The 228182-nt window shown below is 62.4% G+C and carries 211 protein-coding genes, 1 tRNA gene, 1 other RNA gene, 8 pseudogenes and 1 riboswitch; of the genes and pseudogenes, 77 read left to right on the plus strand and 144 right to left on the minus strand.

All coding sequences use genetic code 11. The features are described 5' to 3' along the window. Positions 1-67: 67 nt before the first annotated feature. The gene (locus tag EN861_RS07245) at positions 68-1198 is read right to left on the minus strand and encodes a patatin-like phospholipase family protein (protein ID WP_127277270.1); all 1131 of its coding nucleotides are present in this window, start codon (positions 1196-1198) and stop codon (positions 68-70) included. 223 nt (positions 1199-1421) lie between these two features. After that, positions 1422-2510, minus strand: coding sequence for a citrate synthase/methylcitrate synthase (locus EN861_RS07250; protein ID WP_127277272.1), 1089 nt, complete (start codon positions 2508-2510; stop codon positions 1422-1424). Positions 2511-2603: 93 nt separating this feature from the next. On the opposite strand from EN861_RS07250, the gene EN861_RS07255 reads away from it, so the two are divergent. Next, positions 2604-3746: a citrate synthase gene (locus tag EN861_RS07255; RefSeq protein WP_127872112.1), complete on the plus strand. Its 1143-nt coding sequence runs from the start codon at positions 2604-2606 to the stop codon at positions 3744-3746. Positions 3747-3761: 15 nt separating this feature from the next. On the opposite strand, the gene ftrA is transcribed toward EN861_RS07255, so the two are convergent. Continuing rightward, a complete protein-coding gene (gene ftrA / locus EN861_RS07260) occupies positions 3762-4760 on the minus strand; it encodes a transcriptional regulator FtrA (protein WP_135863507.1) in 999 nt (332 codons plus the stop codon). 108 nt (positions 4761-4868) lie between these two features. On the opposite strand from ftrA, the gene EN861_RS07265 reads away from it, so the two are divergent. Then, positions 4869-5288: a rhodanese-like domain-containing protein gene (locus EN861_RS07265; RefSeq protein WP_127872113.1), complete on the plus strand. Its 420-nt coding sequence runs from the start codon at positions 4869-4871 to the stop codon at positions 5286-5288. A gap of 96 nt (positions 5289-5384) precedes the next feature. On the opposite strand, the gene phaR is transcribed toward EN861_RS07265, so the two are convergent. After that, complete coding sequence (gene phaR, locus EN861_RS07270) at positions 5385-5993, minus strand: polyhydroxyalkanoate synthesis repressor PhaR (protein WP_127277280.1); 609 nt, start codon at positions 5991-5993, stop codon at positions 5385-5387. A 120-nt stretch (positions 5994-6113) separates the two neighbouring features. On the opposite strand from phaR, the gene EN861_RS35310 reads away from it, so the two are divergent. From EN861_RS35310 to EN861_RS07300, 7 genes are all read left to right on the plus strand, one after another. Beyond that, positions 6114-6272, plus strand: a complete 159-nt coding sequence (locus EN861_RS35310; RefSeq protein ID WP_167531411.1) for a hypothetical protein — start codon at positions 6114-6116, stop codon at positions 6270-6272. Between the two features lie 23 nt (positions 6273-6295). Further along, on the plus strand, positions 6296-7480 hold the full coding sequence (locus tag EN861_RS07275) for an acetyl-CoA C-acetyltransferase (RefSeq protein WP_127277282.1): 1185 nt from the start codon (positions 6296-6298) through the stop codon (positions 7478-7480). A gap of 122 nt (positions 7481-7602) precedes the next feature. After that, positions 7603-8328: an acetoacetyl-CoA reductase gene (phbB, locus tag EN861_RS07280; protein WP_127277284.1), complete on the plus strand. Its 726-nt coding sequence runs from the start codon at positions 7603-7605 to the stop codon at positions 8326-8328. Positions 8329-9053: 725 nt separating this feature from the next. Next, positions 9054-12440: a helicase-related protein gene (locus tag EN861_RS07285; RefSeq protein ID WP_135863170.1), complete on the plus strand. Its 3387-nt coding sequence runs from the start codon at positions 9054-9056 to the stop codon at positions 12438-12440. A gap of 13 nt (positions 12441-12453) precedes the next feature. Then, a complete protein-coding gene (locus EN861_RS07290) occupies positions 12454-12840 on the plus strand; it encodes an RNA-binding S4 domain-containing protein (RefSeq protein WP_127279399.1) in 387 nt (128 codons plus the stop codon). A gap of 235 nt (positions 12841-13075) precedes the next feature. After that, positions 13076-13414, plus strand: coding sequence for a ferredoxin FdxA (fdxA, locus tag EN861_RS07295; RefSeq protein ID WP_095089463.1), 339 nt, complete (start codon positions 13076-13078; stop codon positions 13412-13414). 369 nt (positions 13415-13783) lie between these two features. Beyond that, complete coding sequence (locus tag EN861_RS07300; RefSeq protein WP_006327799.1) at positions 13784-14365, plus strand: CarD family transcriptional regulator; 582 nt, start codon at positions 13784-13786, stop codon at positions 14363-14365. A 79-nt stretch (positions 14366-14444) separates the two neighbouring features. Here the strand turns inward: EN861_RS07300 and EN861_RS07305 are convergent, their stop codons facing one another. From EN861_RS07305 to EN861_RS07315, 3 genes are all read right to left on the minus strand, one after another. Next, positions 14445-15215 (minus strand): amino acid ABC transporter ATP-binding protein, encoded by a 771-nt coding sequence (locus EN861_RS07305; protein WP_127279398.1) that lies wholly within the window; start codon positions 15213-15215, stop codon positions 14445-14447. Beyond that, the gene (locus tag EN861_RS07310; RefSeq protein WP_127279397.1) at positions 15212-15892 is read right to left on the minus strand and encodes an amino acid ABC transporter permease; all 681 of its coding nucleotides are present in this window, start codon (positions 15890-15892) and stop codon (positions 15212-15214) included. The genes EN861_RS07305 and EN861_RS07310 overlap by 4 nt, the downstream gene beginning before the upstream one ends. A gap of 137 nt (positions 15893-16029) precedes the next feature. Then, the gene (locus EN861_RS07315) at positions 16030-16803 is read right to left on the minus strand and encodes an amino acid ABC transporter substrate-binding protein (RefSeq protein ID WP_135863173.1); all 774 of its coding nucleotides are present in this window, start codon (positions 16801-16803) and stop codon (positions 16030-16032) included. 312 nt (positions 16804-17115) lie between these two features. Between EN861_RS07315 and EN861_RS07320 the strand changes: the two genes are divergently transcribed. Beyond that, positions 17116-17979 carry an RNA polymerase factor sigma-32 gene (locus EN861_RS07320; RefSeq protein WP_135863176.1) on the plus strand — a complete coding sequence of 288 codons (864 nt, stop codon included), beginning with the start codon at positions 17116-17118 and terminating at the stop codon, positions 17977-17979. A gap of 15 nt (positions 17980-17994) precedes the next feature. Here the strand turns inward: EN861_RS07320 and EN861_RS07325 are convergent, their stop codons facing one another. From EN861_RS07325 to thiB, 4 genes are all read right to left on the minus strand, one after another. Then, positions 17995-19464, minus strand: coding sequence for a M48 family metalloprotease (locus tag EN861_RS07325; protein ID WP_023784820.1), 1470 nt, complete (start codon positions 19462-19464; stop codon positions 17995-17997). Positions 19465-19696: 232 nt separating this feature from the next. Next, positions 19697-20473: a thiamine ABC transporter ATP-binding protein gene (gene thiQ / locus EN861_RS07330; RefSeq protein ID WP_135863178.1), complete on the minus strand. Its 777-nt coding sequence runs from the start codon at positions 20471-20473 to the stop codon at positions 19697-19699. After that, positions 20466-22085 carry a thiamine/thiamine pyrophosphate ABC transporter permease gene (thiP, locus tag EN861_RS07335; protein ID WP_135863180.1) on the minus strand — a complete coding sequence of 540 codons (1620 nt, stop codon included), beginning with the start codon at positions 22083-22085 and terminating at the stop codon, positions 20466-20468. The genes thiQ and thiP overlap by 8 nt, the downstream gene beginning before the upstream one ends. Before the next feature lie 224 nt (positions 22086-22309). After that, positions 22310-23308: a thiamine ABC transporter substrate binding subunit gene (thiB, locus tag EN861_RS07345; RefSeq protein ID WP_127279532.1), complete on the minus strand. Its 999-nt coding sequence runs from the start codon at positions 23306-23308 to the stop codon at positions 22310-22312. A gap of 43 nt (positions 23309-23351) precedes the next feature. Continuing rightward, a riboswitch (TPP riboswitch) is annotated at positions 23352-23466 on the minus strand. 86 nt (positions 23467-23552) lie between these two features. Between thiB and EN861_RS07350 the strand changes: the two genes are divergently transcribed. The 4 genes from EN861_RS07350 (at position 23553) to EN861_RS07365 (ending at position 26644) form a co-directional block, all read left to right on the plus strand. Beyond that, positions 23553-24197, plus strand: coding sequence for a thiamine diphosphokinase (locus EN861_RS07350; RefSeq protein WP_127279533.1), 645 nt, complete (start codon positions 23553-23555; stop codon positions 24195-24197). Between the two features lies 1 nt (position 24198). Next, positions 24199-26016 (plus strand): ABC-F family ATP-binding cassette domain-containing protein, encoded by a 1818-nt coding sequence (locus tag EN861_RS07355; RefSeq protein WP_127872117.1) that lies wholly within the window; start codon positions 24199-24201, stop codon positions 26014-26016. Between the two features lie 86 nt (positions 26017-26102). After that, positions 26103-26345, plus strand: coding sequence for a type II toxin-antitoxin system CcdA family antitoxin (locus EN861_RS07360; protein WP_127279502.1), 243 nt, complete (start codon positions 26103-26105; stop codon positions 26343-26345). Then, positions 26345-26644, plus strand: coding sequence for a CcdB family protein (locus EN861_RS07365; RefSeq protein WP_127279501.1), 300 nt, complete (start codon positions 26345-26347; stop codon positions 26642-26644). Before EN861_RS07360 ends, EN861_RS07365 begins: the two co-directional genes overlap by 1 nt. A 26-nt stretch (positions 26645-26670) precedes the next feature. Here the strand turns inward: EN861_RS07365 and EN861_RS07370 are convergent, their stop codons facing one another. Further along, positions 26671-28410, minus strand: coding sequence for a hypothetical protein (locus EN861_RS07370; protein WP_127872118.1), 1740 nt, complete (start codon positions 28408-28410; stop codon positions 26671-26673). Positions 28411-28485: 75 nt separating this feature from the next. Beyond that, positions 28486-29784 (minus strand): adenylosuccinate synthase, encoded by a 1299-nt coding sequence (locus tag EN861_RS07375; protein ID WP_127279499.1) that lies wholly within the window; start codon positions 29782-29784, stop codon positions 28486-28488. A 211-nt stretch (positions 29785-29995) separates the two neighbouring features. Here EN861_RS07375 and EN861_RS07380 point away from each other — a divergent pair, with 211 nt between their 5' ends. Further along, positions 29996-30895, plus strand: a complete 900-nt coding sequence (locus EN861_RS07380) for a DMT family transporter (RefSeq protein ID WP_127872119.1) — start codon at positions 29996-29998, stop codon at positions 30893-30895. A gap of 62 nt (positions 30896-30957) precedes the next feature. Here the strand turns inward: EN861_RS07380 and EN861_RS07385 are convergent, their stop codons facing one another. From EN861_RS07385 to glmM, 8 genes are all read right to left on the minus strand, one after another. Next, positions 30958-32169, minus strand: a complete 1212-nt coding sequence (locus EN861_RS07385) for a cytochrome c (RefSeq protein ID WP_135863182.1) — start codon at positions 32167-32169, stop codon at positions 30958-30960. Continuing rightward, the gene (locus EN861_RS07390) at positions 32166-33932 is read right to left on the minus strand and encodes a GMC family oxidoreductase (protein WP_135863184.1); all 1767 of its coding nucleotides are present in this window, start codon (positions 33930-33932) and stop codon (positions 32166-32168) included. The genes EN861_RS07385 and EN861_RS07390 overlap by 4 nt, the downstream gene beginning before the upstream one ends. Positions 33933-33934: 2 nt before the next feature. After that, a complete protein-coding gene (locus EN861_RS07395; protein ID WP_245464451.1) occupies positions 33935-34543 on the minus strand; it encodes a gluconate 2-dehydrogenase subunit 3 family protein in 609 nt (202 codons plus the stop codon). Positions 34544-35070: 527 nt separating this feature from the next. Beyond that, on the minus strand, positions 35071-36672 hold the full coding sequence (serA, locus tag EN861_RS07400) for a phosphoglycerate dehydrogenase (protein ID WP_135863186.1): 1602 nt from the start codon (positions 36670-36672) through the stop codon (positions 35071-35073). Positions 36673-36736: 64 nt separating this feature from the next. Then, entirely contained in the window at positions 36737-37912 is a 1176-nt protein-coding gene (locus tag EN861_RS07405) for a phosphoserine transaminase (RefSeq protein WP_127279678.1), read from the minus strand. 258 nt (positions 37913-38170) lie between these two features. Further along, positions 38171-38953: an outer membrane protein gene (locus tag EN861_RS07410; RefSeq protein WP_127281137.1), complete on the minus strand. Its 783-nt coding sequence runs from the start codon at positions 38951-38953 to the stop codon at positions 38171-38173. Positions 38954-39160: 207 nt separating this feature from the next. Beyond that, positions 39161-40009, minus strand: a complete 849-nt coding sequence (locus EN861_RS07415; protein WP_135863188.1) for an outer membrane protein — start codon at positions 40007-40009, stop codon at positions 39161-39163. A 245-nt stretch (positions 40010-40254) separates the two neighbouring features. Beyond that, positions 40255-41607, minus strand: coding sequence for a phosphoglucosamine mutase (gene glmM, locus EN861_RS07420; RefSeq protein WP_127279665.1), 1353 nt, complete (start codon positions 41605-41607; stop codon positions 40255-40257). Positions 41608-41965: 358 nt separating this feature from the next. On the opposite strand from glmM, the gene EN861_RS07425 reads away from it, so the two are divergent. Together EN861_RS07425 and EN861_RS07430 are read left to right on the plus strand one after the other, a co-directional pair. Further along, on the plus strand, positions 41966-42805 hold the full coding sequence (locus EN861_RS07425) for a hypothetical protein (RefSeq protein ID WP_127279664.1): 840 nt from the start codon (positions 41966-41968) through the stop codon (positions 42803-42805). 238 nt (positions 42806-43043) lie between these two features. Further along, on the plus strand, positions 43044-43502 hold the full coding sequence (locus EN861_RS07430) for a hypothetical protein (RefSeq protein WP_127279663.1): 459 nt from the start codon (positions 43044-43046) through the stop codon (positions 43500-43502). Positions 43503-43804: 302 nt separating this feature from the next. On the opposite strand, the gene ftsH is transcribed toward EN861_RS07430, so the two are convergent. The 10 genes from ftsH to ybgC all read right to left on the minus strand — a co-directional run bounded on the left by ftsH (position 43805) and on the right by ybgC (position 54131). Then, on the minus strand, positions 43805-45733 hold the full coding sequence (ftsH, locus tag EN861_RS07435; protein WP_127279662.1) for an ATP-dependent zinc metalloprotease FtsH: 1929 nt from the start codon (positions 45731-45733) through the stop codon (positions 43805-43807). 122 nt (positions 45734-45855) lie between these two features. Then, complete coding sequence (gene tilS / locus EN861_RS07440; protein ID WP_135863190.1) at positions 45856-47223, minus strand: tRNA lysidine(34) synthetase TilS; 1368 nt, start codon at positions 47221-47223, stop codon at positions 45856-45858. A 54-nt stretch (positions 47224-47277) separates the two neighbouring features. Continuing rightward, a complete protein-coding gene (gene ybgF / locus EN861_RS07445) occupies positions 47278-48372 on the minus strand; it encodes a tol-pal system protein YbgF (protein WP_127872127.1) in 1095 nt (364 codons plus the stop codon). A gap of 179 nt (positions 48373-48551) precedes the next feature. Beyond that, positions 48552-49058: a peptidoglycan-associated lipoprotein Pal gene (gene pal, locus EN861_RS07450; RefSeq protein WP_127279987.1), complete on the minus strand. Its 507-nt coding sequence runs from the start codon at positions 49056-49058 to the stop codon at positions 48552-48554. Positions 49059-49300: 242 nt separating this feature from the next. Further along, on the minus strand, positions 49301-49678 hold the full coding sequence (locus tag EN861_RS07455) for a four helix bundle protein (protein ID WP_127872128.1): 378 nt from the start codon (positions 49676-49678) through the stop codon (positions 49301-49303). 32 nt (positions 49679-49710) lie between these two features. Further along, a complete protein-coding gene (gene tolB / locus EN861_RS07460; protein WP_127872129.1) occupies positions 49711-51021 on the minus strand; it encodes a Tol-Pal system beta propeller repeat protein TolB in 1311 nt (436 codons plus the stop codon). Positions 51022-51061: 40 nt separating this feature from the next. Beyond that, positions 51062-52219 (minus strand): TonB family protein, encoded by a 1158-nt coding sequence (locus EN861_RS07465; protein WP_127872130.1) that lies wholly within the window; start codon positions 52217-52219, stop codon positions 51062-51064. Positions 52220-52226: 7 nt separating this feature from the next. Next, the gene (gene tolR / locus EN861_RS07470; RefSeq protein ID WP_027141797.1) at positions 52227-52679 is read right to left on the minus strand and encodes a protein TolR; all 453 of its coding nucleotides are present in this window, start codon (positions 52677-52679) and stop codon (positions 52227-52229) included. Between the two features lie 11 nt (positions 52680-52690). After that, positions 52691-53401, minus strand: coding sequence for a protein TolQ (tolQ, locus tag EN861_RS07475; RefSeq protein ID WP_015315267.1), 711 nt, complete (start codon positions 53399-53401; stop codon positions 52691-52693). 259 nt (positions 53402-53660) lie between these two features. Further along, the gene (gene ybgC, locus EN861_RS07480; RefSeq protein ID WP_127280352.1) at positions 53661-54131 is read right to left on the minus strand and encodes a tol-pal system-associated acyl-CoA thioesterase; all 471 of its coding nucleotides are present in this window, start codon (positions 54129-54131) and stop codon (positions 53661-53663) included. 53 nt (positions 54132-54184) lie between these two features. Here ybgC and EN861_RS07485 point away from each other — a divergent pair, with 53 nt between their 5' ends. Next, positions 54185-55435, plus strand: a complete 1251-nt coding sequence (locus EN861_RS07485; protein WP_135863511.1) for a cellulase family glycosylhydrolase — start codon at positions 54185-54187, stop codon at positions 55433-55435. An 8-nt stretch (positions 55436-55443) separates the two neighbouring features. Here the strand turns inward: EN861_RS07485 and EN861_RS07490 are convergent, their stop codons facing one another. From EN861_RS07490 to EN861_RS07520, 7 genes are all read right to left on the minus strand, one after another. Further along, the gene (locus EN861_RS07490) at positions 55444-56340 is read right to left on the minus strand and encodes a metallophosphoesterase (protein ID WP_127872131.1); all 897 of its coding nucleotides are present in this window, start codon (positions 56338-56340) and stop codon (positions 55444-55446) included. Positions 56341-56540: 200 nt separating this feature from the next. After that, positions 56541-57572 (minus strand): Holliday junction branch migration DNA helicase RuvB, encoded by a 1032-nt coding sequence (gene ruvB, locus EN861_RS07495; protein WP_135863192.1) that lies wholly within the window; start codon positions 57570-57572, stop codon positions 56541-56543. 45 nt (positions 57573-57617) lie between these two features. Next, a complete protein-coding gene (locus EN861_RS07500) occupies positions 57618-58742 on the minus strand; it encodes an RNA ligase (protein WP_189343582.1) in 1125 nt (374 codons plus the stop codon). Positions 58743-58981: 239 nt separating this feature from the next. Further along, positions 58982-59602: a Holliday junction branch migration protein RuvA gene (gene ruvA, locus EN861_RS07505; RefSeq protein WP_135863196.1), complete on the minus strand. Its 621-nt coding sequence runs from the start codon at positions 59600-59602 to the stop codon at positions 58982-58984. 13 nt (positions 59603-59615) lie between these two features. Beyond that, positions 59616-60125, minus strand: coding sequence for a crossover junction endodeoxyribonuclease RuvC (ruvC, locus tag EN861_RS07510; protein ID WP_135863198.1), 510 nt, complete (start codon positions 60123-60125; stop codon positions 59616-59618). A 94-nt stretch (positions 60126-60219) separates the two neighbouring features. Continuing rightward, on the minus strand, positions 60220-60753 hold the full coding sequence (locus tag EN861_RS07515) for a DUF1465 family protein (RefSeq protein WP_135863200.1): 534 nt from the start codon (positions 60751-60753) through the stop codon (positions 60220-60222). A gap of 384 nt (positions 60754-61137) precedes the next feature. Continuing rightward, positions 61138-61518, minus strand: coding sequence for a hypothetical protein (locus EN861_RS07520; protein ID WP_023771684.1), 381 nt, complete (start codon positions 61516-61518; stop codon positions 61138-61140). Positions 61519-61844: 326 nt separating this feature from the next. Here EN861_RS07520 and EN861_RS07525 point away from each other — a divergent pair, with 326 nt between their 5' ends. Continuing rightward, the gene (locus EN861_RS07525) at positions 61845-62396 is read left to right on the plus strand and encodes a DUF2269 family protein (protein WP_135863202.1); all 552 of its coding nucleotides are present in this window, start codon (positions 61845-61847) and stop codon (positions 62394-62396) included. A gap of 14 nt (positions 62397-62410) precedes the next feature. On the opposite strand, the gene EN861_RS07530 is transcribed toward EN861_RS07525, so the two are convergent. From EN861_RS07530 to EN861_RS07540, 3 genes are all read right to left on the minus strand, one after another. After that, on the minus strand, positions 62411-63181 hold the full coding sequence (locus EN861_RS07530; RefSeq protein WP_127281288.1) for a sulfite exporter TauE/SafE family protein: 771 nt from the start codon (positions 63179-63181) through the stop codon (positions 62411-62413). A 116-nt stretch (positions 63182-63297) separates the two neighbouring features. Further along, on the minus strand, positions 63298-64026 hold the full coding sequence (locus EN861_RS07535) for a class I SAM-dependent methyltransferase (protein WP_135863204.1): 729 nt from the start codon (positions 64024-64026) through the stop codon (positions 63298-63300). 91 nt (positions 64027-64117) lie between these two features. Further along, positions 64118-64570: an Lrp/AsnC family transcriptional regulator gene (locus EN861_RS07540; RefSeq protein WP_135863206.1), complete on the minus strand. Its 453-nt coding sequence runs from the start codon at positions 64568-64570 to the stop codon at positions 64118-64120. A gap of 130 nt (positions 64571-64700) precedes the next feature. Between EN861_RS07540 and EN861_RS07545 the strand changes: the two genes are divergently transcribed. From EN861_RS07545 to EN861_RS07555, 3 genes are read left to right on the plus strand one after another with little or no spacing between them, the layout of a single operon-like run. Next, complete coding sequence (locus tag EN861_RS07545; protein WP_245512008.1) at positions 64701-65714, plus strand: DMT family transporter; 1014 nt, start codon at positions 64701-64703, stop codon at positions 65712-65714. 23 nt (positions 65715-65737) lie between these two features. Further along, positions 65738-66385 carry a thiamine phosphate synthase gene (locus EN861_RS07550; protein WP_127872139.1) on the plus strand — a complete coding sequence of 216 codons (648 nt, stop codon included), beginning with the start codon at positions 65738-65740 and terminating at the stop codon, positions 66383-66385. A gap of 1 nt (position 66386) precedes the next feature. Further along, entirely contained in the window at positions 66387-67427 is a 1041-nt protein-coding gene (locus EN861_RS07555) for a tetratricopeptide repeat protein (protein ID WP_135863208.1), read from the plus strand. Between the two features lie 13 nt (positions 67428-67440). Here EN861_RS07555 and EN861_RS07560 read toward each other — a convergent pair whose 3' ends face one another. After that, positions 67441-68457, minus strand: a complete 1017-nt coding sequence (locus EN861_RS07560) for an NAD(P)-dependent alcohol dehydrogenase (RefSeq protein ID WP_135863210.1) — start codon at positions 68455-68457, stop codon at positions 67441-67443. 108 nt (positions 68458-68565) lie between these two features. Between EN861_RS07560 and EN861_RS07565 the strand changes: the two genes are divergently transcribed. From EN861_RS07565 to EN861_RS07595, 7 genes are all read left to right on the plus strand, one after another. Continuing rightward, complete coding sequence (locus EN861_RS07565; protein WP_189343583.1) at positions 68566-69435, plus strand: LysR family transcriptional regulator; 870 nt, start codon at positions 68566-68568, stop codon at positions 69433-69435. Between the two features lie 140 nt (positions 69436-69575). Further along, positions 69576-70142, plus strand: coding sequence for an elongation factor P (gene efp, locus EN861_RS07570; RefSeq protein ID WP_027141779.1), 567 nt, complete (start codon positions 69576-69578; stop codon positions 70140-70142). 86 nt (positions 70143-70228) lie between these two features. Continuing rightward, the gene (locus EN861_RS07575; RefSeq protein WP_127277950.1) at positions 70229-71029 is read left to right on the plus strand and encodes an inositol monophosphatase family protein; all 801 of its coding nucleotides are present in this window, start codon (positions 70229-70231) and stop codon (positions 71027-71029) included. Between the two features lie 83 nt (positions 71030-71112). After that, complete coding sequence (locus tag EN861_RS07580; protein WP_127277951.1) at positions 71113-71799, plus strand: hemolysin III family protein; 687 nt, start codon at positions 71113-71115, stop codon at positions 71797-71799. Between the two features lie 120 nt (positions 71800-71919). Further along, the gene (locus EN861_RS07585) at positions 71920-72945 is read left to right on the plus strand and encodes a MotA/TolQ/ExbB proton channel family protein (protein WP_127277952.1); all 1026 of its coding nucleotides are present in this window, start codon (positions 71920-71922) and stop codon (positions 72943-72945) included. 1 nt (position 72946) lies between these two features. Beyond that, positions 72947-73978, plus strand: a complete 1032-nt coding sequence (locus tag EN861_RS07590) for a peptidoglycan -binding protein (protein WP_127277953.1) — start codon at positions 72947-72949, stop codon at positions 73976-73978. Positions 73979-74227: 249 nt separating this feature from the next. Continuing rightward, complete coding sequence (locus tag EN861_RS07595) at positions 74228-74653, plus strand: hypothetical protein (RefSeq protein WP_127277954.1); 426 nt, start codon at positions 74228-74230, stop codon at positions 74651-74653. 92 nt (positions 74654-74745) lie between these two features. Here EN861_RS07595 and EN861_RS07600 read toward each other — a convergent pair whose 3' ends face one another. Next, on the minus strand, positions 74746-75099 hold the full coding sequence (locus EN861_RS07600; RefSeq protein ID WP_127277955.1) for a DUF1304 domain-containing protein: 354 nt from the start codon (positions 75097-75099) through the stop codon (positions 74746-74748). Positions 75100-75240: 141 nt separating this feature from the next. Here EN861_RS07600 and EN861_RS07605 point away from each other — a divergent pair, with 141 nt between their 5' ends. Continuing rightward, on the plus strand, positions 75241-76728 hold the full coding sequence (locus tag EN861_RS07605) for a carboxypeptidase M32 (RefSeq protein ID WP_127277956.1): 1488 nt from the start codon (positions 75241-75243) through the stop codon (positions 76726-76728). Positions 76729-76762: 34 nt separating this feature from the next. Here the strand turns inward: EN861_RS07605 and EN861_RS07610 are convergent, their stop codons facing one another. Further along, on the minus strand, positions 76763-78562 hold the full coding sequence (locus EN861_RS07610; RefSeq protein WP_127872146.1) for an ABC transporter transmembrane domain-containing protein: 1800 nt from the start codon (positions 78560-78562) through the stop codon (positions 76763-76765). A 207-nt stretch (positions 78563-78769) separates the two neighbouring features. Here EN861_RS07610 and rpmE point away from each other — a divergent pair, with 207 nt between their 5' ends. Next, positions 78770-78991: a 50S ribosomal protein L31 gene (gene rpmE / locus EN861_RS07615; protein ID WP_096451251.1), complete on the plus strand. Its 222-nt coding sequence runs from the start codon at positions 78770-78772 to the stop codon at positions 78989-78991. Positions 78992-79217: 226 nt separating this feature from the next. Here the strand turns inward: rpmE and EN861_RS07620 are convergent, their stop codons facing one another. Further along, entirely contained in the window at positions 79218-79847 is a 630-nt protein-coding gene (locus EN861_RS07620) for a TetR/AcrR family transcriptional regulator (protein WP_127278117.1), read from the minus strand. A 120-nt stretch (positions 79848-79967) separates the two neighbouring features. On the opposite strand from EN861_RS07620, the gene EN861_RS07625 reads away from it, so the two are divergent. The 3 genes from EN861_RS07625 (at position 79968) to EN861_RS36725 (ending at position 81492) form a co-directional block, all read left to right on the plus strand. Continuing rightward, positions 79968-80795, plus strand: coding sequence for an NAD(P)H-binding protein (locus tag EN861_RS07625; RefSeq protein WP_135863214.1), 828 nt, complete (start codon positions 79968-79970; stop codon positions 80793-80795). Between the two features lies 1 nt (position 80796). Next, positions 80797-81276 (plus strand): DUF1772 domain-containing protein, encoded by a 480-nt coding sequence (locus EN861_RS07630; RefSeq protein WP_189343584.1) that lies wholly within the window; start codon positions 80797-80799, stop codon positions 81274-81276. A gap of 129 nt (positions 81277-81405) precedes the next feature. Next, positions 81406-81492: a hypothetical protein gene (locus tag EN861_RS36725; RefSeq protein WP_348630898.1), complete on the plus strand. Its 87-nt coding sequence runs from the start codon at positions 81406-81408 to the stop codon at positions 81490-81492. A gap of 24 nt (positions 81493-81516) precedes the next feature. On the opposite strand, the gene EN861_RS07635 is transcribed toward EN861_RS36725, so the two are convergent. The 3 genes from EN861_RS07635 to EN861_RS07645 all read right to left on the minus strand — a co-directional run bounded on the left by EN861_RS07635 (position 81517) and on the right by EN861_RS07645 (position 83105). Then, complete coding sequence (locus EN861_RS07635; protein WP_135863216.1) at positions 81517-81813, minus strand: SelT/SelW/SelH family protein; 297 nt, start codon at positions 81811-81813, stop codon at positions 81517-81519. Between the two features lie 17 nt (positions 81814-81830). Then, complete coding sequence (locus EN861_RS07640; RefSeq protein ID WP_135863218.1) at positions 81831-82580, minus strand: YebC/PmpR family DNA-binding transcriptional regulator; 750 nt, start codon at positions 82578-82580, stop codon at positions 81831-81833. Between the two features lie 201 nt (positions 82581-82781). Then, positions 82782-83105, minus strand: a complete 324-nt coding sequence (locus EN861_RS07645) for a helix-turn-helix domain-containing protein (RefSeq protein ID WP_135863220.1) — start codon at positions 83103-83105, stop codon at positions 82782-82784. Between the two features lie 51 nt (positions 83106-83156). Between EN861_RS07645 and EN861_RS07650 the strand changes: the two genes are divergently transcribed. From EN861_RS07650 to EN861_RS07665, 4 genes are read left to right on the plus strand one after another with little or no spacing between them, the layout of a single operon-like run. Next, complete coding sequence (locus tag EN861_RS07650; RefSeq protein ID WP_127278121.1) at positions 83157-83639, plus strand: SRPBCC domain-containing protein; 483 nt, start codon at positions 83157-83159, stop codon at positions 83637-83639. A 29-nt stretch (positions 83640-83668) separates the two neighbouring features. Continuing rightward, positions 83669-84061, plus strand: a complete 393-nt coding sequence (locus EN861_RS07655; RefSeq protein WP_135863223.1) for a VOC family protein — start codon at positions 83669-83671, stop codon at positions 84059-84061. 50 nt (positions 84062-84111) lie between these two features. Next, a complete protein-coding gene (locus EN861_RS07660; RefSeq protein WP_127278123.1) occupies positions 84112-84474 on the plus strand; it encodes a hypothetical protein in 363 nt (120 codons plus the stop codon). A 22-nt stretch (positions 84475-84496) separates the two neighbouring features. Then, a complete protein-coding gene (locus EN861_RS07665; RefSeq protein ID WP_135863225.1) occupies positions 84497-84964 on the plus strand; it encodes an SRPBCC family protein in 468 nt (155 codons plus the stop codon). Positions 84965-84969: 5 nt separating this feature from the next. On the opposite strand, the gene EN861_RS07670 is transcribed toward EN861_RS07665, so the two are convergent. The 6 genes from EN861_RS07670 to ssrS all read right to left on the minus strand — a co-directional run bounded on the left by EN861_RS07670 (position 84970) and on the right by ssrS (position 88186). Beyond that, on the minus strand, positions 84970-85257 hold the full coding sequence (locus tag EN861_RS07670; RefSeq protein WP_127278125.1) for a BrnA antitoxin family protein: 288 nt from the start codon (positions 85255-85257) through the stop codon (positions 84970-84972). Further along, positions 85238-85525 (minus strand): BrnT family toxin, encoded by a 288-nt coding sequence (locus EN861_RS07675; RefSeq protein ID WP_245512009.1) that lies wholly within the window; start codon positions 85523-85525, stop codon positions 85238-85240. Before EN861_RS07675 ends, EN861_RS07670 begins: the two co-directional genes overlap by 20 nt. Positions 85526-85605: 80 nt before the next feature. Further along, positions 85606-86373: a TerC family protein gene (locus EN861_RS07680; RefSeq protein WP_135863230.1), complete on the minus strand. Its 768-nt coding sequence runs from the start codon at positions 86371-86373 to the stop codon at positions 85606-85608. Between the two features lie 78 nt (positions 86374-86451). Further along, positions 86452-87276: a YmdB family metallophosphoesterase gene (locus EN861_RS07685; RefSeq protein ID WP_127278128.1), complete on the minus strand. Its 825-nt coding sequence runs from the start codon at positions 87274-87276 to the stop codon at positions 86452-86454. A 70-nt stretch (positions 87277-87346) separates the two neighbouring features. Continuing rightward, positions 87347-87934 carry a 5-formyltetrahydrofolate cyclo-ligase gene (locus tag EN861_RS07690; protein WP_135863513.1) on the minus strand — a complete coding sequence of 196 codons (588 nt, stop codon included), beginning with the start codon at positions 87932-87934 and terminating at the stop codon, positions 87347-87349. 96 nt (positions 87935-88030) lie between these two features. Next, positions 88031-88186, minus strand: a non-coding RNA gene (gene ssrS / locus EN861_RS07695) — 6S RNA. A gap of 144 nt (positions 88187-88330) precedes the next feature. Between ssrS and EN861_RS07700 the strand changes: the two genes are divergently transcribed. The 4 genes from EN861_RS07700 to msrB all read left to right on the plus strand — a co-directional run bounded on the left by EN861_RS07700 (position 88331) and on the right by msrB (position 91641). Further along, complete coding sequence (locus EN861_RS07700) at positions 88331-89170, plus strand: MoxR family ATPase (protein WP_135863231.1); 840 nt, start codon at positions 88331-88333, stop codon at positions 89168-89170. Positions 89171-89262: 92 nt separating this feature from the next. After that, positions 89263-89709, plus strand: a complete 447-nt coding sequence (locus tag EN861_RS07705) for a GNAT family N-acetyltransferase (protein WP_127278131.1) — start codon at positions 89263-89265, stop codon at positions 89707-89709. A gap of 2 nt (positions 89710-89711) precedes the next feature. Beyond that, complete coding sequence (locus EN861_RS07710; RefSeq protein ID WP_135863232.1) at positions 89712-90902, plus strand: VWA domain-containing protein; 1191 nt, start codon at positions 89712-89714, stop codon at positions 90900-90902. A 334-nt stretch (positions 90903-91236) separates the two neighbouring features. Then, positions 91237-91641, plus strand: coding sequence for a peptide-methionine (R)-S-oxide reductase MsrB (gene msrB, locus EN861_RS07720; protein WP_027141754.1), 405 nt, complete (start codon positions 91237-91239; stop codon positions 91639-91641). Positions 91642-91723: 82 nt separating this feature from the next. On the opposite strand, the gene EN861_RS07725 is transcribed toward msrB, so the two are convergent. The 13 genes from EN861_RS07725 to EN861_RS07790 all read right to left on the minus strand — a co-directional run bounded on the left by EN861_RS07725 (position 91724) and on the right by EN861_RS07790 (position 106716). After that, positions 91724-92020 (minus strand): hypothetical protein, encoded by a 297-nt coding sequence (locus EN861_RS07725; protein WP_135863233.1) that lies wholly within the window; start codon positions 92018-92020, stop codon positions 91724-91726. Positions 92021-92030: 10 nt separating this feature from the next. Then, the gene (locus EN861_RS07730) at positions 92031-92471 is read right to left on the minus strand and encodes a hypothetical protein (protein WP_135863235.1); all 441 of its coding nucleotides are present in this window, start codon (positions 92469-92471) and stop codon (positions 92031-92033) included. A gap of 48 nt (positions 92472-92519) precedes the next feature. Then, the gene (locus EN861_RS07735; protein ID WP_027053014.1) at positions 92520-92780 is read right to left on the minus strand and encodes a DUF2312 domain-containing protein; all 261 of its coding nucleotides are present in this window, start codon (positions 92778-92780) and stop codon (positions 92520-92522) included. Positions 92781-92941: 161 nt separating this feature from the next. Then, positions 92942-96400, minus strand: coding sequence for a pyruvate carboxylase (pyc, locus tag EN861_RS07740; protein ID WP_135863237.1), 3459 nt, complete (start codon positions 96398-96400; stop codon positions 92942-92944). Between the two features lie 290 nt (positions 96401-96690). Next, positions 96691-97809 carry a branched-chain amino acid ABC transporter substrate-binding protein gene (locus EN861_RS07745; RefSeq protein WP_127276516.1) on the minus strand — a complete coding sequence of 373 codons (1119 nt, stop codon included), beginning with the start codon at positions 97807-97809 and terminating at the stop codon, positions 96691-96693. Between the two features lie 137 nt (positions 97810-97946). After that, a complete protein-coding gene (locus tag EN861_RS07750; protein WP_127276518.1) occupies positions 97947-98294 on the minus strand; it encodes a DUF6867 family protein in 348 nt (115 codons plus the stop codon). 16 nt (positions 98295-98310) lie between these two features. Beyond that, positions 98311-99039: an ABC transporter ATP-binding protein gene (locus EN861_RS07755; protein ID WP_127276520.1), complete on the minus strand. Its 729-nt coding sequence runs from the start codon at positions 99037-99039 to the stop codon at positions 98311-98313. Then, positions 99039-100517: an ATP-binding cassette domain-containing protein gene (locus EN861_RS07760; protein ID WP_127276522.1), complete on the minus strand. Its 1479-nt coding sequence runs from the start codon at positions 100515-100517 to the stop codon at positions 99039-99041. Before EN861_RS07760 ends, EN861_RS07755 begins: the two co-directional genes overlap by 1 nt. Beyond that, on the minus strand, positions 100517-102112 hold the full coding sequence (gene livM, locus EN861_RS07765) for a high-affinity branched-chain amino acid ABC transporter permease LivM (RefSeq protein WP_127276524.1): 1596 nt from the start codon (positions 102110-102112) through the stop codon (positions 100517-100519). The genes EN861_RS07760 and livM overlap by 1 nt, the downstream gene beginning before the upstream one ends. Before the next feature lie 4 nt (positions 102113-102116). Continuing rightward, positions 102117-103019 carry a branched-chain amino acid ABC transporter permease LivH gene (locus tag EN861_RS07770; protein WP_127276526.1) on the minus strand — a complete coding sequence of 301 codons (903 nt, stop codon included), beginning with the start codon at positions 103017-103019 and terminating at the stop codon, positions 102117-102119. A gap of 337 nt (positions 103020-103356) precedes the next feature. Beyond that, positions 103357-104358 carry a 4-hydroxyproline epimerase gene (locus EN861_RS07775; protein ID WP_135863238.1) on the minus strand — a complete coding sequence of 334 codons (1002 nt, stop codon included), beginning with the start codon at positions 104356-104358 and terminating at the stop codon, positions 103357-103359. Positions 104359-104389: 31 nt separating this feature from the next. Beyond that, positions 104390-105640 carry an FAD-dependent oxidoreductase gene (locus EN861_RS07780; protein WP_189343585.1) on the minus strand — a complete coding sequence of 417 codons (1251 nt, stop codon included), beginning with the start codon at positions 105638-105640 and terminating at the stop codon, positions 104390-104392. 182 nt (positions 105641-105822) lie between these two features. Beyond that, entirely contained in the window at positions 105823-106716 is an 894-nt protein-coding gene (locus tag EN861_RS07790) for a dihydrodipicolinate synthase family protein (RefSeq protein ID WP_127276532.1), read from the minus strand. A gap of 69 nt (positions 106717-106785) precedes the next feature. On the opposite strand from EN861_RS07790, the gene EN861_RS07795 reads away from it, so the two are divergent. Further along, positions 106786-107478, plus strand: a complete 693-nt coding sequence (locus tag EN861_RS07795; protein WP_189343586.1) for a GntR family transcriptional regulator — start codon at positions 106786-106788, stop codon at positions 107476-107478. Positions 107479-107484: 6 nt separating this feature from the next. Here the strand turns inward: EN861_RS07795 and EN861_RS07800 are convergent, their stop codons facing one another. Beyond that, positions 107485-107862, minus strand: coding sequence for a winged helix-turn-helix transcriptional regulator (locus EN861_RS07800; RefSeq protein ID WP_127276536.1), 378 nt, complete (start codon positions 107860-107862; stop codon positions 107485-107487). Positions 107863-107941: 79 nt separating this feature from the next. Here EN861_RS07800 and EN861_RS07805 point away from each other — a divergent pair, with 79 nt between their 5' ends. Then, positions 107942-108271, plus strand: a complete 330-nt coding sequence (locus EN861_RS07805) for a nuclear transport factor 2 family protein (protein WP_127276538.1) — start codon at positions 107942-107944, stop codon at positions 108269-108271. After that, entirely contained in the window at positions 108268-109068 is an 801-nt protein-coding gene (locus EN861_RS07810) for an SDR family oxidoreductase (protein WP_127872152.1), read from the plus strand. The genes EN861_RS07805 and EN861_RS07810 overlap by 4 nt, the downstream gene beginning before the upstream one ends. A gap of 38 nt (positions 109069-109106) precedes the next feature. On the opposite strand, the gene EN861_RS07815 is transcribed toward EN861_RS07810, so the two are convergent. Next, the gene (locus EN861_RS07815) at positions 109107-109409 is read right to left on the minus strand and encodes a hypothetical protein (RefSeq protein ID WP_127280981.1); all 303 of its coding nucleotides are present in this window, start codon (positions 109407-109409) and stop codon (positions 109107-109109) included. A 413-nt stretch (positions 109410-109822) separates the two neighbouring features. Continuing rightward, positions 109823-111319: a CoA-acylating methylmalonate-semialdehyde dehydrogenase gene (locus EN861_RS07820; protein ID WP_127872153.1), complete on the minus strand. Its 1497-nt coding sequence runs from the start codon at positions 111317-111319 to the stop codon at positions 109823-109825. Between the two features lie 206 nt (positions 111320-111525). Here EN861_RS07820 and EN861_RS07825 point away from each other — a divergent pair, with 206 nt between their 5' ends. The 3 genes from EN861_RS07825 (at position 111526) to EN861_RS07835 (ending at position 115152) form a co-directional block, all read left to right on the plus strand. Next, positions 111526-112407, plus strand: coding sequence for a LysR family transcriptional regulator (locus EN861_RS07825; RefSeq protein ID WP_127872154.1), 882 nt, complete (start codon positions 111526-111528; stop codon positions 112405-112407). A 151-nt stretch (positions 112408-112558) separates the two neighbouring features. Next, the gene (locus EN861_RS07830) at positions 112559-113002 is read left to right on the plus strand and encodes a hypothetical protein (protein WP_135863243.1); all 444 of its coding nucleotides are present in this window, start codon (positions 112559-112561) and stop codon (positions 113000-113002) included. Further along, positions 112999-115152 carry a phosphatidylserine/phosphatidylglycerophosphate/cardiolipin synthase family protein gene (locus EN861_RS07835; protein ID WP_135863245.1) on the plus strand — a complete coding sequence of 718 codons (2154 nt, stop codon included), beginning with the start codon at positions 112999-113001 and terminating at the stop codon, positions 115150-115152. Before EN861_RS07830 ends, EN861_RS07835 begins: the two co-directional genes overlap by 4 nt. Before the next feature lie 142 nt (positions 115153-115294). On the opposite strand, the gene EN861_RS07840 is transcribed toward EN861_RS07835, so the two are convergent. From EN861_RS07840 to rnk, 3 genes are all read right to left on the minus strand, one after another. After that, complete coding sequence (locus tag EN861_RS07840; protein ID WP_127280556.1) at positions 115295-116551, minus strand: D-amino acid dehydrogenase; 1257 nt, start codon at positions 116549-116551, stop codon at positions 115295-115297. A 114-nt stretch (positions 116552-116665) separates the two neighbouring features. Next, entirely contained in the window at positions 116666-117211 is a 546-nt protein-coding gene (locus tag EN861_RS07845) for a GreA/GreB family elongation factor (protein WP_135863247.1), read from the minus strand. Positions 117212-117225: 14 nt separating this feature from the next. Continuing rightward, positions 117226-117645, minus strand: coding sequence for a nucleoside diphosphate kinase regulator (rnk, locus tag EN861_RS07850; RefSeq protein ID WP_135863249.1), 420 nt, complete (start codon positions 117643-117645; stop codon positions 117226-117228). A 10-nt stretch (positions 117646-117655) separates the two neighbouring features. Between rnk and EN861_RS07855 the strand changes: the two genes are divergently transcribed. Continuing rightward, a complete protein-coding gene (locus EN861_RS07855) occupies positions 117656-117856 on the plus strand; it encodes a hypothetical protein (protein WP_127281267.1) in 201 nt (66 codons plus the stop codon). A 64-nt stretch (positions 117857-117920) separates the two neighbouring features. Here EN861_RS07855 and alr read toward each other — a convergent pair whose 3' ends face one another. Then, positions 117921-119060: an alanine racemase gene (alr, locus tag EN861_RS07860; RefSeq protein WP_135863252.1), complete on the minus strand. Its 1140-nt coding sequence runs from the start codon at positions 119058-119060 to the stop codon at positions 117921-117923. 91 nt (positions 119061-119151) lie between these two features. Continuing rightward, the gene (locus tag EN861_RS07865; RefSeq protein WP_135863254.1) at positions 119152-119670 is read right to left on the minus strand and encodes an RNA pyrophosphohydrolase; all 519 of its coding nucleotides are present in this window, start codon (positions 119668-119670) and stop codon (positions 119152-119154) included. A 176-nt stretch (positions 119671-119846) separates the two neighbouring features. Here EN861_RS07865 and EN861_RS07870 point away from each other — a divergent pair, with 176 nt between their 5' ends. Continuing rightward, the gene (locus EN861_RS07870; RefSeq protein ID WP_135863256.1) at positions 119847-120173 is read left to right on the plus strand and encodes a hypothetical protein; all 327 of its coding nucleotides are present in this window, start codon (positions 119847-119849) and stop codon (positions 120171-120173) included. Between the two features lie 29 nt (positions 120174-120202). Here EN861_RS07870 and EN861_RS07875 read toward each other — a convergent pair whose 3' ends face one another. From EN861_RS07875 to rsfS, 5 genes are all read right to left on the minus strand, one after another. Next, positions 120203-121399 (minus strand): divergent polysaccharide deacetylase family protein, encoded by a 1197-nt coding sequence (locus EN861_RS07875; protein WP_127275331.1) that lies wholly within the window; start codon positions 121397-121399, stop codon positions 120203-120205. A 187-nt stretch (positions 121400-121586) separates the two neighbouring features. Then, the gene (locus EN861_RS07880) at positions 121587-122918 is read right to left on the minus strand and encodes a S41 family peptidase (protein ID WP_167531416.1); all 1332 of its coding nucleotides are present in this window, start codon (positions 122916-122918) and stop codon (positions 121587-121589) included. Between the two features lies 1 nt (position 122919). Then, positions 122920-124269, minus strand: coding sequence for a murein hydrolase activator EnvC (locus EN861_RS07885; RefSeq protein WP_127275332.1), 1350 nt, complete (start codon positions 124267-124269; stop codon positions 122920-122922). 154 nt (positions 124270-124423) lie between these two features. Further along, positions 124424-124906 (minus strand): 23S rRNA (pseudouridine(1915)-N(3))-methyltransferase RlmH, encoded by a 483-nt coding sequence (gene rlmH, locus EN861_RS07890; RefSeq protein WP_127872159.1) that lies wholly within the window; start codon positions 124904-124906, stop codon positions 124424-124426. Between the two features lie 80 nt (positions 124907-124986). Next, positions 124987-125364: a ribosome silencing factor gene (gene rsfS, locus EN861_RS07895; RefSeq protein ID WP_023777607.1), complete on the minus strand. Its 378-nt coding sequence runs from the start codon at positions 125362-125364 to the stop codon at positions 124987-124989. A 241-nt stretch (positions 125365-125605) separates the two neighbouring features. On the opposite strand from rsfS, the gene EN861_RS07900 reads away from it, so the two are divergent. Then, the gene (locus EN861_RS07900; RefSeq protein ID WP_127275334.1) at positions 125606-126457 is read left to right on the plus strand and encodes a mechanosensitive ion channel domain-containing protein; all 852 of its coding nucleotides are present in this window, start codon (positions 125606-125608) and stop codon (positions 126455-126457) included. On the opposite strand, the gene EN861_RS07905 is transcribed toward EN861_RS07900, so the two are convergent. The 5 genes from EN861_RS07905 to obgE form a co-directional block, all read right to left on the minus strand. Next, the gene (locus EN861_RS07905; protein WP_127275335.1) at positions 126458-127750 is read right to left on the minus strand and encodes an MFS transporter; all 1293 of its coding nucleotides are present in this window, start codon (positions 127748-127750) and stop codon (positions 126458-126460) included. A gap of 88 nt (positions 127751-127838) precedes the next feature. Then, on the minus strand, positions 127839-128471 hold the full coding sequence (locus EN861_RS07910) for a nicotinate-nucleotide adenylyltransferase (protein WP_245464225.1): 633 nt from the start codon (positions 128469-128471) through the stop codon (positions 127839-127841). A 27-nt stretch (positions 128472-128498) separates the two neighbouring features. Then, positions 128499-129785 (minus strand): glutamate-5-semialdehyde dehydrogenase, encoded by a 1287-nt coding sequence (locus EN861_RS07915; protein ID WP_127275336.1) that lies wholly within the window; start codon positions 129783-129785, stop codon positions 128499-128501. Between the two features lie 3 nt (positions 129786-129788). Then, complete coding sequence (proB, locus tag EN861_RS07920) at positions 129789-130925, minus strand: glutamate 5-kinase (protein ID WP_135863258.1); 1137 nt, start codon at positions 130923-130925, stop codon at positions 129789-129791. 4 nt (positions 130926-130929) lie between these two features. Beyond that, positions 130930-131961 (minus strand): GTPase ObgE, encoded by a 1032-nt coding sequence (gene obgE / locus EN861_RS07925; protein ID WP_135863260.1) that lies wholly within the window; start codon positions 131959-131961, stop codon positions 130930-130932. Between the two features lie 130 nt (positions 131962-132091). Between obgE and EN861_RS07930 the strand changes: the two genes are divergently transcribed. Further along, positions 132092-132961: an endonuclease/exonuclease/phosphatase family protein gene (locus tag EN861_RS07930; protein WP_127872162.1), complete on the plus strand. Its 870-nt coding sequence runs from the start codon at positions 132092-132094 to the stop codon at positions 132959-132961. Between the two features lie 200 nt (positions 132962-133161). Here the strand turns inward: EN861_RS07930 and EN861_RS07935 are convergent, their stop codons facing one another. From EN861_RS07935 to EN861_RS07945, 3 genes are all read right to left on the minus strand, one after another. After that, positions 133162-133749, minus strand: a complete 588-nt coding sequence (locus tag EN861_RS07935; RefSeq protein ID WP_167531417.1) for a GNAT family protein — start codon at positions 133747-133749, stop codon at positions 133162-133164. 120 nt (positions 133750-133869) lie between these two features. After that, entirely contained in the window at positions 133870-134139 is a 270-nt protein-coding gene (gene rpmA, locus EN861_RS07940; RefSeq protein WP_013529063.1) for a 50S ribosomal protein L27, read from the minus strand. Positions 134140-134237: 98 nt separating this feature from the next. Continuing rightward, on the minus strand, positions 134238-134906 hold the full coding sequence (locus EN861_RS07945; protein WP_135863263.1) for a 50S ribosomal protein L21: 669 nt from the start codon (positions 134904-134906) through the stop codon (positions 134238-134240). Positions 134907-135239: 333 nt separating this feature from the next. On the opposite strand from EN861_RS07945, the gene EN861_RS07950 reads away from it, so the two are divergent. Together EN861_RS07950 and EN861_RS07955 are read left to right on the plus strand one after the other, a co-directional pair. Continuing rightward, positions 135240-135329: transfer RNA gene (locus tag EN861_RS07950), tRNA-Ser, on the plus strand. A gap of 114 nt (positions 135330-135443) precedes the next feature. Beyond that, positions 135444-136766: an integrase gene (locus tag EN861_RS07955; protein ID WP_126057794.1), complete on the plus strand. Its 1323-nt coding sequence runs from the start codon at positions 135444-135446 to the stop codon at positions 136764-136766. A gap of 1454 nt (positions 136767-138220) precedes the next feature. On the opposite strand, the gene EN861_RS36085 is transcribed toward EN861_RS07955, so the two are convergent. From EN861_RS36085 to EN861_RS08015, 13 genes are all read right to left on the minus strand, one after another. After that, a complete protein-coding gene (locus EN861_RS36085; protein WP_245454739.1) occupies positions 138221-138886 on the minus strand; it encodes an EAL domain-containing protein in 666 nt (221 codons plus the stop codon). Continuing rightward, a complete protein-coding gene (locus EN861_RS36090; protein WP_245455339.1) occupies positions 138880-140043 on the minus strand; it encodes a GGDEF domain-containing protein in 1164 nt (387 codons plus the stop codon). The genes EN861_RS36085 and EN861_RS36090 overlap by 7 nt, the downstream gene beginning before the upstream one ends. Before the next feature lie 254 nt (positions 140044-140297). Further along, positions 140298-141479, minus strand: a complete 1182-nt coding sequence (ubiM, locus tag EN861_RS07965) for a 5-demethoxyubiquinol-8 5-hydroxylase UbiM (RefSeq protein ID WP_185928959.1) — start codon at positions 141477-141479, stop codon at positions 140298-140300. A 280-nt stretch (positions 141480-141759) separates the two neighbouring features. Beyond that, positions 141760-142035 carry a hypothetical protein gene (locus tag EN861_RS07970; RefSeq protein WP_126063931.1) on the minus strand — a complete coding sequence of 92 codons (276 nt, stop codon included), beginning with the start codon at positions 142033-142035 and terminating at the stop codon, positions 141760-141762. 681 nt (positions 142036-142716) lie between these two features. Beyond that, entirely contained in the window at positions 142717-142872 is a 156-nt protein-coding gene (gene ccoS / locus EN861_RS07975) for a cbb3-type cytochrome oxidase assembly protein CcoS (protein ID WP_081714250.1), read from the minus strand. A 5-nt stretch (positions 142873-142877) separates the two neighbouring features. After that, entirely contained in the window at positions 142878-145151 is a 2274-nt protein-coding gene (locus EN861_RS07980; RefSeq protein WP_126059322.1) for a cation-translocating P-type ATPase, read from the minus strand. Next, the gene (locus EN861_RS07985; protein ID WP_126057792.1) at positions 145148-145645 is read right to left on the minus strand and encodes a FixH family protein; all 498 of its coding nucleotides are present in this window, start codon (positions 145643-145645) and stop codon (positions 145148-145150) included. The genes EN861_RS07980 and EN861_RS07985 overlap by 4 nt, the downstream gene beginning before the upstream one ends. After that, positions 145642-147201: a cytochrome c oxidase accessory protein CcoG gene (gene ccoG / locus EN861_RS07990; RefSeq protein WP_126057791.1), complete on the minus strand. Its 1560-nt coding sequence runs from the start codon at positions 147199-147201 to the stop codon at positions 145642-145644. Before ccoG ends, EN861_RS07985 begins: the two co-directional genes overlap by 4 nt. Positions 147202-147367: 166 nt before the next feature. Continuing rightward, positions 147368-148231, minus strand: a complete 864-nt coding sequence (ccoP, locus tag EN861_RS07995; RefSeq protein WP_126057790.1) for a cytochrome-c oxidase, cbb3-type subunit III — start codon at positions 148229-148231, stop codon at positions 147368-147370. 2 nt (positions 148232-148233) lie between these two features. Then, positions 148234-148383: a cbb3-type cytochrome c oxidase subunit 3 gene (locus EN861_RS08000; protein ID WP_024502864.1), complete on the minus strand. Its 150-nt coding sequence runs from the start codon at positions 148381-148383 to the stop codon at positions 148234-148236. 11 nt (positions 148384-148394) lie between these two features. Continuing rightward, complete coding sequence (ccoO, locus tag EN861_RS08005; RefSeq protein WP_126057789.1) at positions 148395-149126, minus strand: cytochrome-c oxidase, cbb3-type subunit II; 732 nt, start codon at positions 149124-149126, stop codon at positions 148395-148397. Next, positions 149126-150745, minus strand: a complete 1620-nt coding sequence (ccoN, locus tag EN861_RS08010) for a cytochrome-c oxidase, cbb3-type subunit I (RefSeq protein ID WP_126057788.1) — start codon at positions 150743-150745, stop codon at positions 149126-149128. The genes ccoO and ccoN overlap by 1 nt, the downstream gene beginning before the upstream one ends. A 496-nt stretch (positions 150746-151241) precedes the next feature. Beyond that, entirely contained in the window at positions 151242-151985 is a 744-nt protein-coding gene (locus EN861_RS08015; protein ID WP_135863265.1) for a Crp/Fnr family transcriptional regulator, read from the minus strand. A 152-nt stretch (positions 151986-152137) separates the two neighbouring features. On the opposite strand from EN861_RS08015, the gene hemN (EN861_RS08020) reads away from it, so the two are divergent. Continuing rightward, positions 152138-153487 carry an oxygen-independent coproporphyrinogen III oxidase gene (gene hemN, locus EN861_RS08020; RefSeq protein ID WP_126059321.1) on the plus strand — a complete coding sequence of 450 codons (1350 nt, stop codon included), beginning with the start codon at positions 152138-152140 and terminating at the stop codon, positions 153485-153487. A gap of 235 nt (positions 153488-153722) precedes the next feature. On the opposite strand, the gene EN861_RS08025 is transcribed toward hemN (EN861_RS08020), so the two are convergent. From EN861_RS08025 to EN861_RS35820, 16 genes and pseudogenes are all read right to left on the minus strand, one after another. Beyond that, positions 153723-153965 (minus strand): DUF2274 domain-containing protein, encoded by a 243-nt coding sequence (locus EN861_RS08025; RefSeq protein WP_126057786.1) that lies wholly within the window; start codon positions 153963-153965, stop codon positions 153723-153725. Between the two features lie 12 nt (positions 153966-153977). Further along, a complete protein-coding gene (locus tag EN861_RS08030) occupies positions 153978-155192 on the minus strand; it encodes a TrbI/VirB10 family protein (protein ID WP_126057785.1) in 1215 nt (404 codons plus the stop codon). Continuing rightward, positions 155189-156214 (minus strand): P-type conjugative transfer protein TrbG, encoded by a 1026-nt coding sequence (gene trbG, locus EN861_RS08035; RefSeq protein ID WP_127232321.1) that lies wholly within the window; start codon positions 156212-156214, stop codon positions 155189-155191. Before trbG ends, EN861_RS08030 begins: the two co-directional genes overlap by 4 nt. Position 156215: 1 nt before the next feature. Beyond that, positions 156216-156947, minus strand: coding sequence for a conjugal transfer protein TrbF (gene trbF / locus EN861_RS08040; protein ID WP_126063930.1), 732 nt, complete (start codon positions 156945-156947; stop codon positions 156216-156218). Continuing rightward, positions 156948-158270, minus strand: a complete 1323-nt coding sequence (trbL, locus tag EN861_RS08045; RefSeq protein ID WP_126057783.1) for a P-type conjugative transfer protein TrbL — start codon at positions 158268-158270, stop codon at positions 156948-156950. It lies immediately after the preceding gene. Between the two features lie 33 nt (positions 158271-158303). Beyond that, complete coding sequence (trbJ, locus tag EN861_RS08050; protein WP_024502854.1) at positions 158304-159029, minus strand: P-type conjugative transfer protein TrbJ; 726 nt, start codon at positions 159027-159029, stop codon at positions 158304-158306. Next, positions 159026-161476 (minus strand): conjugal transfer protein TrbE, encoded by a 2451-nt coding sequence (trbE, locus tag EN861_RS08055; RefSeq protein WP_126057782.1) that lies wholly within the window; start codon positions 161474-161476, stop codon positions 159026-159028. The genes trbJ and trbE overlap by 4 nt, the downstream gene beginning before the upstream one ends. Next, positions 161470-161742, minus strand: coding sequence for a VirB3 family type IV secretion system protein (locus EN861_RS08060; RefSeq protein ID WP_024502852.1), 273 nt, complete (start codon positions 161740-161742; stop codon positions 161470-161472). Before EN861_RS08060 ends, trbE begins: the two co-directional genes overlap by 7 nt. After that, positions 161742-162050: a TrbC/VirB2 family protein gene (locus tag EN861_RS08065; protein WP_126057781.1), complete on the minus strand. Its 309-nt coding sequence runs from the start codon at positions 162048-162050 to the stop codon at positions 161742-161744. The genes EN861_RS08060 and EN861_RS08065 overlap by 1 nt, the downstream gene beginning before the upstream one ends. A 12-nt stretch (positions 162051-162062) precedes the next feature. After that, positions 162063-163031 (minus strand): P-type conjugative transfer ATPase TrbB, encoded by a 969-nt coding sequence (gene trbB, locus EN861_RS08070; RefSeq protein WP_024502850.1) that lies wholly within the window; start codon positions 163029-163031, stop codon positions 162063-162065. Then, positions 163028-163441 carry a CopG family transcriptional regulator gene (locus EN861_RS08075; RefSeq protein WP_095488561.1) on the minus strand — a complete coding sequence of 138 codons (414 nt, stop codon included), beginning with the start codon at positions 163439-163441 and terminating at the stop codon, positions 163028-163030. The genes trbB and EN861_RS08075 overlap by 4 nt, the downstream gene beginning before the upstream one ends. Positions 163442-163557: 116 nt before the next feature. Then, on the minus strand, positions 163558-165582 hold the full coding sequence (locus EN861_RS08080) for a conjugal transfer protein TraG (protein ID WP_024502848.1): 2025 nt from the start codon (positions 165580-165582) through the stop codon (positions 163558-163560). Between the two features lie 206 nt (positions 165583-165788). Further along, on the minus strand, positions 165789-169310 hold the full coding sequence (locus EN861_RS08085) for a Ulp1 family isopeptidase (protein WP_245454737.1): 3522 nt from the start codon (positions 169308-169310) through the stop codon (positions 165789-165791). Between the two features lie 833 nt (positions 169311-170143). Continuing rightward, complete coding sequence (locus EN861_RS08090; protein ID WP_126080685.1) at positions 170144-172450, minus strand: S9 family peptidase; 2307 nt, start codon at positions 172448-172450, stop codon at positions 170144-170146. Between the two features lie 515 nt (positions 172451-172965). Next, a pseudogene (gene fni / locus EN861_RS08095) lies at positions 172966-173889 on the minus strand (type 2 isopentenyl-diphosphate Delta-isomerase); the annotation flags it as partial. Continuing rightward, positions 173878-174117, minus strand: a pseudogene (locus EN861_RS35820) (hypothetical protein); the annotation flags it as partial. The pseudogenes fni and EN861_RS35820, both read right to left, overlap by 12 nt. A 311-nt stretch (positions 174118-174428) precedes the next feature. Here EN861_RS35820 and EN861_RS08100 point away from each other — a divergent pair. From EN861_RS08100 to EN861_RS08115, 4 genes are read left to right on the plus strand one after another with little or no spacing between them, the layout of a single operon-like run. After that, positions 174429-174725, plus strand: coding sequence for a DUF2604 domain-containing protein (locus EN861_RS08100; protein ID WP_126057779.1), 297 nt, complete (start codon positions 174429-174431; stop codon positions 174723-174725). Then, positions 174718-175335, plus strand: coding sequence for a putative metal-binding protein (locus EN861_RS08105; protein WP_126057778.1), 618 nt, complete (start codon positions 174718-174720; stop codon positions 175333-175335). The genes EN861_RS08100 and EN861_RS08105 overlap by 8 nt, the downstream gene beginning before the upstream one ends. Next, a complete protein-coding gene (locus tag EN861_RS08110; RefSeq protein WP_126057777.1) occupies positions 175332-175820 on the plus strand; it encodes a Mov34/MPN/PAD-1 family protein in 489 nt (162 codons plus the stop codon). The genes EN861_RS08105 and EN861_RS08110 overlap by 4 nt, the downstream gene beginning before the upstream one ends. Before the next feature lie 3 nt (positions 175821-175823). Further along, on the plus strand, positions 175824-177353 hold the full coding sequence (locus tag EN861_RS08115; protein WP_126057776.1) for an E2 ligase fold family C protein: 1530 nt from the start codon (positions 175824-175826) through the stop codon (positions 177351-177353). A gap of 232 nt (positions 177354-177585) precedes the next feature. Here the strand turns inward: EN861_RS08115 and EN861_RS08120 are convergent. From EN861_RS08120 to EN861_RS08150, 7 genes and pseudogenes are all read right to left on the minus strand, one after another. Beyond that, positions 177586-180054, minus strand: a pseudogene (locus EN861_RS08120) (S8 family peptidase). A gap of 17 nt (positions 180055-180071) precedes the next feature. Beyond that, complete coding sequence (locus EN861_RS08125) at positions 180072-181058, minus strand: ATP-binding protein (RefSeq protein WP_126057775.1); 987 nt, start codon at positions 181056-181058, stop codon at positions 180072-180074. Between the two features lie 355 nt (positions 181059-181413). Continuing rightward, positions 181414-183384 carry a relaxase/mobilization nuclease RlxS gene (gene rlxS / locus EN861_RS08130; protein WP_024505648.1) on the minus strand — a complete coding sequence of 657 codons (1971 nt, stop codon included), beginning with the start codon at positions 183382-183384 and terminating at the stop codon, positions 181414-181416. A gap of 178 nt (positions 183385-183562) precedes the next feature. Then, positions 183563-184246, minus strand: coding sequence for a lytic transglycosylase domain-containing protein (locus EN861_RS08135; RefSeq protein WP_024505647.1), 684 nt, complete (start codon positions 184244-184246; stop codon positions 183563-183565). Then, positions 184234-184782 carry a S26 family signal peptidase gene (locus EN861_RS08140; protein WP_024505646.1) on the minus strand — a complete coding sequence of 183 codons (549 nt, stop codon included), beginning with the start codon at positions 184780-184782 and terminating at the stop codon, positions 184234-184236. The genes EN861_RS08135 and EN861_RS08140 overlap by 13 nt, the downstream gene beginning before the upstream one ends. Continuing rightward, a complete protein-coding gene (locus tag EN861_RS08145) occupies positions 184779-185048 on the minus strand; it encodes a helix-turn-helix domain-containing protein (RefSeq protein WP_024505645.1) in 270 nt (89 codons plus the stop codon). Before EN861_RS08145 ends, EN861_RS08140 begins: the two co-directional genes overlap by 4 nt. A 181-nt stretch (positions 185049-185229) precedes the next feature. Beyond that, on the minus strand, positions 185230-185553 hold the full coding sequence (locus EN861_RS08150) for a DUF736 domain-containing protein (RefSeq protein ID WP_024505644.1): 324 nt from the start codon (positions 185551-185553) through the stop codon (positions 185230-185232). Positions 185554-186563: 1010 nt separating this feature from the next. On the opposite strand from EN861_RS08150, the gene EN861_RS08155 reads away from it, so the two are divergent. The 3 genes and pseudogenes from EN861_RS08155 (at position 186564) to groL (ending at position 188988) form a co-directional block, all read left to right on the plus strand. After that, positions 186564-186911 (plus strand): hypothetical protein, encoded by a 348-nt coding sequence (locus EN861_RS08155; RefSeq protein WP_063169239.1) that lies wholly within the window; start codon positions 186564-186566, stop codon positions 186909-186911. Between the two features lie 62 nt (positions 186912-186973). Then, positions 186974-187267 (plus strand): annotated as a pseudogene (gene groES, locus EN861_RS08160) (co-chaperone GroES); the annotation flags it as partial. Between the two features lie 65 nt (positions 187268-187332). Beyond that, positions 187333-188988, plus strand: coding sequence for a chaperonin GroEL (gene groL / locus EN861_RS08165; protein ID WP_126057772.1), 1656 nt, complete (start codon positions 187333-187335; stop codon positions 188986-188988). Between the two features lie 157 nt (positions 188989-189145). Here groL and EN861_RS08170 read toward each other — a convergent pair whose 3' ends face one another. Continuing rightward, positions 189146-190147: a zincin-like metallopeptidase domain-containing protein gene (locus EN861_RS08170; protein ID WP_126059319.1), complete on the minus strand. Its 1002-nt coding sequence runs from the start codon at positions 190145-190147 to the stop codon at positions 189146-189148. Positions 190148-190758: 611 nt separating this feature from the next. Here EN861_RS08170 and EN861_RS36095 point away from each other — a divergent pair. Further along, complete coding sequence (locus EN861_RS36095) at positions 190759-191328, plus strand: hypothetical protein (RefSeq protein ID WP_245454735.1); 570 nt, start codon at positions 190759-190761, stop codon at positions 191326-191328. 70 nt (positions 191329-191398) lie between these two features. On the opposite strand, the pseudogene EN861_RS08180 reads toward EN861_RS36095, so the two are convergent. After that, positions 191399-192538, minus strand: a pseudogene (locus tag EN861_RS08180) (cation:dicarboxylase symporter family transporter). A gap of 707 nt (positions 192539-193245) precedes the next feature. Between EN861_RS08180 and EN861_RS08185 the strand changes: the two are divergent. Then, a complete protein-coding gene (locus EN861_RS08185) occupies positions 193246-193635 on the plus strand; it encodes a hypothetical protein (protein ID WP_024505560.1) in 390 nt (129 codons plus the stop codon). Positions 193636-193824: 189 nt separating this feature from the next. On the opposite strand, the gene EN861_RS08190 is transcribed toward EN861_RS08185, so the two are convergent. The 3 genes from EN861_RS08190 to EN861_RS08195 form a co-directional block, all read right to left on the minus strand. After that, positions 193825-194070: a hypothetical protein gene (locus EN861_RS08190; RefSeq protein WP_063169243.1), complete on the minus strand. Its 246-nt coding sequence runs from the start codon at positions 194068-194070 to the stop codon at positions 193825-193827. 174 nt (positions 194071-194244) lie between these two features. Beyond that, the gene (locus EN861_RS36615; RefSeq protein WP_256754986.1) at positions 194245-194379 is read right to left on the minus strand and encodes a hypothetical protein; all 135 of its coding nucleotides are present in this window, start codon (positions 194377-194379) and stop codon (positions 194245-194247) included. Beyond that, positions 194372-194842, minus strand: coding sequence for a hypothetical protein (locus EN861_RS08195; protein WP_245454734.1), 471 nt, complete (start codon positions 194840-194842; stop codon positions 194372-194374). Before EN861_RS08195 ends, EN861_RS36615 begins: the two co-directional genes overlap by 8 nt. Before the next feature lie 599 nt (positions 194843-195441). Between EN861_RS08195 and EN861_RS36100 the strand changes: the two genes are divergently transcribed. After that, a complete protein-coding gene (locus EN861_RS36100) occupies positions 195442-195690 on the plus strand; it encodes a DUF6074 family protein (RefSeq protein WP_063169245.1) in 249 nt (82 codons plus the stop codon). A 366-nt stretch (positions 195691-196056) separates the two neighbouring features. On the opposite strand, the gene EN861_RS08205 is transcribed toward EN861_RS36100, so the two are convergent. From EN861_RS08205 to panB, 4 genes are all read right to left on the minus strand, one after another. Then, positions 196057-196689: an acyl-homoserine-lactone synthase gene (locus EN861_RS08205; RefSeq protein ID WP_126057769.1), complete on the minus strand. Its 633-nt coding sequence runs from the start codon at positions 196687-196689 to the stop codon at positions 196057-196059. Between the two features lie 92 nt (positions 196690-196781). Then, on the minus strand, positions 196782-197501 hold the full coding sequence (locus EN861_RS08210; protein ID WP_126057768.1) for a LuxR family transcriptional regulator: 720 nt from the start codon (positions 197499-197501) through the stop codon (positions 196782-196784). A 98-nt stretch (positions 197502-197599) separates the two neighbouring features. Continuing rightward, positions 197600-198508, minus strand: a complete 909-nt coding sequence (gene panC, locus EN861_RS08215) for a pantoate--beta-alanine ligase (RefSeq protein WP_024505565.1) — start codon at positions 198506-198508, stop codon at positions 197600-197602. Beyond that, the gene (gene panB / locus EN861_RS08220) at positions 198505-199341 is read right to left on the minus strand and encodes a 3-methyl-2-oxobutanoate hydroxymethyltransferase (protein WP_126063927.1); all 837 of its coding nucleotides are present in this window, start codon (positions 199339-199341) and stop codon (positions 198505-198507) included. The genes panC and panB overlap by 4 nt, the downstream gene beginning before the upstream one ends. 171 nt (positions 199342-199512) lie before the next feature. Here panB and EN861_RS08225 point away from each other — a divergent pair, with 171 nt between their 5' ends. The 10 genes from EN861_RS08225 (at position 199513) to EN861_RS08270 (ending at position 210906) form a co-directional block, all read left to right on the plus strand. Further along, entirely contained in the window at positions 199513-200475 is a 963-nt protein-coding gene (locus tag EN861_RS08225; protein WP_126063926.1) for a hypothetical protein, read from the plus strand. 62 nt (positions 200476-200537) lie between these two features. Then, complete coding sequence (gene nadA / locus EN861_RS08230; RefSeq protein ID WP_126063925.1) at positions 200538-201512, plus strand: quinolinate synthase NadA; 975 nt, start codon at positions 200538-200540, stop codon at positions 201510-201512. After that, complete coding sequence (locus tag EN861_RS08235; protein ID WP_024505569.1) at positions 201509-203050, plus strand: L-aspartate oxidase; 1542 nt, start codon at positions 201509-201511, stop codon at positions 203048-203050. The genes nadA and EN861_RS08235 overlap by 4 nt, the downstream gene beginning before the upstream one ends. Before the next feature lies 1 nt (position 203051). Next, positions 203052-203933, plus strand: coding sequence for a carboxylating nicotinate-nucleotide diphosphorylase (nadC, locus tag EN861_RS08240; RefSeq protein WP_024505570.1), 882 nt, complete (start codon positions 203052-203054; stop codon positions 203931-203933). Positions 203934-204107: 174 nt separating this feature from the next. Continuing rightward, positions 204108-205076: a biotin synthase BioB gene (gene bioB, locus EN861_RS08245; protein WP_245454882.1), complete on the plus strand. Its 969-nt coding sequence runs from the start codon at positions 204108-204110 to the stop codon at positions 205074-205076. Beyond that, positions 205073-206212 carry an 8-amino-7-oxononanoate synthase gene (locus tag EN861_RS08250; protein ID WP_024505572.1) on the plus strand — a complete coding sequence of 380 codons (1140 nt, stop codon included), beginning with the start codon at positions 205073-205075 and terminating at the stop codon, positions 206210-206212. Before bioB ends, EN861_RS08250 begins: the two co-directional genes overlap by 4 nt. Beyond that, positions 206209-206844, plus strand: coding sequence for a dethiobiotin synthase (gene bioD, locus EN861_RS08255; RefSeq protein WP_063169254.1), 636 nt, complete (start codon positions 206209-206211; stop codon positions 206842-206844). Before EN861_RS08250 ends, bioD begins: the two co-directional genes overlap by 4 nt. After that, entirely contained in the window at positions 206844-208109 is a 1266-nt protein-coding gene (locus EN861_RS08260; protein WP_126080683.1) for an adenosylmethionine--8-amino-7-oxononanoate transaminase, read from the plus strand. The genes bioD and EN861_RS08260 overlap by 1 nt, the downstream gene beginning before the upstream one ends. Next, entirely contained in the window at positions 208106-209089 is a 984-nt protein-coding gene (locus EN861_RS08265; RefSeq protein ID WP_126063924.1) for a beta-ketoacyl-ACP synthase III, read from the plus strand. Before EN861_RS08260 ends, EN861_RS08265 begins: the two co-directional genes overlap by 4 nt. A gap of 173 nt (positions 209090-209262) precedes the next feature. After that, the gene (locus EN861_RS08270) at positions 209263-210906 is read left to right on the plus strand and encodes an MFS transporter (RefSeq protein ID WP_126063923.1); all 1644 of its coding nucleotides are present in this window, start codon (positions 209263-209265) and stop codon (positions 210904-210906) included. A gap of 234 nt (positions 210907-211140) precedes the next feature. On the opposite strand, the pseudogene hemN (EN861_RS08275) reads toward EN861_RS08270, so the two are convergent. Then, a pseudogene (gene hemN, locus EN861_RS08275) lies at positions 211141-212467 on the minus strand (oxygen-independent coproporphyrinogen III oxidase). A gap of 470 nt (positions 212468-212937) precedes the next feature. Then, positions 212938-213294 carry a hypothetical protein gene (locus tag EN861_RS08280; protein ID WP_024505577.1) on the minus strand — a complete coding sequence of 119 codons (357 nt, stop codon included), beginning with the start codon at positions 213292-213294 and terminating at the stop codon, positions 212938-212940. A gap of 682 nt (positions 213295-213976) precedes the next feature. Between EN861_RS08280 and EN861_RS08285 the strand changes: the two genes are divergently transcribed. After that, positions 213977-215116 (plus strand): porin, encoded by a 1140-nt coding sequence (locus EN861_RS08285; RefSeq protein ID WP_126063922.1) that lies wholly within the window; start codon positions 213977-213979, stop codon positions 215114-215116. Positions 215117-215598: 482 nt separating this feature from the next. Here EN861_RS08285 and EN861_RS08290 read toward each other — a convergent pair whose 3' ends face one another. The 9 genes and pseudogenes from EN861_RS08290 to glyA all read right to left on the minus strand — a co-directional run bounded on the left by EN861_RS08290 (position 215599) and on the right by glyA (position 226769). Further along, entirely contained in the window at positions 215599-217470 is a 1872-nt protein-coding gene (locus EN861_RS08290; protein WP_126080682.1) for an acyltransferase family protein, read from the minus strand. Positions 217471-217553: 83 nt separating this feature from the next. Continuing rightward, positions 217554-218114: a CpaD family pilus assembly lipoprotein gene (locus EN861_RS08295; RefSeq protein WP_063169261.1), complete on the minus strand. Its 561-nt coding sequence runs from the start codon at positions 218112-218114 to the stop codon at positions 217554-217556. Between the two features lie 12 nt (positions 218115-218126). Then, entirely contained in the window at positions 218127-219548 is a 1422-nt protein-coding gene (locus EN861_RS08300; protein ID WP_050580548.1) for a type II and III secretion system protein family protein, read from the minus strand. Between the two features lie 71 nt (positions 219549-219619). Further along, the gene (locus tag EN861_RS08305; RefSeq protein ID WP_024505585.1) at positions 219620-220306 is read right to left on the minus strand and encodes a response regulator transcription factor; all 687 of its coding nucleotides are present in this window, start codon (positions 220304-220306) and stop codon (positions 219620-219622) included. 812 nt (positions 220307-221118) lie between these two features. Continuing rightward, positions 221119-221287, minus strand: a pseudogene (locus EN861_RS36105) (transposase); the annotation flags it as partial. Positions 221288-222001: 714 nt separating this feature from the next. Next, on the minus strand, positions 222002-223036 hold the full coding sequence (gene tdh, locus EN861_RS08315) for an L-threonine 3-dehydrogenase (protein ID WP_126063920.1): 1035 nt from the start codon (positions 223034-223036) through the stop codon (positions 222002-222004). Positions 223037-223101: 65 nt separating this feature from the next. Then, the gene (locus EN861_RS08320; protein ID WP_126063919.1) at positions 223102-224115 is read right to left on the minus strand and encodes an adenosine kinase; all 1014 of its coding nucleotides are present in this window, start codon (positions 224113-224115) and stop codon (positions 223102-223104) included. A 100-nt stretch (positions 224116-224215) separates the two neighbouring features. Then, a complete protein-coding gene (metK, locus tag EN861_RS08325; protein WP_128314533.1) occupies positions 224216-225391 on the minus strand; it encodes a methionine adenosyltransferase in 1176 nt (391 codons plus the stop codon). A 57-nt stretch (positions 225392-225448) separates the two neighbouring features. After that, positions 225449-226769: pseudogene (gene glyA, locus EN861_RS08330) on the minus strand (serine hydroxymethyltransferase). A 100-nt stretch (positions 226770-226869) separates the two neighbouring features. On the opposite strand from glyA, the gene EN861_RS35325 reads away from it, so the two are divergent. Continuing rightward, positions 226870-227070, plus strand: coding sequence for a hypothetical protein (locus EN861_RS35325; protein WP_024505365.1), 201 nt, complete (start codon positions 226870-226872; stop codon positions 227068-227070). Positions 227071-228182 lie beyond the last annotated feature (1112 nt).

Consider the following 228182-nt stretch of genomic DNA (forward strand, 5'->3'; position numbering starts at 1 on the left):
CTGCTCCGGAAGCTTGGCCACGAGTGCCGGCAAACGCTGCCCCCTCTTGAAGCCAGTTCCGTCAGGTTCAGGCCCGACGGCGCTCCGCCTCCGGGTTCTTGCGAACGGCGAGAAATTCCTTCACCCGACGGCCCGGTGCGGGACCGCGCATCGGCTTGAACCCGTCATCGAGTTCGCCCGAAAGATCGAGCGTTGCATGCTTGCCGACCGCATCGTAATTCTCCTCCAGCCAATCGCTGGCGGCGGTGCGGCCGAGGTCGCGCAGATAGGTCAGGAAGGCCCACTCGGCATTGACCTTGGAGGATGCCGACAGATCCTTGAACGCCTCGTCGGCGTCGATGCGATGCATGCGGATGTCGCGGTATTCGCCATGCGGCAGACGCCCGGCGGCGATCAGTTCCTTGACGAAGGCGATCGAGCGGAATTCGCGCAGCAGCCCGGCATTGAAGGTGATCTCGTCGATGCGGTTCTGGATCTCGTTGGCGCTTCTAGGTGTCCCCTCGCGCACCACCGGATTGATCTGCACCAGAAGCACGTCCTCGGTCGCCGCCGTCTTGAAGAACGGGTAGAGCGCCGGATTGCCGCCATAACCGCCATCCCAGTAGGGCACGCCCTTGATCTCGACGGCACGGAACAATTGCGGCAGGCAGGCCGAGGCCATCACCGTATCGAGGTCGATCTCGCCATCGGAAAACACCCGCAATTGCCCTGTCTCGACATTGGTGGCGGAGATGAACAGTTCCATCGACTTGCAGGCGCGGACATTCTTGAAGTCGATCTCCCGCGCGACGACGTCGCGCAGCGGATTGAGGCCGAGCGGATTGGCGACATAGGGCGAGAACACCCGCGACATGGTGTCGAAGAAGACATAGCCCGGCGTGTTCTCGATCGACCAGTTGCCCCAGGCAACATCCCACGGCATGCGCTGCACCGGGCTGAACCGGCCCTTCGCCGCCACCGCATGCCAGAAATCGTCCAGCTTCTTGCGCGCGCCCTCGACTCCGCCGCGGACAAAGCCGTCAGCCAGCGCCACCGCGTTCATGGCGCCGGCGCTGGTGCCGGAAACGGCCGATATCTCCAGCCTGCCGTCCTCCAGCAGTCGGTCGAGCACGCCCCAGGAGAAGGCGCCGTGCGAGCCGCCGCCCTGAAGCGCGATGTTGATCTTCTTCTTTTCCTCCGCCTTGCCGTTCTTCGTCATGGCGTTCCTGTCATCCTGATGCGCCGGCCTGCCCCTACGTCATTGGAAGGAAGCAGCTGTCGCCGGCTTATGTTGCAGTGCAGCATATAAGGACGGACCAAGGCAAGAACACGAACACGGTCGCGTGATCACATGAAATTTCGGTCATGTCGAAAAAGCCCCTCCGCTGCAAAGCGGAGAGGCCGTAGCTTTCGAAACAGGCATGAACCCTGGCAGACTGGAGCTAGGCGACGAGATCCGGCACCGGCCCGACATAGCGTGACTGCGGACGGATCAGCCGTCCGGTGGTCTGCTGCTCACGCGCATGCGCGACCCAACCGGAAACGCGCCCGGCGGCGAAGACATTGCTGAAAGCTTGCGGCGGAAAGCCCGCCGCTTCCAGGACAAGCGCTGTGTAGAATTCGACGTTGGTCTGCAGCGAGCGCTGCGGCTTTGCGATCCGAAGCACCTCGAGCGCCGTCTGCTCGACCGTCTCGGCGAAAGCCAGCCGGCGGCCGGTGCCGCCCTCGCCGCCCAGCTTGCGCACCACCGCTTTCAGCACATCAGCGCGCGGATCGCGCACACGGTAGATGCGATGGCCGAAGCCCATGATGCGCCTGCCCTGCGCGATCTCATTGCGCAGCCAGCCGGCCGCATCGCCATGCGCGGCGATCGCGTCGAGCATATCGATGACCGGGCCGGGCGCGCCGCCATGCAGCGGTCCCTTGAGCGCGCCGAGGCCCGCCAGTACCGACGATGTCAGGCCGGCCAAGGTCGAGGCGACGACGCGGGTGGCGAAGGTCGACGCATTGAGCCCGTGATCACACACGGTCACCAGATAGGTGTCGAGCGCCTTGGCCAAGGCCGGCGACGGAACCGATCCCCTGAGCATCCTCAACATGTCGGCGGCATGATCCGCCTTGCCGTCGGGTGCGATCGGCTGCTCGCCGCGCTGCAGGCGCAGCAGGGCCGGCGTCAGCACCGCCGGCGCCGCGATCAGCCGCAAGGCGTCCGTCAGCGTCTCGCCATCCGGCAGCAGTGCCATGCCCGCACGCATGGCGCTGTAGATGTCGAGCGGTGTCAGCAAGGGCAGCGCGGGCGCGAGCCGGTCAAACACCTCGACGCGAGCCTCACCCAGTTTTGCCGCCAGTTCGGCATCGCCAGGCAGATCGTCGAAGAACCCGTCCAGCAGCAGGTGGACGACCTGGGCGTAGCTCCATCGCCCTGCCAATTCCCCAAGCGAATGGCCCCGGATCGTCAGGCGACCGCCTAGACCATCCACATCGGACAGCACGGTTTCGGCCGCCACCACATCATCGAGCCCATTCGCCATAGCCTTGTCTCCTTGAAGCTTTTCCCGATGGGAGATAAGGGTGAGCACCATATCCATCAATCTTGATCAATAGAATCAATATCAGAGACCCAAATGTCCGAATGGCTGTCGCGGGAAGAGGCGCTGGAAAGGCTGCGCGTGAGGCCGCAGACGCTCTATGCCTATGTCAGCCGCGGACGCATCGGCATGCGCCCGGATCGGGACGATCCGCGCCGCAGCCAGTACCGCGCCGACGACATCGCGGCGCTGGCAACGCGAAGGGCGCGAGGGCGCAGCCCGTCGGCCATCGCCGAGAGCGCGATCGCCTGGGGCGAGCCGTCGATTGTCACTTCGGTTTCGACCGTCTGGCACGGCCACCTCATCTATCGAGGCCGGGACGCCGCAGCGCTGTCCGACCATGCCACGCTGGAAGAAACCGCTGGGCTGCTCTGGGCTCTGCCTCGCCCCGTCCGTTTCGAAACGCCGTCGCCGGATGCGGCGCGCCAGATCGGCCGCGCCCCGGCCTTTGCGCAACTCGCCTTGCTTGCCGGCCAGGCGCGGCCTTCGCTGGGACGAAGTGCCGCCTCGCTATGCGCCGACGCGGCGCACGCGATCGGCGTGCTGGCCGGCGCCCTCGGTGCCGTGGCGGGACCGGAACCAGTGCATCGGCGATTGGCACGGGGCTGGTCGGTGGACGATGATGGCGCGGAAGCAATCCGCCGTGCCCTTGTCCTGCTCGCCGATCACGAACTCAACGCATCGACCTTCGCGGCCCGCGTCGCGGCCTCGACCGGCGCCTCGCCCGCCGCGTGCCTGCTCGCGGGCCTGGCGACGCTGTCCGGCCCGCGCCACGGCGGTGCCGGCGAGGCGGTTATGCAACTGGCGGAGGACGCCGCAAGTCATGGATCCGATGCCGCGATCCGGCGCTGGCTCGGCCACGACCGGCCGCTGCCGGGTTTCGGCCACCAACTCTATCCCGAGGGCGATCCCCGCGCCACGGCGCTTCTGGCGGCCATCGACAACAATGACGAGACATTGCGGTCGTTGGAAACCGCCGCCATCGCCGCGACCGGCGCTCCAGCGAATATCGACTTTGCCCTTGCCGTGCTGACGCGCGGCCTTGGCCTGCCGCGCGATGCGCCGTTCCAGCTCTTCGCGCTTGGACGCAGCGTCGGCTGGGCCGCGCACATGGTCGAACAGATCGTGAGCGGCAGCATCATCAGGCCGCGCGGCCGCTATGAGGGATTGTTGACGTGATGGCCTGAGACGTTGTCAGCCGGAGTTGGCGTTGGCCCCGAACCGCGCCCGGTATGTGGCGGGGGTCGTGGCGAACCGCCGGCGGAAATGATGCCGCAACGTCGCCGCCGCGCCAAATCCGGCCGTCTCGGCAACGCGGTCGATCGGCAAGCTTGTATCTTCGAGCAGCGTACGCGCCCGAGAAAGCCGTTCGGACAGGAGCCAGCTTGCCGGCGTGACGCCGGTTGCGGCAGCGAACCGGCGTAGAAATGTCCGCTCGCTCATCCCGGCCATCCCGGCCAGGGTGGCGACCGGATAGTCGGCGGAAATGTCGGCGCGCATCCTGTCTATCAACGGTCCAAGCCGACTGCGCTCGTGAGGTTCGGGCACCGAGCTCTCGACATATTGCGCCTGGCCGCCGTCGCGGTGCGGCGGCACGACCAGGCGGCGCGCCACCATGTTGGCCGCCTTGGTGCCGAAATCGCGCCGAACCAGATGCAGGCACAGGTCGATGCCGGCCGCGCTGCCGGCCGATGTCAGCACATTGCCCTCGTCGATGTACAAGACATCGGGTACCACCGTGATGTCGGGGTACCGCTCCTTCAGCCTTTCGCCGTAGCGCCAATGCGTGGTTGCCTTCTTGCCCTTGAGCAGGCCGGCCGCGGCAAGCACGAAGACGCCCGAGCAGATGGAAAGAACCCGCGCACCCCGCTCGCTCGCCTTGCGAAGTGCGTCGATCAGCAAAGGCGGCACAGGACAATCCACACCGCGCCATCCCGGCACGATGACCGTGCCGGCCTCGCTGATCAAGTCAGGTCCGCCATCGGCGAGGATGCGCACGCCGCCCATCGCACGCATTTCACCGGCGTCTATGCCGGCAACGGCAAAACGGTACCAATCCGGGCCCATCTCAGGCCTGGGCAAGGCGAACACCTCGGCCGCCACGCCAAATTCGAACGTGCACAGCCCGTCATAGGCGATTGCGACGACAAGCGGGTTGGCAGGGAGCGGACTGGCAAGCGACATGTTTGGCATGATCTTGACGATATATGGCAAAGCTGCCAGCTGCAATCGCCCGGCTCGCTGCGCTACCTCTGACCTATCAGCGATGGAGAACAGCTCCATCAGAGATGGAGAAATTTGATGAGCTATGTGACAGACATACCGGCGGCATCGCCGGAGATTGCCCGGGACCATTTCCTGCGCCGGCTTTCCGTGGAAACCGACTGTTCCGATGTCGCCGCGACGCTGCGCGGCGGAGAGCCGGACTTCGTGCTTCTGCACGTCGTCGGATCGCCGCAAGCCTATGAACGCCGCCATGTACCGGGCGCGCTGCATCTGCCGCACCGCGAGATATCGGCCGAGCGGATGGGAAAATGGCCGTCAGGCACGCTGTTCGTGGTTTATTGCGCCGGCCCGCACTGCAATGGCGCGGATCGGGCGGCCTTCAAACTGGCCAGCCTTAGTCTTCCGGTCAAGATCATGATCGGTGGCATTTCAGGCTGGCAGGATGAGGACCTGCCCTTCGCTTCGGGCAAGGAGCCTGGTGTCCTGCGCCCATGATGCCCATTGGACGGGCTACCCGACGAAATCCGCGACCTGTGGCAGTCGACCATCGACCGATAAGACACCGGCGGATTTTGGCCTGGACCCCGCCCCTTACGACATTGTGTCGAGCTTGCGCTGCATGGCAGCGATCTGGTCCTTCAGCTGCTGCAGATCGTCGGGTTTCTCCGGCGCTTCCTTCCTGGCCGATTCGGCAGGGGCCGCGGCGGGTGCGGAACCCGCCGGCGGAAATGGCGTGAACAGCCGCATCGCATTCTGGAACATTTCCATGTTGCGCCGTGTCTGTTCTTCCAGCGCCTTCATCGGCGTCGCCATCTTCATCACGTCCAGCGGCGACTTGCCGATGGCCCCCTTCATCTGCTCGCGGAACCGCTCCTGTTCCTTGGAGAAGGCGATCATCGATTGTTCGAGGAAACTCGGCACGATCATCTGCATCTGGTCGCCATAGAAGGCGATCAGCTGGCGCAGGAACGGGATCGGCAGCATGTTCTGCCCGTCCTTGTTCTCCAGCTCGAAGATGATCTGCGTCAGCACCGGATGGGTGATGTCGTCCCCGGTCTTGGCGTCCTGGACGGTGAATTCCTCGCCCTTCTTGACCATCTCGGCCAGATCCTCGAGCGTCACATAGGTGCTCGTCCCCGTATTATAGAGGCGGCGGTTGGCGTATTTCTTGATAATGATCGGGTCGTCTTTTGCGGCCATCTGCATCCTCCCCGGACACCGGCACGCCTGAGTAAGCAGCCGGTAACGATTGCGCCCTTTTTGAGGATATGCGCAAAAGCCCCACAATTCCAAGCAGTTTGTGCACTGCGGGATCATATTATGCTGCATAGCGGGCAAAATATGCTGCGCAGCAGCGCCCGGTCCGCCGGCACGGCGATGCGCGACCTGCTTGCGGCGCATGGGCGCCATGCCGATTTCCGGTTTGACTTGGGTCATGGAAAGGGCAAGAAAAGTTGCCAACAATGCCTGAAAACATGACAGCTCGAAGTCTGGAGAAGAATATGTCCTCTGCCAATTCCATCGTTGTCGCCAGTGCCGCACGCACGGCCGTCGGCTCCTTCAACGGTGCTTTCGCGGCCACGCCGGCGCATGAACTCGGTGCTGTCGTCATCAAGGAGCTTTTGTCACGTACCGGCGTCGAGGCGGCCGAGGTGGACGAGGTCATCCTCGGCCAGGTGCTGACCGCGGCGCAAGGCCAAAACCCAGCCCGCCAGGCCTCGATCCTTGCCGGCCTGCCCAAGGAAACCACCGCCTGGGGCCTCAACCAGGTTTGCGGCTCGGGTCTGCGCGCCATCGCGCTCGGCATGCAGCAGATCGCCACCGGCGACGCCAAGGTGATCATCGCCGGCGGCCAGGAATCGATGTCGCTGTCGCCGCACGCCGAGCATCTGCGCGCCGGCGTCAAGATGGGCGACTACAAGATGATCGACACCATGATCAAGGACGGGCTGTGGGACGCCTTCAACGGCTACCACATGGGCAACACCGCCGAGAACGTCGCCCGCCAGTTCCAGATCACCCGCGACGACCAGGACCAGTTCGCGCTGGGCTCGCAGAACAAGGCCGAGGCCGCGCAGAAAGCCGGCAAGTTCAAGGACGAGATCGTCGCCTTCACCATCAAGGGCAAGAAGGGCGACACGGTTGTCGATCAGGACGAGTACATCCGCCACGGCGCCACGATCGATGCCATGACCAAGCTGAGGCCGGCCTTCGACAAGGACGGTACGGTGACCGCCGCCAACGCCTCCGGCATCAATGACGGCGCCGCCGGCGCGCTGCTGATGAGCGAAGCGGAGGCCGCTCGGCGCGGCGTCACCCCGCTCGCGCGCATCGTGTCCTGGGCAACCGCCGGCGTCGATCCGGCGATCATGGGCACCGGACCTATTCCCGCTTCGAAGCGCGCTCTGGAAAAGGCAGGCTGGTCGGTCGGCGATCTGGACCTGGTCGAGGCTAACGAGGCTTTCGCCGCGCAGGCCTGCGCCGTCAACAAGGGCATGGGCTGGGACCCCTCGATCGTCAACGTCAATGGCGGCGCCATCGCCATCGGCCATCCGATCGGCGCCTCGGGCGCCCGCGTCTTCAACACGCTGGTCTTCGAGATGCGTCGCCGCGGCGCCAGGAAGGGGTTGGCCACCCTATGCATCGGCGGCGGCATGGGCGTCGCCATGTGCGTCGAAGCCATCTGAACAAGCCAATAGCGAACAGGAGTAGCGAATAAGGAAGAACGGCCTCAGCGCGGCGGGACATCAAACCCTATTCGCTATTGGCTACTCCCTATTCGCTCCTCCGACCAACGGGAGGAGAACACATGACCAAGGTTGCAATCGTCACGGGTGGATCGCGCGGTATCGGCGCTGCCATCTCGATCGCTTTGAAGACTGCCGGCTATTCGGTTGCCGCGAACTATGCCGGCAATGACGATGCGGCGGCGAAATTCAAGGCCGAGACCGGCATTCCGGTCTACAAATGGTCCGTCGCCGATTATGACGCTTGCGCCGCCGGCATCAAGCAGATCGAGGCCGACCTCGGCCCTGTCTCGGTACTGGTCAACAACGCCGGCATCACCCGCGACGCCATGTTCCACAAGATAACGCGCGAGCAGTGGAAAGAGGTGATCGACACCAATCTGTCCGGTGTCTTCAACATGACCCATCCGCTGTGGAGCGGCATGCGCGACCGCAAGTTCGGCCGCGTCATCACCATCTCCTCGATCAACGGCCAGAAGGGCCAGGCCGGCCAGGTCAATTACTCCGCTGCCAAGGCCGGCGACATCGGCTTCTCGAAAGCGCTCGCCCAGGAAGGCGCCCGCGCGGGCATCACCGTCAACGTCATCTGCCCGGGCTACATCGCCACCGAGATGGTCAAGGCGATCGACGAGAAAGTGCTCAACGAGCGCATCATCCCGCAAATCCCGGTCGGCCGCCTCGGCGAGCCGGAAGAGATCGCGCGCTGCGTCGTCTTCCTCGCTTCCGAGGATGCCGGTTTCATCACCGGCTCGACCCTCACCGCCAATGGCGGCCAGTACTTCGTCTAGGCATTGATTTTCGCCTGCCCACCAACCAGCGGCCTTGACGGGCGAAAACGGACCGGGAAACCGGTCCGTTTTCAAGTGATGCTCTGGGCCTAAAACCCCTCGCTACGAGCGGCTGCCCCAATCCGGCACGCAAAGGTTAATGGCGGCAGCGCGCCTGCGCGAAACCTGTGGGCAAGCCTGTGGATTCTCGGTGGATAAGCTGTTCACAACACAAGATATTGGGGGAACAAAAAGGGAAAATAGCGCTGACGCTGTTTTGTCGCCGATTCGTTCCGGCTTTGAGCGGAAGTTAACATTAATAGGCCGAGATCACCCATAGTTTCTTAACCCACAATTCAGAAAGATTAACAATTTCATAATCTTGAGCAGTGCGCATCGAGCCCCCGACCTCGTTCACAGGCGAAAGTTAACAGAGAGGTTCGCCTAGCATAAAACGGGCCAGTTTTCTGATTCAGCATGTGGTGAGACTCATGGTCGCAAAATCCATATCTAGCCGTGAACAAAAGCTGAATCTGACGGAGTCACCGATTCGTCGCTGATTCGTTCCAGACTCGTTCCAACTGTTAAGCAGGAACTGATTTGCGGGCTGACACGGGCGTCTTCGGAACCCGGGCGGAACATTCCGCTTTCGCTTCGCGCCCGAAATCCCTATGTGTCGGCTGTCATACGCGCCGTCCAGGCACGCTCCCGACAACGAGAGGCCAGAAAGCCTTATTTCCGAGCCGATGAACATCCAGCAGAAACATACCGAGCCGCTGATCCTGTCGGGCCGCGACGTGACCGCCGTGCTTGGGCCGACCAACACGGGCAAGACCCATCTCGCCATCGAGCGCATGGTGGCGCACGAAACCGGCGTCATCGGCCTGCCGCTGAGGCTGCTGGCCCGGGAGGTCTACACGCGCGTCTGCGAGAAAGTTGGCGCCCACAAGGTGGCGCTCATCACCGGCGAGGAGAAGATCCAGCCGCCGGGCGCCAAATATTCGGTCTGCACCGTCGAAGCCATGCCGCGCGAGACCGACGCCGCCTTCGTCGCCATCGACGAGGTGCAACTGGCCGGCGACCTCGAGCGCGGCCATATCTTCACTGACCGCATCCTGCATCTGCGCGGTCGCCAGGAAACGCTGCTGCTCGGCGCGGCCACCATGCACGGCATCCTCCAGCGGCTGCTGAAAGGCGTCTCGGTGGTGACGCGGCCGCGCCTGTCGCATCTGGCTTATGCCGGTTCCAAGAAACTGACGCGCCTGCCACGGCGCACCGCGATCGTCGCCTTCTCCGCCGACGAGGTCTACGCCATCGCCGAGCTGATCCGGCGCCAGCAGGGCGGTGCGGCGGTGGTTCTGGGCGCGCTGTCGCCTCGCACCCGCAATGCCCAGGTGGCGCTGTTCCAGTCGGGCGATGTCGACTATCTCATTGCCACCGACGCGATCGGCATGGGTCTCAACCTCGACCTCGACCATGTCGCCTTTGCCCAGAACCGCAAGTTCGACGGCTACCAGTACCGCAATTTGACGGCGGCCGAACTCGGCCAGATCGCCGGCCGCGCCGGCCGGCATCTGCGCGACGGCACGTTCGGAGTCACCGGGCAGGTTGACCCGCTGGACGAGGATCTGGTCCAGAAGATCGAGAGCCATGACTTCGACCCGGTGAAGGTGCTGCAGTGGCGCACCGCCCAATTCGATTTCGCCAGCCTCGATACGCTGAAGCGCTCGATCGAAACCAACGCCCCGGTCGAGGGCCTGACGCGCGCCCTTCCGGCCGTCGATGCCCAGGCGCTCGAACATCTCTCCCGCGACGAAGGCATCCGCGCGCTCGCAACCAATGCCAAGCGCGTGGCGCTGCTGTGGGAAGCCTGCGCGCTGCCGGACTATCGCAAGATTGCGCCCGCCCAGCATGCCGACCTCATCGCCTCGATTTACATGGACCTCGCCCGGCATGGCCATGTCGACGAGAACTATATGGCCGAGCAGGTGCGCCGCGCCGACACCACCGAGGGCGATATCGACACGCTGTCGCACCGCATCGCCCAGATCCGCACCTGGACATTCGTGTCGAACCGGCCCGGCTGGCTGGCCGATCAGGCACACTGGCAGGAAAAGACGCGCGAAATCGAAGACAGATTGTCGGATGCGCTGCATGAGCGGTTGACGAAACGCTTCGTAGACCGCAGGACTTCCGTCCTCATGCGGCGCCTTAGAGAAAATACCATGCCTGAAGCCGAAATCAGTCCTACCGGAACCGTCCTTGTCGAAGGCCATCACGTCGGCGAGTTACAAGGGTTCCGCTTCACCGCCGACCAGACCGCCGGCGGCGAAGACGCCAAGGCCGTGCGCACGGCCGCGCAAAAGGCGCTGGCCGCCGAATTCGATGCACGCGCGGAGCGCTTCGGTGCCTGCGCCAATGGCGATCTAGCGCTCGGTTCGGACGGCACGCTGCGCTGGATCGGCGCGCCGATCGGCACACTGGTTTCGGGCGAGGACGCGCTGAAGCCGCGCCTGGTGCTGCTGGCCGACGAACAGCTCACCGGCCCGGCGCGCGACAAGGTCGCCGCGCGCGCCGAGCGCTTCGTCAATTTCCAGATCGAATCCCTGCTGAAGCCGCTGGTCGACTTGAAAAATGCCGATCAGATTTCCGGTATCGGCCGCGGCATCGCCTTCCAGCTGGTCGAGAATTTCGGCCTCATCAATCGCCGCGACATCGCCGAGGAGATGAAGTCGCTCGACCAGGAAGGCCGCGCGGCGCTTCGCCGGCTCGGCGTGCGCTTCGGTGCCTACCACGTCTTCGTGCCGGCGCTGATCAAACCGGCGCCCGCCGGACTGGTGACCTTGCTGTGGGCGCTGAAGAACGACGGCAAGGACAAGCCCGGCTTCGGCGACGTCGTCCATGCGCTGGCATCGGGCCGCACCTCGGTGGTGATCGATCCGGCCTTCGACAAGGCGTTCTACAAGCTTGCCGGCTACCGCAATCTCGGCCGCCGCGCCGTTCGCATCGACATTCTCGAGCGGCTGGCTGACCTGATCCGCCCGGCGACCAACTGGAAGCCCGGCCTCGGCCAGCGACCGGACGGCGCCTATGACGGCCAGTCCTTCATGGTGACGCCGCCGATGATGTCGATCCTCGGCGCCACCGCCGACGACATGGAAGAGATTCTCAAGGGTCTCGGCTATCGCGCCGAGCCGAAGCCGGCGGCGGACGTCAAGGCGCGGCTGGAAGCGCAGGATACTGCCGCGCGGGAAGCCGCCGCGGCCAAGCAGGCAGCCGCGGAGGCAGCCCGCGCGGAACAGGCCAAGGCGGCGGAAGAGGCGGCAGCGCCAGCCGCCGAAGGATCGGAACCGGTGCCGGATGCGGCAGCCGCCGCGGCGATGGAGGTTGCCGCCGAAATCGCGGCAGACGCGCCGACGGAAGCTGCCGTGCAAGAGCAGGCGGAAGCCACGGCTGACGTTGCAGGGCGCGAAGAGGCGCCTGTGGCCGAAGCCGCCGTTGAACGCGTCGAGCCGGCGCCGGTTGAGTCGCGGGCCGAAGCTGAGACTGCCGAGATTGACGCCGCGCCCCCAGAAGAGGACGTCGCGGCGGCGGAGCCGGCCGTCGGGGCCTCCGCGCCGACGGAAGCAGCCGAACCCGTTGCGGTGGCGCAAGCCGTCGGCGAAACGGTGCCGGAAGCCGAAGCGCCAAAGCCGATCCTGTTGTGGCGCCAAGGCCGCTTTGACCAGCGTCCGCGTCATCGCGACGGCCGCAACAACCGCCCGCAAAACGGACAAGCGCGTGGCCGAGGCAACGCGTCGGCCGATGCCGGCGGCGCACCGGCAACAGGCACGCCCACGGACCGTCCCGCCCATGAAGGACGCCGCGACGGCGCCGGCAAGCCGCGCTTCGACCGCTCGAAGTTCAAGCCCAAGCCGCAAGGTGACGGCGAGCAGCGCCGCGATGGCCGCCCGCAAGGCGATCGTCCCGAGCGCCGTGAAGGCCGCCCGGACTGGAAGGGCGGCAGGCCGGAAGGCAAGGGGGGCGGAAAGCCCGCCTTCCAACCCAAGCCGCGCGAGGAGCGCCCGGTGCGCTTCGATCCGGATTCCCCCTTCGCCAAGCTCGCCGCCTTGCGCGACCAACTAAAGAAGTAGGCTCGGCGCTTCGATGGTTGCTGAAGGCCGCCAGCGCATCGACAAATGGCTGTTCTTTTCGCGTGCGGTGAAATCGCGCTCGCTGGCGGCTAAATTGGTGGTCGCCGGCCGCGTGCGCATCAATCGCGACAAAGCAGCGCAGGCATCCGATCTGGTCAAGCCGGGCGACGTGCTGACCATCACGCTCGACCGGCGTATCTTCGTCTGGAAGGTGCTCGGCGCCGGAGTGCGGCGCGGCCCGGCCGAGGAAGCCCGCACTCTTTATGAAGACATGTCGCCGCCGCCCGCACCCAAGGCTGACGCCCTTCCCGATGCCATCCCGGCGTTGCGGGAGGCAGGCAGCGGCCGCCCGACCAAAAAAGAGCGCCGCCAGACCGACCGATTGCTCGACGAAGATTGAGCCGTTCGACCGACCGCGGAGGGGCGTTGCCCGAGGGCAGCGACAAACAAAAAGCAGAACCGGGAGCGGCAAACAGGACGGCCGGTGGGGCATGCCGGGCCTTCGCGGCGCCGCCCACTTGGAATTCCATTCCCAAACCCTGATGCCCCTGGGAACGGCCACCCTTGCAAGCAGCCGATAAAGGCGTTACCTCACAAAAAAAGCCAACAAAAACGGGACATCCCGGAGCCGACCGATGACCTATGTCGTGACCGACAACTGCATCAAATGCAAATATATGGACTGCATCGAGGTCTGTCCGGTCGACTGTTTCTACGAAGGCGAGAACATGCTCGTCATCCATCCCGACGAGTGCATCGACTGCGGCGTCTGCGAACCGGAATGCCCGGCCGACGCGATCAAGCCCGACACCGAGTCCGGCCTCGACAAATGGCTGCAGATCAACACCGAATATGCCGAGAAATGGCCGAACATCACCGCCAAGAAGGAGCCGCCGGCCGACGCCAAGAGCTTCGACGGTGAGGCCGGCAAGTTCGAGAAATACTTCTCCGCCGAGCCCGGCGAAGGCGATTGACAACACCGCCGTAAAGGCTTGTATGACGTAGCGCAACAAGCACGTCGGATTAACCGCCTTGACAGGCGGCGATTGGTTGTGGCCTTCGCTTACGCAGCAAAACCTTGATTCTTCCGACTTTTTGTGTTACATCAGCGAAACATGCCGGTGACACAACGTCGATTTATGGCGCAGACGCCCCAAATCACTGAAAGGTGAAAATCCCATTCCGGACCAGAGCGATCTGGGCCAGGCGGTCGCAATTCGTGCGGTTTGCCGGTCCCGGCTTTTCCGGTGGGTTCATCTGTTGTGCGGCTAATGATCGGTGACCCCGATCACGTGAGTTCAGCCGGCACCGCCGCCGGCCCACAACAAGGAGTTCAGGGCGTAATGGCAACGATCACCCCGCAGAAGAAGTCCACGGCCGCGCGTCACGGTTTCAAGACCGGCGAGTACATCGTCTATCCGGCGCATGGCGTCGGCCAGATCGTCTCGATCGATGAGCAGGAAGTGGCTGGCCACAAGCTGGAACTGTTCGTCATCGACTTCCAGAAGGATAAGATGCGGCTCAAGGTGCCGGTCGCCAAGGCGACCTCCATCGGCATGCGCAAGCTGTCGGAAGAGGATTATGTCGAGCGCGCGCTGAAGGTCGTGCAGGGTCGCGCCCGCGTCAAGCGCACCATGTGGTCGCGCCGTGCCCAGGAATATGATGCCAAGATCAATTCGGGCGACTTGATCTCGATCTCGGAAGTCGTGCGCGACCTCTACCGCGCCGACAACCAGCCGGAGCAGTCCTATTCCGAACGCCAGCTCTATGAAGCGGCGCTCGACCGCATGGCCCGCGAGATCGCGGCTGTCAACCGCATGTCGGAAACCGAAGCCGTGCGCCTGATCGAGGTCAATCTCAACAAGGGCCCCAAGCGTGGCGCCAAGGCCGACAATGAGGAAGCCGAGCAGGAAGAGGCTGCCTGAGCTTTTCGCTTTCGAGTTAACGAAAAACCCGGCCTCGTGCCGGGTTTTTTGTCTTTAAGATTGCCGGAGATTGCCGCGTCTATACGCCGGCCTCCTTCTCCGCCGCCTCCTGCTTCAGCGTGGCGATGAACCGCTTTGTCCTTTCGCGCTCCGGATTGCCGAACAGCGTGGCGGATGGCCCCTGCTCGACAATGACGCCGGCATCGAGGAACACCGCTTCCTGGGCGATCTTGGAAGCCAGGCGCAAATCATGCGTCGCTATCACCATGGTCGTTCCCTCGCTGGCGAGCTGACTAAGCACATCGACCACCTCCTGCGCCAATTCCGGGTCGAGTGCCGAAGTCGGTTCGTCGCACAGCAGCACCTTGGGCGACGGCGCCAGCGCCCGGGCGATCGCCACGCGCTGTTGCTGGCCACCCGACAGCGTCGCCGGCCAGGCATCCGCCTTATGGGCCATGCCGACCTTCTCCAGCAGCGCGAGCGCCCGTTCATGTGCCCTCTGGGGCGACCATTTGAGCACCGTGACCAAACCTTCCATGACATTTTCGATGGCGGTGCGATGCGGAAACAGCTGGAAATTCTGGAACACCATGCCGGTCTGCAGGCGCAGACGCCTTATGTCCGCCGCCGGCACCTTTCCGCCCGGGCGGAACTCGAGCATCTCGTCGCCGATCCGCACCGTGCCCGAGGTCGGGATCTCCAGGAGGTTGATGCAGCGCAGCAGCGTGCTTTTTCCCCCACCCGAAGGACCGACAAGGGCTGTGACGCTGCCCTCGGCGATGGCAACCGTCACCCCTTTCAGCACGAGATTTTCGCCGAAGCGTTTTTCGATGTTGGTGAGGCCGATCATGAGCGTGCCTCCAGGAAGCCGCCATAGCGGTTGAGCCGCTCCTCCAGCCGCGTCTGCAAGGCCGACAGCACCGAACTCATCGCCAGATAGAGGATCGCAGCCTCGACATAGAGGATGAGCGGCTCATAGGTGGTGGCAACGATACGCTGCGCTGCCTGGAACATCTCCGGCACGGTGATGGCGGCGGCCAGCGACGTGTCCTTGACCAGCGAGATGAAAGTGTTGGAGAGCGGCGGCACCGCCACCCGGCCGGCTTGCGGCAGGATGGTGCGCCGCATCGCCTGGCTCCAGGTCATGCCGATCGAGTAGCCGGCCTCCCACTGGCCTTTCGGCACCGAGCCTATCGCCGCGCGGATGATTTCCGACGTGTAGGCGCCGATGTTGAGGGTGAAGCCGATCAGCGCCGCGGTAAAGGCATCGAGCAGGATGCCGACCGAAGGCAGGCCGTAGAAGATCAGGAACAGCTGCACCAGCAGCGGCGTGCCGCGGAAGATCCAGACATAGAAGCGCACGAGCGCCACCAGCGGCTTCGGGCCGAACAGCCGGCCGAGCGCCGCGCCCAACCCCACCGTCAGGCCGAGCACGAAGGACAGCAGCGTCAGCGGCACGGTGAAGATCAACGCTGCCCACAGCAGCGAGGGCAGCGACTCCAGCATCAGTTGCAGCCAGTGCGGCACGAAAAATCCTCCGGAATGGACAAGCGGCGTCATCGAAGCGCGAATGCGTCAGCCATATCACGACAAAAGCGGCGAGCCGTCAAAAACGGCTCGCCGCTGGATGGGCCGCGGGGCGACGACCGGCCCCGCTTTATGAATTACTTCGACACGTCCTGGCCGAAATAGGTGTCGGCGATCTTCTGATAGGTACCATCGGCCTTGATGTCGGCCAGCGCCTTGTTGATGGCCGCGACCAGCTCCGGATCGCCCTTGCGCACGATGACGCCGGAATAATCGGCATTCTCTTCCTGGGCGGCGATCTTCACATTGGCGTCGGGCTTGTGCTTCTTGAAGTCGAGGAACGACAGGCTGTCATTGATGGTGGCGTCGGCGCGGCCGGTCAAAAGCAGCTGGATCGACTGGTCGAAGCCGTCGGTGCCGACCAGTTCGGCGCCATTCGACTCGGCCAGCTTGCCGAAATTGGAGGTCAGCGACTGCGCCGACTTCTTGCCCTTGAGATCGGCGAAGGTCTTGATGTCGGTGTTGTCGCCGCGCACGATTAGCACCGCCTTGGAGGCGATGTAGGGATCGGAGAAATCGTACTTGGCCTTGCGGGCATCGGTGATGCCGACTTCGTTGATGACGGCGTCGTAGCGCTTGACATCGAGGCCGGCGATCAGGCCGTCCCACTTGCCCTCGAGGAACTGCGCCTTGACGCCAAGCTTGTCGGCGATCGCCTTGGCGATTTCGACGTCGAAGCCGACCAGCGCTCCGGATGCATCATGGTAGGTGAAAGGCGCGTAAGTGCCTTCCGTACCGACCTTGATGACGCCGGCCTGCTTGATCTCGTCGAGATTGGCGCCGGCATGGCCCGATGCGACCGCCAGGGCCTGCAGCGTTCCGGCGATGATGAGTGACTTGAGCCATTTCATTTTTCTGTGATCCCGTCCTTGGCCTGATGTCAGGCATGTTGTGAGGGCTGGAAAATGACAGATGCGGGTCGAAAAAATAAGGAATGAAATTTCAAAGAGGGCCAATTCCAGAAATCGAATACTCTAAAAGGAATTTCTCTGCAGCATTCAGAGTTCCGGGCAGCCGTGCCGAAATTGCCCGGATCTCATCGCTCGCCTGCCCGCGCCAGCGGAACCTTTCCCGCGCACGGCAGTTTTGGCTGTTCTAGGGCACGACGCCGTCATTTCAAGCCGGTGCCTGTCATCCGCATCGCCTGAGCCAGGGAGCGCCTTATGATGGAAGACACGGCAGGTCGGATCATGGTCCGCGCGGCAATGAGGGCGCCCTACCTCGAGCGCGATGAGGAGCATCGGCTTGCATTGCTCTGGAAAGAAGACAACGACCAGAACGCATTGCACAGCATCACCGTTGCCCATATGCGGCTGGTCATTTCCATGGCCTCGAAATTCCGTCACTACGGCCTGCCGCTTGGCGACCTGATCCAGGAAGGTCATGTCGGCCTGCTCGAGGCCGCGGCCCGCTTCGAGCCTGAGCGCGAGGTACGGTTTTCGACCTACGCGACGTGGTGGATTCGCGCTTCGATGCAGGATTACATCCTGCGCAACTGGTCGATCGTGCGCGGCGGCACCAGTTCGGCGCAAAAGGCCCTGTTCTTCAATCTCAGGCGCCTGCGTGCGCGCCTCGCGAACGGCGCCGAACCGCTCTCCAACACAACCCTCTACCGCGAGGTGTCGGTTGCGCTTGGTGTCTCCGAGGCTGATGTGGCGCTGATGGATTCACGCCTCTCCGCCCCGGACTCCTCGCTCAACGTGCCGCTTGCCGACGATGCGGGGGCGACCGAGCGGATGGATTTCCTGGTCTCCGACGATCCCCTGCCCGACGAGATTGTCGGCGACAAGATCGACGTCGCGCGCCGCTCGCTTTGGCTGAGGGAGGCGCTTCAAGCTCTCAACGCCCGCGAACTCCGCATCATCGAGGAACGCCGGCTGACCGACGAGGGCGCCACGCTCGAGGCACTCGGCGAGACGCTCGGCATTTCCAAGGAACGCGTCCGCCAGATCGAGGCCCGCGCGATGGAAAAGCTCAAGGTCGCGCTGGTGAAGCAGAATCCCGAATTCATGGCGACCGCCGCCTGATTCGCGCAATGGGCGCTACTTGTCGGTGACGATCTTGACCTTGTCGCCGGCCGAAACCGCGGCCCCCGGCGACAACGCGTTGAGCACGCGGAACAGGTCGAGCTTGCGGTCGACGCCCACCATCTGCGCGGCAAGCGAGCCCATGGTCTGTCCCGGCTGTACCGTAAGCACACGGATATGCAGTGGCTTCAGGGCCGCCTTTTCGGCGGGACTGAGAATGCGGAAGGAGCCGCTGACCGAGCGCGCCACCGTTTCCAGCGAGGTGCTGGCCGAGGGCGCCGCGGTCAGCAATCGGTAAACCTGGCCGCCGGCGCGGATCACCGCGATATCGAACTGCCAGCCTTCGGCGCCGGCATGCGCGGTCGCCGCCTCATTGCCGTTGATGGTTTCCTGCTTGACAGTGCTGTCGTCGAGGCCAGCCACCCAGCCGCTTCTGATATAGTCGGTCAAGGCGCGGTTCTTGTCGATCGAAACGCCATCGAAGCGGATCGCTATGTCGCCAGGACCGGTCGCCGTCACCGCTGCCGCCGAATTGTCGATGATGAAACCGTCCGGCACCGTGAACGACACGCCGAGGCCCGGATGCAGGAAGGTCTCGCCGCGCACATAGCCTTCTTCCGGCGTGTCGCCGTAAAGCAGGCCGTCTATGCCGGCGAGGAAGGAATCGCGGTCGCGCGTGCCGAAGCCGGGCGCACCGAACTGGCGGGCGTGGCGCTGTGCCAGATCGATGCGCTGTGGCGTGTTGGGATGGGTGGCAAGGAAGTCGAGGCTGGCGTCGGTGGCGCCGCTGATCGAGCGGAAATCGGTGTAGGCCGACATCGACTGCAGGAACCGGCCGGCGGCATAGGGATCGTAGCCGGCTTCGCCGATCGACTTGATGCCGATGGCGTCCGCCTCCAGTTCCTGGTTGCGCGAGAACTGCGCCAACCTGAGCTTGCCGCGGATCAGTGCTGCCTTGGCGGTCGGGCTGTCGCCGAGCACATCCGAGACGACCTTGGTCGCAAGGCCTTCCTCGGCCTCCAACTGCTGGCGCTGCAGGCCATGATTGGCGGTGACGTGTCCCATTTCATGCGCGATGACAGCGGCGAGCTCGGACGAATCATTGGCCAGCGCCAAGAGGCCGCGCGTTATGTAGAGATAGCCGCCCGGCAGCGCGAAGGCGTTGACGTTGGGCGAATTGAGGATGGTGATGCGATAGGTCTGGGTCGGGTTGGCCGACACCACGGTCAAATTGCCGACCACCTTGGCGACCATGCGCTCGAGCTTGGGATCGGAATATTCGCCACCATAGGTCGCCAGGATGCGCGGATGCTGCGCCTTGGCGAGTTCGGCTAGCTTGTTGTTGGCGGCGACATTGTCCACCGTGATCGGCTTGTCGGACGGCTGGAAGCCGGATTCCTGGACCTCCGGAGGCGTGAACATCTGGCAGCTCGCCAGCGCCACGGCAAAGCCAGCCAGCGCCAGGAAGCGCGCCAGCGGGTTCATTCGTAGCCTGTCAACGCCGATCGCCAGAATGGCTTCCTTTCAGGTCCTTGCGCATGATCATGCCATGCGCAAAACAAACTGCTACAGCGTCCGTCACGCGCCCCTCGGGGCGGGCAGCAGATGCTGTAGGCAAATCACGGCCAGTGCCGGACCGGTATCGAGCGGACCTAGCCACACTACTCCAGTCATGGCAAGCAAGCGCCACATCGCCTCGGGCCGGTTTGAGCGTAAATTATGTCCGCTTCCGGGCAATATCTCGTGATAACGCATCCCCGGCACCCGCACCGATATAGCGCCGGAACGCCTCCGGACCAGCCCCGGCAAAGAAATCGTCCGCCGTGCCTGTGGCGGCGACGGCGCCATTGTCCAGAAACACCACCTTCTGGCCGATGCGGCGGGCATCCTGCGGCTGGTGCGTGACGAACAGTACCGTCATGCCACGCTCGGCATGAAGGCCGGCAACCAGGTCGAGCATGTCGTCGCGCAAGGCAGGCCCAAGCGAGGCGAAGGGTTCGTCGAGCAGCAGCACCGGGCGGTCACGCACCAGCACACGAGCCAGGGCGACGCGCTGGCGCTCACCGCCCGAAAGTTCGCGCGGCAGCCGCTTCTCCTTGCCGGCAAGACCGGTGCGCGCAAGGGCGCCCGCGATATCGGCGTGGTCGGTATCGGTCAGCCGCAACGATGGCGAACGGCCGAGCCCGACATTCTGCTCGACGGAAAGATGCGCGAAAAGATTGTTCTCCTGAAACACCATCGACACCGGACGCACGGCCGGCGGCTCACCACTGACATCGCCCCCGCCGATCAGCACGCGGCCGGATCTCGGCATCTCGAATCCGGCCACCAGATTGAGCAGCGTCGACTTTCCCGAACCGCTTGGCCCCATGATGGCAGTGATTTGCGTCGCGGTGAACTCGACATCGAAAGCGAACAATGCCTCGCCATAACTGAACGAGACCTTGTCCAGCCGCACCGGAACCCCTTTGCCGTCAGCCGCACCGTCAGACATCGCGGGCCATCCCCTTTCCCAGCCGGTCCGCTGCCAGCACCAGTACCAGGCAGACAAGGCCCAGCAACAACGCCAGGCCGGCGGCGTCCTGGGTGCGGTAGCTGCCCATGCGCGCCAGGAGAAGGTAGGGCAAGGTCTGTACGGAATCACTGCCGAACAGGGCGATGACGCCGAGATCGCCAAGCGACAGCGCCATGGCGAACGCGAAGGCGGTGGCGAGCGGCCGCCGCAGCGACGGCCAGTCGACCAGCTTCAGCCTTGCCCAGCCGGAAATGCCGAGCTGTGCGCAGAGCCGTTCGTGGCGCTCGCTTGCCGCATCATAGGCGGGGCGGATGGCGCGCAGCGCGAAAGGCATCGCCATGACAGCGTTGACGGTGACGACCATGAGCGGGGCGATGGCAAAGACGTCGCCGACGTGGCGCAACAGAAGGAACCAACCGGCGCCGACGACGATCGGCGGCACGACCAGCACAAAGCCGGCGCCGGTATCGGTGGCGTGTTCGAGCAGTGTCATTGGGCCGGAGCGGCGGTTCGATGCCAGCGCCCGCCGCGCCATTGTCAATGCCAACGAGAGCATCACCGAAAGCAGCGCCGAAAGGAAGCCGAGCACGGCGCTGGTGAGTGTCGCCTGCCGGACAGCGGTCTCGCCGGCCAGCCGGTCGAGATCGGCGCTCAATCCGGCGATCACGGTCGCCGCCATCGGTCCCGCGACGACCAGCAGCGCCAATCCGATGAGCAAGGCATTCAGTGTGGCTTCGGTGCCGTTGACGGAGAGATAGCGGCGCGGCGCGACCGGCAGGTTGGTGTCGCCGACGACATTGGCGCCGAGCCGCGTCAGCGCCAGCACCACGATGAAGGTCAAGGCGATCTGCAGCAATGTCAGCGCGACAGCCCTCGCGGGATCGAAATCGAAGCGCAAGGCCTGATAGATGCCGACTTCGAGCGTCGTCGCGGCCGGCCCGCCGCCAAGCGTCAGCACGATGGTGAAGGATGTGATGCAGAGCATGAAGACGAGCCCGGCGACGCCGGGCATGGCGGCGCGCAGTGTTGGCCATTCGATCAACCGGAACGCCGGCCGCGCCGCCATGCCGAGCTGGCTCGCCAGCCGCCACTGGTCGGAGGGGATGGTCTGCAGCGCCTCGAGGAACAGGCGGGTGGCCAGCGGCAGGTTGAAGAAGACATGGGCGACGAGAATGCCGGAGAGGCCGTAGATGCCCGGCCAGCCCTGGCCGCCAACCCAGTTGAACAGGCCGGCGAAATAGCCGGCACGGCCATAAAGCGCCAGAATGCCGAGCGCCGCGACGATCGCCGGCAGCGCCAACGGCACGGCGAAGAGCTGCAGAATGAAGGCGCGGCCGAAGAACCGTGGATGCCGCGACAGCGCCCGCGCCACGAACAGGGCCGGCCCGACGGAGAGCAGCGTTGACAGGGCCGCCTGCCAGAGTGTGAAGCGCACGACGCGCAACAGATAAGGGTCGAAGGCCACCCAGGCGCCGGAGAGATCGTGTGCGCCTTCGACAAGCAGCCCGGCAAACGCGCCGCCGATCAAGAGCGCGATCGCCGCCAGCGCTACGCTGCCGGCGGTAATGCGGGGATCAGACGCGGGTTGCACGAAAGGCCTTTAACGTGCGTCGCGTTCCTTCGCGCCCCCCTCTGTCCTGCCGGACATCTCCCCCACGAGGGGGGAGATTAGCAGCTCCGGCGCCCAGCTCATTCCTGCAATGTTGGCGATTGGCGAAATCGCCGATGACAGCCAATCTCCCCCCAAGCGGGGGAGATGTCCGGCAGGACAGAGGGGGGCGCCGTAAAGCATTCATCTTCGGATCATACAGCCAACTACTTGCTCATCACCGCCAGCCATTCATCCACCCAGGTCTTGCGGTTGGCCGCGACCTCCTCCGGACTGAACAGCAGGGTCTTGGTCGGCTTGACCAGTTTGTCGAAGGCCGGGTTGAGCGGCTTGTCGGTCTTGCCGGCCGGGAACATCCAGTTGGTCTCGGGGATGGCGTCCTGGAATTTCGGTCCGGTCATGAAGGCCATGAATTTTTCCGCCAGCGGGTTCTTGGCTCCGGTCGTGGTGATGCCGGCGACCTCGATCTGCAGATACTCGCCCTCTTCGAAAGACGCCGCCTGGTAACGCTCGGTGTTCTCGGCGACCATGTGGTAGGCCGGGGAGGTGGTGTAGGAAAGCACCATCGGCGCCTCGCCCTTGGTGAACAGGCCATAGGCCTCGCTCCAGCCCGGCGTCACGGTCAGCACCTTGGTCTTGAGCTTGGCCCAGGCCTCCGGCGCCTTATCGCCATAGACCGACTTCACCCAGAGCAGCAGGCCGAGACCGGGCGTCGAGGTGCGCGGGTCCTGGATGACGATCTTGTCGTCGGCGCTGCCCTCGACCAGCTCCTTCAAGCTTTTCGGCGGCGACTTCAGCTTTTGCGTATCGTAGACGACGGCGAAATAGCCGTAGTCGAAGGGAACAAAAGTATCGTCGCTCCAGCCGCCCGGCACGTTGACATCGCTCACCGCGCCATGCGGCGCGAACAGGCCGGAGGCCTTGGCATCGGCGGTGAGATTGGTGTCGAGGCCGAGCACGATGTCGGCCTTGGTCGAAGCGCCTTCCAGCTTGACGCGGTTGAGCAGCGCCACGCCGTCGGCGACCGAGACGAACTCGACATCGCAGCCGCATTCGGCCTCGAATTCCTTCTTCACCACGGGGCCTGGACCCCAGTCGGCGGTGAAGCTCTCATAGGTGTAGACCGTGAGCTTGTCCTTGGCCAAGGCCGGCCCGGACAGCGTCACCGCCGTGGCTGCGATGAGAGAATATAAAAACGTGCGCATCGGCGCCTCCTTCGTTTGCGTTGAAAGGAATTGAGGCGTCGGACTGTCCGAAACGTCTAATCCCTCCGCCGGTACAAACCGGATCAGGTTCAGCGGGTTGGCGAGACTGCCTCTCAGCCGGCCCGCGAAATTCGCGTCCGGCACCCCGTTAGAGCGTTTCGACACATAGGCCCGGCGGGTGGGACACGCAAGTGGGAGTTTGCCGCCTTCCGTTTCCCGTGCCGGGCTGGTAAGGCGACGGGATATGAGCACATTCACCATCCTGCTTGGCGGCGATCTCCTCCGCACGCCCCGGCTCGACCGCCAGGTCGAAGGCTCGCGCGTGATCGCCGCCGACGCCGGCATCGGTCATGCGCGGATGCTGGGCCTCGTGCCGGAATTGTGGGTCGGTGATTTCGATTCGGTTCCGGCCGATCTGCCCGCCCATCTCGCCGCCGTGCCCCAGCAAACCTTCCCGACGGAAAAGGACAAGACCGACGGCGAACTGGCAATCGCGGCCGCACTGGAGCGTGGAGCGACCCGCCTTGTGCTGGCGGGCGCCTTCGGCGGCAAGCGCGCCGATCACGCCTTTCTGCATCTGGCGCTTGGCCTGCGGCTGGCCGAGGCCGGAACGGATGTGCTTTTGACCAGCGGCGCCCAGGAGGGTGTCCCCTTGCTCAACGGCAGGGCCAGCTTCGATTATGCCGACGGCACGCTATTTTCTATTCTCGGCTTTTCCGAACTCTCCGGCCTGACCGTCACCGGCGCCAAATGGCCGCTCGACAAGGTCGAGGTGGCTTTCGGATCGTCGCTGACCATTTCCAACGAGGTGAAGGGCCGCCTCGACATCGCGCTCGGCCACGGCCGCGCGCTGCTGCTTGCCCATCCCTATCCATTGCCCGAAAGCTGACATGGCCCCGCCCCTTCTCAATCTCGACGGGATAAGACTGACTTTTGGCGGCACGCCGCTGCTCGATGGCGCCGCCCTGACCGCGTCGGCCGGCGACAAGATCGCGCTGGTCGGCCGCAACGGGTCCGGCAAGTCGACGCTGCTCAAGATCGCCGCCGGCCTGATCGAACCGCAGGACGGCGAGGTGTTCCGCCAGCCTTCGGCAACGGTGCGTTACCTGCCCCAGATGCCCGACATGGACGGCTTTGCCAATGTGCGGGCCTATGTCGAGGCCGGACTCGGCCCGGCCGACGATCCCTACCGCGCCAGCTATCTGATGGAGCATCTCGGCCTGTCAGGCGAGGAGCGGCCGGCAGACCTGTCCGGCGGCGAGGCCAGGCGCGCCGCCCTTGCCCGCGTCATGGCGCCGGAGCCCGACATCCTGCTTCTTGATGAGCCGACTAACCATCTTGATCTGTCGGTGATCGAATGGCTGGAAGAGGAACTCGTCCGGACTTCCTCGGCGCTCATCGTGATCTCGCACGACCGCCGCTTCCTCGAGCGTGTGTCGCGTGCCACCGTCTGGCTCGACCGTGGCCAGACCCGCCGGTTGGACAAGGGCTTTGGCCATTTCGAGGAATGGCGCGACCTCGTGCTGGAGGAGGAAGAGCGCGAGCAGCACAAGCTCGGCCGCCAGATCGTGCGCGAGGAGCACTGGCTGCGCTACGGCGTGACGGCACGGCGCAAGCGCAACATGCGACGTCTCGGCGAACTGCAGACCATGCGCCAGCGCTTTCGCGGCCATCGCGGCGCCGAGGGCACCGCGACAATGGTGGCCAGCGACGCGGCCGAATCCGGCAAGCTGGTGATCGAGGCGAAAAACATAGAGAAGAGCTTTGGCGACCTCACCGTCGTCAAGGGGTTCTCGACCCGCATCCAGCGCGGTGACCGCGTCGGCCTCGTCGGACCGAACGGCGCCGGCAAGACGACGCTTCTGAAGATGCTGACCGGCGAATTGGCGCCGGACGCTGGTTCGATACGGCTCGGCACGAATCTGGAGATCGCCACGCTCGACCAGAAGCGCGAGGCGGTCGACCCGCAGGAGACGCTGGCGCAATATCTCACCGACGGGCGCGGCGAGAACCTGGTCATCAATGGCGAGCAGCGCCATGTCGTCTCCTACATGAAGGATTTTCTGTTCAAGCCGGAGCAGGCGCGCACGCCGGTGCGCGAGCTGTCCGGCGGCGAGCGGGCGCGGCTGATCCTGGCGCGCGTGCTGGCGCGCCCGGCGAACCTGCTGGTACTTGATGAGCCGACCAACGATCTCGACATGGAGACGCTGGAACTGCTGCAGGAACTGGTCGCCGGGTTCGCCGGCACCGTCATCCTGGTCAGCCACGATCGCGATTTCCTCGACCGCACCGTCACCAGCGTCATCGCGCCGGACGGTGGTGGCCGCTGGATTGAATATGCCGGCGGCTATTCCGACATGCTGGCGCAGCGCGGCGGCACCCGGCTCGACGACCGCAAGGCGCGCGCCAAGGCCGACGCCGGCGACGCGCCGACCACCAAGGCAGAACCTGCCGTAGCAAAAGGGCCGGCCAAAAAACTGTCGTTCAAGCAGAAGTTCGCGCTGGACTCCTTGCCCAAGAAGATCGAGGCCGTGACAGCGTCGATCTCGCGGCTGGAAAACAACATCTCCGACCCGGCCTATTACGAGCGCGACCCGGCCTCGTTCCAGAAGACCATCGCCGCCCTCGACAAGGAGCGCGCCACCTTGGCCGCATTGGAAGAGGAATGGCTGGAACTGGAGATGCTGCGGGAAGAGATGGAAGGGTAGGTTCCGCCCGCGATCGGGGCAGCTTGATTTTATTGCCTTCCATATCGGAATGCGCATATATTATGCGCATGTCGCGGAGGCCCACCATGCGTAAGATTGCCTTGAATGCGGTCCGTCAGCCAGCAAATCTGTCGATCGACTCAAATCTCATGCGGGAAGCCAAAGGGCTTGATGTGAATGTCTCGCGCGCCGCGGAGGCCGGCATCGCGGAAGCGGTGGCGGCCGAAAAAACGCGGCTATGGAAGCTAGAGAACCGCGCCACGATGGAGTCGTGGAACGACTACATCGAGAAACATGGCGTCCCGTTGGAAGAGTACCGGCAGTTCTGATGCCCCGCTATGATGTCTTCGCCGGTCGCGTCGAAGGCAACTATTTGCTCGACGTTCAATCCGATCTGCTCGACAATTTCAGGACGCGGGTAGTCGTCCCCCTTCTGCCGTTCGCAACGGTGCCGCCGCCGATGCGAAAGCTTCATCCGATCTTCGACATCAACGGCCGGAAGCTGGTTATGGCGACACACCTGATTGCTACCGTTCCGGCAAGCGAATTGGGTGAAAGTCGGCTGAACTTGACGAAACATCACGACGAGATCGTCGCCGCGCTCGACATGCTGTTCCAGGGTTTCTGATCGAAGGCCGCCGTTACGCCGTCTGCTCAGCCCGCCGTTTTCGCTTGCCAGGCCTTGATCGCCTCGTCGAACACCTTCTCGCCGGGAATGCCCTTTTCCATGGTCAGCAATGCCCGCCGTCCGGTCTTGTAGACGACCGGTACGTCGATCCAGTCCTGGCCGCGCAGCAAGGTCATGTTGGCGTCTTCATCGGCCTTGGTGTCGTTGAGCGCGACCAGGAAGAAGCCGTCGGCGATCTTGGCCGGGATGCCGATCAGCGGGCTGCCGGCATCCTGTTCCGAGCTCTTCATGGCGACGCGCAATATGTTGTCGACGCCGCCGCCCTCGAAGCCGTCGGGCGTCAGGAAGATCATCTCGATGATATGGCTCGCCGGCAGGGTCTGGTCGGTGTTGCGGCGGATGGTCATGCGCAACTGGATGTCCTTGCCGGGAATGGTCGCCTCGGCACGGATCGCAGGCTCTGGCGGCAGGTCGCCGCCGGGCGATTCCTGCACCAGCGACCAGACGATGCTGCCGGGCTCGGCCGAACCCTGCGCGGTGCTGGTGCGCTCCTCGTAGAAGATCGCCTTCTGGCCGACCGGAACCGAGCTTTGCGCCGCAGCCGCGGCCGGAGCCGCCGGAGCGGCGCCCGCCGGCGCGGGCGGCGGCGTGGCGGCGGCACCGGCCGGCGCCGCGGGCGCGGTTCCGTTGGCGGGTGGTGTCGTGGGCGGGGTGCCCGCCGCAGGCGTGGTGGCGGCAGGCGCGCCTGCCGCGGGCGTGGCGGCAGCGGGCGTATTGGCAGCCGGTGCGGGAACCGCCGGCGCGGCCGTGGCCGGCGCATTCGTCGCCGTTGGCGGCGTCGTCAGCGCGGCGACGGATTCACCCTCGCCTATGCCGCTTTGTCCACCGCCCGGGCCGGGATCGGTTTCGCCGCCTTCAGGCGTCAGCCGCTGCGTGAATTTCGTGCCTTCGGCACCGGTCGCGGGCGCCGGTGGCGTGGCCGCGGCATCGGTCGCCGGCTTGGCCGGCGCCGTTTTCACCGGTTCGGTCTTGGCAACAACCTTGCTGCCGCCCAGGCCCAGCATCTTGCCGAAGGCATCCTTGTTCAGCCAGATGCCGTAACCGCCGCCGGCAACGACCAGCAACGCGACGACGGCGGCGATCAGTCCGCCATAGCCGCGCCTGCGTTCAGCTGGGCGCAAACGCTCGAAAGTGTCGGCGCCCGCCGGCGCTTCGTCATTGGCAAAGACATCGTCCTGGTCGTCGTCCCGATCCGCGTCCATTCCCGGCAAGGTCTTCTCCGAAAAGTCCGGAGCGGGCTGGACCGGCGTCGACCTTTGCCAGGCTGGCTCGACCTTGACCGCTGGAGCAGGCCGGTTGGGTTCGGGGTTCGCCACGGGCTGCGCCGGCTTGTACGGCTCCGGGCTGGCCGCGACAGGCGCCTGCCGATACGGGGACGGAGCGGGAATCGATTCGGCCTTGGCCGGCTGCTTGACGTGGCTCGACTGGTTCTTGTTGCGGTCGATGGAGGAAAAGATGTGCTCCAGTTCCGCGAGCGGGTCCGTCTCCGGCACACTCTTGACGTAGTCCCGCTCGACGCCGGCAATGGCGTCGTCCAGCGAGCGTTTCTGCTTGTCTATGGCCTCGGGAGCCAGCGGCGGCGAATATTCCGCAAGCTTCTTCGCCAGCATGGCGCGAACGCTGTTATAGATGCGCGCACGCTTCTCGGGCGTCTCGTCGCCGTGCTTCTCGAACGCGTTTTTCAGAACAGCAACGAAATCTGCCATGCTTCAGTCGACCTGTAGTTTGCCTCCGCGCCGGCCCCCGCAAATCAGCCGCGATGCCCGGAAAGGCTTCAGAAACTAGTCTTGAAACGGATCGGTCACAAGTATCGTGTCGTCCCGTTCCGGGCTGGTGGAGAGGAGTGCGACCGGCGCGCCGATCAACTCCTCTATGTACCGGACATATTTGACCGCCTGGGCCGGTAGATCGTTCCAGCTGCGCGCGCCGGCGGTGGTGCCTTTCCAGCCTTCCAGCGTTTCGTAGATGGGTTCCACGCGGGCCTGCGCGCCCTGGCTTGCCGGCAGATAGTCGATCGTCTCGCCGTCGAGCCTGTAGCCGGTACAGACCTTGATCTCGTCCAGCCCGTCGAGCACGTCGAGCTTGGTCAGCGCGATGCCCTTGATGCCGTTGACGGCAACCGCCTGGCGCACCAGCACCGCGTCGAACCAGCCGCAGCGGCGCTTGCGCCCGGTGACGACACCGAATTCATGGCCGCGCGTGCCGAGGAACTCGCCGATCTCGTTCTTCTGCTCGGTCGGGAACGGACCTTCGCCGACCCGCGTGGTGTAGGCCTTGGTGATGCCGAGCACGTAGCCGATGGCGCCCGGACCGACGCCGGAGCCGGCGGCCGCCTGTCCGGCGACCGTGTTGGACGAGGTGACGAACGGATAGGTGCCGTGGTCGATGTCGAGCAGCGTGCCTTGCGCGCCCTCGAACAGGATGCGCTCGCCGGCGCGGCGCTTGTCGTCGAGCACCTTCCAGACGCGGTCCATGTAGGGGAGGATGTCGTTCGCGACCGAGGTCAATTCCTGCATGATCGCGTCATGCGTGACTTCGCCATGGCCGAGCCCGCGACGCAGCGCATTGTGGTGCGTCAGCAGCCTGTCGACCTTCAGAGGCAAAGTTTCCAAATCCGCCAGATCCATCACCCGAACCGCGCGGCGGCCCACCTTGTCCTCGTAGGCGGGGCCGATCCCGCGCCGGGTCGTGCCAATCTTCGTTCCGGAATTCGAAGCGGCATCCTCGCGGAATCCGTCCAGCTCCCGGTGTACGGACAGGATAAGCGCCGTGTTTTCGGCTATTTTCAGGCGATCCGGCGTCACGTCCACGCCTTGGCCCTTCAGTTTCTCCACTTCGGCGACGAAAGCATGCGGATCGAAGACCACGCCATTGCCGATGATGGACAGCTTGCCTTCCCGCACGACGCCGGAAGGCAGCAGCGACAGCTTGTAGACCTTGCCGTCGACGACCAGCGTGTGGCCGGCATTGTGGCCGCCCTGGAAACGCACGACGACATCGGCGCGCTCCGACAGCCAGTCGACGATCTTGCCCTTGCCTTCGTCGCCCCACTGCGAGCCGACGACCACCACATTGGCCATGTTTCTTTTCCCTTGAGACGCCGCCGCGCGGCTTGGATATGGTTCGAAACGACAGGCCTCTATAGCGTCAAGACCTCGCGAGTGCGACCTTTCTTTGCCGCCGAAAATGCCCTGAGGCACAACAATTTTCGGCTTTGACATCATTTACTTGGACTGACGGGGGCAATAGGCCGGCAAACACCGCAACTCATCCCGCGGCCGGAAGCCCGCGATGCATCGAAGCGCCTACATGTTCCTGCTGCTCACCACCTTGCTGTGGGGCGGCAATTCGGTGGCCGGCAAGCTGGCGGTCGACCACGTCTCGCCGATGACGCTGGTCTTCCTGCGCTGGATGCTGGCCGTGGCAATCCTACTGCCGATCGGCTGGCGCACGATCCAGGAGGATTGGCCTGTCGTGCGCAGGCACTGGATCGTGCTGGCGGCGCTGGGCGCCAGCGGCTTCACCCTGTTCAACACCATTTTCTACACCGCGCTCAATTACACCACGGCAATCAATGTCTCTATCGAGCAGGCGGCGATGCCGATCCTGATCATGACAGCCAATTTCGTTTTCTTCCGCCTGCGCGTGAACTGGGCGCAGATCGCCGGCGTGGTGCTGACCATCTTCGGCGTCATCCTGACGGCCTGCCATGGCGATCCACGCCGGCTGCTGACGCTGGAACTCAATTTCGGCGACGCCATCATGCTGGTCGCGGTCGTCCTCTACAGCGGCTATTCGGTCGGGTTGCGGCTGAAGCCGGCGATGCGCTGGCAGAGCCTGATGCTGGCCATGTCGTTCGCGGCACTCATCACCTCATTGCCCTTTTTCCTGTGGGAGGCCGCCGCCGGCAAGGTGATCGTGCCCGATGCGCGCGGCTGGACGGTCATCGTCTATACGGCGATCGGCGCTTCGGTGATCTCGCAGATTACCTATATCAGGGGCAACGAGCTGATCGGCGCCAACCGCGCCGGCCTGTTCATCAATCTAGTGCCGATCTTCGGCACGCTGCTTTCGGTGCTGATCGTGGGCGAGACTTTCCAGCTCTATCAGGCGCTGGCGCTGGTCCTCGTTCTGGGCGGCATCTGGCTCGCCGAATACAGCGGACGAAAGACGATGCTGAACCGCCGATAGAGCCGCCGTCAGTCAATCGTTCGGCTTTCGCAACGATATCGAAATCCAGCCCGGAATGCAGGCTACGGCACCAATTCCTTGCGCACCGCCGCGATATCGTCGGACGAGACCGCCGGCGCGGAATTGCCCCAGCTGCCGCGCACATAGGTCAGCACGTCGGCGATTTCCTGGTCCTTCAGCCGCCATGCCAGCGAGGGCATCGAAGGCGTGGTCGGAGCACCAGTCGTGTGCACCGCCTGGCTTCCGGCAAGAACGACGCGCGCAAGCGTCTCGGGATTGCCCTGCGCGACGATGGAATTGCCGATGAGGGTGGGGAACAACGCGCCGGCCCCGGCGCCGTCGCCGCCATGGCAGGCCGAACAATTGTCGCGGTAGATCGCCTCGCCCGCCACCATCCGCGCTTCGTCGGGCTTGGGCGCCTGCGCACTGCCGGTGTCCGACCCCAGGTTCTTGAGATAGACGGCCACGGCCTTTAGGTCGGGATCCGTCATTTTGGAGGTCGAGTTCTCGATCGCCTCGGCCATCGGACCGGACGCGATCGAATGCGCGTTGACGCCGGTCTTGAGGTAAGCGACCACATCCTCTTGCGACCATTTGCCAAGGCCGGATTGAGCATTGTTGGTGATGTCGGGGGCGAACCAGCCCTGCAGCGACGCCCCTTGCAGGAAGCTGGAGTCCTGATCGGCGCCCAGGAAGGATTTGGGCGTATGGCAGGTCCCGCAGTGCCCGGCCCCCTGGACGATATAGGCGCCGCGATTCCACTCCGCCGACTTGGAGGGATCGGCCTGGAAGCCCGCCTCGCTGAAGTTCAGGAGATTCCAGCCCCACATCGCCAGCCGGATGTTCAACGGGAACGGCAACTGGTTCGCCTCGACCTTGTTCGCGACCGGCTCGACCGTGGTCATGTAGGCCCACAGGTCGGAGATGTCCTGCTCGGTCATCCTGGTATAGGCGGGATACGGCATGGCGGGATAGAGCCGCACGCCATCGTGGCCGACGCCCGTCTTCATCATGTTGCGGAAATCGATCTCCGACCAATTGCCGATGCCCGTCTCGTGGTCGGGCGTGATGTTGGGCGGCACCAGTGCGCCGAAGGGCGTTTCGAGCGACAGGCCGCCGGCCAGCGGCTTGCCCCCCGGCCTCGTATGACAGCCCGCGCAATCGCCGAGCACCGCCTGGTATTGGCCGCGGATGATCTGGTCCGCCTGATCGGCGGCAAGTGCAGGCGTGATCGCCAGCAGGGCCGCGCCGGCGCCGGCAGCGAGCGTCCTCATGCCTGCACCAACGGGGCGCCGGGATTGCGAAGATAATGATTGCGGATGCCGTCAGCGGCGCGGTAGGCGAGCGCGCCGACCGTTCCGGTCGGATTCTTGCCGGCATTCTGCGGAAAGGCCGACGCGCCGATGACGAAGACGTTGGGCACATCCCAGCTTTGCAAGAAGGTGTTGACCGCGCTCCTCTTCGGGTCGGTTCCCATGATGGCGCCGCCAGTATTGTGGGTGCTTTGATAAGGGACGCTGTCCCAGCCCTTTTTGCGACGGCCGACATTGTATTGCTTGCCGCCAAGCGTCTTTGCAATTTCCTCCATCCGGTCGCAGAGGTAATTCGACATCCTGATATCGTTGTCGGGAAAATCGAAGGTCATGCGCATAAGCGGCCGGCCGAAGCGATCCTTGTAGGTCGGGTCGAGGTCGAGGTAGTTGGTGCGTGTCGCGGAGCTGCTGCCCTGCGAGGAGAAGCCGAGAGTGCTTTTGTAGCCCGCGACGGTCGCCTTCTTCCAGGCGCTGCCCCACTTCGGCGTGCCCGGCAGCGTCGGCCGGGTCCCAATGGGACGTCCATTGGTGGGGATGCAGTTTATGCCCGCGCCGCCGACGAAATCGAGCCCGCCGTGGTCGAAGGCGTCGCCATTATAGTCGTCGATCGTCTGACCGAGCGCGCCCGCGGCAATGAACGGATTGAAGTTCTTGTCATCGAAGAACACCTGCACGCCGGCGTTGGTCTGGTAGCAGTAGTTGCGGCCGACCGTGCCCTCGCCGGTAGCGGGATCATAGATCCTGCCGATGCCCGACAGCATCATCAGCCGGGCATTGTGCAGGCCGTAGGCGCACAGAAGCACGAGATCGGCCGGCTGGAAGAATTCCTGTCCCGACGTATCGACATAGGTTACGCCGCGCGCCGACTTGCCGCCGGCGGCAAGATCGACATGCAGCACCTCGCTGTCGGTCCGGACCTCGAAATTGGCCTTCTTCATCAGGACGGGAAGGATGGTGGTCTGGGCGCTGGATTTGGAATAGTTGGCGCAGCCGAACCGCTCGCAGAATCCGCAATAGGTGCACTGCCCCATGGTGATGCCGAGCGGATTGACATAGGTCCGTGACATGTTGGCGGACGGTGTCGGGAACGGGTGCAATCCCATGGACCGGCCGGCATTGGCGAACAGGGTCGGCGCGTAGGTCATCTCCATCGGCGGGTTCGGATAGTCCCGCGACCTCGGATCCTCGAACGGATTGCCGCCTTCCTGTAGCTGCCCCTTGATGTTGCCGGCTTTGCCCGAGATGCCCGCCAGATATTCGAACTGGTCGTAATAAGGCTCCATCTCGGCGCCGGTCACGCCCCAGTCCTCGACCTGGAGATCGGCGATCCGTGCCGCGCCATACCTCTTGGTCAGGTTGGTCTTGATCTGAAAATCCGAATCCCAGAACCGCCAGGTGTGGCCGTTCCAGTGCACCCCGGCGCCACCGACACCGTTGCCTAGCAGGAACGAGCCGAAATCGCGCATCGGCAGCGCCGTCTGCGACGGGTCGTTGCGCATGGTCAGGGTTTCCACGGCAGGCTGCAGGAACAGGTCGCGCCGCACGCTGTAGCGCAACTCGTCCTGTGCGTAGCCGATGTTGAAATCGGTTGCCGTATCGCGCCAGGGACCACGCTCGATGGCCAGAACGTCCAGGCCCTGATCGGTGAGTTCATGCGCAAGGATGGACCCTGTCCAGCCGAGGCCGACGATCACGACATCCTTGCGAGGCAGTATCGTCGTCATGGTCAGCTCCTTTTCACGAGCCATTCCGGGCTGCCTTCGATGGAGACGGGCGGCCGCGGATAGGGCTGATTGTGCTTGCTGACGTGGTCCCGGTAGTCATAGCGAGCGCCGGGGAAACCAAGCATGCGCCACGAGACCATGTCCTTGTTGCCGCCATAGACCGGATCGGCAAAGAACCCTTCCATCGTGTTCTGCAGCAGAAGCCCGAAGAAACCAGGACCCTTGACGCCGTTTGGCAAGTCAACCTTTCCAGCTTCCATGGCGGTCAGGAATGCATCCTGGTCCGCCGGCTGGAGCTCGGCGAATGTCTTGCCGTCGCGCTGTTTCAGGAAAGCGTCGATGGCGGCAAGGCCGATGCGGTAACGCTGGGCGGGATTGGCTTCGCCCTGGTAACCTTGCGTGGGCAACCCCGGCAGGAACGGTCCTTTTGTGTAGAGCCGGCTCGACGTTCCGAACGCGCCCGTCAACTGGCGGTCTATATAGACAGCGCAGCCGGCCTCCTTGCCGCCCATCGAGAGATCGTCGGCGGGGACAAGGCGGTCGACGATGGCCTCGACGAGCGCGGCTTCCTGCGGCGTGAAGAACTGCCAGCCGCCGGACACGACCTGCATCGGCGGATCGGACGACAGCGGCGCCCAAGGCAGCGAGCCCGACAAGGATCGGGCAAAGCTTGCCGATGTTGCCGTTACCGTAAACATCGCAACCGAAGACAGAAAAAGACGGCGGCTCAGTCGGACAGTATTGTGACGATCCATCGAAGGCACCCCGACAACAATAGAGGCGCGCCGAAAGGGGCGCGCAAAATCATGACAAAATCAGTTAATTTTAAGTCATGCCAATCACTTGGTGTCAGCCTGCGGAAAGAAACCGGGATCGTCAAGCAGATCACAAAATCGTTAGATTAGGCCAGTCATCTTCTTATCGTCATGCGCTAATGTACTGATGGCTAAAGAGGATATCCTTGTAGCAGCTTGAAGCAACGAGCGTATCATCAGGCGGGTTTCCAAAGCGTGCTACCGCCGGCAACGGCCCAATCCGCCAGGCCACTCCAGCGGTCACGGCAACGCCCCGCATGCATGCCGGCAAACGGGGCGTCGTAATGGTTTTGCTTATCACCCTGAGTGTGCGGAGCGATCGACTAGAACCCGCCCACGTCGAACTGGAGGCGCTTTGCCGAGTCGATCGACTTGTGGCCCCGCACCTGCTCCAGCACCTTTTCCGGGAACGGCGCGTCGAGATAGAGCAGGGCGATGGCGTCGCCCCCCGGCCGATTGCGGCCAAGCTGGAAGTTGGCGATGTTGACGCCATTCTCGCCACAGACAGTACCGAGCAGGCCGATGATGCCGGGCGCGTCGGCATTGGTCGTGTAGAGCATGTGCTGGCCGACCTCGGCGTCGAGGTTGATGCCCTTGATCTGGATGAAGCGCGGCTTGCCGTCGGAGAAGCAGGTGCCGGCGATCGAGCGGGTCCTGTGCTCGGTCTTGACCGTCAGCTTGATATAGCCGTCGAAGACGCCCGATTTGTCGCGCTTGACCTCGGCGACGATGATGCCGCGCTCTTTCACCATGATCGGCGCCGAGACCATGTTGACGTCGGCGACCTGCGGCCTGATCAGCCCGGCCAGGGCAGCGCTGATCAGCGCGCGCGTGTTCATCGTCGCGGTCGAGCCGTCGAACAGGATCTCGACCTCGGTGATCGGATCCTCGGTCACCTGGCCGACGAAGGCGCCGAGCACTTCGGCGAGCTTGACGAACGGCTTCAGCCGTGGCGCCTCTTCCGCCGTGATCGACGGCATGTTTATGGCGTTGGAGACTGCACCCTTGATCAGGTAGTCGGCCATCTGCTCGGCGACCTGCAGCGCGACATTCTCCTGCGCTTCCGCCGTCGAGGCGCCGAGATGCGGCGTCGCCACCACGTTCTCCATGCCGAACAGCGTATTCTGCTCCGCCGGTTCGACCTCGAACACGTCGATACCGGCGCCCGCCACTTTCCCACTCTTCAGCGCCGCGACGAGGTCGGCTTCGACCACCAGCCCGCCACGGGCGCAGTTTATGATGCGCACGCCGTTCTTCATCTTGGCGATGGCGGCCGCATCGATGATGTTGCGGGTCTTGTCGGTCAGCGGCGTGTGCAGCGTGATGAAGTCGGCGCGGGCGAAGAGTTCGTCCAGTTCCACCTTGTCGACACCGAGCTCCTCAGCGCGCTTGTCCGACAGGAACGGGTCGAAGGCGACGACATGCATCTTCAGCCCGACGCCGCGTGTGGCGACGATCGAACCGATGTTGCCGCAGCCGATGACGCCGAGCGTCTTGCCGGTGATCTCGACGCCCATGAAGCGGTTCTTCTCCCATCTACCGGCATGGGTCGAAGCGTTGGCTTCCGGTATCTGGCGGGCGAGCGCGAAGATCATCGCCACGGCGTGTTCGGCCGTCGTGATCGAATTGCCGAAGGGCGTATTCATCACGATGATACCCTTGCGGCTTGCCGCCGGGATATCGACATTGTCGACGCCGATGCCGGCGCGGCCGACGACCTTGAGCCTGGTGGCGGCGTTGATCAGCTTCTCGGTGACCTTGGTCGCCGAGCGGATGGCGAGGCCGTCATACTGGCCGATCACTTCAAGCAGCTTTTCCTTGTCCTTGGCGAGGTCGGGCAGATAGTCGACCTCGACGCCGCGATCCTTGAAGATCTGCACGGCGGTAGGAGAGAGTTTGTCGGAAACGAGAACGCGGGGCGCCATGGCGGCCTCCTTGAAAATGGGATTGATCCGGGAACGGGCGGCCCTCGGGCCGCCGCGGAGTACCTCAAGCAGCCGCTTTCAGCGACGCCTTCTGGCTGGCAAAGGCCCAGTCGAGCCAGGGCAGCAGCGCTTCGAGATCGGAGGTCTCGACGGTTGCGCCGCACCAGATGCGCAATCCCGGTGGGGCATCGCGGTAGGAACCGATGTCGTAGGCGACGCCTTCCTTGTCGAGCGTCGAGACAAGCCCCTTGGCGAACGCCGCCTGCCCGTCAGCGTCGAGCGCCGCGATATCCGGATCGCTGAAGGACAGACAGACCGACGTGTTCGAGCGTGTCGCCGGCGCGACGGCGAGATGACCGAGCCAGGATGAGCTTTCCACGAACCGGTCGAGCACGGCGGCATTGGCATCCGCCCTGGCAATCAGCGCATCGAGGCCACCGATCGACTTCGCCCAGTTCAACGCATCGAGATAGTCCTCGACGCAAAGCATCGATGGCGTGTTGATGGTTTCGCCCTTGAAGATGCCTTCGATCAGCTTGCCGCCCGAGGTCAGGCGGAAGATTTTCGGCAACGGCCATGAAGGCTTGTAGCTCTCCAGCCGCGCGACGGCACGTGGCGACAGGATCAGCATGCCATGCGCGCCCTCGCCGCCCAGCACCTTCTGCCAGGAGAAGGTCACGACATCGAGCTTCTCGAAGTCCAGCCTTTGCGCGAAGGCGGCCGACGTCGCGTCGCAGATGGTCAGGCCCTTGCGATCGGCTGGGATGAAATCACCGTTGGGCACGCGCACGCCCGACGTGGTGCCGTTCCAGGTGAAGACAACGTCGCGGTCGAAATCGATCTTGGCCAGATCCGGCAATTCGCCGTAGCCGGCCTCGATCTTGCGCACATCGGCGAGCTTCAACTGCTTGACCACGTCGGTCACCCAGCCGGAGCCAAAGCTTTCCCAGGCGACCATGTCGACGCCGCGTTCGCCGAGCAGCGACCACAGCGCCATCTCGACGGCACCAGTGTCCGATGCCGGCACGATGCCGATGCGATAGTCCGCCGGAACTTGCAGGATTTCGCGCGTCAGCTCGATCGCCTGTTCGAGCTTGGTCTTGCCGATCTTGGCGCGGTGGGAGCGGCCGAGCGCAGCGGATTTCAGCGCCTCGACCGACCAGCCGGGACGTTTTGCGCAGGGACCTGAGGAAAAATTGGGATTTACCGGACGGAATCCGGGCTTCGTATGCGTCGTCATCGTGGTCTATCCTTCCAGATAGTGGCCCCTCGTTGGGGAGGGGTGGCCCACGGACGGCGATATGCGTTCAAGCCTCGGGCGTCAAGAGGAAAGTTTTTGTCGCTGCCGGGATACCAAATGCATGTCGTCCAAAAGTGCCCGGCGGTTTTGGGTCGACGACATGCATCAAACAAGAATGTCCGTGATCAGGATCGCGTGATTCGAATGCAGACGGCGGACCGCAGGGATCCGCCGCCGAAATGCTGATCTGTCCGGGACCTACCAGAGATCGTAGCGCAGCCCCAGCTTGACCTGGTGATTGCTGATTCCCTTGTGGACCGGGAAGGAGGTCAGGCTTTCGGCCGTCACATATTCGGCGTCGGGGGCCGAGAAATACTGATAACCGAGATCGACGGAAACGTTCTTGGAAACCTGATAGGCAAGGCCGGCATTCAACGTATAGGCGAAGGAATACTGTGTCTTGTTGTCCTGCAGGTTGAAACTGTTGGCGGGGACATTGTTATCCGTGTAAGTCGCCGAAAGCGTGTGCCTGCTGCGGACAACACCGATGCCGGCGCCGAGATAGGGCGTGATTCCGACATATGTGCCGAGATCGACATAGCCATTGAGTATCCCCGAGAAGGCATAGTTCTTCAGCGATCCCGATCCCTGGGTCGACAATGTCGGCAGCGTGACGACCGCTGAATCGTCATAGCTGAAGCTGACGTCGTTACCGGGCAAATAGCCGAGGTTGAGATCGGCGCGCAGATAGTCGGTGAAATGATAGCCGAAACCGATGCTCGCGAAGGCCGCTTTGTTGCTCTCGCTAAAGTTTTCGTTGTTGATCGCCGACGGGAAGGTGAAATCCCCGTTTTTGAAGCTCTTTTGCACCAGATAGGAGACGTCGCCGCGCAGATACCATCCGGAGCCGACCTCGACCGGCACATAGTCCGGCGCCTGGTCGACATAGACCGGAGGATCGTAATCGGCTGCGAGTGCCGATGTCAGTGGCAAGAGGCCAAATCCGGCAAGTGCCAACGCAATACGCGATATGAGTGTCATGGTCCCCGACTCCCGATTTGGCGACACCTGCGATCACGCAGGCAGCCATCGTTTCAAGGAGCATTGTTAACCATAGTGGTTAAGTGCCGGTTAAGGCTAACAGAGCGTTAGCGAATTGATTTCGAACGGACTCAACCCGGATCATCTCAAACGAAAACCGCCCGGCTGATGCCGGGCGGTCGACGAATTCTTGGAACTTCGAGGCGATTACTTGGTGTAGATCGGCTCGGGCTCGGGCTGATAGGCAACCGGTACACTGCACCCGTTGTTGCCGCCAAACTGATAGCGCAAGCCACCGCGCACTTCGTGGGTGTTGAAGCCGTGATCGAAGCCTGGCCCGGCGCCCGGCGTGGCGCCGCTTGGACCATACTCGAACATGCGACCGCCCTGGATATGGGAGAAACGGTAGCCAGCATCGAGGATGACTTTGTCGGTCAGACAGTAGGAGGCGCCGGCCATGACCGCGTAGGCGAAGCGCCAGCTGGATGTTCCGGGGTTGGACTCGGTCGTGTTCGGATCGTAGACAGTATCCCACTTGACGCGCGCACCGCCGATGCCGGCGCCGACATAGGGCGTGATGCCATGCCAGGTGCCAATATCGACATACGCATTGGCCAGCAGCAGCAAGGCGCTCATCTTCGACACTTCGGTGGAGGTCGTGGTGAGATCCGAGGTGGCGCCGTTGAAGTTCGACTTGAACCAATAATCGGCGGTCAGGTCGGTGCGGAAGTGTTCATTGATCTTGTAGCCGACGCCGCCGCCGAGCGAGAAGCCGCCCTTGAGCTTGCCGTAGTCGAAGCTCTTGCTGCCGGCGACCCCGACGGGAGGTCCGCACGGGCAAGGCGCGGCCCCATAGGTGATGTAGTCGATGTCACCCACCTTCGACTTGTGATAGTCGAGGTCGCCGCGGATATACCATCCGCCGACATCGACAGGCTCATAGACCGGCGGTGGCGCTTCTTCGACCTGCGGCTCAGGCAGATCAGCTGCGAGTACCGGCCAGGCCAAGCCCGCGAACAGCAGCGCGAACAGTGCCTTTCTTGCTGTATTGAACATGCTTGTCACCCCTAGAAACCCTCGGAACGGCGATCGTGTCCGAATGAAATTGGCTTTCAGGCGTGGATAATGAATTGCAAAAGTTAAAAGGCGTTTAACCTTGTCGATTAACCACGAATCTCTAAAATCCAGGAGATCTGGCGATGATTTCGACAGAATGAACCGGTTCTCCGGCCAACAAAAAGCCCGCCGGCGGGGCGGGCTTCGATGCAAGCAAGGCGGCGGCGCCTTCCGGCGGGCGAATGTCAGGCGGCGCTGCGGGTTTCCGAGATGACCCCGACGATGTCGTTGACGACGGCCTCGACCAGTTGCGGATCGTCGCCCTCGGCCATGACACGGATCAGCGGCTCGGTGCCGGATGGGCGGATGACCAGCCGCCCGGCCTTGCCGAGACGGTGACGGGCGTCTTCGATCGCGGCCTTGACCAGGGCCTCCTCCAGCGGCTTGCCGCCGGCGATGCGAACGTTCTTCAACAGTTGCGGCACCGGCTCGAACTTCTTCGACAGTTCGCTGACCGGGCGGCCCTGCCGCTTGATGCAGGCCAGCACCTGCAGCGCCGAGACCAGACCGTCGCCGGTGGTCGAAAAGTCGGACAGCACGATGTGACCCGACTGCTCGCCGCCGACATTGAGCCCATGCGCGCGCATATGCTCCACGACATAGCGGTCGCCGACCTTGGTGCGGTGCAATTGCAGCTTCATGTCGCCGAGAAAGCGTTCAAGGCCGAGATTGGACATGACGGTCGAAACGACGCCACCGCCGGCCAATCGCCCGCTCTGGTGCCAGGATTCGGCAATCAGCGCCATGATCTGGTCGCCGTCGACGATGGCCCCGTTCTCGTCGACGATGACGACGCGGTCGGCATCGCCGTCGAGCGCGATGCCGATGTCGGCGCGCACTTCATGCACCTTCTTCTGCAGCCCGGCCGGATGGGTCGAACCGCATTCCCTGTTGATGTTGAAGCCGTTGGGCTCGACATTGATGGCCACGACCTCGGCGCCAAGCTCCCACAGCGCCTCTGGCGCCACCTTGTAGGCCGCGCCATTGGCGCAGTCGACGACGATCCTGAGACCCGAAAGCGACATCGAGCGCGGCAAGGTGCGCTTGGCGAATTCGATATAGCGGTCGTGCACGCCATCGACGCGCTTGGCGCGGCCAAGCCCGTCGGAATCGGCGAGCGCCAGTTCGATGTCCTTGTCGAGCATGCTCTCAATGCGTTCTTCGATCTCGTCGGAGAGCTTGTAGCCGTCGGGGCCGAACAGCTTGATGCCGTTGTCGTAATAGGGATTGTGCGAAGCCGAGATCATGACGCCGATATCGGCACGCAGCGAACGCACCAGCATGGCCACCGCCGGCGTCGGGATCGGGCCGAGCAGGAACACGTCCATGCCGGCGGCGCAAAGGCCGGCCACCATCGCGTTCTCGATCATGTAGCCGGAAAGCCTGGTGTCCTTGCCGAGCACGACACGATGGCGATGGCTGCCGCGCTGGAACGAAAGGCCAGCGGCCATGCCGACCCGCATGGCGATTTCGGCGGTCATCGGAAACTTGTTGGCGCGCCCGCGAATGCCGTCCGTGCCGAAGTAATTCCCTGCCATGCTAGCCAGTATCCCTGATTGTCCTTAGCCGGCACGTCATGCCACAATTGGCCGTCGTGCCCCGATCACATTGTGTGATTATATGTTACCAATCCTTAGAAAATCATTGTTGTGCACTGCACACAACCTGGTGGCGTCCTGTTACCGAGCCACCGTTGCGCCACAATATACCAGTTTTGCGAGCCATCGAGCGCGGATGCACCCCGAGAATTCTTGGCTCAGCGGCCGTAAGGTCAAATGATTTCATCACCTTGTCGTTAGAAGGCGATTTCCGGCGATATATAATCTGGCGCAACCGACCGTTGAGCGTTATTGATTCGCTGGGACGTATAATGGGCTTCAGCCACGGAGAAACGCTATGCTCATCCACCGAATTGCCACTCTCACCGGCCTCGCGGTCGCGACGTTGTTCCTGGCCGCGCCAGCCAACGCGCTGACGATGGCCGAGTGCAGCACGAAGTATAACGCCGCCAAGGACGCGGGGACGCTTGCGGGGGCGACCTGGAACCAGTTTCGCAAGGCGCAATGCGGTACCGACGCCGCGGCCACCACCGAAACCAAGGCTGCCACCACCAAGGCGACTGAAACCAAGCCGGCCAAGACCACCAAGGCTGCGGCCGCGGCTGCCGACAGCCCGGCCAAGGGCCTGACCGCCAAGGAATGCAGCACCAAGTACCAGGCGGCCAAGGCCGCCGGCACGCTGAACGGCATGAAGTGGAACGACTTCCGCAAGGCTGAATGTGCCGCTGGTGCATCCGCTGCCGCCGACACCAAACCGGCGACCACCAAGGCGGCGGCAGCTCCGGCCGCTGCTTCTGGCAAGGGTCTGAGCATGGCAGAATGCAGCACCAAGTACCAGGCCGCCAAGACGGCGAACACCCTGAAGGGCATGAAGTGGAACGACTTCCGCAAGGCTGAATGCGGCGCCAGCGCGTCCGACGACGACACCGTGCCCGCCCCGAGCGAGGCCAGTTACACCAAGGAGCCGGCAAAGCCGACGACGGTTGCGCCCAAGGGCGTCACCTTCCCGTCCGCGATCTCGGCGAAGTATGCCAGCGAAACTCCCGGAAAGGGTCGCATGCATACCTGCCTCGACCAGTACTATGTCCTCAAGGACGCCAACGCGCTCGGCGGCCTGAAGTGGATCCAGAAGGGCGGCGGCTTCTACAGCCTCTGCAATGCCAAGCTGAAGGGCTGATCGCGTAGCCATAGTCTCCAAACAAAGGCCCGCGCATCGCAAGATGCGCGGGCCTTTTTGTTGCGCGCGAAGACGCCTGCGGCTTTGCACGCATGTCGCGGGGGCTGCCGGCATCATCAATTCGCCTACACTGCCCACCGCCAAGCTCATCGATAATCCGCAAAGATTCTGGTTGAACATATAAAGAACAAAACGTATACAAAAGGACGTCAAGCTTATTGTCAACCAGGAGGGTCTTATGCACAGTTTGAAATTGGCGGTATTGGCTGCGACCGCATTTGTTGCTTGGAACGTCGCCCCTGCAAGCGCACTGACCATGAAGGAATGCGGCGAGAATTACCGGACAGCCAAGGAAGGCGGCACTCTGAACGGCATGGACTGGGCCGCTTTCCGCAAAGAGAAATGCGCGACGTCCGCCGCCGAGAGTGTCAGCGCGGATACGGTCGAAACCACGCCGCAGCCGAAAAAGGAAACCAGCGCGGCGGTCGCCCCAACTGTAGCGCCGGTGGGCGTGACATTCCCGACCACCCTCGCCGCCGAGTTCAAGACCGAAAAGCCCGCGAAGGCGCGGATGAAGACCTGCCTGCAGGGTTACCACGGCAACAAGGAGGCGGGTACGTTGAACGGCCTTCGCTGGATCCAGAAGGGCGGCGGTTATTACAGCCTTTGCAATGCGCGGCTGAAAGCTGAATCATAAAAGTCGAATACGGCGGATAAAGCGGTTCACAGTTTTTCACGCAGACGTTGAGCCGTGATCCTCGGGCTTGTCCCGAGGATCTGCTGTCGGGCGACATCTGGGCGCCGGGTATGAGTTGGAAACCGCCAACTGCGTTTGCAGGTCATCGGGACAAGCCCGAGGGGTGACGCTCCAACGTACGTCCGGCGCGCCCCTTGAGTTCTGGAGCAATTTCCAGGAAAAGTGCGTAGCGGTTTTCTGTCCGGAATTGCGTGAAAACAAAGAGTTAGAGCGGGTTAGCGATTGTCAAACGCTGAACCGCTCTAGCCCTGCGGTTGCGGCTCCATGCCGCCTTCGGGCTCGGGACCCTTCTTGCGGCGGCCTCCGGACTTCGGAACGGCCGAGCCACGGCTCGGCGGTGTGTCGTCGCCAAGGTCGCGCGAGGGCTTCTGCCCTGCGATCAACTGCTTGATCTCCTCGCCGGACAGTGTCTCGTATTCGAGCAGGCCTTGCGCCAGCGCGATCCATTCCTTCTTCTTCTTGGTCAGCACCGACTTCGCCGTCGAATAGGCGTCGTCGATCAGCCGGCGCACTTCCGCATCGATGATCTGCGCCGTCTCTTCCGAGATGTTTTGCGTGCGCGCCACCGAATGGCCAAGGAAGACCTCTTCCTGGTTGTCGCCATAGGCGACATGGCCGAGCTTGTCGGAGAAGCCCCAGCGCGTGACCATGGCGCGCGCCAGCTTGGTCGCCTGCTCGATGTCGGAGGAGGCACCCGACGTGATGTTCTCCTTGCCGAACTTGAACTCCTCGGCGACGCGGCCGCCCATCATGATGGCGAGGCGCGAGACCATGTATTTGTAGCTCATGGAGTAGCGGTCGCCTTCCGGCAACTGCATGACCATGCCGAGCGCGCGGCCGCGCGGGATGATGGTTGCCTTGTGCAGCGGATCGGCCGACGGCACGTTGAGCGCCAGGATGGCGTGGCCGGCCTCGTGATAGGCGGTCAGCTCCTTCTCGGCCTGGGTCATGGCCGACGAGCGGCGCTCGGCGCCCATCATGATCTTGTCCTTGGCGTCCTCGAACTCGGCCATGGTGACGAGGCGCTTGTTGCGCCGCGCGGCCATCAGCGCGGATTCGTTGACAAGGTTCATCAGGTCGGCGCCGGAGAAGCCGGGCGTACCACGAGCGACGACCTTGAGGTCGACATTGGGCGCCAGCGGCACGTTGCGCACATGCACCTTGAGGATCTTCTCGCGGCCGACGATGTCGGGGTTGGGCACCACCACCTGGCGGTCGAAACGGCCGGGACGCAGCAACGCCGGATCGAGCACGTCGGGCCGGTTGGTGGCGGCGATCAGGATGATGCTTTCGTTGGATTCGAAGCCGTCCATCTCGACCAGCAACTGGTTCAGCGTCTGCTCGCGCTCGTCATTGCCGCCGCCGAGACCGGCACCGCGATGGCGGCCGACGGCGTCGATTTCGTCGATAAAGATGATGCAGGGCGCATTCTTCTTGGCCTGGTCGAACATGTCACGGACGCGGCTGGCGCCGACGCCGACGAACATCTCGACGAAATCCGAACCTGAAATGGTGAAGAACGGCACGTTGGCTTCGCCGGCGACCGAGCGGGCAAGCAGCGTCTTGCCGGTGCCGGGAGGACCGACCAGCAGCACGCCGCGCGGAATCTTGCCGCCGAGGCGCTGGAACTTCTGCGGATCGCGCAGGAACTCGACGATCTCTTCAAGATCTTCCTTGGCTTCGTCGACGCCGGCGACGTCCTGGAAGGTGACGCGGCCATGCGCCTCGGTCAGGAGCTTGGCCTTCGACTTGCCGAAGCCCATGGCGCGCCCGGAGCCGGACTGCATCTGGCGCATGAAGAATATCCACACGCCGAGGATGAGGATCATCGGCAGCCACGAGATCAGGTAGCCGAACAGCGAATTGGAACCGTCGGTCTCGGGCCGCGCATTGATGGTGACGTTCTTGTCCTGCAGCCGCGAGACCAGTTGGGGATCGCCGGGCGAATAGGTCTGGAAGCCGCTAGAATTGTCGGTGTAGGTGCCGGTGATGCGGGCACCCGCGATGGTCACCGTCTTGACCCGGCCGGCCGCGACATCCTGCAGGAACTGCGAATAAGGCACATCGCTCGAAGCCCCGCGCGTCTGCGGCGTCTGGAACAGATTGAAGAGGGCGATGAGCAGGACCGCTATGATCGCCCAGAGCGCGAGGTTGCGATAGTTCGGATTCATCAATTGTCCCGTTGGTGTCCGCGAGCGGACAGCATCATGAGAGGAAACTTGGGCCTAACATAGGGAGAGCGTCCCCCCTTGCCAAGCAGAACAGCATGTCTGGGTTAAGCTTTCGCGCAGCATCAACCGGCACTGTGGCCGGCGAATGGCAAGGCGGGAAACGGCGCCGCGCCGATCAACCCGGCGACGGCGCGCGCCGGGGCCAGATCGAAGGACGGCAGGAAGCGGGCGAAGGGAGCAACGACTGGCGAGGCCGCAAACCCTTGCGATGTCGGCCAATCAGGCGCCGAACCGGCCTTTTCGACGGCTTGCAGCAGGCCTGGTTCAGCCGCCAATGCCCCGCGCATCAGGCTTGGCGGGGTTTCGCCCCGGCCTACAGCCAGCCGCTTCGCCGCCAACGCCCCGAATGGGGCGATCAACAATGCGCCGCTGGCGTCGTGCAATGTGATTTGGCGGCGGCCATCCCAGATGGTGGCGTCGACCGTTGCCGCTGCCGCCGGCAAGCCCCGCATTTCCCGGCGCAGGAAGATGCCGGCGCGCCGGAAGTCGATTACCGTCCGCGACAATGTGGCGCAAAGAAACCCCGCCTTCAGCCGGGCGAACAACGCCTCGCTGCGAGCCTGGTCCGGCAGGAAGGCAATCCCGCCTGTCGTCGCCAGGAGAATGCGCAGCGCGTAGACGGCCGCCTGGTCGTCGCCGGCGCTGAGCAGGGCCGGGTCGAGCCGGACGAGACCCGTCGCCGGCCGGCTGGCAAAGCGCTCGACCAGAGAGGCGGCCTTGGCGCCAAGCCGCATGCGGGCGCCGGCCGCCTGTGCCGCCAACGCCAGCGCGTCGTTCATGCGCTGTGCGCCGGCCTCCCCGGCAAGGGCCGCGCGCATGCGCGGCCGCTCGAAGGCTTCATCGGCATTGGTCGGGTCCTCGGCCCAGCCGACCTGTTGGCGGTGCAGGAAATCGCGCAGCACAGAGCGCCGGACGCCAAGAAGCGGTCGCACGATCCAGTCGCGCCAGTCATGCAAGGTGGCGGGCGCCATGCCGGCAAGGCCCCGTCCTTCATCGCGGCCCGCATCGTTGCGATCGCGCCGCATCAGCACCGTCTCGGCCTGGTCGTCCGATGTATGTCCGGTCACGATCAGGCCGATGCCCTCCGCCCGGGCGGCGCTGGCGAGCAGCCGGTAGCGCGCCTCGCGCGCTGCCGCAGGCAGGCCGGTCGATGGTTTTTCTCCCGACCAGGCGAGGATGCGGTGGGCGATGCCGCGCTCCACGCAAAGCTGCGCCACGGCCTGCGCCTCACCAGCCGAACCCTGCCGCAAGCCGTGATCGACCGTGATCGCGAGCAGCCTCGTGGACGGCGCGGTATTGTCGAGATGCTGTTTGAGAAGAAGAAGGAGCGCGATCGAGTCGCTGCCGCCTGATACGGCCGCAACGGCGCCGTTGGTAAAATCGATATGCGAAAAAAGTCTCGTCGAAAACTCAGGCCCGGTGTCGAGCATCAATGCATTCGTCCAAAAGTCCCCGGTTTGGGACTGCGACATCCCCGGGAAAGATCAGCACGCAGCCAGGGCCTTCTCCTGCTTGACGCGTTCCTTGAGTGTGCTGGAAATATCGGGATAGCGCTTGCCGACCTCGCTGAAGGTGGCGCAGGCGACATCATGCTGCTTGAGGCCGACCAGCGACACACCGAGCTTCAACAGCATGTCGGGTGCCTTCTTGGCCTTGGGATAGTCCTTGCTGGCAGCGAGGAAGACTTCCGCCGCATCGCGGTATTTCTGCTGGCCAAGCAGCGATTCCCCCAGCCAGTAATGCGCGTCCGCCGTCTTGGCGTCTTTGGGGAAGCGGGAGATATGGTCGCGGAAACCCTGTTCGGCGGTGCCGTAGTCGCCCGACAGGATGAACTGGTAGGAGTTGCGGTAGAGCTCTTCGGGATTGTTGGTGGCGGGCAGCGCCGCGACCTGCGTGCCGCCGGACTTGCCAGCCTTGGCAGGTGCGCTGGCGGCAGGTGCGGTGTCCTGTGCCGGCGCGGTTGCCTGCGTGCTGCCGCCGGCATCGATCACATTGCCGTTCTTGTCGACGGTGATGGACCCAAAAGTCTTTTCGGGCGCTCCCTTGCCGGGGATCAGCTTGCCGGGGTCACCGTCGGGCGATTCGACGATGACGTCCTCGACCGTCTTGCCGCCTGTGGATTGATCGCCGCCGGGCGCGGCGCCGGCATCAGCCGGCGCCTGGGTTGCCGGGGCCGAGGCCACGTCGGTGTTGGTTCCGGTGGTGGCATCTGATTTCTTCTGCGCCGGCGGTTGTCCGCCTTGCGAGCCCCCTTCCAGCTGCTGGAAACGGAACTCGTTGTCTTCCTGCTGTTTGCGGATCTGCTCCTGCATCTGCAAGATCTGGAAATTGAGTTCCTCGACCTTGCCGGTCAGCTGCCGCAGTTGGTCCTCGAGCCCGGTCACGCCGACGCCGCTCGACTGCGCGAGCTGGACTTGATCCTGCTTTTTCTTCTCACCGAAAAGGCTGGGCAACTCAAGTGTCGGCAGATGGAACGAAAACCCGCTCTCGGTTGATTGCCCCGAACCGCTCGCCAAAGCGGTTACGCCTGATAGGAGCAGCAGCGCAAGCGTGCCGCTCAGAACCGATCTCAAATGCATGTGCCTCTCGCCGTCCAATCGTTAGCTTGTTCGCGCCTTCCAATCGATGTGAGACCAGCCAAGCGCCCTCGGCTCATAGCAGGGCGCGAGACTTCGGCCAAATTTTGTTTCGGGCCCCAGGATATGAAAAAGGCGGCCGGGAGGCCGCCTTTCGCAGAGGTGTGTTGTATTTTTGCCGATCAGGAACCGGCGCCGCTGAGCGTGGTGACGGCCCGGCGATTCTGCGACCAGCAGGAGATGTCATCGCACACGGCGACCGGACGTTCCTTGCCGTAGGAAATCGTCTTGAGGCGGCTGGCCGAAACGCCCTTGGAAACCAGGAAGTCGCGGGTGGCGGCGGCACGACGGGCACCGAGCGCCAGATTGTATTCGCGCGTTCCGCGTTCGTCGGCATGGCCTTCGACGACGATGGCATACTGCTTGTACTGGTTCAGCCACTGCGCCTGGCGCGAAAGCGTCGTCTGCGCGTCGGCCCGGATCGAGGTCGAGTCCGTATCGAAGAAGATGCGGTCGCCGATGTTGACGGTGAAGTCCTGCGCCGAGCCGGGCGTTGCGGCACCTGCGCCGTTGAGACCAAGATCGGCCGCGTTGTTCGGCGTCTTCTTCGAGGCGCAACCGGCGACGGCGAGCATCGCCACCAGCGCGATCATGACCGGGTTTCTGGTAAGTGCTGCGATACGGCCCATGCCGCCTCTCCTTCGTATTCGAGTGATTTCGTTGATCACCCAGTAACCACGTTTGGGTTAACCGGCATTCAAGAAACACGGTTAAAATTTGGTTTAGGCCGCCCGTCCGCAGCCGTTTGTCGTAAGCCACAGTTGGCGCGGACCCTAGGCGGAAATGCGGCCAAAACGCGACGAAGGCGTGGAAAAGGGGGAATGTAAGGGGAATTGAAGAGTTGGAGAACTGGAGAATTGAAGAAGGATGTTCACCTTAACTTCTCTCTGAGGTTCACCAGCATTCCGTACACATGGGCATACGATTGTAGCCACTCGTCCCGTTGCGCCTGTGAGATGTATTCGAGGTCGAATGCGTATGAAATCCACGTCTCGACTTCACTGCACGATCCCATGGCCATCGAAACGAACCGGGCGAATTCGGCTTTGGAGTGGGTCTGTTTGGCAAACCCCTCGGCCAGATTGGCGCAAATCCCTTTGCTGGAACGCCGCAGCTGATCGGCCAGCGCGTATTGCTCTATTTTGGGGAAAGCGAGCGTGGCCTTGTGAACCGTAAGAGAGACCATGTAAGCGCGCTTGTAGACCTCCAGATCCTTTGCTCGCTTTACGTAGCCTTCTGCTTTCTCCATCTCTTCAATTCTTCAATTCGCCAATTCCCGTATTATTCCAGCAGCGGTGACCAGGCCGGATCAGAAGCAAAATTCGCGGTCGGGATCGGCTGCTCGTTGCGGCCGGTGAGATCGACGGAAACCAGCTTCGGGCCGCCATTGGAGTCGCGGAAGAACATCAGCACGCGGCCGTTCGGCGCCCAGGTCGGGCCTTCCTGCTGGAAGCCGGACGACAGGATGCGCTCGCCAGAGCCGTCGGTCTTCATGACGCCGATCTGAAATTCGCCGCCGCTCTGCTTGGTGAAGGCGATGAGGTCGCCGCGCGGCGACCACACCGGCGTCGAATAGACGCCGTCGCCGAAGGAGATGCGGGTCTGGCCCGAGCCGTCGGCGCCCATGACGTAGATCTGCGCGCGGCCGCCACGGTCGGAAGTGAACACCACCTTGCTGCCGTCGGGCGAATAGGAGGGCGAGGTGTCGATGGCGGTCGAGTTGGTCAGACGCGTGGTCGAACGGCTGCGCAGGTCCATCGCGAAGATGTTGGAATTGCCGTCGTCGCGCAGCAGGCTCATGATCACCTTCTGGCCGTCGGGCGAGAAGCGCGGCGCGAACGTCATGCCGGGAAAATTGCCGACCAGTTCGCGCTGCCCGGTCTCGATCTGCAAGAGATAGACCCGCGGCTGGCCGCTCTCATAGGACATGTAGGTGATTTCCTGCCGGTTCGGCGAGAAGCGCGGCGTCAGCACGATCGACCGCCCATCCGAGAGGTAGCGGATGTTGGCGCCGTCCTGGTCCATGATGGCGAGACGCTTCTTGCGCGCGTTCTTGGCGCCGGACTCGTCAATGAAGACGACGCGCGTGTCGAAATAGCCCTTCTCGCCGGTCAGCCGCTCATAGATGGCATCGGCGATGATATGAGCGACGCGGCGCTGATTGGCGTCGTTGGCGAAGAACTGCTCGCCGGCCATCTGCTGGCCCGCGAATGTATCCCACAGCCGGTACTGGGCGCGGATGCGGCCGTCTGCTTCCTTGCTGACGCTTCCGGTGACCAGCGCTTGCGCGTTGATCACCTTCCAGTCGTCGAAGCGGGGGGTTGCGTCCGGATTGGCGATCTTCTCGATGAAGGCGCTCTTGTCGATCGGCGCGAACAGGCCGGAGCGCTTCAAATCGGCGGTGACGATCTGTGAGATCTGAGCGCCAAGCGCATCGCCACCCTGGAAATCCGTGATGGCGATCGGCAGCGGCTCGACATTGCCCTTGTTGACGTTGAGTTCGACCAGCGCCCACGCAGGCATCGGAACGACGGCCGTCATGCCCAGCGCCATCGCTGCAATCGTCAGGAGCGGCTTGAGGAAAGATCGCATATCTTCTCGCTTCTCTTCTTTGATTGGGTGGACGCCCGGCCTAGAGGCCAAGCATTTCCCTTGGATCGAAGGTGACCCGGATGTCGTTCCAGATGTCCTGTTTGCCGGCGGGAACCTGCAGGCCGGCCACGTCGCATTTCTGAACCGCGCGCACCGCGCTTTCGTCAAATTGCCGGTTGCCGCTCGACTTTTCGACGGACGGGCGGCCGTCGAGCTTGCCCGAATTGTCCAGGTTGAAGCGGACCACGACGACGAAATTCTCCGAACCTTCAAGCCCGGCCGGCAATGTCCAGCAACCGCCCAACTGGCTTTCCAGGGCGCCCTGCTCCGACTTCGACAGCTTCTGGCCCTGATCCTTGTCACCACCGAGCGACGCCTGCTGGGTCGAGCGCTTGGCGCCACCGCCGGACGGCTTCTGCTTGTCGAGCAAGGCCGAAATCTCATTGGCGTTGAACTGCTTGTCGTCGGACTTCGGCTTGGACGAGGCTTCCTTGACCGGCTTGTCGGCATCCTTGCGTTCCGGCGCCTTGGCGCTTTCGGCCTGTGCCGGCTGCGGCTTTGGCCGCGCTTCCGGCGCGGGCGCCGAATTCGGCAATTGCGTCTCTTCGGTTGGCGGGTCCTTCGCTATGGCCTCGGCGACGGCGTCGGGCTTGACCTCGGGCGTCGGATCGATAGCGGCTGTCTTGTCCTGCGGCGGCGGGGTCGGCGCCGGCTTGGCCGGCGTCGGCTTGGGCTCGGTCTGCTTGACCGGCTCGGGCTTCACCTCTTCCTTGGGCGTCGGCGCTGGCGCCACTTCCGTCGCCGGAGTGGGCTTGGGCTTTTCCTGCGGCTTCGGAACGTCCTCGGTCTTCGGGATTTCCTTCGGGGTCGGCGCGGGTGGCGGCGCCGAGGTCGTGTCGACGGGTTTTGGTTTGGCTTCCGGCGTTATCGGCTTGTCGGTGTCGACGCTGTTTTCGCCGACCTTCTGCGCGTTGGGTACGATATCGGGACGCTGCGTCGGCAGCGGCGCCGGCTTTTCATGCATCACGGCCTTCTTGTCGCCCTGCAGCGTCTGCGCGATGGCTTCCATCGGCACGATGTCGACCGCGACCGACTCCACGTCGGCGGACGGAAGCGCGGCCGGCGCCGACAGGGTGAACAGGCCGAAGGCCAGCACCGCCGTATGCAAGATCACCGATGTGGTGAGGCCGGTCCTCATCGTGAGTCTATTGATCCTGTTCCTGCAGTGAAACCAGGCCGATGTTCTTGTAGCCAGCGGCCGAGATGCGAGCCATGACCTTCATGGCCGTGCCATAGTCGGTCGACTTGTCGCCACGGATGAAGATGCGCTCTTCATAACCGGTCTTCGAGATAGCCTGCAGTTTGGCCACCAGCTCCTCGATCGGAATCTCGGTTTCCTGCAGGAAAATCTTGCCGGTCGCATCGATCGAGACGGTGATCGGCTGGGTGTCGGCATTCATCGCCTTGGCCTGGGTGTCCGGCAGGTCGATCGGCACGCCGACCGTCAGCATCGGTGCCGCGACCATGAAGATGATCAAGAGCACCAGCATCACGTCGACCATCGGCGTGACGTTGATCTCCGACATCAGCGCATGGTGACGGCCGCGCCGCCGGTGGCCGCGCCCGCCGCGCCCTCCCATGCCTACGGACATACCCATCTCGTTACTCCTCAGGCCTTAGGCGCGACTTTTTCATCGATTTGGCGCGAGAGTATGGCGGAGAACTCATCCGAGAACCCCTCCATGCGCACGGCGATCTTGCTCGCATCCGATGACAGCTTGTTATAGGCGATGACCGCCGGAATCGCGGCGAGCAGGCCGATGGCCGTCGCCAGCAGCGCCTCGGCGATGCCGGGCGCGACCACCGCGAGGCTGGTGTTCTTGGAGCCGGCGATGGCCTGGAACGAGGTCATGATGCCGATGACGGTGCCGAACAGGCCGATGAAAGGTGCCGCGGATCCGGTGGTGGCGAGGAAGCCGAGGCGCCCCTCCAGCTTCTCCATCTCGCGGGTCAGCGCCAGGTCCATGGCCTTGTCGATGCGGGTCTGCAGGCCGAGCGGCGACTTGGCGCCTTTTTCGAAACTCTTCTTCCATTCGCGCATGGCGGCGACGAAAATGGCGCCCATGCCTGTCGTCTTGCGGTCGGCGAGCGTGCGGTAGAGCTCCTCCAGCGACTGCCCGGACCAGAAAACCTGCTCGAAGCGGTTCAGCGCCAGCCGCATGCGGCCATAGGCGACCAGCTTGTCGACGATGATCGCCCAGGTCCACACCGAAGCGCAGAGCAGCCCGATCATGACCAGCTTGACCACCCAGCTGGCCTGCATGAACAAGGCCCAAATCGACAATTGCGCGCCCGGTTCGGCGAGTGCGATATTTTCCATCGTTACGTCCTTAAGATTTTCCGGGCGAAGCTGGCGGCTGGCCCATGGCATCCCTTGTGGTCGGTTCGCACGAAGCTACCGGACACCCCAAACCGTGCCGTTAGCGGCCTTTTCGGGGCAAATATTGGTGAAAGGAAGGCGCTGGATAACGCCAATCTTCACCAGTCTCTTCATGAACCGTTATGGTTAAGGATGGGTTAGTGTATAAGGCGCGGCGCATTGCCGCGCCTGGGTATCGCAGGCCGGCATCACCTGAATATCAGCCGACCCGTGGCATGAACGCCGCCACCCATTCCCTGGGAAAGCGCCTCGGCCGGCCGTTCTCGCCGATGATCGCCGCCTCGACCTTGGCCTCGACCAGCACCTCGTCGCCCCGCTTGAGCTGCTGTGCCATGAAGATTCGCGCACCGGAAATGGCATCGGTGCGGGTGTCTACGGTCAGGATGTCGTCGATGCGAGCGGGAATGCGGAAGTCGATCTCCATGCGGCGTACCACCCATGCGATCTTCTCGCCATGCTTGCCTTCGGCGAGTTCGGTGTGGTGCACGCCGGTGAGCCGGAGATAGTCGGAGCGGCCGCGCTCGAGGAATTCGAGATAGCGCGCGTGGTAGACGACGCCCGAAAAATCGGTGTCGGCGTAATAGACCCGCGCCATCAGCCGGTGGCCGAACTCGGTCAGCGCGCCGGAAAGCCCAGCCAGCAATGCCGCGGATTCACCATGATCGCCCATTGCGCTTCCCTTTTGGATGCCGACGCGGCAGGTATTTTTGGCGCATGAACCCGATGGCACTGTTGACGACGATGATCAAGACCTTGATGGCAGTCGTGCTAGCGCTGGCGGCTTCTACACTTTCGGCTGAAGCGGCCGCCTTCTCGATGAAGCGCGGTCTCAATCTCGACCAGTGGGTCACCTGGCCCGGCGAGGATCGGTGGGGTGATGCCAAGGCCATCCTGCCCTACCCGGAATGGCGAAAATTCCTTGGGGAAGACGACCTCAAGGCGTTGAAGGATGCCGGCTTCGATTTCCTGCGCATGCCGGTCGATCCGTCGCCTTTCCTCTCGGACAATACAACGGACCTGCGTGACCAACTCTATGCCAGCGTGCTGGCCTCGGCGCGCATGATCAACCGAGCCGGGCTGAAGGTCATCGTCGACATGCACCTGATCCCGGCCGGCGGCAGCCGCAAGATCGGCATGGGTGAGGTGATGGACGATCCCGCGACCTTCGACCGCTACGTCGAGATGGTTCGCGGCATGGCGCGCACGCTGGCGGGCGAAGATCCCGAAAAGGTCGCTTTCGAACCGATGAACGAGCCGATCGTCGATTGCGACAGCGACGGCACCAGCCTGTGGCCCGACCGCCAGCGCGAACTGTTCGCCGCGGCGCGCGCCTCGGCGACGAAGCTGACGCTGGTCCTGACCGGAGCCTGCTATTCCGCCGCCTCGTCGCTGGGGAAGATCGACCCGAGGACCATCCCCGACGACAACATCATCTGGACCTTCCACTCCTACGATCCATTCCTGCTCACCCATCAGGGCGCGACCTGGGCCGGCGACTTTATCCCCTACGTGACCGGCCTGCCCTATCCGTTGACCGCGGTTCCCAAGGCGCAGCTCGACGTCACGCTCGACACCATCCGCGCCCGGATTAAGGCCGAGGCGCCGTGGACACGGCAGAGCGGCCTGCTTGCCTATCTCGACGAGCAGGTCGCCAGCATGGACAGCCCCGACAAGCTGCTTGGCCTGATGGATGCGCAGTTCAAGACCGTCGAGGCGTGGGCGAAGGCCAACGGCATCAAGCCGCAAGACATCACCCTGGGCGAGTTCGGCATGATCCGCCAGGAATATGGCAATGCCTATGTGATGCCGGCGGAGTATCGGGCCGCCTATGTCAAGGATATGATCGCGCGGGCCGAAGCGCACGGCTTCTCATGGTCGCTGTGGAGCTATGGCGGCGCTTTCGGCGTCGTCGATGCGTTCAATGGCGACAAGGCCGAGCCAGACGTGATGGACGCAATCCGAAACCTCCCCTGAAGTCCCGGTCAGCCGAGGTCGATCTGCAGGATTTCCGGACGCATGCCGAAACGGATGGGCAAATTGCTGAAGCCGAGCCCGCCCGAGACGATCAGGTTGCGGTCGTTCTCGATGACATGGCCATAGGCGTAGCGATTGCCGAACTGCGACGGCACGATAGGCGAATAGCCGAACAGCCGCACCTGCCCGCCATGGGTGTGTCCCGCTAGCGTCAGCGACACACGCGACGGCACTTTTGGAAAAATGTCCGGTTCGTGCGCCAGCAGGATGACAGGCGCGGCGTCGCTGATTTTGGCCAGCGTGCCGTCGAGATCGTCCAATCCCCTGGGACGCTCGGTGTTCTTTTTCCGTAATAGCGCCAACTGATCGGCGAGGCCGGCGATCCATACGCCATGTCCGTCCTTTTCCAGACGCACGGCGTCGTTCTCCAGAACCGGGATGCCGACCTTCTCCAATGCCTTGCGCGCGATCGTCGGACCAACTCCGGCACGCTGCGCGAAACCATCGGCCCACCAGTCGTGATTGCCGAGGATCGACAGCACGCCGAGCGGTGCCTTGAGGCCCGACAGGGCGCCAGCCCATTCCGGCGGCGTGACCCTACGTGACGCCAGGCGCATGCCGGCGATGTAGTCGCCGAGCAGAACGATCAGGTCCGGCTGCAACGCATTCGCCTCTTCGGCAAGCGAGGCAATCCGCTCCGGCGTCATCCAAGGCCGGCAGGCGTGGATGTCGGCAAGGGCGACGACGCGCAGCTTCAATCCATCAGGCCAATGCGGTGGCGTCAGCGCATAGCGCTTCACATGCGTCAGCAGCATCGGCTCGATGCCGACGGCGTAGGCGCTGAACGAGGCGACCGACAGCAGCGACCCGCCGATAAAGCGCATGAACCCGCGTCTGGTTATCATTGAGTGGCTCCGGCACCTCATTTCGGCATGCGCTGGTGCGTGTCGATCCTGATTTGGGCGGACGACATGCATGGAGGCAGCGAACCCGATACAATCCAGGAATACGCCGGTAAGCCGGCAAAGATGAGGAGAATTTGCGCAGGCCCGTTCACTGATGCTTGATCACTGGTCCGGGAACCCGTGACTGATCGATTGCCCCGCTATTCTTCCTGGAACAGGCTGATCTGCTGCTGCGCCAGGTCCTTCGGCGCATCAAGGCCGAGATGGCGCCAGGCATTGGCGGTCAGCACGCGGCCACGCGGCGTGCGCTGGATGAAGCCCTGCTGGATCAGATAGGGCTCGATAATGTCCTCGATGGCGTCGCGCGGCTCGGACAAGCCCGCTGCGATCGTCTCGATTCCCACCGGCCCGCCGCCGAAATTGCGGGCGATCATGCTGAGATAGCGGCGGTCGAGCGCGTCGAGGCCGAGCGCATCGACTTCGAGCCGGGTCAACGCTTCGTCGGCGATCAGGCGGTCGACATGGCCGTCGCCGGCGACCGAGGCGAAATCGCGCACGCGCCGCAACAGCCGCCCGGCAATGCGCGGCGTGCCGCGCGCGCGCCGGGCGATCTCGAGTGCACCGTCGTCGCCGAGCGGCATCTGCAGGATGCGGGCGCCGCGCCGCACGATCTGCTCCAACTCCTCGACCGTGTAGAAATTGAGCCGCACCGGGATGCCGAACCGGTCGCGCAGCGGATTGGTGAGCAGGCCGAGCCGCGTGGTGGCTGCCACCAGCGTGAAACGGGCAAGGTCGATCTTGACCGAACGCGCCGCCGGTCCCTCGCCGATGATCAGGTCGAGCTGGAAATCCTCCATCGCCGGATAGAGGATTTCCTCCACCGCCGGGTTGAGCCTGTGGATCTCGTCGATGAACAGCACATCGCCTTCTTCGAGATTGGTCAGCAGTGCCGCGAGATCGCCGGCCTTGGCGATGACCGGCCCGGAGGTCGAGCGGAAATTGACGCCGAGTTCGCGCGCCATGATCTGCGCCAGCGTCGTCTTGCCCAGCCCCGGCGGTCCGACGAACAGCACGTGGTCGAGCGCCTCCTTGCGGCCCTTGGCGGCCTCGATGAAGACTTTGAGGTTTGCCCGAACCGCCGCCTGGCCGACGAAATCGTCAAGCGTCTGCGGCCGCAAGGTCTGCTCGGCATCCTCGCCACGTTTGTCGGGAGCAATGAGACGCTCGTTCACAAATCCATCCTCGTCCTTGCTCGGGGCATTGCCAAGCGCTTCCGGTTAACCGGCTTCCACGGCTACAGCAGGAGACTTCCATGCCATGCCATAGAGATCGCGGATGCTATCAAGCCGCGACTCACTGTAGCTAGCCCACAGTAGTTGTTTCCTGAGCACTGCGCTGCCGTCTTTTCCATCGAACATGGCAAATGCGGCCCCCTGGAGCCTGCTATCGAGCCGTGAGCGAACAGCGGCGGCGAATTCCTTTCTCTCCCGCCCCGACTGCTCGGCGACGAAGGAAGCAAGGACGCCAAGGTGCCTGTTGAGCCCGTTGACCACCACGAGTTGATAAGCTCTGAGTTCCTCGGCAAGGTCGGGCGCCAGAAGGGGGATCACATCGTCCACCGCCCCTTCCGCCACCCATGCCAGGATGTTCTTTTCAAAGGCCAGGCCAGACAGCGCCTTATGCCGCAGAGCATAGAACGCGGTCTTGAGCTTCAGTCTGTGGCCATCCTCAAAAGCGATGACGTAGCCTTCGATACCCTCTTGGCTTCGCGCGGCCGTAACGAAGTCCTTCATTGGGGCCAACGACTCAAGCGGCTGGATCAACGGCACGTCGAATTGGCCGGCCAGTGATCGAAGCTCCTGGTGCGTTGAATAACGGCCGGTCCGATTATCGCGCGCGGCCAGAAGCGTCAGAGACGGCTGATCATATGCGATCACGACCCTGTTTTCGGGGGAGGTGAATTCGAAAAGCACCGTCATGCCTGCTTCGATGGCGTATTTCGAAAGCTGGCGAACATTCTCTCCGGCATGTGCGAACGCAGCCATCGATTGCGCCGTGACGCCCATGCGCGTCATGAACACCAGTTCATTGCGGACAATGCACGGGTGAACCATCGAACCATCGAGCTTCGACAGAACGAGATGCGGAACTGTCCAGTCGATATCCTCGGGGCGCTGTCTCTCGCCAAGGTTGAAGAACTTGTGAAACGGGCGGGCAATAAGCCTTCCATCCTTGGCGAACTTCAAGCCACGGCATTCAAGCGTCATTGGACTGCGGAAGGTTTCGTCACCCACAAATCCATAGTCGATGACATCGTATTCATCGAAGCGCGTTAAAAAGATGCCGATATTGCCCTGAATATGCGGCAGAACGTCTGTGACGGTTTCGATTATGGGGAACATCATTCGCTCCAAATAAAAAAGGCCGCTTCTTGGGAAGCGGCCTGACGAGTGGATTGCTGCATAAAGCTATCTTCGACAATGCCGCAGGCACGCGCGACGTTCGGACACGGCCAGGGCCGATCCTGAGTTCACTTTATTGTTGGTCGCGAAAAGGTGCACGGCGAATACTCTTGCAAAACCGAGCGCACTAAGAAGACCAAACCATGCTCGAAGTCAATCCCAGTGCTGAATTTCACGGCTCACCGCGCCAGTTCCTTCAGCCCGAAACGGATCAGCTTGGAGGCATCGGCTCCCTCGCCCGCCGTCTTCAGCGCCGCCGATACCGCATTGGCGGCGGTGTCGCGGGAGTAGCCGAGATTGACCAGCGCCGAGACGGCGTCGGTGATCGGCGCCGGCGCCACGCCTTCGCCGAGTTCCTGCTTCAAGCCTATCGTGCCCGAGGCAGCGCCCGCATAGGCCGGAGCCTTGCTCTTCAGTTCGGTGACGATGCGTTCGGCCACCTTCTTGCCGACGCCGGGCGCACGCGAAACCATGGCGATGTCGCGCAGCGCGATCGCATTGGCGAGATCGGCCGGGGTCAATGTCGACAGGATGGCCAGCGCCACCTTGGCGCCGACCCCTTGCACATTGGTCATCAAAAGACGGAACCACTCGCGCTCCAGCCCCGACTGGAAGCCGTAGAGCCGGATCATGTCCTCGCGCACATAGGTCTCGATGAACAGCACCACCGCTTCGCCGGGCGAAGGCAGCGCGGCGAGCGTGCGCGCCGAGCAATAGGCGACATAGCCGACGCCATGCACGTCGACGAGGCAATGATCCTCATCGATCTCGTCCAGCGTCCCCTTGAGCTTGCCAATCATTCCCGACAGCCTCTCATGACGCCAGCGCCAGCCTATAGGCGGCACTTTGCCGGTGATGCGCGTGGCAAATCGCAATGGCCAGCGCGTCAGCGGCGTGTTCGGTGTCGAAGACCGCCTTCGGCAATAACACCTTCACCATCATGTGGATCTGCTTCTTGTCGCCGTGGCCGACGCCGATCACCGCCTTCTTCACCGCGTTTGGCGCATATTCGGCGACAACGAGGCCGGCGCGCGCCGGCACCAGCATGGCGATGCCGCGTGCCTGCCCGAGCTTCAGCGTCGCAACGGCATCCTTGTTGACGAAGGTCTGTTCGACCGCGGCCTCATGCGGCATGGCCTGATGCAGGATTTCGGCGAGCCCGTCATGCAGTTGGCAGAGCCGCGTCGCCAGCGCCGCCTTGTCCTCGGAGCGTACGGTGCCCGAAGCGACGAAGCGCAAGGAATTGCCGAGGCTCTCGATGATGCCCCAGCCGGTGCGCCTGAGCCCCGGATCGATACCGATGATGCGAATCGCGTCCCCCATGCCGTGAGTGTACCTCCGGCGGACAGCGATGCCAGCGAAAAGTGAACAAACCGGAAACGCCCACCCCGCCAACCGGGGAAGGCTTCGAAGTTTCTCAGTTGCGGGCGAAGGCGGTGTTGAGCAGGCTGATCTGGTCCGAGACCGGATTGGGCCGGCGGGCCACGGGCTGCATGTCGACCACCGCGCCGGCGCCGTAGATCTCTTCGTCCATGCGGCGCACCAATGCCTGAAGGCGTAGCGACCGGTTGACGAGGTCGAGGAAATCGCTCGGCAGTTCGGCCCAGCCGGCCGCCTCGTCATGGGCGGAAGCGGTGTCGAGGCGCACCTTGGACTTTTCCGAAGCGACCTGGTCGCGGGTCATCTCGCCGGAATTCGCCGCGCGCTGCAAAAGCAGCCACGAGGCAACCTGCATCAGCCTAGTGGTCAGCCGCATCGACTCGGCCGCGTAGAGCGTGGCTGCCAGCCGCGACAGTTTCTTGGCCTCGGCCCGGCCCTTGCCGTCGAGATACTCCGCCGCCTGTTCGACCAGGCCCATGCCTTCCTGGTAAAGCGGTTTGAAGGAGTGCGAAAACACCCGGCGTTCCGCCAGCTTGACGGTTTTCACAACGCCTTTCGACGGCTCGTTCATTGATAACGCCCCTGCACTTGCAACCGGCCGATTCGGCTCTGTGCCGATACACCCGCGACCTTATAAAACTGAAGCTTGAAAATGCGCTTCGTCCGGTGTGAAGGCAAGCACATGTTTAACAGAAGGTTAACAGCGACCGGCGTCGCGGGAAGCCGCGGGAATGCGGACAAAAAAAGAGCCGCGGATAAGGCGGCTCTCAGGAGTTTAACAGGGAGGCGTCAAACAAAGTGGCTCCAACCACTCGGTAAGAATCCAGATCACTGGATGCACATAGTAAACGCCTGTAAAGCTTAATGGACCCTTAACATCCCTGATATTTTTTGACCCTACACGCTGCTCCTGTGCCGTAACAGCACAGCCGCGCAGGCAAGGTTTCGGCCTCACTCAGGCCTTTTTCCACACCACCGGCAAGGCAATGAAGGCAAACAGCAGCATGCCTGCGTAGAAGCCGATCGAAGATATTCCCAGCAACGGCTCGATCCCCGGATTTCCGGCAAGCAGTATATAAAGGCCGATCATGAGCCCGATGCCGCTGATCGCCGTCAGCCAGAAATGGACGAGGGCCAGCGTCTTTTGCCCGGCAGCCGGAAACAGGTGGTAAAAGAACGCGAAGACCGCCGACATAAGCCAGCCAGCCACCATCGTGTGGGCGTGGGTCGGCATCTGGCCATGGTCTTCGCTGATCGCCATGTGAATGCCGAGTGCCATGCCGCACAGCGCATAGATGATCGCCAGCGTGAAGAAATTCCGTGCTACCCCTTGCATATATTAGTCCCCCGAATTGGCTTTTCCCAAATTGGGAATGAGTGTTGATCGTCAGGCAAGCGCTGCCGCCGCCGGACCTCCGGCGTCGGCACTAGCATCGGCATTGTTTCCGGACGATGTCACGCCCCCCAATGCCGACAATAGCAGAAAGCCGGGCGGCGCGTTCATCATATTAGCGGCGGCTTTCGTTAGCCGGCAGCCTGAAACACAGCCGGTTTTTCCACGACATCGTCCCGAAACAACCGCGGCGCTAAACGCGGCGGCGGCGAAGCGGACGGGCAACGGCCCGCCCTCGCCAGCAACCATTGGGCATCGGGGAGAAAGCCATGGATTGGTATTCCATCGTCAAATTGCTGCACATTCTTTCGGCAACGCTTTGGGTCGGCGGCGGCTTCACGCTGATGGTGCTGGCGACGCTGGCGGATCGAGCCGGCAACATCCAGGGAACGCTGCAGGCGATGCGCGCCACCGGCGAGCTGGGCAACCGCTTCTTCGCGCCGATGTCGATGCTGACATTGGCCTTCGGATTGATCATGTGCTCGTTCTGGGTCGGCTTCTCCGATCTCTGGGTCCTGATCGGCCTTGCCGGCTACGCCACGACCTTGTGCATCGGAATGTTCGTTTTCAAGCCGACTGCCGACCGCATGGGCGCGATGATCGCCAGGGACGGCGTGACGCCCGCGGCCCTGGCCTATGGCCAGCGCATCCTGCGGGCGGCGCGCTTCGACTATGCGGTCATGCTCGTCATCATCACCGACATGGTGCTGAAGCCGACCCTGCACGACGTCGTCATTCTCGCGGGCATGGTGGTGGTTCTTGCCGCCGGTGCCGCCATGGCGCTCAGCCGGCCAAGACGCATGGTGCCCAGCGCCGCCTGACGCGGGCTGGAGTGCTACATGATGCCGGCGATCCCGTCCCACAGAAGCTTCACGGCCACGACCGCCACGGTCGCATAGGTGAAGGGATAAAAAATCTCCGGCCGCATGCGCCGCACCAGCCACGCGCCGGCGATGGTCGACAGCGGCGCCAGCGGCATCAGCACCGCCGATGCCGTCAGATTGGCGGTATCGAACTGGCCGAGCGCGAAATAGGGGATGAGCTTCAGCGCATTGGTGGCGGCAAAGAAGATCGCCGCCGTGCCCGACAGCACCTTGGGGTCGAGCCTGATCGGCAAGGCATAGACCTGGAAGGGCGGTCCGCCGACATGGGCAACGAAGCTGGTAAACCCGGCGACGGTGCCCCATATGGCCGCCGCCACGCGATTGGGTGCGGCGGCATGGTCGGAGCCGTGACGAAACTGCAGGTAAAGCCAGCGCAGCACGAAGACGATGGCGACGGCGCCGACGATCAGCCGCACCGCTTCCTCGGTGACGAGTGCCGCCGTCAGCCAGCCAAGCCCGATGCCGATGACGGCGCCCGGCATCATGTCGACCAACATCTTGCGATCATACACGCCCCACCACGTCCACACCGAGACGATGTCCATCAGGCACAGGATCGGCAGCAGGATGGCGGCCGCCTGCACCGGCGGCATGGTCAGCGCCATCAGCGGCACGCCGACGAAGCCGACGGCGCCGCCAAAGCCGCCCTTGGACAGGCCGACCAGAATGACCGCCGGGACGGCGGCCGCGTAGAACCACGGATCGAGAAGCAGGCCTGACATGGGGAGGGACTGGTCTGGAGGGAAAGCGATCAACGCCTGAATAGCCCAGAATCGCGTGCCCGGCGACCGCAAATATGGGCTGGCCGCGACAAGCCTGGCCGACGGGCTTCGAATAGCTATCGGCGCGCCGAAACCAGCAGGAACATCGGCCGCTCGAGCTCTTCCGCAAGACCCGGCATGGCCGCGATCTGCGCGTCCGTCGGACGGAATTCCTCGACATGCTCGATCGTGAAACCCGTCCCGATCAGCGTGTTGAGCGTGGTGCCGATGGTGCGGTGATGTTTTACCACGCCCTTGGCCAACCAGTCGGTCTTGCGCGGCCCTTCCACCAGATACCGGTCGACAGGCCAGGTCTTTTTCCCCTCGCCATCGATCGACCAGCCGGGATTGGTCGGCGCCATGTAGATCGGATGCTCCGTCGAGAAGACAAAATGGCCGCCTGGCGACAGGGCCTGATGCACGGTCCCGAACAGGCGCTCGACATCCTCGACATAGTGCAAGGCGAGCGAACTGTAGGCGAGGTCGAAGCTGGCCCGCGGCAGGCTGAGCTGGTCGAGGTCGGCTCTCTCATAGGTGATGCCCGTGTCCGGGCCGGCAGCTCTGGCCCGGGCAAGCATCTTCTCCGACAGGTCCAGCCCAAGGACATCGCGCGCGCCTTGCCCGTGCGCCCAGCGGCAAAACCAGCCAAAGCCGCAGCCGAGGTCGACGATCCTCAGGCCTGTGACATCAGGCAGCATCGCGCGCAGCGCCGGCCACTCGGCGGCACCGTCCAGGCCTTCGACCGAGCGGCCAAGCTGGCTGTAACCCGCGAAGAATTCCGGTTGATCGTAAATGTTCTGCGCCATGTTTTTCTCGCTCTTCAGACAGCCATCTGGCGGAAGGCTGACATTTGGTGGACTGGCCGCGCCTTTCCACCATGGCCTCGGGGTGTCAAGCCTATGAGCCCGACGGCAACCCCAGTGGCGGCGGCCGCCGCCGGATCGGCTGTGCCTTGATGATGGCGGTGCTGGTCTCGGCCTTGTCGGCGATCCGGTCGAGAATGCCGTCGAGGTCGCCGATCGAGCGCACGAACAGCCGGGCGACGAAACAGTCATCTCCCGTCACCTTGTCGCATTCGCCAAACTCTTCAATCTCCTCGATCAGTTTCTGGACGATGTGCAGCTTGCCCGGCAAAGGTTTGATCCGCACGATCGCCTGCAGCGTATAGCCGAGCGCCAGCGGATCGATCTCGACGGTGAACGCCCGGATGACGCCGCGTTCCTCGAGCCGCCGCAGCCGCTCCGAAACGCTCGGCGACGAAAGCCCGACCCGGGCCGCCAGATCCTTCAGCGAGGTCCGCGCATCCCTGACCAGGATTTCGAGGAGATTTCGGTCGAGATCGTCCAGCATTTCTTTTTCTCGCAGATTCGAGCGGCTGCCTAATATAATTAGGCCACCTCCTCATATAGCCTTCCCGAGGAGATGGAAAGCCTCGGCGTCGCATGAGATTATGCTGGCTCAACGGGTTCAGAGGCTTATCATGAACGATACTGTACGTGGCACGGTCGAAATGTCGGCCGCAATGGCGATCCTGGGAACGATCGGATGGTTCGTCATCATGTCCGGCCAGCCGATCATGGATGTAGTGTTCTGGCGCTGCGCGTTCGGCGCGCTGACGCTGCTCATCATCTGCGCTTCGCTTGGATTGTTGCGCAACAGGCTGTCGTTGCGCATCGTCGGCCTCGCAGCACTTGGGGGCGCGGCGATCGTCATCAACTGGCTGCTCCTGTTTAGCGCATTCTCACGCGCCTCCATCTCGATCGCCACCGCGGTCTACAACACGCAACCCTTCATGCTGGTCGGCTTCGGCGCGCTGTTGTTCGCCGAGCGGCTGACATTGACCAAGCTGACCTGGCTGGCAATCGCCTTCGCCGGCATGGTGCTGATCGTCGGGGCCGCCCCAGACGCCGGCGATGTCGGCACGAACTATTTCGCCGGCATCCTGATGGCCCTGGCCGCCGCCTTTTTCTGGGCTGTCGCGGCCATCGTCACCAAGAAGCTCAAGGGCACGCCGCCGCATCTGATCGCGCTCATCCAGGTCTGCGTCGGCGTCGTCATGCTGGCGCCCTTCGCCAATCTCTCGCATCTTCCCGCCGACCCATGGAGCTGGGCCATGCTGGCAACGCTCGGCATCGTCCACACCGGCGTGATGTACATCCTGATGTACGGCGCCATCCAGAAGCTGCCGACGCATCTGCAGGGGTCGCTGTCCTTCATCTATCCGGTCGTTGCCATCCTGGTCGATGTCATCGCTTTCGGCCATCGGCTGCATCTTAGCCAGGTCGTCGGCGCCGCCGCCATCCTGATCGCAGCCGCCGGCATGAACCTCGGCTGGACATTGTGGAATCGAGACCGTCCGCCGCGAGCCCGCAGCCGATCAAGTAAGGCGGCACGCCGGCTACCCGGCGGTCAAAAAATCCGATCCTGGCTGTCCGCCTGTTCAAAGCGGGCAGTTTGCTCTATGCCGCAATCCAACCATCTTCGCCCGGCATAGGCGAAACCCGGGATCGAAGAACCATGAATGACGCCACGCCTCCCAACCGCTGCCGCATCGTACTGATCGCGCCACCCGGCGTGCCGGCCGCCCGCATCGCGGCCGCGTTCGACGGCGGCGACATCGCCTCGCTGATCCTGCCCGAGAACGGCATGGACGAGGCCTCCTTCCAGGCCTTTGCCGAACAGGTCGTGCCGGCCGCGCAGGCCGCGGGCGTGGCGGTCATCATTGCTGGCGACACCCGCATCGCCGGCCGGGTCCAGGCCGACGGCATCCATGTCGAGGTCTCCAAGGCCGAACTCGCCGAGACGATCGAGCATTTCCAGGCGAAAATGATGGTCGGCACCGGCGGTGCCAAGACCCGCGACGACGCGCTGGAGCTCGGCGAAGCCAGGCCCGATTACATTTTCTTCGGCCGCTTCGGCTACGACAACAAGCCTGAGCCGCATCCGCGCAACCTGTCATTGGGGCAATGGTGGGCGCAGATGATCCAGATTCCTTGCATCGTCGAGGCCGGTTCCGATCTTGCCTCCGTCGAAACGGTGGCCGCCACCGGCGCCGAATTCGTCGCGCTGTCGAGCGCCGTGTTCGCCGACGGCGTCGATCCGAAGGTGGCGATCGCCCGGGCCAATGCCCTGCTCGACGACACAGCGCCGCGCTTCGAGGATTGACGTGTCCCTGGCAAGGCTTTCCCTTCAGGCCCTGCTTGCGGCGGTGATGATCCAGGCCGCCGCCGCCGAAACTATACCCTTGCCGCAGCGCAAGCCTGAAACCGGCATGCACACCGACAAGCCGATCGAAAACCAGCTGCCGCAGCCAGCCACCACGGCGGAGCCCGCACCGCTGCCCTCGGTCGACAGCGTCAATCCCGACCGCTTCGGCGCCAAGCCGGCGGACGCCGCCTATGGCGCGTTCCAGCGCGGGCTTTACAAGACCGCCTATAATCTGGCCCTGGTCCGTGCGCAGAACGGCGACCCGGCGGCGCAGACGCTGGTGGCCGAGATCCTGTCGCGTGGGTTGGGTGTGCCGATGAACTCCGCCGAGGCCGCCAAATGGTACGCGCTTGCCGCCGAGCAGGGCGTGCCGGAATCGCAGTTCCAATATGCGCTGATGCTGCTCGACGGCCGTTACGTCAAGAAGGACGCGAAGGGAGCCTATGCCCTAATGCAGGCCGCCGCCGAAGCCGGCAACCAGCTGGCGCAATTCAATTTCGCGCAGATGCTGGTCCAGCAGGATCCCGGCGACGCCGGCCTGGCCAAGGCGGTTTCCTACTATGAGCGCGCTGCCGCGACCGGTCTCGCCGACGCGCAATACGCCATGTCGCAGATCTATGCCAACGGCGTCGGCGGCAAGCCGCGCGACGATGCACAGGCACGGCGGCTGCTGGCGCAGGCCGCCCGTCAGAACTACGACACCGCGCAGATCGATCTCGCCGCCTGGATGATCGAGGGCCGCGGCGGCGCGCGCGACCTGAAATCGGCTTTCGGCTGGACGAAACAGGCCGCCGAAGGCGGCAATGTCGCGGCCCAGAACCGCCTGGCAAAACTCTATATGCAAGGCATCGGCACCGATCCGGACCTGGTGCTCGCCGGCGCCTGGTATATCGTTGCCCGCCGCGCCGGCCTCATCGATCAGGAGATGGACGATTTCCTGCAAGGGCTGAGCGATGACCAGACCAAGCAGGCCCTGCAGAAGGCGAACCGCCTGCCCTGAGGACAGCGCGCGCTCATTGCATGTGATCCAGGACGACTTTGCCGAAGGGCGAGCCGCGTTCGAGATGGCGGAAGGCGCCGGCTGCCTCCCGCCACGGCAAGACCTTGTCGATCACCGGCCTCAACCGGTTGACGGCGAGGGCCCGGTTCATCGCCTCGAAGGATTCGCGTGAACCGACCGGAATTCCGCGTGCCCGGACCTGGCGGCGAAAGATGTCGAGCGGATTGATTGCACCCTCGCTGCCACCGAGATAGCCGATCACATTGATCTGGGCACCGCGCGCCGAAGCCCTCAGCGACTGGGCGAAGCTTTGCGGGCCGCCGACTTCGATGATGTGATCGGCGCCACGCCCACCGGTGAGCGCCAGCACGGCCGACGCCCAATCCGGGTCGCTGCGATAGTTGATGCCGTCATGGGCGCCAAGCGCCTTTGCGCGTGTGAGCTTGTCGTCGCTGCTCGACGTGACGATGACGTGTGCCCCGGCGGCAGCCGCAAACTGCACTGCAAACAGCGAGACGCTGCCTGTGCCCAGGCTCAACACCGTCTCGCCGGGCTTCAACCGGCCTTCGGTGAACAGCGCATGCCAGGCCGCCACGGCGGCGCAAGGCAGCGTCGCGGCTTCGACATCGCTCAGGTGCTCCGGCGCAAGGACGGCCGCCTGTTCATCCAGCCTGGCGAACTCGCTGAGCAACCCGTCGATCGGGCCGCCCCGTTGATAGGAGGGCTCAGCCATGGCGAAACTGCCGCCGACCCAACGCTGCCAGAATGTGGCGCAGACACGATCGCCGACCTTGAAGCGGGTCACTTCGGCGCCAACCGCAACCACTTCGCCGACGCCATCCGAAAGCGGCACCAACGGCAGCGCAAAGGCAGTGTGGTAAATGCCACGGGCGATTTCCACATCGCGGTAGTTCAGCGCGGTTGCCCTGACCCTGATGATCATCTCCTGGCGCCCGGGTTCCGGCATTGGCCGCTCGACCAGTCTGAGGTTGTCGAAGCCGCCCGGGTGCTGCAGTTCGATGGCCTTCATTGTCTTTCCTTTCCGTCTGGAGCTCATGGAAAGGAAAATCGCTTGCCTTGGTCCTGATTTCAAATTCATAATAATCAGGATGATTATGCATTTGGAGCAATGTTGGAGATGCTGGAGGAATTACGCACGCTCGTCCTGTTCGCCGAGGAGGGCTCGATCCAGAGCGTGGCCCGCCGCCTGCCTCTGACGCAGCCTGCCGTCACGCGTCAGATGCAGCGACTGGAGGATATGCTCGGGACGACGCTTCTCGATCGCCGGCAGAAGCCGCCGCGCCTGACCACGGCGGGACTGGAGGTCTTGGAGCGCGCGAAAGACATACTGGCTTCGGTCGAGGCTCTGAAAGCCTTCGCCGCCGACACCGAGCCGCAAGGCGTGCTGCGTGTCGGCCTGGCACATGGCCTGTCCGACGCGGGCGTTGCGGGCGGTATAGCCAGCGCGGCTGGGGCGTTTCCAAAAATATCCTTGCGGCTCAAGACCGGCTGGAGCGCGGAACTGATCGAGCAGTTCGAACGCGGCCAACTCGACATGGCGATCGTTCTGCGATCCGCCGATCATCAAGGCCCGGACGCGCTTGGCACGGAACGCCTCGCCATCATAGCGCCGGCTGGCACCACCAAACCCCGTCTCACGGACGCCGCCTGGGCTTCCAGGCCCTGGGTGCTTAGTCCCGAGCCTTGCGACGCGCGTCAGAGGCTCCTGGCCATTTTGGGCGGCGAACGGCATCGGCTCGTTATAGCGGCGGAAATTCAGGACCCGGCGATGCAGATGGAATGGGTACGTCGGGGACACGGCCTCGGCCTCATGCCGTCGCGGCTCGCCGCGCGCGGACTTCCCGACGACCTCGCGCTTGTCGATACCGGAGATCTCGATCTTTCATTGCAGGTGGTGGCCCTGCGCTCTCCGCACCTCAACCGCCTTGCAAAGGCCGCGCAGGCCATTGAAAAGACCGTCGGCGATGTCCTGGAGGTCGAGACCTGACGCCGGCTTGCCGGCCGGAGCCGATCCGCCCTCCCTTGCCTCTCCGGGCGATTTGTGGTCTTGGAGCCTTAAATCGCTTGTCACGGCGAACATCCCATACCAACGGCCTGGCCGTTGGCAGCATCCCGGATCCCATCATCATGGCCAAGATCAATGGCAACGAAATCCGTCCCGGCTATGTCATCGAACACGATGGCGGCCTCTGGGTGGCGGTCAGGACCAACACCGTCAAGCCCGGCAAGGGCGGCGCATACAACCAGGTCGAACTGAAGAACCTCATCAACGGCACCAAGCTCAACGAGCGCTTCCGTTCGGCCGAGACGGTCGAGCAGATCCGGCTCGACCTGAAGGATTTTTCCTTTCTCTACGAGCAGGAAGACGCGCTGGTGTTCATGGACACCCAAAGCTACGAGCAGCTCGAACTGAACAAGGATTTCGTCGGCGACCGCGCCGCGTTCCTGCAGGACGGCATGATGGTGACGGTTCAGCTCTACGAGGAACGGCCGATCGGCATTTCGCTGCCCGACTATGTGACGCTGACCATCACCGAGGCGGATCCCGTGGTGAAGGGCCAGACCGCAGCGTCCTCCTACAAGCCGGCGGTGCTGGAAAACGGCATTCGCGTGCTGGTGCCGCCCTTCATCGGCGCCGGCGAACGCATCATCGTCGACACCAACGAAATCACTTACGTGCGCCGCGCCGACTGATGCGTGCCGCCCAGAAGTGGCCCCGGATTTGGGTCACCGGCATGCATCGAGACAGAGTTTAAAGCGCCGCACCAGGAAGAAGCACTATGGCACGCTCAGCCCTCCTCAACGTCATGGTCCAGGCCGCAATGAAGGCCGGCCGCTCGCTGTCGCGCGACTTCGGCGAGGTCCAGAACCTGCAGGTCTCGATGAAGGGGCCCGGCGACTATGTCAGCCAGGCCGACCGCAAGGCCGAGGACATCGTCTTTGCCGAATTGTCGAAGGCACGCCCTGGCTACGGCTTTCTGATGGAAGAACGCGGCGCGGTCGCCGGCGATGACAGCCAGCACCGCTGGATCGTCGATCCGCTCGACGGCACCACCAATTTCCTCCACGGCATTCCGCTTTTCGCAGTCTCCATCGCGCTCGAGCGCCAGGGCCAGATCGTTGCCGGCGTCATCTACAATCCTGCCATGGACGAGCTCTACACCACCGAGCGCGGCGGCGGCGCCTTCATGAATGATCGCCGCCTGCGCGTCGCCGGCCGCACGAAGCTTGTCGACACGGTGATCGGCTGCGGCGTGCCGCATCTCGGCCGCGGCCACCACGGCAATTTCCTGGTCGAGCTGCGCAACGTCATGGCCGAGGTCTCCGGCGTCCGCCGCATGGGCTCCGCCTCGCTCGATCTGGCCTATGTCGCCGCCGGGCGCATGGACGGGTTCTGGGAAGTGGGCCTGTCGGCCTGGGACATCGCCGCCGGCCTGCTCTTGATCCGCGAAGCGGGCGGCTTCGCCTCCGACATCGATGGCGGACAGGATATGCTCGACACCGGCACGGTCGTCGCCGGCAATGAGATCATCCAGCGCGCATTGCTGAAGACGGTGAAAAAGCCGCTCCCGCCGCGCTGAACGGCCGCAGTCGCAAAACCGCAAACAAAGCTTGAAATACTGTCCGGCGGTTGCCCAGATAAAGGGTGACGCTAGGACGATAGATGATCAACACGCCGTCACAGATCGAGATTCCGTTCATCGGACGCTGGCATTATTCGCGCGCCGAGATGATCGCCGACGGGATCGTCCATGCGGTGGGCATCGTGCTGGCGATCACGGCCGGCTCGGCGCTGCTGGCGCTCGCCGCCTTCCGGGTCGGGCCCGGCGAATACATCGCCGCCGTCTTCTATGTCGTCTCGCTGCTCACTGTTCTGTCGGTATCGTTGACCTACAATCTGTGGCCGGTGACCTCGCCCGCGAAGTGGATCTTGCGGCGTTTCGATCATGCCGCGATCTATCTGTTGATCGCCGCCACCTACACACCCTTTCTCGCCCAGTTGGGAAACTCGCCGCTGGCGCGCTGGATGATCGTTCTGGTCTGGGCCGCGGCGGCAACGGGCATTGCCATCAAGGTGTTTTTCCCCGGCCGCTTCGACAGGCTGGCGATCGTCTTCTACCTTGCCATCGGCTGGAGCGGCGTCATCCTTGTCAAACCGCTCGTCGAGACGCTGCCGACCACGTCGATCATGCTCATCGTCGCCGGCGGCGTCGTCTATTCCTGCGGCGTGATTTTCTTCGCCTGGAAGGCGCTGCGCTTCCACAACGCCCTGTGGCACGGCTTCGTCGTCACCGGCGCCGGTCTGCACCTGGCGGCCATGGTCGACTGCCTGGTCATCAACCGCCTTTGAGGCGCCGGCTCCTAAGGCTACCTGTGGCAATATTGCCAAGCACCATTCAATTTGGTCACAATTCCGTTTAGAGTCGCCACCTACGTGATCGGCGGCAGCGGCATCGGAAACGGGGCACGGATGGCTTTTCTCAGATCCTTCGGCATGGGCAGGCGCTCCGACGTACTGGTCTACGATCCACACAAATTGTCGAGTCCGCAGGTCTTCCTGCTCACCATGGTCATCTTCCTGGCCATCGTCGCCTTCATCGCCGCCATCTTGACCCGCCAGGTCACCACCGCTTTCGTCACCAATCCCGGCCTCAATGGCCTCATCGTCGGCGTGCTCGTCGTCGGTATCCTGCTGGCCTTCACGCAGGTCGGCCGGCTGTTTCGCGAGGTGCGCTGGGTCAACTCCTTCCGCGCCGGCTCGGAGACGACGGAACCGGTGCTGCTGGCGCCGATGAAGGCGATGATCGGCCGCTCGTCGTCGATGGCCTTTTCGACCTCATCGATGCGCACAATGCTGGATTCCATCGCCACGCGCCTTGACGAAAGCCGCGACACCTCGCGCTACCTGGTCGGCCTGCTGGTGTTTCTCGGCCTGCTCGGCACTTTCTGGGGCCTGTTGAATACGATCGGCTCGATCCGCGAGACCATCGAGTCTCTCGATCCCGGCACCGGCGATGCCGCGGCGGTGCTCGATTCGCTGAAGCAGGGCCTGTCGGCGCCGCTGGCCGGCATGGGCACCGCCTTCTCGTCCTCGCTGTTCGGCCTCTCCGGCTCGCTCGTGCTCGGCTTCCTCGACCTGCAGGCCGGCCGCGCCCAGACGCGCTTCTACACCGAACTCGAAAACTGGCTGTCCTCGGTCACCGACCTGTCGTCCGACATCGTCGTCTCCGACGCGGCCAGGACCGAACCCTCCGACGAAATCCGCCTGTTGTCGGAGCGGCTGCGCAGCATGCAGGAGAATGGCGGCGGCTCCAACCCGCGCGTCGCCACCGCCATGGCCAATCTCGCCGACGGCATTTCCGGCCTGGTCAAGAACATGCGTTCCGAGCAGCAGATCATGCGCGATTGGGTCGAGGCCCAGTCCGACGAGCAGAAGGCGATGCGCAACACGCTGGAAAAGATCGCCGACGCGCTGAAGAAGCCCGGGGTGCACTAGCATGGCGCTTGCCAGGGGCCGGCGTACCGATCGCCGCATCGATTATTGGCCTGGCTTCGTCGACGCGCTGTCGACCCTGTTGCTCGCCATCATGTTCCTGCTCACCGTCTTCGTGCTGGCGCAGTTCCTGCTCGGCCGCGAAATCTCCGGCAAGGACACGGCGCTGTCGCGCCTCAATTCGCAGATCAACGAACTGACCCAGCTTCTGGCGCTGGAGCGCTCGACGGCGCAGGACAAGGAGGATTCGCTCGCCAATCTGCAGGCGTCGCTGTCGGCGGCTCAGGCGGAAAAGAGCCGGCTCGAACAGTTGCTGGCACAAGGTGCCGGCGCCGGCGACGCCGCCAACCAGCGTGCCGCCGAGCTGGGCGGCGAACTGGACAGCCAGCGCCAGATCAGCCAGCAGGCGCTGAGCCAGGTCGAGATCCTCAACCAGCAGATCGCGGCCTTGCGCAAGCAGATCGGCGCGCTCGAGGATGCCCTCAACGTCTCCGAAACGCGCGACCGCGATTCCAACACCAAGATCGCCGATCTCGGCCGTCGCCTGAACGTGGCGCTGGCGCAGCGCGTGCAGGAATTGAACCGCTACCGCTCCGATTTCTTCGGGCGCCTGCGCGAAATCCTCGCCGATCGCGAGAACATCCGCATCGTCGGCGACCGCTTCGTGTTCCAGTCGGAAGTGCTGTTCCCGACCGGCTCCGAAGTGATCAACGATGCCGGCAAGGTCGAGATGAAGAAACTCGCCGACGCCATCATCGAATTGCAGAAGGAGATCCCGCCGGAGATCAACTGGGTGCTGCGCGTCGACGGCCACACCGACAACAAGCCGCTGTCCGGCAATGGCCGTTACCGCGACAATTGGGAACTGTCGACGGCACGCTCGACCTCGGTGGTCAAGTTCCTGATCGAGAACGGCGTGCCAGCCAACCGGCTGGTCGCCGCCGGCTTCGGCGAGTTCCAGCCGCTCGATCCCGCGGACACCGACGAAGCGCGCAACAAGAACCGCCGCATTGAACTGAAGCTCACCGAACGTTGATCCATCATCACGCGAACTCACGCGAAATTGTTCGCCAGCTCAACTCTAGGGCGCAGTGATCGGCCGGCAAGGCCTGAAAAGATTATCTTTTTTTAATTACACTTCGCGCCAAAGCACTCCTAGCTTGCCGCACAGGGCCGGGAACCGCCGGCGATGCCTCTCCCATCGCGACGCGACGGAACCGGACGGCCCACGTTCGGAACGCGGAGCGGCAAGACCGCTCCCTTCCCAGCAAAAGGAGGCGCCGTCATGCGCTCTTCAGCATCTCTCAAGACTGCAATCCTTGCCGCAATTCTGATCGCCGCCCCGCTTGCCGGCGCCTATGCCGCTGGCCATCACAAGGGCGCTCTCGACGCGACCGACCCGACCGACATGACGGGCCCGCGTGTCGAGGCGCTCGTTCAGCAGGTTCAAGGTGTCCACCAGGGCATCGCCGACGCAAGGCAGGCCAAAAACATCACCCCGGCCGTCGCGGAGCGCCTGGAAATGCGAACGGCCCGCATCGGTCAGGCCGCCGAGAAGATAGCCGCGTCGGATCACGGCAGGATACCGGCCGCGCAATACCATGACCTGCTGCGCCGGCTCGACAATGTCGACCAGCGACTGAGGGTCGATACCGGCACCGGTTTCCTGATGGGCGACGGCTCCGACGGCGGAAACTATCCGAACGGCTGAGGCCATCTGCCTGGAAGCGTCCCAGAGGAAGGGACCAACTGGCGTCTTCGGGACCCCAATCCCGCGGGCGTCCTTTTTCCTCGCCAGCCCATCTACCAACCGAGCCAGACCGCGATCAGGGCGACCACCGCCGGAACGGTCTGGATGAACAGGATCTTGCGGCCGACCGTCGCCGCGCCATAGAGACCGGCAACGGCCACGCAAGCCAGGAAGAAGACCTTGACCTGGAAACCGGCGGAGCCGAGGTAAAGCCCCCAGATCAGGCCGGCGGCGAGGAAGCCGTTGTAGAGGCCCTGATTGGCGGCGAGCACTTTGGAGGCGCTGGCGAATTCCGGCGTCAGGCGGAATGTCTTGTGCCCGCGCGGCGTGTCCCAAAGCACCATCTCGAGATAGACGATGTAGGCATGGATCAATGCCACCAGCCCGACCAGGATGTTGCCGATCATTCCGCTCCCCTTCATGCGTCGCCGGCAGCATTTCATGCTCGACCTCGCCTGCGCAAGCTGCATCCGCCGGATGGTATCCGAGGGTTGCCAATGCTTTTGCGTTGGTGTCTTTTCGCGCCGTCCTCAATCACGGAAGCCGCCATGTCCTTTCACAAACTCGACGACCTCGGCCACAAGCTCGAAGCGCTTGAACATGCGCTGGCCATCCTCGGCGCCGATGAAGCGACCCACATGGCCGTCGGTGGCGGCGAGAAGCGCGCCGAGGCGATGGCGGCCCTTGCCGGCATGTATCACACCAGGGCGACCGCACCGGAAATATCGGACTGGATCGCCGCCGCTGAAGGCGAGGCATTGGACGATGAGCAGCGGGCGGCTCTCGCCGAGCTGCGGCGGCAGTACACCAACCTGACCTGCCTGCCGGTCGAGTTCGTCGAACGCCAGACGACGGCGCGCATGCGTTGCGAGCAGCTATGGCGCGACCTGCGCGCCAAGAACGACTGGGCTGGCTTCCAGCCGGCGCTCGAGGGCGTGGTGGCGCTGGTGCGCGAAGAGGCGGCCCTGCGCTCCGACGTGCTAGGCCTTGCCCCCTATGACGCGCTGATGGAGCAATTCGACCCTGGCAACCGCACGGCTGACATCACTCCTGTCTTCGCCGACCTGAAGGCCTTCCTCAAAGGCTTCGTGCCTGAGGCGCTGGCGATCCAGGAAGCGCGGCTGCGCAAGCATCCGCTGAAGCCGCTTTCGGGCACCTATGCGATCGACCGGCAGCGCGAACTCGGCCTTGCCATGATGGCCGCGGTCGGCTTCGACCTGACCCACGGCTCGCTGTCGGTGTCGCACCATCCGTTCTGCGGCGGCGTGCCCAGCGACGTGCGCATCACCACCCGCTACAAGACATCGGATTTCCTGTCGGCGCTGATGGGCGTGCTGCACGAGACCGGGCATGCGCTCTATGAACAGAACCTGCCCAAGGCATGGTCGCACTGGCCGCTCGGCAAGGCCCGCGGCATGGCCGTGCATGAAAGCCAGAGCCTGTTCGTCGAAAAGCAGATCGGCCGCAATCCCGCCTTCTGGCGCTGGGCGCTGCCGGTGGTGGAAAAGCATCTCGGCGAAGCCTGGTCGCTCGACGATATCCTGCCACATGTGCATCGTGTCGAGCGTGGCCTGATCCGTGTCGACGCAGACGAAGTGACCTATCCGCTGCATGTCATCCTGCGTTACGAACTGGAGCAGGAGCTTGTCTCCGGCCGCCTGGAGGTGGCTGATCTGCCCGAAGCCTGGGATGCCAAGATGCGCGACTATCTCGGCCTCTCCACCATCGACAATCCGGCCGATGGGCCGATGCAGGACGTGCACTGGCCGGGTGCCGCCTTCGGCTATTTCCCCTCCTACACGTTGGGCGCGATGATGGCGGCGCAGCAATGGGCCGCGCTGGTGCGCGAACATCCTTCAGCCGACGACGACCTGGCGAAAGGGAATTTCGCGGCCATCAACGGCTGGCGTCGCGAGAAAATCTGGTCGCAGGGGTCGCGATGGTCGACGCCGGACCTGCTCGAACGCGCCACCGGCGAAAAACTCAACGCCATGTATTTCACGGAGCATTTGCGCAAACGATACGGAACTGCGTGAGGCGACGCTGTAGTCGCCGGCCGAAACGCGCCCGCTATTCAGCCGCGCCCCTGAAGGCGCTGGCGCCGGTCTCGAATTGCAGCTTGGCCAGCCGCGCATAGATGCCGCCCTTGGCGACCAGGCTCTGATGCGTGCCTTCCTCGACGATGCGGCCGCCATCCATGACCAGGATCCTGTCGGCCTTCAGCACCGTCGCCAGCCGGTGGGCGATGACGATGGTGGTGCGCCCCTGCATCAGCCGCTCGAGCGCCGTCTGCACCAGCGTCTCGCTTTCGGCGTCGAGGGCGGAGGTCGCCTCGTCGAGCAGCAGGATCGGCGCATCGCGCAGGATGGCGCGGGCGATGGCGACCCGTTGGCGCTGGCCGCCCGACAGCGTCACGCCACGTTCGCCGACCGGGCTGTCATAGCCATGTTCGAGCTTGAGAATGAATTCGTCGGCAAGCGCATCCTTAGCCGCGGTCTCGATCTCGGCCTCGCTGGCACCTGGACGGCCAAAGCCGATATTGTCGCGCGCGCTCGCCGCGAAAATGGTGACATCCTGCGGCACGATGGCGATGCGCTCGCGCACCGAAACCGGATCAGCTTCGCGCACGTCGACGCCGTCGATCAGGATCTTGCCGGTTTCGGGATCGTAGAAGCGCAGGATCAGCGAAAAGACGGTGCTCTTGCCGGCCCCTGAAGGACCGACGATGGCCACCGTCTCGCCGGGTTTGACCGAAAAACTCAAGCCATGGACGGCGGCGCGGTCGGGTCTTGCCGGATAGGAGAACGAGACATCATCGAAGATGATCGCGCCTTTGGCGGCCGCAGGCAACGGCTTCGGATCGGCAGGCGCCTGGATCGCCGGTGTCTCGGCCAATATCTCGGTCAGCCGTTCGGCGGCGCCGGCTGCTTGCGCGAGTTCGCCCCAGACTTCCGACAGCGCGCCGAGCGCGCCGGCGGCGAACACCGAATAAAGCAGGAACTGCCCGAGTGTGCCGGGCGACAGATTGCCGTCAAGCACGTCGCGCGAGCCGAACCACAGCACCGCAACGACCGAGGAGAAAATGGTAAAGATAGCGAAGAAGGTGAGGAAGGAACGTGCGAAGATAGAGGCCCGCGCCGCCTCGAAGGCCGCTTCCACCGCACCCGAAAACCGTCCAGTGACCAGTGTCTCATTGGTGAACGCCTGCAGCGTGCGCACCGCGCCGATCTGTTCGCTGGCATAGGCTGTAGCGTCGGCAAGCGTGTCCTGCGCCTGCCTCGACTTGCGACGCACCGAGCGGCCAAAGGCGACCAGCGGCAGCACGATGACCGGTATCGCGGCAATGACCAAGCCGGACAGTTTCGGGCTGGTGACAACCATCATCGCCAATGCGCCGAGGCCAAGGATGACGTTGCGCAGCGCGACCGAGGCCGTGGCGCCGACCGCCGATTTGACTTGTGTGGTATCGGCGGCAAGCCGCGACACGATCTCGCCGGACTGGGCGGTGTCGAAGAAGGCAGGCGACAGCGTCGTCACATGGGCAAAGACATCGCGTCTGATGTCGGCGACGACGCGCTCTCCGAGCGTGATGACGAAATAGTAGCGGCCGGCCGATGCCGCCGCCAGCACGGCGGCCATCGCCACCAGGGCGGCGAAGTATTCGGCGATGAAACTGGTGCTGGACGACGAGAAACCATGGTCGATCATGCGCCGCACCGCCAGCGGCAGCGCCAGCGTCGTTGCCGCTGCGATGACCAGCGAGATGAGGGCGCCGACCACCAGCGTGCGATATCCAGTGATGTAGGGAAACAGGCGCCTGAGCGGCTTGAGCGAGCGTCGGCGCTCGTCTGCGCTGCTTGATTGCGCCATCTCGGTGTTTCCTCTAGCCGCCTCAGCTTCATGCGCCTTGAATATGCGCTTGCCGCGGCCTTGTGATTCAATTCCGGCTGATGTATAGGCACGCCGACCGTTTTAGAAGCCGTGGCTCCTCAATAGCTGCGGCTTCGAGTTTTAAAAAGAGGCGCATCGACGCAGGCTTATGCCCGTCAGCCGCGCCGGCAAGCCAGGAACCGAGCCATGAAGAGCGCAATCCATCCCGACTACCACACCATCAAGGTCGTCATGACCGACGGCACCGAATACATGACCCGTTCGACCTGGGGCAAGGAAGGCGATACGATGAACCTCGATATCGACCCGACCACCCACCCGGCCTGGACCGGCGGCCAGCAGACCCTGCTCGACCGCGGCGGCCGCCTGTCGAAGTTCAAGAAGCGTTTTGAGGGTTTCGGCCTCTAAGCCGCATCGGGCTTTCGCAGATCAAGAACCCGCCTTCGAGGCGGGTTTTTTGTTGACCAGAACCATCTTCCCCTCTCCCCGTCATAAAGCTGTTCTTAAATATCACAGGCCCGCGCTGCCCCTCACCTGCCTGCCGGCATCCTCTCCCCGTATAGTGACGGGGGAGAGGGGCTCCGTCCTTGGCGGCTTCACCAGATGTTAAAACTATGGGAAGTTCAAGGCTTCTCTACTCGGCCAGCAGCTCCCGCAGCGCCATGCGCTTGTAGGCGGCGACCAGCCTGTCGCCTTCTTGCCGCTCGACCGAGATCGCCAAGCGCATGACCGCCTCGCCCATCTGCCAGACGAGAAACGCCGTGGTCTCCAGGGAGACGGGGTCAGCGCCGGGGCGTAGCCGCTTCAGCACCGCGACCAGGAATTCGGCATTGGCCCGGCTGTCGGCGAGCTCGAGCTGGCGCAGCGCCTTGTCTGCTTGCGTACCAGACCAGATGTCGCGCATCACCGGCTCGGCCAGGAACAACCCGTAATAGATGTCGACCAGCTCCGAGAACGCCCGGCCAAGCCCTTCGGCGTCGTTGACGTCTTTCAACGCCGCCGAAATGCAGGCCTGGCTTTCCACGGTGTAGCGTTCGGCCAGCGCCCAGACGATCGCCCGCTTGTCCGGAAAGAATTGGTAGAGCGACCCGATCGACACCTCTGCCCGTTCCGCCACCTCGCCCATGCGCATGGCATCGCTGCCTTGCTCCGCGATCAGTGCCGAGGCGGCGGCCAGCATGCGCTCGACCCGCTCGCGGCTGCGCTGCTGGCTCGGCGCCCGGCGTGGCGAGGCGATCTGATCGTTGGCCGCTGTGCCGTCCATGACTGTCTCCAACAAACCCGCTCGGCAAATCGCCGGGAATGACTTGACTTACAAAATACGAGGGTTTATCACGTTTTGCAAATGTGAGGATTGCTCATGTTTTGACGCGGAGAAGATGACATGACTGATACCAAACCAATCCTGATCCTCGGCGGCACCGGCAAGACCGGCAGCCGTCTCGCGGCGCGGCTGACCGCGCATGGCGTGCCGGTACGCATCGGCTCGCGCTCCGGCGCGCCGCGCTTCGACTGGGAAGTTCCCGCCACCTGGGGACCCGCACTCGATGGCGTCGACGCCGTCTACATCAGCTACTATCCGGACCTCGCCGTGCCGGGTGCCGCCGAAACCGTTGGCGCCTTCTCCCGGCTTGCGGTGGCCAGTGGCGTCACCCGGCTGGTGCTGCTCTCGGGGCGCGGCGAGCACGAGGCCCAGCGCGCCGAGGAGATGCTGAAGGCCTCGGGCGCGGAGTGGACGATCCTGCGCTGCGCCTGGTTCTCGCAGAACTTCTCCGAAGGTTTTCTCATCGAGCCGCTGCTGGCGGGCGAGGTGGCGCTGCCGGTCGGGCCTGTCGGCGAACCTTTTGTCGATGCCGACGACATCGCCGAAGTGGCCTTCGTCACGCTGACCGAGCCCGGCCATGTCGGCCTGCTCTATGAACTAACCGGACCGCGGCTGCTGAGTTTCGCCGACGCGGTCGCAGAGATCGCAAGGGCCGCCGGGCGCGACATCCGCTTTGTCAGTATCTCGCATGACGAATTCACCACGGCGGTCGCCGCGCATGACCTGCCGCCTGAGTTCGCCTGGCTGCTCAACGAGCTGTTCACGCAAGTTCTCGACGGCCGCAACGAGGCCCTCGCCGACGGCGTCCAGCGCGTGCTCGGCCGCCAGCCCAGGGACTTTTCCGCCTACGCAACCGAAACCGCCGCAACCGGCATCTGGAGCAACTGACATGATCGCCAAACTTCTCCCCAGCCTCACCTTCATCGCGGCCCTGGGCGCAGGCGTCGTCGGCGGCGTGTTCTTCGCCTTCTCCAATTTCGTCATGCCGGCATTTGCCCGTCTGCCGGCGGCGGGCGGCATCGCCGCCATGAATTCGATCAACGTCACCGTCATCACGCCGATGTTCATGACCGCCCTTTTCGGCACAGGGCTGATCTGCCTGGTGCTCGTCGCCGGCGCGATCATCGGCTGGAGCCAGCCGGGTTCGTTCTGGCTACTCGCCGGCGCGCTTATCTATCTTGTCGGCAACCCGATCGTGACCATGGTCTTCAACGTGCCGCTCAACGATGCACTGGCCGCAGTCGATCCAGCCAGCAGCAATGGTGCCGCGGTCTGGTCCGACTTTCTCAGGGACTGGGTGATGTGGAACCACGTCCGCACCGTCACCGCCATCGTGGCGATGGCATCCTTCTGGTTCGCCTCGCGTTGACATGTTTGCGGGCCGCCGCATCGGGCGTTGCGGCGGCCGCAAGCATTATCGGGAGAAGAGCCGTGAACGACCCCTATTCGACCATGCATCGCGATCGGCGTTGGCCTCGGTGCTGCCCTTGGCGCGGCGATGGATGATTCGGCCCTCGGCGTCGGCGTGGGCATCGCGATCGGTGCCGGCATCGGTGCTGTTTTCGGACGCCGGCCCGGAAAATGATGGTCCTGCTTTCGCAGCAAAATCTCAGCTCTTCGCCTTACGGTCGGCGTGGCCGAGATCACGATTCGGATCGATCACATCGCGGACCAACTGCTTGAGTTTAGCCGCGTCCGGAAAACCGCCGTCGCGCTTGCGGTCCCAGACCAGCACATCGTTGCAGGAGATGGTGAAGATGCCGCCTGTGCCCGGCACCAGCGTCACCTCGCCGAGATCGGTGCCGAAGGTGGAGAGCAGCTCCTGCGCCATCCAGCCGGCACGCAACAGCCATTGGCATTGCGTGCAGTAGGTGATGCGGATGGCGGGCAACTGAGCTTTGCTCATGTCGGATCGGGCTTCACTCACGCCGCGCTGAGCTTGGCCAAGGTCTCGTCATCGACTTCGAAGTTGGCGTACACGCTTTGCACGTCGTCATCGTCCTCGAGCGTCGCAACCAGTTTCATCAGCGACTGCGCCCGCTCTTCGTCGACCGGGACATTGTTCTGCGGGCGCCAGATCAGCTTCACCGATTCCGCCTCGCCGAGCGAGACTTCCAGTGCCTTCGACACCTCGCCGACATTCTCGAAGGCGCAATAGATGGTGTGGCCTTCCTCGTCGCTTTCCACGTCGTCGGCACCGGCTTCGATCGCCGCGTCCATGATCTTGTCGGCGCTGCCGGCCGAGGCCGGATAGTAGATTTCGCCGGCGCGGTCCCACATGAACGACACCGATCCGGTTTCGCCGAGCGCGCCGCCGGCCTTGGTGAAGGCGGCTCGCACATTCGACGCCGAGCGGTTGCGGTTGTCGGTCAGTGCCTCGACGATCACGGCGACGCCACCTGGGCCATACCCTTCGTAGCGCACGGCTTCGTAATTCTCGGCATCGCCCATCGAGGCCTTGTTGATGGCGCGCTGGATGTTGTCCTTCGGCATCGACACCGCCTTGGCGTTCTGGATCGCCAGGCGCAGGCGCGGATTCATCGATGGATCGGGCGTCCCGCTCTTGGCGGCAACGGTGATTTCGCGCGCCAGCTTGGAAAACATTTTCGACCGCACCGCGTCCTGACGGCCCTTGCGGTGCATGATGTTCTTGAACTGTGAATGGCCAGCCATGGCACCCCTGTCGTGTTCGGCTAGAGCGTCTTGCCGCGAGATGCGTCACCTCGCCTTTGCAAAAGGCTCGAATTCAAAAATTTCAGAACGACCCTGATGCGTCCGGGTGGACGCGCGGCGCTCCTTGTCGGAATGGCCGGCTTATAGATAAATCGGCTCAATTCGTCCAGCCGCGCCGCGCCACGGCGATCCCGGCCGTGTCTATGCTTCCAGATCGGACTTCAGCCGGTCGATGATGCTGAGCGCGTGGCCGGCATACTGGCTGATCCAGCGGTCGTGGATCTGCTTGATCGGCAGGGAATTCAGATGGTTCCAGCGCTCGCGTCCGTCACGACGCGCAACGATCAGATCCGCCTCCTCCAGCACCTTGAGATGCAGCATGACGGTGCAGCGGTCGATGGCGGGAAAGGCATCGCACAGCATGCCGGTGGTCTTTGGCTCGTCTTTCAACTGATCCAGTATTTCGCGCCGGCGCGGATGCGCCAGCGCCTTGAAAACATTGTCGTCTTGCGATCGGCTTGACATGTTATGTTTCTATAACATATCGTTGTCGCGATCAAGCAAGGAGCTGTGGATATGTCTCTTGGATTCAGTGTTTCAGGGCGCATCGGCAAACCGGTCGCCGAAGTCTTTGACGCGGTCGTCAATCCGAAGAAGCTCAGCGGCTATTTCACCACCATCGGCGGCGCCAGCGCGCCATTGGTTGCCGGTTCGGGTGTCGTCTGGTGGGGCAAGGTGCCGGTCGAGGTCGACGAAGTGGTCAAGGACAGCCGCATCGTGCTGCGCTGGGATGCCACCGACACCGACGGCAAGCCCGCCTACAAGACCCGCATCGAGATGAATTTCGAGCCGCTCGACGATGGCGGCACCTTCGTCACCATCGCCGAGAGCGGCTGGCAGGAAGGCGCGGTCGGCCTGAAGAAGTCCTACCTGAATTGCGAGGGCTGGTCGCAGATGCTGGCCTGCATGAAGGCCTACGTCGAATACGGCATCAATCTGCGCGACGGTTATTACCGCAGCGAGATGAGGGGCGAACCCGCCAGCGAGGCCAATGTTTGAACGACGATAGGAAAAGGGGAGAACCCGCGATGACGAAAGTAAGGCCATTCCTGATGTTCGAGGGCAAGGCCGAAGAGGCAATGACCCTTTATTGCGGGACCATTCCCGACAGTAGCATCCTCGACGTCACACGTTACGGTTCCGGTGAAGACGGCGCGGAAGGTATGCTCAAACTGGCGCGCGTTTCCATCTGCGGCCTGGAGGTGACGGTCTATAACAGCCCTGTTCACCACGCTTTCACCTTCACGCCGTCGTTCTCGCTCTATGTCGACTGTTCCTCCGAACAGGAACTGGAGCGCATCGTCGAAACCTTGGCGAAGGGAGGCGGCTTCCTGATGCCGCCAGACAACTATGGCTTTAGCCGCCGCTTCGCATGGCTGAACGACAGGTTCGGCGTCTCCTGGCAGATCAACCTGCCATGACGGAACGCCAGTTGAACCAGCCAACCAGCACCCCAACAAGGACGGGAACCATGACCGCGAAGATCACCGGCGGCATCAACATCGCCATGAAGGTGCCGTCGCACCAGTACGAAGCGACGATCGCCTTCTACCGCGACGTCGTTGGCCTCAAGCCGTTCACCGCCAAGCCGCCGGCGATCGGCTTCGAACTTGGGCCTAACCGGCTGTGGATCGACGAAGTGCCGATGATGAGCCAGGCCGAGATCTGGCTGGAGCTTTTCACGCAGGATTTTCCGGGCGCCGCGGATCATCTGGCCAAGGCAGGCGTTGTGCGTTGCGATGCCATCGAGCCATTGGGCGAGGGTTTCCGTGGTGGCTGGATCACCAATCCGGCCAACATCATTCATATGGTGCGCGAACCCGACGCCTGGTGAGCGTATTCGAAAGGAGATCGCCATGGAAATCCGTGAAACACCGACAGCCGAAGCCGCCATGCTGATCCGGCGGCCGGTCGCTGATGTTTTCGAGGCCATCGTCGATCCGGCGATCACGACCCAATTCTGGTTCACCCATGGCAGCGGCCGGCTTGACGGTGGCAAGCCTGTTCAGTGGGAGTGGCGCATGTATGGCGTCTCGACGACCGTCGACGTCAGCGAGATCGTCCGGGACAAGAAGATCGTCATGACGTGGAGCGACCCGCCGACCACGGTGGTCTGGACCTTCACTGAAATGCCTGGCGAGGCGACATTCCTCGAAGTCCGGAATTTTGGCTTTACCGGCCATGGGGACGAGCAGGTGAAAGAAGCGGTCGGCTCAACCGGCGGCTTCACGCTGGTGCTCGCCGGCGCCAAGGCCTGGCTGGAGCAGGGCCTGACCCTGAGCCTCATCGGTGATCGTCACCCGAAGGGGGTACCGGCAGGTTAAACGACTCAGGATCGCCGTTTTTCCTGTTCGATCACATGGTGGCGGAGCACGCGATTGATCTCGGTTTGATAGCCCCCACCTCCGACATGTTCCTTGAACCAGGAGAGCACGTCGGCATCGAGCCGAATGGTCACCGGCTGCTTAATTGGGCGGTAAAGATGCCCACGACGGGCATGTATCCAGTTCTCGGCCGGAGCCTCTGGAATATCGGAAGTATCAATCTCGCTGTCAGGCAAATCGGCCAGCTTTGCAAGCTGGTCTCGCTGGTCGTGGCTAAGGTCCTTCCTGCTCATAGCGCCTCCTTTCATGCGGCGTCGCTTTCCGAGCCCTGACAATCCGAACCCGCTCTTCAGCTTCGCGATCCGGGTAGGTATGGACAACCAGCAGAACCACTACGGTTTTGACCATCCCGATCGCATGCCATCGTTGCTCACCGTCTTCGAAGCGGTCAGGCACGATAAGATGAAGCGGGTCATCGAACACCTTCTGGGCGAGATCGAATGCAACCCCATGTTTGGCAAGGTTGCGTCTGGCCTTTTCAAGGTCCCATTCAAATCGCAAAGCGGGCAGCCTCGATTTACATTACTGTACATACAATTCGGTAAAAATCGAGTCAAAAGTCAGACTGTGGCGTCCGCGCTCTAATGCCCGTCGCCGGATTTCGCTTTCTTGCGCCGCCGCGCCAGCATGTTGAGCCCCTCGACCAGCGCCGAAAAACCCATCGCCGCGTAGATGTAGCCCTTGGGAACATGATAGCCCATGCCGTCCGCGATCAGCGTCATGCCGATCATCAACAGGAAGCCCAGGGCCAGCATGACGATGCTGGGGTTCTTGGCGATGAAGTTGGCCAGCGGACCCGCCGCCAGCATCATCACGCTGACGGCCACGATCACCGCGATGTACATGATGGCGATCTCGTCGGTCATGCCGACGGCGGTGATGATGGAATCGATCGAAAAGACGAGGTCGAGCAGCAGAATCTGGAAGATCGCGCCGGCAAGCGAGATCTTGAGCGTCTCTCCCATCATCGTGTCCTTGTGGTCGTCGGGATCGACCGTGTGGTGGATCTCCTTGGTCGCCTTCCACACCAGGAACAGGCCGCCGGCGATCAGGATCAGGTCGCGCCAGGAGAAACCGTGGCCGAACGCGGTGAAGACCGGCGTCGTCAGTTGGACGATGACCGAAATGGTGGCGAGCAGCACCAGGCGCATGATCAGTGCCGCCGAGATGCCGAGCCGGCGCGCACGAGCCCTCTGGTCCACGGGCAGCTTGTTGGTCAGAATGGAGATGAAGATCAGATTGTCGATGCCGAGCACGATCTCGAGCACCACCAGCGTCAGCAAGGCGACCCATGCGGTTGGATCGGAAACGAATTGAAAATGCGGCGCAAGAAATTCGATAAGCTGCATGGAGGTCGTTGTCCCCTCTTTTAACGATCTGAAGCAGATGTCGTCGGCAGTTAGGTACTGCGCGCGCCTATATCAATGTCACGACCAGAACGACGGAGCCGTTTCTTCCAGTCTCGGCCCGCGACGAAACGGCGCGATCTTCTCGGTCAGTCCGGTACGATCGGAAATATTGACACCGACCCCACACAAGGTCGCCGGGCCGGTCGCTGCCTCGAAACGCCCTTTCGGTACTTTCGACAGGAACCGGTTGAGTGGTTCCTCCTTGTCCATGCCGAGCGAGGAATCATAATCGCCGCACATGCCGGCATCCGACAGATAGCCGGTGCCGCCATTGAGGATCTGGTGATCGGCGGTGGGCTGGTGCGTGTGAGTACCGACGACCAGGCTGGCGCGGCCGTCGACGAAATGCGCGAAGCACATTTTCTCCGAGGTCGCTTCCGCATGGAAGTCGATGATCACCGCATCGGCCTGCTCGCCGAGCGGACAGGCTGCAAGCTCACGTTCGCCGGCCTGGAACGGATCGTCGAGCTCGGGATGCATGAATACTCGGCCCATGATGTTGGCGACCAGCACGCGCGCGCCGTTTTTGGCGATGTAGACGCCGGAGCCGCGCCCGGGCGTACCCTTGGGAAAATTGGAAGGCCGCAGGAACCGCTGCTCGCGCGGCGCGAAGGCCAGCGCATCGCGCTGATCCCAGACATGGTTGCCGGTGGTGACGACATCGGCGCCTGCAGCGATGGTCTCCCGAAAGATCTCTTCGGTGATGCCGAAGCCGCCGGCGGCATTCTCGCCGTTGACGATGACGAAGTCGAGTTTGAAGTCCGAGATCAGGCCAGGCAGCTGTTCCCACACCGCCGTACGTCCCGTTTTTCCAACCATGTCACCGAGGAAGAGAAGTCTCATATGATCCTGCACCGAAAGTCAGCGAAGCAAATGCCGCATGACATCCGCGAAAAGATCATGCCTCCATTATCTACAATTTTGGCGTGAAGCGGCGCAACCCGCTCTCGGTGAGTATTTCCGGGATGATCACGTCATGGTTCTCGTCCGGAACCTGCGCCACTTCCTGGCAGTCGAAGGCTATGCCGATCAGCCGGGGCGTATGCCCCTTGTCGACGAGCTTCGCGATCGCGCGATCGTAATAGCCGGCGCCATAACCGATGCGGTGGCCGCGTGCGTCGAAAGCGGCGAGCGGCACCAGCATGACCGAGGGGTCGAGAACCTCGGCCTCCGCGTGCGGTCCGATCGTGCCAAAACCCATGTCGACCATCGGCGCGCCACGCACCAGTTCGCGAAAGACGATGGTGGTCTTGTCGAGAATGGCAGGCAGGCAGAGCCGTGCGCCCCGCTCACGCAAGGCGAACATCAGCGGCCTGACATCGACCTCCGAGCGCATCGGCCAGAAACCGGAGACGATCTGGCCAGGGCCGATCTCCAGATGGTCGCGCGCCGTCTCCGCCATTGCGAGCGCGGCCTCGACCCGCCAGAATTCGTCGAGCGCGTCGCGGCGAGCGAGTGCCTCGAGGCGTAGCTGCTTTTTCAGGTCTTTGGGAGAGGTCATGCGGCCAAGGTAGAAAAGGTCAGAGCTGTGTGAGGTCTCAAGCGCGACGTTTTCCACCGCATCATCCACCAGGATGGGTGGACGCCTTGCGACAAGTGACGGTCCACACAACCGGTGGAGAGGTCGATCCCGGGTGCCTACAAAGTAGGTGGGCGCCGTGTGAGAAAACCCACGGGTCTTCCCAGGGACAGCTCCCTAAGGATCGTTAAGGCCCCGGGGAAAAGTGTCTCCTGCCGGGAAGCGCAGACCGCCTCTATCAATATAGGCCGATGGTGGCCCAAGCGCCAGAGAGACGGTGCTCTTTCCGCACCGGTCGGCATCATCGCCTTTGCAGACCCGCCCTTGCGCGGACCGGAGGGCCTCCTTACGGTTCCCGGAATGAACCAAGGAGCAAAAATGCGTTTCGAAGGCACGGCGGCCTATGTCGCCGACAAGGATCTGATGGTGGCGGTCAACGCGGCGATCGCGCTGGAACGGCCGCTGCTGGTCAAGGGCGAGCCCGGCACCGGCAAGACCGAACTAGCCCGCCAGGTGGCGGCGGCACTCGGCCTCGACCTCATCGAATGGCATGTCAAATCGACGACACGGGCGCAGCAAGGTCTCTACGAATACGATGCCGTGTCGCGGCTGCGCGACAGCCAGCTCGGCGATGTCAGGTTCAATGACATCAAGAACTACATCAAGCGCGGCAAGCTCTGGCAGGCGTTCGCGGCTGGCAAGAAGGTCGTGCTCCTCATCGACGAGATCGACAAGGCCGACATCGAATTCCCCAACGATCTCCTGCAGGAACTCGATCGGATGGAGTTCTTCGTCTACGAGACCGGCGAGACCATCCGCGCCGCCGTCCGCCCGATCGTCATCATCACCTCCAACAACGAGAAGGAACTGCCGGACGCCTTCCTGCGCCGCTGCTTCTTCCATTATATCCGCTTTCCCGACGTCGATACGCTGCACCGGATCGTCGATGTCCATTATCCCGGCATCAAGCAGAACCTGGTGCGCGCGGCCCTCACCCAGTTCTACGAAATTCGCGACGTGCCGGGCTTGAAGAAGAAGCCGTCAACCTCCGAGGCATTGGACTGGATCCGCCTGCTGGTCGCCGATGACATCGCGCCCGAGGATTTGCGCGCCGACGCCAAGAACGCGCTGCCCAAGCTGCACGGTGCCCTGCTGAAGAACGAACAGGATGTGCATCTGTTCGAGCGGCTGGCCTTCATGGCCAGGCGGCAGCAATAGCAAGGCAGCAATAGCACTTTCCCCTGATGTGGACCGTTGCCGCCGGCCGCAGAGCACGTCAGCATCGGCCAGAACCCTTCGGAGGAGATGAAATGTCTGAGATTGTTGTCCGCCCGCTCGCGCAATCCGACCACGCCGACTGGCGCCGCTTGTGGACCGACTATCTGACCTTCTATGAAACCAAGCTGCCGGAAGAGGTCTACGCGATCACCTGGAAGCGGCTGTTCACGACAGGCGAATTCGAGCCGAAGGGTTTTATCGCTACCCTCGACGGCAAGGCCGTCGGCCTCACCCACTACCTCTATCACCGCTCCGGCTGGTCGGAGAAAAACAATTGCTACCTGCAGGACCTGTTCGCCGACCCGGATGTGCGCGGCAAGGGCATCGGTGCGGCCCTCATCGAAGCCGTGAAGCAGGAGGCCGGCAAGATCGGGGTGAAAAACGTCTACTGGATGACGCACGAGACCAACGCCACCGCGCGCAAGCTCTACGACCACGTCGCGCGCAGGACCGGCTTTATCGAGTATGATCTGTTGTAGTCATGTTCATCCCCTTCTTCCTTGAACTGAAGGCAGCGCGCGTTCCCGTTTCGCTCAGGGAATACCTCTCTCTGCTCGAAGGGCTGGAAGCCGGGCTTGTCGATTATGACGTCGAGGGTTTTTACTATCTCGCCCGCGCCGCTTTGGTGAAGGACGAGCGCCATATCGACCGCTTCGACCAGGTGTTCGCGCATGTCTTCAAGGGCATCGAGGCGCTCGGCGGCCCGGATGCCGTCGACGTCGCCGATATTCCCGAGGAATGGCTGCGCCGGCTCGCCGATAAGCACCTGACCGAGGAGGAGAAAAGACTGGTCGAGGCGCTTGGCGGCTTCGACAGGCTGATGGAGACGCTGAAGCAGCGGCTCAAGGAACAGAAGGGCCGCCACCAGGGCGGCTCGAAATGGATCGGCACGGGCGGCACCTCGCCCTTCGGCGCCTATGGCTACAACCCCGAAGGCGTGCGCATCGGGCAAGCTGAAAGCCGCAACCGGCGCGCGGTAAAAGTCTGGGACAAGCGCGAATTCAGGAATTTCGACGATGCCGTCGAACTCGGCACCCGCAACATCAAGATCGCGCTGAAGCGTCTGCGCCGCTGGGTGCGCGAAGGCGCCGAGGAAGAGTTCGACCTGCCCGGCACCATCCACGCCACCGCCGAGCACGGCTATCTCGACGTCCGGACACGGCCCGAGCGCCGCAATGCGGTGAAGCTCCTGATGTTCTTCGATGTCGGCGGCTCGATGGACGATCATATCAAGAGCGTCGAGGAGCTGTTTTCGGCGGCTCGCGCCGAATTCCGCCAGCTCGAATATTTCTATTTCCACAACTGCCTCTACGAAGGCGTGTGGAAGGACAATCGCCGCCGCCATTCCGAGGTGATTCCGACGTTTGACCTCATCCACAAATATGGCCCCGACTATAAGGTCATCGTCGTCGGCGATGCCTCGATGAGCCCTTACGAGATCGCCCATCCCGGCGGCTCGGTGGAACACTGGAACCCCGAGGCCGGAGCCGTTTGGCTCGGCCGGCTCCTGCAGCAATGGCCGAACGCGGTGTGGCTGAATCCGGAGAGTGAAAGGAATTGGGGCTTTACGCATTCCATCGCCATGATTCGCGACATCTTTGGCGGCCGCATGTTCCCGCTGACACTGGCCGGATTGGAAGGCGCGACGAAGCAGCTTTCCAGAAAGCATTAGTTGTCGGAGATACAGGACAAGGTTGGCGCTGCCCCTCATCGCCCTGCCGGGCACTTCTCCCGTATAGTGACGGGGAGAAGGAAGCTGGCCGTGGCCTCGATGCCCATCTTGCAATGCCGGCGATTGGCGAAACCGGCGACGGGAGCACCCCTCTCCCCGTCACTGTACGGGGAGAGGATGCCGGCAGGCAGGTGAGGGGCAGCACAGACGCCGAAAGCTAGCAAGCGATTCGACCTTACAATGCCAGGCACTGGGCAGGTCTGTAACAAATGCCTATGTTGGGGCGAATATCCGGTTGCAACCAAGAACGAGCCGACAAGGCTGAGGAGATCAAATGGACACCCACACCTACCCCGTCACCCGCACCGATGCCGAATGGCGCGCCCGGCTGACGCCGGAGCAATATGCGGTCATGCGCAACCACGGCACCGAGCGGCCGGGAAGCTGCGCCCTGCTCTATGAGAAGCGTGCCGGCACTTTTTCCTGCGTCGGCTGCGACCAGCCGCTGTTCCAATCCACGCTGAAGTTCGAAAGCGGCACCGGCTGGCCGAGCTTCAACGATCCCGTTCCGGGCTCGGTCGAGAACACCGTTGACCGCAGCTACGGCATGGTCCGTACCGAGTGCCACTGCTCTCGTTGCGGCAGCCATCTCGGCCATGTCTTCGAGGACGGCCCGCCGCCGACCGGCCTGCGCTACTGCATCAACGGCGTGGCGCTGAAATTCGAGCCGGCGGCCTGACCTGTCCCGGATATGACCTCGCAAAGGGCGGCTTCGGCCGCCCTTTTTCGTATGGAGCAATTCCAGGAAAGTGGGACGCGGCTCAGGCGACTGCCGTCGCAATCAACCAAAGCGCCGAGCCAAGCATCATCAGTTGAGCCTTGAAGCCACCGGCCTTCTCGGCCGCGCGCCAGACCGCAATGGTCAGGAAGATGTTGTAGGGCACAGGCAGGAAATGCACCATCAGCACCAGCCAGAGCGGCAGTTTCAGCCCGAGCAGGACAAGCGCCAGCGCCGACGAGGCGACGCTGATCAAGGTGCCGACAAGCAGCGTGTCGCGCCAGAACAGGCGGCCGAGCGGCGCTTCGCCTCTCCAGCGCGTACGGAAAAAGTCCGTCATGACCGGCGACCTATCTCTGCCCCAGAACGTCGGTCACGGCTTCCTCGAAGCGTGAGCATTCCCTCACCAGCCAGTCGGTCATGGCCGGCCAATTGTCCTCGGAGTAGCAGTTCACCCGCCACATTGAGTTGATGCCGAGCCCCTCACAGCTCTGTTCGGGTTTGAGCTTCAGCCTGGCCTCGATCGCCGGTTGAAACGGTTTCAGCCGCGACCACGAGTCCGTGGCGCCGAACTTCTCGTTGCGCCCGAAGAAGACGCCGACATGGTTCTGCGCCGGCGCGACATACATGGAAAGCACCAGTGCGAAGTCGGGCAGCCCGCGCTGCCAGAACCAGGGTCCGCGCCGCGCCAGCCGGGCTCTTTCTTCCGGATGCCGTTCGGCGAACAGCGACCAGAAGCCGCGATGGCGGAATTCCGAGGCGCGACGGCCGCCGAAGTCGAATTCGCTCATGGTTCGAACCGTATCTCCGGCAACCGCATCGGGCGCCGGCCGCGAGCCTTACTCCATGCCGAGCGCGGCCATGTAGAGATCGAGGATGGCGTCCTCTTCCTGGCGTTCGGCCTGGTCCTTCTTGCGCAGCCGGATGATGGTGCGGATTGCCTTGGTGTCGAAGCCGGTGCCCTTGGCCTCGGCGAAGACTTCCTTGATGTCGTCGGCGATCGTCTTCTTTTCTTCCTCGAGCCGCTCGATGCGCTCGATCAAGGCACGCAGCTGGCCGGCGGCAACAGTCTGGCTGGTCTCGGTGATATCGTCGGCCATGTTTTTCTCCAAAGGAACGGTCCTGCCCCGCGACTCGGGAAGCAGCGGCGGCAAATTTGAGCCGGTTCGATGCCCGACCACGGGCGGCGGGTCAAGCTGTTATCGATGAAGGAACCGAGGCTGCCGCCATGATGCGGACAGCCACGCGGCCAGGGCGCAGATCAGCTGAAGGCTATCAGCAGATCTTTGGCATCGATCTGGTCGCCGGCCTTGACCAGCACCTCGGCGACCGTGCCATCGCGCTCGGCATGCAATGCCGTCTCCATCTTCATCGCTTCGATGGAGAGCAGCACGTCGCCGGCCTTGACCGCCTGGCCGGCGGCAACCGCGAGCGCCGAAACCACACCCGGCATCGGCGCCCCGACATGCGCCTCATTGCCGGGCTCGGCCTTGCGGCGCGCTTTGGCGGCGGAAGCGCCATGCGCGCGGTCGGGCACCTTCACACGCCGCGGCTGGCCGTTGAGCTCGAAGAACACGGTGACCATGCCCTTGTCGTCGACATCGCCGAACGCCTGGCAGCGCACGACCAAGGTCTTGCCCTTTTCGATGTCGACGAAGATCTCATCTTCCGATTTCATGCCGTAGAAATAGGTCGGCGTCGGCAGGACGCTGACCGGGCCGTAGGTTTCCTGGGCGGCGACGAAATCGGAAAACACCTTCGGATACATCAGCCACGAGGCGAACTCGTATTCCGACAGCTTGCGGTCGAGCTTGTCCTCGATCTCCTTGCGGCTCTTCTTGAGGTCGGCCGGCTTGAGCAACGAACCGGGCCGCGCCGTGATCGGCTTGTCGCCCTTAAGCGCCTTCTTCTGCAGCGCCTGCGGCCAGCCGCCCGGGGACTGGCCGAGGTCGCCGCGCAGCATCGAGACGACCGAGTCCGGGAAGGCGATGTCGCGGGCCGGATTCTCGACATCGGCAACGGTCAGGTCCTGGCTCACCATCATCAGCGCCATGTCGCCGACGACCTTGGAGGACGGCGTCACCTTGACGATGTCGCCGAACATCAGGTTGACGTCATGATAGGTCTGCGCCACTTCGTGCCAGCGTGTCTCCAGCCCGAGCGAACGCGCCTGTTCCTTGAGGTTGGTGAACTGCCCGCCCGGCATTTCGTGCAGGTAGACCTCGGAAGCTGGACCTTTCAGATCGCTTTCGAAGGCGGCGTACTGGTTGCGCACCGCTTCCCAGTAGAACGAGATTTTCCGAATCCATTGCGGGTCGAGGCCCGGATCGCGTTCGGTGCCCTTCAGCGCTTCGACGATCGAACCCAGACATGGCTGCGAAGTGTTGCCGGAAAAGGCGTCCATCGCCGCGTCGACGGCGTCGACACCGCTTTCCACCGCCGCCAGCACGGTTGCCGCCGACAGGCCCGATGTGTCGTGGGTGTGGAAATGGATCGGCAGGTCGGTCGCCTCGCGCAGCGCCTTGAACAGCACGCGGGCGGCACTCGGCTTCAACAGGCCGGCCATGTCCTTGACCGCGATGATATGGGCGCCGGCGGCCTGCAATTCGCTGGCCAGCCCGACATAATATTTCAGGTCGTACTTGGCCCGCGCCGGATCGAGAATGTCGCCGGTATAGCACATCGCCGCTTCGATCAGCTTGCCCTCGGCGCCCACGGCGTCCATGGCGACACGCATGTTCTCGACCCAGTTCAGGCAGTCGAAGACGCGGAACAGGTCGATGCCGCCCGCCGCTGCCTGCTTGACGAAATGCTGCACGACATTGTCGGGGTAATTGGTGTAGCCGACGCCATTGGCGCCGCGCAGCAGCATCTGCAGCAACAGGTTGGGGGCGGCTTCCCGCACCAGCGACAGCCGTTCCCATGGATCCTCGGTGAGGAAGCGCATGGCGACGTCGAAAGTGGCGCCGCCCCAGCATTCCAATGAAAGAAGTTGCGGCAGCGCCCGCGCATAGGTGCCGGCGATGCCGGCAATGTCGTGCGTGCGCACGCGCGTGGCGAGCAGCGACTGGTGGCCGTCGCGCATCGTCGTGTCGGTGACCAGCACTTCCTTCTGCTCGCGCATCCAGGCAGCGAATTTCTCCGGCCCGAGCACGTCGAGTTTCTGCTTGCTGCCGCTCGGCACATTGCCGTTGAGATAGGGCACCACGGGCGGCGCCGCGTCCGCCTTGGGCGTCGGCCGGCCGCGCGTCTCGGGATGGCCGTTGACGCTGACGTCGGCCAGATAGTTGAGCAGCTTGGTGGCGCGGTCCTGCCGCTTGACCTGCTGGAACAGCTCCGGCGTCGTGTCGATGAACTTCGTCGTATAGGAATTGTCGGCGAAGCTCGGGTGATTGATGATCGCTTCGAGGAAGGTGAGGTTGGTGGCGACGCCGCGAATGCGGAATTCGCGCAAGGCGCGGTTCATGCGGGCGATCGTCTCGGCCGGCGTCGGCGCCCAGGCCGTCACCTTCTCCAACAGCGGATCGTAGAAGCGGGTAATGACCGCGCCGGAATAGGCCGTGCCGCCATCCAGACGGATGCCGAAGCCGGTGGCGCCGCGATAGGCGGTGATGCGGCCATAGTCCGGGATGAAATTGTGTTCGGGATCTTCCGTGGTGATGCGGCACTGCAAGGCATGGCCGTTCAGCCGGATGTCCCGCTGCGCCGGCACGCCCGATTCCGGCGTGCCGATGGCGAAGCCGTCGAGGATGTGTATCTGCGCTTTCACGATGTCGATGCCGGTCACCATTTCGGTGACGGTGTGCTCGACCTGGATGCGCGGATTGACCTCGATGAAATAGAACTTGCCGGTATCGGCATCCTGCAGGAATTCGACGGTGCCGGCGCCGATATAGCTGGTCTCGCGCGCGATCTTCAGCGCGTAGCCGCAAAGTTCCTGGCGCAGGTCCTCGCTGAGATAGGGCGCTGGCGCGCGCTCGACGACCTTCTGGTTGCGGCGCTGGATCGAGCAGTCGCGCTCGAACAAATGCACCGCATTGCCGTGCGTGTCGCCAAGCACCTGCACTTCGACATGGCGGGCGCGCTCGATCAGCTTTTCGAGATAGACCTCGTCCTTGCCGAAGGCGGCTTTCGCCTCGCGCTTGCCTTCCATGACCTCGCGGGCGAGGTCGGCCTCGGAACGGATGGCGCGCATGCCGCGCCCGCCGCCGCCCCACGAGGCCTTGAGCATGACCGGATAACCGACCGTCTTGGCAAGTTCCTTGACCGCCTCCATATCGTCAGGCAACGGCTCGGTGGCCGGCACCACGGGCACGCCGACCTCGATGGCGAGATTGCGCGCGGCGACCTTGTTGCCCAGGCGCCGCATCGTGTCGGGCTTCGGTCCGATGAAGGTGATGCCTGCTTGCGCGCAAGCTTCGGCGAATTCGGGGCTTTCCGACAGGAGCCCGTAGCCGGGGTGGATGGCGTCGGCGCCCGAAAGCCTGGCGACGCGGATCACCTCCTCGATCGACAGGTAGCTCTCGATCGGCCCCATGTCCTTTTTGAGATGCGGACCGCGCCCGACCTGGTAGCTTTCGTCGGCCTTGAAGCGATGCAGTGAGTATTTGTCTTCCTCGGCCCAGATCGCCACGGTTTTGAGGCCCAGCTCATTGGCCGCGCGAAAGACGCGGATGGCGATTTCTGACCGGTTAGCGACGAGGATCTTCGTGATGGCCAAGGACTGGGCTCCAGCAGCGGAAGGGACGGGAAATCGGGGCAATGATTAGCGTGAAAATGCTGCAGTGCAAACAAAATCGACGTTGGTTTAAACCGATTTAAATCAATTATTCGGCCAACACTCGCATGCATTCGTCCGTATGGGCGGAACAATGGCGACAATTTCGATCCTGGATGCGATCTTCCCGGCTGGCTAAGGAACGCTGGCAGGGGTGTCACGGCGCCAGCGGGCATCAAAGAAAATGCCCGGCGCGAGGCGCCGGGCATCGTTTGGTTTCGGATCCGAATGAATTACGACTTCGGGAACCAGGAATACTTGCCGTCGTCCTTCTTCTTCCATTCGTACATGATGTAGCCCGGCAGCTTCGGATCGCCCTTGGCGTCATAGGCGAGATCGCCCAGGACGGTCGGGAACGGGCCGTTTTCATGCATCGCCTTGGCGACGGCCTGCGGATCGTTCGTCTTGGCGGCGGCAGCTGCCTCGGCGACCACCTGCACGGCGGCGTAGGCGTAGAGCGTGTAGGCTTCCGGCTCGAAACCCTGCGCGCGGAACTTCTCGACGAGCTCCTTGTTGGCCGGGATCAGGCGCGGGTCGGGGCCGAACGTGTTGAGCGTGCCGGCGACGGCGTCGCCCGCGATCGCGGCGAGTTCGTCCGTCACGATGCCGTCGCCCGACATCATCGGTGCCTTGAGGCCCTGGTCCGCGGATTGACGGATGATCAGGCCGGCTTCGGTGTGCAGGCCTCCCCAGTAGATCAGGGTGACGCCGGCTTCCTTCATCTTGGCGATCAGCGCCGAGAAGTCCTTGTCGCCGACATTGACGCCTTCATACATCACTTCCTTGATGCCCGCGGCGTTCATCGCCTTCTTGGTTTCGTCCGCGAGGCCCTGGCCATAAGGGGTCTTGTCATGGATCACGGCGACTTTGGCATCCTTGAAGTTCGCGGCGATGTAGCCGCCGGCGATGCTGCCCTGCTGGTCGTCGCGTCCGCAGGTACGGAACACATTCCACAGGCCGCGCTCGGTGAACTTCGGGTTGGTTGCGGCCGGCGTGATTTCGACGATGTTGTTTTCGGCGTAGACTTCGGAGGCCGGGATCGACACGCCGGAGTTGAAGTGGCCGATCACAAACTTGACGCCGTCGCCGACGAACTTGTTGGCGACCGAGATGCCCTGCTTCGGGTCGGAGACGTCGTCGCCGATTTCGAGCTTGATCTGCTCGCCGTTGATTCCGCCCTTGGCATTGATCTCGGCGACCGCCGCTTCCGCGCCCTTCTGCAGCTGCGCGCCGAAGGCCGCGTTCGGACCGGTGATCGGTCCGGCGACGGCGAACATTACATCAGCCCACGCGTTGCCGCCGAACGCGACGAGCGCGGTCAGGGCCACGGCGGACAAAAGTGACTTTTTCATTTAAACGCTCCCATTAACGGAGTGGGCGTGGATGAAGCTTTCATGCGATGCCCACCCTTATCGCAGAAAGCATAGTTTGCCGATTTTCAGGCACTTGTCACGCCGATTCATCCCTGACGCGGCGTTAATGATGACCGTCAACCTTTCGGTTTCCAGCTCAAGATTGAAGCTCTTTCGTAGAGCCAATTATACTGTGTGACCATCTGGTGGGTTCGTGTGTATTGATAGCCGACAAAGCCCAGTATCATCAGCACGACTGTGTCGACGATATAGTAATGCAGCGAGAACATCGTACCGTCGAACAGCGCGTGATGGATGAAGCGGATGCCGATGCCGAGCCCGAGCAGATAGGCAAACAGCTGGATGAAGCTGCGCCATGTCTGGGCGCTGGCCTTGCCGGTCATCCATGCCGCCCATCCGCCGAGCAGGCAGGTGACGAAGAAGAACTGCCAGATCGACGGTTCCTCGTAGAGAATGCCTTGCATGGGAAGTCTCCTGAACTCAGTGATGTCCGCCTTCGAGATAGGCGGCGCGCACTTCCGGATTGGCGAGCAGCTCCTTGCCGGTGCCGCTCATCGTCACATTGCCGTTGACCATGACATAGCCGCGCGTGGCGAGCTTGAGCGCGCCGAACGCGTTCTGCTCGACCAGGAACACGGTCAGCCCCTGGGTGCGGTTCAATTCGCGGATGGCATCGAAGATCTGCTTGACGATCAGCGGCGCCAGGCCCAGCGACGGCTCGTCGAGCAGCAGCAGTTTCGGCCGCGCCATCAATGCGCGTCCGATCGACAGCATCTGCTGTTCGCCGCCCGACAAGGTGCCGCCACGCTGGGCGATCCGCTCCTTCAGTCTGGGGAACAGCGTGAACACCTTCTCGACGTCCTCGCCGTAATATTTGAGGTTGTCGAGGCTGGCGCCCATCTGCAGGTTTTCCATCACCGTCATGCGCGGGAAGATGCGCCGGCCCTCGGGTGACTGGGCAATGCGCATTCGTGCGATTTCGTGCGTCGGCAGCTGGGTGATATCGGTCCCGGCGAAGGTGATGGTGCCGGTGCGGGCGCGTGGGGCCCCGAAGATGGTCATCATCAGCGTCGACTTGCCGGCGCCGTTGGCGCCGATCAGCGCCACGATCTCCCCTTGCTTGACGGTGACATTGACGCCGTTCAGCGCCCGGATGTTGCCGTAGTAGGTCTCCACGCCCTTGATATCGAGCAGCGTTGTCGTGGCCATCACTTGCCCCCTCCACGCTTGCCCTGAACGGGCTTGCCTGTGCTCGCGGCCTTGCCGGAAGCATGACTCGTCGCCACCTTGCCCGCATCGACGCGGCGCGAGAATTCCGTATCCTTGCCCTGACCGAGCAGCTTCGCCTGCTTGACCCACTCCTCGCGCGCGATGCGCCCGTCAAAGTCGAGATAGGCCTCGACCGCCTCGACGTCGGCCTTCTTCCAGGCGCCGATCTGGTCGAAGTGGAAGATGCCGTGTTCGTTGAGCTTCTTCTCGTTGACCGTACCGATGCCCTTGATGCGGGTCAGATTGTCGGCCTTGCCGCCACGGGGGGCAGCGAGGCGGTTCGAAACACCTTCGGCCTTCGTGGCAGGCGCCTTTGCGGCCGTTTTCCTTGGCGCCGCCTTCTTCGCGGCGGACTTGGCCGGCGTCGGGGTCGGCGCGACAGGCCTGCTTGCCACGGTGGCGGCGCGGGCGTCGACCTGCGCTGCCTTCGAGGCGCCTTTCGACACGGTCACCCGTTCGCCTTCGCTATGGCCGACGGTGTCGCTCACCGGCCCGGCCAGATACGACGCCGATGTCCCCGGGCCATGCGTGGAGTCGGGGCCGATATCGAGCTGTTCGATGACGTCCTCGTCGCCGACTTCGGTGAGCACGGTCTCGACCTCCTCGTCATCGACGCCGAGATAGGCGGCGATGACGCGCGGATCGGTGCGCACCGACTGCGGATTGCCGTCGGAGATCTTGCGGCCATATTCCAGCACCACGACGTGGTCGGAAATCTGCATGACCACGGACATGTCGTGCTCGATCAAGAGGATCGAGGTGCCGGTCGTATGCTTGATTCCCATCAGCAGTTCGTTGAGAGCCGCCGATTCCTTCGGGTTGAGGCCGGCCGCCGGTTCGTCGAGGCACAGCAGCTCAGGACCGGTGCACATGGCGCGCGCGATTTCGAGCCGCCGCTGCGCGCCATAGGGCAAGTCGCCTGCCGGATCGTCGGCACGATCGACGAGATCGGCCTTCTCCAGCCAGTGCTTGGCAAGCTCTACCGATTCGGCCGAGGCCTTGCGGTAACCGCTGAAGCCGAACAGGCCCAGGATCGTATAGCCCGAAGCCTTCATCAGCTTGTTGTGCTGGGCGACAAGCAGGTTCTCCAGCAGCGTCATGCCCGAGAACAGGCGGATGTTCTGGAAGGTGCGCGCCACCTTGGCTCGCGCCGGGATCTCGTGGTTGGGCAGCCGTTCCAGCAGGTAGCTGGAACCGTCGGCCCGGTTGAGCGTGATCATGCCTTCCGACGGTTTGTAGAAGCCGGTGATGCAATTGAACACCGTGGTCTTGCCGGCGCCGTTGGGACCGATCAGCGCGGTGATTTCGCCGCGCCTGGCGGTGAAGGACAGGTCGCCGATGGCGACCAGACCGCCGAACTTCATCGACAGATGCTCGACCTGCAGGATGGCGTCGTTCATTTGCGTGGTCGCATTCATCAGCCGTGGCCCTCCTTGGTGAAGGAGCCTGAGACAGCCCTTCGCTCCTTAAGGAAGGCGGTTGGTTCACGACTGCCGACAAAGCCGCGCGGCTTCCATAGCATGACGATGACCATGGCCATGCCGAACAGAAGCATGCGATAGAGTTCCGGTGTGAAATCGGGCCCGAAGACCTGCTTGAGGAAATCGAGTTCGCGCAGCGCCTCGGTGCCGCCGATCATCACCATCGCGGCGACGGCGATGCCGACCAGCGAGCCCATGCCGCCAAGGACGACGATGGCCAGGATAATGGCCGATTCCAGGAAGACGAAGGATTCCGGGCTGACAAAACCTTGCCGGGCGGCGAAGAAGGAGCCGGCAAAACCGCCGAACATGGCGCCGGTGGCAAAGGCGGTGAGCTTGGTCGTGGTGGTGTTGATGCCCAGCGAGCGGCAGGCGATCTCGTCCTCACGCAAGGCTTCCCAGGCGCGGCCGACCGGCAGGCGCCGCAGCCGGATGGTGACGAAGGCGGTTAACAGGCAGAGCCCAAGGATCAGGTAGTAGAGGAAGATCTTGTAGTAGGCGCTGGACGTGGCGATGTTCAGCACCTTGGCGATGTAGTTCGGGTCCGACACGTTGAAGGTCATCAGGCCGAAGAAGCTGACCTTGGGAATGCCGGAGATGCCGGCCGACCCATTGGTGACCTCGCGCCAGTTGATCAGCACGAGGCGGATGATCTCGCCGAAGGCGAGCGTCACGATCGCCAGATAGTCGCCGCGCAGGCGCAGCACGGGAAAGCCGAGCAGCACCCCCCAGAGCGCTGCCATGGCGCCCGCGGCGGGCAACAATATCCAGAACGACAGGCCGAAATGCGTGGCCAGAAGCGCATAGGCATAGGCGCCAAGCGCATAAAAAGCGACGTAGCCGAGATCGAGCAGACCGGCGAGGCCGACGACGATGTTCAGTCCCCAGGCCAGCATCACATAGATCAGGATCTGGATGCCGAAATTATCGACCCATTTCAACGAACCCTGCAACCCTCCGGTGATCGACCAGGCGTTGAGCGACAGCACCGCGACCACGAGGATCGGGTACAGCACCAGGGCCGAGATGCCCAATTTGGTGAAGTTGGCATGGATGAAGGCGCGGAAGTAATAGATCACGCAGGCCAGCACATAGATGACCGACAGGGCACGCAGGAATTGCAGATAGCCGGCCGGCTCTGCCCCAACCCATCCGGCGAGAGAGCTGTTGAACACGAACAGCAGCACCATGGCGACCGCCGCTCCGATGAAGGCCGGCAGGGTGAAGAAGCGGGATGCAACGCTTGCCGGCATGAGGCCGGTGGTCACGTTGGCGACCTTCTGGTTGGCCATGAAGGGCTGGCCGTAGGCAACGTAAAGGAAGCGTCCGACGGCGGTGGCGATCACCACCGCGGCAAGCAGGCCCCAGCGCTGCACCACGACCAGTTCGTTGGACATGTTCTGGTCGGTCTTGAGGCCGATGAACAGCACGAACAGGCCAAGCGCGATGGCGCCGGCATAGAAGGCCTCGCGCAGGGCGCGCTGCACGGGACTGGCGACGGTGTCGCGCTCTGGAGATACGGTTACGGCCATGGTCTCAGACCTTTTCGACTTCTGGCCGGCCCAATATGCCGGAAGGCAGGAAGATCAGGACGATCGCCAGGATCGAGAAGGCGGCGACATCCTTGTAGTCGATCGAGAAATAGGCCGACCACATGCTCTCGATGAAGCCGATCAGCAGTCCGCCGAGCACGGCCCCCGGAAGCGAGCCGATGCCGCCAAGCACCGCAGCCGTGAAGGCCTTCACACCCGGCACGAAGCCGTCGGAGAAGGCGATGACGCCGTAGTACATCAGGAAAAGCGTGCCGGCGACGGCGGCAAGGGCCGCACCCATGATGAAGGTGATCGAGATGGTGCGGTCGACGTCGATGCCCAGCAGTGCCGCCATCTTGCGGTCCTGCTCGCAGGCGCGTTGCGCCCGGCCAAGCGAGGTCTTGTTGACCAGGTACCAGAACACCGCCAGCAGCAAAGCGGTGACGATGACGATGATGATCTGCTTCAGCGACACACTGACGCCGTTGATGTTGTAGACTTGGCTGACCATCGGCGGGATCGGCTTGTTGCGCGGCCCTTGCGTCACCTGGACGAAGTTCGACAGCGCGATCGACATGCCGATGGCGGTGATCAGCGGCGCCAGCCGGAACGAACCGCGCAGCGGCCGGTAGGCCACTTTCTCGATCGTCCAGTTGTAAAGGCTGGTGAGCAGCATCGCCACGATCATCATGACCAGCAGCGCGATGACCACGGGCACCGAATAAAACAGCGCGCCGAGGATGAGGAAGACGATCAGCGCCGTGAAAGCGCCCACCATGAAGATGTCGCCATGGGCGAAATTGATCATGCCGATGATGCCGTAGACCATCGTGTAGCCGATCGCGATCAGCCCATAGATCGATCCCAGCGTCAGCCCATTGATAAGCTGCTGGACGAAGTACTGCATGTGTACATGGCTCCCCTGGAATGTCGCCCATGCAGACGCATTCCTTTTCGTATTTCCCCTAGTCGTAAAGTTTCGAGGCCGGATTGCAACGTGATTTTTTTTGATCGCTCCGCGTGTTTCCAACCACGCCTTCCCGATCGCCCGTTTTTTCCACCCCAGCCCCTGGACTATCGCGGACCCTATCATTGGCATAACGCAATGTCTTTGACGATTGCGCCTCATCATGCGCTCCGTTTCGAAGAAATCACCGTCAAAATTAGGTGATGAGAAGAATCGTTGCGTTCCTGACACGGTTCGTTTTTTCGTCACACTCCTTTCCGTAGGGTCAGGATTCTCCCTACTTGACCACAAAACCATGCGCGAACGGATCGCGGTCGTCGATGAAGATGGTGTTCAGTCCGGTCATCCTCGCCCAACCGCCAATCGAGGGGATGATTGCCTGCTTCCCGGCCAAGTTGACCTCCTTTTCGACCTTGCCCTTGAACAGCGACCCGATGATCGATTCATGGACGAAAGCGTCTCCGGCCTTGAGCTTGCCTTTGGCATGGAGCTGCGCCATGCGCGCCGAGGTGCCGGTGCCGCAGGGCGAGCGATCAATCGCCTTGTCGCCGTAGAAGACGGCATTGCGCGCATCCGCGCCCTCGACCGTCGGCTTGCCGGTCCACAGCATGTGCGACAGCCGGTTGATCCCTGGGTTTTCCGGATGCACGAAGGTATATTTCTCGTTGAGCCGTTGCCGCACCACCGGGCTCCAGGCGATGAGGTCGCCGGCCGAATAATCCGCCATGTCGCGATAATTCGCCTGCGGCTCGACGATGGCGTAGAAATTGCCGCCATAGGCGACATCCACCGTGATCTCGCCGAGCCCGGGACATTCGACCGTCAGCCCTTCGGCATGGAGGAACGACGGCACGTTGGTGATGCGCACCTCCTCGACATACTCGCCGACCTGTTTGTATTCGGCGATGACGAGGCCGGCCGGCGTGTCGAGCCTGAGCACGCCAGGCGTCTTCGGCACGATCAGCCCGTGCTCGATGGCCATCGTCACCGTGCCGATCGTGCCGTGGCCGCACATGGGCAGGCAGCCTGAAGTCTCGATGAACAGGATGGCGATGTCGCAGTCCTCGCGCGTCGGCGGATAGAGGATCGAGCCCGACATCACGTCATGGCCGCGTGGCTCGAACATCAGGCCGGTGCGGATCCAGTCGTATTCGGCGAGGAAATACGCGCGCCGTTCCATCATTGTCGAGCCCTGCAGCAGCGGGCCGCCGCCGGCGACCAGCCGCACCGGGTTGCCGCAGGTGTGACCGTCGATGCAGAAGAAGGATTTCTTGGCCATGTCGCTCCTCGAAAATCAAAACCCGAAAAAATCAAAATCGTTGTGGGCTGAAGGGGACCAGATCGACGGACGAAGTCTGCCCCAGAACGAATTCCCTGATCAACCGCCCGGTTGCCGCAGCCTGGGTCAGGCCGAGATGGCCGTGGCCGAAGGCATAGATGACCGACCGGCTTCGCGCTGCCTTGCCTATGACGGGCACCGAATCCGGCAGCGAGGGCCGGAACCCCATCCATTCGCGTCCGCCCGTGGGATCGAGCCCCGGCAGGAATGCCTGCGCCTTCCGCAAGAGCGCTTTCGCCCTGTCGAAATTGGGCGGCCGTTCGATGCCGCCAAGCTCGACGGCACCGCCGACGCGCAGGCCCGTGTCGAGCGGGGTGATGACGAAGCCGTGGCCGGAGAAGATCAGTTGCCGCCTCACGTCGAACGCGGCTCTCGGCAATGTCGTGTTGTAGCCGCGTTCGGTTTCCAGCGGAATGCGGTCGCCGAGCTGCCGCGCCAGCAGGTGCGACCAGGCGCCCGCGGCAATGACGAGGTGCCTGGCCTGCCTGTTCGAGCCGTCTGCCAGCGTCAGTGTCGCGCCGTCTTGACCGGCGGCGACCCGGTCGATGCGGGCCATCTCGAAACGGGCACCCTTGGACTGCGCGTAGGCCCACACGGCCTTGCCGAGCAGTTTTGGATCGGCGACCGTCTTCCATCCCGGCACGAAGGTGCCCCTGACGAAACGCGGTGACAGCCCCGGCTGCAAGTCCGCCAGGTCCTTGCCCTCGACGTGCCGGAAGCCGATGCCGAAGCGCTCGCGCGCCGCCCAGCCCGACATCGAGGCGCGAAACTCGGCTTCGCTTTCATAGAGCTCGAGCGAACCGTCCTCACGCAGCATCGGCCGCGTGCCGGAACGATCGAGCAGATCCATCCACTCGGCCTCAGCAAGCTTCATCATGCCGGACTGCGCCGCCAGGCTCGCCTCGTATTTCCCTGGCGCGCCGGCGCGCCAGAAGCGAACCAGCCAGGGTAGCAGCTTCGGCAGGTAGACGGGCGGAATGCTGAGCGGGCCGAGCGGATCGGCGAGCCATTTCGGCAGCTGCCGGATCATGCCCTTGTGCGCCAGCGGCAGCACGTCGGAAAAGGCGAAGGCGGCGGCGTTGCCGGAACTCGTCTCCTCGCAGATACCGGTGCGGTCGAAGACCGTGACATCCAGTCCCGCCTCGGCAAGGAAGGCCGCCGCGCAGATGCCGATGATGCCGCCACCGATGATGGCGATGTCGATTACGGCATTGTTACTCATGGCGGCGCACAGTGCAAAACGCCCTCTCTCGCTTCTCCGTGCCAGCCCCCTCATCCGGCCCTTCGGGCCACCTTCTCCCCGCTGGGGAGAAGAGGCTGACGCCAACGCTGGCGAACTCTTCTCCCCTTGGGGAGAAGGTGGCCGCGAAGCGGCCGGATGAGGGGGCCTGGGCCATCGCCAATTCAGAACTGCGGCAGCGTCGGCCGCACCGCGAGCGCATCCTTGACGATCTTCTCGACCGCTTTGCGGCGTTCGCCCGACAGCGGCATGCGCGGCATGCGCACGCGGTCATTGGTGTTGATGGCGAACACTTCGGCAAGCTTGATGTTCTGCACCAGATAGGTCGAGACATCGAGGTCGAGCAGCGGCCGGAACCAGCGGTAGATGGCGAGCGCCTCTTCGCGGCGTCCCTGCTTCATCAGCTGGTAGATGGCGACGGTCTCGCGCGGGAAGGCGGTGACCAGGCCAGCCACCCAGCCGATGGCGCCCACCGACAGCGCCTCGAAGGCGAGATTGTCGACGCCGGTGAACAGGTCGTAGCGGCTGCCCAGGCGGTTGATGATCTCGGTCGAGCGGCGGATGTCGTCGGAGGATTCCTTGATGGCGACGAAACGCTTGTCCGACGCAAGCTCCTCCATCTGGTCGACGGTGACATCGACGCGGTAGGCGAGCCGATTGGAATAGATCATGACCGGTAGGTCGCCGGCCTCGGCCACGGCGCGCAGCGCCGCCACGGTCTCTTCCGCGTTGGTATGATAGATCGGGCTCGGCACCACCATCAGGCCGTTGGCGCCTTCCTTGGCGGCGCGCCTGGCGATGCTGGCGGCCTCGCGGGTGCCGGCCTCGTTGACCGTCAGCAGCACCGGCTTCTTGCCAGCGACCTTCTGCGCGGTCTTCAGCACCTCGATCTTCTCGTCAGGCGACAGCATCGGCCCTTCGCCGAGCGAGCCGCAGACGATGATGCCGTCGCAGCCGGCCTCCATCTGCAGGCTGAAGCAACGCTCCATCTCGGCATGATCGAGCCGGTCGTCGGCGGTGAATTTGGTCGTGACGGCGGGGAAAACTCCGGTCCACATGACTATCTCTCCATCTGATATATCAGCCGTATATCTGTTAGGAAAGCCGCTGTCAATGCGGAATCTGTTATGATATATTTTAGATATATCAGGAGACCGCCTTTGATATCCATGGAAGCAAGCACCGTGTCCGAGCCCGCGGCGACCAGGGCTTATCGCGTCCTCGAACACATGATCGTGACGCTCGAACTGGCGCCGGCGAGTTTTGTCACCGAGGGCTCCCTGATCGAGCGGCTGGCGCTCGGCCGCACGCCGGTGCGCGAGGCGATCCAGCGGCTGGCCTGGGAGGGACTGCTCGATGTCAGGCCGCGTGCCGGCATCGCGATCGCACCGCTGCATCCCGGCGACTGGCTGCGCGTGCTCGACGCAAGGCGCGGCGTCGAGGTGGTGCTCGCACGATCGGCCGCACGCTTCGTCACCCGCGAGGCCGCCGACCTGTTTCACGAGGCCGCGCTTGCCATGCAGAAGGCGGTGATCTCGGGCAATGTGCTTGCCTTCATCCAGGCCGACAAGGCGCTCGACGAAGCGCTGGCGCTGGCCGCCGACAATCCGTTCGCCGCCCGGCTGGCCGCCCCGTTGCAGACCCACAGCCGCCGCTTCTGGTTCCGCTACAAGTCGGACACCGGGCTGGCGGAATCCGCTGAGCACCATGTCGCGTTGATCCGCTCGATCCTCGACGGCGACGAGGAGGGCGCCGCCAAGGACGCCAAGAAGCTGATGGCGCTGCTGCGCGGCCATGCCGAGGTGGCTGCGACACGATAGGCTCGGTCAGGCGTCGGCGGAGCCCTTTTGCGCCGCCCATTTCAACAGAGCATCGAGAGCCGGGCACAGGGCCTGACCCCAATCGGTCAGGCAATACTCGACCTTTGGCGGTACTTGATGGTGAACGATACGGCGGACAATCCCGTCGGCGCCCATCTGCCGGAGCTGCTGGATCAGCATTTTCTGCGAAATAGCCGGTATCGCCCGCTCGAGGTCTGAAAAGCGCAGCACTTTGCCGCCGAACAGATGGAACAGGATCACCAGCTTCCAACGGCCCTCGAGGATGCGTAGCACGTTTTCCACACCGCTCGCTGCGGAGAGCGGCGTCAGCGTCTCAGCCTCACTTTCGGGTAAGTACCTTACTTTTTCGTCGGTTCTTGTCATTTCTCCAGCATACCTCATCTTAGCGGCCGACAACAGCCGCCCCCTCCCACAGACGGCGGCATCCAATTGGAGACAAACCGTGACCGTGACCCTTCCTCCGCCGCTGGCGGATTATTTCGCCGCCAACAACCGCCACGACATCGGCGCGATGCTCGCGCCTTTCACGCTGGACGCCATCGTCAAGGACGAAGGCGAGACCCATCGCGGAACCGAAGCGATCCGCAGGTGGATGCAAAGTACGACCGACAAATATCACGCGACAGTCGAGGTGAAGGAGGCCGGTGTCACAGCCAACGCATGGCGGATCGCCGGTATCGTCTCCGGTGACTTCCCCGGCAGCCCGATAACGCTCCACTACAATTTCACGCTGGGCGGCGACCGGATCGCGAAACTGGAGATTGGCCTATGACCATCCGGCAGACATTCGCGATCGATGACCAGGAGTTCCGGGGCAGGCGCGTGCTGGTCACCGGCGGCACCAAAGGCGCCGGCGAAGCTATCGTTCACCGGCTTGCCGCAGCAGGTGCAACGGTCGCGACGACAGCCCGTTCGCCCGACGCCGGATCACCGGCGGAACTCTTCGTGCAAGCTGACGTCGCCACTCTCGACGGTGCGGCAAACGTGGCCGCCGCCATCATCGACCGTCTTGGCGGCATCGACATCGTCATTCACAGCGTTGGCGGGTCGAAAAGCCCAGGCGGCGGTTTCGCGGCGCTGTCCGACCGGATCTGGCAGGATGAACTCAATCTTAATCTGCTTGCGGCGGTGCGGCTCGACCGCCTGCTTGTCCCGCGCATGATCGAGCAGGGCTCCGGGGCGATCGTACACATCTCGTCGATCCAGCGCCGGTTGCCGCTCCACGAATCCACCATCGCCTATGCGGCGGCGAAGGCGGCCCTTTCAAATTACAGCAAGGCGCTGTCCAAGGAACTCGGCCCACAAGGCATTCGCGTGAACATAGTGGCGCCGGGCTGGATCCACACCACCGCCTCGGAGGCAATGGTGAAGCGGCTGGCGGCCCATTCGGGCTCGGATGAGGAGACCGCCCGCCAAGGTATCATGGACGCGATGGGCGGCATCCCGATCGGCCGGCCGGCATGGCCGCAAGAGATCGCGGAACTGGTGGCCTTCCTCGTTTCGGATCGCGCATCCGCAATCCACGGCGCCGAGTACGTCATCGATGGCGGCACAATTCCGACGGTCTGAAGGCCGCCGCCGGGAGGTCCCGCTGCAGCGTCGCGCCGTCAAGCGCCCGGCATCGCCGCGGTGATGGTCGGGCTGTCCCAGCCTTCGCCGACCGACAGAACACAACTCTGGCCTTTGGTGTCCGAGGCCAGCACGGTCCAGCTACCCTTATCCGAGATGAAGATCTCGAGGACGACGTTCGGATTGATCAGGCCGCGCCCGGCCTCGGTTTCGTGGAATTTGTCGCCGAGCGCCTTGATGATGTCCGCGCGCGCCGCGCATTGCGCCGCCGCGTTCGCTGGCGCGATTCCACCGGTCATCGCGGCCGCCGCCAAAAGTGTCGCCATAAGAAATCGTGTCATCTGACACCTCCTTGCGCCAGACGAGAACCCCGGCTGCCACCGGCGCTGTTTGATTGCCTGCACGCGTGGCAGGAATAAAGCCTAAGGCGGATGGTGGTCTGTTGGTTCCATCACACGGCGATGGAATTATTAGAATGTGGAGATGCTCGCGGGGCGCGAGGCATTGGCATAATGTACCTGACGTTGCGCTCGCGGCGGCGCAGCTGGACGGCGCAAGGCTTAAGCGGACGAAAGCCCCCGCATTCCCGACGCCCATGAAAAAGAAGCGCGGTTTGCACCGCGCTTTCTCAACTTCGGTTTAGGGGAGCGTCCGGTCAGCTCATCGTCGGGATGACGAACTCGGTTCCGTCCTTGATGCCGGCCCGCGCGCCCGCAGCCGAAGGCGAGGACGCGCAGCCAAGAAACCGTCCGGCTTAGTTCATCGTCGGGATGACGAACTCGGCACCGTCCTTGATGCCGGACGGCCAGCGCGAGGTCACCGTCTTGGTCTTGGTGTAGAAGCGGAAGGCGTCCGGGCCGTGCTGGTTGAGGTCGCCGAAGGAAGACGCCTTCCAGCCGCCGAACGTGTAGTAGGCGATCGGCACCGGGATCGGCACGTTGACGCCGACCATGCCGACCTGGACACGGCTGGCGAAGTCGCGGGCGGCATCGCCGTCGCGGGTGAAGATGGCGACGCCATTGCCCATCTCGTGGTCGTTGGCGAGCTTGATCGCATCCTCATAGCGCGGCGCACGCACAACCGAGAGCACCGGTCCGAAGATCTCTTCCTTATAGATGCGCATGTCCGCGGTCACGTTGTCGAACAGGCAGCCGCCCATATAGTAGCCGTCCTCGTAACCCTGCATCTTGAAGCCGCGGCCGTCGACCACCAGCTTGGCGCCTTCCTTGACGCCGGTGTCGACATAACCCTTGACGCGCTCCAGCGCCTGGGCGGTGACCAGCGGGCCGAAATCGGCGGCCGAATCCGTCGACGGACCGACCTTCAGGCTCTCGACGCGAGGGATCAGCTTTTCCATCAGCCGGTTGGCCGTGTCGTTGCCGACCGGCACGGCGACCGAGATTGCCATGCAGCGCTCGCCGGCCGAACCGTAGCCGGCGCCGATCAGCGCGTCGACGGTCTGGTCCATGTCGGCATCGGGCATGATGATCATGTGGTTCTTGGCGCCGCCGAAGCACTGCACGCGCTTGCCGGCCGCCGTACCGCGCGAATAGATGTAGTGGGCGATCGGCGTCGAGCCGACAAAGCCGATGGCCTTGATGTCGGGATCGTCGAGGATGGCGTCGACGACATCCTTGTCGCCATTGACGACGTTGAGGATGCCGGCAGGCAGGCCGGCCTCGATGAACAGTTCGGCAATGCGCATCGGCACGCCCGGATCACGCTCCGAAGGCTTCAGGATGAAGGCATTGCCGCAAGCGATCGCCGGCGCGATTTTCCAAAGCGGGATCATGGCGGGGAAATTGAACGGCGTGATGCCTGCGACCACGCCGAGCGGCTGGCGCATCGAATAGACGTCGATGCCGGGGCCGGCGCCGTCGGTGAACTCACCCTTCATCATGTGCGGCGCGCCGATGCAGACCTCGACCACTTCGAGGCCGCGCTGGATGTCGCCCTTGGCGTCGGCGATGGTCTTGCCGTGTTCACGCGCCAGGATGTCGGCCAGTTCGTCATAGTCGCGGGCGACCAGTTCGAGGAATTTCATCAGCACGCGCACGCGGCGCTGCGGATTGGTGGCCGCCCATGCGGGCTGCGCGGCCTTGGCATTTTCGACCGCCGCGCGCAGTTCCGCCTGCGAGGCCAGCGCCACGGTGCCGCGCACCGAGCCGTCCATCGGCTGCATGACGTCCTGCTTGCGCCCGCTGGTGCCGGCGACACGCTTGCCGCCGATGAAATGACCGTAGTCGATCATGATTTCTCTCCCTTGTTTGTGATGGCGCATTGTCCGCCTTTGTGGTGGCGAAGGCAACGCGAGGGAGAACGCAACCGTTGTGCGGAAAATAGATAACGGTGGGTGCCTGTGCATCAATTGTCGCAAATGGTAGGGTGAGTTTGTCATCGCTGGAATCGTTAAGTTGAGTTCCCTCACACGCCCCTCCGTCCTGTCGGACCACGCCCTTGAACTGGGATGACGTGCGCATCTTCCTCGCCGTGGCGCGCGCCGGCCAGATCCTTGGCGCCGCGCGGCGGCTGGAGCTCAACCATGCCACCGTCTCGCGCCGCATCGCGGCCCTGGAGGAAGCACTGAGGACAAAACTCTTCCGCCGCCTGACCACCGGCAGCGAGCTGACGCCGGCAGGCGAGCGCTTCCTCGACATCGCCGAGCGCATGGAAGGCGACATGATCGCCGCCCGCTCGACCATATCGGGCGAAGGCGACGACGTGTCCGGAACCGTGCGCATCGGTGCACCCGACGGCTTCGGCGTCGCCTTCCTGGCCAAGCGGCTGGGCGAACTCACCGCCCTGCACCGCGAACTCACCATCCAGCTCGTGCCGGTGCCGCGCTCCTTTTCGCTGTCGCGGCGCGAGGCCGATATCGCGATTACCGTCGAGCGGCCGACCGAAGGGCGGCTGGTTGCCGGAAAGCTGGTCGACTATTCGCTCGGCCTGTTCGCGTCGCGCGCCTACGCCGAAGCCAATGGACTGCCCAGAACCGCCGCCGAACTCGGCCGGCACACCCTCATCGGCTATGTGCCGGACCTCATCGTCAGCCCTTCGCTCGACTACGCGGCCGAATTCAGCGCGGACTGGCGCACCAGCTTCGCCATCTCCTCGGCGCTCGGCCAGGCCGAAGCCGTGCGCTCGGGCGCCGGCATCGGCATCCTGCACACCTTCGTCGCCCGCTCGATGCCGGAGCTGGTGGCCGTCGACGTGGTCGCGCCCATCCGCCGCGCCTACTGGCTGGTCTACCATGAATCGGTGAGGCCGCTGCGCCGCGTCCAGATCGTCGCCAGCTTCATCACCAAGGCGGTTGAGCGTGAGCGGGGCCTCTTCCTGTAGAAGCGCCGTCACGGCACAAACACGGCCGGTCCCCACACGCCGCCTTTTCCTTGCCACAAAACCAGCCAGTGTGGCATCAGGCGTGCGGCCCTCGGCCACGCAAGGCGGGCGCCGGGTGGGGACATCTTTCAGAAAGCTGGCGCGGATAGACATGCGAGCCGTTCTTGCCATCCTGCCGCTGCTTCTTGTCTCCGCATGCGCCAATCCATGGACAAAGGCACCGGAAGCCGAATTGCCCAGGCCGATCCGCTACGCCATGGCGCGCCCCTCGCCTTTCGTCATCGGCAATTACTGCGGTCCCGGCACCCGCACCGGCGATCTGTCGGCCCGGCCGGTCGACCGCCTCGACGCCGTTTGCCGAACCCATGACGCCTGCTACATCGCCCGCCGCGACCATTGCGACTGCGACGGCGCCCTTGTCGCCTCGGCGCGGGCAATCCGCGACGACAAGACGGCACCGCGCAAGACGCGCAGCGAGGCCGAACTGCTGATCGCCACCTTCGCCATACCCGTCTGCAAGGTTTTTCCGCAAGGTTTCATGCCGCCGCGCGACCCGGCGCAGTTGAGCGCCATGAAGGCCGGAGCCAACGGGTGAATAGCCGCACGATCGTCATCCTCGCCCTGTTCGGGCTGGCTGCCCTTGCCGGTTGTGCCGGTGCGGGTAGCAATGCCTGCGACTTCCTGGCGGGACAGGAAGCTTGCGCGCGGCCCTCGCTGTCGGCCGGCACGCCCGGGCCACAGTTCGCGGCGGCGTGGTTCTTCGGCAATGCCATCGACAGCGACTACGAAAGACGGTTCCTGGCGCTGCTTGCCAACAACCAGCTCGGCGCCATGGACCGAGCCAACGGCACCGGCCCGTTCGGGCGCAACCGCCGCGATGTCCAGAACCGCGATTTCCAGGCAACATATTCGACGTTGCGGCAACTGGCCGGACCGGTCGCCAACGCACATCTGCCGCCGGCCAGTGGGGGCGGCGGCGACGGCCATTTCAACGGCCGCTGGCGGGTGTCGCGGCAGACGCTCTACATCGATGCGGCGGCGCGGGCCTCGGCTTCCAAGACCTTCGATTTTTCCGGCTTGCAGGCACGCAGCACCGAGATCGTCGTGCGCCAGGCCGGCCAGCAGCCAGCCGATATCGAAGGCAGTTGCGACGGCGCATTGGCGATCCGCGCCGCCGGAGCCTCACGCACCATTGCCGCCGGCGCGGCATTCCGCCTTCGCCTGTCGAGCGAGAACGACACGGTCAGCCTGTTTCCGGCCGATGACCTGAACCGGTGCACGGCAAGGATCCGCTCCAGCCTCGCGCCCGCCGGCGCGCCGCTCACCATCCGGCGCGTAGAGACCGCCGATCCGGCGCTCGCCAGTTTGGATAGCCGCTACCAGCGCTGCCCGGTCCCCGACGGCGCCGGCCTCGACGCCCTCGAGCGCGCCTTCTATGCCGGCCGGTGGCTGTCGCAGACCTGCGCCATGCCGATCGGCCAGCCCAGGCTGCTGCGCAAATCGCGCGACGGCTTCAACGCCAAGGTCGAGGCACTGATGGGCGCGCCGCTGTCCGATGCGGCAATAGACAAGGGCGATCCGGAATTGCCGCTCGATTTCTCGAAGGTGCCAAGGCTGAAGCTGATCTATCTGTCCTCGCTCGAATTCAAGGCCGACTTTTCCGGGCGCATCATCGAACGGCTGATCCGCCATCATGCAGCGCTTGGCGCCAAGGTGCGCATCATGGTCACCGACGTGCTTGAACGTGACAAGGACGACGCCATGCTGCAGCGCCTGGCGGCCGAATTCCCCAATGTCGAGCTGCAGGAATACCGCTGGCGGGCGGATCATGGCGCGCCGATCGACGAGCAGATTTCACAGCTGCACAAGACCCATCATATCAAGATGCTGGCGACGCTGGCGCAGGACCCCGCGCGTTCGCGCGTCATCATCGGCGGCCGCAACATCCATGATGGCTTCCTGTTCCACCGGCCGATCGATCTGTCCCGCTATCCGGACCTCGAGCAATACGGCAAGACCGATGGCCTTTCGCTGAACTACTATTCGAACTGGAGCGACTTCGACATCGAGTTCGCCGACAGGGCGATGGTCGAGACGCTCGCCGCGCATCTGTCGACAATATGGCTGCGCGACGCCGACACAAACCTGGTGCGTCCCTTCTCCGTCCCGGTCCACGGAGATGGCCTGCCATCTGGCAATGTCCGGCATTTCATTTCGGTGCCCTATGAGGATGACCACGCGCTGGAGGCCTATTTCGTCGAGCTGGTCGACGCCGCCCAGCACCATATCCAGATCGTCAACCCTTACCTCAATCTGACGCCGAGCCTCGCCCGGGCCTTCGATCGGGCGCTCGCCCGCGGCGTCAAGATCGACATTGTCGGCCGCATCGACCTCAAGGGCGATATCGGCGGCAGGTTCCTCACCGCGCTCAACAAGCTGTTCGTCGAGAAATATGGCGACCGCATCGACATCCGCGAATTCAAGGCACCTGACGTGGTGCTGCATTCCAAGATCATGCTGATCGATGAAAGGCTGGTCGCCATCTCCTCGGTCAACCTCAACAACCGCAGCTTCTTCCACGATTCCGAGAACGGCATGATGGTGCTCGACCCCGCCTTCTACGCCAGGATGAAGCCGGTCTATGACGACTATCTCGCCCACTCGAACCCGGTTTCCACCAAACTGACGATCCCGTGGGCCTACCGGCTGCTGTTCGACGAGGCCTGGGTCAGGCAGGCGTTCTGATGCAATTCCAGGAAAAGTGCGAAGCGGTTTTCCGCCCGGAATTGCATCCACCCAAGAGATGTCGCCCAAAAGTGGCCCCGGTTTTGGGGCAACGACATGCATCAAAGCAAGGAACAGAGCGCGCCGGCGAGACGCGCGCGGGCTATTTAAGATAACGCTCCTGCGCCAGGGCACGCACGTCGATGTCGGGTACCCGGTTCGAGATGATGTCGGCCAGCACCTTGGCCGAGCCGCAGGCCATGGTCCAGCCCAGCGTTCCATGGCCGGTATTGAGATAGAGGTTGGACAGTTCGGTGCGGCCGATCAGCGGTGGTCCATCCGGCGTCATCGGCCGCAGCCCGCACCAGAACGTCGCCTCGCGCATGGCGCCGGCGCCCGGAAAGAGATCGCCGACCGAGTGTTCCAGGGTGCGGCGCCGCGATTCGTGCAGCCTGAGATCGAAGCCGGAAATCTCGGCCGTGCCGCCGACGCGGATGCGGTCGCCAAGCCGGGTGATCGCGACCTTGTAGGTCTCGTCCATTACGGTCGACACCGGTGCGGCGGCGGCGTCCTTGATCGGCACCGTGATCGAGTAGCCTTTGACCGGATAGACCGGGATCGACCGCTTCATCCGGCGCATGAAACCCGCCGAATAGCTGCCCAGCGCCATGACATAGGCGTCTGCCGCCTTCCAGCCAGCACTGGTGCTCAGATTGGCGACACGATTGCGGCTGCGGATGACGCGCCAGATGGTCACGTCGTACTCGAACTTGACGCCGCGCGCCACGCAGAGCTCGGTCAGCCTGTCGGTGAACATCTTGCAGTCGCCGGTCTCGTCATGCGGCAGTCTCAGCCCCCCGACGAACTTCTCGCGCACGCCGGCCAGCCCCGGCTCTGCCGCGATGCAGCCATCCTGGTCGAGGATTTCGTACGGCACGCCATATTTCTTCAGCACCTCGACATCGCCTCCGGTGCCGTCGAGTTGCTTTTGCGTGCGAAACAATTGCAGCGTGCCCTGGGTCCGCTCGTCATAGGCAATGCCGGTCGCTTCGCGCAGCGCCTTCAGCGTGTCGCGGCTGTATTCCGCCAGCGGCACCATGCGCGCTTTGTTGATGGCGTAACGCTCGGCGGTGCAGTTGCGCAGCATCTTGACCAGCCATGTCCACATATGCGGGTCGAAGGCCGGCCGGACCACCAGCGGGCCGTGCTTCATCAGGAGCCACTTGATCGCCTTGAGCGGAATGCCGGGGCCGGCCCAGGGCGAGGCATAGCCGGGCGAAATCTCGCCGGCATTGGCAAAGCTGGTCTCCAGCGCCGGGCCTTTCTGGCGGTCGATCACCGTCACCTCATGGCCGGCCTCGGCGAGATAATAGGCCGTGGTCACCCCGATGACGCCACTGCCCAGCACCATGATCTTCATCATTCACTCCTTACGCCGTGTCCTTCGTGCCGAAGGACACGGCCACATCTGCGATTTGCGCACGATCGCCGGCGAACATCGATTCCGATCTTCGCAACCATGCGCCGTGGCTCTTCACGCCGCCGACGGACCGGGATCGTCGTCTCTCCCTGTCTGCCGCATTCCTGCCGTCTCGCCAAGGGGCCGGATAGAGGTGTCGGCGCTGTAGACGAGGGTCAGCCCGAGTGGCCGCGATCCGCCAGCGGAAGCTCTTTCCCGGACTGCCCGCCGCGCGGCTTCCGGCTGATAGAGTATCGCCTTGATCCGGATCGATTCGCGCCTGCCGTCGGGGTGTTCGAGCGATGCCGTCTGGCCTTGCGCCATGCCAAGCATGCACAGGCCGCGCCTGGTTGCCACCGAGAGGCTGGAGCCGACCGGTCCGCGCACGTCGTTCTGCACCAGGGTGCGCGTCTCGGCCGCACCGGCATCGACGCAAAACACCACCCGGCTGTTCAGCGTCACGATATCGGGTTCGACCGACTCGATGGGCACGACGCCGGCATTGGAAAGCTTCTCTTCGATCATCGCGACCATCGGATCCGCGAATGCCCGCCGGCGCTCGAGCATTACTTCCAGGACGGCGAAATCCTTCGTCGTCAGGCGGCAGCTTCCGTTTTTCATTATCGCCTCCACGATCAGTGCTCGCCGCCGCCGGCGGGCGTATCGACCGCCTCCACGGTTGCCGACAGTTTGCGGCCGCCACGGCCGCTCCAGAACACCACCTGTCCGGTGCTGACGCCGACAAGCGCCGTTCCCATCGGCGTCAGCACCGAGATCCGGTTTTCGGCAATGTCGGCGTCGCCTGGATAGACCAGCGTGATGCGCCTGATATCACCGCCTTCACCGCGAACCGTGACTGTCGACCCCATTCGCACCACGCCGGCCGGAATTGCCGCCGCTTCCGTAATCACCGCCCGGTCCAATTCCGCGAGCAGCTCATCGGCCGTCTCGGGCGCGCGGTCGAGCACGGTCCGGGCCAGGCCGGTCAACCTGTCATGGTCGGTGTCGCTGATTAGAATTTGGACGGATGGATGCAGTCCCGTTGCATGTTGCATGGCAAACCTCATGGATCGGCGCATCGAACGGATGCGCGCTTGCCGCCGCGTTGACGGCGGCCTGATGAAAGCCGGCAGCCGCGGAGAGCGGTGCGGCTTGATGGCGATGGGTGGATGTATGGATGCCCCGGTACGGACGAACGCCGAAAGGCGGCCGCGCCGGGGCTACGATCCCGCGATCGGGCAGACCCTGAACAAGGTTCTGATATAAGCGAGGTTGCTCATGCGCCGAACCTTGCCGACAGGCGTCCGCTTGTCAAGCGTGGCCAAACCGCTCAACCGCCGACATAGCGCCGGTGGAAGCGCGTGCCGAGACTGGCCAGGATTTCGTAGCCGATGGTGCCGGCATGGCCGGCGGCGTCGTCGACGGTTTGCGAAGGGCCGAGCAGTTCGACGAGATCCCCTTCGCGAAGCTTGCCTTGCGGCAGGGCGGAAATGTCGAGAATGATCGAATCCATCGACACCCGTCCGAGGAAGGGCAGGCGCACCCCCTCGAACCAGGCGGCCGACGCGGACCGGCGCAGCCAGCCATCCGCATAGCCGAACGAGATCGTCGCCAGGCTGAGCGGCGCTTCCGCGTGATAGGTGTGGCCATAGCCGATGCCGGTGCCCTGTTCGACGCTGCGCGTCTGCGCCACCTTGGCCTGCAGCCGCACCACGGGCTGCATCGGATTGGGTTCGGCAGGTGTCGGATTGATGCCGTAGAGCGCGGCGCCAGGGCGGGCGAGATCATAATGGTAGGACGGCCCCAGAAAGATGCCGGAGGAGTTGGCGAGCGAAGCGGGTGCCTCGGGTAGCCTGGCGCGCAACCGCTCGAAGGCCAGCCGCTGCTGTTCATTGGCGGGATGGCGCGGCTCGTCCGCGCATGCCAGATGGCTCATCACATATCTGACGGCGATGCCGTCGAACGCGGCGGCATCACCGGCCATCGCCTCGACTTCGGCCGGCGCCATGCCAAGCCGCGACATGCCGCTGTCGACCTGGATGGCGGCTGGAAGTTTTCGGCCAACGCGATGCGCCGCCGCGCGCCAGGCTTCCAACTGCGCGCCACTGTTGACGACCGCGCACAGATCGGACGCGACCGCCTCCGGCTCGGAGCCTGGCGGCAATCCGTTCAGCACGTAGATCTCAGGTCCGGCCCCGATCGCCTTGCGCAGCGCGATGCCTTCGGCCAGCAGCGCGACGAAGAAGATGCCGCAGCCTTCCTTCATCAGCGCCGATGCCACTTGGCTCGCGCCGAGACCGTAGCCGTTGGCTTTGACCACGCCGGCGCAGCGCACGCCGCCCAGCCTTGCCTTCAGCCGTCGGTAGTTTTCGCGGATCGCATCGAGATCGATGGTCAAAATCGCCCCGGCAGCCGCTTGGCTTACGGCGGCGACGTCATGGGGCAGCGACCTTGCGGGGGCGTCGTTCATGGCGACCCTCCTTGTAGCGGATTAACATCAATAGGACCGACGCGCCGGCACGGCAACCAAGGTCCTTCGAACCCGGTCGCAACTCGTCCAGCTACGGCACCAGGTGCCGGAACGCCGCCACCACGTCTTCATAGACCTTGCGCTTGAACGGCACGATCAGGTCGGGAAGATCCTGCATCGGCCGCCACGACCATTTGTCGAATTCGGCGGTGTGGCCGCCCGGCGGCGGGTTGATCTGGATTTCGCTGGTATCGCCGTGGAAGCGGAACGCGAACCATTTCTGGGTCTGGCCGCGATACCTGCCCTTGAAGGCAATGCCGACGAGATGATCCGGCAGGTCGTAGTTGATCCAGTCCGGCGCCTCGGCCAGCAGCGAGACGCTGCGCATGCCGGTCTCCTCATAGAGCTCCCGCTCTGCCGCCCGCAGCGGCTCCTCGCCCTCGTCGATGCCGCCCTGCGGCATCTGCCAGAGCTGCGTCGTGCCGGCGAATTCGCTGTCGGGTTCGGCAATGCGATGCCCGACCCAGACCAGGCCATCGCCATTGAGGATCATCAGCCCGACACAGGGCCGATAGGGCAGCGTTTCGCGGTCGATCGTCTTTTTAGACATTAGTCAGTTTCCAGCTGTTTTGAGAATCGCTCCGACGACGCGGTGCGACTGGGCGGATCGAGAACGGAGCGTACCCAAACTGGGCTTACACCGGAAGCGCGGAAACTGCGCCGCGTTCGAGTTGGCTGTCACCCGGCCAGTTGCCGCTGTTGCGGTCGAATGCGAAAATACATCTTATGAAAAATATCCAAATCATCGACGGCGCTCTGAACGCTACCTTCAGCATATTCCAGGCAACCGAGGAGGAGTTCGCCGCCATCTTTCCCGACGGGCGAGATATGGAATTGGCCGAAGACCTCTTCGAACGGCTAGGCGAAGAGGAGGCTGGCCGCGTGCTAGCTCCGCTTTGGAGCCGCCCTATCCTTAAGCGCGATGCGCTCGGAATCCATGGGACACTATTCTACAACAATGAACATCGGCAAATCCCGCGATCTAAGCGCGAGGTCGATTGGGATAGCGCGCTCAACGAAGCACAGAGAAAGCTCGTCTCTCGCCATCGCTGAAATCGTCACAAGCTGATTGTCCACATCGTCTATCCTTTTTGCGGATCGACGGCCACCGCTGAAACCGGCACGATCTCGATGCCGCGCTTCTTCGCTTCAGCGATCCAGGCGGTGACGGTGTCAACCGTCAGGTCGAAGGCCGAGCCGATACCGACAGCGGTACCCTTGGCACGCGCGGTCGCTTCGAGACTGTCGAGCTTCTTCAGGATGGCGCCGCGATCCTGCACCGCGTCGATCGCCGTGTCGCCGGCGACGAAGGGCACGCCATCCTTCAACGCCATGTCCGGAGCCAGGCTGCGCGCCGACGAGCCGTCGTCGATATAGGCGAGGCCCCTTTTGCCGAGCTCGGCCATGAACGGCTGCATCGCCGCCGCGTCGGAGGAAAAACGCGCGCCCATATAGTTCATGACGCCGGTATAGTTCGTCGTCCGCGACAGCGCCCAGTGCAGATTCCTGAGATTCTCGTCGGGGGTCGCCGCCACCGTCAGCGTGTTGCGGCCGGGGTTGACGTTGGGATAGTCGAACGGTTCGAGCGGCACCTGCATGACGATCTCATGGCCGCTCTGCCTCGCGGCCTGCATCCAGCGGCCGATGCTGTTGCCCTGCGGCGCGAAGGCCAGCGTCACTTCCGCCGGCAGTTTGGCGATCGCCGCCTGGGTGCCGGTCTGTGAAACAGCGAGGCCGCCAATGACGATCGCAACACGTGCGCCACGCGTGCCGGACCATGGCCGCGCATAGACGTCGAACGGCCGCCGGCCATCGGCGGAGCGCATCGGCAAAGGCCCGGTTTCACTGGTTTCGATCAGCGCCCTGTCGGGAATATGCGCGATCTTGAGGTTCTGGCCGACTGTCGACGGATCGCGAATGACGATTGCCGCCTTGGGAGGGCCATCGCCTTCTTCCGTCTGCACATGGATGATCTGCGGACCGCCGCTCTTGGTCGACAAGTCCTTCGCCGGCGTCTCCACCTTTGGCGTCGCTGCCGGGGCCAATGCGGGAGGCGACACGGCGGGCTCCGCCGCCGCGGTCACTTTCGGCGTCGAAACGGCGACTTCCTGCGGTTTTCGAAACGGCTTTTCCCTGAGCGCGATCGCGGCCGAGACTCCGACCACGGCCAGCACGACCGCGCTCGCCGCGATCACGCCTACGCTGATCTTGCCGGCGGCACGCGGCGCCCGGACCGTCTGTCCAAGCGGGCGTTCGATGTCCTTGCCGATATCAGCCAAGCCCTGTCCCCGGTGCACGGTCCGAAGGCGACCTCCTTCGGGAAGACATGCACGAATTCATCAATCCTGGCGCCCCCCTTGGCGCCGTCCCTGGAGGCCTGGTCCTGCCCCGAATCAAACTGCCGGAACCTCACGGTCCCGGCAGCATCGCATTGCTTCGTTCAACCGGCCAGACCGGTTGCCCGCCTTACTGGTTGAGCACGGCCTTTTCCGGATTGGGCGGGAAGGCCGGATCGGTCTTCTGGCCGCGCAGCAGCTGCTCGGCATAGATGAGCTGCAGGTCGTCCTTCGGATCCGGCGGCACATAGGCTGCGGAGCCGGAGCCGGTCTTGCTCTCGTCGGCGCCCTTGATATGACCCTTGAGATCGGACTCGCCACGCGTCAGGTCCCTGCCCTGCAGTTCCGGCGGCAACGGCTGGTCGACCTTGATGTCGGGCGTGATGCCCTTGCCCTGGATCGACTTGCCCGACGGCGTGTAATAGAGCGCCGTCGTCAGCCTGAGCGCGCCATTCTCGCCGAGCGGGATGATGGTCTGCACCGAGCCCTTGCCGAAGGACTGCGTACCGACCACCGTGACGCGGCGCAGATCCTGCAGCGCGCCCGCGACGATCTCCGAAGCGCTGGCCGAGCCACCATTGACGAGCACGATCATCGGCTTGCCGTTGATGTCGTCGGTCTGCTTGGGCTTGGCGTCGAAGCGGGTGACGTCCTTGGGATCGCGGCCGCGCGTCGAGACGATCTCGCCGCGCTTGAGGAAGGCATCCGACACGCTCACCGCCTGGTCGAGCAGGCCACCCGGGTTGAGGCGCAGGTCGAGCACATAGCCCTTCAACTTGTCGTCCGGCACCTGCTTCTTGATGGTGTCGATGGCGTTCTCGAGGTCGTCATAGGTCTTTTCGGTGAAGGAGGTGATCTTCATGTAGCCGATGTCGTTCTCGACCCGGAACTTGACCGCCTTGACCTTGATGATGTCGCGCACGACCGTCAGTTCGATCGGCTTGTCGGCGCCCTGGCGCAGGATGGTCAGCTTGATCGGCGTATTGACCAGGCCGCGCATCTTGTCGACCGCGTCGTTGAGCGTCAGGCCGCGAACCTCCTCGCCGTCGATCTTGGCGATATAGTCGCCGGCCAGCACGCCCGCCTTGGCGGCCGGCGTGTCGTCGATCGGCGTGATCACCTTGACCAGGTCGTTCTCCATGGTGACCTCGATGCCGAGGCCGCCAAATTCACCCTTGGTCTGCACGCGCATGTCCTGCGCCTGTTCGGCGTTCATGTAGGAGGAGTGCGGATCGAGCGAGGAAAGCATGCCGTTGATGGCGTTCTCGACCAGCGACTTGTCGTCGGGCGGGGTCACATACTGCGCCCGCACCCGCTCGAAGATGTCGCCGAAGATCGCCAGTTGCTTGTAGGTCTCCGACCCCGCAGCGTTCGCCGCCGAGCCGGGTGCGCCATAGACAAGGCTCATGGCGGACGCGCCCATCAGCGCACCGGCAAACAGAAGCGACAGTTTCCGCATCATTTCACGTCCTTCCAGAAAAACGGTCCGCCCACCATGGGGCCGGATCGACGGGTTTTCCATCCTTGCGGAACTCGACATAGAGTTCCGGCGTGGCATTTCCATTCTTCGAAACCGAGGTGCTTGCCACCCGGGCTTCTCCCATCGCGCCGACCGGCTCTCCTGCGAGCACTGACTGGCCAGTCGCGACGCTGATTCTGCTCATCCCAGCCAAGACGACATGATAACCGTCGCCGGCATTGAGGATCAAGAGTTGACCATAGGAGCGAAACGGCCCCGCATAAAGCACATTCCCATCCGCCGGCGCGGTAACGATGGCTCCCGATTGTGTCGCAACCATGTCCCCAAGCATCAAGGCGCCGTTACCGTCGTCGGCGCCGAACCGGCGTTTGATGCGGCCTGTGACCGGCAGGGCGATCTGTCCCTGCAGCGCCGAGAAAGGCGCTGCCGCCGTCAACCGGTTGCCCTCGGGAACCGGCAACGATGCCGTCTGGTCGCCTCCGGGCTCGGTACCGCCGGCCTGGCTCGCGGCGGCTGCCTTCGCCGCATCCGCGGCCTTGCGGTTCTTGTCCGCCTGCGCTTCGAGCGAGGCGATCAGATCCTTCAGGCTGCTGGCCTTGGCCGCCAATTGCTCGGAACGCTGCTGTTCGGCCGCCATCTGCGCCTTCGTGTCGGCCTCGAGCTTCTGCTTGGCTTCGAGCAGCATGCCAAGACGTCTCTTCTCCGCCGCCTGGTCGCCGACCGCGGCCGTCAGCCGCGCCCGTTCGGCCTCGATCGAGGCCGTCACCCGGGTCTGTTCCTTGAGATCGGCCAGCAGCGCATCGGTCTGCTGGCGCAGTTCCGGCACCACGGCGCCGAGCAGGATGGCGCTGCGCACCGACGACAGCGCGTCCTCCGGCTTGACCAGGATCGCCGGCGGCGGATTGAGCCCCATGCGCTGCAGGGCGCCCAGCACTTCGGCCAGCACGTCGCGCCGCGCCGACAGTGAAGCGCGTATCTTCTGTTGCTGGCCCTTCAGCCCCTCCAGCTTGGCGCCGATGTCCTCGATGTCCTGGCCGAGCTTCTGTTCGGTCATCGCCGACTGGATCAGCGCGGCGGTGATCGAGGCGTGGTCCTTCTTGACCGCGGCGATATCGGCGGCGAGCTTGGCCAGCCGTTCCGACGACAGCGTTATTTCCTTGGAAACCTGCTCGTATTCGGCGCGGCTCTGGTCCGGATCGGGCGCCATGTCGAGCGTGTTTTCCGCCCGCGCCGCATGGAGCGACAGCAGCATCACCGCCGCCGCGATGCCGCAGCGCGCGCTCCAGGAGCCCCCGGTCGATGAGCCCGTCGTCGATTTATAGCCTTCAGACATTCGCGATCGATCCTATCCGCGGCTTCGTTAACGAATCATCAACCATGTTAGCGCCCGTCGCCCAAAGGGTTCGCAAAAACGCCCTGCAAAGCAAAAGCAGCCCCCAGATGAATTTACGCGGCATTGGGGCTAAATTCGGTGCGACCCGGCGCTTTCAGGACCTGTGATAGGGATGGCCCGACAGGATGGTCGCCACCCTGTAGAGTTGTTCGCCCAGCATCACGCGCACCAGCTGATGCGGCCAGGTGAGCGCCCCGAACGACATCACCAGCTCGGCCTGGTCACGCAGCGGCGGATCGTGGCCGTCGGCGCCGCCAATGGCGAGCACCAGCGCCTTGCGCCCACCATCGCGCAACTGTCCGATATGGCTGGCGAAATCCTGGGAGGACAGGCTCTTGCCTCGCTCGTCGAGCAGGATGAGGGCAGTGCCTGGCTGCAGCTGCGCCTGCAGGCGCGAGCCTTCGTCGCGCTGGCGCTCGCTGGCGCTCTGCGCGCGGCCCTCGGCGATCTCGGTGATCCCGGCGAATTCGAGCCCCACGGCGGGCCCGCTCTTGGCGAAACGCTCGAAATAGCGGTCGGCCAACTCCCGCTCGGGGCCGGCTTTCATTCGGCCCACGGCATGAACTGAAATCTTCATCCTCGCCTCTATGAGCCGCTAATGCATGTCACCCAAGTGGGAACCGGTTTAGGCAACGACATGCATCAGACAAAATCGGCTTAGTGGAGGGTCTCTTCCTCGAGATCCGGCGCCTGCCACATCTTTTCGAGATTGTAGAATTCGCGGACTTCGGGACGGAAGACATGGACGATGATATCGCCAGAATCGATCAGGACCCAGTCGGCGCCGGACAGCCCCTCGACGCGCGCCGTGCCGAGGCCGGCATCCTTGAGCGCCTTGAGGAGATGGTCGGCGACAGCCGAGACATGACGGTGCGATCGGCCCGACGCGACGACCATATAGTCGCCGAGGCTCGATTTCCCCTGAATGTCGATTGAGACAATATTTTCGGCCTTGGAGTCTTCCAGACTGGCAAGGACTGTCTTGATGGCACGGGACACGGCGTCGTCTACGCTGATCCTGGCCGGCGAAGGCATGATATCGGCCTTCTTCCGCAGTGCTGTTCTCAGTGTATTTCCTTTCGCAGCAAGAACAACCAAATCACCCCTGAAAGCAGGTGACACCACTTAGATAGGCAGAGTTCCGTTGCAGTTTCAAGACGGAGCCCCAACTGACGCGAACTTGCCGACTGGCATATTGTTCCGCGCGACACGAAAAACATCGGAACCCAGGCGTCCGGCAGCGGTTATCGGCTGACCGACCAACCGGAATCCCGCCATGCCGATCGACCCGCAAAACACCCTTCTCACCGTCCAGGCCGGCCTCGCTCAGCTCAGTACGCTGATCGTCTCCTATTCCTTCTCAGCCATCGGCGCCGTCATCCTCCTGGTGGTTGGCTACATCGTTGCCAACCTAGCCGAGCGCTCGATCTCGGCTGGCCTCGGCCACATCCACGGGTTCGACGCGACGCTGCGGCATTTCTTTTCCAAGATCGTGCGCTACGCCATCCTGATCCTTGTCGTCATCATGGTGCTCGGCCAGTTCGGCGTGCAGACCGCATCGATCATCGCCGCGATCGGCGCCATCGGCCTGGCCATCGGTCTCGCCCTGCAAGGCACGCTACAGAACATCGCGGCCGGCATTATGCTGCTCGCGCTGCGGCCGTTCCGCATCGGCGAATCCGTCGAGGTCGGCGCCATTGCCGGTTCGGTCGAGGAAATCGGCCTCTTCGCCACGAAGCTCAGGACCGCCGACGGCGTCTACATACTGGCCCCCAATTCGACGCTGTGGAATCAGCCGGTACGCAATTTCACCCGCAACGGCGTGCGCCGCACCGATATCACGCTCAGCATCGGCTCCTGGAACGACATAGATGGGGCGCAGAAGACATTGCTTGCCATTGCCGGCGCCGAGAAGCGCATCCGCCGCGAACCGGCGCCGATCGCCTTCGTGGCCGCACTCGGCGACACGACCGTTTCGCTCACCTTGCGCTACTGGACCGCGGCGGCGGACTATTTCGCCACCCAGATCGACATGACGAAACGCGCCAAGCAGGCCTTCGACAGCGAAGGCATCTCCATCCCGCTGCCACCCCCGGAAGCGCCGCCACCCGAGGCCCGCAAACAATAATCAGCCGCCCCTGTGGCGGACCTCTTCGTCCGGCGCGAAGGCGAGTTCCACCGGCAACGGTGCTTGCGCCGACATCGGCGCGAAGCTGCCCGTGGCGCCCGCCGGAACGGGCCGCGCCGCGATCACCCGCCAGAGCACGAACAGGCAGAATACCGAGGCGATGACGATGCCGACATAGATGAAGGTTGCCGTGCCGAAGGCGGCCGAAAGCGCCGTGACGATGCCCGGCACGATGAAGCCGGCGAGCGACCAGGCAAACAGCATCGAACTCGACAGCGCGAGCAGTTCATCCTTCCTGGCGCGGTCGGCGGCATGCGCGCTGGAGAGAGCGTAGATCGATTCCGCCGCCCCGTCCCAGATCAGGTAGATCACCAACAGGACCATCAGCGCACCGCCGTCGAAGGCGATGGCAAGCACGCTGGCGACGACCGCGAGCGCCGCGGCGCCGGCAAGCACGTAACGCCGGTCGGTGCGGTCCGAAAGCCAGCCGAGCGGTATCTGCAGGATCAGCGTACCGACCGGCATCGCCGACAGCAGCAGCGCGACATCAGCCTGGCTGTAGCCCTTGGCGGTGGCGTGGATGGGCGCGAAGCCGGAAATGATCATCGACAGGCCGCCGACCGCCAGCATGCCGGCGACGCCGACCGGCGAGATCCGCCAGGCCTGGCGCAACGCCACCGAAGCCGCCTGCGGCGCCGGCGGCTGGGCAAGCCGCGTCATGCCGACAGGCAGGATCGACAGGGCGGTAAAGGTGATGCCGATCAACGACGCCGCGGCCGTGTGGATGTCGATGACGGCAAGCGTCGCGTAGCCGACGCCGAGGCCGGCAATATAGGCGACGTAGAACACAGCCATCACCCGGCCGCGTATGGCGTTCGGCAGCGCGTCGTTGAGCCAGCTCTGCGCGACGATGAACAGGCCGCATATGGCAAAGCCGTAAAGCGCGCGCGCCACGATCCACAGCAGCGGGTGCGGTCCGGCGCCGATAGCGGCATTGGACAGCGCGATCAGCGCCGACAGCACCATGAAGGCGCGTGCATGGCCGACCCTGCGCACCAGCGGCCCGGTCAGGATGCAGCCGGCAAGGCCGCCCGCCGACAGACCGGTGACGATCAGCCCGGCCCAGACCGGATCGAACCCCTCCACGCCGAGCCGCACGGGGATGTAGGCGAACATCAGCCCATTGCCGATGGCAATCAGCGCCATCGATACGATGACGCTGGCAATCGCGATCAGCGGCGCGGGCGTGTCGCCCCGCTCGGGATCGACTGTGGGGTGGGTCTTTTCCAGCATGCCTTATCAGCATCGCCTATTGATTGGGCGGATGCCGCCGCAAAAACGACATCGCTGGCCCGAGGAATCCGTTATCCGAACCGGCCGCTCAGCCCTTCGCCATCTCGCGGATCGCGCTCGACGACAGCGATGAACGCGGACCGTGGATGAAGGTCCAGGCCGGCGCCTTCATGCGGGCGAGCAGCGGCGCGTCGCCCTCGTCGATGCGGGCGTAATCGAAGGTCTTGGCAACCACCGACGACAGGAACGACAGCGTGGCGCCCGGACGGTCGATGACCGCGATCGGAAAGGTGAGCACAATCTCGCGCCAGCGCTGCCAGCGGTGGAAATCGCGCAGCGAGTCGGCGCCCATGATCCAGACGAAGTCGACGCCGGGATTGCGCGCCTTGACCAGAGCCAGCGTGTCCGCGGTGTAGCGCACATTGTGTGCCGCCTCGAAGGCCGTGACCTTGATCTTCGGGTTCTTGGCGATCTTCTCGGAAAACGCGATGCGCTCGCCCAGCGGCGCCAGTTCGCGTGTGCTCTTCAACGGATTTCCCGGCGTCACCATCCACCACAACTGATCGAGTGCCAGGCGCCGCAAAGCGATTTCGGCAACCAGCGCATGGCCGGCATGCGGCGGGTTGAACGAGCCGCCGAACAGACCCACCGCGAGGCCCTTTTCGGCGTGCGGCATGCGAAGATAGTGGGAGGGTACCGCCGGTTCGGAAGAAGCCAGCATCGCTTCAGGCTCTGGCGACGAACAGCGTCAAGGTCTCACCTGTCCGGACCCGCGTACACGGTATTTGAACGAGGTCAGCTGTTCGACGCCGACCGGCCCGCGCGCATGCATCTTGCCGGTGGCGATGCCGATCTCGGCGCCCATGCCGAATTCGCCGCCATCGGCGAACTGCGTCGAGGCGTTGTGCAGCAGGATCGCCGAATCGATCTCGTTGAAGAACCGTTCTACCGCCTGGCCATCCTCGGCGACGATCGCCTCGGTGTGATGCGACGAAAAGGTCTCAATGTGGTCGATCGCGCCACTGATGCCGTCGACCAGCTTCACCGCGATGATGGCGTCGAGATATTCCGTCACCCAGTCGGCATCGGTCGCCGGCTTGGCGTCGAAGAACAGTTTCACCACTTCGGCATCGGCATGGATTTCACAGCCGGCGGCGCGCAAGGCATCGAGGATCGGCACCAGATGGGTGGTGGCGACCGCGCGGTCGACCAGCAGCGTCTCGGCGGCACCGCAGACACCGGTGCGCCGCATCTTGGCGTTGACCGCGATCCGCACCGCCATGTCGAGCTCGGCGGAACGGTCGATGTAGAGATGGCAGATGCCTTCGAGGTGGGCGAAGACCGGCACGCGCGCCTCGCTCTGCACCCGCCCGACCAGGCTTTTGCCGCCGCGCGGAATGATGACGTCGAGATTGCCACCAAGCCCTTTGAGCATTTCGCCGACCGCGGCGCGGTCGGTGGTCGGCACCAACTGGATGGCATCCTCGGGCAGACCGGCCGCCTTCAGCCCCTCGACCAGGCAGGCGTGGATCGCCGAGGAGGAATTGAGCGAATCCGAGCCGCCGCGCAAGATCACCGGATTGCCGGCCTTGAGGCAAAGCGCGCCGGCATCCGCCGTCACGTTCGGCCGGCTTTCATAGATGACGCCGACGACACCGAGCGGCGTACGCACGCGCTCTATGTGCAGGCCGTTGGGGCGATCCCATGCGGCAATGACGTCGCCAACCGGATCCTTGAGCTCGGCAATTTCGCGGATGCCATCCGCCATGGCGCGGATGCGCGCCGGATTGAGTTTCAGCCGGTCCATGAACGAGGCCGACAACCCGGATTCCTCACCATTCGAGACGTCGACGGCGTTGGCGTCGAGAATGTCCCGTTCCCGGGCGAGGATTGCCTCGGCCATGGCGACAAGCGCGGCATTCTTGGCGGCGGTGGTGGCGATGGCCAGCGGTCGCGCGGCAGCGCGGGCACGGCGGCCGATATTGGCCATCAGCGCCACGGTATCGTCCCCGGATTTTTCATGCAGCTTCAGCATGGCTCATCCTCCGCTTATGTCGCCTCCAGCGTGACTCACCACGAGATCATCGCGGTGGATCATCGCCGAACGCGCCTCGTAGCCGAGCACGGTTTCGATCTCGGCCGTCTTCAGGCCTGCGATCCTTACGGCATCGGCGGCATCGTAGGCAACCAGCCCGCGCGCGATCTCGCGGCCCTCGGGCGACAGGATCGCCACCGTATCGCCGCGCGAGAAATTGCCGCTGACCAGTTTCACGCCGGCCGGCAGCAGCGACTTGCCCGAAATGAGCGCGCCGATGGCGCCGGCATCGACGGTCAGCCGCCCGGCCGGTTCGAGCTGGCCGGCGATCCAGGTCTTGTAGCCCTTGACCGGATTTGCGCTCGGCTTGAAGAAGGTGGCGCGCTCGCCGCGCTCGATCGCCATCAGCGGCGACAGCCGGGTGCCGGAGGTGATGATCATTGCCGTGCCGGCGGCCGTGGCGATCTTGCCGGCATCGAGCTTTGTGCGCATGCCGCCGCGCGACAGCTCGGACGCCGCCGCACCCGCCATCGCCTCGATGTCAGGCGTGATGCGGTCGACCAACGGAATGAATTTGGCTTGCGGGTCGCGCGCTGGCGGCGCGGTGTAGAGCCCGTCAATGTCGGACAGCAGCACCAGAAGGTCCGCCCCCATCATCGTCGCCACCCGCGCGGCCAGCCGGTCATTGTCGCCATAGCGGATTTCGGAGGTCGCCACCGTGTCGTTCTCGTTGATGACCGGCACCGCCTTCATCTTCAAGAGCGTCGATATCGTCGCGCGTGCATTGAGGTAGCGGCGGCGTTCCTCGGTGTCGCCGAGTGTTAAAAGGATCTGGCCCGATTTCAGGGCGCCTTTGCCGAGCGCATCCGACCAGGCGCCGGCGAGCGCGATCTGGCCGACGGCCGCCGCTGCCTGGCTTTCCTCGAGCTTCAGCGCCCTCTTGCCGAGGTCGAGAATGGTACGGCCAAGCGCGATGGCGCCCGACGACACGACGAGGATCTCGGCGCGGCCATTGGCAAGCACGGCGATATCGTCGGCGAGCGAGGCGAGCCAGTCGCGCTTCAGGCCGCTGGTGCGGTCGACGAGCAGCGCCGAGCCGATCTTGACGGTGATGCGCCGGTATTTCCTGAGCGACTGCATGGCCCTACTTTTCCCAGCGCGTCTCGACCGTGGCGGCAATTTGCGCGCGGGCTTCGGCGATCACCGCCATCAGCGCGCGCTGCACCGCCTCGACACCCTCGCCGGTGACGGCAGACAGCAGCATCGGCGCACGCCCGGCGGCGCGCTTGAGTGAAGCAACCTTCTTCTTGCGTGCGTCGGCGTCGAGCGTGTCGACCTGGCTCAGCGCCAGGATCTCGACCTTGTCGGTCAGGCCGTGGCCATAGGCTTCGAGTTCGGCGCGCACGGTCTTGTAGGCCTTGCCCGGATTTTCCTCCTGTGCCGAAACCAGATGCAGCAGCACACGCGTGCGCTCGACATGGCCGAGGAAGCGGTCGCCGATGCCGACGCCTTCATGCGCGCCTTCGATGAGGCCGGGAATATCGGCGATGACGAATTCGCGTGCATCGATGCGCGCGACGCCGAGGCCCGGATGCAGCGTCGTGAACGGATAGTCCGCGATCTTCGGCTTGGCCGCGGTGACGGCCGCCAGGAACGTCGACTTGCCGGCATTGGGCAGCCCGACCAGGCCGGCATCGGCGATCAGCTTCAGCCTGAGCCAGATGTTGAGCTCCTCGCCCGGCAGGCCTGGATTGGCGCGGCGCGGCGCCTGGTTGGTCGAGGTCTTGAAATGCTGGTTGCCGAAGCCGCCATTGCCACCCTTGGCGAGCAGGAAGCGCTGGCCGACCACGGTCAGGTCGCAGATCAGCGTCTCGTTGTCTTCCTCGAAGACCTGCGTTCCGGCCGGCACTTTCAGTGTGACGTCGGCACCCTTGGCGCCGGTCATGTTGCGGCCCATGCCGTGGACGCCGGTCTTGGCCTTGAAGTGCTGCTGGTAGCGATAGTCGATCAGCGTGTTCAGCCCATCGACCGCTTCCAGCCAGACATCGCCGCCGCGGCCGCCGTCGCCGCCATCCGGCCCGCCGAATTCGATGAATTTTTCGCGCCGGAACGACACCGAACCGGCGCCGCCGTCGCCGGAGCGGACATAGACCTTGGCTTGATCGAGAAATTTCATGGGATCGCAGTTTCTTTTATTGGCCTTGCGGCATTGCTCTAAACCTTGGGCCTTGCTCTAAACCAAGGCGCGGCCAAGGGCGAGGCCGTTTTGTGACAATGGCCGTGTGGGGTCGGCCGGAGATGTCGGAATGAAGCTTGTAACCTACAACATCCAGTACGGCATCGGTCTCGATGGGCGCTACGATGTCGGGCGCATCGCCGATGCCGTGCGCGGCGCCGACGTGATCGCGCTGCAGGAGGTCACCCGCAACAATCCCAGGAACGGCGGCCGCGACATGGTCGCCGAGATCGGCGAGGCGCTGCCCGATTATTTCGCCGTCTATGGCAGCAATTTCGAGGCCAATATCGGCTCGCGCATCGAGAACGGCCGCGCCATCACCACCACCTTCCAGCTCGGCAACATGGTCTTGTCGAGGACGCCCATTCATCTGTCGCGCAACCTGCTCTTGCCGCGCAGCCGCAGCTTCGAGATGATGAACTTCCAGCGCGGCGCACTCGAAGCGCTGATCGAGACGCCGCTTGGTTTCATCCGCTTCTATTCCATCCATCTCGATCACCGCAGCCCGGTCGAGCGCGCCAGCCAGATTCAGTTCCTGCGCCAGCGCCTGTTGAATTATGCGCTCGAAGGCGGCGCATTGTCCGGCGTCGCCGAGATCGGCCTGCCGGAACTGCCCCATCCGGAAGCCTTTGTCGGCATGGGCGATTTCAACATGCTGGCCGGCTCGCCGGAATATGTCGAACTTGCCGGCCAGCCGGACCATGAATTCGGCATGCCGTTGACCGCCGACTTCGCCGTCGATGCCGCCGTGCGCCTCGATGTCGCCGGCGAGGATCTCGTCTCCTGGGTCGATCCCAAGGACCCCACCAACGCCAGCCGCCACAAGCGCATCGACTATGTCTTCACCAGCGCGTCGCTTGCCCGCTCGCTGAAGCGCCTGTGGGTCGACCGGCAAGCCGTCGGATCCGACCACCGGCCGGTCTGGGTCGAACTGGGCTGAGGCCAAGTCTGGTCCGCAGTTGATCAAGTCTGGTCCGCAGTTGATTTTGTCGTGTTCCGCACCACGCACCGAGATTCGGGTCAGGCCGAGCCTAAGATGATGGCTTCCGAGAACCGGAGCGGAGCGTACTGAAGCACGCGAGCACCGGAAGCGCAGGAAGCCGCCATTCGCAGGCCGGCCTGACCTGAATATCGACGCGCCTAGAAATGGATCCAGTTGCGCAGGCTGGTCCAGGTCTTCCTGTCGAGCCGGTAACGCTCGACAGGCACCTGGCCGGCGACGATCGAGTTCAGCATGCCCTGGCCGGCATACTGGAAGCCGCACTTGTGGATCACCCGGCGCGAGGCCGGGTTGATGACCCGCGTCGAGGCATGCAGCACCTGGATCGACGTCTTCTGGAAGGCGAGATCGACCAGCGCGTGCGCTGCTTCGGTCGCATAGCCGCGCTTCCAGTGGGGCTCGCCGATCCAGTAGCCGAGTTCCAGCCCGCGATCGGTGGTGTTCAAGCCCGCGCAGCCGACGAAAGTGTCGGTGCCGGCCAGCGTCAGCGCATAGGCGATGCCGGCGCGGCGCGCCTTGGTCATGGCGAGGAAGGCACGCCCCTCGGCTTCGCCATAGGGGTGCGGCATGCGGGCCAGCATTTCGGCGACGTGACGGTTGTCGGCAAGCTCGACCAGTTGGGCGATATCCCGCTCCTCGGGAGCGCGCATGACCAGCCGCTCAGTAACCAGCACCGGACAATCTATCGCGTAACTTTCGTCTTCTGAGTCTTCCGCTTCGGCAACCATTTCAACGTCCTCCAGGCAAAAGAAAAAGGGGAGATGGAAACCCATCTCCCCTGATCCTTTTCCTGGCTTTGCCAGACACCGGTTCCCGAGATGGGCGCCGGTGTTCTAGTGCGGAACCGGCTACTCCGCGGCTTTGGCAATCGGGTTGACCGATACGTAGGTTCGGCCGTTGGCTTTTTTGTTGAACGTCACGGCGCCGGTTTCGAGCGCGAAAAGCGTATGGTCCGTGCCCATGCCGACATTGACGCCGGGATGCCAGGTCGTGCCGCGTTGACGAATGATGATGTTGCCCGGGATGACGGCTTCGCCGCCGAACTTCTTCACGCCCAGACGCTTGGAATGCGAGTCGCGACCGTTGCGCGACGAGCCGCCAGCTTTCTTGTGTGCCATCTAACTAACTCCGTTGCGCCGCAAGGCGCCTAAAAGGCCTTATGAACGCGTTCGCGTTCCGTTTCAAGTCCGATCCGGCTGATGTTTCGCCGGAAAAATTACTTCTTCGCCAGTTCCTTGGCCTGTTCGCGCCAGTCCTTGATCTGGTCGGCGCTGAACGGCATGTGCTCGTCGATCTTGGCGACATCCTTGTCGCTGAGCTTGGCGAGCTGCGCGAAGGTGATGATGCCCTGCTCGGCGAGATCCTTGGCGGCGACCGGGCCGATGCCCTTGATCACAGTCAGGTCGTCCGGCTCGCCCTTCGGCGCCTTGAACAGCGGCGCGGCGACGGCCTCGGCCTTCGCCTCTTCCTTGGGGGCGTCCTTCTTGGCCTTGGCTTCCTTCGGCGCGGCCTCGGCAGCAACCTCAGCCTTGGCTTCCGCCTTGACGGGGGCCTTCTTGGCGGGCTTGGCGCCACCCAGCAGGATCTCGGAGATCCGCACGGTGGTCAAAAGCTGGCGATGGCCGATCTTGCGGCGCGAATTCTGGCGGCGGCGCTTCTTGAAAGCGATGACCGTGCGGTTCTTGCCCTGCTCGACGACTTCGGCGGTGACCAGAGCGCCATCGACGAACGGCGCGCCGAACGTGACATTCTCGCCCTCGCCATGCGCGAGCACGTGGCCGATCTCGACGATGTCGCCGACATTGGCTTCGACTTTTTCGATCTTCAGGAGATCGTTGGCGGCAACGCGATACTGCTTACCGCCCGTTTTAATGACTGCGAACATTTTTTGCCTTTCGCTGTTCGGTCGGCCTTGATGAACCGCCTCTGGCGGTTCGGCCGTCTTTTTGTCAGTCTGCGGGTTCAAAAAACAAGCGGCGCGGAAGAACCCTCCACGCCGATTGCGCGCTGTCCCTAACCGAAGGTTGCGTGGGAGTCAAGGCAAACAGCCCGATTCCTCGCCCTGGCGGACCAGCCGGCATTGCCTGCCGGGGACGGGCGGCATCGGTCCAGGCAAGGTCCGGGACGGCAAGCTGAATTTCCGGCGGATTTGGCCTTGTAACCTGCCCGATCAGCCGTTATCTAGTGCGCCGCGCCGGCAACGGCGGACCATGACCGCGGAGAGGTGGCAGAGTGGTCGAATGCACCGCACTCGAAATGCGGCATGGGTGCAAGCCCATCGGGGGTTCGAATCCCTCCCTCTCCGCCATTTAGCTTCCATAATAATCGTTTCCTTTCAAAAGCTTCCTTGTTGCGCTTGACCAGCGCGAAGCGAAACTTATCTTAGACTGTGTAACAAACTGTGTAACATTAGAGAAAGATAATGCGACGTTCCGCAGCGCCAAAGCCGCATAAACGTGAAGGCATCTGGTATCTCGTCCGCAGGGTGCCGAAGGAATTCGCGGCGTTTGATCGCCGCTGCCTAGTACGCATTTCCACGGGCGTCGCCGTGGCTGACGATCCCCGCGGTGTACGGGCGCGAGATGCAGTGCAAAGCCTCGGCGCGGGGCTGGAGGCGTATTGGCGTAGACTGCGGGAAGGCCAATCCGCCGAGGCGGGGCTGCGTTTCGAAGCCGCGAGGAAGCGCGCGCGGTCATTTGGATTGGCCTATCGCTCTAACGAGGAACTAGCAGCGGGGCCGCTCGACGAACTCATGGCCCGTATCAAGCTGCTCCTCGACAAAAAATCGATCGAGGACGCGCAGGACGTCTCGGCCGTCATGGGTGGGGAGAAGCGGCCAGCGGTCCGCCTGAGCGGTCTTATCAAGGAATTCGAGACGATCGAGCAACAGAACTTGCTGACCATGTCGCCTAACCAAATCAAGAAATGGCGTAACCCCAAAAAGCGCGCAGTTGCCAATCTGGTTGGAGTCATTGGCGACAAGGAGATCGCAAGCCTCACTCGGGACGACGCAATCGCGTTCCGCGAGTGGTGGCAAAAGCGGATCGTTGAGGATGGACTTGATATCGGTACGGCCAACAAGGACATCGGCCATGTTTCGAAAATGCTGCGCGTCGTCGATCTGACTCACCAGCTCAAGCTGGAGCCGGTTTTTCGAAACCTGCGTCTTTCCGGCGCCGTCCCCGGGCAACGCGCTGCGTTCACAGCGGAGTTCATTCAGGAGAAGATACTCGCTGAAGGCGCGCTCGACGGACTCAATGACGAAGCCCGCCATCTAATCTATGTGATTGCCGATACCGGACTCAGGCTTTCTGAAGCGGCAAACCTCACCACCGAAACAATCCACCTCGATCAAGAAATCCCGCATGTGCGGGTGCGCCCCAATGGCCGTCGCTTGAAGACCGGTCATTCAGCCCGTGACATTCCCTTGGTTGGCGGCGCACTTGCAGCCATCAAGCTCCATCCGGACGGCTTTCCTCGTTATCGCGACAAGGCCGCGTCACTTTCAGCGCTCGTCAACAAGGTGCTCGCCAGCAAGGAACTTCTGCCGACTTCCGAGCATAGTCTTTATAGCCTGCGACACACTTTCGAGGACCGGCTGACGGCAGTTGAGGCGCCGGAGAAGGTAATTGCTTCTCTGATGGGCCACAAATGGATCCGGCCCAAATACGGCGCGGGACCTTCGTTAGCGCAAAAGCGCGAGTGGCTTCAAAAAATCGCTTTTACCCCGCCCGGGCGAATGTGATTGCGGCGCCATCCAGGCCTTGAGAACCAACCTCACGGCTCCAGCTGTCCGAGCCATTTAGGTTGAGCGTGGCCAGCACGCGCTGCGCTCGCTCGCGATTTCCGAGCTTCCGCCGCATTTGTTCGACCTCGTATTCCAGCCTTTCGAAGGTCGGTATATAGGCATCTCCATGCCGGATGACCAAGTAGGCGGCAACAGCTAGACAGCATTCTAGCTCCGTGGCCGATGGATCGGAAAAAGGGGCGACGCCATACCAAGACGAGCAACGCCTCTCGAGGGCTTCCGAACTAGGCAAACGGCCAGCATGTGGCATGGGATACAAACCTATGCCTGATCGACGAACCTAAAGTGCTCACGAAGCTTGACCGGTACGCGGGCCATCGGAGGGTTCTGCCTAAAACCGCCAAAAATTTTGAAACACCCATTCATCCGGCTCGAATTCAAAGGGATCGGCGATTTTTGGGTTATGGCTTGCAAGCATAGTTCAGCCCAGACAAGAACGCCTGATATCTTGTCGTTCACTGTCACCCTGCCAAATATGGTGCCGGTGACAACGGCAGTTTGGCGAGCAGAAGAATTCCCGAGACTGAGACGTTCTACGGCTTGGCCCATGTTCGCGCTCCTCCTCGATTGGAGACAGGATGGGCCATATGGAAGCGAATAAAAGGAGGTTGGTGACGAGTCTCGGTAGTGGAGTAGAAACGGGTGGAAAAGCTTGCGCTATTCGCCGTCGGCGCCGCTAAGCGCATTTGAGAGAAGGGGCAACGATCGCCAAGAGATGACGTCCGATCGCAAGCCGGCTAGAAATGCGACAGTGACGCGCCTTTTTTGGCACGACCTTAGCACCCGATCGGGCCTCAGCTGGTCGTCGTTGCGCAGCCGATCGGGTGCGATTTTTATAAAGCTCTCTTGGCTTTAGCTTTGAGAGCCCGTCATCGAGACAAATGCAAGGGAACGGTCCCGCCCCCTGGGGACATTCGACATGCCGTGGCAGCTTCCTATGGTGAGCCAGCGCATTCCGATACACGTTTTCCGCGCTCTACCGTTGCTCCAGCACCTGTGCTGAGGCTGAGCGCTTGATCAGGACCCGACCGCTGCTGTTGCGGGATGGTGACTGGGTTGAGGTCGCGAAAACCTTGACCGCGGGTACGTTGTTCATCCAGATGAGCGCTGAGCCGAGAAGCAGCCAAGAACGCTTCCCGTAATCGAATCCTACGGGAACCGCGAAACCAGCGTCCAAGGGACGCAATTCTCCGACGTCGTTCACTCAAGCTCATCTCGCAACTTGAACGCTTGTATGAAGCCGCTGCATGTGCGCCGGTGGACCGGATTGCTGCTATCCAAACCACGTGCTCAGTTTCGCCCCCGTAATAACTCTACCGTCCGAAACGGCTTTCGCGCGTCAGGTCCACCCCACATGAAAGTTCCGCGAGCAGCACGGACGGAGAGGCCGGTCACAACTCCTTCGCGTGCTCTTTTACTACCGAATCAAGTGCCAAATGGAGAGGCACTGCCTTAGAGAACAGGAAGCCCTGCGCGGTTCTGCAGCCAAGCTTGTACAGAGTTTGCCGATCTGCCTCTGTTTCAACGCCCTCGGCCATGACCTCGATCCCGAGCGTCCTACCAAGGTCAATCACCGCTTTGACAAGCAGCCGATTCTCCCGGGACTTGGCTAAGCCGCGAATGAAGCCCTGATCTATTTTCACTTTCCTGATCCGACTGTCCTTGAGCGATGCCAACGTCGAAAAACCGGTGCCGAAGTCCTCGAGCGCGATAGAAATGCCAGCATGTGAAAGCTGGCCGAGCTTTTCATCCACTCTGTCCGGATCCACTGGGGCTTCTTCGGTAATCTCGATGTCGAACATCGTTGCAGGGAGGTCTTTTGCCGCCAGACCATTAAGAATCATCTCGTCAATATCGCCAGCTTCCAACTCGCGCGGTGAAACATTCATCGCCACACGAACATCACGACGGTCAGCTTTGACCAAGCCCTCGATAAGAGCGCAACAGTCGGCGAATACCGTTTGAGTTAGCAGCTGAAGCATTCCAGTTTCGCGTGCCGCTGTCATGATCTCGGGCGGAGAAATGGGACCGTGAAGCGGGTGAGACCATCTTAGCAAGGCTTCAAAACCGACGACGCTTCAGTTTCGAGTCTTACGATTGGCTGAAACCAAGCGACCAAGCTTCTCATCGTTATCGCCGAATGAAGATCGCGTTCGATTGACTGGCGGCGTTGCAGTTCCCGGGCTAGCTCGGCACCGAACAGACAAAATTCATTCCTGCCGCGGCGCTTAGCTGTGTAAAGGGCGATGTCGGCCCGCAACAACATTTCCGTCAGTCCGGGGTTTTCAGCCAAGTAGATTCCTATAGACGCTCCAATGCGGACGGATGCGATCCCAGGATAGGGGCGAGCAAGCTTGGCTATGAGATTGGACGCGAGATTGGTGGGAGAAGGAGAATTCTTTCGCGAAGAAAAAACCAGCACGAATTCATCCCCACCGATGCGGGCGAGCGTTGAGCCCTCCGGTGCTTCTTCCTCTATTCGGCGGGCGATCCTGGCAAGCAGCTCGTCACCCGTTCTGTGACCGTAGGTACCGTTGACAGATTTGAACCCGTCCAGATCAATCAGCATGGCCACAAAGGGTCCATCGGTGTTCTCAAACTGATCGATTGCATGTTCGAGGCCCCGCCTGTTGAGGAGCGCGGTAAGATGGTCCTCCCTGGAATTGCGCTCCATTTCCGCGGCAAGCCGCTCGGCTTGATGTCTCAGGCGGCTCGCGTCACGGAAGCGCGCTTGTCCAACGAACGAGGATCGAACCAGGCCGCCCTCGAAAAGCAGGACGGCAAAAGCCAGAATGTAGTTTTCCGGGGCTCCCTTCGTCAGCAAACATGCGGCGGCAATGAGGAGTGGCGGTGTGATGAAGCATATCGCTGCCGCAGCATATGAGCTGCCGTACGTGACCGCGCCAGCTGAAATGCCCGCCAGAATTATTAGATGCAGCGATGCTTGAGACGTCGTGTATCCAGCCGTTAGGATGGCAAGGAATGACCAGGTGAATCCCGCCAGAAGAGCAAGCCTGCCAAACCAGCGAAGCCGCAGCCAAACCCGTGTCAGATCATCCTGGACTCCGGGTTCCTTCAGCTGATGACGGGCGAGTGCAAGGCGGGCGGCATTTATCGCATTAACGACCGAAAACCAGGCCGCGCCAGCAAGACCGTTCCCGGAAAGGGCCTGCACGGTCAAAATCAGCCCGGACAGCACAATGCTTATCGGCATTGAGACGAAAAGGCCTGCCCTCAGATCAGCGAGCTGGTCCTGAAGGATTCTCGCCTCCAGCGGATCTTCTTTTCCAAGGCTGGACGGGTCAGCTTGCTTACTCCTGCTTGTCCGCAGCCTATGCAGCCCCCCTGAAGGACGGGTTAATTCTTCAATCGGAGATCAGCGTCGGGGAGCAGGATTACTCCGGTGCATCATGCACTCTCTCCCATCGCTCGCCCAGCACGCGCAAAAATGCGACTGCTGGTGCAGTATCACCGCTGGAGCTCCGCCGATATCCCATGCCGGACAAGGGGAACATGTTGGGCAAAGCGAAGCCCCAGATGCCTTGCAAGCCGTGCCGCCAGGTGGTCTCTGGAGTAGAGTCCAATCAATATGTTCGTTGCATGGTAGAGCGGCGCCGCCGACAGGCGCAGCCGCCTTTCGTATATATGCAGCATGTCGGGGTCGCCAACATTGCGGCCGTCGCGGCACGCAGTCATGATTCCACGGGCGAGTTGCTTCTGGCTGCTGAGACCGATGTTGAATCCGTGAGCGGTCACCGGGTGCATGCCGATGGCAGCGTCGCCGATGAGTGCGGCGCTCGGCGCCCGGAATTTGTGCGCCCAGGTCGTGACCAGCGGATAGGTGTGGCGCTTGCTTGCCAAGGTCATTTTTCCAAGGCGCCCTCGACACCGTTTCGTCAACTCCGACAGGAACAAATCATCATCGAAGGCAAGCAGTCTATAGGCCTCGTTTGAGCGCAATGTGAGCAGCAGCGACGACATGCCCTCCGCGAGGGGCAACATCGCTATCGTCTGATGGTGATCGAACCATTCGATGGCGATCTGGTGGTGGGCGCGCTCGTGCCTCACTCGGCAAATCAGCATCGAGTGGCCAAGCCGGTTGATATCGGCGCCGATGCCTAGCAGATCACGCGTGGCGGACAAACGCGAATCCGCGGCAACAACCAGCCGAGCAGTTAAACGCGCGCCATTAGAGAGCGTTACGACTGCTCCTTCTTGGCTGTTTGTTGCATCGACGACCGAGTGGCCGCACAACAGCCGGGCGCGATCCTGCAAGCGGACGATTTTGAACAGCGCCTCGCGGATCCGGCAATTTGGAACCAAAACCCCCAGCGGTTCTCCAGAGTTGCTGGGAGGATCGAAACGAAGAGCGAATGCGCTCGAGCCGTTGAGCACGCGCGCGCCTTGAAGTGCTGATTTGTCCGAAGCCGGGATGACATCCCAGGCGCCGAGCTCGCGAAGGGTTCTGATCGAAGCGTTGGTCAGCGCGATTTCGCGACCATCGAAAGCCGGATTCGCCAGACTATCGAATGTGTTCTGTTCAACAACTGCCACCTTGAGTTCGCTTTGGGCAAGCGACGCAGCGAACGAAAGGCCGACCGGGCCGGCTCCAACGACAACGATGTCAAAATTATCGTCAGAGCCCATCAGCGTGCCGCCATCCGGTCGCCTATCCTCGTGTAACGGTGGAACTGAGCCGAGTGACATGAGCTCCGTGGCCGCCGCATTGCCTAAAGGCGCTGGGCCGGGAGATTCGCATCGATCGGCAACGAAGCACTCAAAGCGCTCAGAGGTGGATGCGGCTAACCGATCCCGCCCTTTGGCCGCGCAGCCGCGCAGATCGCCGCCAGCAAGCGAGACACTCGCGACGCTGGTCAGCCACGGCCGCGCCGCATCGATCGCCACATTCCACCTGGAACCCTTGCGCATACTACTCACGCTCCACGACGTCGAAGCGGGCTCTCTTGCGAGGGTATCGAACGTAGCGCTCTCTCTCGTCATCCCAGCCAAGGTAGCGGAAACTTTTATCCACGACCGCGCATATCTCATCAAGAACCTGCTGCATGGCTTCGATGTCGATGTCCTTGCAATTCAGTCGCCGATAGAGCAAAGCCCACGCGGCGACATAGTCGTCGAAATAGCGCGCGTCACTCGAACCAATGATCAACTTCGGACGGTTGATCGATCTCGAAAACGCACGTCCCAACCCCGATGATGCTCCGCAGCACGTTGACATCACGAGGATCTTCGGCGCTGGATGCGAGCCCTGGAACATTTCTACGAAGTCAGCCCAAAGAAGGCCACTTTCGACGCACACAACCCATCAAAGGCGAAAGCTGTTGATCGGCCCCCGTGTCCGCGCAGCCACGCGGATGGTCAGCCAGCAAGCGAGATACACACGACGCCGGTCAGCTAATGGCTGCGCCGTAAGCACAAGGCATGGCCGACCACACGACAGAAAACCCAGAACCGTGAAGGTGCTGATAATGACGACCAATCTTTCCGTAAGTCATGCATTTCTCCGTCGAAGACTGGTCAATAGAACACACCGATGAGTATGACCCTGATCTGGATCAGCCAGACATGACCAATCGGCACTGGCGGTTCACGGTCAGGTGATCGACCGTGACGTTCCACTTTGGAACCCGTGCGCACATGGCCAAGCTCTCGTCCGGCCACGCGAGGTACTCTCGTGGCATCAGCCGCCTCATACTGGGTGCAATGGGAGGCAGTCCTTCGCACGACAGAGGCTTTTCACAAATGTAGTGTGCAGCTTAGGTCAAGATGGTCATGGAGCATGGAGCATGGAGCATGGACAGCTTGTTCCCGACCGAGCCGGCTCGACTGACGAGCGCGATCCGCGCATCTTATGCACAGCGGATTGAAATCAGCGTTCCGGTTTGTCGTCCCGATCAATTAGTATCCGCTCGGCGGCTCCGTCGAGATCTTCGTATTGACCGCTTCGCAATGCCCAGACGAAGCCGGACACACCCAGTGCACCCAGAAAAAGGGCCACTGGTATGAGATAGAGCAACGTCGTCACGAGGATTATGCCGAATAGCTGACTGCGGAGCGTCCGACTTTTTGAATAACTTGCAGCGTCGCATTCGCCCCGAAGCCGTGCAAGCGCAATGCGTTTCCAATAACAAGCACCGATGAGGCAGACATGGCAATCGCCGCTAACAAAGGCGTGGCGTGCCCGAGGATGGCGATTGGTACTGCCACCGCATTGTAGACGATCGCAATCGCGATGTTCTGGCGGATCAGGTGTCCCGCCTTGCGCGAGACGTCCAGCGCGAGAGGCACTGCCAGAAGGCTTTCGCGCAGGAATACGAAGTCGGCGGCATTGCGGCCAATGTCGGCGGCGGTAGCTGGAGCGATCGAGACATGCGCCGCGCTGAGCGCCGGCGTGTCGTTGAGGCCGTCGCCAACCATCAGAACCTTGTGTCCGTCTTTCGCCAGGGTCTCGATGCGCTCGACCTTGCCGGATGGCAGCAGGCACGGAACGAAGTCCTTGACACCCAGCATTTCTGCGACTTCACCGCAGGCACCCGCAGTATCGCCCGACAGCATTTCCACTGACACCCCGGCATGGCTCAATTGCCCGATCGCCGCCTTGGCGTCTGCGCGCAGCGCGTCCTCAAAATCGAAGGTCGCGACAATGAACCCGTCTTTTGTCAGCACGGTTCCGCCATGTTTGCCTTCACCACCGGTCCGGGCTCTCCATCCAGCCCATCCGCGTCGGCCTAGCCGCCAGGTGCTTCCGGCTCCAGTGGCTTCGATTCCAAACCCTGGATGCTCGGTGACGGCATCAAATTTGTACTGCCCGCCGGGATGGGCAAAACCGGCTATGGCCTTTGAAAAAGGATGGCGGGAATGCGTAGCCATGTCTCCCGCGACTGCCAGCATGGCCGGATCGATCGACGATGCATTGACCAGCCGGGGCTGGCCGAGCGTGAGCGTTCCGGTCTTGTCGAACACCGCTGTATCAATCGTCGCCAGGCGCTCCATGGCAGAACCGTCCTTTACCATGATGCCGTTCTCAAACAGGCGCCGCGCGGCGACCACCTGAACGATCGGTACGGCGAGGCCGAGCGCGCACGGGCAGGTGATGATCAGAACGGCAATGGCGATGGTTATCGCCCGGTGCCAGTCGCCGGTCACCGCCATCCAGCCAAGGAACGTCGCGAAGGCTGTGAGATGAACCACCGGGGCATAGAGCGCTGAAACGCGATCGGCGATCCGGCGATAATGCGCGCGGCCGCCCTCTGCGGCTTCCATAAGACGAACCATTTCCGCCAGAAACGAATCCTTCGCGGCGGCTGTCGCCTCAATCGTCAGCGGGCCGGTAAGATTGAGCACGCCGGCCTGAACTGCTTCGCCCGGCGCCACGTTTTTCGGCGTGCTTTCGCCTGAGGCCAGCGAGCAGTCGAGATCCGACGTTCCCTGGATGATCTTGCCGTCGACGGGGATCCTCTCACCGGCTGCGATCAACAACCGCATGCCTGGTTCGATCTCGCCGACCGGCAAATAGTCGCGCGCGCCGTCGCTGCGCAGCACCATGGCGCCATGTGCGGCCAACTGGGACAGGCCTTTCACAGCGGTCCGGGCACGTTCGCGCATCACGTGATCCAACGTGCGGCCGATCAACAGGAAGAACAGCAGCGATACCGACGCGTCAAAATAGGCGTGATCGCCATGGTTGATCGTCTCGTAGAGGCTCATGGCGTAGGCGAGCGAAACACCGACCGCGATCGGCACGTCCATATTCATGCGGCCATGGCGCAAAGCATTCCAGGCCGAACGGAAGAAGATGCCGCCGGCGAAGGCGAGGGCAGGAATGGCGATCAGCGCCGAGACCCAGTGAAACAGGTCGCGGGTAGCACCTTCGGCGCCGGACCAGACCGAGACCGAAAGCAGCATGATGTTGCCCGCCGCAAAGCCGGCAACCGCGACCGCGCGGATCAAATCCGATAACGTCCTGTCCTTGTCGCCGACCTCGGAAGGGAAGAGATGCGCCTGGTAGCCTAGCCGCCCAAGCGCGACGACGAACGGTGGGACCTCGTCACCACGCCACCGGACAGAGACCCGTTTCGTCGACAGGTTGACGCGGGCGCTCTCGACGCGATCGAGCTTTCCCAGCGCCGTCTCGATCGTCTGGATGCAGCCTGCGCAATGAACCGTCGGTACTGAAAGATCGGTCTGGTGAAGATCATCGCCAAGCGATCGGCTCGCCAGCCTGATCTCCTGGCTGGACGGCAGGACCGATCCGGTGTTGACCAGATCAAGCGCCATTTCGGCGCCCGGTGCACAACAACTCATTGCAGCGCTCCATTGGAAATCATGATCCGGCGGACGTCGCGATACGGTTTGTCCAGACCGGCGTCGGCGTCGACTTCGACAATCCAGACGCCGTCCTTCGGCATGTGCTGGGCTGCGAATTCCTGGCCCGAGGCGGGTGCGAGGGTGACCGACTTGTCCTCCTTCTCGTACGCGGGATGGCGAAACAGCACCTTGACGCCGTGCAAGGGAACCGGCTTGCCGGCGACGTCGGCGAGGCCATAGCGAACTTCGCCCCATGCGATGGTCAGCTTGCCGGTCCAGCCAAGTGCTGCCTGCGCCCGTCCTTCCTCGGCCTTCTTGTTGAATTGCTGGCTCGCCACATAGGTGTTTTCGACGACGAGGCCAGTCCAGCTTGTGCTGGCGAGCGTTGCCATGGTCAGATTGACTGCGATGACCACGCCGAAAAAGGCCAGGATGATGACCAGCATGTGCCTGCCGGTGAATTCACGAGGCTTTTGTACATTGGCAGTCATCTGAGGGGCTCCGGCGCGTTGAAGGTGGCGGTGTACTCGTTCGACTCAAAGCTGGCTCTGTCCTCGACGCGGAACTTGAAGGTCTGTGCCGGAGCGCGGATCTGGTCCGCCGGCTGGCGAACGAAGACCCTCAGCATTTTCAGGCGGTCGGGTTCGACCGGAATGGCGAAGGAACGGCCTGCGGGGATGTCGTCGCCGACGACGACCATGTCAGCGCCTTCAAGGCCCTGCATGGTTACGACGATCGTCCTCGGCTCGGGGATCATGTTGAGCAGCTTGACGGTATAGCCATTGCGGATGGATCCGTCGGTCAGCGTGACGAACTGGGGATTGCGATCATGCAATACGTTCAGTTCGAGCCGATCGCGCGTCAGCAGCGAATAGAGCAGGCCGAGGCCGATCAGCGACCACAAGCCCATGTAGACGTAGGTGCGCGGCCGAAAGATCTTGCGGATGTGAAAATGCGCCACCTTGTCGGAGAACAGGCCATCAGCGGTCCTGATCAGCGATGGATTGACTGAGCTGGACCCGCCTGCAGTCGCCAGCATCATGTTGGCGTTGTAGTCGGAGAGCGTCGCATAGGCGATCAGCCCACGCTCCTTGCCGAGCTTGTCCATGACGCCGTCACAGGCGTCGATGCAGAGCGCGCAAGTGATGCATTCGAGCTGCTGGCCGTCGCGAATGTCTATCCCCATCGGGCAGACCGCGACACAGGCATTGCAGTCGACGCAGTCGCCCACGGGCTGGCCTGCGGCCAGCACCTTCTTGGCGTGGCGCGAACGCGGTTCGCCGCGCCAGTCATTGTAGGTGACAGTGAGGGAATTTTCATCGAGCATGGCCGCCTGGATGCGGGGCCACGGGCACATATAGGTGCAGACCTGTTCGCGCATCAGACCGCCGAACGTGTAGGTGGTAGCCGTCAGGACGGCGACAGTGATGTAGGCGACGGGCGCCGCAGTGCCGGTGAAGAGCTCGCCGAGCAGCGTCGGTGCATCGGCAAAGTAGAAGATCCAGGCGCCGCCAGTCGCCGCCCCTATGACCAGCCAGATGGTGTGCTTGGACACACGCAGCATGAGCTTGCGCGCGGTCCAGGGACCTGCGTCAAGTTTCATGCGGGCGTTGCGGTCCCCCTCGATCGCACGTTCGACGACGAGGAACAGATCGACCCACACCGTCTGAGGGCATGCATAGCCGCACCAGGCACGGCCGACAGTCGAGGTGATCAGGAAAAGACCGACGCCCGCCATGACCAGGAGGCCGGCCACATAGAAGAATTCCTGGGGCCATATCTCGATGAAGAAGAAGTAGAAGCGCCGGTTCGCGAGATCGAGCAGGACTGCCTGGTCCGGGGCAAATGGACCGCGAGCCCAAGGCAGCCACGCAGCCAGGTAGTAGATGCCAAGTGTGATCGTCATCACCAGCCATTTGAAGCGACGAAAGTTGCCCGAGGCGCGCTTCGGAAAGATCTTTTGACGCGCGGCATAAAGCGGCTTGCGGGTTTTGGCGGAATTGACAGTTTCTGTTTCGAGCCGTGTCAACTGCGTCTTATCACGCATGTGCAACTCCACTTTCCCAGCCAATGTCAGGGGCACCTGTCGTAAAGCCTCGCGGTAGGATAGCCTTGCCGGGTTGTGCAGATCGCATTAGGGATGGTGTCGAGGCCCGGCTCACGCCGGGCCTCGTCCGCTTGGCAGGGGGGACCGAAGAATAGGACTTCCATTCCTATTCTCCGCCGCCAAGCGAATGGACATAAACTGCAAGTTCCTTGACCTTGATCTCGCCGAGACGGCCAACCCAGGCCGGCATGACGCCCTGTTTTGGCGCACGGACCTGTGCGGCGATGGCTGTCTCACCGGATCCATAGAGCCAGATCGCATCGGTCAGGTCGGGGGCGCCGAATTCCCTGTTGCCTTTTGCATTGTCGCCGTGACAGGCGACGCAGTTCTCGGCAAAGACCTTGGCGCCGGGTTGGATCAGACTTGCATCGCGGACCTTGCCGGAAAGGCTGGCCACGTAGGCGCTGACTTGTGCGATCTGGTCGGCGGTAATGATGTCGCCGAAGGCCGGCATTTCCGACAGGCGCGTGTCCGGATCGGATGCGAAGCGGATGCCGTGCGTAATCGTCTGCTGGATCTGCTCGGCCTTGCCGCCCCATAGCCAGTCGTCGTCGTTGAGATTGGGAAAGCCCTTGGAACCTTGGGCGCCGGAGCCGTGACATTGTACGCAATTGACCTTGAAAGCGGCGCCACCGGCGGCGATTGCGAATTCGCGCAGGCCGTCGTCCGCGGAGATCTCCGAGACGCTCTTGGACTCCACCGCCGAGATATATTTGCCCTTGGCGGCCTCAGCCGCAGTCAGCTCGTTCCTGACCTCGTTGCGGCTGGAATAGCCGAGCACACCCTTCGTCGCCGAGTGCAACAGAGGCCATGCTGGATAGGCGATGGTGTAGCCTATCGCCCAGACAATGGTGACGTAAAAGGTGATAACCCACCATCTGGGAAGCGGGTTGTTCAGCTCCCGGATGCCATCCCATTCGTGGCCGGTGGTCGAGACGCCAGAGATTTCATCGATATGCTCGTCGCTCATGATCACTCGTCCTCGAGCGGAATGCGGGCCGCTTCGTCGGCCAGCCTTCGGCTGCCGGGGCGTAGGGCAAAGGCGATGCACCCCACGAAGAACAGCGCCATCGCAACCAGGCCCCAGCTGTCGGCAAACGCCCGCATCAAATTGTAGGTCATCAGCGTTCTCCTCAGCGGTAGCCGGCGGCTTCGTCGTAATTTTTGAAGTCGACCAGTGTGCCAAGCATCTGCAGGTAGGCGAGCAGGGCATCCATTTCGGTGACCTGTTGCGGGTTGCCGTCGAAGTCGCCGATCTTGGCTTTTGGGTAACGCGCCTCAAGGCCTGATGTGTCGGCATTGGGATCGGCCTGCGCCGCCAGATCCGCATTGGCGTGGACGATCATGTCATCGGTGTAAGGGACGGCTACAAGCCTGTTGGCGACCAGATGCGTTGAGAAATCCTTCACGTCGATCGGCGTGTCTTTCAGGAACCCATAGCTCGGCATGATCGATTCCGGCACCACCGAGCGCGGGTCGGTAAGATGCGCGACATGCCATGCATTCGAGTAGCGGTCGCCAACTCTGGCGAGATCCGGCCCGGTGCGCTTCGATCCCCACTGGAAGGGGTGATCGTACATGGACTCGGCAGCTAGGCTGTAGTGGCCATAGCGCTCAACTTCGTCGCGGAACGGCCTGATCATCTGGCTATGACAGAGGTAGCAGCCCTCGCGCATATAGATGTTGCGCCCGACAAGTTCGAGCGGCGAATAGGGGCGCATGCCTTCCACCTTCTCGATCGTATTGTCGAGATAGAAGAGAGGCGCGATCTCGACGATGCCGCCGACCGTCACCACGAGCAGCGAGCCAACGAGAAGAAGCGTGGCGTTCTTCTCGATGATTGCGTGTTTGTCCATCAAGCCCATTACCTGGCTCCTGATCGCGCAGGTCGGATGGCGACGGGGCTCGGCATCGGCTCCTCCTCGCGCTGGTGGCCGAGGATGGTCCTGGTGATGTTCCAGGCCATGATCAGCGCGCCGGAGAGGTACATGGCCCCACCGATGGCGCGCATGACATAGTAGGGGTGCATGGCGGCGACGGTCTCGGCGAAGGAGTAGACCAGGAAGCCCTGCTCGTCGTATTCGCGCCACATCAGGCCCTGCATGACGCCGGATACCCACATCACCGCGGCGTAGACAACGATACCAAGTGTCGCCAGCCAGAAATGCCAGGTGACCAGCCGCAACGAGTAGAGCCGTTGCCGGTTCCAGAGCTTCGGCACCATGTAGTAGATTGCGCCGAACGAGATCATGCCAACCCAGCCGAGCGCGCCCGAATGGACGTGGCCGATCGTCCAGTCGGTATAATGCGACAGCGAATTGACCGCCCGGATCGCCATGATGGGGCCTTCGAAGGTCGACATGCCATAGAAGGCGACGGCCATCACCATCATGCGTATGATCGGATCGGTGCGCAGCTTGTCCCAGGCGCCGGACAGCGTCATCAGGCCGTTGATCATGCCGCCCCAGGACGGCATCCACAGCATGATCGAGAACACCATGCCGAGCGTCTGCGCCCAATCGGGCAAGGCGGTGTAGTGCAGGTGATGCGGCCCGGCCCAGATGTAGAGAAAGATGATCGCCCAGAAATGGACGATCGACAGCCGGTACGAATAGACTGGCCGGTTCGCCTGCTTGGGCACGAAATAATACATCATGCCGAGGAAGCCGGCGGTGAGAAAGAAGCCGACCGCGTTGTGGCCGTACCACCATTGCGTCAAGGCGTCCTGGACCCCTGAAAAGGCGGAGTAGCTCTTGGAGCCCAGGAACGAGACTGGTATGGACAGGTTGTTGACCACATGCAGCATCGCGATGGTGACGATGAACGACAGGTAGAACCAGTTGGCCACGTAGATATGCGGTTCCTTGCGCTTCAGGATCGTGCCAAGGAACAGAATGAGGTAGGCGACCCAGACGATGGTCAGCCAGACATCCACATACCATTCGGGTTCGGCGTACTCGCGGCCCTCGGTGATGCCGAGCAGGTAGCCGGTCGCGGCCATGACGATGAACAGCTGGTAGCCCCAGAAGACGAACCAGGCCAGATCACGGCCGAAGAGGCGGGCGCGGCAGGTGCGCTGCACGACATACAGAGACGTGCAAAGCAGCGCGTTGCCGCCGAAGGCGAAGACGACACCGGATGTGTGCAACGGCCGCAAACGACCGAAATTGAACCAGGGCTGGATGTTGAGATCGGGGTAGGCGAGCTGCAGCGCGATCACCACGCCGACCAGCATGCCGACGACACCCCAGAACACGGTGGCGATCGCGCCGTAGCGGATCGGACCATCCATGTAAGCGGATGGGTCAATCGGAGCTGCTGGCTTGAACTCCGTGTTGCGCAACAGGATCGCAGTGAAACCAGCCACTGCGAAGAACAACACCCACATGTGTCGGCGGAAAGGTTCATCCACGCCGAAGCCGGCGGCCACCAGGGCCGCAAAAGCGAACACGCTTAGAAGGACGATCTCTGTGCCGAATTTCATTGCAGATCCCGATCTCGAATCTGGTGGATGCCAAATCCGCAGCGCACTAATCGCGCAGCCGCCGCCCCCTCGCCCTGATCTATGTCAGGCCGCAAGATTTTGTGTCGGCGGCGCAATCAGCAGGTGGCGAATGAACGAGGAACGCAGCGCGGGCTCACCCCCCTCATGGAAGGCGTTCCCTGGGTTGGGCGGGCGCAGACGCGATCGCTGAGGCGAAAGCTGAGGCCCTGCGCGCGTTGGATGCTATTGCCGATGCCCTGCCAAACGTTGTTCGGATCCCATTGGAAACGAACGCGATCGTTCCGCCGAGCCGTGGCAGATTAAGGACCATGCTTCGCCGGTATGTGCCGAAACACACCTGGCGATTGGTCACGTTCCTATCAAAGCCCGAAAGCTGTTTGTCTCGACCGTGACGCCGCTTCGTCGAAGGCGCGGCAACATCGCATTAAAAGGCAAACACGGCCCGCCCCGGAGTCATGCGACATGGCCTCGCCGCTTAGGGCCGCTCGCGTCCGCCGCCACAGCGCTTCTGCAGACGGCTTATGCTGTCCACCGTCACATGGCGTGCGTTCTCAATCCGAATCACCCCGTCAGCCCGCAATCGCGTCAGTTGGCGGCTCACGGTCTCGTTGGTGATTCCAAGGAAATCAGACATTTCGACACGCGTCAGCGGCAGATCGAAGGACGCCGACCCGGAAGCCGCATCGAGACTGGAATCGATATTCCGGGCCATCATGAGGAGAAAAGTCGCTACCTTTTCCGGAGCTGTCTTGCGCCCCAGCGTCACCATCCACTCGCGCGCCTCATCGAGTTCATTCAGCGTCTGTTTGAGCAGGCGATGCTCGAATTCCCGTGACGCCTTCATCATCCGTTCGACGGCCGCTCGCGGAAACGAACACAGCGTGACTGCTGTTGCCGCTTCCGCATTGATCGAGCTTTCCACCTTGAAAGGACGTCCCAGAAAATCCGGTGCAAACTGGAGACCGACGATCTGCTGGCGCCCATCCGACAGGCTCTTTGATAGCTTTACAACGCCTGAAAGCACGTTGGAGTAGCTGTCGACGTTCTGTGCCTCGCCGGTCAACTCCATTCCTGACTCGATCCGGCGACGCGAGCAAGTCTTGGCGAGCCCAACCAAATTGTCTGGATCGAGCGCACCGCAGACACCGCGACGCCGTGCCTCGCAAGGGAAGCAAAGAACAGGAATGCCGGAACTATGAATGTCTTGCCGAAAGGTCATGCGTTCGCCTTACCCGATCCTAACTGCCGGCAGGATACCCATCCAGGGTAGAGAAATCCTGCGGCGGTTTGTCCATGAGCGCGGCTGATCGAGATCAGGGTCTGCTTCAGCGATGCGTGCAGTGTTCCGGCGGGCAACACGGTGAACGCGAGATGCAATCGGAAATAGCTGTCAAACTCAGCGAGAACGTCCCACGCTACACCAGCTATCCGACGGCGCCGCATTTCCATTCGGGGATCGATGCTGCCATTTACCGTGGCTGGTTGGAGACGCTGGAAAGCGGCGACGAAATCTCGCTGTACCTGCACATTCCTTACTGCGACAAGCTCTGCTGGTTCTGCGCCTGCCACACCAAGCAGACGCACCAATATGAGCCGGTGGCCGCTTATCTGCGCTCGCTGAATGCCGAAATCGTCACGATTGCCGGTCTGCTGAGCGGCAAGGCACATGTCCGTGCAATCCACTTCGGTGGCGGTTCGCCAACTATTCTGAGGCCCGATGATATGGTTGCTCTTGGAGCGGCCTTGCGGGACAGCTTCGACTTTCTCCCGGATGCTACGGTCAGCATCGAAATCGAAACCAACGACATGGACAAGGCGCGCCTTGATGCACTTGCTCAAATCGGCGTAACCCGGGCGAGCCTCGGCGTGCAGGATTTCGATCCGCAAGTGCAAAAAGCAATTAATCGTGAGCAGAGTTTTTTGCAGACCAAGGCAGTCGTCGACGGGGTTCGTTCGCGGGGCGTCGAATCGGTCAATCTGGACCTGCTCTACGGGCTCCCGAATCAGACACGCGAGACGATCTGTTCCACGGTGGCGCAGGCACTGACCTTGGAGCCAGACCGGATGGCCCTGTTCGGCTACGCACATGTGCCCTGGTTCAAGAAGCATCAGACGATGATCGACGAGGCATGGCTGCCGAGTCCCACTGAGCGTTTCGCCCAATCTCAACTCGCGGCGCGGGCAATTGTCGCCAAGGGATATGAGGCAATAGGACTCGATCATTTCGCGAAGCCCGACGATGCGCTGGCCATAGCGGCCCGCGCAGGGGTTTTGCATCGCAATTTTCAGGGCTACACTGAGGATCGCTGCCCGACACTGATCGGACTTGGCCCTTCGTCCATCGGTCGTTTTCGCCAAGGCTACGTGCAAAACATGGCTTCGACTGCCGGGTACGGGCGCATGGTTGCGGATGGCGGGTTGGCTGCCGTCCGCGGCGTTGCCCTTTCCGACGACGATCGCGTCCGTGGCTGGATCATCGAGCGGCTGATGTGTGATTTTGCCTTCTCGGCAGTCGATCTGGTGGAGCGGTTCGGCAAAGCCGGCGAGCAGCTCCTTCATCGCTCGAGGTCCATCGCACTCCACGATCCTGCCCGAGCGCTTGAATTCGATGGTGACAGTTTCCTCGTACGGACTGAAAGTCGCCCCTTCATTCGAACCATCGCGGCCAAGTTCGATACATATTTCAAAGGGGGAACGGCGAGGCACTCGGTGGCGGTCTGAGCAAAGCACAGTGCGCTCGCCGTTTGGTCGATCGGCGAACCAGCTGCGTTCGTTTTGACCGCTCATAGGCGACTACCGCATCAAATCGAAAATGCAAACTTAGGCTGTTGCGCGGTATCTCCTTCCACATCCTCTCTTGCGCATACCTACATTCCAAGGGGTTTGATCCTATGCTTCGCGAGGAGCAGGTAGGTCGCGACAGCTAGGCAATGTTCCAGCTGCCCTAGCGGAGGAGTCACGATTTTCCGGCAAGCTCCGTCGGCAGACGTTCTTTTCTGGCCCTGGCAAAGGCTCGGTCGCCTTCCAGAAACGCCGCCAGCATGAAAGGGATGAGTTCTGCCACGGTTTCAGACTGACCATAGGTCTGACGGTAAAGTGCAGCATACTCCTTGAGTGTTTGGCTCAGCTCCGCGCTGACGGTAATGGTGATCTTCGAAGCTGTTCGGTCCGGAAGTTTTCCAAGTTTCAGGTCAGCCATGATAACTCCTGCTCAACTGGCGTATGGCCGCAGCACGATGTCCTTGTGCACGATGACGCGCAGTGGCCAACCTGGGCGGACGACGATGGTGGGCTGGATATTGAGGTTTTTTTCGGTGATGCGCTGGCCGGCTCGACTGGCGTTCTGCTGGGCTGATTCCCGGATCGCCTTGACCAGATCGCTCTCGTTTTCGCCGAGGCTGAATTCTGTGCCGACACCGAGCAATGTGGCAAGCGCCACTCCCTTGATCATCTGCCAAGTGTGGAAATCGACTTTGTCTTCCAGCCCTGCGTAGCCGGCGGTGTCGCTCGCGGGCAGATTGTCGATTTCGGCCGACGAGCCGTCGGGCAGCAGAATGCGCTGCCAGACCAGCAGCGCTCGCTTTTGCCCGAACGCGACGACGCTGTCGTAGACGCCGATAAGACGTGAGCCCTGCGGAATCAGCAATATGTTGCCCGTGACCGTGTCGTGCACATTTTCGGTGACTTGCGCGACGACAAGGCCCGGCAAATCGGAATTGATGCCGGTGATCAGGCTGGCGGCAATCACGCTGCCAGCCATCAGTTGATATGGCGAGATCGGCGTCTGAAGCGCATGCGGATTGTAGATCCCGCCAGTGCTCCGCTGGCTGAGAAAATCAAGCTTTCGCTGCTGATTGTTCTGGTCGCCTTCCGCCGCCGCCACCGAGGCTGACGCGCGTCCTGCTTCGGATTGGGGAAGCGCCTCAAATGGATGCTGAGCAGTTTGCACGCTCTCTCCGACATCTGTCTGTTGAGCTCGATTTTCGACGCGGAAAAGCACCCGCGATTCACGCGCTTCGATCGCCTGCTGCGCTAGACGCTGCTCCTCGGCCGAGATGTCTTGGCCCGGCACGATGCCGAGCTGGCGCTGCCGCTCGAGGATGGGGCGGCCGAGGTCGCCCGGCAAAGGTAGCCCAAGGACGGGAGGCTTTGGCTTCATGCCGGAATAGTCATGGGGAAGCGTATCGAGTCCCTCGGCGGTTGGTTTGCGCTCAGTGTTGTAGAGATCTTCCGCCTGATCCCTGATGCGAAGGGCCGGCCCCTGGAGGGCGATCATGGTAACGCCGAAGACAGCGCCGGATCCGAGCGCTGCGATAGCGATGATCACACCGCGCCTGAACCGCACCACGCGGCGGGGAGAGGCCCGAAGCTGCAGTTCCTCGGGATCCAGTTTCGGCGGGATGCCAGAGCGGGAATTTTCGATCATGAGCCCTCACCTCGCCGGCTGCCGCGAAAGAGCGAGATCCGCCGTTGCGGTTGCCTGCCGTCAATCCTGCTGATGCGGATCACCTGCTGCCGCTTGGTGCCGAGGCGAAGTTCGGCCGCGGCGAAGAGCCGATCGACGATGTAATAGTTGCCGCGCACGCGATAGTTGACGAGCTCGCTGCTCCCATCTGCGCCGACGATGAAGAGTGGTGGCGCCTCGCCCTGATCTATGCGACGAGGGAACTCAATATAGACCTTGCTGCCGTCGTCGAAGGCTCGCGTCGGTCTCCAGGGCGGTGTGTCGCCACTGATTGAGTAGCGAAAGCGAAGGTTTTCGAGCGCGATGTTCGACGCGACCGGTGTAACTGCCTCGGCTTGAGCATTGCGCTGGCGAAGCGCGATGATCTGGTCTTGGCTGTAGGTCCAGGAGATTGCCGCCATTGCGGTCTTCTCGGTGCTTTGAAGCTGCAAATGATAGGTCCGCCGGTCCGTCGTAATGACGACATTGGTGGCAAGACCCGGCGCGAAGGGTTTTACCAGAACATGGGTGCGCTGATTGTCACCGGTGCCGCTTGCGGTATCGCCAATGACCCAGCGCACGGTGTCGCCAGCCGACACGGCGGTTAGTTTCTCGCCCGGCTGCAGAGCGATGTCGGTCACGCGCTCCGGCGCGGCATAGAGTTGATAAAGCGCGCCATCGGTGAAGGGGTAGACTTGCACTGCATTAACATACCCGTACTTGGTGGGTTGCTGGGTCGCGGCTTTGTTGGCATCAGCGACGCGTTCTTCAGGAGGGCGCTTGTCCTCGGCCTTGCCGGGCTCGGGCTGCATTTGGCCAGGCAGCGGCAGTGGTTTTGGCACCTCGACAATTCTAATCGGCCTCTCCGGCGCTTTTTCGATCGCGGCCGGTTTGAAGTCGGCAGCGTCATAGGAAATCTCAGGCGGCGGCACCTTCTTCGATGCACAAGCGGAAACGACCGCTGCCGACACCGATAGGATCAGCACGGCACGAATCGGTGACATTTTACCTTTCATTGGTGGACTCCGTCGGAGAAAGGGGGGCTGGGACGGCGCTGTCGAGCTCGCGTGACCAGTCAATGGCATTGATGAAGACGCCGAGCGGATTCTTGCGCAGCTGATCCGTATTGCTTGGCGAGCGGATCACGATCGTGAGGATCGCAGTCCAGCGCATCGTGCTGGCAAGGCTTCCGCGCTCAAACACCTGCTCGGTCCATTTGACCTGGAATGAACTTTCGGAGGCTCTGACCACGCTGGTGACCTGTACCGAAACACTGCGCGTTCCGATCTGACCGAAGGGGTCGTTCGCCTTGGCGTATTCGTTGAGGAAGAGCGCTGCGCGATCGCTAGCAAAGTCGTACGCTGCCAACCAGTTCTGCCGAACCAAAACCGGATCGGTGGAAACGGAACGGACATTCTGGATGAAGCGGCCGAGATGCCAGGCGATCTGAGCATCCGAGGGCTCATAATTCCGGACCGCCGGCGCGACGGCGCGCGTCTCGCCGAAGCCATCGACCTCGACGACATAAGGCACGACACGGCTTTGCATCGACTGCCATACGAGTCCGCCGGAAAGCCCGGTCGCCAAGGCCAGGCAGCCAAGGGCCATGATCCGCCAGTTCCTGGCCTGCAGTCGAGATGAGCCGATGCGCTCGTCCCACAGTTGGGCGGCTTTTTGATACGGCGTGACCGGTTCGGGTGTTTTGCCGTAACGGTGCACGGGTCGCTTGAAGAGCATCTAGTCATCCTTGTCGTTGAGAGAGGGGTTGGCGCTGCCTCCCGGCCGGTCTCCGTCTCGGACAGCTTGCATGGCAGCGTGGCGATTTGCCCGGGCGGTCTGTTCAGAACGTAGGCGCCTTGCCCACGTCGGCGCCGAAACAGTGGCCGAACCGGCAGAGCGTTCGGTCATTGACGCTGTCGGCGCGCCGCCGGTCGCGGTCCACGCGGCATCGCGCCCGGCATCGGCGTTGCGCCCAACACTTGCAGTGGCGGATCGCGCTATGCGTATAGCGGCGCCGCCAGCTGCACTGGTTACACCATGCATTCCAGCAGCCACACCGGAGAGGCCAGCGTCGGGCGAGGTTGCGCGCCCGATCTGCCATGACGTGGAAGCAGCCGATCCCATTGTTGTGCCGGCTCGGATGGCGGCGAGACCGCCGCTGGTTGCCATACGCGCGCCAGCAAATGCTGTGCCTCCAGCAACGAGTGATACACCCGCTGCCGCCGCGGTCGTGCCGAGGGCGGCGCCCGCCCCAAGCTGCGGTGCGCCTGAGACAAGACCCGACGCGATCCCCGGCCCAAAAATGCCAAGGCCAAGCAGTGCCAGTGCGCCCAGTACCTGGGACATGGCACCGGCAAGATCCGGCTCCTTGCCTTGCAATGCGGAAGCGAACTCCCCGAAGAGCGTGGAGCCGATACCGACAATGACGGCGAGCACCATCACCTTGATGCCTGACGAGATAACATGGCCGAGCACGCGTTCGGCCAGGAACGCTGAACGGTTCCAAAGTGCGAATGGAACCAAAACAAAACCTGCCAGCGTGGTGAGCTTGAACTCTAGGATGGTGATGAAAAGCTGGATGGAAAGGATGAAGAAGGCGATGATAACCAGGAACCAGGCCATCAGCAGCACGAAGATGGTCAGTGCGTTGCCGAAGATTTCCGGGAAGCCCAGGAGCTGACTGGCTTGGTCAAGCATTGGCCAAGCACCTTCGAAACCGGTCGCGGCAATGCGGCCCGGGCGCAAGAGATTGTCTGCCGACAGATTGCCGGCCGACGCCTTAATCCCGAGACCGGCAAAAGAACGATAAACGATATCGGCGAGGTTCTTGAAATTGTTCAGAATGAAGGCGAAGACGCCAACATAGAGCACCTTGCGGACAAGCCGGCCGAGAACGCTGGTTTCGTCGCCGAGCGCCCACGCCAGGCCGGCAAGTGTGATGTCAATGCCGATCAGAATGGTAGTGAGGAAGGCGAGGTCGCCCGATAGCAGACCGAACCCGCTGTCGATGTAGCGGATGAAGGTCTCCATGAAGCGATCGATGACGCCAAGGTCGTTCATGCCGCTGCCTTTCTCGTCGTGATGAACTCGTGATTAATTGCCGGGATAAGCCGAGCCGGTACCCAAGAACCGCTTCGTCATCTCGCGGGCGGCTTCGTCTGACTGGGCCTTGCGGGCGGCATCCTCGGCCTCAGCTCGAAACTGCGTTGCGAGCAGCGTCTGGATCTGCATCTGCTGTTTTGTCGAAAGCGCCATCAGCTGGTTGGTGGCCTGGCTTGCCTGAAGCGCACCGGCCGCCCCTTGGCTGCGGTTGACGAGATCGGCGAGCAGATCGCCGTCGGCGCGGACGTTCTCGACGATTTGCGACTGGACACCCATGGTCTGGCGGAACGCCTGCATGGCGGTTTGCCAACGCTCCCGCGCAGCACTCGCCACATCGCTGACTTTGATCGTGGCGTCGTAGCTTTCCGGATATTGGCTGCGCCACTGGTCTTGAAGCTTGCCCAGATCAAAGCTGAGGCCACTCGCCTGGTCCATCAAGCCGTCGATGCGATGGAGCGAACCGGTGAGTTGGCCAACGGAAGAGAAATCCAGACGCTGAAGATTGCGCGCCATGTTCTGCAGCATGGTCGCCTGATTCTGCAGCGACTGGATTTGGTTGTTGATCTGCTCCAATGCGCGCGCGGCCGTCAGCACGTTCTGCGCATAATTGGACGGATCGAACACGATAAGGGCGTACGCGGGCTGCACATAGTCGGCCATAGGCTTGGCGATCAGGGAAACGGTGATCAGGCCGGAGAGAAGGCGTCGCCGCATCATGAGAATTGCTCCTTGTCTGGTTGAGGGAATTGCTTGAGAAGTTCGCCGGCCCAATCGAGGCCGCGCGCGATCAGGAACTGCGAGGCAAAGCTGCCTTGCCCGTCTTCGGACATGATCCTGTCGATCAGAGTCTGCGTGGCCGGATCGGAAGCACCGCAAAGCGCAAGAGCGATGGGGCCAAGCTCGAGCTCGAACAGACGGTTGCCGCGGCGCGATTGCAGATAATACTGACGCTTCGGCGTGGCGCGGGCGATCAATTCGATCTGCCGCTCGCTTAAACCGAAGCGCTCGTAGGCTGTGCGCGCCTGGGGTTCCACGGCACGATCATTGGGAAGGAAAATGCGCTGCGGGCAGCTTTCGATGATTGCCGGCGCTATGCCAGAGCCCGCGATATCAGCCAGCGACTGCGTAGCGAAGACAACCGACACGTTCTTCTTTCGCAGCACCTTCAGCCATTCGCGGATGCGGGCGGCGAACAGCGGATTGTCGAGATAGACCCACGCCTCGTCGAGCATGATCAGCGTGGGCCGTCCGTCGAACCGTTCCTCAAGTCGCTGGAACAGATAGGTAAGCACCGGCAGCAAAGCGCCTTGGCTGTGCATTAACTCCTCGGTCTCGAAACACTGCACATCCGACAAGGCCAGCCCATCATGATCGGCATCGAGCAGGCGGCCGAAGGGACCGTCGAGCGTGTAGGGCATCAATGCGGTCTTCAGCGCATTGGATTGAAGCAGGACCGAAAGACCGGTCAGTGTGCGTTCCTGCGCCGGCGCGGTGGCAAGGCTGGCCAGCGCTGACCAAATAGCCTCCTTCACCTCCGGCGTGACGGTGACGTTCTCGTGGGCAACAAGGCTGGCGATCCATTCGGCCGCCCAGCTTCGGCTAGCCTGGTCGTTGATGCTGCGCAGTGGCTGAAAGGCAAGGGAACCGTCCGCTCCTAGCGCGTGGTGTTCTCCACCCATGGCAAGTGTTGCAGCACGGGCCGAATTGCCTTTGTCGAAGACATAAACCTGGGCGCCGGCATAGCGCCTGAACTGCAGAGCAATCAGAGCAAGCAGAACCGACTTGCCGGCGCCGGTCGGACCAACAACCAGCATGTGGCCGACATCTTCGACGTGGGTGGAAAGCCGAAACGGTGTCGACCCACTGGTCTCGGCAACGAAAAGCGGTGGCGCTTCGGTTTGGGTGACTTTCGCGAGATGCTCGTTTGTCGCAGGACCGGCCCAAACCGACGACAGCGGCATGAGATGGGCAAGGTTCAATGTATGAACGAGCGGTTGGCGAACGTTAGCGTAGACATGGCCAGGCAATGAGCCGAGCCAAGCCTCGACCGCATTGACGCCTTCTCGGATCGTGGTGAAGCCGAGCCCATTGATGATGCGCTCGACCGCGCGAAGCTTCTCTGCAGCGGCTTGGCGATCCTCGCCCCACACCGTCACGGTGGTGGTGAGATAGCCGAAACTCACATGATCACCGCCCAATGCCTGAAGGGCTTCGTCGGCATCGAGCGCCTTGTTGTCGGCATCGTTATCGACAAGCGGGACCGGCTCGTTGGTAATGACCTCGCGTAGGATTGCCACGATCGATTTGCGCTTGGCAAACCACTGCCGGCGCAATCGCGTCAGCGTCTTCGTGGCTTCCGTTTTCTCGAGCGGAATGAAGCGCGTCATCCAGCGATAGGCGAAATCCTGATGATTGAGGGTATCGAGGATTCCGGGCCGGGTGAGGTTCGGAAAGCCGAGGATGGTCAGTGTGCGAAGATGCTGCTCACCCAGCATCGGCTCCAGGCCACCGGTAAGCGGCGCATCGACCAGGATTGCATCCAGATATATCGGCGTTTCCGGGGCCATGATAGGATGGCGACGAGGCGAAATCGTGCCGTGGAGGTAGGTCAACGTCTGAGCATCATCGAGGACGCGTACTTCGGACATGAAACCCGAGAAGAGATCGAGCACGCGGTTGGTCTCGTCACGGAACCTCGCCAGATCCTGGCGCCAGTCTCTTTCTCCTCGGGAATAATGAGAGTCGACGAGCGCGCTTTCTGCGCGCGCCTGGGCGTCCGGCGGTGGCATAAACACCAAGGTCAGATGATAGCGGCTCTCGTAGTGCGCTACCTTCCCCTCGAAAGCAGCGCGGCGTTCTTCGTCGACCAGCCACGACGCGGCGTCAGGAAAATGCGAGTTCGGATAGCCCAGCGCTTCTGTGCGCTCGGCCTCAAAGAACAATGCCCAGCCAGAGCCAAGGCGTCTGAGAGCATTGTTCGCCCGGGCGCAAATGCCGACGAGTTCAGCCTCCGTCGCACTTTCGAGATCCGGGCCGCGGAACCGCAACGTCCGCTGAAAGCTGCCGTCCTTGTTGAGCACGATGCCGGGCGCCACCAAGGCAGCCCAGGGTAGATGGTCGGCAAGCCGGTCGGCTTTGCTTCGATATTCCGAAAGGTTCAGCATGCAAGCCACCCCTTCAGACGTAGGTGGCGCACAAGCACGCTGGCGAAGTCCGGATCGCGTCTTGCGGCAAACACCGCTAACGAGTGGCCTGCGATCCAAAGCACCAGACCAGCAATCCATTGCTGCAAGCCGAAGCCAATGGCCGCGGCCACTGTACCGTTGAGGATCGCCACCGCGCGCGGAGCCCCGCCGAGCAGGATCGGCTCGGTCAGCGCCCGGTGGACCGGTACTGCGAAGCCCTCGATATGCTGCTCCCCGGCGGCCATCAGACGAGCGCCCCACCACCGAAGGAGAAGAAGGAGAGGAAGAAGCTCGATGCCGCGAAGGCGATTGACAGACCGAAGACGATCTGAATCAGGCGCCGAAAACCACCGGCGGTGTCGCCGAAGGCAAGCGTCAGGCCGGTGGTGATAATGATGATCACCGCAACGATCTTGGCGACCGGTCCCTGCACGGACTCCAGGATCTGCTGCAGCGGCTGCTCCCACGGCATGCCGGAGCCGGCGGCATAAACCGGGGCCGTGTTAAGAAACGCGAGCGCTGTGGACGAAAGAAAGCGAAGCTTCTTGCGCATGAGGAAGGCCTTTCAAAGCTGCTGGAGTTGCGAAAGCGTGAGCGGGGCAACGGCGTAATCGCCGCTGCCGTCGAGACCGGTGACCTCGGCGATTGCGTCGATGTGGCGCGACGAGCCGCGTCCCGCTATGAAGACGATCAGATCTATCGCCTCAGCGATGAGCCGGCGGGGAACGGTGACCACCGCTTCCTGGGCGAGTTGCTCAATGCGATAGAGAGCCGAGCGCGCGGAATTGGCGTGTACGGTAGCGATGCCGCCTGGGTGCCCGGTGTTCCATGCCTTCAGCATGTCGAGCGCTTCCGCGCCCCTCACCTCGCCCACGATGATGCGGTCCGGCCTGAGCCTCAGCGTCGAGCGCACGAGATCGGCAAGGGTGACCGAGCCCCGCCTTGTTCTCAGGGCAACGCAGTCCCTGGCCGCGCACTGCAGTTCGCGTGTGTCCTCGATCAGGATCACCCGATCGTCGCATTCGGCGACTTCAGCCAGCAGAGCGTTGGCGAGTGTTGTCTTCCCCGAGGAAGTGCCGCCGGCGATCAGCATGTTGCGCCGCTCGCGGACGGCCTTTTTCAGCGCATCGGCCTGCAGCGGCAGCATGATGCGTTCGGCAACATAGTCGGCCAGGGTGTAGACTTTCGCGGCGGGCTTGCGGATGGCAAAACATGGCGCCAACACCACAGGTGGCAGCAGGCCTTCGAAGCGTTCGCCAGACGGCAATTCGGCACTGACGATCGGGTTGTCGGCGTGCGCCTCGGCGCGCACGTGCGAAGCAACCAGGCGGATGATACGTTCTGCCTCGGACGGGTGCATGTGAACGTCGGTATCGACCCGACCTTCGCCTAACCGGTCGAGTCGCAGCGCGCCGTCGGGATTGACCATCACCTCGATGACGGACGGATCGGCCAGGGCTTCGGTGATTGCCGGACCCATGGCGGTGCGCAGCATGACACGCCGCCGGTGGTCGGCCTCGGGATGAGAGCTCATCCTTCCCCTCCCCCACCATTGTCTTTGCTAAGCGACTTTTTGCCGGAAGCGATCTGGCGGCCGACCTTCTCAACGAATTTCTCGAAACGCTCTTGGGCAATAGCCTGCGTTGCCCGATCCGGGACCGGCGTGTGGGCGTGAAGGGTGATCGAAAAGCGGATGAAGAGCGCCAGGCTCTCCAGGATCACCTCGGAATCGCGCCTGACGTGGGCAAGATCGCGGGAGAGCCGGTCAAGCCTTACGCCGTAGCGCCGATCGAACTCGCTCTCGCCACGCCGCTCGATGAACGCCTCGATCGCCTTCGCCACGATCGCTGATTTGGTCGTTGACGGATCGCGACTGAGGTTGTCCAGTTTCTCGCTGAGCTCCGGCTCAAGCAGAAACTGATGGCGAATGCGGTGCGGCTTCATGCGGCTCGTTCCGACGGCCCGGCGTTGCGCCGGCGACGGGAGAAGCATCGGCCAGACGCTCAAAATTGCTTATGGCCGTTATCTACGCTGAGGTGCGCTCTGCAACTCAGCGGACTTCAGAAGCCGGGAATGACATCGTCGCCCCTGCCCTCGTTGATACCGTAGGCGCGGGCCGCAGTGGAAATCCGATCCATGACACGCTTGTCCGCGAGCGCTTCGCTGTCATCGTCTGCGGGCTTGTACAGATCGGCCTGATCGGGCTCTTGAGAGACAACAACGTCTTCTTCGGGCAGGCTTGGATGGCGTTGCTGCTGAACGCCTCCCTCGTCTTCAACTGGCGCGTCGGCGCTTTCCTCGTCCGCAGCAAGTCGGCTATCGACGCTGCACACTTGTCCAGTCCAGCCGTCCGGGCGTGATGCAGGGCAGTCCGCATAGGGTCCGTCGTGCAGCACCGGCGCAGGCAGCACCCGATCTGTGAAATTCTGATCCTGATAATAGCGCAGCTTCTTGGCGCGGATCGGCGGCAACCCAGAAACCAGGACCAATTCGTCTGACGGCGGCAATTGCATCACCTCGCCTGGCGTCAGGAGCGGGCGCGCGGTTTCCTGGCGGCTCACCATGACATGTGAAAGCCAGGGCGCAAGCCGATGGCCCGCATAGTTGCGCATCGACCTAAGTTCGGTTGCGGTGCCGAGGGCATCCGAGATGCGCTTGGCCGTGCGTTCGTCATTGGAGGAAAAGGCAATTCGCACGTGGCAATTGTCGAGAATAGCATTGTTCTCGCCATAGGCCTTTGAAACCTGGTTCAAAGATTGTGCGATCAGATAGGAGCGAATGCCATAACCTGCCATGAAGGCGAGCGCCGTTTCGAAGAAGTCGAGGCGACCGAGCGCCGGAAACTCGTCCAGCATCATGAGCAGCTGATGCTTACGGCTCTTCTTCGGGTCCCCCTCCAGACGCTCCGTCAACCGCCTGCCGATCTGGTTCAAGATCAGTCGCACCAAAGGCTTGGTGCGCGAGATATCCGAAGGCGGCACGACCAGATAGAGCGACAGCGGTCGCTCTCCATCCACTAGGTCAGCGATGCGCCAGTCGCAGGACGAAGTGGCCGCCGCGACCGTTGGATCACGATAAAGCCCAAGAAAGGACATGGCGGTCGAGAGGACGCCTGAGCGCTCGTTTTCCGACTTGTTCAGGAGTTCGCGAGCCGCCGAGGCCACTACGGGATGGACCTGAGGGTTATGCCCCGTCCCGAGATGGTTTGTCGTCATCATCCGCCGTAGCGTTGCGGCAAACGAGCGTTGCGGGTCCGACAGGAAGGTGGCGACGCGGGCTAGCGTCTTGTCCTCTTCAGCGTAGAGCACGTGCAAAATGGCGCCAACTAGGAGTGAATGGCTGGTCTTCTCCCAGTGATTCCGTCGCTCCAGCGCGCCCTCGGGATCGACGAGGATGTCGGCGATGTTTTGAACGTCCCGGATCTCATCTGGGCCTTTGCGCACCTCCAGCAGCGGGTTGTAGCGTGCCGATCTCGGGTCGGTCGGATTGAACAGAAGGCAGTACGAGAATTTCGACCGCCAGCCGGAGGTCAACTGCCAATTTTCGCCTTTTATATCATGAATGATGGCAGACCCGGTCCAGGAAAGTAGCGTTGGAACAACCAGCCCCACGCCCTTGCCCGAACGCGTCGGCGCAAATGCCATGACGTGCTCCGGGCCGTCATGGCGCAGATAGCGATCGTTCAGCCTACCGAGGAAAACGCCCGCCGGCCGTAACAACCCTGCCGTCTCGACCTCATGAGTCGTGGCCCACCGTGAAGACCCATAGGTCGTAACCGACCCGCGCTGTCGCGCGCGCAAAAGCGAGCCTGCGATTGCGGCGGCACAGCCCAGGAATCCGCTGGCGCCTGCAAGCGTACCGGCTTTGTCGAAGACCTCCGGCGCATAAGCATCGAAGTGGAACCACCATTCAAACAGCTTCCACGGCTTGTAGATTGGCCAGCCGGCGAAGAGAAACCATGGTGCGCCGAGAGGCGTCTGGTAGGTCAGCATTTGAGCGCACCATTGGGTTGCCGTCCATACGCCGATAATGACAATTGCGCACACAACGGCGATCTGCCCGATCAGTAGCTTCGTAGGTGTCATCGGCTTGGCCCGCTGAACAACGCGACCTAGCATCGCGCGGTGCAGCCGGGACAGGAATGTTCCTCACATACGATTTGGGAGCAATGAACGACTTCCTACTATGCAGGTCGGTCAGCACGCGTGTTGCGCCTTCACGCGACACCATCCTCTCCATTCACCCTGAGGCCCGGCGCCGCCGACAGTTGCGTGACCGCTCCTCCGCAAAGTTATCTTCTGCGTTCAGGGAGCCAGGGCGCCTGGGCTGGCTGATGAACACCGTCCGCTCGCGCATGTGGGGTCGAATTGATTTGTGCCCAAGTGGAGGCAGGCTCATCATTCAACAGTTGCCGCAGTTCCCCTGGCTCGAACGCCATCATTGGTGGGGAGGCAGGCTCGTCTTCCAACAGTTGCCGCAGTTCCCCTGGCTCGAACGCCATCATCGGTGGGGAAGCGGGTTCATCCTCCAACAGCTGCCGCAGTTCCCCTGGCTCGAACGCCATCATCGGTGGGGAAGCGGGTTCATCCTCCAACAGCTGCCGCAGTTCCCCTGGCTCGAACGCCATCATTGGTGGGGAGGCAGGCTCGTCCTCCAACAGTTGCCGCAGTTCCCCTGACTCGAACGCCATCATTGGTGGGGAGGCAGGCTCGTCTTCCAACAGTTGCCGCAGTTCCCCTGACTCGAACGCCATCATTGGTGGGGAGTCAGGCTCGTCTTCCAACAGTTGCCGCAGTTCCCCTGGCTCGAATGCCATCATCGGTGGGGAGGCGGGTTCATCCTCCAGCAGCTGCCGCGGCTCTTCCTCGTGCGGCAAGCGCCTCCTTAGCCGGTCTTGCAGCGCCTGCCGATCGGCAACGAGGTTGTCGAGGGGCAGCGGCTCGTGGTCTGGCCGCTGCCCTTTCACCAATCGTTCAACCAGCGCCCACGTGCCCTCCAGGACAAATACGCCGCAATCATAATGGTTCGTCTGTCTGGCCATGGGGGCTGGCGCCAAGGTAGCATTCAGCAGTCCTGCGAGCTGTTTTGCAGGCACGTCGTTATATCCCTCTCGCTGGAGGGAGTCGTAGTGATAGGCGAACCGCCTTTCGGGGTCGCGGCGATCAACGAGCAGCAGCGACCAATGGGTGCCGGGGCTAGTAGCCGTGCCATTATTCACTGGCAAGAACAGGAAGTCGGCTGTGGCGTTGTTTTGATTATAGATGGACTGCAATATGCCTCGAGCGTCTTGCGGCGACGTGTGTCGCAGTAGATGGGATACGGAAGGATCCACCAGCCGAGTCCGGGCAGCGAGCGCCGGATTGATCCCCTGCAGTTGCCGCTCCAGCAAATTGTAATCTCTCTGGACATGGGCGTCGCTCAGCCATTCGGCGGCGCCGAGCACCCGCCCCGTTGCAACGTTGGACGGGGCTGTCGGATCGAGCGCCCCGATCTGAGCCCCAGAGGAACTGGTCGTCAGTGTGGTCACATCAACCAGTGGAAGGCCGCGGTAGGTGCCTGGCAGCTTAGCGGTTGCTGGCGAGGCGGGTTGGGGAGCTCTTGCCGGTGCCGCTGGCCCAGCTTCAGCAGCGGCCCCAACGCGCCTGGTGACTGCGTCTGCCGGATGAGCAGCAAGGACAGTTTCGCGCCCGAGCACAATGCGCGGCAGGATATCCCGGAGGTGAGCCAATGCAGAACCGATACTTAGTCTATTACCATAGGAGACAGCCTTGAAGCTCTCAACATCTTTATCCAGCGATTTGTCGTGAATCCGAGCGGCAATCCCAGGCTTGTTATTTTGACGCAGATACTGGCTAAAATGTCTAAGAAAATTTGTATAGCCGCCCACGGTATCTGGATTCCGTCCGGTCGCAGGCGCTGCCAGGTACTCCTTGGTCGAAGCGGCTCTGTAATCTCTAATGAGCTCGGCATCGTCAGGATAGGGGATCACGAGAGGGCGACCCATAATCGGGGCTCCGCTTGTCGACTTCTTGAGGTAACGCAGTGCGCCAGCCACGGTGGAGGAACCACCCGTACTCTCGTACTCCTTGAGATCCTGATCCAGCGACGAATGGTAAAGCCGAGCAGCAAACCCTGGCTTGTTGTTTTGAAGGAGCCACCGACTAAAGCCGAAAAGAGAATTTACATTGAAAGTGACCGTGTTCGCGCTGGCCTTACCCGCGTGGAATGCTGCCCTCAGCCCTTCGATAGCGGTCGCATCGTTGGAATAGACAGGACGCTTGTCGGAACCGTTGGGGACTACAATTGGACGATCCGGCTGCACTGTCGAGGACATCGAACCACCACCTCCGGGATGCGGTGCTGGGGTGGATTCGTGTTCATCCCTCTGCCTGACGAGCTGCGCCTCAGATTCCGGTGTAGCCACCTTATGAGGATCCTGCATCGGTTCGATCCCCTCCATCTCCTGCTGCAACCAAGCCAAAGCTTGGCGAGCGGCGGCTTCATCAACCGCGGAGGATGTCTCCACACCTCTGGCGGACGCCGGCAGAGCCTGCTCCGCCCGCCGTCGAAAGAGCTCTGGCGAGGCGGATTTCTCCGCCCACAATCTGGGCTGCGTAGCGAGTCCCCGTCCAGATTTATGTGGCACCGCCTCGCTTGGCAGCGGGCTGCTCCTGTCCCGTGCAGCTACCAGCCCCTCCGGGGCGCCCTGGTCGCCGTGGCGCCAGTTCAAGTGAGGGACGGCCTCTCCAAAGTCGGGTGCTTGGTGTTGGTGCGCGGTTGGGGCGAGAGACAATGGTAGATCGGTGCCCTCCTTATAACCTACCGGCAGGAGCTCCTCTGGCCAATCGAATCCCTGCTGTGGTGCGGTATGCTGAGCAGCGTCGCCACGGGGACGAGCCTCCATGCTGACCGCGTTTTCCAGATGACTCCCGAGTATAACGCGCGGCGGGTGCTTGCGGATATAAACCAGTGCAGATTCGATCGGAGCTCCACGAGTAGAGGAGGCGGCCTTGTAGCTCTCAACATCTTTATCCAGCGATTCATCGTAAATCCGGCCCGCAATCCCGAGCTTGTCATTTTGACGTAGGTAATGACTGAAATGGTTAAGAGCAGTTGCGTAGCCGCTCGCGGATCTGAAATGTCTAGTGAGCGCGGCGTCGTCAGGATGGGGGTTCAGGACAGCGCGACCCACAATCGGGGCGGCTCCGCCTATCGGCTTCATCAGTTGACGCAGTGCGCCAGCCACTGTGGAGGAACCACCCCTACTCTCGTACTCCTCGAGATCCTGGCTCAGCGACGGATGGTAAAGCCGAGCAGCAAACCCTGGCTTTTTGTTTTGAAAGAGCCAACGACTAAAGCCGAAAAGAGAATTTGCGCTGCGAGTGACCGTGTCCGGCCTGGCTTTACCCGCAAGGAGTGCAGACTTCAGCCCTTCGATGGCGGTGGCATCGTTGGAATAAACAGGACGCTTGTCGGCACCGTCGGGGGCCACAATTGGACGATCCGGCTGCACTGTCGAGGGCATCGACCCATCGAGATGCGGCGCTGGGGTGTATTCGTGCTCATCCCCCTGCATCGCGAGCTGCGCCTCCCGTTCCGATGTACCCACCTGATGGGCAGGGAGTTGCATCATCGCGCGAGCGCCTGAGTCACCAACCTGACCTGGTTGCCGCTCAGTGACAGCATGCTGCAGATTGCTTTGGATCCTCTGCCTCTTCGTTGGTCTCAACTCACCTTTGCCATGCGAGCCATTGACGAGGACATCCTCGCCTGGTGCACTCATCAACTCATCCGCCGCCTGCAATTCGCCCAAGTGCTGCTCAAAACCGGCTTGGCCGGCTTGTCCGCTTGCTCGTGCGGTACGGCGTGCTGCACCTGCAGCCAAGCTGCTACGATGAATGTCCAGTTTGTACGGGTGCACGCTAGCCTCACTTCCACAGATCACATGAGCAACCTACTCAGGCAAGCTTTCGAAAGGCTGACGAGGTCCGCCGCCGCGGAAGGCGAAGGCTGGTTTTCTGCTCAGCGGTTGACGGCCTAGCGTGTTGCGGCCGCGCCGGGTATCACGCCAATCAATCTGAATAGTCGATGCGTCAAACGAACCAGGATAGGATTTTCGTAGCGGGGCTGCTCTACTCACTCTTGTCCTGAGGTAGAATTCAACCATATCGCCGAGCAACTGGATGCCGATTGGATACCCGATCCGGAAAGCTTCAGCTCATATGTGACGCGAGGATGAGAATCGTGGCAGCTCCAGACCGACGGGCTGCCACCCACAGCGGCGATGACCGACGAGGGTCTTCTATTGCCAAGGTAATCGTCCGTTCGGGGACCTATGTGTTCCTATGCTCGTCGAGCGGATCGGGTGGGCCGCACCGCCGTAGCGTTACGGCGAGCGGAAGCGGCGTTGGGTGCGGCTTTTCCCCTGAACGCTTCACACCAGGCTGATAGGGGATCTTGCAATCGCACACACGCGGTCTGCAGGCGTGCCTATCAAGCAGTTTGCTCAGACCAACGTCGCGGCGAGCCTATCCTCAATACGCAGCGCAAGTCCTAGACTCCACGATCGTCCTTCGGTGCAGATTTGCTCGCGCCTCGCCCTGATTACAGCCGATAAGGCGAGCTAACAATTGCAAGAGCCACAAGCTACTCCAGCTCGATCGGTTTGCTGTTCCAGTCGGGCGGGGTCTGACCGAGAATGTTGCGAACGAAGAAGTCTAGGAGTTTGCGCTCGGTGTAGGTGCCTAGAGTATGGTGATTGGCACCAGGAACGTAGACAATGTCAAAATCTTTTCCTGCCTTGATGAGTCGATCGGCAAGCTGGAACGAGCAAAACGGATCGACATTATCATCCATTTCGCCGACCGCGATCATCAGCTTGCCCTGCAGCCTGTGAGCATTGTCAACGGCGGAGGATTGCGAATATTCAATGCCGACCGGCCACCCCATCCACAGTTCATTCCACCAGGTCTTGTCTATCCTGTTGTCGAAGCAGCCGTTTTTGGCGACGGCGACCTTGTAGAAATCGGGGTGAAAGAGCAGCGCGCTGACTGCACTCTGGCCGCCGGCGGATGCGCCAAAAATGCCGACGTTGGATATGTCGTACCATGGATATTGCGCGGCCGCCGCCTTGTGCCACAGAATGCGATCGGGAAATCCTGCGTCCTTCAGATTCTTCCAAGCAACATCATGGAAGGCGCGGGAGCGGTTGTTGGTGCCCATGCCGTCGATCTGAGCAACGACGAAGCCCAGCTGCGTGAGCGGCTCTGTCCACCGCGAGAAGGATTTTGGGACGAAGGAGCCGTGGGGTCCAGCATAGATATTCTCCACAACCGGGTATTTCTTCGTCGGGTCGAAGTTGGCTGGCAGGTGGAGCACACCCCAGATGTCAGTTTTGCCGTCGCGCCCCTTGGAATGGAAACTGAGCGGCGGCTGCCAGCCTGCGGCGACGAGCTCGGAAATGTCGGCCGTCTCGATCTGCTGGAGCTTGGCATTGTCGCTGGCGCGGTAGAGTGCCATGCGCGGGGGCAGATCGATGCGTGACCAGAGATCGACATAATAGCGCCTGTCAGGCGAGAACTCGATATGGTGGTTGGCCGGTTCGGGCGTCAGTGCAGTCAGTCCCTTGCCGTCAAAGCCGATGCGGTAAGCATGGACCCAATAGGGGTCCTCCTGCGAGTTCATCCCGCTCGCCTCGAACCAGATCTGACGCTTCACCGGATCGACATGGTTGACCCTCCGGACGACCCACTCACCTCGGGTGATCTGGTTTTCGAGCGCGCCTGTCCGGCCGTTGAAAAGATACAAATGCTCATACCCGTCGCGCTCTGATGCCCAGATGATCTCCTTCCCGTCATCGACATCGTAACGGAAGATTTTTCCGGCATCCTCCTGGCCATGCCCCAGCGGCAAATAATCCACGAATGTCTCGCTGGTCTCATCGATCAGGGAGCGCCCGCGGCCCGAGGCGGCGTCTACCTCGACCAAGCGATAGAGCTGATGCCCGCGCTGGTTATATTCGAAAGTGAAGCCGCGGCTGTCCGCCCACCACCGGAGAGGGGAAAGTTCGAAGACGTTCGAGAAGAGGGCACCGTCAATCACGATCTGGCGCCGGCCGGCAATGTCGAACAGGACTGGTTGGGGCAGCGGAAGGACATCGCCCGGCCTGGGATAGAATATTGTTGAATATTCCCGCTCCAACTGGTCCGTCGATGAATTGAGGTAGCGGACCTCTCGCCTATAGCCGGGGCGAACAAGGTAAGCGGCGAGGTGGCGCGAGTCCGGCGACCAGCTCAGCGTCGAAAAGACGTAGCAATTGCCTTCGGCTCCGTCCCGGCTCAGAGGAACATCCTGCAATCCGTCCTCGCTGCGCAGGAAAACGTTGCAGTTCTTGATATAGGCGATCCATTTGCCGTCGGGCGACGCGTTGCTCTTGTCGGGGTTGTTCTCCGCTGGCGGCGTGTAGCGGTGGCTGAGCTCCCTACGGTCCCCTTTCCTTGCATCGAATGTGGTGCTGGTACAGTCATAGCTTGCAAGGTCGCAGCTCCACCGGGTGTCTTCAATCTGGAAGTCGAGCCTGCGACCATCCTCACTCAGTTCGAAACGGTCGAACGGAAGATTGCCGGCTTGATAGCTCTCATGGCTCACCTTGTTTAGCGCTGCCGCCAGACGCGCCTGATCGAAAGCGGGCCGCTTGAAACCCGTGGCAGCATCGACCTGCATGAACTGCTGCTCGCCGTGGCTAGTCCGGCGGTAGACGAAGGCTTCACCCCCGGTCAGCCAGAAAGGCATTTTGGGGACATTGACAGTGAGCCCGCCATATCGATCGTTGATCGTAAGTGCGCGCTTGAAATCGGCCGGCGCTAGCGTCGGGTGTAAACTTTTCGAACCCTTGGCCAGCGTCTGAGTTGCCGATCGCCATGCCGCGCGCGTCAAAGCGCCGATCCTGGACATACCTGTTCACTTCTTTCGGTTTTCGGAATGCTAATTTTGAAGTTGGGTTCTCGTCGCCGGTCTGCAGCAGCGCCGAGCGTCGCCTTGGAGGAGAGCCAGCACGCGGGTGCAGCCAGGCACGCGCAACAGGGGCGCTCCTTGGACATCCAGGCACTGGTTCGGGTGCCGATTGAAGAGTTGGCGTCCGTCGCCGAAACAACCAGGAAAGAGCGTCCATGCAGCCCTGACGCGACTATTTCCCCGCGAGTATGGCCGCTTGCTTTTCTGCATCATCTGAAAGGTCCTGCTCTAGTCGGGCCGGATGTCACCCCGGCAGATTGTGCTATTTCGACAATCTCCGAGCGATTGCCGCCGGCCCATGACGAGGTTTACCGATAGGGCGCAATATGCGTGCCAAAGGAAAAGCGGTTTAATACACGGCAATCCGCCTATGTCGCATCCCCAACATCGTCGCACACCGGACAATGCCGGACGATATTGTCCCGGGGCGTCAAATTGGTTTGATGGTGACCCAACAACTGGCGGATGACGATCTCGAAATGCGCGACAACGGCCTCGGTGGACACTGTCGCCGCGCCCAGCACGCTGGCCGCCTGCCCGGCGATGTCCGCGCCCAGGCGGATGGCCTTGGCCACGTCGACGCCATCGCGGATCCCGCCCGACGCGATCAGCTTCACCGTTGGCAGCGCCCGACGCACCGCCTGCACGCTGGTCAGGGTGGGAATCCCCCAATTGGCGAATGACATCGCCACTGCACGGTCGGCGGCATTGCGGGCGCGCTCGCCCTCCACTGCGGCCCAACTGGTGCCGCCGGCGCCGGCGACATCGATTACCGCCACGCCCGCCTCGACGAGCGCACAGGCCACCGAGGCGGACAGGCCGCCCCCACTTCCTTGGCCACGATCGGCACGCCCACGATGCGCGCGGCGCCAGCGATCAGCGCCAGGACGCCGCGCCAGTCGCGGTCGCCCTCCCGGCTGTACCGCTTCCTGCAGCGGATTGAGATGGACGATGAGCCCATCGGCCTCCAGCGCGTCCACCGCGCGACGCGCCAGGTCCAGGCCGTCGGCCTCCCGCAGTTGCGCGGCGCCGATATTGGCCAGCAAGGGAATGTCTGGCGCCAGGCGGCGCAGCGCGCGCGTTAGCCCCTGGGAGTTACGGGATTGCAGGCTCACACGCTGCGAACCGCACATGGCGATCCGCAAGGCTTGCGCTGCCTCGCTCAAATGCCGGTTGATGGCCTCGGCCCGTGGCATGCCGCCGGCCATAGAGCTGATCAGCAGCGGCGCGCGCATAGCCTTGCCCAGCAGCGAGGCGCGCAGGTCGATCTGCGTCAGGTCCAACTCGGGCAGTGCGCAGTGTTCGAAATGGATGTACTCCCAGCCAGCGGCCACCGTGGCCGGCGCCGTTCGCCGATCCAGCACCAGCGAAGCGCGCAGCTGAGCGCAGCCCTCGAATCCGGAGAGAACGCACGGTACGCCGTGCCCCAGCGCCTGCTCCACGGCGGCGAGCTGCTCCGGCGCGATCAGGCCAACGTCGTTGCAATCGTCTAGCCAGAACAGCAGCGCCAGTTCGCGATAGAACGCCACGATCAGCGTTTCGTTCTGCGGATCACGGCCGGTGCGGGCGCTGGTGTCGCGCAGGCTCGGGTGAATGCGTTGCAGGATTGGGGGACGCGTGACGCAGTCAAAGCTCCCCTTGCCAAGCACGGAGCAGGCGAGTGAGAGAGCAGATGAATAGGCGTGTCGCCAATATTTTCGCATTGCTATAATCGATTATAGTTGTGAGGAGCAATTTGAGACCATTTACTTGCGGCTCAAGTCACCCATAAAAGAAGGCAAGCACCGATTCGGTAGCTTATCCCCTGTCTTTCGCGTACTCGCGGCCGTGGCGCCGGGTGAACGATTGAAGACCGCCGGTCTCACTCGCAGGTGGGCGCCAGGGCGTGGGACGGTTGGCAAGCCACAGGAGTAGGACAATGTCGAAGGATTCGGGTAAGGGCGATAATCACGGCGGCGGGCCGGGCAAGATCGAGATCACGATGGTGGTGAACGGCCAGCCCACGCAGGTCGAAGCCAATCCCAACCAGCCGCTTCACGTCATTCGTACCAAAGCCCTTGAGAACACGCAGAATGTCGCCCAACCAGCCGAGAATTGGGAATTGAAGGATGAGGCCGGCAACTTGCTCGACGTCGACAAGAAGCTTGGCGATTTCGGTTTCCCGAATACTGTGACCCTGTTCCTCAGCCTGAAGGCGGGCGTCGCAGGTGCCTAAACCCCAAAGTGTGGATCCGGAGGTCTCCCGAGCGAAGTTTGATCGGGAGATCGGCCGGTTCCGGCCATATGCTGATGTCTATCGGGCTCAGGGCTGCTTCTTGATCGAGGCGACCTTTCCGCGCGCTTTCTTCATTTTCGCAAGCCTCAAGTTAAAACCACGGGTGATCAGCGCAGCGAGCGAGGTCGACTTCACCGACTACGACTTAAGACCACCGTCCGTGGTCTTCGTCGATCCGTTTACGCGTCATCCGATTGCCCGGAAAGATCTATACCTGAAAATGCTTAGACGTCCGCCGCTGCCCGGAACGCCGCCGGAGATGATAGGAGCTCTCATCCAGCAGAACGCCGTGCCGCTGACGGACTTCATCCAGGCCAACAGTCCCGAGGACGAACCATTCCTGTGCATGGCGGGCGTCCGGGAATACCACGACAATCCAGCCCATTCAGGTGATCCATGGCTACTTCATCGGGGTTCTGGCGAAGGCTGTTTGGCCTTCATCCTGGACAAGATCATCAAGTACGGAATCATTCCTATAGAGCAGTTGCAGATTCAACTCCCACCGGCAATCGTAGGAATGGTGGTATCCCCTCAGGCGATACAAGAATGACTGGTTTGAGAGATGTAACGATCGTGACTCTCCCGCGCGGCTGCATCTCGACCACGCATGGGCATCTGCGCTCAGTTGGTCGCGAAGGCAATGAGGGGATGGCGCTCTGGGTCGGCGTTCAGCAAGACCGGCACTTTGCCGTAACAGAGACGGTTATCCCGGCGCAGCGTCACATTCGGACAAACGATGGCGTTTGCGTGATCGTTGCGGCCGAAGAACTGCACCGGCTCAATGTCTGGCTCTACAAAAGCGGCCTGAAACTCTTGGCCCAGATTCACAGCCATCCGGGCCGCGCCTACCATTCGACGACGGACGACGCTTATGCGGTTGCTACCACGGTTGGGTGTCTGTCGCTGGTAGTGCCGAATTTCGCCCGCGAGCCTTTCGATTTTGCTCGGGTCGCCGCCTATCGGCTTGACGAAAAGGCCAAATGGAATGCGCTCCCTCCCGCGGCACTGTCGCGAATGATCATGATATCGAGTTGAACAATGGCATTCGCTAACTTCATCGATCGTGCCGCCACGGCGGCATCTCAGGTCCTGGCCGATTTTCATCTGGGAGACTTCAAAGCAGCTCTTGAAAAGCAGGTCGTGGCAGTCGCCTTCGACCATCAGGCCGCTTCCTGCGCCGAAGGCCAGGCGACACTAGATCTTGCGGTGAGATTGCTCGCTAGGCTCTACCCGGTTCTGGCGATACTCCCGCTGGACAGCGCGGCGAGCTCTCAAGCCCAAGCGCTGGAGCGCTTGGCAAAGTCGATCAATCCAAAAGTCGGCATCCGGCGTTCCGGCAAGTCTGCCACCGTCTGCGTCGTTGCAGGGGTAACGCGCCCATCACTCCGGTGCCCGATCTTTTTCGTGGGATCGGACGGTTGGGCGGCAAAGCTGTCGCGTACGGACCCGGTGGGCTCTGGCCCAAGTCTGCTGCCTTTTGGAGCTGGCGCCGCCAGTTGCTTCGGCGCCGCCAACGTCTTTCGAACTATCTTCGCCGCCCAGTTGACCGGCGCCGAGTTGGACGAAACCATCGACCTCTCGCTATGCAGCTACGACAAGACCAAAGCCGGGGAGGCTGGCCCGATCGACTTCCCAGTCGACCTTGGCGAAACCCACCTCGTTGGGCTCGGTGCGATAGGCCATGGCTCGCTTTGGGCGCTAGCGAGACAACCCGATCTCAAGGGTCGTCTGCATGTAATCGATCACGAAGCGATCGAACTCTCAAACCTGCAGCGCTACGCATTGGCCGGCCAGGCGGAGATTGGTATGTCCAAGGCGGTTCTTGCAGCCACCGCCCTTAGATCGACTGGCCTTGAGGTCGAGGCGCACCCTCTGACGTGGGCAGAATATGTTGCGCGCCGGGGCAATTGGGTCTTAGACCAAGTGGGTGTGGCGCTTGACACCGCCGCCGACCGTCTGGCTGTCCAAGGTGCACTGCCGCGATGGATCGCAAACGCTTGGATGCAGGAGCACGATCTCGGTATCTCCCGGCATGGTTTCGATGACGGCCAGGCTTGCCTTTGTTGCATGTACCTGCCATCCGGAAAATCCAAGGACGAGCACCAGCTGATTGCCGAGGAACTCGGAATACCGGAAGCACACGAGCAGGTGAAAACGCTCCTGCAGACAAATGCCGGAGTTCCCAACGACTTTGTAGTTCGCGTGGCTACAGCGATGGCTGTGCCGTTTGAACCGCTAGCCCCGTTTGTCGGCCAGCCCCTGCGCTCCTTTTATCAGCAGGCTATCTGCGGCGGTCTGGTGTTCCAGCTTAGCGAAGGAAGTCGCCGCGTTCGAACTGTGGTTCCGATGGCCTTTCAGTCGGTGCTTGCCGGGATTATGCTTGCCGCGGATTTGGTCAAGCATAGTGCGGGGTTTCCCATGAGCCCGACGACGAGCACTCGGGTGAATCTTCTGCGCCCCCTTGGCTCTCACTTGCACGATCCGAAGGCCAAGGACTCCAGCGGCCGCTGCATCTGTAGCGACGACGATTTCATTGCCGCTTACAGGCGCAAATACGGAGCGCGTTGATCAGGTAAGCGATGTCTCGGCCGCCTAAGCAGACGCGCACCTCTCCGTAGACGCAGGGGGCGCGGCTTGTGGGCGTGACCATGGGCGCCATTATGACACGCTTGGCCCGCTCCTTTGCCGGCCTATCGTCCTCCGCGCATGATCCCGTGCCGACGTGATGATCCAGCACCAGCCGCCATGGCACCAGAGGCTGGTCAAACCTCCGTTGTTGGCCGGTTTGGACAGTGCTGCATCAGGTCTCGACCGACGTCTCGACAGTCAGGGCTGCTTCGACGGGTGTGAAGATGTCAACATCGACCCCAGGCGCCCGAATCGTCACAATCAGGGCGTACCGAGCCAGAGCGTCGACGCGTTCCAGGTAAGGCTTCTCCTTCCACCAGCCCCCGACCGGGAACACGCCGATCGCGTCACGCTCGGCGAGATCGGCGGCGCTGCCCGACCAGAAATCGGCGTGCAACGAGCCGCGATCGCGGAAGGTGCCGAGCAGCCACTCTTCTCCGCCTCCAGCAGGCGCCCCTTCCTCCTCGTCCCGAGCGGCCTGATTGATGCGGGCTCGGAATTCGTCGACTGTCTCGGTCGCTGACTTTACTCTGAACCGAAGACCATGGGACGCGTAACGATGCCGGCGGGTCCATCCGCGTTCACCGGGGTTGGGTTCGATGAAATAGGACAGCGTGACGCGGAGCTCGACCTGGGCAGCGCCGAGCGCCGCGAGCTGCTCCTTCGGCCAAGGCAGGCGATGCAGCTTCATGTCACGCGTTTTGGCAGCCGCGCCGCCCTCGCGCTGGAAAGGCTGAAGCTCATCTTCAACGATAAGCGTGAGGTCGTTCACCGTTGACAGAAGCGCGCGCCCAAGATCTGGCACGCCGTAACCATAGCGCCGCACGAGCGCCTGGATCTCGCCCTTCGCTCCGTTGCACGCATCGATGCGTGCGCGCATCGCCGGAGTCCATTCGGCCGAGTGGACGATCAGGGCGCGAACCGATTCAGGCCACAGCTCGGGGCGCGCTGATAGAATTAGTCCCGCCATCCGTGCGGCATGGGCCGTTGCCGCGCTCGTATCTCCGAGGGTGGTGAAGTGGCGCAGTTCGGGTCGACAGAAAGTGGTCAATATCTGCAGATCGTCGATCGGCTCGCCGGGCAACACACCGTCATGGGCGAGATTGCCGCCTTCGAAGACGACCTCGGGCTTCACCGGCCACTGCCTGTCCCAAACGACCGAAGTGCGACTGCGCGGCGAGAGCTCGCCGACCGGCGCGATCGGAGCGTAGCCCGAAAAGTCGGTGTCAATGATATCGACCTTTTCTGTGAAAGCGCCGACCGTCAGCGCATTCCAGGCCTGAGAAGGATCATCGACTGCTTCCAGATCGTTGCGCGTCAAATGCTCGGCCGGCATGAGGTCATCGCCGATGTTGCCGGCAGAGAGAACGATCAAGCGTCGCTGTTCCTCTTCGAAACAGAGTTGGTCGATAGCGGCAGACCACGATGTGGGCCTTCCACGCGCCGGACTGGCGCTTGTCACAGCCATTGCGATCGCGCGGCGGCGCTCCGGCGCCTGCACCTCGGCGCGGGCGATCGCTTCCGCGGTGATCGCGCCATAGAGTTCTGGATCGTTTGCCTCGTCTTCTGGCGGAAGGATACGAACACTCTCCAGCCGAAAGGGCAATGGAACTGGATCGCCTCCGACCAGGAGCGGGACCAGATCACCGTACAGGCCGACACCTGCCATTCGCGTCCCGTGGCCGCTCCACGCAGGTGTGTCGTCGCTGCCCCATGCCGGTTTGACGGTGTGCCAGTCTTAAACGGCAAGTGCGGGTTCGATCAACGGGTGGGTGCGACGCACGCCGCTGTCGAGAATGCAGACCGCAATATCGGATTGAGGCGGTCTGACGCGCCCGAGAAGCTCGTCGCTCCAGTCCCTTTGCTCCGCGCCGCCAAGGCCCAGGAAGAAGGACGGCGTATCCTTCGCGCGCCGCAGCTCGGCGACGACATCGCTGTGCGCAATCATGCGGTCGAGCATTGCCGTGCTGGCGAGGGCCAGCATGACCACCCGCTCCGGAAACCTAACCGCATGCGTGCGCAAAGTGATGTTCAGGGCTTCGGCAATGTGCTCGAAGTTCTCGCGGCGACCGTCGCGCAGCCAGACTTCCCACCACACCTGCTCGTCAGCGGCCTGGGGGAAGAGGTCGTCGTGGTCGGTAAACAACGATCGTGCAGTCGCCAGCCTGACTGTCTCCATGCGGGAGACGAGCGGCTCGTTGCGCGGTCTGCCGCGGTCAGTATCAACGTCTCGATACGCCTCGACTTTCCGCAAATAATAGGCTTGCGCGCTTTGCGGCAGGAACACCGACGCTGTGATGGGAGCACCGGGTTGAGTTGGCTCATGGACGGCGACCAGCTCCATGTGCTGGCGACGATCGGCCAACTGGTCGAGGGCCGCCCGTCCGGACATGGGCAGATCGATCGCGAGGTAAAAGCCAGGCGTGCCGACCGACAGCTGGGGGTCACGCGCCGCAATCTGCTGGCGTGCACTTTCGACCGCTTGTTCGATGGATTGCGTCAAGGCCGCAGCATGCGACGCCCGATCACGCGCCGGCAGCGGCGGTGCATGTATAAGTTGGTTGGGCCGCCGATAGGCTTCCCGAATGCCGTTGTTGCGAAGGTGGATATGGGCGCGGTCGCGCGGAAAATCGTCTGCCATTATGATCTGTGCTGTCGCTACTCAAACAGCGACGCCTGCCGGCGTTCCTTCAGAGCGTCGATGAGCGCTTCCGAGGTGATCCGCTTCCCCCCCCGCAATATGATGGTTTTTGCAGCGTCGTCGGCCGCGCGCGTGATCTCGGCCTGCGACAGTCTCTCTGCCTGAGAGATCGCCTCGTTCCAGGCAAGCCCTCTGGTGTCGAAGCGGTCGAGTCGAGCCCGAAGCAGCGCCTCTATAATCGGCCGATCGGGCACGGCGTATTCGATGACATCGTCGAAACGGCGGAACAAAGCTCTGTCGAGCAGCTCGGGATGATTTGTTGCCGCAATAATCAGGCTGTGGCTGTCGTCTTGCTCGAGAAACTGCAGAAACGAATTCAGCACGCGCCGAATCTCGCCAACATCCTGGCGTTCGCCTCGACGCGCGCCGATGGCATCGAATTCGTCAAAGAAGTAGACGCCCCGCGTCGCCTGCATTGCATCAAAAACAAGCCGCAGCTTTCCGGCAGTCTCTCCCATGAACTTGGTGATCAAACCATCGAGGACGATCGTGAAAAGGGGCAGATGAAGCTCCCCGGCCAATGCCGATGCGGTCATCGTCTTGCCTGATCCTGGCGGGCCGACCAGAAGCAGTTTGCGACGGGGAACAAGCCCGTGCTCGCGCAAGCTTGCTTGTTGGCGCTGCTCTCCCAGCACGCGGTGCAGGCGCGAGCGCAGACTGTCCGGCAAAATCATGTCGGTCAGTCGCAGGTCCGGATAGCGCACATGCAGGAGCCCTGCGAGCTCGCCCTTTGGCTGAAAAAGGGGAACCGGCCGACTGCTCTTGACAATCCGGGCGTCCCTGCTCTTGGCTGCGTCGACCAGATCCTTGAGCTCCTGAGCAAGCTTACCATGGCCTTGACGTGCCTCATGCGCAGCAAGCTGCATCGCGATAGAGAGGAAACGATCCTCGTCGCCGGCAATGTGGCTTTTAAGCAGCGTCACGATATGGCGGGCCGTGGTCATGGCTCTCTTCTGGGGTATCCGTTTACTTGGCGAAGCGCATGCAACCTAAACGCTTTCAACGGCGATTTGTATCGCGCAATGGTGTTTTTTCTCTTGTCGATGTTCGCCCGTGGCAACTTCAGCGGTGAACTGTTGCGCCGCGGTCATAGGCCAGCCGGAATAACGCCGGCCAGCAGACAACAGTCCGCATCTTCGAGCGCTCGAAGTCTGGCCACTCACGCAGCGTGTCGGGTCCGAACGCTCCAAAGCCGCCCCGCCTGGCAGGTCCATGCGACCGATTGCGGGCGTGCGGCCATAAGGTCTACGCGGGCTCGCATGGCTGCCCGCGCCGCTGGCTAAAAAGCTGTACACCATCTCACGAAACACCAGGTCCGCTCCTTTGCCGGCCGACGGTCCATGAAATCCCCTCCCCACTTACGACACCGGAGACCTCCTTGCCCACATGGCGCTCAAGCACCGGCCGCCATGGCACCAGCGTGAACTCGCGCGACTTTTCAACGACGGCATATTTTCCGCTGGCAAGCTCGACGGAGCGGCGGAGCGTACCCTCTACTCGTCCTCCGGATCGCGCTTCGGCATAGGGCAGGCCAAGTTCCTCCGACAGTTGGCCAGCAACACGGTTCAGTTCTCGCTGGCGCAGGATCGAAAGCATGTTGGCTCGATAGACGATCCCATCCTGTTCTTTATGCGCGAGGCCTTGCGCGATCAGCCACTGCCGCCGGCGAGCTTGCGCCTCTCTCACGTCGCGGCCGAAGCCGGATCCGTGCAAAGGCTCGGGTCTATCGGCAACCAGCTCCCGGTCGAGCCAGGTGGCGCCGTTGAAGCTGACCTGTCGCTCCAGCGCCATTGAGGAGAGCTTGTCGGCAACGACAGGCTCGGCCCTGGCCCGCTGGCCCTCATAATTCGCGACGCGATCGAGATGGTCCGGCGCGATGAGCCAGGTGCCGTTCGGCTCTCGCTCGACGCCGCCGGTCGCGCGGCGGATCGCCTCCAGCCGCCGCACATGCGTTCGCGCAAAGCTCTCGGTGGCGGATGGGTCATGCTTCAGGTGCATATCGACGTCGTAACGGCCGCCATGCGCGGCGGCGATTTCGGCGATGGTACGATCGACCTGCCTCGGCTCGGTGTTCCTTGGCGCGACACGCACGATGCAGCCATTAGGCATCGTTTCCATCGCCTCGCCTCTACCGATGTTGATCCAATGGCTCTTACCGTCGACGGCGTCGACGATCATGTAATGGCGGTCATTGATCTCGTCGGCCAGTCCACGCGCGACAACGCGACCGACGAGAGACTGGACGGGCTCGCCGGATCGATCGTGGATCACCCAGTCGGCGGCCCTGCGGGCAAGCCCCTTGCCGGTCAGTTCGCGGTGCATGGTCTTGATGATGTCGCCGCGTTCGCCGGTGCGGCGCAGCGTGGCTTCGAGCTCATCGTCGAGGCGCCAGGAGCCAGCGCCGACCTCCGCGGCCAGACCCATCCGCTCGAGCTTGCGCAGCCGTCCCTGGTGCAGCGTCTGGCGAATGGCGTCGGGACCGCCCGGCGAGACCAGGCCGTCATCATCACGCATGCTGAGCAGCCGACGGTCGATGCTGGTGAAGCGTTCCTGCTCCATTTCCCGGCGCAGGCGAAGCTCAATCTCGCGGTCGGTTCGCGGACCGAGATCGAGGCTGACCAGCTCGGCCGCCCGCTCGCGGATGCCAGATGAGATATATTCGCGCGCGATGACCAGGTTCTCGCCACGGTCGTCCCTGCCACGGACGATGATGTGGCTGTGCGGGTGGCCGGTGTTGAAATGATCGACCGCGACCCAGTCGAGCTTCGTGCCGAGGTCTTCCTGCATCTGCGCCATGAGCCGCCGCGTCAGCGCCTTGAGGTCGTCGTACTCGATGCCGTCTTCGGCAGCGACGATGAAGCGGAACTGATGGCGGTCGCCGTCCGCGCGATCGATGAACGCCTTGCCGTCGACGCGGCCGCTGTCGGCGCCGTAGAGCTCGCCAGGTTCACCTTCGCGGGTGACCCCGTCGCGCTGAAGATAGCGTAGATGGGCACGCGCCCCGTCCGCGCCCTTGCCGGCGAGCTTGACGACCCGCGCCTTGACGATCACCCGGCGCTGGCGGAAGGCGGCATACCGGTCGCGCGATTTCAGCAGTGCGGCGGCCGCCCCGCCGCGCCCTGTCCGGCTTCCTGTGAAGCGACCACCGCGTTGCGGCCGGCCGCCAGCCCGGTTGATCGCCGCACGAACCTGGCCGGCATAGCGTTTGCCGGCCTTCGAGCCGCGCGACCCGATTTTGCCGAGCTTCGGCCTGAACTCGTCATCCTTAATGCGAGCCTCCCAGACATATCAAGCAAAATCAGACACTTACACGTCAAACCCTCTTGGCACCGGCGGCAGCCTCCCGGAAAAACGATGTGCAGACAAAGATTTAACCGCCTCCTGGAGGCGGTACCTTTATCTTGCCTTCCGCGCCCAGCCCCGCCAGACGCGCCCCCGTCCGCCATGGCTAACGCACCGGCTCCTTCGGCTGCGCGCCGTCCTTGCCGAGCGGCACGAAGAGATCGCCGTTTCGCACGCCTGAGTGAACACCGTCATGAATGAAGAACAGCGACCGTCCGAGAGGAGCGATTTGCGCCTTTGGAGCGACAGATTGGCTTTCGAACGCCTCGATGTCGGCCGCCGAAACTCCGGCCGCCTTGAGTTGGTCGAGGTACTCGACGGTCTCTTCTGGCAGCGGTTTGCCACGCTTCAAATGCTCGTCGTAGCGCTCGGGACCGGCATTGTAGGCGCCAAACAGGCCAGGAAATCCGAAGCGGTCATACATGGCACTGAGATAGGCCGTGCCGGCCAGGATATTGTCGCGCGGATCGTGGGGGTTAGGCCCAAGGCCGTGTTCGACCCGCATCTCTTCATAGGTGCCGGGCATCACCTGCATGAGGCCCATGGCGCCAGCGGGGGAGGTGATGGGGCGGCCGCCGCGCATTGTCTTGCCGCCGCTTTCGGCAGCCATGACGGCATAGATCCAGGCTTGGGGAATATGGAAGCGCCGGCTTGCTTCCGATACCAACGTCTGCCACTTTCGCAGCTGCGGACTTTGGGAGATGGCGACCGGCTCAGCGCCGGTCGAGGCGGAACAGGCGCATGGCGCAATGGCGATCATGCCCAACAAGAGGAGGGTCACTCGGTCCATAGTGGTACGAGCCTCCCGATGACATTTTGAGTGGGAACAGGCCCGAAATAGCGGCTGTCGAAGGAGCGGTTTTTGTCGCTGCCGAGCAGGAAAACCTCGTTATCCCCGAGCGCTCGGCAGCCGTTCCACCATGGCAAAGGTCGGCCTTCGGCGTCGATTTTGAGCCGGCGCGCGACGATGTCGCCGCCGATGATGATGGCGTCATTGAAGGCGCAGACATTATCGTCCGGCAGCGCTGCAAGACGTTTTGCCAGCGGCACATTGCGAGGCAGATAGCTGCGCTCGGCGGCGAGATACGCCGCGTATTCAGGCGGGCGCACGAGCACGAGATCGCCACGCGCCAGCGCTCCCGCAGCGATGCGGTAAAGGCCGATCGGCGCGCTGGCCGAGGCGTTCCAGACCAGCCAAGGGGCGGGCTTTCCCAGCGCCGTGAAGCCCAAAAGACCGAGACCGGCCGCGGCCAAGGCGACCGTCTTACGGGCTCGAACACGCCTCAGGCGGCTGCCGATCAGATGGATGGAAGGGCGCCGCCTCATGAACGGCCTCCCGTGCCGCCCTGGCCGGAACCGGCCTTGCCATCGCCGGCGATGGAGTGCTGCGGGTGTCCTTTCGACCAATGGTCGAGTTCGTCGATGTGATAGCGGACATAGCGGCCGTGCTTGCGGAATTTCGGGCCGCCGCCCTTGAGCCGCATCTTTTCGAGCGTGCGCTGGGAGAGCCCGATATAGAAGGCGGCTTGGGCTGTGCTGAGAAACGGGCTGCCCTTTTTCGCGCGGGCCGCGCGTTCGTTTTCGTCGTCCATGATGATCCTCGTTTCGCTTCGGACAAGCGAGGGCGAGGATGGGCGAGGGAGATCGTCTCGGGGACGGGCGAAGAGTCGGGGGAGAGTTTTCGCCGCCCTTTAGGGCGGACGGGGTTTGGGTGGAACTCCTGGGAATGAGCCCCGCGCCGGGGCTGCGGCGCGAGGCTCTTATCTCGGCCGGTCAGTCGGCCGGGTTCCAGATGATGGCGTAGGTGTCGTGATCGTCCTGGCCGGCGGCTCGGCCGAGATTGGCGTAGAGCTTGCGCGGTCCGAACTCCGGCGCTGCAATCGACAGGCTCACATAATCCTTGCCGGAAGTCTCGCCGGTGCGGATCCAGCCAGCGCCGACTTCGACCCCTTGCGTAAGCACCCGGAAGTCGGGATGGTTATCGGCGCTCTTGGCCTGGTTGGGGACGATATCGATGTCGGCGCGGACGCTGAGCGTCTTGAACTGGCCCTTGTAGGCGCCGTTTTCCTGCTTGTTGACGTAACCGATCGCGGTCATTTCGAAGTCTCCTTTTGTGGTTTCGCCGGGGACCATCCCCTGCGATGGCGCACCGTAATGGGCGCGTCAGGACCGCCTGAATCCGACAGGGCCGCAGCGACAGTGAAGGACCCGAGCGGGCAGCTTTTTTGTGAGCGAAGCGGCGCGAGGAAGCCGCCGCAGGCGGCGGGGAAAAAAGCTGATGGCGCGAGGGTTTCGGGCGGCCGGACCCGCCCATAGGTCGACAAGCCAGCCGCAGGGATGGTCCTTGGAGAGAGCATGGAGACCGCTCGCCAAGTGCGGTCTGTCAGCCAAGCAGGACGCCGGGATGAAACGGCCTGCAAAGATGCTGCGCCCTTATGCCGGATCGAGATCGTGCCAGCGGGTCGGGCGCCAGAGCAGACATCCGGCATGGTGCGATCTATGAAAGCAGGGCTCGCCAGCGGGAATTTGATACGCGAGGGGGCCAAAGTAAGGCTGGATGAGAAGCCGGTGCTACCTGCAGGTCCAGTGTCATGTGGCGGCGCTCGGGAAACCGCTACGCAATGTAACGCGCTCTTATGAGGCGAACAGACCGGCCCCAAAACCGATCGACCGGTGGTCGGCGCGAAACGCGTCATGCCTGTCCGAAAGCTGACAGTGGCAGAAGACGCATGTCGGGTTCCGCACAATTGACCATGCTGGATTTGTGAGGTTTTCAGGGAGAGCCATGCGTTCACTTCCCAGTGAGCTTTGGCACGGCATTTGCTCTTGATGTGGCAACACGGATCGAAGGTTGACTGCATGCACAAGCGCGAGATGAGCAATGCTCTCCTTTCCTGGAGGCTTGGCAGCAGATTCGATTTGACGTTGCGAGGAGCTTCAGCCGCTCGCGGCGGAAGTGATCTCAAATCTGAAGGCACCGTTGGGGCCGCAGCCATCAAACACATCTTTCTCTTTTTCGCAGCTCGTCTTCAACGCGATGCGGACTTCTTCGCGTCGACGGCGGCCGAAGGTGGAGAAGGGGCTCGACTTGCAAAAAGGAGTTGTCAATGACGTCTTACGTTCGCACCAACAGCCCGGCGCAGGTGCGCTCACTGTCCACCTTTGGCAAGCATCTGCAAAGGAGCGTGCTGACGGCGACGCTGCTTGCCGCGGCTTCGACGGGAAGTGAAGCGCAGCCCTATGTTCGTGCTGACGGCAGCACGACTGACGACTTGGAAGCGGCGCGAGCAAGTTGGCGTCATGACGCCGAATTCAATGGAAATGTGGGGCTCGCAGCCATCAACGCGGATGCCGCGTATGCGTTGGGTTCCACCGGGGAGGGGGCCAGAGCTCCTCGCCTGCCCTCGTCCGTCTTGACGAGTGCCCGCTTACAGCCTACCTCACTATCGCGTTAGCACTCGTCCATCGCGAGTGCTAACAAAAACCCCTCAACAGCGCACCAGGGAAAAATCCGAAAATGGCAAAGTCGAAGTTCCGCCCGCTGCATGACCGCGTGGTCGTTCGCCGGGTCGAATCCGAATCCAAGACCGCTGGCGGGATCATCATCCCCGACACGGCAAAGGAAAAGCCGCAGGAAGGCGAGATCATCGCTGTCGGCTTCGGCGCTCGTGACGAAGCTGGCAAGCTGGTCCCGCTGGACGTCAAGGCCGGCGACCGCATCCTGTTCAGCAAGTGGTCGGGCACGGAAGTCAAGCTCAATGGCGAAGACCTTCTGATCATGAAGGAATCCGACATCATGGGCATCATCGGCTCATATCAGGCCCTTTCGTCAACTGAATTCCCGGGCTCGATTGAAGCCCCTGCCAGGAGCTAAAAATGGCTGCCAAAGACGTAAAATTCTCCCGCGATGCCCGCGAGCGCATGCTGCGCGGTGTCAACATCCTCGCTGACGCGGTGAAGGTCACGCTCGGCCCCAAGGGCCGCAACGTGGTCATCGACAAGTCGTTCGGCGCCCCGCGCATCACCAAGGACGGCGTCACCGTCGCCAAGGAAATCGAGCTTGAGGACAAGTTCGAAAACATGGGCGCGCAGATGGTCCGCGAAGTTGCTTCGAAGACCAACGACATCGCTGGCGACGGCACCACGACCGCGACCGTTCTGGCGCAGTCGATCGTCCAGGAAGGCCACAAGGCCGTTGCCGCCGGCATGAACCCGATGGACCTGAAGCGCGGCATCGACCTCGCGGTAACCGACGTCGTTGCGACCCTGATTAAGAACGCCAAGAAGATCAAGACCTCCGAAGAGGTTGCCCAGGTCGGCACCATCGCCGGCAACGGCGATGCTTCGGTCGGCAAGATGATCGCCGAAGCGATGCAGAAGGTCGGCAACGAAGGCGTCATCACGGTTGAGGAAGCCAAGACCGCCGAGACCGAACTCGAAGTCGTCGAAGGCATGCAGTTCGACCGCGGCTACCTCTCGCCCTACTTCGTCACCAACGCCGACAAGATGGTTGCCGAGCTCGAGGACGTCTACATCCTCCTGCACGAGAAGAAGCTGTCCAACCTCCAGGCCATGCTGCCGGTTCTCGAAGCCGTCGTGCAGACCTCGAAGCCGCTGCTCATCATCTCGGAAGACGTCGAAGGCGAGGCTCTGGCCACGCTGGTCGTCAACAAGCTGCGTGGCGGCCTGAAGATCGCCGCCGTCAAGGCGCCGGGCTTCGGTGATCGCCGCAAGGCCATGCTGGAAGACATCGCCATCCTCACCGGTGGCCAGGTCATCTCGGAAGACCTCGGCATCAAGCTCGAGAACGTCGGCCTCAACATGCTCGGCCGCGCCAAGAAGGTGTCGATCTCCAAGGAGAACACCACCATCGTCGACGGCGCCGGCAAGAAGGCCGAGATCCAGGGCCGCGTTGCCCAGATCAAGCAGCAGATCGAAGAGACCACTTCGGACTACGACAAGGAGAAGCTGCAGGAACGTCTGGCGAAGCTCGCCGGCGGCGTTGCGGTGATCCGCGTCGGCGGTGCGACGGAAGTCGAAGTCAAGGAAAAGAAGGACCGCGTCGATGACGCCCTCAACGCGACCCGCGCGGCCGTCGAAGAAGGCATCGTTGCTGGTGGTGGCGTCGCGCTGCTGCGCGCTTCGGCCAACATCAAGGCCACCGGCGTCAATGCCGACCAGGCCGCCGGCATCAACATCGTGCGTCGTGCGCTTCAGGCTCCGGCCCGCCAGATCGCGGCCAACGCCGGTGCGGAAGCATCGATCGTTGCCGGCAAGATCCTTGAGAACAAGGGCGCGACCTTCGGCTACAACGCCCAGACCGGCGAGTATGGCGACATGATCGCCATGGGTATCGTCGATCCGGTCAAGGTTGTCCGTACGGCTCTTCAGGACGCGGCCTCGGTCGCCGGCCTGCTGGTCACCACCGAAGCCATGATCGCGGAGGCTCCGAAGAAGGAGTCGGCTGGCGGCGGCATGCCTGGCGGCATGGGCGGCGGCGGCATGGGCGGCATGGGCGGCATGGATTTCTAATCCAGCTCTGGCAGCTTTCGCAACGAGAGGGCGGCATCAATGCCGCCCTCTTTTTTTGCGAACCTCGGTCCGATGAACGATCGACGCCAACGCCGGCCATCGGCGTTAGGGCAACCTCAAAAGAACTGTCGAGTTGGTTGCGCGCGGCTTTGCGTCATCAGAGGCGCAAGGCGGTCGCGTGTGAGGATTGCGCGCTCCCATAGGCGGTTTCGGCATGTGCCTCGCCTTCGACATCGACATTGCGGCCAAGCAGGAAATCGGCGGCTTTCGAGGCATGGCTTGCGGCGCGGAAGATGGCGCGGTTGTCCTCGCGCAAAACCGTCAGCCATGAGCCGATGTAGTCGGCATGGCGCACGCTCGGCTCGATGCCGAGACTGCTGCAGATGAAGGCTGATGCGATTTCGGCGACCAGTTCCTCGCGCGCATAGGTGTTGGACCCGAAGGAGCCGGACAGGTCGCGCGCGAGTCGCCTCGGGTGGCCGGTCCAGTGTCCAAGCTCGTGAAAGCAGGTCCGGTAATAGTCGATCTGGTGGAAGAAAGCCGGCTGCGGCGGCACCTGTATGGTGTCGCTGCCGGGCATGTAGAAGGCGCGCTCGCCGCCGATGCGAAAATCAGCGCCGGTTGCATGAATGAGCGCCTCGGCCTGCGGGACCATCTCGCGCTCAGGCAGAGGCTCGCCGGCGGCGTAAAGATGTTCGGGCAGATTATCGCACTGCGCGACATCGAAGACGGTGAAGCGCTTCAGGAAGGGCACCGCCTGCGGTTCGTCGCCATCGGTGTCGGCGCGTTGCTTTTCGTTCTTGGGAACAAAGCGGTCAGCGTGAACGATGGTGGTGCCGTGCTCGCCCTTCCTGACATTGCCGCCAAGCGAAAGCGCCTGCCGGAAGGTGAGCCAGTTCTGGCTGGGGAAACCGCGCTCGATGACCGCGCCCCACAGGATCAGGATATTGATGCCGGAATATCGGCGCTGGGTGGCCGCATTCCGCGGCAGGCCGAGGCCTGTCCTTGCCCTGCCCCACGGCTTGACCCATGGCACGGTGCCGCGCTCCAGTTCGGCAATGATGCGGTCGGTGATTTCCTGATAAAGGCTGGCGCCGGTGCGCCCGCCACTGTCTGCGCCAGCCTGTCGGCTGCCGCAACGTTTGTTGTTTGCACGCATCGTGATGTCCTCCGCTCTACAATCGCGCGCCCTCCCCGGAAGCGGGGTGGGCGGCAAAAGCGACCGGAAAGGCCCGCCGTCGGAGGCGGACTGCATCAGCAGGACCGGAACGGAGTGGAGGACCCGAAAGCGACAAGCGAAGGGTTGCGGGACGCCGCGGCGGGCCTAGAAGGGAGTGCTGCCCACCCTGCGCCAGGGGGAAGGCCACAATAGAAAGACGCCGGCCGACAGGCCGGCGACCGTCAGCAGCCGAAGGCTGCCCCGCGCCAGGGGGCGATGCCGCAGGGCCAAGACCGCCTGAGCTTGCCGAAGAAAAGCGGGCTCGGTTCACGAGCACCCGGCCAGCGACTTCAGGCGCGGGCGCTCAGGATTGTTGTTGGCGCCCACGGCAGCTGGATGACCGCAACAAGATTACGAGGAGCGACAGCAAAGCCAGCTGCCACAAACGGCACGCTCCGGCAACAACAGCGTGGCCGGTCTACAGATGCTGCCCCGCACGAGAGCCAGCACGCTTTGAGCGCGCATCGGCGATGCAAGCGTTGCAAGCTGGCCATGTCCACAAGGTCGGCGACCACTATATCGCCGACCACCAACGCGGGCGTACCGTCTAAGTGCAGACCTTTCGCGAGTGCGCGGACCGCGCATTTCATCTGCGATGGCCGGATCTTGCATTCCCGCTTGAGCTGCTCAACGTCAAGGCCTACACGCGCTGCGATCTTGAGAGTGACCCTTCAACTGGGGGAAATCATAAGGGCGCGGTGGAATTCGTCGAACTTTCCCTGTTTTCTCGAGGCGAGTGCGGCGAAGGCTGGGAATTGGGAATCCGGTCCCAGGACCGGGAACTGTTTGATCACAAGCTTCAGATTGGGTTCATGCTTGAAGGCTTTTTGGTAGTTGATATCAGCCAGTCTGCAATGCGGACAGTTGTGGTAGTCATTGAATATGACCAGAACGGCATCGCCTTGCGGGTTGCCGGCGATTGGCGAAGGAGATCGTTGTCGAATGCGCCGCTCCACTTTTGCCTGTCGGTCGACCACGCCTGCCGGTGCAGGTTCGCGCTATATTGGCTCGCCAGCAAGGCGAGGAGTAAAAGAAGAGCTGCGACAGTGATGGCAGTCGGCTTAGACATGAGTCTCCAATCCATGGACGGCGTGGCAGCAACGGCCGCCTTTTTGGTGTAAAATGGGTCAGTTTTGATCGTGCCCCGCAGTTGCTACAGGCGCACAGGTGCCGGTGCGATCTGGCGGTTTCTCAAATACGGCTTTGCGCCATCGGGTCCACCCCAATAGCTGAGCGTCGTTCGCACGGGGAATTGTGTTCACCACGCCGGGCGACTTGACCGTCCACCGCCGGAGCGCTGAACGGTCCGCTAGTGAGGCGCTCCCCGAATCGTCGTTTATCCCGCTCGCCCCGGACCGGGTGACAGCCAGCGTTGCCGCTACGCTGCGGAGAAAAACCGTCAGCGCGTGGCATTCGGACATAAGCTGATCGACGCCAAGAATAAGCCCCACGGAGGTGACCGGTGCGGCCGGAACAAGAAAGAGCGTTGCAGCCATTGTGACGAGGCCTGCACCGGTAATGCGGGTTGTTCCGTTCGAAGGGAACAATGCGACAAACAGCATGAGGATCCGGCAGCCGATCGGGAGATCAGTTTTCGTCGCTTGGGCGATGAAAAGGGCGGCGAGCATCATATTCGTGCCGTCCAGATTGAATGGAATGAGACCCACGACCGAATGCGTGGCGCCGGCCCTTTCCATCTTCTCCATGAGCGAGGCCAGCGCGGCCTCTGAGGAGGACATTGCGAGCAGCAGCTCGTCCTTGATGTATCGGACGAGAGAGAAGAGCGAGCGGCCGTTGTAGCGGCAGACCGCGCCGAACAGGACCGAGAGGAACAAGACTTGCAGGATGTCGCCTTCCGCGAAGGCATTGGCAATCGTTGACGGGATGATGTTCATCAGGAAGCTGGTCACGGACTGCTCGTGAGCCGTGGCCACATAGCCCTTAACGGCTTGGACATCGAGCGAGGCCGGATCGATGTTGAGGCCGGCGCCAGGCTGAACGATATTCGCGACAATCAGCCCGACAACAAACAAAAGCGAGCGTCGAAAAGGTGAGAAAATAGACCATCGCCTTGGCGGCAACTCGGCCGACCTTCTGCAGATCGCTCATGCCGGCAATGCCGGTCGCCATTGTCAGGAAGATGACAGGTACGGTGATTATCTTGACGACATCGACGAAGGCATCGCCGAGCGGCTTCAGGCTGTGGCCGGTCTCCAAATGGAAATAGCCGATTGCGGCACCCAGGATTATGGCGGCAAGTACCTGCACGTAGGTCCGGGCAAAATGGCGCTTGCGGGGCGCTGCGATCGCGCGGGGAACTCTTGGAACCAACACCGTCTCTCTCCTTGACCGGATCGGGGTGGGGCTCCTCCCTCTCCCATGCAGTGCTCCGGTCGAACGCTGCGCCCACTTCGGCGCAAACGATGTGCCAAATAGCAAAGAGGGGAAAACGCGCAGGACCTCACGCAATGCTTGCGATTCGCTCTCCCACACTCGTGCAGTGGTTGCCTGTCGCAACTATGGAAGGGTCGATTCTTGGGAACTCCAAAGGCCGCTCTTTGCGTCGAGCAGCTTGGCTGCCTGGAAGGTTCCCTCTTTGCCTTGCGGTCTGCGAGCTGAGTCCAGATCGTCATCATTTGGCTGCGCGCCGCACGGGGCTCGAAAGATTCAATCGAGGACGGGTCCTCTTGGAAAACGGGGGCAGCGTTGGTCAAGCCCTTCCACCCTGCTGTCCCAATGGTGTTCAGAAGCTCAGTTCACGATCAAGCGATGGATCAGCGTCATCTGGCGTTTGCGCCATCGCGGCGGCGTTGCAACGGGTCTGCCAAAGATGAGAAGGCCGCGAGGCAGGGTCCGAGACCTAGACTCCAACCTCATAGCGCGCTCGGCTCGCGTTCGGAAGGTTCGAACCGCAGCACGATCAGGTGGCGACACCGTTGGTCGGAACCGGAACCCGACGAATGATCGTTCGTGACCGACATCTGTGAACAAGCAGTATGTGTCATTGCAATCACCACCCGTTGCGCGGAAATGCCCATATGGCCGTGAATGAACTGGATTTGGTGATTTTCCAGATGGCGGTGGAAAGCGTCCGCTTGCTCTCTTCAAGCTTTGATGAGAAGGCGGCTGAGATAGCCACGAGGAGCCGTGGTAGCCTTCTTTTTGACGTGCGGGTGGACGGTGACCTGGAGGTCCAGCGAGTCGCAGCCATTGGATATCCAGGCGACAAGATCGGTGTGGTGGCATTGGACCGAGAGGGCCTTGTTAGCTGTTGTTGCCTAGTCAATGGCACCTTCTCACCTTTCATTGCACCGTTGGAGAACTGGACCAGCATGCCCCTTTCGATGCAGGCCCAGATCGATGTCACAGGCTATGCGAGGCTCCTTCTGGCCGCCTTGCGAAATGCTGGACATATGCTGGACAGGTAGCATCGCGATGATGTCTGTGATGAGATGGTGCAAACGGCTGGATGAGGCGATCGCTTGCTGGCAGCTTTGGCAACAAAGCGATCGGTGAGTTCGCAATGCTGGAACACGTCCTTTAGACTCTGCAGTTAAGTTAGCGGACTACCATCTGACGAATGCCCTCTGACAGTCTGCATGGCGCGGCATGCCCTCTTAGGAATGCAGCCGTGGTTCTACACCATCGGCTGTTTTTGTGTCGAAGGCGACGGGCACGCCATGAACGAAGGAAGCGGCCGCCAACAGTTCCTCCAACTCGCGGTCGGTGGCCTTGCATGCCGGCATTAGTGTTCGGATGGCGCGGATCGCCTGCGCCATGGAGAGAAAGCGGACCCTTCCCCTGGAAAGGACATAGGCTTCTGCGGCTTTTTCGACGGTGACGGTGTGAAACGAATTGGTCATGACGAATTCCTCCCTGAACCCTGACCAACCCGACTTATGGCACGAATTCGACCGCCTTCAAGCCTATGTCCGATTGCGGACAATAGCTGCGATTCGTTCAAAACCGCTGATGCTTTTGGGCGACCTGGTGAGGGGCAAGGAGACGTCGGCTGAACCCGTTTCAACCGACATGCTTCAGGCAGCGGCCAGGCCGAAATAACGCTGCTCCTCCTTGTCATAAGCGCCATGTGTGAGCTTTATCAATCCGGCACGGTCGATGATCGTGATCTCGCCGCGCTTGGCGTGCACCAGTCCTCGATACTCAAGCATTTGCAGGGCCGTGGTGACCCCGGGCGGTGGGCGCGAGCATGGTCGCCAGAAATTCATGCGTCGGGAGGATCTTATCTCCTTCCGCACGGTCGTGGACCATCAGCTGCCAGCGGGCCAGCCGTTCTTCGATCTTGGAGTGGCCATTGACCAGTGCCGTCCGGCATGATTGGACGAGGAACGCGTGGGCATAATCCAGCACTGAGGTGCGAAGCGACGGGCTAATCGCAGGGCGAAGGTTTTCAACCGGCAGGCGCCAGGTAGTGCTTTCCTTTCCGAGAATGACGGCAATTCCTTTCATCCCGTCATAGCCGACAATGCCGACTTCACCTTGCCGCCCGCCGGTCATGGTGGCGACCACCGACGCGATGCCCCTCTCGGGAAAATATACGTTCTTGATCGGCTGATGCGCGACCTCCAACTGGTCCTTGATGCCCGGTTCGACGTGATGCAGCGATGGTCGCAAAAGCGCGAAGTCCTGCGGGGTGAGGGCTTCAGCACCTGGTCGCGAAAGAGGGATCGGGCAAGGCTCTCTTCCAACGGGGCAAGAGCGCGCACGTCTTACTGTCGGCTGCACCGAAGTAAATGCCGGCCGATGCCAAAGCATAGGCTTCGAAACGCGCGATTGCAAAGCCCTGTCGGGGCAGTGCAGTCATGCTAGAAGTCGCGCCGCCTACGATAGGCAGCGGATGACATGATTCCCTTCTGCGGCGGCCACCAAGAACGGCTCGGGCACGCTTTAATCGTTCATACACAAGCTCGCAGGAATGTAAGCAGCGGAACAATCGGGTGATTCGTACCGCCCTGCCCTTTCAGAGATCAAGTCATTGGACGTCAATTCGGCTGGAACGCCTCGTCGAACGGCCCAGGAAAATGCAGCCGGATGAGCAATGGTGGTTCACCTTATGTGCGGTCCCGGATATGCGGTCCGGCGGCTCATCTCCCAATAGCTTGTCGATGGGGAAGTGGAACTCGTCATGTCGCCGCGAACCGTCACCGCGCTAGCGGGGCTCTTTTGAAGACGCCGGTGTTTTTCTTTGTGGAACTGAATCTGTGAGGTGATTGATGCATGAATCAAACATTTGCGTATTTCCGCTGCATCGGCGACGTATATTGGTCGAAAGTATCGCCCAGGCCCTCGAGACCAAGAACGGCGAGGCGGCGAGTGCGTTCTGGCGCTGTGCTGCCAAGAAAATGCTCATTCAATTGTCCGATGTAGGAATTGCGCCAGAGCTCGCTGCGCAGGAGGTTGGAAGCCTTCTTCATGCGGTCTTGGACGACATGGCCAACCGAACGGTAATGCACAAAGCATAGGCTCGGGCGCTGTTGGACCGCGCGTCAGCTCGGGTCCTTATCAGGGGACTGCTCCGACTGGCCGACGGTCCGGCCAAACCGGCATACCGGCAAAGGTTTGAGGTTGCGATCGCTCACGGCGGCCGGTCCAATATTCTAAGACGACCTCAGAAGCCACGTTGGCTTCTTTGGACGAAGCGGAGGGGCGCCATTTTGGCGTGCTCACGCTGGACTGCGGGTTGCGCCTACGGAAATCCAAAGTCCGGCCGCGCGAGCCAATCGACCGGAACAGTCGAAAGCTCGTGGGGGCGGGTCCGCTCACCCTCACGGCGGCGGTGGCGGCCGTGAGCAGACTTAACTCAAGTCACGGCTGAGCATCCGCAGGCGCTATGCCGATTGGATGAGAACTGGTTGCCACAACACCGGCCCGTTGAGGCGTCCCCTCCAGCGGATGCGCAAGAGACTGGCGTAGGAAATATCGAGGAAGCCGGCGACTGCCTCGGTGTTGCCGACCTGCTTGGGCTGTCCGATACGTGACAACGGCCAGGTGGCGAGACGAAGGATCCTTTCGATGCGCGTATCTGTCACCGTTACGATCCCGGAGAGATTGTTGGCCAAGCCGAATTCGATGATCCCCGCGAAGAGCTCGTAGGTTGCTTGGGCCAGGCCGCCAGCTGCCTTCGGCGCTGTCGCAGGGAGATCGAGCGCGAAACGACTACTCTCCCAGATATCGGCACTCGCAGGGACCACCATCTCATCCAGCAGCGTCGGAAACGTATCGCGCAACATTGTCGGTCCGGTGGTCGGCAAAAGGCGGACGCAGCCGCAAGTTCGCCAATCGGACCCCTTGAGAAGCAGGTAGACGGGGTTCAGGCTGTCAAACGGGTCCGTTTCCATTTCGCCTTCGGTCTGCACTTCCCAATCGAGCCGCTTCTTGAAAACCCGATACCTAAGTCCGTGCATTTCCTTGAGTTCGCTCGCAAACTCGGCGTAGCAGTCGGGTGTTATCAGCTGCATCATTGTCGTCTCCGTGCGGGATGTGTCCACGCAATCGAAGGGCAAAGCCGTCATGAATGCAGCCTGTAGACCTTTACAGCTAGACTTGGAGAGGATCAGGATCTCGCCCGAGCAGCCATCCGCACTACGGCCTGGTTGATGGTTCGCACGCCAAGCTTCGCCTTGGCGTTTTCCTGATGGAAGGTCACGGTGCGTTTCGAGACACCGAGAATCTGGCTGATATCCCAGGCCGACTTGCCGCACGCCGCCCATTTCAGGCACTCGAACTCCCGCCGGGTGAGCGTTATGCCATCTACCACGCAATCTTCGGCGAGCCTGCGCCGGGCATGGATATGAACGTTGATCGCAACCAGTTGCATTGCTTTTTCGTAGCGCGTCAGCGACCTCAGAAATGGCGGATGCGCCTCGTTGGAGGCGAAGGTCAGTGCGGCGAACCGGCCGCGATGATCATGCATCGACATGGTCAGTCCGCCGCGAATGCCGAACTCAGCTGCTTTTTCCAGGACTTCCTGCTGAGAGGTCGGCAAATAACGGTGATCGCGGTCCACACCCCAGTCGAAGGTATCCCAGCCCCGCAGTCCCCGCAGGATCACGGGATCCACGCTGTGGTAGCGCTGTTGCAGGTAATGTGATGTCCATGATGATGGATAATTCGAGATCAATCGCGGCCTGTCGCCGGAAGCGGATGGGTAGGTGAAATAAGCGAAGAGCGGAAAGTCGAACCCGGCTGCGGCGGACGCCATTGCCTCATGGAGATCGACGGCATCGACGCTTGCAGAGAGTTGCTCGACCAAGGTTTCAAATACGCGATGCATCTGCGCTTAGCGTACCTCGCGGAGGTTGCTGGAAGCCGACGGAGACGTGGTTCTAAATGATGGCCTGTCCCTGCAGGGCATACGACGCGCCGCCGTCATCACCGCAATTGCTGTGCTGCTTCCGATTGGAGAGAGCTCCGCCCACCTGACCAACTACCGATGGGTGATATTGCGACGTTATCGATGAGCCGCGTGTCGCCAAGCCAAGCCGCAGCAAGCAAGCGTGCCGGTCGGTCAAGGCTTGCTAACGATTGCAGGTCTGTTTCTCCGCGCAGCTCCAGGTATTCGAGCTCGCGATAGCCGGCAGCCAGAATTGCTGCACGCGCTTCATCAAGCGTAGGCAGGATGGGGGAGCCGCGTGCAAGCCGCTCGGCCGTATCGAGCAGGACCGATGCTAGTTTTGGGGCAATGGCGCGTTGGGCTGGGGAGAGCCGCACGTTACGCGACGATAGCGCAAGACCATCGGCTTCGCGGACTGTCGGACAGGGCACAATAGTGATCGGAATGTCGAGATCCCGGACCAAGCGCCTGACAAGCTGAAGTTGCTGAAAATCCTTTTCGCCAAAAAAGGCGAAGTCAGCGCCGGCCTGCAGGAAGAGCTTGGCCACGACCGTCGCCACGCCATTGAAATGGCCGGGCCGGAATGCGCCGCAAAGGCATTCGCTGATGCCGGACACTGAAACGGCCGTGGCGAAGCCCACCTGGTACATTTCCTCTGTGTCCGGCACATAGAGCAGATGCGTGCCCAGCAGAGCGAGCTTGGCAGCATCGTCGCTTTCCGTCCGAGGGTAGGCAATCAGGTCGGCGGGGCTGTTGAACTGCTTGGGGTTTACGAACAGCGTCACGATCACCCGCTCGGCCCTTTCGAGCGCCTTCCGCACGAGGCTCAGATGCCCGTCGTGCAAGGCTCCCATGGTCGGCACAATACCGATCGTGGCACCCGAGCGACGCCATTGCGCAACGACGCCGCGCAGCTCGCTCACGGTTCGAGCGATCGGCACGCTCATGTGAAGTCACCGGCCTTCAAGGCGTTGACATAGAGATGTTCGACCGCCGGAAAGTGCCGGTTCCGCACATCGGTGGCGTAAGCGGCGATTGCCGCCTCAGCCTGCTCACCGAGCTCGGCATAGCGTTTGACGAACTTCGGCCGAAATGAGGTGAAGAGCCCGAGCATATCGTGGCTCACCAGAATCTGGCCGTCGCAAGCTGGCGAGGCACCGATGCCGATTGTGGGTATGTCGATATCGGCGGTTATCTGCCGTGCAAGCTGCTCCGGTATCTTTTCCAGCACCAAGGAGAAGGCGCCCGCTTCGGTTACCGCCCTGGCGTCGCGCCTGATCCGCTCTGCATCGGCTCCCCGGCCCTGCACACGATAGCCTCCAAACGTGTTTACCGCCTGCGGCGTCAGGCCCACATGGGCCATGACAGGTACGCCGCGCGCGGTAAGGAAGCGGATGGTTTCCGAGATGGTCTCGCCGCCCTCGATCTTTACCGCTGAACAACCGGTCTCACCCATCACGCGCGCAGCGTTGCCGAAAGCGTGCTCTGGGCTTTCCTCGTAGGAACCGAAGGGCAGGTCGACGACCATCAGCGCGTGTTCAAGGCCGCGGCGAACGGCCTGTCCGTGCATGATCATCATGTCGAGCGTGACCCCCAGCGTCGACGACAGGCCGTGCAGCACCATGCCGACGCTGTCGCCGACAAGAACGATGTCGCAGTGGCGATCGAGCAGCCTCGCGACCGGCGTGGTGTAGGCCGTCAAGCATACAAGTGGCGTCTGGCCTTTTCGCGATCGAATATCTGGAGGAGTCATCCCTTTTATCTCACCAGCCGCGCTCAACCGAGGCCCCTTCCCTTACGTTACCAACAGCGGGTGTCGCGTTTGGCATATTTTTGTGCGACTGCGAAGAGCTAAAAACAGCGCTTGAGTACTCTGGTGTTGACGTGCTGGCTTCCAAGGTTACATTCAATCGATTAAGGCGCTCCGTTGGGCCAACCCGCTTTCGCAAACATGGATCCTCAGACAAGAAGAACCAAGAAAGGCAAAGCCGCCGTCAAAGCTGACGAAGCCAAAGTGGACCTGACTGCCGTCGTGGTCGCCGTAAACGACAGTGAGCCCTGTGTCCTCACAGTCGGTCATGCGGACACCCTCCCTTCTGGACCTTTTGCCCTTGAGCATCGATCACTGCAGTCGGGTTTGAGGGGGTGGGTGGAGCAGCAGACCGGCCATGCACTTGGATACATCGAGCAACTCTACACCTTCGCCGATCGCGATCGCATCGGCACTGAGCGCCACCAGCGCGTCATCTCAATCAGCTATCTCGCATTGACCAGGAAGGAACAGGCAACGAACTCGGCCGCGTGCGGCTGGCAAAGTTGGTACGAATATTTTCCCTGGGAGGACCACCGCTTCGGCACGCCGCCTGTGCTGCTCGATAGATTGCGGCCCCGCCTGATTGAGTGGGCCGGCGGCGCCAGCGAGCCGACCACTCAACGCGAGCGCCGGCAGCGCGCTGCGATAGCCTTCGGCTTCGACGACCGCCATTGGAACGAGGAACTCACGCTCCAACGCTACGAGTTGCTCTATGAAGCTGGTCTGATTGAGGAGGCCGGTGGCGGCAGGGACGCGATTGCGGCCGCGGCTGGCAAACCAATGGTCGCTGACCACCGTCGTATTCTGGCAACCGGGATCGCGCGGCTGCGTTCGAAGATCAAATACCGGCCGGTCGTGTTCGAGCTTATGCGGCCTTCCTTCACGCTGCTGCAACTGCAGCGAACCGTGGAAGCTTTGGCTGGCAGGCTGATCAACAAGCCGAACTTCCGGAGATTGGTCGAGCAGCAGGAACTTGTTGAGGAGACCGGGGAGACCTCCCTCGACACGGGCGGCCGACCGGCGAAGCTTTATCGCTTCCGGCATGCCGTCCTCGACGACAGGGCTATCGCCGGGACAAAATTACCGCTGGCGCGGGCTTGACATACTTATAGTCAAGGTAGATATATTCCCTTATTGTCAAACCGAATATAATCGAGGCGCCAATGACTGGGGCGTTACCTATGGCTGCGTCCCTGTATGAGCGTGTCCGGCGGGTGATCCCACCCGTTGAATGGCTCGCGTTCGCCGGCGATATTGAAGCCATCTTAGCGCTGAAGCGTGAGCGCAATGCGGTGGTGCTGGCGCACAATTACCAGACGCCCGAAATTTTTCATTGCGTGGCAGACATCGTCGGCGACAGCCTGGCGTTGGCCCACAAGGCGGTGACGGTCGACGCCGACATCATCGTGGTTGCCGGCGTTCATTTCATGGCCGAGACGGCAAAACTGCTCAATCCGAACAAGACCGTGCTCATCCCGGATCTCCGCGCCGGCTGCTCGCTGGCCGAATCGATCACGGCAAACGACGTGCGGCTAATGCGGCTGCGGTATCCGGGGGTCCCCGTTGTTACTTACGTCAACACTTCCGCCGCCGTAAAAGCGGAGTCCGACATCTGCTGCACGTCCGGCAACGCCAAGGCGGTGGTGGAATCGCTTGGCGTGGCGCGTGTGCTGATGCTCCCGGACGAATATCTGGCGAGGAACGTGGCAGCCGATACAGACGTCGAGATCATCGCCTGGAAAGGCCATTGCGAGGTGCATGAGCGCTTCACCGCAGCAGACATCCGGGAACTGCGCGATGCCCATCCAGGCGTCATCGTGCTGGCCCATCCAGAATGCCCACCAGACGTTGTCGCGGAGGCGGAGTTCTCCGGCTCGACCGCGGCGATGTCGGATTATGTCGAGCGTGAGAAACCGACGCGTGTCGTCCTTCTGACCGAATGTTCGATGAGCGACAACGTCGCGGTCGCGCATCCCGACGTCGAGTTCGTTCGCCCATGCAATCTGTGCCCGCACATGAAGCGCATCAACCTGGCCAACATTCGCGCCGCACTCGAGCAGAACCGGCATGAGGTCCGGATTGATCCCGAAATTGCCGGCCCCGCCCGCCGCGCGGTCGAGCGCATGCTTTCCCTATGAGTCTGGAGGTTCGCGACATCGCCGGGGCGCCGGTCGTCATCGGCGGCGGCATTGCCGGCCTGATGACGGCGCTTCATCTGGCGCCGGAACCGGTCGTGCTTTTGACCAACGCGCCGCTTGGAACCGGAGCCTGCAGTGAACTTGCCCAGGGCGGTCTTGCGGCAAGTCTCGGGGGCGACGACGGCCCAGATTTTCACCTTTGCGACACGATAGCTGCCGGCGACGGACTCTGCGATGAGGCCACGGTGCGGCGAGTGGTACGAGCTGCACCCGAAGCGATTAGGACGATCCAAAGGTTCGGCGTCGACTTCGACCAGCACCCTGACCGCGCGTTGCGACTTGGGCTCGAGGCGGCACACTCGCGACGGCGAATTGTGCATGCAGCCGGCGACGCCACCGGTCGCGAGTTGGTGCGCGCGCTCGTCGCCGCGGTTCGGCGTACAGCCTCGATCACCATTATCGAAAATGTGGAGGTCCGCCGGCTGGTCGTGCAGGACGGGTCGGTCATCGCCGTGGTCGCAGCAGGACGAGCCGGCGCGCTCGCTCTGCCCACGCGTCGCGCGGTGCTGGCGACCGGCGGCGTCGGCGGGCTGTTTTGCGACACGACAAACCCCGCTGGCTCATGGGGTCACGGGCTGGCGCTCGCCGCATGGGCGGGGGCGGAACTCGCCGACTTGGAATTCATACAGTTCCATCCAACTGCGCTCGACGGTCCGCGCCGGCCGATGCCGCTGGTGAGCGAAGCCGTGCGTGGCGAAGGCGCGGTGCTCATCGATGAGCGAGGAGAGCGCTTCCTCGCCGACACACCTGGCGGTGAACTTGCGCCTCGCGACGTCGTAGCGCGCGCCATTTGGCACCAGCTTGCCGTTGGACGCCGCGTATTCCTGGACGCACGGCAAAGTCTCGGCCCGAGATTTGGCAAGCGTTTTCCAGGCATCGCCGAATTGTGCCGGAGCGCAGGAATCGACCCCGCGACCGACCTGATCCCGGTGCGCCCGGCGGCACATTATCACATGGGCGGCGTCGCCGTAGACAGCGCCGGCCGCAGCTCCATCGAGGGATTGTGGGCCTGCGGTGAGGTGGCCTGTACCGGCCTGCACGGCGCCAACCGCCTGGCCAGCAACTCGCTCACCGAAGCGGCGGTCACCGCGAGCTGGGTTGCCGAAAGCGTTGCCGGCACGTCGTATACCCGGCGACCGCGCAGATGCTCCACATTCGTCCCTCCACGACCAGACGCTTCCGTGGTCCGCCCGATTGTCTCCGCCGCCCTGGGTATCATCCGCGACGGCGAGGCAATGCGCGAAGCGGTGGCGACCCTGCTGCCGATCGCAGCCAATAGTGTCGCTGCCTCTGGTCCGGCTTTGGTCTCACTGATGATCGCCGCGGCGGCCCTGAGGCGGGAAGAGAGTCGAGGCGCGCACTGTCGGTCCGATTTCCCGCTCCACGATGCCAACGTGCGCCCATCACGGCTGACACTGCACAGCGCAATGCGGGCCGCGGCCGCACTCGATTGCCGGGCTACCATACGGAGCACTTGATATGACTTCATTCTCCCCCCTCCCCGCGACCCTGATCGAACCGATTGTGCGCGTTGCGCTCCTCGAAGACCTGGGCAGATCCGGCGACCTGACCACCGATGCGGTTATCCCGTATGATTGCACTGCCACGTTGGTGCTCAAAGCGAGGCAGGCGGGCGTCGTTGCCGGGCTCGATCTGGTCTCGTATGCCTTCCTTCTCGTGGAACCGGCGATCAACATCCAGATCTGGCGCCCTGATGGCAGCGAGGTTGGGGCCGGGGAAACCATTGCAAGATTGTCCGGACCCGCACGAGGCCTGCTCACGGCCGAACGCACGGCCCTCAATTTCTTATGCCGGCTGAGCGGCATTGCCACTGCCACAGCGGCCATGGTTGAGGCCGTGCGCGGTCACAAGGCGAGGATTGTATCGACGCGAAAGACGACGCCCGGGCTGCGGGCATTGGAGAAATACGCCGTGCGCGTCGGCGGCGGTGCCAATCACCGGTTCGGCCTCGATGACGGCGTGCTCATAAAGGACAACCACATCGCGATCGCCGGCGATATCCGCACAGCAATAGAGCGGGCGCGCGCCGCAGCAGGGCATATGGTGAAGGTCGAGGTCGAGGTCGACACGCTGAAGCAGCTCGATGCAGCGCTCGCGATTGGTGTTGACGCGGTGCTGCTCGACAATATGTCGGTCGAGGATCTTGCCCGCGCGGTTTCTATAGTGGATGGCCGTACGATCACCGAGGCGTCCGGTCGGGTGATGCCGAAAACGGCGGCGGCGATTGCGGCGACCGGTGTCGATCTCATCTCCATGGGTTGGCTGACGCACAGCGCCCCGATCCTCGACATCGGCCTGGACATGCCGGACCACCAGAACATCTGCAAGCACTTGAACTGAGGATTACGGCGTGAGGAGCAACATCAGCTCGGCAGGCGTAGGAGGTGCTGGAAAGACGTGCCGCAGCTCGCCTTTAGCGAGTGCGCCCCAAAGCCAAGAAGGCGTACCGGACTAGCAAACAAAGGTTTGACGATGACGATTGGAATGAACTCGGAGTTCGACGTGAACCAGACCATGCAATCGGTCGATGGAACGCCTCCGCGATGGAACCGCAAAGAGGCCGAGGCCATCTACGGCATGCCATTCAACGATCTGCTGTTCCTAGCTCAGACGATCCACCGCCAGAACTTCGATCGAAACCGAGTGCAGCTGTCGCGGCTCCTTAGCATCAAGACCGGCGGGTGCCCCGAAGATTGCGGCTATTGCAGCCAGTCTGCGCATTACGAAACCGGTGTGAAGGCGTCGAAGCTGGTGGACGTCAAGCATGTCATCGACGAAGCGGCCATGGCGCGTGATGGCGGCGCAACGCGCTATTGCATGGGCGCGGCGTGGCGAAGTCCCAAGGAGCGCGACATGGAGGTTGTGGTCGCCATGATTGAGGGCGTCAAGGCCCTCGGCATGGAGACCTGCATGACGCTCGGCATGCTCGATCTTGAGCAAGCTGCTCGCCTGAAGCAGGCCGGTCTCGACTACTATAACCACAACATCGATACCTCTGAGCGCTACTATGGCGAGGTTATTTCAACCAGGACTTTTGCCGACCGGCTGGAAACGCTTGGGCACGTGCGCGCGGTTGGGATGAAAGTCTGCTGCGGCGGCATTGTCGGGATGGGAGAAGAAAAGACCGATCGCATCGACATGCTGGTCACGCTCGCGAACCTGCCCGAGCCGCCGGAAAGCGTGCCGATCAACATGCTTATTCCCATCGAAGGCACGCCGCTTGCCGCGGCCGACGCCATCGATCCGATCGATTTCGTCCGCATCGTTGCGCTCGCGCGGGTGATGATGCCGAAATCCTATGTAAGGCTGTCCGCCGGCAGGACGGCGATGAGCGACGAAACGCAGGCGCTGTGCTTCTTTGCCGGGGCCAATTCGATCTTTGTCGGCGACACGCTGCTGACGGCGGGAAATCCCGGCGAGGACAAGGATACCCTTCTGTTCCGGCGCCTCGGCATTGAGCCTATGGAACTCGCCACGCAATGAAGGAGGCAATTCTTGCCCGCTATGACGCAACCTTGCGGGGACTGGGGCGCAAGGACCGGTTGCGGACGCTCGCACCGCGCGCCGGGCTCGACTTCTCGTCGAACGACTATATCGGACTTGCCGCCTCCAAAAGACTGGGCGATGCGGTTTCGACGGCGATTGCGCGGGGCACGCCAGTGGGCGCCACCGGATCGCGGCTGTTGCGCGGCAATGCACCGGAACATGAGCAACTGGAGGCGGACGCAGCGGCATTTTTCGGAGCCGAGCGTGCACTGTTCTTCGGCAGCGGCTATATCGCCAACTTCGCTCTGCTGACGGCCCTGCCGCAGAAAGGCGACCTGCTGGTCCTCGACGAGCTCGCTCATGCCAGCATGCATGAGGGTGCCCAGGCCGGGCGCGCTGAGTTCAAGCTGGCCGCGCACAACGACGTCGACGCTGTCGAGGACGCAATCACCCGCTGGCGCGCCGAAGGCGGCATGGGGCGGGTGTGGATCGCCTTCGAAAGCCTTTACAGCATGGATGGCGACCGTGCGCCGATGGAGAGCCTGGTCGCGCTGGCTGATCGGTACCAGGCATTCATCGTCGTCGATGAAGCGCATGCCACCGGCGTCTGGGGACCGGACGGCCGGGGACTGGCCGCCGCGTATGAAGGCCGCGACAACATCGTCACGCTCCACACATGCGGCAAGGCGCTTGGCGCATCCGGCGCGCTCGTTACCGGACCGCGAACACTGTGCGACTATCTTATCAACCGGTGCCGGCCATTCATCTATGCGACCGCACCATCGCCGCTGATGGCAGTCGCGGCACGTGAGGCGCTGACTATTCTGTCTGACGAGCCTATGCGTCGTGCTCAGTTGCACGAGCGTGTCGCTTTCGCGAGCCGGCAATTGGCCGAACGCTGCGGCGTGATGCCCAGCGGTTCGCAGATCCAGCCGCTTGTGATCGGCGATAACAGCCGCACCATGGCGGTGGCGGCAGGACTGCAGGCACGCGGCTTCGACATACGCGGCATTCGCCCGCCGACAGTGCCTGAGGGTACGTCGCGCCTGCGCATTTCGCTGACTCTCAACGTCGACGAAGCCGACATTTCCGCCATGGTCGAGGCTCTCGTCGGAGTGTTGGCCACAGCATGACCAAACGCATCGTCGTCACCGGAACAGACACTGGAATTGGCAAGACAGTGTTTTCGGCCGGACTTGCCGGGCTGCTCGACGGCTTCTACTGGAAGCCGGTGCAATCGGGCCTCAACGAGGAGACCGACAGCGAGGTCGTCGCCCGGCTTTCCGGCTTGCCCGACGGACGCGTGCTGCCCGAAGTCTATCGACTGACGATGCCGCTGTCGCCGCATCGATCAGCCGAAATCGACGGCGTCGCGATCGAGGCCGACGATCTTTCATTTCCGGTCCTGCCGACACCGCTCGTCATCGAAGGCGCCGGCGGGCTGATGGTGCCGCTCAATCGACAGACAAGGTTCATTGACATATTCGAACAATGGCGGCTGCCGGTCATACTGTGCGCCCGCACCGCGCTTGGCACCATCAATCATACGCTGTTGTCGATCGAGGCCCTGAGAGCCCGCTCCATCCCGCTCATCGGCATTGCCTTCATTGGCGAAGAGGTGGCCGATACACAAAGGACAATCGTGGAATTCGGCGGCGTGCCGCAGCTGGGCAGGCTGCCGCACCTCGGTCCGCTGACGGGTGAAACGTTGAGAGATGCAATGATTTCCGGCTTCGACCTGGCCATGATTGCCGGAGGCGACTGATGGCGGAGTCTCGAGTCTGGCATCCGTTCACGCAGCACGCGCTAGAGCCCTCGGTCCCTGAAATCGTGCTGACTGAAGGCGCCTATCTCCACAAGGCCGACGGCTTCCGCATCCTCGATGCGATTTCTTCCTGGTGGGTCGTCACCCATGGCCATCGCCACCCCCGCATCATGAAGGCCATCGAGACGACCGCGTCGAGCCTCGACCAGATCATCTTCGCGGGCTTCACCCACGAGCCGGCCGAACGGCTGGCCGAGGCGCTTATCGGCATCGCACCCGCCGGCCTCGACCGGGTGTTCTATTCCGACAGTGGCTCCACCTCAGTCGAAGTCGCGCTGAAGATGGCGCTCGGCTATTTCCGCAACATCGGCGCGCCGCGTTCGCGCATCGCCGTCATGGAGCACAGCTATCATGGCGACACGATCGGGGCGATGAGCGTCGGCGCCCGCGGCGTCTTCAACGCCGCCTATGATCCTTTGCTGTTCGAGGTCGACGCCATCCCCTTCCCGGCCGCCGGGCGCGAGCAGGAAACGCTGGATCGGTTCGAGGCCGTTAGCCGCGACCGGCGCGCAGCCGCGCTGATCGTCGAGCCGCTGGTGCTTGGCGCCGGCGGCATGCTGATGTATCCGGCCTGGGTTCTTGCCGAATTGAAGAGGATCGCCGAAGCCTCCGGCACGCTGCTGATCGCCGATGAAGTGATGACCGGCTGGGGGCGCACCGGAACCATGTTTGCCTGCGAACAGGCGTCCGTCTCGCCCGACATCTTGTGCACCTCGAAAGGTCTGACCGGTGGTACCATCCCGCTGGCCGCCACGATCGCCACCGATGCCATCTTCCACGCTCACTTTTCGGAGGATCGCAAGAAGACGTTTTTCCATTCGAGCTCCTACACCGCCAATCCGATCGCCTGCGCGGCAGCACTTGCCAATGTCGAGATCTGGCGTGACGAGCCGGTGGCCGAGCGGATCGCGGTCTTGAGCGCGAGGCAGGCCGCCGGGCTGCAACGCTTCCGGGTCAATCCATATTTCACCGACTGCCGGACAACCGGCACCATCGCGGCACTCGACCTACGCACCGGCTCAGCCGGTTATCTGGCCGAGATCGGGCCAAAACTGCGCGCTTTTTTCCTTGAGCGGGGGCTACTTGTGCGCCCGCTCGGCAATGTCCTCTATCTTCTACCGCCCTATTGCATCACCAGCGACGAATTGGGCGGGCTCTATGACGCGATAGAGGAGGCCGGCGAACGCTTCGGCTCGCGGCCATGAACCTATCGTCGCGCGTTCTCGGCTTCGGCCATCATGCGCCGGCGCGCAAGGTCGAGAACCCGGAAATCGAAGACCGGCTCGGGCTTGAGCCCGGCTGGATCGAGCGGCGCACCGGAATTCGCTCGCGCTTCTGGGCAACAGACGAAGACACGCTGTCGGGCCTTGCCGCCTCTGCCGGCGACATGGCGCTGACCAATGCCGGTATCGACCGCGGCGACGTCGGTCTACTCTTGCTCGCCACGTCGACGCCCGATCACCTTCTGCCGCCAAGCGCGCCGCTGGTCGCACATCGGCTGGGGCTAGGCCGCGCCGGAGCGATCGACCTGACCGGCGCCTGCGCCGGCTTCATCTATGCGCTGATGTTCGCCGACGGGTTCACCCGCCTGCACGGCAAAGCGAGCCTTGTCATCGCCGCCAACATCCTCAGCCACCGCATCAATTTGGCCGAGCGCGCCAGCGCCGTGCTGTTTGCCGATGCCGCCGGCGCCATGGTGATCAGTCCTTGCGATGACCCGGATCGAGGCATTCTCGGCGCTTCGGTGGATTCCGACGGCTCGCGCTACGGGCTAATCCAGATTCCCGCCGGGGGAAGCAACACTCCGTTCCATGCCGACCTCGACCTCGCGCAGACACGGATGACGATCACTGACGGCCGTGAAGTATTCAGCAAGGCCGTGGAGATGATGACCGCCTGCTCGAGAGATGCGCTCACTGCTGCCCGACTGAGGCCGCAAGACCTCGATCGTTTCGTGCCGCATCAGGCCAATGCGCGCATTTTCGACGCGGTCGGCAGGAACCTCGGCATCGCTGATCACTCGATCGTCAAGACGATCGCCGAATATGGCAACTCTTCCGCCGCGACGATCCCGCTCTCATTGTCGCTGGCCCATCGGGCGCAGCCGTTTCGGCCTGGCGAGAAAGTCCTCTTGGCGGCAGCGGGTGCGGGTCTCAGCGGCGGCGCGCTTGTGGTGGGAATTTAGCAAAGCAATGCTTGCGCACAGGACTGCTCATGAATGAGACTATGAGAATGGCTCAATACGTAAATAGTCGCCGGCAAGCTCCATAGAGCTGGGTTCCGTGCGGTGCTCCGCGATGTCTAAGTATCGACCCGCTTGCTCAAATCGCAGCGCTCATCGAAGGCCAGCAATACCTCATGCAGAGCGAAAATCCTCAACCGCCCGTTTCAAAGACGCTCGCCCCATTTCGAAACAAGGTGTTTCGCTCAATTTGGGCGGCCACCCAGATTTCCAGCCTCGGTTGGCTAGTGCAAACGGTCGCCATCAGTTGGCTTATGGCAACGATTTCAGCGTCCGACCTCATGGTGGCACTCGTCCAGGCCGCATCCACATTGCCGGTGTTCTTCCTCTCAGTTTTCGCCGGAGCCATTGCCGACAACTTCAGCCGCCGGTGGGTGATGTTTGCGGGACACTGCCTGATAGCATCGGCGTCGACGACGCTGATGATTTCTGTGGGTCTGGGATTTGTCAGTCCTTGGCTGATTCTCGGGTTAGGTTTCCTGGCCGGCTGCGGCTTTGCCTTGAATGATCCGGCTTGGCACGCTTCGGTCGGCGATATCCTTCACAAACGCGACATTCCGGCCGCAGTGACGCTTATGTCCGTCGGATACAACATTGTGCGCAGCGTTGGTCCGGCCTTGGGGGGCGTGATCCTGGCCGTCTTTGGGCCGCTGGCCGCTTTCGCCTTGGCTGCGGTGAGTGATCTGGCGCCCATAAGCGCGATATGGCGCACCAAATGGGAGGTCCGCTCTTCGCCTCTCCCTCGTGAGAGAATGACGACGGCAATTCATGACGGAGTGCGCTTTACTGCGATGTCTTTGGAGATCAGGGCAGCGACCGCCCGAGCCGCTCTTTTCGGATTGGCAAGCATCTCCATTCTGGCGTTGCTCCCCCTCGTCGTCCGGGATCAGTTGAAGAGTGGGCCAATTGTCTACGGTATCTTATTGGCCGGCTTCGGCATGGGTGCTTTCATCGCGGGCATGGGCAACGGCTTCTTGAGGAAGGTCACGTCTCAAAACAGGCTGGTGGCCTTCGCCTCTGTGGCTTGTGCAGTCTGTTGCCTCTCCCTTGCCCTTACATCGTCGATTCCTGTGGCGGCCATTTCGCTGGCGCTCGGCGGAGCGGGTTGGCTTATCACCTGGACGGGCATTGACGTGTCGGTGCAGTTGGCAAGCCCAAGGTGGGTTGTAGGCCGCACGCTCTCCATTTACTACGCCTTGAGCGCAGGCGGTATGGCTGCTGGCAGCTGGATCTGGGGTTCTGTCGCGCAAAACTATTCCTTGACCTTAGCATTGGAGGGCGCCGCAGGCGCTCTGTTGCTGGTTGCAGCAGCGGGGATCGTGTTGCCGGTCCGTCCCTGGGAAGAAACCGATCAAGAAAGTTCAGTTTTTCATCCGCCGGACGTGGCTCTCGATCTGAAACCCAGAAGTGGCCCTATCGTGGCCAAGGTCGAGTATTTGATATCGGAGGAAAATATCGAGGCCTTTCTGGGCTCCATGCGCACGCGGCGACACGTCCAGAGCCGTGCCGGTGCACGAAACTGGACGCTCCAGCGAAATCTGCAAACACCGTCACTTTGGACGGAGACATTCCGCACCCCCACCTGGATGGACTTTCTCCGCCTAAATCATCGACTCACCGCAGCAGATAAGGAAGTCGCCCAGCATCTCCTGTCACTGCATGAAGGAGAGGTGCCTCCGCAGACAGTGCTTTCGATTGAACGGACGACCGAGGCAATTCGTACCCGTACCTCGACAATCTTTTCTCGTCCTCCAAGATGACGCCATCAAGCTGCTGTCCAGGGACAGGGTGGATCACCGGTGCTTTGCAGAGCACAGCCTCACACCGAGAGCAGCGTGCTCCGGGTTGTGCGCTTTCGCGCGCACCCAGGCGAGATGATGGTGAACGCGGCGTCAAGTGGAAGTCCCCTGCATACGCTTGCGGAGTCTTCTGCGAGAGCCCATGCCGACGAGCGCCAAACAAGGTTTGATGCCTTTCGGCGTCGTGGCCTCAACTCATCGATTCGCGAGAAAAGCATCGAATGCAGCAGCAACGGCGCGAACAACAAAGCGGTGCTCCGGCCGCACGCGGATGAAGCCGTTTTCGACGTCCAGGATCCCCTCCTCAGCCAGCGTCACCAAACTCTCAACTGAATCGAGAAAACGAGCTGGTTCGATTTCGTGGGCGGCACAGATGGTCGGCACGTCGGCCTCCAAATCGCACATCAGTCGCTCGATGATCGCTGCGCGCACCCGGTCATCGTCGGTCAGACGGTGACCCTTTGATGTCGCCAGACGTCCACTTGCGATGTGCCGGGCGTAAGAATCCCGTGTTACTTCGTTCTGAACGTACCCCTCGCGGACTCGGCCAATAGCCGACGCGCCTAAGCCGATCACGTTTTGCAAGTATCGGCCGAGTATCCCAGCGAATTACGCCGTAGGCGCGCCCGGTCTTCTGCGCTAGCGCGAGTTCGTCGTCCGGCGGAGCGAAATGATCGAGCCCGATCTCCCGGTAGCCAGCGCCAACCAGTGTCTCGGCGACAGCTGCAGCCTGTTCGGCGCGAAGATCGCCGTCCGGTAGACCTGCCTGCTCGATAGGCGCTGGTTCTTTATCACGGAAGGAATATGCGCGTATCCGAACACCGCAAGCCGGTTGGGGCGCATGGCGACCGCAGCCATCGCGGTCTGGATGCAGGACTGCACAGTCTGTTTCGGTAGACCGAAGATGAGGTCGAAGTTGATATGGCCAACGCCATGCCGGCGGAGATTTTGGACTGCAGCGGCCGTCTGCACCTTACTCTGGATCCGATTGATCGCCTTTGCACATCGGGATCAAAGCTCTGCACGCCGATGCTCGCGCGGTTGACACCGTTAGCTGCCAAGGCTTCGGCCATTTCCGGTGTGAACGTTCGGGGATCGATCTCCACGGTGATCGCAGCAGTTTTGCTGAAAGCGAAGTGGCGGCGTAGAAATTCCATCAGCGCCAAGTGCTCGGCTGGCCCGATAAGGTGAGGCGTTCCGCGCCGAAATGCACATCGCTCACCGGCAGCCCTTGCCGCACTTGCTCCGACACCAAACTGATCTCCTGACGCAGCACCGCTAAATAATTAAGGATCGGGCCGTTGCGACGGATGACCGCGGTAGGGAAGCCGCAATACCAGCACATGGATCGGCAAAACGGAATGTGGAAATAGAGCGACACCGATTCGTCGGCCGGGAGGCCCCCCAGCCATTCCTCATAATCGTCAGCACCAACTGCCGCAGAGAAGTCTGGCACAGTCGGATAGATGGTATACCAAGGCGGCCGGGGGTCCCGGTACTTTGTCAGGATTGAGGTGTGCAAGGAGCTGTCATCCCACGTCGCTGATCCATCATTCTTTCGTTGCGCGCTCGTCCTGGTCTCTGACCTAAGTCAGTGCGTCCCGCTTATGTCGCAGTCTCGTTTGGACAGGATGGGGTCAACCACGCCGGGGAGCGCGCGTGCCATGGTTGCGCCTGAGGTGATGGTGCGGTGCCGCATTCAACGTCTGAGTAGTACGTGACGCCAGTGCAGTGTGCTTGAGGCGTCTGCGGAAGAACTTTGCAATGCGAAATTCATGTCCGACGCAACGGACCTGTCAAGCCTCGTTCAGACGCCATCCAGGTCCAGCCAGCGGCCTTCCCTGCCGGCCGAAAAACCATACCGGCTTTAGCCACCGAGACGCTCTAAAGCTGACGTCGGCTCATTTGATGAAAGGAGGACGCCGCTAGGGGGTGCACAAGGTTCCCCGGCTTGACGTCGCTTCGAGCGAAGAGCGGCGGTGTGGCTTGTCGTCAAGCGCCGGGCAGCGTGCCCCCTACCGATATCCCGAAAAGATCGACCAAGATGGCCATGCCGACGCCACACGCGGTCTGGATGAGGCCGACCATGAAAATGCGATTGGCGCGTTCGTAGATGGGGCGCCGCAAGGAACTCATGTCGAGCAGCATGGACAGCGCTCTCATCTGCAGTGCGATGCCGAGCAGGATCGGCACTACGGCGAACAGATCGTAGAGTTGCCATGGCAAGGGGTTCGCGGCCCAATGAGTGAGGAAGCCGAGCGAAAAGGCAAGCAGGATACCCACGGCAGTGATTGTGCCGTTGCGGAAAATGGTCTCGATCGGTTCTTCCTTCGGATCGTGCTCGTCCAAGCGGCTTCCTTTCGTTGCTCTTTCCGTCGAGACTAAGTTCTCGAGAATGCTGTTCATCGCCAATTACTCGAGGCGAGCCGTAGGCAGCCGTTTCAGGGTGCGCTCCCTCTCGCTTCCGGCCGCGCAATGTACCTGCACGGCGAACTTACAGCGGCGAAAAGGTGCTGCGGCCACCATGCGACGCCTCGGACGCGCACGCCCTCTGTTCCTGGCGCAGCCCTTGCGGAGCGTACGCGCAGTGATCCTTCTCGGTAGCGCATGGCGCGGCCTCCGTTGCGGTCAGACGGGAAGCCGTCGCTGTTAAACGAGACTGTCACATATCGAACATGGCGAACCGTGTCGCACATTGCTTTTCGCAGTGACCCTCAAAAAAAGTGATTCCAGCGAGACGAAGGCGCGTCGGCCCGATTTTGGTGTCGGCCGCATTTACGCTTCAGGTTGGCATGTCGCTTGCTGCTCTATTTCGGAGAGCTGCAGCGGTCCGACCGGAGTGTTTCACATGTAAACGATAATGAATCTCCTAACAGAAAACACTATTATAAGTACATGTGGCTTTTACGCTGGCTCACCTCTCGTGTCAAGCGCTTTGGCGTCCACATATTGGAGACAACACGCACAAAATTTAGAGGAAAAGCTTGCTCTTTCGCCTCTATCCTTTTTATTCCTTCATGGAGATCTAGACATGTACATCAAGAGTCCTCTTCTCGGCTTAACTGCTCTGATGACCGTTTCCGTCGGTCGAGCAGCTGGCGCCGAGCGGGAACCGGCCGAGTACATCAAGATCTGCGACGTCCTCGGCTCGGGATATTCCTATATTCCCAACACCGAGACCTGCCTGCGCATCGGCGGCTATGTCCGTTACGATATCGGCCTGGGTGACGTCCGATCGTATGACAGCGCAAGAACCTCGGACGTGAGAACTGGCGAGGACCAAGGCACTTGGCGAAACAGCACACGCTTCACGTTCAAAACTTGGACCGGCCAGCAGACCGAGCTCGGCGCGTTGACGACCTATACCGAAACCCACGTGAATTTTGGCAACAGCGCTAACTCGCATGACAGTCCTCAGAACTATGATTTCAACAGCGGCCTCGCACTGGCTTCTGCCTGGGTCGAGCTGGGAGGCCTGCGAGTTGGCAAGGAGGGGTCGGCCTTCGATACGTTTGTAAGCTACGCTGGCGACGTTCTCGATAGTATGCTCGTTCCGTCGGCCGGCTTCGACACCAACGTGGCTCAGTACCACTTCGACGCCGGCAACGGCATTTCGACTGTGATTTCGCTCGAACAAGGATCGGGCTCAGCCGGTACTATCGACAGCTATATTCCGCACGTTGTCGCCGGCTTGAAATACACGCAAGGCTGGGGCTCGATCACCGGCGTCGCGGCTTATGACAGCAATTACGAAGCTTTTGCCGGCAAGATCCGCGTCGACGTCGCTGTCACAAACCAGCTGTCGCTGTTTGGACTCTTCGGCTACGGTTCCAATGCCAGTCTCAACGAGGACTCAAACGGCGCAATTGCCAATCATGGGCGCGGCTCGTACAAAATCTGGAACGGCCAGTGGGCTTTCTGGGCGGGCGCCACCTACGAGTTTGACGAGAAAACTTCGTTCAACCTTCAGGTCTCGGGTGATCAGCTCAAGGATGCTGGTGTGGCTGCAAACGTCGCCTACATGGTCGTTCCCGGCTTCACGGTCACAGCCGAGGTCGATTACGACCACTACGGCAACTCTGGCCTCGGCCCTGCCGAGCCTACCGCCGTCAAGGGCACGAGCAAGCCGAACAGCGTCGGCGGCATTCTCCGCTTACAAGGCTCATTTTGAAATCTCTCCAGTCGCGAGCATGGCAAAGGCACTTGCCTCGACAACGCACGCATGGAGAGCTTCGTTCGCCATCTTGAAGTCTGCATCGACCGTCCACGGCCCATCGTACCAACTAGAAACTGAAAGTTATGAGCCCTGTGTACTACACCTAGCCCTTGACCTGCCCGATGAACCGGCCAGGGGCCGTCAGTTCAAATTCGGGGCCGCTTAGAGGGCAGTGTGAGGCCGTGTTAGGTAAGCGCCACTGCAATGTCGAGGCCGCGACACGCCTGTCGCTTTGGACGGCTGGAATTGCCCTTCGCGGCGCCATTCATTCTCTCAACATTTACGTGATAATGCACGCTGAGTCCGAGCCGCGTGGCAGCACCCATCCTAGGTCACTATCGGGGGGCCTTAAACCTGAACAGCTCCATCGTCGCGGCTGCTGCGGAAGCAGGAGCTATCACTGGGACCCGTACTGGTGCTTGTCAGCCGCTGAGCCGCTACTTCGTCTTAGGAAGAGCATTGTCCTTGCCAAAAGCCGGCCAGTATTTCGAGATTGCCAGTGTGGCGCCGGCTGAAGAGAAATGACCATAGTCGAAATATAAAAACTCTCCTCTATCGGAATAGGCGCAGCGTCCTGCGCTGCACAGGAATTTCAGCGGATCGATGAATGTGGCGCCTTTGGTAAATGAGCGCACACGTTCGTTGATGTCGGGGTCCATCGCGATCGGCCAGGACGTATCGTCCAGATTTTGGCGCTTGGCGAAGAACGCAATTTTCCGGACGTCAGTTGGGAACTGCGGAGACTGGCCGATGACAAACACGCGCACGCCCAGGGCACGAAGCGTAGCGATTGTTTGCTGAAGACCGTCGAAACCTCTGACCTCATAGTCACTCCATCTACCGCTGAGGATAACCGTCTTGATGTCCGCTTCCAAGATGACGTCCAAGGCCTTGCGATTGAACCGGACACAATCAAGACGATCGTAAGGGTAGTAATAGAGTATCGGCGCGCAGCTGGCGTACGTATATTCAACGATGTTCGCCTGCAATCGATTTATGTTAGCACCCAAGCCGGAAACATAGTGCGCGGCGAAGGAGTCGCCCCACAAAAAAACCGTTGTTGGAAAACCGCTGGTGCGCGTGCAATCCTCCATATTCCAGCTTTCGATCCGGCTGGTGCCCTCGTTGAAACAGATGCCATTCCTCCAGTCCCCGACGGAAATGCGCCGCTGGACATAGTCCGGAAACCGTTGCGGAAAGCCATTGCCGAGCGCCCCCGCCGCTCCGCCGGCACAAAGGACAACGATCGCGAGCGCTGAAAAGGCGAAGATAGGCCCCGGGGAGGTGAAGGCCCTCTTCTGTCGAAACGGCTGCTCTACAAACTTCCAGGAGAATGCAGCCAATGCGAGGCTTGCCACCAACATCGCACCGGTCATCAACGGATCGAGTTTTTGGAACGAAAGATAGTGCGCGAACGCATTGAGAGGCCAGTGAACAAGATACAACGAATACGAGATGAGCCCAATCCAGACCAGCGGCCGGACTTCGAGCATGCGGGTGGCGACCGTCGAGGGGGTATTTTGGCCAACATAGATCAGAAGGGCCGTTCCGATGCATGGATACAAGGCGTTGTAGCCTGGGAACGGATCACTCGCCGAAATCGCGAAGAACCCGATGGCGAGAAGGCCAAATCCGGCCACCCCCACCGACTCCATCAGGAATCGGTTGCCCAGCGGCGAGGGGCATTTGAGCATGAGCAGGGCGCCCAACATGAGTTCCCAGATTCGGGTCGGCAGCAGATAGAATCCGGCGGTGGGTGCCAGCGATGTCGCCATCACCGCCACTACGAAGCTGCAGAGAATTATCGGAAGAAGTGTCGTCAGCCAGCGCTTCCCGATGTAGCGATAGATTAGGAACATCAGGATTGGTGCGAAGATGTAGTACTGCTCCGCTACGGAAAGCGGCCAAGTGTGCAACAGTGGTAGAAGCGCGGCATCGATAGAGAAGTAACTTGACGTTTTCCAGAAGAAAACGTTCGACCAGAAGGTCGAGGTAGCTATGATGCTAAGACTGAATCCGCGCAGATCCGGTGGCAGAAGAATGAACAATGCTGCAATGCAGGTGAGAAGCATCACAAAGACGAGCGCCGGCAGAATGCGCCGGGCACGGCGCCAGTAGAAGTTGACGATGGAAAATTGGCCGCGTTCAAGGTCATCCAGGAGGCTTCCGCTGGTTAGGTAGCCGGAGATGACGAAGAAGATATCGACCCCGCTAAAGCCACCCGGGATCGCCGAAATTCCGAAATGAAAGAGTACGACCGGAAGTACAGCAACGGCCCTAAGGCCCTCGATATAGCGCCTATATTGCATCCAGCGGTTCCTTTTATTTTAGATCAGGACGCGATTGGAAGCTTTCAATCTCCGGTAGGAGTGCTGCCGAGATAAGGGCGGTATCAGCCACCTTTATCCGTCCCGAATGTTCTGTAAGTTGCAACTGGTACAGAAGCACGATCGCCATCGCCGGCCTTGACGGCCTGATTGTCGAGCAGATCGCGCGGATCGTTGACCATCACGGCCAGGTTATGTCCTGTCGAACAACCAAGCGGCTGTTTGAAGGATTCTTCATTGGGTAAGGCACCATATGAGGGACAGACCGGCGGACGGGCGTGATAGACAATCGCCTCAATTCGCACTGAGCCGGCGTCGTGTTGATCGCGCAATTGAATGTTGTCTTCTTCGATTGCCAACTGCCTGGCCTGATGGGCTACCCCTGCGCTGAGCTGGGGCGAACCGCTGATGAGGAGGTGGATGGCATCGAACCGGCCGCGACTGGCCTTGTCTAGGAAAACACGCAAACGCTGCCGTTCGGAAGCGCGCAGGCTTTGCAACGTCAGGACGGTGGTCTCCTCTCGGACAAGCATTGGTGCCGATGGTTCGACATCAACTGGCGTAGTGCTTGTGCAGCCACTTACGCTTGGTGCCAGAGCGACAAAGAGGATTATAAAACGCAACATCTTTGGATGACACTATTCGATGATGAAGCCGAGACCGCCCTGGGCGCTTGGCGCGCCCGCACGGATAGCAGCGCGGTCTCGCGGGGGACTTGTCACGGAATTCGTCGGAGCGCCCCCTCCGTTCAAAGCCGGTGCCGCCCGCTCGGTCGGTGCGCTCATCTGGTTTGGGTTGGAGCCTGGTCTTACAATGTAAGGCGTAACTAGAATGACCAGTTCTGACTCCTCTTTTTGAAACGAGGTCGAGCGAAAAAGCGGTCCCAGGATCGGCAGTTCTCCGAGCCAGGGAAAGGCCCTGACATCATTGTTGACGTTCCGCCTGATTAGACCGCCGATTGCGAAGCTCTGGCCGCTGGCGAGTTCGACGACCGTATCGGCTCGGCGCGTGGAAACTGCCGGCACGGAAATTCCGTTGATTTGCACGGCACCTTGCGTCGACAGTTCACTGACTTCGGGCGTTACGTGAATGTTGATTTGATTGTTGCTGAGAACTGTCGGCACAAATTCCAGACTGACGCCGAAGTGACGGAATTCAACCGATACCTGCCTGTTTTCCTGCAGGACAGGAATGGGAAATTCGCCGCCCGCGAGAAAGCTGGCCTTTTCACCCGACATAGCGGTGAGGTTCGGCTCAGCCAGGACGGAAGCTATATGCTCCTTGGCGAGCGCGTCGAGAACCGCGCTGACGTTGACGGCACCGTTGTCGAATCCGATTTCTGCTGTACCGCCACCCTGGGTTGAACCAGACCCAGCGCTTGCAGCGCTTCCGCTTAGAACGCCCACTTTGAAATTGCCGATTTGACCGAAGGCGGACAAGTTGACGCCGAGTGACTTCATGGCGCTGCGTGAGACTTCGGCTACGCGCACGCTGAGGTTAACTTGCAGGGATCCAGCGACCTTGATGTTGTTGACGACTTGCGCTCCGTCGCCCAGATATTGCTCAGTGACTCTTTTTGCGGTGTCGGCGACCTCTGCGTCGGGCGCCGTCCCGCTAAGGATTGCGCCGCGCGGCGTATAGTTGACGCGGATGGGATAGTCGCCGACCTGCTCCCGCAACATGGCGCGTAAATCCCCGATCGGTTGCGTGACAACGATACGCAATTCGGCGAGAGGCTCGCCATTGCCATCCAAGGCGAATAGGCTGGTCCGCCCCGATTTCTTGCCAAAGACGAAGATTGTTTTGCTCGATGGCGCCTGAAAATCCGCGATCGTGGGGTCAGCAACAAAGATGGTCGTGGCTGGCGCGGGCAGATGAACGGTCTCCCCGAGCGAAGAGGAAAGGGTCAGCGTGGCGTTGATGCTATTCGAAGCCGCATGCGGCGGGCCTTTGTCCTGCTTGTTTTGCGCCGCGACACCAAGTGGGAAAGTCACAATAAGCGCGCAGAGGAGATGGCCCAGGTAACGGGGAACTGCAGGTCTTGTAACCTTGTTGGCGATCGCCCGCCAATTGAGCGCATGGCAAGGATGTTGAAGGATCAGCAAAATAGATCTTCTTTCGATTCGACAAACTATGCGGACGAGGCGTCAGTCAATTCTAGGATGTAACCAATGCCTCGGATGGTCTTGATCCGTGGCGTTGCACCTGATCTGGTCAGATGTCCCCGTAAACGATAAATTCCGACTTCAAGCGCGTTGGCAGACACGTCGTCGTTGAATGAATAGAGGTGATCTTCCAATTGCGCACGGGGCACGATGCGGCCTGCCCGGTTAAGCAGGTGCTCTAGAATACAGAGTTCGCGACGTGCGATCATCATTGGGTGCCCATCAACGAAAACCTGGCGGGCGACCGGATCAAAGTCGAGATTGCCAAATACGAGCCTCAGGTCGGTCATCTGTGTCGCCCGGCGCAGAATGGCTCTCATTCTGGCAATAAGCTCATCGGTAGAGATGGGTTTGAGCAGAAAGTCGTCCGCACCACCGTTGAAGATCGCAATTCGCTTATCGAGATCGTTAAGGCTGCTCATAATGACGGCAGGAACTGAATGCCCGTGGGTCCTCAACTGCCTCAGCCAACCCAAGCCATCGCCATCTGGCAGAGCCAATTCCAGCAGGAGAATTTCATAGCTGGCGCAAGAAAATGCACTCGAAGCCAGTTCCAGAGTACCAACGACATCAACGACGAAGCCGCCATCCCCGAGCGCAAGTCGCATGGCGCGCGCAAGATCCGCATGATGATCCACGAGCAGCGTTCGCATTTCATCTCCTCTCGAAGAGGGACGGCCCATCGAACGCGTCACCGGCGGCCATCTGATCGGAGCACACGGCGCGCAACTCGTCGCAGCTCTCGGAACTGGTCCGAGTCGGAGGGACATGCAAGTCGCTCGGTGGCAATAGGCGCGGGTGAGGACCAACTGACGGGCTCAAATACGCCGGTCGGCGAACCCACGAGGCCAGCAACCCGCGTGCGATTTCTCGTTGCATCATCTCTCCTACGTGCAGCCCCTGCGCTCGCAAGGCAGCGTCGCGGCTCAGAGCCCGATTCCCACAGAGGGTAGGGTTAGCTTTCGAGAAACTGATTGAACAAATCGATTATTTGGATCGAATGCATCCACGGTATGGATGCAGCGCACCATCTTCAACGACTGCGGCGTCCTGATGCACTGTTGTGTCTGTCGTGCTCTGCTTTTTTCGCTGTCCTTCAAGGCTGGCGAGCCTGGTGGAACCTGCGCGTCATTGGCTTGGTAGCTTGAATGCTCAACAACGGAGCGCCCTGCGCAAAGCCGCTCTCATTTCCAAAAAGCCTTGCAATCTGGTTGGAGCACTTCGCGCTCGACACCAAAATAGGCGAGGAAAACTGACGTCTGACAGGGATGTACATGCAACAGCCGATTTGCGGCACCAGCAAACGACCGCGTTCAGGCTGAAGATCGACGACCAACGGCTCCTCGATTTCCGCACCGACCGCTTTTACAAGCTCTTCCTGTGCGGGCGGATGCCGGCAAACAGCAGCACAGGGTCAGCGAAACCGGGAGCGGGCCTGCTTGATCGCCATGATCACATTGCCGCTGTCGCGCGTGCGGAGCGGAATGCAATCGGTCCAGCCGGCGGCAATCCGGTCAGCACCATCGTCTGCACGAAGCTCCCTGACGAAGACGTGCCCGAATGCGCTCAACAAAGCCGGGCGGCGGATCTTTCCAATCGCCGAAGGTGCGGGCTGGCACCGAGCGGCGAACTGCGAACTCATTCCTGCCCGGCGGCGCTGGCCGCCGCGAGCGTCGATGCGGACCCAGCCGCTCCGAATCCTCCCACAACACGATGAGCGCGTCGCGGACATCGCTGCCGTAACAGCGGCTGCGGCTCTTGCCCGCAGACGGCCTCTGCTCACGACGGTTCATAAGACGGATCGCGCGCTTGCGAATAATAGCCGGTTACCGCCTCGAACTCATCCAGAATGCGCCGCTTGTCAACGCCGCAATAAAGCTCCACGATCGCCGCTTCACCGTGTCGCCATGCTGAGCCGCGCCATCCTTCCCCCGAACCGGAATGGCACGACCTGTCCATCCCCTTTGGAACAGGACACTATTGGTAACATTTTGCTTGAGGCAATGCGGCTCGTTGCCTTCCTTTTCGCTGACCGGAAGGGTACCGGAAGTCGTCTATCGCATTTTACCCGCTGAAAGCGGCAACACCTCGACCTCAATCGCAGATCATAGGAAATAGACGATCGCGTCGGGGCCTCAGCATCGGTTCACCGGGTTTCCGTCATCGACTGAAGCGAATTGCCCCATCGACCGTCACCGGGTGGGCCGCGATACGTCGCCGTGTATGATTAGCGAGCGCACGTAGCGGAGCCATAGCTCTCCACCCAGCCATGTTCCCCTAGTTGGAAAATGTCCGGCGGACCAGAGGTGCTGTCGTCAGCTTTTCCTGAATAGCGGCCAAGGCAATCCCTACCAGTCCATCACCACCTTGCCGGAACTGCCGCTCTTCATCGCATCGAAACCGATCTGAAAATCGTCGATGCCGATGCGGTGGGTGATCAGGCCGGAGACATCCAGCGGACCCTGCACAAGCGCGATCATCTTGTACCAGGTTTCGAACATCTCGCGGCCGTAGATGCCTTTGAGATGCAGCATCTTGAAGATGACCTTGTTCCAGTCGATCTCGAAGCCGGTCGGCGCGATGCCCAGAATGGCGATCTTGCCGCCATTGTTCATGGTGTCGATCATGTCGCGGAAAGCGGGGGCGGCGCCTGACATTTCGAGCCCGACGTCGAACCCCTCGGTCATGCCGAGCACCGGCATGACGTCGCGCAGCTTCTCCTTCGAGGCGTCGACGACATGCTGGACGCCGAGTTTCTTGGCTAGCGCCAGCCGCACCGGGTTGATGTCAGTGATGACCACTTTGCGCGCGCCGACGCATTGGGCGACGAGCGCGCCCATGATGCCGATCGGCCCGGCGCCAGTCACCAGCACGTCCTCGCCGACCAGATCGAAGGACAATGCGGTGTGGACGGCATTGCCCAAGGGATCGAAGATCGCGGCAATCTCATCGGGCACATCGTCGGGGATCGGCACGACATTGTGCTGCGGGATCGCCAGATACTCGCCGAAGGCGCCTGGACGGTTGACGCCGACGCCGAGTGTGTTGCGGCACAGATGCCCTCGCCCGGCGCGACAGTTGCGGCAATGGCCGCAGACGATGTGGCCTTCGCCCAATACACGCTGGCCGACCTTGTATTCGGTGACCGCTGCGCCGAAATCGGCAACGGTGCCGACGAATTCATGGCCCGTCACCATCGGCACCGGCACCGTCTTCTGCGCCCACTGGTCCCAATTGTAGATGTGCACGTCGGTGCCGCAGATCGCCGTCTTCTTGATCTTGATCAGCACGTCGTTGGGGCCGATTTCCGGCACCGGCACCTCTTCCATCCAGATGCCCGGTTCGGCCTTGGCCTTCACAAGCGCCTTCATCATGTTCGACATCAGGATTTCCCTATTCCGTGATTGCGCTTCTGGCGAGATAGCCTGCACAACGGGAAGGTAGGCCACTAACTCGTTTGAACGTCCGGAATGGTCAGCCCCGCCTGCTCGGCCTCGCGGCGCAAATTCTGACGGGGCCTGGGGCCGATCTGCTGGATCACCAATCCGGCTGCCAGTGAGCCAAGGTCGCCGCAAGTCTGCAGGTCGCGGCCTTGCGTGTAGCCATGCAGGAAGCCGGCGGCATAGAGATCGCCGGCGCCCGTCGTGTCGACCAGTTCCTTGATGGCGGTCGCCTTGATCACCACGGTCTCGTCGCCGCGCACGATCACCGAGCCTTTTTCCGAGCGGGTGACGGCGGCGATCCGGCAATCCTTGCGGATCTGGGCCAGCGCCTCGTCGAACGACGATGTCTGGTAGAGCGACTTGATCTCGTGGCTGTTGGCAAAGACGATGTCGACCGTGCCCGAGCGCATCAGGTCGAGGAATTCGTCGCGGTAGCGGTCGACGCAGAACGAATCCGATAGCGTCATCGACACTTCTCGGCCTGCCGCGTGCGCCAGCTTCGCCGTCTGGCGGATTGCCTCCTTGGCGCGCGGCGGGTCCCACAGATAGCCTTCGAAATAGGTGACCTTGGCGCCGGACGCCTTGTCGGCTTCGACATCCTCAGGGCCAAGCTCGACGCAGGCGCCGAGATAGGTGTTCATCGAGCGCTCGCCGTCGGGCGTGACGAAGATCATCGAGCGCGCCGTCGGCGGCTCACCCTTGAGCGGCGTGGTGCCGAAGGCGACGCCCTGCGCATGGATGTCGTGGGCGTAGATTTCGCCCAGCGCATCGTTGGAGACCTTGCCGAAGAAGGCCGCGCGGCCGCCAAAGCTGGCGACGCCGGCCGCCGTGTTGCCGGCGCTGCCGCCGGACGCTTCGATCGCCGGACCCATGCGGCTGTAGAGCAGTTCGGCGCGTTGTGTGTCGATGAGGTTCATCGCGCCCTTGATGATGCCGTTGGTCTCGAGGAATTCCTCGTCGCACTGGGCGATGATGTCGACAATGGCATTGCCGATGCAAAGCACGTCATAATCCGGCATCAAAATCTCCGCCAAAACCCGAGCCGGCTTCTTGCCACGCCGGCCGGGCGTGGTCTCGCGAGTTGAAATGGGTTGCCGCATGCGCTTGATCCAGCCGCCCTCACGCAGCTGCCGGTCCGGCTTCACGCAGCAAATCGTCAGCTTTGTCCGTCTTCTCCCAAGTGAACTCAGGCTCTTCACGCCCGAAGTGTCCGTATGTCGCCGTCTTGCGGTATATCGGCCGTAAGAGATCAAGCATCTTGATGATGCCTTTCGGTCGGAGATTGAAAACCTCGAGAACAAGGCGCTCGATCCTTTTTTCCTCGATCCTTGCGGTTCCGAAGGTATTGACCATGACAGAAACCGGACTGGCCACGCCGATCGCGTAGGCAAGCTGAACCTCGCAGACCTCTGCAAGGCCGCTGGCAACGATGTTCTTCGCGACATACCGGGCGGCATAGGCCGCCGAGCGGTCAACCTTGGATGGGTCCTTGCCCGAAAAGGCACCGCCGCCGTGACGCCCGGTCCCACCGTAGGAATCGACGATGATCTTCCGTCCTGTGAGGCCGCAGTCGCCGGCAGGCCCACCGACCACGAACCGCCCTGTTGGGTTGACCAGAAATCTGATCCCCGAAGTATCCAGGTGGGCCGGCAGGACCGGTTTTATGATCTCCTCAATGACGCCTTCGCGGACCGTGGCTTGTGAGACCGCTTCGTCATGCTGCGTTGACAGGACTATGGTATCCAGCGCCACCGGGCGGAGCCCTTCGTAGCGTACCGACACTTGAGATTTCACGTCCGGACGCAGCCAGCCAAGCTGTCCCGCTTTCCGGACCTGGGCCTGTCTTTTCGTCAAATGGTGAGCGAGTTGGATCGGCAGGGGCATCAATGTATCCGTCTCGTTGCATGCGAATCCAAACATGATGCCCTGATCCCCTGCCCCTTGCCCGAGATCCTGCCCTCGTCCTTCATCAACGCCCTGGCTTATGTCGGGCGACTGCTCGGTGAGGGCCAGAACGACGGCGCAACGTCGACCATCAAAGCCAATCGCATCATCGTCGTAGCCAATATCGAGTATCGTATCGCGGGCGACTTGGCTGTAATCGATGTGGGCATGGCTGGTGATCTCGCCAGCCACAACGACCATCCCCGTCTTCACCAACACTTCACAGGCGACGCGCGCCTTCGGATCGGTGCGCAGGACCGCATCGAGAATGGCATCGGAGATGTTGTCTGCCATCTTGTCGGGGTGTCCCGCGCCGACGGATTCGGAAGAGAACACGAACTGCCTGGTCATAAAAATGCCCTCGCTTCAAGTGCTGGAGTTAGTGAGGAGTTTCTGGATTGGGGTGGCTTATCGGTCGCGGATGCCGGGAACATCGAACGCAGTGCAGAAGTCGGCAACGTCTCTTCGTACGCTCGCATGAACTTCCTGGTCATCGGGCTGGCGGCAGACCGAGTCGATGAAAGCGGCGATCTGCACCATCTCCGTTTCGCGCATGCCCATGGACGTCACCGCTGGTGTCCCTAAGCGGATGCCGCTTGTCAGCGCCGGATGCCGCCGGTCGCCCGGGACCATATTGAAATTCGCAATGATGCCTGCACGCGATAAGCGCTCCGCATAGGCTTTGCCTGACAGCGGCCGGTCCCGAAGATCAAGGATCAGCATGTGATTGTCAGTGCCCCCAGTGACGAGTTCATAACCTCGCTCCAGAAGCGCCTGGGCCAGAGCCTTGGCGTTGTGGACGATCTGCTGACCGTAGACACGAAAGGACGAGTTCGCTGCTTCCTGCAAAGCGACGGCAAGCGCGGCGATAGTATTCATATGCGGTCCGCCTTGCAGAAGAGGGAACACGGCGCAGATTGTGTTTGCTCTTCGGATGATGGAGGGGCTGATAACGGTCTTCATTCCTTGATAAAATGAAGCCACCCCGGGGACCGCGGATCGACTTGTGAGAGGTGCTGGTGACCACATCGCAATGGGACACGGGGTTCGGATGCACTCCTGCGACAACCAGGCCGCAGATGTGGGCGATGTCAGCCACCAGATACGAGTTCACCTCCGAAGCAATTTCGGCCATTGCCGCGTAGTCAAAAATACGCGGATAAGCAGTTCCGCCGACCCAAATTAGCTTCGGGCGTTCCCGCTTGGCGGTCTCGCGCAAGTGGTCATAGTCAATTTGCTGTGTCTTTTCGTGCAGCCTGTACGGGACGCGCTGATAATCGCTGCCGGAAAAATTGACGGACCAACCGTGAGTCAGATGGCCGCCTTCGGGTAAAGGCAAGCCCATGACTTTGTCACGGGGGCTCAAAAGCGCGCGATAGACAGCCTGGTTGGCTGGCGAGCCTGAATAAGGCTGGACGTTGGCGTGTTCACTGCCAAATAGCGCTTTCAGGCGCTCGATCGCGAGGGTCTCAAGCTCATCGACGATCTCGTTTCCGGCGTAGTAGCGCGCACCGGGGTATCCCTCGGCATACTTGTTGGTGAAAATCGACCCGGTCGCTTCCAACACCGCCGAGGAGGCAAAGTTCTCGGAGGCGATCAGTTTGAGAGTTGTCCGCTCCTGACGCTCCTGTCTTAGAAGCAGTTCGTGAACGCGGGAGTCGACGGCGGCTAAGTGAGGCCGCCCGTAAGTGTCGGGCTGCGCGATGGCGCCGCCGGCGGAGTTATCCATGGTAGTCGCGCTCCATTTGGACTGATCTATTTCACGATCAAGCAGGCGGTCCCTTCAACCGCGCGTCTTGTATTGCTTCCAGGCGTTGTAGGTCTCTTTTATGATGGCCATCATCGTGGGGCAGGAGATCGACCACCAATTGAGCCAGCCCGCCATCCTTGCCTCCTGCTTGCATATGGTACGAAGACTGCGGACGTTGTTCGTTGCAGCAAAGAAAGTTGGCTCTGCCCAGCCGCCGAACGTGGCGTCGAACCTGCTCGCGAGGCAGACTGGTAATATCGGCCAGCTCGCCGACGGTTAGATCCGCATGCGCGCAAAGGCCCAGGATTCGAAGGCGATCAAGATGCGCTGCCGTCCTTAGGCGATTTACCAGTGTCAACATTGGTTGGCATCAACCCGGACGGGATGCAGCAAGCCGCTAGCCCTTCTATCCCCATCAATCCGCATGAGACCTCTCTCGTCATTTGCTGTAAATCCGCTGGTATGGATGCTAATGGAAGATGGATCACAGTCCTTTCTACGACTAAGACGCCAGATATTGGGGCTAATGTACCACCTGACAGGAGACTACACTCACGAACATTATGTGAATTTTTTTTAACGTTGCTGAGAATCAAGGGTGAGGTTTGGCGAATGTCTCGCCGTCGACTGTCGAATCCTGCCCGACGGGATTATGGGGTGCGTAGCCTGCTTGTCCTTTCCACATGACCAGCGACGATGGGGCGGAGGCGGCAGACATAGCTCTGGAGCATGCTGCGGTATCTTTGGCCTGAAGCCGAGGAAGGCGGACCGTGGCTTCCGCGCCGCTGCCGGGAGCCCGCGAACAGGCCAAGTTGATCAGCCGGGTGTTGCCGTCATAGAGCGTGAGACCCAAAGCTGGCCAGCCGCGCCCTGAGGCTGACGCACCGCTCAGCGTCCACCTTGCTCTCGAAGCCCATCGGCATAGCGCCGATAACGACTTGACCGCGTGCGTGTCGACGAGCGATCGGTGAGCGCAAGGATCGAGGGTGCAGTGCAGGATAATGCTGTTTTAAATCAGCGCTGTTTTCAGCCGACTGCCTTGAGCGTGGGCACAAGGATATAGGCCCAAGGCAGGAGATCATCGTCTGCTGTTCGGGAGGCCGCCCTGGGCGCGCGACAGCCGTTCCTTCGGCTGCGCCGCTCCGCCACCATCCGCGCCGTGCCTTCCGGAGACCATTCCCGCTGCCGGCCGGCGCCCGTGAAAACCTCGACCCGGCGCACCGGCTCGAGATGGCTGGGCTCAGCGTAACTCTGAAGTCGTCATATACCGAAGCCTTCACAGACTTCGGACATCCCCCTCACAGTCCGATCCAGATGGCGTCAGGAACACCGCTGCGTTGATGCGGATGAACCCCTGCTTGTGCCACAATGACCCTTATGTCAGCGCGCGAG

It is taken from the genome of Mesorhizobium sp. M8A.F.Ca.ET.218.01.1.1, assembly GCF_004791165.1.
Lineage (GTDB): Bacteria > Pseudomonadota > Alphaproteobacteria > Rhizobiales > Rhizobiaceae > Mesorhizobium.

Excerpts from the sequence above, each read along its gene's own strand:
- EN861_RS07245 (WP_127277270.1), bottom strand. The coding sequence starts at position 1,198 with ATGACGAAGAACGGCAAGGCGGAGGAAAAGAAGAAGATCAACATCGCG.
- EN861_RS07250 (WP_127277272.1), bottom strand. The coding sequence starts at position 2,510 with ATGGCGAATGGGCTCGATGATGTGGTGGCGGCCGAAACCGTGCTGTCC.
- EN861_RS07255 (WP_127872112.1), top strand. The coding sequence starts at position 2,604 with ATGTCCGAATGGCTGTCGCGGGAAGAGGCGCTGGAAAGGCTGCGCGTG.
- ftrA (WP_135863507.1), bottom strand. The coding sequence starts at position 4,760 with ATGCCAAACATGTCGCTTGCCAGTCCGCTCCCTGCCAACCCGCTTGTC.
- EN861_RS07265 (WP_127872113.1), top strand. The coding sequence starts at position 4,869 with ATGAGCTATGTGACAGACATACCGGCGGCATCGCCGGAGATTGCCCGG.
- phaR (WP_127277280.1), bottom strand. The coding sequence starts at position 5,993 with ATGGCCGCAAAAGACGACCCGATCATTATCAAGAAATACGCCAACCGC.
- EN861_RS35310 (WP_167531411.1), top strand. The coding sequence starts at position 6,114 with ATGCTGCATAGCGGGCAAAATATGCTGCGCAGCAGCGCCCGGTCCGCC.
- EN861_RS07275 (WP_127277282.1), top strand. The coding sequence starts at position 6,296 with ATGTCCTCTGCCAATTCCATCGTTGTCGCCAGTGCCGCACGCACGGCC.
- phbB (WP_127277284.1), top strand. The coding sequence starts at position 7,603 with ATGACCAAGGTTGCAATCGTCACGGGTGGATCGCGCGGTATCGGCGCT.
- EN861_RS07285 (WP_135863170.1), top strand. The coding sequence starts at position 9,054 with ATGAACATCCAGCAGAAACATACCGAGCCGCTGATCCTGTCGGGCCGC.
- EN861_RS07290 (WP_127279399.1), top strand. The coding sequence starts at position 12,454 with ATGGTTGCTGAAGGCCGCCAGCGCATCGACAAATGGCTGTTCTTTTCG.
- fdxA (WP_095089463.1), top strand. The coding sequence starts at position 13,076 with ATGACCTATGTCGTGACCGACAACTGCATCAAATGCAAATATATGGAC.
- EN861_RS07300 (WP_006327799.1), top strand. The coding sequence starts at position 13,784 with ATGGCAACGATCACCCCGCAGAAGAAGTCCACGGCCGCGCGTCACGGT.
- EN861_RS07305 (WP_127279398.1), bottom strand. The coding sequence starts at position 15,215 with ATGATCGGCCTCACCAACATCGAAAAACGCTTCGGCGAAAATCTCGTG.
- EN861_RS07315 (WP_135863173.1), bottom strand. The coding sequence starts at position 16,803 with ATGAAATGGCTCAAGTCACTCATCATCGCCGGAACGCTGCAGGCCCTG.
- EN861_RS07320 (WP_135863176.1), top strand. The coding sequence starts at position 17,116 with ATGATGGAAGACACGGCAGGTCGGATCATGGTCCGCGCGGCAATGAGG.
- EN861_RS07325 (WP_023784820.1), bottom strand. The coding sequence starts at position 19,464 with ATGAACCCGCTGGCGCGCTTCCTGGCGCTGGCTGGCTTTGCCGTGGCG.
- thiQ (WP_135863178.1), bottom strand. The coding sequence starts at position 20,473 with ATGTCTGACGGTGCGGCTGACGGCAAAGGGGTTCCGGTGCGGCTGGAC.
- thiB (WP_127279532.1), bottom strand. The coding sequence starts at position 23,308 with ATGCGCACGTTTTTATATTCTCTCATCGCAGCCACGGCGGTGACGCTG.
- EN861_RS07350 (WP_127279533.1), top strand. The coding sequence starts at position 23,553 with ATGAGCACATTCACCATCCTGCTTGGCGGCGATCTCCTCCGCACGCCC.
- EN861_RS07355 (WP_127872117.1), top strand. The coding sequence starts at position 24,199 with ATGGCCCCGCCCCTTCTCAATCTCGACGGGATAAGACTGACTTTTGGC.
- EN861_RS07360 (WP_127279502.1), top strand. The coding sequence starts at position 26,103 with ATGCGTAAGATTGCCTTGAATGCGGTCCGTCAGCCAGCAAATCTGTCG.
- EN861_RS07365 (WP_127279501.1), top strand. The coding sequence starts at position 26,345 with ATGCCCCGCTATGATGTCTTCGCCGGTCGCGTCGAAGGCAACTATTTG.
- EN861_RS07370 (WP_127872118.1), bottom strand. The coding sequence starts at position 28,410 with ATGGCAGATTTCGTTGCTGTTCTGAAAAACGCGTTCGAGAAGCACGGC.
- EN861_RS07375 (WP_127279499.1), bottom strand. The coding sequence starts at position 29,784 with ATGGCCAATGTGGTGGTCGTCGGCTCGCAGTGGGGCGACGAAGGCAAG.
- EN861_RS07380 (WP_127872119.1), top strand. The coding sequence starts at position 29,996 with ATGCATCGAAGCGCCTACATGTTCCTGCTGCTCACCACCTTGCTGTGG.
- EN861_RS07385 (WP_135863182.1), bottom strand. The coding sequence starts at position 32,169 with ATGAGGACGCTCGCTGCCGGCGCCGGCGCGGCCCTGCTGGCGATCACG.
- EN861_RS07390 (WP_135863184.1), bottom strand. The coding sequence starts at position 33,932 with ATGACGACGATACTGCCTCGCAAGGATGTCGTGATCGTCGGCCTCGGC.
- EN861_RS07395 (WP_245464451.1), bottom strand. The coding sequence starts at position 34,543 with ATGCAGGTCGTGTCCGGCGGCTGGCAGTTCTTCACGCCGCAGGAAGCC.
- serA (WP_135863186.1), bottom strand. The coding sequence starts at position 36,672 with ATGGCGCCCCGCGTTCTCGTTTCCGACAAACTCTCTCCTACCGCCGTG.
- EN861_RS07405 (WP_127279678.1), bottom strand. The coding sequence starts at position 37,912 with ATGACGACGCATACGAAGCCCGGATTCCGTCCGGTAAATCCCAATTTT.
- EN861_RS07410 (WP_127281137.1), bottom strand. The coding sequence starts at position 38,953 with ATGACACTCATATCGCGTATTGCGTTGGCACTTGCCGGATTTGGCCTC.
- EN861_RS07415 (WP_135863188.1), bottom strand. The coding sequence starts at position 40,009 with ATGTTCAATACAGCAAGAAAGGCACTGTTCGCGCTGCTGTTCGCGGGC.
- glmM (WP_127279665.1), bottom strand. The coding sequence starts at position 41,607 with ATGGCAGGGAATTACTTCGGCACGGACGGCATTCGCGGGCGCGCCAAC.
- EN861_RS07425 (WP_127279664.1), top strand. The coding sequence starts at position 41,966 with ATGCTCATCCACCGAATTGCCACTCTCACCGGCCTCGCGGTCGCGACG.
- EN861_RS07430 (WP_127279663.1), top strand. The coding sequence starts at position 43,044 with ATGCACAGTTTGAAATTGGCGGTATTGGCTGCGACCGCATTTGTTGCT.
- ftsH (WP_127279662.1), bottom strand. The coding sequence starts at position 45,733 with ATGAATCCGAACTATCGCAACCTCGCGCTCTGGGCGATCATAGCGGTC.
- tilS (WP_135863190.1), bottom strand. The coding sequence starts at position 47,223 with ATGCTCGACACCGGGCCTGAGTTTTCGACGAGACTTTTTTCGCATATC.
- ybgF (WP_127872127.1), bottom strand. The coding sequence starts at position 48,372 with ATGCATTTGAGATCGGTTCTGAGCGGCACGCTTGCGCTGCTGCTCCTA.
- pal (WP_127279987.1), bottom strand. The coding sequence starts at position 49,058 with ATGGGCCGTATCGCAGCACTTACCAGAAACCCGGTCATGATCGCGCTG.
- EN861_RS07455 (WP_127872128.1), bottom strand. The coding sequence starts at position 49,678 with ATGGAGAAAGCAGAAGGCTACGTAAAGCGAGCAAAGGATCTGGAGGTC.
- tolB (WP_127872129.1), bottom strand. The coding sequence starts at position 51,021 with ATGCGATCTTTCCTCAAGCCGCTCCTGACGATTGCAGCGATGGCGCTG.
- EN861_RS07465 (WP_127872130.1), bottom strand. The coding sequence starts at position 52,219 with ATGAGGACCGGCCTCACCACATCGGTGATCTTGCATACGGCGGTGCTG.
- tolR (WP_027141797.1), bottom strand. The coding sequence starts at position 52,679 with ATGGGTATGTCCGTAGGCATGGGAGGGCGCGGCGGGCGCGGCCACCGG.
- tolQ (WP_015315267.1), bottom strand. The coding sequence starts at position 53,401 with ATGGAAAATATCGCACTCGCCGAACCGGGCGCGCAATTGTCGATTTGG.
- ybgC (WP_127280352.1), bottom strand. The coding sequence starts at position 54,131 with ATGGGCGATCATGGTGAATCCGCGGCATTGCTGGCTGGGCTTTCCGGC.
- EN861_RS07485 (WP_135863511.1), top strand. The coding sequence starts at position 54,185 with ATGGCACTGTTGACGACGATGATCAAGACCTTGATGGCAGTCGTGCTA.
- EN861_RS07490 (WP_127872131.1), bottom strand. The coding sequence starts at position 56,340 with ATGATAACCAGACGCGGGTTCATGCGCTTTATCGGCGGGTCGCTGCTG.
- EN861_RS07500 (WP_189343582.1), bottom strand. The coding sequence starts at position 58,742 with ATGTTCCCCATAATCGAAACCGTCACAGACGTTCTGCCGCATATTCAG.
- ruvA (WP_135863196.1), bottom strand. The coding sequence starts at position 59,602 with ATGATTGGCAAGCTCAAGGGGACGCTGGACGAGATCGATGAGGATCAT.
- ruvC (WP_135863198.1), bottom strand. The coding sequence starts at position 60,125 with ATGGGGGACGCGATTCGCATCATCGGTATCGATCCGGGGCTCAGGCGC.
- EN861_RS07515 (WP_135863200.1), bottom strand. The coding sequence starts at position 60,753 with ATGAACGAGCCGTCGAAAGGCGTTGTGAAAACCGTCAAGCTGGCGGAA.
- EN861_RS07520 (WP_023771684.1), bottom strand. The coding sequence starts at position 61,518 with ATGCAAGGGGTAGCACGGAATTTCTTCACGCTGGCGATCATCTATGCG.
- EN861_RS07525 (WP_135863202.1), top strand. The coding sequence starts at position 61,845 with ATGGATTGGTATTCCATCGTCAAATTGCTGCACATTCTTTCGGCAACG.
- EN861_RS07530 (WP_127281288.1), bottom strand. The coding sequence starts at position 63,181 with ATGTCAGGCCTGCTTCTCGATCCGTGGTTCTACGCGGCCGCCGTCCCG.
- EN861_RS07535 (WP_135863204.1), bottom strand. The coding sequence starts at position 64,026 with ATGGCGCAGAACATTTACGATCAACCGGAATTCTTCGCGGGTTACAGC.
- EN861_RS07540 (WP_135863206.1), bottom strand. The coding sequence starts at position 64,570 with ATGCTGGACGATCTCGACCGAAATCTCCTCGAAATCCTGGTCAGGGAT.
- EN861_RS07545 (WP_245512008.1), top strand. The coding sequence starts at position 64,701 with ATGAACGATACTGTACGTGGCACGGTCGAAATGTCGGCCGCAATGGCG.
- EN861_RS07550 (WP_127872139.1), top strand. The coding sequence starts at position 65,738 with ATGAATGACGCCACGCCTCCCAACCGCTGCCGCATCGTACTGATCGCG.
- EN861_RS07560 (WP_135863210.1), bottom strand. The coding sequence starts at position 68,457 with ATGAAGGCCATCGAACTGCAGCACCCGGGCGGCTTCGACAACCTCAGA.
- EN861_RS07565 (WP_189343583.1), top strand. The coding sequence starts at position 68,566 with ATGCTGGAGGAATTACGCACGCTCGTCCTGTTCGCCGAGGAGGGCTCG.
- efp (WP_027141779.1), top strand. The coding sequence starts at position 69,576 with ATGGCCAAGATCAATGGCAACGAAATCCGTCCCGGCTATGTCATCGAA.
- EN861_RS07575 (WP_127277950.1), top strand. The coding sequence starts at position 70,229 with ATGGCACGCTCAGCCCTCCTCAACGTCATGGTCCAGGCCGCAATGAAG.
- EN861_RS07580 (WP_127277951.1), top strand. The coding sequence starts at position 71,113 with ATGATCAACACGCCGTCACAGATCGAGATTCCGTTCATCGGACGCTGG.
- EN861_RS07585 (WP_127277952.1), top strand. The coding sequence starts at position 71,920 with ATGGCTTTTCTCAGATCCTTCGGCATGGGCAGGCGCTCCGACGTACTG.
- EN861_RS07590 (WP_127277953.1), top strand. The coding sequence starts at position 72,947 with ATGGCGCTTGCCAGGGGCCGGCGTACCGATCGCCGCATCGATTATTGG.
- EN861_RS07595 (WP_127277954.1), top strand. The coding sequence starts at position 74,228 with ATGCGCTCTTCAGCATCTCTCAAGACTGCAATCCTTGCCGCAATTCTG.
- EN861_RS07600 (WP_127277955.1), bottom strand. The coding sequence starts at position 75,099 with ATGATCGGCAACATCCTGGTCGGGCTGGTGGCATTGATCCATGCCTAC.
- EN861_RS07605 (WP_127277956.1), top strand. The coding sequence starts at position 75,241 with ATGTCCTTTCACAAACTCGACGACCTCGGCCACAAGCTCGAAGCGCTT.
- EN861_RS07610 (WP_127872146.1), bottom strand. The coding sequence starts at position 78,562 with ATGGCGCAATCAAGCAGCGCAGACGAGCGCCGACGCTCGCTCAAGCCG.
- rpmE (WP_096451251.1), top strand. The coding sequence starts at position 78,770 with ATGAAGAGCGCAATCCATCCCGACTACCACACCATCAAGGTCGTCATG.
- EN861_RS07620 (WP_127278117.1), bottom strand. The coding sequence starts at position 79,847 with ATGGACGGCACAGCGGCCAACGATCAGATCGCCTCGCCACGCCGGGCG.
- EN861_RS07625 (WP_135863214.1), top strand. The coding sequence starts at position 79,968 with ATGACTGATACCAAACCAATCCTGATCCTCGGCGGCACCGGCAAGACC.
- EN861_RS07630 (WP_189343584.1), top strand. The coding sequence starts at position 80,797 with ATGATCGCCAAACTTCTCCCCAGCCTCACCTTCATCGCGGCCCTGGGC.
- EN861_RS36725 (WP_348630898.1), top strand. The coding sequence starts at position 81,406 with ATGGATGATTCGGCCCTCGGCGTCGGCGTGGGCATCGCGATCGGTGCC.
- EN861_RS07635 (WP_135863216.1), bottom strand. The coding sequence starts at position 81,813 with ATGAGCAAAGCTCAGTTGCCCGCCATCCGCATCACCTACTGCACGCAA.
- EN861_RS07640 (WP_135863218.1), bottom strand. The coding sequence starts at position 82,580 with ATGGCTGGCCATTCACAGTTCAAGAACATCATGCACCGCAAGGGCCGT.
- EN861_RS07645 (WP_135863220.1), bottom strand. The coding sequence starts at position 83,105 with ATGTCAAGCCGATCGCAAGACGACAATGTTTTCAAGGCGCTGGCGCAT.
- EN861_RS07650 (WP_127278121.1), top strand. The coding sequence starts at position 83,157 with ATGTCTCTTGGATTCAGTGTTTCAGGGCGCATCGGCAAACCGGTCGCC.
- EN861_RS07655 (WP_135863223.1), top strand. The coding sequence starts at position 83,669 with ATGACGAAAGTAAGGCCATTCCTGATGTTCGAGGGCAAGGCCGAAGAG.
- EN861_RS07660 (WP_127278123.1), top strand. The coding sequence starts at position 84,112 with ATGACCGCGAAGATCACCGGCGGCATCAACATCGCCATGAAGGTGCCG.
- EN861_RS07665 (WP_135863225.1), top strand. The coding sequence starts at position 84,497 with ATGGAAATCCGTGAAACACCGACAGCCGAAGCCGCCATGCTGATCCGG.
- EN861_RS07670 (WP_127278125.1), bottom strand. The coding sequence starts at position 85,257 with ATGAGCAGGAAGGACCTTAGCCACGACCAGCGAGACCAGCTTGCAAAG.
- EN861_RS07680 (WP_135863230.1), bottom strand. The coding sequence starts at position 86,373 with ATGCAGCTTATCGAATTTCTTGCGCCGCATTTTCAATTCGTTTCCGAT.
- EN861_RS07685 (WP_127278128.1), bottom strand. The coding sequence starts at position 87,276 with ATGAGACTTCTCTTCCTCGGTGACATGGTTGGAAAAACGGGACGTACG.
- EN861_RS07690 (WP_135863513.1), bottom strand. The coding sequence starts at position 87,934 with ATGACCTCTCCCAAAGACCTGAAAAAGCAGCTACGCCTCGAGGCACTC.
- EN861_RS07700 (WP_135863231.1), top strand. The coding sequence starts at position 88,331 with ATGCGTTTCGAAGGCACGGCGGCCTATGTCGCCGACAAGGATCTGATG.
- EN861_RS07705 (WP_127278131.1), top strand. The coding sequence starts at position 89,263 with ATGTCTGAGATTGTTGTCCGCCCGCTCGCGCAATCCGACCACGCCGAC.
- EN861_RS07710 (WP_135863232.1), top strand. The coding sequence starts at position 89,712 with ATGTTCATCCCCTTCTTCCTTGAACTGAAGGCAGCGCGCGTTCCCGTT.
- msrB (WP_027141754.1), top strand. The coding sequence starts at position 91,237 with ATGGACACCCACACCTACCCCGTCACCCGCACCGATGCCGAATGGCGC.
- EN861_RS07725 (WP_135863233.1), bottom strand. The coding sequence starts at position 92,020 with ATGACGGACTTTTTCCGTACGCGCTGGAGAGGCGAAGCGCCGCTCGGC.
- EN861_RS07730 (WP_135863235.1), bottom strand. The coding sequence starts at position 92,471 with ATGAGCGAATTCGACTTCGGCGGCCGTCGCGCCTCGGAATTCCGCCAT.
- EN861_RS07735 (WP_027053014.1), bottom strand. The coding sequence starts at position 92,780 with ATGGCCGACGATATCACCGAGACCAGCCAGACTGTTGCCGCCGGCCAG.
- EN861_RS07745 (WP_127276516.1), bottom strand. The coding sequence starts at position 97,809 with ATGAAAAAGTCACTTTTGTCCGCCGTGGCCCTGACCGCGCTCGTCGCG.
- EN861_RS07750 (WP_127276518.1), bottom strand. The coding sequence starts at position 98,294 with ATGCAAGGCATTCTCTACGAGGAACCGTCGATCTGGCAGTTCTTCTTC.
- EN861_RS07755 (WP_127276520.1), bottom strand. The coding sequence starts at position 99,039 with ATGGCCACGACAACGCTGCTCGATATCAAGGGCGTGGAGACCTACTAC.
- EN861_RS07760 (WP_127276522.1), bottom strand. The coding sequence starts at position 100,517 with ATGAATGCGACCACGCAAATGAACGACGCCATCCTGCAGGTCGAGCAT.
- livM (WP_127276524.1), bottom strand. The coding sequence starts at position 102,112 with ATGGCCGTAACCGTATCTCCAGAGCGCGACACCGTCGCCAGTCCCGTG.
- EN861_RS07770 (WP_127276526.1), bottom strand. The coding sequence starts at position 103,019 with ATGCAGTACTTCGTCCAGCAGCTTATCAATGGGCTGACGCTGGGATCG.
- EN861_RS07775 (WP_135863238.1), bottom strand. The coding sequence starts at position 104,358 with ATGGCCAAGAAATCCTTCTTCTGCATCGACGGTCACACCTGCGGCAAC.
- EN861_RS07780 (WP_189343585.1), bottom strand. The coding sequence starts at position 105,640 with ATGAGTAACAATGCCGTAATCGACATCGCCATCATCGGTGGCGGCATC.
- EN861_RS07790 (WP_127276532.1), bottom strand. The coding sequence starts at position 106,716 with ATGTGGACCGGAGTTTTCCCCGCCGTCACGACCAAATTCACCGCCGAC.
- EN861_RS07795 (WP_189343586.1), top strand. The coding sequence starts at position 106,786 with ATGATATATTTTAGATATATCAGGAGACCGCCTTTGATATCCATGGAA.
- EN861_RS07800 (WP_127276536.1), bottom strand. The coding sequence starts at position 107,862 with ATGACAAGAACCGACGAAAAAGTAAGGTACTTACCCGAAAGTGAGGCT.
- EN861_RS07810 (WP_127872152.1), top strand. The coding sequence starts at position 108,268 with ATGACCATCCGGCAGACATTCGCGATCGATGACCAGGAGTTCCGGGGC.
- EN861_RS07815 (WP_127280981.1), bottom strand. The coding sequence starts at position 109,409 with ATGACACGATTTCTTATGGCGACACTTTTGGCGGCGGCCGCGATGACC.
- EN861_RS07820 (WP_127872153.1), bottom strand. The coding sequence starts at position 111,319 with ATGATCGACTACGGTCATTTCATCGGCGGCAAGCGTGTCGCCGGCACC.
- EN861_RS07830 (WP_135863243.1), top strand. The coding sequence starts at position 112,559 with ATGCGAGCCGTTCTTGCCATCCTGCCGCTGCTTCTTGTCTCCGCATGC.
- EN861_RS07840 (WP_127280556.1), bottom strand. The coding sequence starts at position 116,551 with ATGAAGATCATGGTGCTGGGCAGTGGCGTCATCGGGGTGACCACGGCC.
- EN861_RS07845 (WP_135863247.1), bottom strand. The coding sequence starts at position 117,211 with ATGAAAAACGGAAGCTGCCGCCTGACGACGAAGGATTTCGCCGTCCTG.
- rnk (WP_135863249.1), bottom strand. The coding sequence starts at position 117,645 with ATGCAACATGCAACGGGACTGCATCCATCCGTCCAAATTCTAATCAGC.
- EN861_RS07855 (WP_127281267.1), top strand. The coding sequence starts at position 117,656 with ATGGATCGGCGCATCGAACGGATGCGCGCTTGCCGCCGCGTTGACGGC.
- alr (WP_135863252.1), bottom strand. The coding sequence starts at position 119,060 with ATGAACGACGCCCCCGCAAGGTCGCTGCCCCATGACGTCGCCGCCGTA.
- EN861_RS07865 (WP_135863254.1), bottom strand. The coding sequence starts at position 119,670 with ATGTCTAAAAAGACGATCGACCGCGAAACGCTGCCCTATCGGCCCTGT.
- EN861_RS07870 (WP_135863256.1), top strand. The coding sequence starts at position 119,847 with ATGAAAAATATCCAAATCATCGACGGCGCTCTGAACGCTACCTTCAGC.
- EN861_RS07880 (WP_167531416.1), bottom strand. The coding sequence starts at position 122,918 with ATGATGCGGAAACTGTCGCTTCTGTTTGCCGGTGCGCTGATGGGCGCG.
- EN861_RS07885 (WP_127275332.1), bottom strand. The coding sequence starts at position 124,269 with ATGTCTGAAGGCTATAAATCGACGACGGGCTCATCGACCGGGGGCTCC.
- rlmH (WP_127872159.1), bottom strand. The coding sequence starts at position 124,906 with ATGAAGATTTCAGTTCATGCCGTGGGCCGAATGAAAGCCGGCCCCGAG.
- rsfS (WP_023777607.1), bottom strand. The coding sequence starts at position 125,364 with ATGCCTTCGCCGGCCAGGATCAGCGTAGACGACGCCGTGTCCCGTGCC.
- EN861_RS07900 (WP_127275334.1), top strand. The coding sequence starts at position 125,606 with ATGCCGATCGACCCGCAAAACACCCTTCTCACCGTCCAGGCCGGCCTC.
- EN861_RS07905 (WP_127275335.1), bottom strand. The coding sequence starts at position 127,750 with ATGCTGGAAAAGACCCACCCCACAGTCGATCCCGAGCGGGGCGACACG.
- EN861_RS07910 (WP_245464225.1), bottom strand. The coding sequence starts at position 128,471 with ATGCTGGCTTCTTCCGAACCGGCGGTACCCTCCCACTATCTTCGCATG.
- EN861_RS07915 (WP_127275336.1), bottom strand. The coding sequence starts at position 129,785 with ATGCTGAAGCTGCATGAAAAATCCGGGGACGATACCGTGGCGCTGATG.
- proB (WP_135863258.1), bottom strand. The coding sequence starts at position 130,925 with ATGCAGTCGCTCAGGAAATACCGGCGCATCACCGTCAAGATCGGCTCG.
- obgE (WP_135863260.1), bottom strand. The coding sequence starts at position 131,961 with ATGAAATTTCTCGATCAAGCCAAGGTCTATGTCCGCTCCGGCGACGGC.
- EN861_RS07930 (WP_127872162.1), top strand. The coding sequence starts at position 132,092 with ATGAAGCTTGTAACCTACAACATCCAGTACGGCATCGGTCTCGATGGG.
- EN861_RS07935 (WP_167531417.1), bottom strand. The coding sequence starts at position 133,749 with ATGGTTGCCGAAGCGGAAGACTCAGAAGACGAAAGTTACGCGATAGAT.
- rpmA (WP_013529063.1), bottom strand. The coding sequence starts at position 134,139 with ATGGCACACAAGAAAGCTGGCGGCTCGTCGCGCAACGGTCGCGACTCG.
- EN861_RS07945 (WP_135863263.1), bottom strand. The coding sequence starts at position 134,906 with ATGTTCGCAGTCATTAAAACGGGCGGTAAGCAGTATCGCGTTGCCGCC.
- EN861_RS07955 (WP_126057794.1), top strand. The coding sequence starts at position 135,444 with ATGCGACGTTCCGCAGCGCCAAAGCCGCATAAACGTGAAGGCATCTGG.
- EN861_RS36090 (WP_245455339.1), bottom strand. The coding sequence starts at position 140,043 with ATGCCGATAAGCATTGTGCTGTCCGGGCTGATTTTGACCGTGCAGGCC.
- EN861_RS07980 (WP_126059322.1), bottom strand. The coding sequence starts at position 145,151 with ATGAGTTGTTGTGCACCGGGCGCCGAAATGGCGCTTGATCTGGTCAAC.
- EN861_RS07985 (WP_126057792.1), bottom strand. The coding sequence starts at position 145,645 with ATGACTGCCAATGTACAAAAGCCTCGTGAATTCACCGGCAGGCACATG.
- ccoG (WP_126057791.1), bottom strand. The coding sequence starts at position 147,201 with ATGCGTGATAAGACGCAGTTGACACGGCTCGAAACAGAAACTGTCAAT.
- ccoP (WP_126057790.1), bottom strand. The coding sequence starts at position 148,231 with ATGAGCGACGAGCATATCGATGAAATCTCTGGCGTCTCGACCACCGGC.
- EN861_RS08000 (WP_024502864.1), bottom strand. The coding sequence starts at position 148,383 with ATGACCTACAATTTGATGCGGGCGTTTGCCGACAGCTGGGGCCTGGTT.
- ccoO (WP_126057789.1), bottom strand. The coding sequence starts at position 149,126 with ATGGGCTTGATGGACAAACACGCAATCATCGAGAAGAACGCCACGCTT.
- ccoN (WP_126057788.1), bottom strand. The coding sequence starts at position 150,745 with ATGAAATTCGGCACAGAGATCGTCCTTCTAAGCGTGTTCGCTTTTGCG.
- EN861_RS08015 (WP_135863265.1), bottom strand. The coding sequence starts at position 151,985 with ATGACCTTTCGGCAAGACATTCATAGTTCCGGCATTCCTGTTCTTTGC.
- hemN (WP_126059321.1), top strand. The coding sequence starts at position 152,138 with ATGCAATCGGAAATAGCTGTCAAACTCAGCGAGAACGTCCCACGCTAC.
- EN861_RS08025 (WP_126057786.1), bottom strand. The coding sequence starts at position 153,965 with ATGGCTGACCTGAAACTTGGAAAACTTCCGGACCGAACAGCTTCGAAG.
- EN861_RS08030 (WP_126057785.1), bottom strand. The coding sequence starts at position 155,192 with ATGATCGAAAATTCCCGCTCTGGCATCCCGCCGAAACTGGATCCCGAG.
- trbG (WP_127232321.1), bottom strand. The coding sequence starts at position 156,214 with ATGTCACCGATTCGTGCCGTGCTGATCCTATCGGTGTCGGCAGCGGTC.
- trbF (WP_126063930.1), bottom strand. The coding sequence starts at position 156,947 with ATGCTCTTCAAGCGACCCGTGCACCGTTACGGCAAAACACCCGAACCG.
- trbL (WP_126057783.1), bottom strand. The coding sequence starts at position 158,270 with ATGAACGACCTTGGCGTCATCGATCGCTTCATGGAGACCTTCATCCGC.
- trbJ (WP_024502854.1), bottom strand. The coding sequence starts at position 159,029 with ATGATGCGGCGACGCCTTCTCTCCGGCCTGATCACCGTTTCCCTGATC.
- trbE (WP_126057782.1), bottom strand. The coding sequence starts at position 161,476 with ATGCTGAACCTTTCGGAATATCGAAGCAAAGCCGACCGGCTTGCCGAC.
- EN861_RS08060 (WP_024502852.1), bottom strand. The coding sequence starts at position 161,742 with ATGGCCGCCGGGGAGCAGCATATCGAGGGCTTCGCAGTACCGGTCCAC.
- EN861_RS08065 (WP_126057781.1), bottom strand. The coding sequence starts at position 162,050 with ATGCGCAAGAAGCTTCGCTTTCTTTCGTCCACAGCGCTCGCGTTTCTT.
- trbB (WP_024502850.1), bottom strand. The coding sequence starts at position 163,031 with ATGAGCTCTCATCCCGAGGCCGACCACCGGCGGCGTGTCATGCTGCGC.
- EN861_RS08075 (WP_095488561.1), bottom strand. The coding sequence starts at position 163,441 with ATGAAGCCGCACCGCATTCGCCATCAGTTTCTGCTTGAGCCGGAGCTC.
- EN861_RS08080 (WP_024502848.1), bottom strand. The coding sequence starts at position 165,582 with ATGACACCTACGAAGCTACTGATCGGGCAGATCGCCGTTGTGTGCGCA.
- EN861_RS08090 (WP_126080685.1), bottom strand. The coding sequence starts at position 172,450 with ATGTCCAGGATCGGCGCTTTGACGCGCGCGGCATGGCGATCGGCAACT.
- EN861_RS08100 (WP_126057779.1), top strand. The coding sequence starts at position 174,429 with ATGTCGAAGGATTCGGGTAAGGGCGATAATCACGGCGGCGGGCCGGGC.
- EN861_RS08110 (WP_126057777.1), top strand. The coding sequence starts at position 175,332 with ATGACTGGTTTGAGAGATGTAACGATCGTGACTCTCCCGCGCGGCTGC.
- EN861_RS08115 (WP_126057776.1), top strand. The coding sequence starts at position 175,824 with ATGGCATTCGCTAACTTCATCGATCGTGCCGCCACGGCGGCATCTCAG.
- EN861_RS08125 (WP_126057775.1), bottom strand. The coding sequence starts at position 181,058 with ATGACCACGGCCCGCCATATCGTGACGCTGCTTAAAAGCCACATTGCC.
- EN861_RS08135 (WP_024505647.1), bottom strand. The coding sequence starts at position 184,246 with ATGGACCGAGTGACCCTCCTCTTGTTGGGCATGATCGCCATTGCGCCA.
- EN861_RS08140 (WP_024505646.1), bottom strand. The coding sequence starts at position 184,782 with ATGAGGCGGCGCCCTTCCATCCATCTGATCGGCAGCCGCCTGAGGCGT.
- EN861_RS08145 (WP_024505645.1), bottom strand. The coding sequence starts at position 185,048 with ATGGACGACGAAAACGAACGCGCGGCCCGCGCGAAAAAGGGCAGCCCG.
- EN861_RS08150 (WP_024505644.1), bottom strand. The coding sequence starts at position 185,553 with ATGACCGCGATCGGTTACGTCAACAAGCAGGAAAACGGCGCCTACAAG.
- EN861_RS08155 (WP_063169239.1), top strand. The coding sequence starts at position 186,564 with ATGACGTCTTACGTTCGCACCAACAGCCCGGCGCAGGTGCGCTCACTG.
- groL (WP_126057772.1), top strand. The coding sequence starts at position 187,333 with ATGGCTGCCAAAGACGTAAAATTCTCCCGCGATGCCCGCGAGCGCATG.
- EN861_RS08170 (WP_126059319.1), bottom strand. The coding sequence starts at position 190,147 with ATGCGTGCAAACAACAAACGTTGCGGCAGCCGACAGGCTGGCGCAGAC.
- EN861_RS08185 (WP_024505560.1), top strand. The coding sequence starts at position 193,246 with ATGGCCGTGAATGAACTGGATTTGGTGATTTTCCAGATGGCGGTGGAA.
- EN861_RS08190 (WP_063169243.1), bottom strand. The coding sequence starts at position 194,070 with ATGACCAATTCGTTTCACACCGTCACCGTCGAAAAAGCCGCAGAAGCC.
- EN861_RS36615 (WP_256754986.1), bottom strand. The coding sequence starts at position 194,379 with ATGCTTGAGTATCGAGGACTGGTGCACGCCAAGCGCGGCGAGATCACG.
- EN861_RS36100 (WP_063169245.1), top strand. The coding sequence starts at position 195,442 with ATGCATGAATCAAACATTTGCGTATTTCCGCTGCATCGGCGACGTATA.
- EN861_RS08205 (WP_126057769.1), bottom strand. The coding sequence starts at position 196,689 with ATGATGCAGCTGATAACACCCGACTGCTACGCCGAGTTTGCGAGCGAA.
- EN861_RS08210 (WP_126057768.1), bottom strand. The coding sequence starts at position 197,501 with ATGCATCGCGTATTTGAAACCTTGGTCGAGCAACTCTCTGCAAGCGTC.
- panC (WP_024505565.1), bottom strand. The coding sequence starts at position 198,508 with ATGAGCGTGCCGATCGCTCGAACCGTGAGCGAGCTGCGCGGCGTCGTT.
- EN861_RS08225 (WP_126063926.1), top strand. The coding sequence starts at position 199,513 with ATGGATCCTCAGACAAGAAGAACCAAGAAAGGCAAAGCCGCCGTCAAA.
- nadA (WP_126063925.1), top strand. The coding sequence starts at position 200,538 with ATGACTGGGGCGTTACCTATGGCTGCGTCCCTGTATGAGCGTGTCCGG.
- EN861_RS08235 (WP_024505569.1), top strand. The coding sequence starts at position 201,509 with ATGAGTCTGGAGGTTCGCGACATCGCCGGGGCGCCGGTCGTCATCGGC.
- nadC (WP_024505570.1), top strand. The coding sequence starts at position 203,052 with ATGACTTCATTCTCCCCCCTCCCCGCGACCCTGATCGAACCGATTGTG.
- bioB (WP_245454882.1), top strand. The coding sequence starts at position 204,108 with ATGCAATCGGTCGATGGAACGCCTCCGCGATGGAACCGCAAAGAGGCC.
- EN861_RS08250 (WP_024505572.1), top strand. The coding sequence starts at position 205,073 with ATGAAGGAGGCAATTCTTGCCCGCTATGACGCAACCTTGCGGGGACTG.
- bioD (WP_063169254.1), top strand. The coding sequence starts at position 206,209 with ATGACCAAACGCATCGTCGTCACCGGAACAGACACTGGAATTGGCAAG.
- EN861_RS08260 (WP_126080683.1), top strand. The coding sequence starts at position 206,844 with ATGGCGGAGTCTCGAGTCTGGCATCCGTTCACGCAGCACGCGCTAGAG.
- EN861_RS08265 (WP_126063924.1), top strand. The coding sequence starts at position 208,106 with ATGAACCTATCGTCGCGCGTTCTCGGCTTCGGCCATCATGCGCCGGCG.
- EN861_RS08270 (WP_126063923.1), top strand. The coding sequence starts at position 209,263 with ATGCAGAGCGAAAATCCTCAACCGCCCGTTTCAAAGACGCTCGCCCCA.
- EN861_RS08285 (WP_126063922.1), top strand. The coding sequence starts at position 213,977 with ATGTACATCAAGAGTCCTCTTCTCGGCTTAACTGCTCTGATGACCGTT.
- EN861_RS08290 (WP_126080682.1), bottom strand. The coding sequence starts at position 217,470 with ATGCAATATAGGCGCTATATCGAGGGCCTTAGGGCCGTTGCTGTACTT.
- EN861_RS08295 (WP_063169261.1), bottom strand. The coding sequence starts at position 218,114 with ATGTTGCGTTTTATAATCCTCTTTGTCGCTCTGGCACCAAGCGTAAGT.
- EN861_RS08305 (WP_024505585.1), bottom strand. The coding sequence starts at position 220,306 with ATGCGAACGCTGCTCGTGGATCATCATGCGGATCTTGCGCGCGCCATG.
- tdh (WP_126063920.1), bottom strand. The coding sequence starts at position 223,036 with ATGTCGAACATGATGAAGGCGCTTGTGAAGGCCAAGGCCGAACCGGGC.
- EN861_RS08320 (WP_126063919.1), bottom strand. The coding sequence starts at position 224,115 with ATGCCGGATTATGACGTGCTTTGCATCGGCAATGCCATTGTCGACATC.
- metK (WP_128314533.1), bottom strand. The coding sequence starts at position 225,391 with ATGACCAGGCAGTTCGTGTTCTCTTCCGAATCCGTCGGCGCGGGACAC.
- EN861_RS35325 (WP_024505365.1), top strand. The coding sequence starts at position 226,870 with ATGATGGCCATCATCGTGGGGCAGGAGATCGACCACCAATTGAGCCAG.